This window comes from Sinorhizobium psoraleae, assembly GCF_013283645.1.
Lineage (GTDB): Bacteria > Pseudomonadota > Alphaproteobacteria > Rhizobiales > Rhizobiaceae > Sinorhizobium > Sinorhizobium psoraleae.
In genome coordinates this window covers 180,336-402,374 of the sequence record NZ_JABEKV010000002.1, presented here as the reverse complement: position 1 = coordinate 402,374, position 222,039 = coordinate 180,336, and the positions used below count along the sequence as shown (strand labels likewise).

The 222,039-nt window shown below is 61.3% G+C and carries 220 protein-coding genes and 1 tRNA gene (1 of these 221 cut by a window edge); 115 read left to right on the top strand and 106 right to left on the bottom strand.

The annotated features are described in order from the left end of the window. Positions 1-45: 45 nt before the first annotated feature. The gene (locus ILFOPFJJ_RS10770; protein ID WP_173510546.1) at positions 46-666 is read left to right on the top strand and encodes a glutathione S-transferase family protein; all 621 of its coding nucleotides are present in this window, start codon (positions 46-48) and stop codon (positions 664-666) included. 74 nt (positions 667-740) lie between these two features. Here ILFOPFJJ_RS10770 and ILFOPFJJ_RS10765 read toward each other — a convergent pair whose 3' ends face one another. Together ILFOPFJJ_RS10765 and ILFOPFJJ_RS10760 are read right to left on the bottom strand one after the other, a co-directional pair. After that, positions 741-1,103, bottom strand: a complete 363-nt coding sequence (locus ILFOPFJJ_RS10765; protein ID WP_173510545.1) for an MmcQ/YjbR family DNA-binding protein — start codon at positions 1,101-1,103, stop codon at positions 741-743. A 58-nt stretch (positions 1,104-1,161) separates the two neighbouring features. Further along, on the bottom strand, positions 1,162-1,356 hold the full coding sequence (locus ILFOPFJJ_RS10760) for a hypothetical protein (protein ID WP_173510544.1): 195 nt from the start codon (positions 1,354-1,356) through the stop codon (positions 1,162-1,164). 90 nt (positions 1,357-1,446) lie between these two features. Between ILFOPFJJ_RS10760 and ILFOPFJJ_RS10755 the strand changes: the two genes are divergently transcribed. Beyond that, positions 1,447-2,370 carry a LysR substrate-binding domain-containing protein gene (locus tag ILFOPFJJ_RS10755; RefSeq protein WP_173510543.1) on the top strand — a complete coding sequence of 308 codons (924 nt, stop codon included), beginning with the start codon at positions 1,447-1,449 and terminating at the stop codon, positions 2,368-2,370. Between the two features lie 15 nt (positions 2,371-2,385). Here ILFOPFJJ_RS10755 and ILFOPFJJ_RS10750 read toward each other — a convergent pair whose 3' ends face one another. Beyond that, a complete protein-coding gene (locus ILFOPFJJ_RS10750; protein WP_173510542.1) occupies positions 2,386-3,045 on the bottom strand; it encodes a glutathione S-transferase family protein in 660 nt (219 codons plus the stop codon). A gap of 231 nt (positions 3,046-3,276) precedes the next feature. Here ILFOPFJJ_RS10750 and ILFOPFJJ_RS10745 point away from each other — a divergent pair, with 231 nt between their 5' ends. Both ILFOPFJJ_RS10745 and ILFOPFJJ_RS10740 read left to right on the top strand, forming a co-directional pair. Continuing rightward, on the top strand, positions 3,277-5,607 hold the full coding sequence (locus ILFOPFJJ_RS10745) for a sensor domain-containing protein (protein ID WP_173510541.1): 2,331 nt from the start codon (positions 3,277-3,279) through the stop codon (positions 5,605-5,607). Between the two features lie 286 nt (positions 5,608-5,893). Next, positions 5,894-6,682 carry a L,D-transpeptidase family protein gene (locus ILFOPFJJ_RS10740; protein ID WP_173510540.1) on the top strand — a complete coding sequence of 263 codons (789 nt, stop codon included), beginning with the start codon at positions 5,894-5,896 and terminating at the stop codon, positions 6,680-6,682. 47 nt (positions 6,683-6,729) lie between these two features. On the opposite strand, the gene ILFOPFJJ_RS10735 is transcribed toward ILFOPFJJ_RS10740, so the two are convergent. Then, positions 6,730-7,206 carry a MarR family winged helix-turn-helix transcriptional regulator gene (locus ILFOPFJJ_RS10735; protein ID WP_173510539.1) on the bottom strand — a complete coding sequence of 159 codons (477 nt, stop codon included), beginning with the start codon at positions 7,204-7,206 and terminating at the stop codon, positions 6,730-6,732. A gap of 114 nt (positions 7,207-7,320) precedes the next feature. Here ILFOPFJJ_RS10735 and ILFOPFJJ_RS10730 point away from each other — a divergent pair, with 114 nt between their 5' ends. Beyond that, positions 7,321-7,743, top strand: a complete 423-nt coding sequence (locus ILFOPFJJ_RS10730; RefSeq protein ID WP_173510538.1) for an organic hydroperoxide resistance protein — start codon at positions 7,321-7,323, stop codon at positions 7,741-7,743. 76 nt (positions 7,744-7,819) lie between these two features. On the opposite strand, the gene ILFOPFJJ_RS10725 is transcribed toward ILFOPFJJ_RS10730, so the two are convergent. Further along, positions 7,820-8,032, bottom strand: a complete 213-nt coding sequence (locus ILFOPFJJ_RS10725; protein WP_173510537.1) for a PhnA domain-containing protein — start codon at positions 8,030-8,032, stop codon at positions 7,820-7,822. Positions 8,033-8,113: 81 nt separating this feature from the next. Next, entirely contained in the window at positions 8,114-9,676 is a 1,563-nt protein-coding gene (locus ILFOPFJJ_RS10720) for a helicase HerA-like C-terminal domain-containing protein (RefSeq protein ID WP_173510536.1), read from the bottom strand. Positions 9,677-9,967: 291 nt separating this feature from the next. Between ILFOPFJJ_RS10720 and ILFOPFJJ_RS10715 the strand changes: the two genes are divergently transcribed. Then, positions 9,968-10,360, top strand: a complete 393-nt coding sequence (locus tag ILFOPFJJ_RS10715) for a hypothetical protein (RefSeq protein ID WP_173510535.1) — start codon at positions 9,968-9,970, stop codon at positions 10,358-10,360. Positions 10,361-10,449: 89 nt separating this feature from the next. On the opposite strand, the gene ILFOPFJJ_RS10710 is transcribed toward ILFOPFJJ_RS10715, so the two are convergent. Beyond that, positions 10,450-11,283: an aldo/keto reductase gene (locus tag ILFOPFJJ_RS10710; RefSeq protein ID WP_173510534.1), complete on the bottom strand. Its 834-nt coding sequence runs from the start codon at positions 11,281-11,283 to the stop codon at positions 10,450-10,452. Positions 11,284-11,365: 82 nt separating this feature from the next. Continuing rightward, positions 11,366-12,547 carry an MFS transporter gene (locus tag ILFOPFJJ_RS10705; RefSeq protein ID WP_173510533.1) on the bottom strand — a complete coding sequence of 394 codons (1,182 nt, stop codon included), beginning with the start codon at positions 12,545-12,547 and terminating at the stop codon, positions 11,366-11,368. A 157-nt stretch (positions 12,548-12,704) separates the two neighbouring features. On the opposite strand from ILFOPFJJ_RS10705, the gene ILFOPFJJ_RS10700 reads away from it, so the two are divergent. Beyond that, positions 12,705-13,598, top strand: coding sequence for a LysR family transcriptional regulator (locus ILFOPFJJ_RS10700; RefSeq protein WP_173510532.1), 894 nt, complete (start codon positions 12,705-12,707; stop codon positions 13,596-13,598). 47 nt (positions 13,599-13,645) lie between these two features. On the opposite strand, the gene tam is transcribed toward ILFOPFJJ_RS10700, so the two are convergent. From tam to ILFOPFJJ_RS10680, 4 genes are all read right to left on the bottom strand, one after another. After that, complete coding sequence (tam, locus tag ILFOPFJJ_RS10695) at positions 13,646-14,419, bottom strand: trans-aconitate 2-methyltransferase (protein WP_173510531.1); 774 nt, start codon at positions 14,417-14,419, stop codon at positions 13,646-13,648. Positions 14,420-14,432: 13 nt separating this feature from the next. Continuing rightward, on the bottom strand, positions 14,433-15,095 hold the full coding sequence (locus ILFOPFJJ_RS10690; RefSeq protein WP_173510530.1) for a haloacid dehalogenase type II: 663 nt from the start codon (positions 15,093-15,095) through the stop codon (positions 14,433-14,435). A 198-nt stretch (positions 15,096-15,293) separates the two neighbouring features. Then, positions 15,294-15,845, bottom strand: a complete 552-nt coding sequence (locus ILFOPFJJ_RS10685) for a phosphatase (protein WP_173510529.1) — start codon at positions 15,843-15,845, stop codon at positions 15,294-15,296. Between the two features lie 70 nt (positions 15,846-15,915). Then, the gene (locus ILFOPFJJ_RS10680) at positions 15,916-16,956 is read right to left on the bottom strand and encodes a zinc-dependent alcohol dehydrogenase family protein (protein WP_173510528.1); all 1,041 of its coding nucleotides are present in this window, start codon (positions 16,954-16,956) and stop codon (positions 15,916-15,918) included. A gap of 180 nt (positions 16,957-17,136) precedes the next feature. Between ILFOPFJJ_RS10680 and ILFOPFJJ_RS10675 the strand changes: the two genes are divergently transcribed. Next, entirely contained in the window at positions 17,137-18,018 is an 882-nt protein-coding gene (locus ILFOPFJJ_RS10675) for a branched-chain amino acid aminotransferase (RefSeq protein ID WP_173510527.1), read from the top strand. 67 nt (positions 18,019-18,085) lie between these two features. Here ILFOPFJJ_RS10675 and ILFOPFJJ_RS10670 read toward each other — a convergent pair whose 3' ends face one another. Together ILFOPFJJ_RS10670 and ILFOPFJJ_RS10665 are read right to left on the bottom strand one after the other, a co-directional pair. Further along, positions 18,086-18,343, bottom strand: coding sequence for a YdeI/OmpD-associated family protein (locus ILFOPFJJ_RS10670; RefSeq protein ID WP_173510526.1), 258 nt, complete (start codon positions 18,341-18,343; stop codon positions 18,086-18,088). Then, positions 18,340-18,756 (bottom strand): VOC family protein, encoded by a 417-nt coding sequence (locus ILFOPFJJ_RS10665; protein WP_173510525.1) that lies wholly within the window; start codon positions 18,754-18,756, stop codon positions 18,340-18,342. The genes ILFOPFJJ_RS10670 and ILFOPFJJ_RS10665 overlap by 4 nt, the downstream gene beginning before the upstream one ends. A 448-nt stretch (positions 18,757-19,204) precedes the next feature. On the opposite strand from ILFOPFJJ_RS10665, the gene ILFOPFJJ_RS10660 reads away from it, so the two are divergent. Beyond that, positions 19,205-19,807 carry a superoxide dismutase gene (locus ILFOPFJJ_RS10660; RefSeq protein WP_173510524.1) on the top strand — a complete coding sequence of 201 codons (603 nt, stop codon included), beginning with the start codon at positions 19,205-19,207 and terminating at the stop codon, positions 19,805-19,807. A 302-nt stretch (positions 19,808-20,109) separates the two neighbouring features. Here ILFOPFJJ_RS10660 and ILFOPFJJ_RS10655 read toward each other — a convergent pair whose 3' ends face one another. Further along, positions 20,110-20,823 (bottom strand): helix-turn-helix transcriptional regulator, encoded by a 714-nt coding sequence (locus ILFOPFJJ_RS10655; RefSeq protein WP_173510523.1) that lies wholly within the window; start codon positions 20,821-20,823, stop codon positions 20,110-20,112. Positions 20,824-20,954: 131 nt separating this feature from the next. Between ILFOPFJJ_RS10655 and ILFOPFJJ_RS10650 the strand changes: the two genes are divergently transcribed. From ILFOPFJJ_RS10650 to ILFOPFJJ_RS10640, 3 genes are all read left to right on the top strand, one after another. Continuing rightward, the gene (locus ILFOPFJJ_RS10650; RefSeq protein WP_173510522.1) at positions 20,955-21,593 is read left to right on the top strand and encodes a LysE family translocator; all 639 of its coding nucleotides are present in this window, start codon (positions 20,955-20,957) and stop codon (positions 21,591-21,593) included. A gap of 222 nt (positions 21,594-21,815) precedes the next feature. Next, positions 21,816-22,262 (top strand): c-type cytochrome, encoded by a 447-nt coding sequence (locus ILFOPFJJ_RS10645; RefSeq protein WP_173510521.1) that lies wholly within the window; start codon positions 21,816-21,818, stop codon positions 22,260-22,262. A gap of 84 nt (positions 22,263-22,346) precedes the next feature. Continuing rightward, on the top strand, positions 22,347-23,261 hold the full coding sequence (locus ILFOPFJJ_RS10640; protein WP_173510520.1) for a c-type cytochrome: 915 nt from the start codon (positions 22,347-22,349) through the stop codon (positions 23,259-23,261). 16 nt (positions 23,262-23,277) lie between these two features. On the opposite strand, the gene ILFOPFJJ_RS10635 is transcribed toward ILFOPFJJ_RS10640, so the two are convergent. The 4 genes from ILFOPFJJ_RS10635 to ILFOPFJJ_RS10620 form a co-directional block, all read right to left on the bottom strand. Further along, positions 23,278-23,859, bottom strand: coding sequence for a DJ-1/PfpI family protein (locus ILFOPFJJ_RS10635; RefSeq protein WP_173510519.1), 582 nt, complete (start codon positions 23,857-23,859; stop codon positions 23,278-23,280). Between the two features lie 12 nt (positions 23,860-23,871). Then, on the bottom strand, positions 23,872-24,375 hold the full coding sequence (locus tag ILFOPFJJ_RS10630) for a GNAT family N-acetyltransferase (protein ID WP_173510518.1): 504 nt from the start codon (positions 24,373-24,375) through the stop codon (positions 23,872-23,874). A gap of 207 nt (positions 24,376-24,582) precedes the next feature. Next, positions 24,583-24,996 (bottom strand): MerR family transcriptional regulator, encoded by a 414-nt coding sequence (locus ILFOPFJJ_RS10625; protein WP_173510517.1) that lies wholly within the window; start codon positions 24,994-24,996, stop codon positions 24,583-24,585. A gap of 201 nt (positions 24,997-25,197) precedes the next feature. Further along, complete coding sequence (locus ILFOPFJJ_RS10620) at positions 25,198-26,067, bottom strand: alpha/beta hydrolase (RefSeq protein WP_173510516.1); 870 nt, start codon at positions 26,065-26,067, stop codon at positions 25,198-25,200. A gap of 392 nt (positions 26,068-26,459) precedes the next feature. Between ILFOPFJJ_RS10620 and bla the strand changes: the two genes are divergently transcribed. Then, the gene (gene bla, locus ILFOPFJJ_RS10615; protein ID WP_173510515.1) at positions 26,460-27,350 is read left to right on the top strand and encodes a class A beta-lactamase; all 891 of its coding nucleotides are present in this window, start codon (positions 26,460-26,462) and stop codon (positions 27,348-27,350) included. A 78-nt stretch (positions 27,351-27,428) separates the two neighbouring features. Here bla and ILFOPFJJ_RS10610 read toward each other — a convergent pair whose 3' ends face one another. The 4 genes from ILFOPFJJ_RS10610 to ILFOPFJJ_RS10595 form a co-directional block, all read right to left on the bottom strand. Continuing rightward, the gene (locus tag ILFOPFJJ_RS10610; protein WP_173510514.1) at positions 27,429-27,890 is read right to left on the bottom strand and encodes a hypothetical protein; all 462 of its coding nucleotides are present in this window, start codon (positions 27,888-27,890) and stop codon (positions 27,429-27,431) included. A gap of 81 nt (positions 27,891-27,971) precedes the next feature. Beyond that, positions 27,972-30,308 (bottom strand): glucose/quinate/shikimate family membrane-bound PQQ-dependent dehydrogenase, encoded by a 2,337-nt coding sequence (locus tag ILFOPFJJ_RS10605; RefSeq protein ID WP_173510513.1) that lies wholly within the window; start codon positions 30,306-30,308, stop codon positions 27,972-27,974. 208 nt (positions 30,309-30,516) lie between these two features. Further along, entirely contained in the window at positions 30,517-32,022 is a 1,506-nt protein-coding gene (locus tag ILFOPFJJ_RS10600) for a protein adenylyltransferase SelO (protein WP_173510512.1), read from the bottom strand. A 154-nt stretch (positions 32,023-32,176) separates the two neighbouring features. Beyond that, on the bottom strand, positions 32,177-33,133 hold the full coding sequence (locus ILFOPFJJ_RS10595; RefSeq protein WP_173510511.1) for a homocysteine S-methyltransferase family protein: 957 nt from the start codon (positions 33,131-33,133) through the stop codon (positions 32,177-32,179). Positions 33,134-33,362: 229 nt separating this feature from the next. Here ILFOPFJJ_RS10595 and ILFOPFJJ_RS10590 point away from each other — a divergent pair, with 229 nt between their 5' ends. Next, a complete protein-coding gene (locus tag ILFOPFJJ_RS10590) occupies positions 33,363-33,983 on the top strand; it encodes a TetR/AcrR family transcriptional regulator (protein ID WP_173510510.1) in 621 nt (206 codons plus the stop codon). Positions 33,984-33,989: 6 nt separating this feature from the next. Here ILFOPFJJ_RS10590 and ILFOPFJJ_RS10585 read toward each other — a convergent pair whose 3' ends face one another. The 4 genes from ILFOPFJJ_RS10585 to ILFOPFJJ_RS10570 all read right to left on the bottom strand — a co-directional run bounded on the left by ILFOPFJJ_RS10585 (position 33,990) and on the right by ILFOPFJJ_RS10570 (position 38,682). Next, positions 33,990-34,517, bottom strand: coding sequence for a DUF1697 domain-containing protein (locus ILFOPFJJ_RS10585; RefSeq protein ID WP_173510509.1), 528 nt, complete (start codon positions 34,515-34,517; stop codon positions 33,990-33,992). Positions 34,518-34,534: 17 nt separating this feature from the next. Then, a complete protein-coding gene (locus ILFOPFJJ_RS10580) occupies positions 34,535-36,643 on the bottom strand; it encodes a S9 family peptidase (protein WP_173510508.1) in 2,109 nt (702 codons plus the stop codon). Between the two features lie 162 nt (positions 36,644-36,805). Further along, positions 36,806-37,645 (bottom strand): SDR family oxidoreductase, encoded by an 840-nt coding sequence (locus tag ILFOPFJJ_RS10575; protein ID WP_173510507.1) that lies wholly within the window; start codon positions 37,643-37,645, stop codon positions 36,806-36,808. A 146-nt stretch (positions 37,646-37,791) separates the two neighbouring features. Beyond that, positions 37,792-38,682 carry a VOC family protein gene (locus ILFOPFJJ_RS10570; RefSeq protein ID WP_173510506.1) on the bottom strand — a complete coding sequence of 297 codons (891 nt, stop codon included), beginning with the start codon at positions 38,680-38,682 and terminating at the stop codon, positions 37,792-37,794. Between the two features lie 450 nt (positions 38,683-39,132). Here ILFOPFJJ_RS10570 and ILFOPFJJ_RS10565 point away from each other — a divergent pair, with 450 nt between their 5' ends. From ILFOPFJJ_RS10565 to trhA, 3 genes are all read left to right on the top strand, one after another. After that, entirely contained in the window at positions 39,133-39,555 is a 423-nt protein-coding gene (locus tag ILFOPFJJ_RS10565) for a universal stress protein (protein ID WP_173510505.1), read from the top strand. Between the two features lie 54 nt (positions 39,556-39,609). Beyond that, positions 39,610-39,951: a TraR/DksA family transcriptional regulator gene (locus ILFOPFJJ_RS10560; protein WP_173510504.1), complete on the top strand. Its 342-nt coding sequence runs from the start codon at positions 39,610-39,612 to the stop codon at positions 39,949-39,951. 544 nt (positions 39,952-40,495) lie between these two features. After that, complete coding sequence (gene trhA, locus ILFOPFJJ_RS10555) at positions 40,496-41,158, top strand: PAQR family membrane homeostasis protein TrhA (RefSeq protein WP_173510503.1); 663 nt, start codon at positions 40,496-40,498, stop codon at positions 41,156-41,158. 119 nt (positions 41,159-41,277) lie between these two features. Here trhA and ILFOPFJJ_RS10550 read toward each other — a convergent pair whose 3' ends face one another. Then, positions 41,278-41,778 (bottom strand): hypothetical protein, encoded by a 501-nt coding sequence (locus tag ILFOPFJJ_RS10550; RefSeq protein WP_173511488.1) that lies wholly within the window; start codon positions 41,776-41,778, stop codon positions 41,278-41,280. Between the two features lie 493 nt (positions 41,779-42,271). Between ILFOPFJJ_RS10550 and ILFOPFJJ_RS10545 the strand changes: the two genes are divergently transcribed. The 8 genes from ILFOPFJJ_RS10545 to mucR all read left to right on the top strand — a co-directional run bounded on the left by ILFOPFJJ_RS10545 (position 42,272) and on the right by mucR (position 49,031). Then, positions 42,272-44,629 (top strand): putative monovalent cation/H+ antiporter subunit A, encoded by a 2,358-nt coding sequence (locus ILFOPFJJ_RS10545; protein ID WP_173511487.1) that lies wholly within the window; start codon positions 42,272-42,274, stop codon positions 44,627-44,629. Beyond that, positions 44,626-45,045 (top strand): Na(+)/H(+) antiporter subunit B, encoded by a 420-nt coding sequence (locus ILFOPFJJ_RS10540; protein WP_173510502.1) that lies wholly within the window; start codon positions 44,626-44,628, stop codon positions 45,043-45,045. The genes ILFOPFJJ_RS10545 and ILFOPFJJ_RS10540 overlap by 4 nt, the downstream gene beginning before the upstream one ends. Beyond that, on the top strand, positions 45,045-45,422 hold the full coding sequence (locus tag ILFOPFJJ_RS10535) for a Na+/H+ antiporter subunit C (protein WP_173510501.1): 378 nt from the start codon (positions 45,045-45,047) through the stop codon (positions 45,420-45,422). Before ILFOPFJJ_RS10540 ends, ILFOPFJJ_RS10535 begins: the two co-directional genes overlap by 1 nt. An 8-nt stretch (positions 45,423-45,430) precedes the next feature. Beyond that, positions 45,431-46,990, top strand: coding sequence for a Na+/H+ antiporter subunit D (locus tag ILFOPFJJ_RS10530; RefSeq protein ID WP_173510500.1), 1,560 nt, complete (start codon positions 45,431-45,433; stop codon positions 46,988-46,990). After that, a complete protein-coding gene (locus ILFOPFJJ_RS10525; protein WP_173510499.1) occupies positions 46,987-47,463 on the top strand; it encodes a Na+/H+ antiporter subunit E in 477 nt (158 codons plus the stop codon). Before ILFOPFJJ_RS10530 ends, ILFOPFJJ_RS10525 begins: the two co-directional genes overlap by 4 nt. Further along, the gene (locus ILFOPFJJ_RS10520; protein WP_173511486.1) at positions 47,460-47,834 is read left to right on the top strand and encodes a cation:proton antiporter; all 375 of its coding nucleotides are present in this window, start codon (positions 47,460-47,462) and stop codon (positions 47,832-47,834) included. Before ILFOPFJJ_RS10525 ends, ILFOPFJJ_RS10520 begins: the two co-directional genes overlap by 4 nt. Next, positions 47,834-48,193 (top strand): monovalent cation/H(+) antiporter subunit G, encoded by a 360-nt coding sequence (gene mnhG / locus ILFOPFJJ_RS10515; RefSeq protein ID WP_173510498.1) that lies wholly within the window; start codon positions 47,834-47,836, stop codon positions 48,191-48,193. The genes ILFOPFJJ_RS10520 and mnhG overlap by 1 nt, the downstream gene beginning before the upstream one ends. Before the next feature lie 406 nt (positions 48,194-48,599). Next, positions 48,600-49,031, top strand: coding sequence for an exopolysaccharide biosynthesis transcriptional regulator MucR (gene mucR, locus ILFOPFJJ_RS10510; protein ID WP_153442114.1), 432 nt, complete (start codon positions 48,600-48,602; stop codon positions 49,029-49,031). A gap of 240 nt (positions 49,032-49,271) precedes the next feature. Here mucR and ILFOPFJJ_RS10505 read toward each other — a convergent pair whose 3' ends face one another. Together ILFOPFJJ_RS10505 and ILFOPFJJ_RS10500 are read right to left on the bottom strand one after the other, a co-directional pair. Then, positions 49,272-49,694, bottom strand: coding sequence for a SufE family protein (locus tag ILFOPFJJ_RS10505; protein WP_173510497.1), 423 nt, complete (start codon positions 49,692-49,694; stop codon positions 49,272-49,274). Positions 49,695-50,054: 360 nt separating this feature from the next. Then, positions 50,055-50,486 carry a DUF5330 domain-containing protein gene (locus tag ILFOPFJJ_RS10500; RefSeq protein WP_173510496.1) on the bottom strand — a complete coding sequence of 144 codons (432 nt, stop codon included), beginning with the start codon at positions 50,484-50,486 and terminating at the stop codon, positions 50,055-50,057. 630 nt (positions 50,487-51,116) lie between these two features. On the opposite strand from ILFOPFJJ_RS10500, the gene ILFOPFJJ_RS10495 reads away from it, so the two are divergent. The 3 genes from ILFOPFJJ_RS10495 (at position 51,117) to ILFOPFJJ_RS10485 (ending at position 54,029) form a co-directional block, all read left to right on the top strand. Beyond that, entirely contained in the window at positions 51,117-52,670 is a 1,554-nt protein-coding gene (locus ILFOPFJJ_RS10495; protein WP_173511485.1) for a sensor histidine kinase, read from the top strand. Next, positions 52,642-53,577, top strand: coding sequence for a peptidoglycan-binding domain-containing protein (locus ILFOPFJJ_RS10490; RefSeq protein WP_173510495.1), 936 nt, complete (start codon positions 52,642-52,644; stop codon positions 53,575-53,577). Before ILFOPFJJ_RS10495 ends, ILFOPFJJ_RS10490 begins: the two co-directional genes overlap by 29 nt. A gap of 92 nt (positions 53,578-53,669) precedes the next feature. Next, positions 53,670-54,029 carry a DUF1491 family protein gene (locus ILFOPFJJ_RS10485; protein ID WP_173510494.1) on the top strand — a complete coding sequence of 120 codons (360 nt, stop codon included), beginning with the start codon at positions 53,670-53,672 and terminating at the stop codon, positions 54,027-54,029. 30 nt (positions 54,030-54,059) lie between these two features. Here ILFOPFJJ_RS10485 and ILFOPFJJ_RS10480 read toward each other — a convergent pair whose 3' ends face one another. After that, complete coding sequence (locus ILFOPFJJ_RS10480) at positions 54,060-55,136, bottom strand: DUF2336 domain-containing protein (RefSeq protein WP_173511484.1); 1,077 nt, start codon at positions 55,134-55,136, stop codon at positions 54,060-54,062. Positions 55,137-55,406: 270 nt separating this feature from the next. On the opposite strand from ILFOPFJJ_RS10480, the gene ILFOPFJJ_RS10475 reads away from it, so the two are divergent. The 3 genes from ILFOPFJJ_RS10475 (at position 55,407) to ILFOPFJJ_RS10465 (ending at position 57,039) form a co-directional block, all read left to right on the top strand. Continuing rightward, positions 55,407-56,051, top strand: coding sequence for an SH3 domain-containing protein (locus ILFOPFJJ_RS10475; protein ID WP_173510493.1), 645 nt, complete (start codon positions 55,407-55,409; stop codon positions 56,049-56,051). Between the two features lie 201 nt (positions 56,052-56,252). Continuing rightward, the gene (locus ILFOPFJJ_RS10470) at positions 56,253-56,537 is read left to right on the top strand and encodes a hypothetical protein (protein WP_173510492.1); all 285 of its coding nucleotides are present in this window, start codon (positions 56,253-56,255) and stop codon (positions 56,535-56,537) included. A gap of 331 nt (positions 56,538-56,868) precedes the next feature. Continuing rightward, the gene (locus tag ILFOPFJJ_RS10465; protein ID WP_173510491.1) at positions 56,869-57,039 is read left to right on the top strand and encodes a hypothetical protein; all 171 of its coding nucleotides are present in this window, start codon (positions 56,869-56,871) and stop codon (positions 57,037-57,039) included. 257 nt (positions 57,040-57,296) lie between these two features. Here ILFOPFJJ_RS10465 and ILFOPFJJ_RS10460 read toward each other — a convergent pair whose 3' ends face one another. The 3 genes from ILFOPFJJ_RS10460 to ILFOPFJJ_RS10450 form a co-directional block, all read right to left on the bottom strand. Further along, positions 57,297-57,842, bottom strand: a complete 546-nt coding sequence (locus ILFOPFJJ_RS10460; protein ID WP_173510490.1) for a DUF1254 domain-containing protein — start codon at positions 57,840-57,842, stop codon at positions 57,297-57,299. Continuing rightward, complete coding sequence (locus ILFOPFJJ_RS10455; protein ID WP_173510489.1) at positions 57,835-58,422, bottom strand: DUF1214 domain-containing protein; 588 nt, start codon at positions 58,420-58,422, stop codon at positions 57,835-57,837. The genes ILFOPFJJ_RS10460 and ILFOPFJJ_RS10455 overlap by 8 nt, the downstream gene beginning before the upstream one ends. Positions 58,423-58,511: 89 nt before the next feature. Further along, a complete protein-coding gene (locus tag ILFOPFJJ_RS10450; protein WP_210267392.1) occupies positions 58,512-60,791 on the bottom strand; it encodes a transglycosylase domain-containing protein in 2,280 nt (759 codons plus the stop codon). An 81-nt stretch (positions 60,792-60,872) separates the two neighbouring features. Here ILFOPFJJ_RS10450 and ILFOPFJJ_RS10445 point away from each other — a divergent pair, with 81 nt between their 5' ends. Next, positions 60,873-61,340 carry a YcgN family cysteine cluster protein gene (locus tag ILFOPFJJ_RS10445; protein WP_173511483.1) on the top strand — a complete coding sequence of 156 codons (468 nt, stop codon included), beginning with the start codon at positions 60,873-60,875 and terminating at the stop codon, positions 61,338-61,340. 54 nt (positions 61,341-61,394) lie between these two features. Here the strand turns inward: ILFOPFJJ_RS10445 and ILFOPFJJ_RS10440 are convergent, their stop codons facing one another. After that, complete coding sequence (locus ILFOPFJJ_RS10440) at positions 61,395-61,730, bottom strand: MmcQ/YjbR family DNA-binding protein (protein ID WP_173510487.1); 336 nt, start codon at positions 61,728-61,730, stop codon at positions 61,395-61,397. Between the two features lie 14 nt (positions 61,731-61,744). Here ILFOPFJJ_RS10440 and ILFOPFJJ_RS10435 point away from each other — a divergent pair, with 14 nt between their 5' ends. The 13 genes from ILFOPFJJ_RS10435 to ILFOPFJJ_RS10375 all read left to right on the top strand — a co-directional run bounded on the left by ILFOPFJJ_RS10435 (position 61,745) and on the right by ILFOPFJJ_RS10375 (position 77,010). After that, a complete protein-coding gene (locus tag ILFOPFJJ_RS10435) occupies positions 61,745-62,116 on the top strand; it encodes a hypothetical protein (RefSeq protein WP_173510486.1) in 372 nt (123 codons plus the stop codon). Positions 62,117-62,590: 474 nt separating this feature from the next. Then, the gene (gene feuN / locus ILFOPFJJ_RS10430; RefSeq protein WP_173510485.1) at positions 62,591-62,842 is read left to right on the top strand and encodes a two-component system FeuPQ modulator FeuN; all 252 of its coding nucleotides are present in this window, start codon (positions 62,591-62,593) and stop codon (positions 62,840-62,842) included. Between the two features lie 41 nt (positions 62,843-62,883). Next, on the top strand, positions 62,884-63,555 hold the full coding sequence (gene feuP / locus ILFOPFJJ_RS10425) for a two-component system response regulator FeuP (RefSeq protein WP_173510484.1): 672 nt from the start codon (positions 62,884-62,886) through the stop codon (positions 63,553-63,555). Continuing rightward, the gene (locus ILFOPFJJ_RS10420; protein ID WP_173510483.1) at positions 63,545-64,930 is read left to right on the top strand and encodes an ATP-binding protein; all 1,386 of its coding nucleotides are present in this window, start codon (positions 63,545-63,547) and stop codon (positions 64,928-64,930) included. Before feuP ends, ILFOPFJJ_RS10420 begins: the two co-directional genes overlap by 11 nt. A gap of 172 nt (positions 64,931-65,102) precedes the next feature. Further along, entirely contained in the window at positions 65,103-65,549 is a 447-nt protein-coding gene (locus tag ILFOPFJJ_RS10415) for an RT0821/Lpp0805 family surface protein (RefSeq protein ID WP_246299582.1), read from the top strand. Between the two features lie 150 nt (positions 65,550-65,699). Then, the gene (ccmI, locus tag ILFOPFJJ_RS10410) at positions 65,700-66,845 is read left to right on the top strand and encodes a c-type cytochrome biogenesis protein CcmI (RefSeq protein ID WP_173510481.1); all 1,146 of its coding nucleotides are present in this window, start codon (positions 65,700-65,702) and stop codon (positions 66,843-66,845) included. Next, positions 66,842-67,294, top strand: a complete 453-nt coding sequence (ccmE, locus tag ILFOPFJJ_RS10405; protein WP_173510480.1) for a cytochrome c maturation protein CcmE — start codon at positions 66,842-66,844, stop codon at positions 67,292-67,294. Before ccmI ends, ccmE begins: the two co-directional genes overlap by 4 nt. Further along, positions 67,291-69,279, top strand: a complete 1,989-nt coding sequence (locus tag ILFOPFJJ_RS10400; protein ID WP_173510479.1) for a heme lyase CcmF/NrfE family subunit — start codon at positions 67,291-67,293, stop codon at positions 69,277-69,279. Before ccmE ends, ILFOPFJJ_RS10400 begins: the two co-directional genes overlap by 4 nt. After that, a complete protein-coding gene (locus tag ILFOPFJJ_RS10395; RefSeq protein WP_173510478.1) occupies positions 69,276-69,731 on the top strand; it encodes a cytochrome c-type biogenesis protein in 456 nt (151 codons plus the stop codon). The genes ILFOPFJJ_RS10400 and ILFOPFJJ_RS10395 overlap by 4 nt, the downstream gene beginning before the upstream one ends. A gap of 331 nt (positions 69,732-70,062) precedes the next feature. Then, positions 70,063-71,622, top strand: a complete 1,560-nt coding sequence (locus ILFOPFJJ_RS10390) for a Do family serine endopeptidase (protein WP_173510477.1) — start codon at positions 70,063-70,065, stop codon at positions 71,620-71,622. A 302-nt stretch (positions 71,623-71,924) separates the two neighbouring features. Then, the gene (locus tag ILFOPFJJ_RS10385; protein WP_173510476.1) at positions 71,925-72,623 is read left to right on the top strand and encodes a response regulator transcription factor; all 699 of its coding nucleotides are present in this window, start codon (positions 71,925-71,927) and stop codon (positions 72,621-72,623) included. Next, positions 72,620-74,026 (top strand): sensor histidine kinase, encoded by a 1,407-nt coding sequence (locus ILFOPFJJ_RS10380; protein WP_173510475.1) that lies wholly within the window; start codon positions 72,620-72,622, stop codon positions 74,024-74,026. Before ILFOPFJJ_RS10385 ends, ILFOPFJJ_RS10380 begins: the two co-directional genes overlap by 4 nt. 26 nt (positions 74,027-74,052) lie before the next feature. Continuing rightward, positions 74,053-77,010, top strand: coding sequence for a bifunctional [glutamine synthetase] adenylyltransferase/[glutamine synthetase]-adenylyl-L-tyrosine phosphorylase (locus tag ILFOPFJJ_RS10375; protein ID WP_173510474.1), 2,958 nt, complete (start codon positions 74,053-74,055; stop codon positions 77,008-77,010). A 55-nt stretch (positions 77,011-77,065) separates the two neighbouring features. Here ILFOPFJJ_RS10375 and ILFOPFJJ_RS10370 read toward each other — a convergent pair whose 3' ends face one another. Next, positions 77,066-79,399, bottom strand: a complete 2,334-nt coding sequence (locus ILFOPFJJ_RS10370; RefSeq protein ID WP_173510473.1) for a PAS domain-containing sensor histidine kinase — start codon at positions 79,397-79,399, stop codon at positions 77,066-77,068. Between the two features lie 454 nt (positions 79,400-79,853). Further along, the gene (gene pepN / locus ILFOPFJJ_RS10365) at positions 79,854-82,502 is read right to left on the bottom strand and encodes an aminopeptidase N (RefSeq protein ID WP_173510472.1); all 2,649 of its coding nucleotides are present in this window, start codon (positions 82,500-82,502) and stop codon (positions 79,854-79,856) included. 419 nt (positions 82,503-82,921) lie between these two features. Between pepN and ILFOPFJJ_RS10360 the strand changes: the two genes are divergently transcribed. Continuing rightward, positions 82,922-83,860, top strand: coding sequence for a DMT family transporter (locus ILFOPFJJ_RS10360; protein WP_173510471.1), 939 nt, complete (start codon positions 82,922-82,924; stop codon positions 83,858-83,860). 18 nt (positions 83,861-83,878) lie between these two features. On the opposite strand, the gene ILFOPFJJ_RS10355 is transcribed toward ILFOPFJJ_RS10360, so the two are convergent. The 5 genes from ILFOPFJJ_RS10355 to ILFOPFJJ_RS10335 form a co-directional block, all read right to left on the bottom strand. Continuing rightward, complete coding sequence (locus ILFOPFJJ_RS10355; protein ID WP_173510470.1) at positions 83,879-85,171, bottom strand: MFS transporter; 1,293 nt, start codon at positions 85,169-85,171, stop codon at positions 83,879-83,881. Positions 85,172-85,356: 185 nt separating this feature from the next. After that, complete coding sequence (locus tag ILFOPFJJ_RS10350; protein ID WP_173510469.1) at positions 85,357-85,512, bottom strand: hypothetical protein; 156 nt, start codon at positions 85,510-85,512, stop codon at positions 85,357-85,359. 59 nt (positions 85,513-85,571) lie between these two features. Then, positions 85,572-85,748, bottom strand: a complete 177-nt coding sequence (locus ILFOPFJJ_RS10345; RefSeq protein WP_173510468.1) for a hypothetical protein — start codon at positions 85,746-85,748, stop codon at positions 85,572-85,574. A 142-nt stretch (positions 85,749-85,890) separates the two neighbouring features. After that, entirely contained in the window at positions 85,891-86,772 is an 882-nt protein-coding gene (locus ILFOPFJJ_RS10340; protein ID WP_173510467.1) for a uracil-DNA glycosylase, read from the bottom strand. A gap of 40 nt (positions 86,773-86,812) precedes the next feature. Further along, positions 86,813-88,105, bottom strand: coding sequence for an Hsp70 family protein (locus tag ILFOPFJJ_RS10335; protein WP_173510466.1), 1,293 nt, complete (start codon positions 88,103-88,105; stop codon positions 86,813-86,815). A gap of 325 nt (positions 88,106-88,430) precedes the next feature. Between ILFOPFJJ_RS10335 and ILFOPFJJ_RS10330 the strand changes: the two genes are divergently transcribed. From ILFOPFJJ_RS10330 to ILFOPFJJ_RS10320, 3 genes are all read left to right on the top strand, one after another. Further along, on the top strand, positions 88,431-90,095 hold the full coding sequence (locus tag ILFOPFJJ_RS10330) for an electron transfer flavoprotein-ubiquinone oxidoreductase (protein ID WP_173510465.1): 1,665 nt from the start codon (positions 88,431-88,433) through the stop codon (positions 90,093-90,095). Between the two features lie 444 nt (positions 90,096-90,539). After that, entirely contained in the window at positions 90,540-91,538 is a 999-nt protein-coding gene (locus tag ILFOPFJJ_RS10325) for an ABC transporter substrate-binding protein (protein ID WP_173510464.1), read from the top strand. 197 nt (positions 91,539-91,735) lie between these two features. Then, positions 91,736-92,623: an ABC transporter permease gene (locus ILFOPFJJ_RS10320; protein WP_173510463.1), complete on the top strand. Its 888-nt coding sequence runs from the start codon at positions 91,736-91,738 to the stop codon at positions 92,621-92,623. A 46-nt stretch (positions 92,624-92,669) separates the two neighbouring features. Here the strand turns inward: ILFOPFJJ_RS10320 and ILFOPFJJ_RS10315 are convergent, their stop codons facing one another. Then, entirely contained in the window at positions 92,670-93,578 is a 909-nt protein-coding gene (locus ILFOPFJJ_RS10315) for a DMT family transporter (protein WP_173511482.1), read from the bottom strand. Positions 93,579-93,723: 145 nt separating this feature from the next. Between ILFOPFJJ_RS10315 and ILFOPFJJ_RS10310 the strand changes: the two genes are divergently transcribed. Next, positions 93,724-94,194 (top strand): Lrp/AsnC family transcriptional regulator, encoded by a 471-nt coding sequence (locus tag ILFOPFJJ_RS10310; protein WP_173510462.1) that lies wholly within the window; start codon positions 93,724-93,726, stop codon positions 94,192-94,194. 63 nt (positions 94,195-94,257) lie between these two features. On the opposite strand, the gene ILFOPFJJ_RS10305 is transcribed toward ILFOPFJJ_RS10310, so the two are convergent. Then, positions 94,258-95,271, bottom strand: a complete 1,014-nt coding sequence (locus ILFOPFJJ_RS10305; protein ID WP_173510461.1) for a zinc-binding alcohol dehydrogenase family protein — start codon at positions 95,269-95,271, stop codon at positions 94,258-94,260. Positions 95,272-95,373: 102 nt separating this feature from the next. On the opposite strand from ILFOPFJJ_RS10305, the gene ILFOPFJJ_RS10300 reads away from it, so the two are divergent. After that, complete coding sequence (locus tag ILFOPFJJ_RS10300) at positions 95,374-95,757, top strand: winged helix-turn-helix transcriptional regulator (RefSeq protein WP_173510460.1); 384 nt, start codon at positions 95,374-95,376, stop codon at positions 95,755-95,757. 105 nt (positions 95,758-95,862) lie between these two features. Continuing rightward, complete coding sequence (locus ILFOPFJJ_RS10295; protein WP_173510459.1) at positions 95,863-96,762, top strand: diacylglycerol/lipid kinase family protein; 900 nt, start codon at positions 95,863-95,865, stop codon at positions 96,760-96,762. Between the two features lie 74 nt (positions 96,763-96,836). On the opposite strand, the gene ILFOPFJJ_RS10290 is transcribed toward ILFOPFJJ_RS10295, so the two are convergent. Continuing rightward, positions 96,837-98,345 (bottom strand): ArnT family glycosyltransferase, encoded by a 1,509-nt coding sequence (locus tag ILFOPFJJ_RS10290; protein WP_173510458.1) that lies wholly within the window; start codon positions 98,343-98,345, stop codon positions 96,837-96,839. Then, positions 98,338-99,357, bottom strand: a complete 1,020-nt coding sequence (locus tag ILFOPFJJ_RS10285; protein WP_173510457.1) for a glycosyltransferase family 2 protein — start codon at positions 99,355-99,357, stop codon at positions 98,338-98,340. The genes ILFOPFJJ_RS10290 and ILFOPFJJ_RS10285 overlap by 8 nt, the downstream gene beginning before the upstream one ends. 96 nt (positions 99,358-99,453) lie before the next feature. Here ILFOPFJJ_RS10285 and ILFOPFJJ_RS10280 point away from each other — a divergent pair, with 96 nt between their 5' ends. Further along, positions 99,454-100,410 carry a lysylphosphatidylglycerol synthase domain-containing protein gene (locus ILFOPFJJ_RS10280; RefSeq protein WP_173510456.1) on the top strand — a complete coding sequence of 319 codons (957 nt, stop codon included), beginning with the start codon at positions 99,454-99,456 and terminating at the stop codon, positions 100,408-100,410. 1 nt (position 100,411) lies between these two features. Here ILFOPFJJ_RS10280 and ILFOPFJJ_RS10275 read toward each other — a convergent pair whose 3' ends face one another. From ILFOPFJJ_RS10275 to ILFOPFJJ_RS10260, 4 genes are all read right to left on the bottom strand, one after another. Beyond that, complete coding sequence (locus tag ILFOPFJJ_RS10275) at positions 100,412-101,914, bottom strand: AMP nucleosidase (protein ID WP_173510455.1); 1,503 nt, start codon at positions 101,912-101,914, stop codon at positions 100,412-100,414. Between the two features lie 157 nt (positions 101,915-102,071). Continuing rightward, positions 102,072-102,377 (bottom strand): YnfA family protein, encoded by a 306-nt coding sequence (locus ILFOPFJJ_RS10270; protein ID WP_173511481.1) that lies wholly within the window; start codon positions 102,375-102,377, stop codon positions 102,072-102,074. Positions 102,378-102,469: 92 nt separating this feature from the next. Further along, positions 102,470-102,643: a hypothetical protein gene (locus tag ILFOPFJJ_RS10265; RefSeq protein WP_173510454.1), complete on the bottom strand. Its 174-nt coding sequence runs from the start codon at positions 102,641-102,643 to the stop codon at positions 102,470-102,472. Between the two features lie 75 nt (positions 102,644-102,718). Continuing rightward, positions 102,719-102,892: a hypothetical protein gene (locus ILFOPFJJ_RS10260; RefSeq protein ID WP_173510453.1), complete on the bottom strand. Its 174-nt coding sequence runs from the start codon at positions 102,890-102,892 to the stop codon at positions 102,719-102,721. A gap of 278 nt (positions 102,893-103,170) precedes the next feature. Here ILFOPFJJ_RS10260 and ILFOPFJJ_RS10255 point away from each other — a divergent pair, with 278 nt between their 5' ends. Next, entirely contained in the window at positions 103,171-103,872 is a 702-nt protein-coding gene (locus ILFOPFJJ_RS10255) for a glutathione S-transferase N-terminal domain-containing protein (protein ID WP_173510452.1), read from the top strand. A 49-nt stretch (positions 103,873-103,921) separates the two neighbouring features. Here ILFOPFJJ_RS10255 and ILFOPFJJ_RS10250 read toward each other — a convergent pair whose 3' ends face one another. Continuing rightward, the gene (locus ILFOPFJJ_RS10250; protein WP_173510451.1) at positions 103,922-104,263 is read right to left on the bottom strand and encodes a DUF2147 domain-containing protein; all 342 of its coding nucleotides are present in this window, start codon (positions 104,261-104,263) and stop codon (positions 103,922-103,924) included. Between the two features lie 603 nt (positions 104,264-104,866). Here ILFOPFJJ_RS10250 and ILFOPFJJ_RS10245 point away from each other — a divergent pair. Next, positions 104,867-105,133: a sel1 repeat family protein gene (locus ILFOPFJJ_RS10245; protein ID WP_173511480.1), complete on the top strand. Its 267-nt coding sequence runs from the start codon at positions 104,867-104,869 to the stop codon at positions 105,131-105,133. Between the two features lie 89 nt (positions 105,134-105,222). Here ILFOPFJJ_RS10245 and ILFOPFJJ_RS10240 read toward each other — a convergent pair whose 3' ends face one another. The 3 genes from ILFOPFJJ_RS10240 to ILFOPFJJ_RS10230 form a co-directional block, all read right to left on the bottom strand. Then, on the bottom strand, positions 105,223-106,347 hold the full coding sequence (locus tag ILFOPFJJ_RS10240) for a pyridoxal phosphate-dependent aminotransferase (RefSeq protein WP_173510450.1): 1,125 nt from the start codon (positions 106,345-106,347) through the stop codon (positions 105,223-105,225). Between the two features lie 112 nt (positions 106,348-106,459). Further along, positions 106,460-106,885, bottom strand: a complete 426-nt coding sequence (locus tag ILFOPFJJ_RS10235; protein WP_173510449.1) for a PilZ domain-containing protein — start codon at positions 106,883-106,885, stop codon at positions 106,460-106,462. 220 nt (positions 106,886-107,105) lie between these two features. Next, positions 107,106-107,462, bottom strand: a complete 357-nt coding sequence (locus ILFOPFJJ_RS10230; RefSeq protein WP_173510448.1) for a hypothetical protein — start codon at positions 107,460-107,462, stop codon at positions 107,106-107,108. A 455-nt stretch (positions 107,463-107,917) separates the two neighbouring features. Between ILFOPFJJ_RS10230 and ILFOPFJJ_RS10225 the strand changes: the two genes are divergently transcribed. Both ILFOPFJJ_RS10225 and ILFOPFJJ_RS10220 read left to right on the top strand, forming a co-directional pair. Beyond that, a tRNA-Ser gene (locus tag ILFOPFJJ_RS10225) sits at positions 107,918-108,007 on the top strand. Positions 108,008-108,660: 653 nt separating this feature from the next. Then, the gene (locus ILFOPFJJ_RS10220; RefSeq protein ID WP_173510447.1) at positions 108,661-109,707 is read left to right on the top strand and encodes a porin; all 1,047 of its coding nucleotides are present in this window, start codon (positions 108,661-108,663) and stop codon (positions 109,705-109,707) included. Between the two features lie 110 nt (positions 109,708-109,817). Here the strand turns inward: ILFOPFJJ_RS10220 and ILFOPFJJ_RS10215 are convergent, their stop codons facing one another. From ILFOPFJJ_RS10215 to ILFOPFJJ_RS10205, 3 genes are all read right to left on the bottom strand, one after another. Further along, positions 109,818-110,699, bottom strand: a complete 882-nt coding sequence (locus tag ILFOPFJJ_RS10215) for an alpha/beta fold hydrolase (RefSeq protein ID WP_173510446.1) — start codon at positions 110,697-110,699, stop codon at positions 109,818-109,820. Positions 110,700-110,988: 289 nt separating this feature from the next. Next, on the bottom strand, positions 110,989-111,471 hold the full coding sequence (locus ILFOPFJJ_RS10210; protein WP_246299580.1) for a BA14K family protein: 483 nt from the start codon (positions 111,469-111,471) through the stop codon (positions 110,989-110,991). Positions 111,472-111,616: 145 nt separating this feature from the next. Then, on the bottom strand, positions 111,617-113,680 hold the full coding sequence (locus ILFOPFJJ_RS10205) for a lytic transglycosylase domain-containing protein (RefSeq protein WP_173510444.1): 2,064 nt from the start codon (positions 113,678-113,680) through the stop codon (positions 111,617-111,619). Between the two features lie 292 nt (positions 113,681-113,972). On the opposite strand from ILFOPFJJ_RS10205, the gene dapA reads away from it, so the two are divergent. Together dapA and smpB are read left to right on the top strand one after the other, a co-directional pair. Then, complete coding sequence (gene dapA / locus ILFOPFJJ_RS10200; RefSeq protein ID WP_173510443.1) at positions 113,973-114,857, top strand: 4-hydroxy-tetrahydrodipicolinate synthase; 885 nt, start codon at positions 113,973-113,975, stop codon at positions 114,855-114,857. Next, positions 114,857-115,336, top strand: a complete 480-nt coding sequence (gene smpB, locus ILFOPFJJ_RS10195) for an SsrA-binding protein SmpB (protein ID WP_173510442.1) — start codon at positions 114,857-114,859, stop codon at positions 115,334-115,336. Before dapA ends, smpB begins: the two co-directional genes overlap by 1 nt. A gap of 83 nt (positions 115,337-115,419) precedes the next feature. Here smpB and ILFOPFJJ_RS10190 read toward each other — a convergent pair whose 3' ends face one another. Then, positions 115,420-115,998, bottom strand: coding sequence for a LabA-like NYN domain-containing protein (locus ILFOPFJJ_RS10190; RefSeq protein ID WP_173510441.1), 579 nt, complete (start codon positions 115,996-115,998; stop codon positions 115,420-115,422). Positions 115,999-116,468: 470 nt separating this feature from the next. Between ILFOPFJJ_RS10190 and rpoZ the strand changes: the two genes are divergently transcribed. The 8 genes from rpoZ (at position 116,469) to era (ending at position 123,470) form a co-directional block, all read left to right on the top strand. Continuing rightward, positions 116,469-116,876 (top strand): DNA-directed RNA polymerase subunit omega, encoded by a 408-nt coding sequence (gene rpoZ / locus ILFOPFJJ_RS10185; protein WP_136504099.1) that lies wholly within the window; start codon positions 116,469-116,471, stop codon positions 116,874-116,876. Positions 116,877-116,979: 103 nt separating this feature from the next. Beyond that, a complete protein-coding gene (locus tag ILFOPFJJ_RS10180) occupies positions 116,980-119,205 on the top strand; it encodes a RelA/SpoT family protein (protein ID WP_173510440.1) in 2,226 nt (741 codons plus the stop codon). A gap of 279 nt (positions 119,206-119,484) precedes the next feature. Further along, a complete protein-coding gene (locus tag ILFOPFJJ_RS10175; RefSeq protein WP_173510439.1) occupies positions 119,485-119,637 on the top strand; it encodes a DUF3563 family protein in 153 nt (50 codons plus the stop codon). A gap of 366 nt (positions 119,638-120,003) precedes the next feature. After that, complete coding sequence (locus tag ILFOPFJJ_RS10170; protein ID WP_376741402.1) at positions 120,004-120,510, top strand: DUF2062 domain-containing protein; 507 nt, start codon at positions 120,004-120,006, stop codon at positions 120,508-120,510. Beyond that, the gene (gene acpS, locus ILFOPFJJ_RS10165) at positions 120,507-120,926 is read left to right on the top strand and encodes a holo-ACP synthase (RefSeq protein WP_173510437.1); all 420 of its coding nucleotides are present in this window, start codon (positions 120,507-120,509) and stop codon (positions 120,924-120,926) included. Before ILFOPFJJ_RS10170 ends, acpS begins: the two co-directional genes overlap by 4 nt. 146 nt (positions 120,927-121,072) lie before the next feature. Further along, positions 121,073-121,816, top strand: coding sequence for a signal peptidase I (gene lepB / locus ILFOPFJJ_RS10160; RefSeq protein WP_173510436.1), 744 nt, complete (start codon positions 121,073-121,075; stop codon positions 121,814-121,816). Then, positions 121,816-122,532, top strand: coding sequence for a ribonuclease III (gene rnc, locus ILFOPFJJ_RS10155; RefSeq protein WP_173511479.1), 717 nt, complete (start codon positions 121,816-121,818; stop codon positions 122,530-122,532). Before lepB ends, rnc begins: the two co-directional genes overlap by 1 nt. A gap of 8 nt (positions 122,533-122,540) precedes the next feature. Next, the gene (era, locus tag ILFOPFJJ_RS10150) at positions 122,541-123,470 is read left to right on the top strand and encodes a GTPase Era (protein ID WP_173510435.1); all 930 of its coding nucleotides are present in this window, start codon (positions 122,541-122,543) and stop codon (positions 123,468-123,470) included. 30 nt (positions 123,471-123,500) lie between these two features. Here era and ILFOPFJJ_RS10145 read toward each other — a convergent pair whose 3' ends face one another. Next, positions 123,501-124,499: a glycerophosphodiester phosphodiesterase family protein gene (locus ILFOPFJJ_RS10145; protein WP_173510434.1), complete on the bottom strand. Its 999-nt coding sequence runs from the start codon at positions 124,497-124,499 to the stop codon at positions 123,501-123,503. Between the two features lie 172 nt (positions 124,500-124,671). Between ILFOPFJJ_RS10145 and ILFOPFJJ_RS10140 the strand changes: the two genes are divergently transcribed. From ILFOPFJJ_RS10140 to ILFOPFJJ_RS10125, 4 genes are all read left to right on the top strand, one after another. Further along, positions 124,672-125,670, top strand: a complete 999-nt coding sequence (locus tag ILFOPFJJ_RS10140; RefSeq protein ID WP_173510433.1) for a glutathione S-transferase family protein — start codon at positions 124,672-124,674, stop codon at positions 125,668-125,670. 436 nt (positions 125,671-126,106) lie between these two features. Beyond that, positions 126,107-127,363, top strand: a complete 1,257-nt coding sequence (locus ILFOPFJJ_RS10135) for a cyclopropane fatty acid synthase (protein ID WP_173510432.1) — start codon at positions 126,107-126,109, stop codon at positions 127,361-127,363. Between the two features lie 189 nt (positions 127,364-127,552). After that, the gene (locus tag ILFOPFJJ_RS10130) at positions 127,553-129,859 is read left to right on the top strand and encodes a Tex family protein (RefSeq protein WP_173510431.1); all 2,307 of its coding nucleotides are present in this window, start codon (positions 127,553-127,555) and stop codon (positions 129,857-129,859) included. A gap of 243 nt (positions 129,860-130,102) precedes the next feature. Then, positions 130,103-130,417, top strand: a complete 315-nt coding sequence (locus ILFOPFJJ_RS10125; RefSeq protein WP_173510430.1) for a hypothetical protein — start codon at positions 130,103-130,105, stop codon at positions 130,415-130,417. A 114-nt stretch (positions 130,418-130,531) separates the two neighbouring features. Here the strand turns inward: ILFOPFJJ_RS10125 and rkpK are convergent, their stop codons facing one another. The 3 genes from rkpK to ILFOPFJJ_RS10110 form a co-directional block, all read right to left on the bottom strand. Next, positions 130,532-131,845, bottom strand: coding sequence for a UDP-glucose 6-dehydrogenase (rkpK, locus tag ILFOPFJJ_RS10120; RefSeq protein ID WP_173510429.1), 1,314 nt, complete (start codon positions 131,843-131,845; stop codon positions 130,532-130,534). A gap of 134 nt (positions 131,846-131,979) precedes the next feature. Continuing rightward, positions 131,980-133,005 (bottom strand): NAD-dependent epimerase, encoded by a 1,026-nt coding sequence (locus ILFOPFJJ_RS10115; protein WP_173510428.1) that lies wholly within the window; start codon positions 133,003-133,005, stop codon positions 131,980-131,982. Positions 133,006-133,076: 71 nt separating this feature from the next. Next, positions 133,077-133,409: an ArsR/SmtB family transcription factor gene (locus tag ILFOPFJJ_RS10110; protein ID WP_173510427.1), complete on the bottom strand. Its 333-nt coding sequence runs from the start codon at positions 133,407-133,409 to the stop codon at positions 133,077-133,079. Between the two features lie 51 nt (positions 133,410-133,460). On the opposite strand from ILFOPFJJ_RS10110, the gene ILFOPFJJ_RS10105 reads away from it, so the two are divergent. Together ILFOPFJJ_RS10105 and ILFOPFJJ_RS10100 are read left to right on the top strand one after the other, a co-directional pair. Then, a complete protein-coding gene (locus tag ILFOPFJJ_RS10105) occupies positions 133,461-133,943 on the top strand; it encodes an SRPBCC domain-containing protein (protein WP_173510426.1) in 483 nt (160 codons plus the stop codon). Positions 133,944-133,954: 11 nt separating this feature from the next. Beyond that, a complete protein-coding gene (locus tag ILFOPFJJ_RS10100; RefSeq protein WP_173510425.1) occupies positions 133,955-134,317 on the top strand; it encodes a hypothetical protein in 363 nt (120 codons plus the stop codon). Positions 134,318-134,354: 37 nt separating this feature from the next. On the opposite strand, the gene ILFOPFJJ_RS10095 is transcribed toward ILFOPFJJ_RS10100, so the two are convergent. Next, positions 134,355-135,095 (bottom strand): L,D-transpeptidase, encoded by a 741-nt coding sequence (locus tag ILFOPFJJ_RS10095; protein ID WP_173510424.1) that lies wholly within the window; start codon positions 135,093-135,095, stop codon positions 134,355-134,357. A 228-nt stretch (positions 135,096-135,323) separates the two neighbouring features. On the opposite strand from ILFOPFJJ_RS10095, the gene recO reads away from it, so the two are divergent. Then, positions 135,324-136,073, top strand: coding sequence for a DNA repair protein RecO (gene recO, locus ILFOPFJJ_RS10090; RefSeq protein WP_173510423.1), 750 nt, complete (start codon positions 135,324-135,326; stop codon positions 136,071-136,073). A gap of 176 nt (positions 136,074-136,249) precedes the next feature. Here recO and ILFOPFJJ_RS10085 read toward each other — a convergent pair whose 3' ends face one another. Continuing rightward, positions 136,250-138,262: a PhoX family protein gene (locus ILFOPFJJ_RS10085; protein ID WP_173510422.1), complete on the bottom strand. Its 2,013-nt coding sequence runs from the start codon at positions 138,260-138,262 to the stop codon at positions 136,250-136,252. A 299-nt stretch (positions 138,263-138,561) separates the two neighbouring features. On the opposite strand from ILFOPFJJ_RS10085, the gene ILFOPFJJ_RS10080 reads away from it, so the two are divergent. The 8 genes from ILFOPFJJ_RS10080 to ILFOPFJJ_RS10045 all read left to right on the top strand — a co-directional run bounded on the left by ILFOPFJJ_RS10080 (position 138,562) and on the right by ILFOPFJJ_RS10045 (position 148,941). Further along, entirely contained in the window at positions 138,562-141,405 is a 2,844-nt protein-coding gene (locus ILFOPFJJ_RS10080; protein ID WP_173510421.1) for a DUF2339 domain-containing protein, read from the top strand. Beyond that, positions 141,402-142,058, top strand: a complete 657-nt coding sequence (locus ILFOPFJJ_RS10075) for an HD domain-containing protein (protein ID WP_173510420.1) — start codon at positions 141,402-141,404, stop codon at positions 142,056-142,058. Before ILFOPFJJ_RS10080 ends, ILFOPFJJ_RS10075 begins: the two co-directional genes overlap by 4 nt. A 178-nt stretch (positions 142,059-142,236) precedes the next feature. Next, positions 142,237-143,085: an MOSC domain-containing protein gene (locus tag ILFOPFJJ_RS10070; protein ID WP_173510419.1), complete on the top strand. Its 849-nt coding sequence runs from the start codon at positions 142,237-142,239 to the stop codon at positions 143,083-143,085. A 138-nt stretch (positions 143,086-143,223) separates the two neighbouring features. Beyond that, entirely contained in the window at positions 143,224-144,459 is a 1,236-nt protein-coding gene (locus tag ILFOPFJJ_RS10065; RefSeq protein WP_173510418.1) for an MFS transporter, read from the top strand. A 166-nt stretch (positions 144,460-144,625) separates the two neighbouring features. Then, positions 144,626-145,705, top strand: coding sequence for a quinolinate synthase NadA (nadA, locus tag ILFOPFJJ_RS10060; protein ID WP_173510417.1), 1,080 nt, complete (start codon positions 144,626-144,628; stop codon positions 145,703-145,705). 57 nt (positions 145,706-145,762) lie between these two features. Then, positions 145,763-147,361, top strand: a complete 1,599-nt coding sequence (locus ILFOPFJJ_RS10055; protein WP_173510416.1) for an L-aspartate oxidase — start codon at positions 145,763-145,765, stop codon at positions 147,359-147,361. A 59-nt stretch (positions 147,362-147,420) separates the two neighbouring features. After that, entirely contained in the window at positions 147,421-148,323 is a 903-nt protein-coding gene (nadC, locus tag ILFOPFJJ_RS10050; protein ID WP_173510415.1) for a carboxylating nicotinate-nucleotide diphosphorylase, read from the top strand. Positions 148,324-148,422: 99 nt separating this feature from the next. Beyond that, positions 148,423-148,941, top strand: coding sequence for a superoxide dismutase family protein (locus ILFOPFJJ_RS10045; RefSeq protein WP_173510414.1), 519 nt, complete (start codon positions 148,423-148,425; stop codon positions 148,939-148,941). Between the two features lies 1 nt (position 148,942). On the opposite strand, the gene ILFOPFJJ_RS10040 is transcribed toward ILFOPFJJ_RS10045, so the two are convergent. From ILFOPFJJ_RS10040 to ILFOPFJJ_RS10005, 8 genes are all read right to left on the bottom strand, one after another. After that, positions 148,943-149,923: an NUDIX hydrolase gene (locus ILFOPFJJ_RS10040; RefSeq protein WP_173510413.1), complete on the bottom strand. Its 981-nt coding sequence runs from the start codon at positions 149,921-149,923 to the stop codon at positions 148,943-148,945. Beyond that, positions 149,913-150,452, bottom strand: coding sequence for a tyrosine phosphatase family protein (locus tag ILFOPFJJ_RS10035; protein WP_173510412.1), 540 nt, complete (start codon positions 150,450-150,452; stop codon positions 149,913-149,915). Before ILFOPFJJ_RS10035 ends, ILFOPFJJ_RS10040 begins: the two co-directional genes overlap by 11 nt. Before the next feature lies 1 nt (position 150,453). Continuing rightward, positions 150,454-151,062, bottom strand: a complete 609-nt coding sequence (locus ILFOPFJJ_RS10030; RefSeq protein ID WP_173510411.1) for a YfbR-like 5'-deoxynucleotidase — start codon at positions 151,060-151,062, stop codon at positions 150,454-150,456. After that, positions 151,059-151,907, bottom strand: a complete 849-nt coding sequence (gene ygfZ, locus ILFOPFJJ_RS10025) for a CAF17-like 4Fe-4S cluster assembly/insertion protein YgfZ (RefSeq protein WP_173510410.1) — start codon at positions 151,905-151,907, stop codon at positions 151,059-151,061. The genes ILFOPFJJ_RS10030 and ygfZ overlap by 4 nt, the downstream gene beginning before the upstream one ends. Positions 151,908-152,077: 170 nt before the next feature. Beyond that, on the bottom strand, positions 152,078-152,830 hold the full coding sequence (locus ILFOPFJJ_RS10020; protein ID WP_173510409.1) for a hypothetical protein: 753 nt from the start codon (positions 152,828-152,830) through the stop codon (positions 152,078-152,080). 16 nt (positions 152,831-152,846) lie between these two features. Then, entirely contained in the window at positions 152,847-153,116 is a 270-nt protein-coding gene (locus ILFOPFJJ_RS10015) for a hypothetical protein (RefSeq protein WP_085939040.1), read from the bottom strand. 160 nt (positions 153,117-153,276) lie between these two features. Continuing rightward, positions 153,277-153,714, bottom strand: coding sequence for a TIGR02301 family protein (locus tag ILFOPFJJ_RS10010; protein WP_173510408.1), 438 nt, complete (start codon positions 153,712-153,714; stop codon positions 153,277-153,279). Beyond that, positions 153,711-154,181, bottom strand: coding sequence for an NUDIX hydrolase (locus ILFOPFJJ_RS10005; protein ID WP_173510407.1), 471 nt, complete (start codon positions 154,179-154,181; stop codon positions 153,711-153,713). Before ILFOPFJJ_RS10005 ends, ILFOPFJJ_RS10010 begins: the two co-directional genes overlap by 4 nt. A gap of 61 nt (positions 154,182-154,242) precedes the next feature. Between ILFOPFJJ_RS10005 and ILFOPFJJ_RS10000 the strand changes: the two genes are divergently transcribed. Next, positions 154,243-155,022: an SOS response-associated peptidase gene (locus ILFOPFJJ_RS10000; protein ID WP_173510406.1), complete on the top strand. Its 780-nt coding sequence runs from the start codon at positions 154,243-154,245 to the stop codon at positions 155,020-155,022. Between the two features lie 124 nt (positions 155,023-155,146). Here the strand turns inward: ILFOPFJJ_RS10000 and ILFOPFJJ_RS09995 are convergent, their stop codons facing one another. Continuing rightward, positions 155,147-155,308, bottom strand: coding sequence for a hypothetical protein (locus ILFOPFJJ_RS09995; RefSeq protein ID WP_173510209.1), 162 nt, complete (start codon positions 155,306-155,308; stop codon positions 155,147-155,149). 402 nt (positions 155,309-155,710) lie between these two features. On the opposite strand from ILFOPFJJ_RS09995, the gene cysS reads away from it, so the two are divergent. The 7 genes from cysS (at position 155,711) to rarD (ending at position 162,379) form a co-directional block, all read left to right on the top strand. After that, complete coding sequence (cysS, locus tag ILFOPFJJ_RS09990; RefSeq protein WP_173510405.1) at positions 155,711-157,111, top strand: cysteine--tRNA ligase; 1,401 nt, start codon at positions 155,711-155,713, stop codon at positions 157,109-157,111. Positions 157,112-157,154: 43 nt separating this feature from the next. Then, on the top strand, positions 157,155-157,637 hold the full coding sequence (locus ILFOPFJJ_RS09985; RefSeq protein WP_173510404.1) for a GFA family protein: 483 nt from the start codon (positions 157,155-157,157) through the stop codon (positions 157,635-157,637). Then, entirely contained in the window at positions 157,634-158,107 is a 474-nt protein-coding gene (locus ILFOPFJJ_RS09980) for a GFA family protein (protein WP_173510403.1), read from the top strand. Before ILFOPFJJ_RS09985 ends, ILFOPFJJ_RS09980 begins: the two co-directional genes overlap by 4 nt. Before the next feature lie 2 nt (positions 158,108-158,109). Then, a complete protein-coding gene (locus ILFOPFJJ_RS09975; protein ID WP_173511478.1) occupies positions 158,110-158,610 on the top strand; it encodes a GFA family protein in 501 nt (166 codons plus the stop codon). Next, positions 158,607-159,569, top strand: coding sequence for a prolyl aminopeptidase (gene pip / locus ILFOPFJJ_RS09970; RefSeq protein ID WP_173510402.1), 963 nt, complete (start codon positions 158,607-158,609; stop codon positions 159,567-159,569). Before ILFOPFJJ_RS09975 ends, pip begins: the two co-directional genes overlap by 4 nt. 72 nt (positions 159,570-159,641) lie before the next feature. Then, a complete protein-coding gene (cimA, locus tag ILFOPFJJ_RS09965) occupies positions 159,642-161,258 on the top strand; it encodes a citramalate synthase (protein ID WP_173510401.1) in 1,617 nt (538 codons plus the stop codon). 182 nt (positions 161,259-161,440) lie between these two features. After that, entirely contained in the window at positions 161,441-162,379 is a 939-nt protein-coding gene (rarD, locus tag ILFOPFJJ_RS09960) for an EamA family transporter RarD (RefSeq protein ID WP_173510400.1), read from the top strand. An 87-nt stretch (positions 162,380-162,466) separates the two neighbouring features. Here rarD and ILFOPFJJ_RS09955 read toward each other — a convergent pair whose 3' ends face one another. Further along, positions 162,467-163,084, bottom strand: coding sequence for an LOG family protein (locus ILFOPFJJ_RS09955; protein ID WP_173510399.1), 618 nt, complete (start codon positions 163,082-163,084; stop codon positions 162,467-162,469). A gap of 251 nt (positions 163,085-163,335) precedes the next feature. Here ILFOPFJJ_RS09955 and ILFOPFJJ_RS09950 point away from each other — a divergent pair, with 251 nt between their 5' ends. From ILFOPFJJ_RS09950 to pssA, 4 genes are all read left to right on the top strand, one after another. Then, positions 163,336-165,057, top strand: coding sequence for a LysM peptidoglycan-binding domain-containing protein (locus tag ILFOPFJJ_RS09950; protein ID WP_173510398.1), 1,722 nt, complete (start codon positions 163,336-163,338; stop codon positions 165,055-165,057). 234 nt (positions 165,058-165,291) lie between these two features. Beyond that, positions 165,292-167,184, top strand: coding sequence for an ABCB family ABC transporter ATP-binding protein/permease (locus ILFOPFJJ_RS09945; RefSeq protein ID WP_173510397.1), 1,893 nt, complete (start codon positions 165,292-165,294; stop codon positions 167,182-167,184). A gap of 207 nt (positions 167,185-167,391) precedes the next feature. Further along, entirely contained in the window at positions 167,392-168,090 is a 699-nt protein-coding gene (locus tag ILFOPFJJ_RS09940; RefSeq protein ID WP_173510396.1) for a phosphatidylserine decarboxylase, read from the top strand. 46 nt (positions 168,091-168,136) lie between these two features. After that, positions 168,137-168,973 (top strand): CDP-diacylglycerol--serine O-phosphatidyltransferase, encoded by an 837-nt coding sequence (gene pssA, locus ILFOPFJJ_RS09935; protein WP_173511477.1) that lies wholly within the window; start codon positions 168,137-168,139, stop codon positions 168,971-168,973. A gap of 121 nt (positions 168,974-169,094) precedes the next feature. On the opposite strand, the gene ILFOPFJJ_RS09930 is transcribed toward pssA, so the two are convergent. From ILFOPFJJ_RS09930 to alr, 5 genes are all read right to left on the bottom strand, one after another. Continuing rightward, positions 169,095-169,835 carry an SDR family NAD(P)-dependent oxidoreductase gene (locus ILFOPFJJ_RS09930; protein WP_173510395.1) on the bottom strand — a complete coding sequence of 247 codons (741 nt, stop codon included), beginning with the start codon at positions 169,833-169,835 and terminating at the stop codon, positions 169,095-169,097. Between the two features lie 10 nt (positions 169,836-169,845). Beyond that, positions 169,846-171,336, bottom strand: a complete 1,491-nt coding sequence (purF, locus tag ILFOPFJJ_RS09925; protein WP_173510394.1) for an amidophosphoribosyltransferase — start codon at positions 171,334-171,336, stop codon at positions 169,846-169,848. Between the two features lie 145 nt (positions 171,337-171,481). Then, positions 171,482-172,078: a CvpA family protein gene (locus ILFOPFJJ_RS09920; protein ID WP_173510393.1), complete on the bottom strand. Its 597-nt coding sequence runs from the start codon at positions 172,076-172,078 to the stop codon at positions 171,482-171,484. A gap of 109 nt (positions 172,079-172,187) precedes the next feature. After that, positions 172,188-173,594, bottom strand: coding sequence for a DNA repair protein RadA (gene radA, locus ILFOPFJJ_RS09915; RefSeq protein WP_173510392.1), 1,407 nt, complete (start codon positions 173,592-173,594; stop codon positions 172,188-172,190). A 142-nt stretch (positions 173,595-173,736) separates the two neighbouring features. Beyond that, positions 173,737-174,876, bottom strand: a complete 1,140-nt coding sequence (gene alr, locus ILFOPFJJ_RS09910; RefSeq protein ID WP_173510391.1) for an alanine racemase — start codon at positions 174,874-174,876, stop codon at positions 173,737-173,739. 142 nt (positions 174,877-175,018) lie between these two features. Between alr and ILFOPFJJ_RS09905 the strand changes: the two genes are divergently transcribed. From ILFOPFJJ_RS09905 to ILFOPFJJ_RS09895, 3 genes are all read left to right on the top strand, one after another. Next, a complete protein-coding gene (locus tag ILFOPFJJ_RS09905) occupies positions 175,019-175,876 on the top strand; it encodes an AraC family transcriptional regulator (RefSeq protein ID WP_173510390.1) in 858 nt (285 codons plus the stop codon). 121 nt (positions 175,877-175,997) lie between these two features. Further along, a complete protein-coding gene (locus ILFOPFJJ_RS09900) occupies positions 175,998-176,651 on the top strand; it encodes an AzlC family ABC transporter permease (RefSeq protein WP_173511476.1) in 654 nt (217 codons plus the stop codon). Beyond that, positions 176,648-176,953, top strand: a complete 306-nt coding sequence (locus ILFOPFJJ_RS09895; RefSeq protein WP_173510389.1) for a branched-chain amino acid transport AzlD family protein — start codon at positions 176,648-176,650, stop codon at positions 176,951-176,953. Before ILFOPFJJ_RS09900 ends, ILFOPFJJ_RS09895 begins: the two co-directional genes overlap by 4 nt. Before the next feature lie 9 nt (positions 176,954-176,962). On the opposite strand, the gene ILFOPFJJ_RS09890 is transcribed toward ILFOPFJJ_RS09895, so the two are convergent. The 5 genes from ILFOPFJJ_RS09890 to rpsF form a co-directional block, all read right to left on the bottom strand. After that, positions 176,963-178,462 carry a replicative DNA helicase gene (locus ILFOPFJJ_RS09890; protein ID WP_173510388.1) on the bottom strand — a complete coding sequence of 500 codons (1,500 nt, stop codon included), beginning with the start codon at positions 178,460-178,462 and terminating at the stop codon, positions 176,963-176,965. Positions 178,463-178,802: 340 nt separating this feature from the next. Beyond that, positions 178,803-179,378: a 50S ribosomal protein L9 gene (gene rplI, locus ILFOPFJJ_RS09885; protein WP_173510387.1), complete on the bottom strand. Its 576-nt coding sequence runs from the start codon at positions 179,376-179,378 to the stop codon at positions 178,803-178,805. A gap of 35 nt (positions 179,379-179,413) precedes the next feature. Continuing rightward, on the bottom strand, positions 179,414-180,367 hold the full coding sequence (locus ILFOPFJJ_RS09880) for a YybS family protein (protein WP_173510386.1): 954 nt from the start codon (positions 180,365-180,367) through the stop codon (positions 179,414-179,416). A 192-nt stretch (positions 180,368-180,559) separates the two neighbouring features. After that, positions 180,560-180,808, bottom strand: coding sequence for a 30S ribosomal protein S18 (gene rpsR, locus ILFOPFJJ_RS09875; RefSeq protein WP_012707461.1), 249 nt, complete (start codon positions 180,806-180,808; stop codon positions 180,560-180,562). A gap of 24 nt (positions 180,809-180,832) precedes the next feature. After that, on the bottom strand, positions 180,833-181,279 hold the full coding sequence (rpsF, locus tag ILFOPFJJ_RS09870; protein ID WP_034854248.1) for a 30S ribosomal protein S6: 447 nt from the start codon (positions 181,277-181,279) through the stop codon (positions 180,833-180,835). Between the two features lie 357 nt (positions 181,280-181,636). On the opposite strand from rpsF, the gene ILFOPFJJ_RS09865 reads away from it, so the two are divergent. Further along, positions 181,637-181,969, top strand: a complete 333-nt coding sequence (locus ILFOPFJJ_RS09865; protein ID WP_173510385.1) for a four-helix bundle copper-binding protein — start codon at positions 181,637-181,639, stop codon at positions 181,967-181,969. A gap of 114 nt (positions 181,970-182,083) precedes the next feature. Here the strand turns inward: ILFOPFJJ_RS09865 and ILFOPFJJ_RS09860 are convergent, their stop codons facing one another. After that, positions 182,084-183,127 (bottom strand): aldo/keto reductase, encoded by a 1,044-nt coding sequence (locus ILFOPFJJ_RS09860; protein WP_173510384.1) that lies wholly within the window; start codon positions 183,125-183,127, stop codon positions 182,084-182,086. Positions 183,128-183,471: 344 nt separating this feature from the next. On the opposite strand from ILFOPFJJ_RS09860, the gene fabD reads away from it, so the two are divergent. The 7 genes from fabD to gmk all read left to right on the top strand — a co-directional run bounded on the left by fabD (position 183,472) and on the right by gmk (position 190,525). Next, the gene (fabD, locus tag ILFOPFJJ_RS09855) at positions 183,472-184,416 is read left to right on the top strand and encodes an ACP S-malonyltransferase (protein WP_173510383.1); all 945 of its coding nucleotides are present in this window, start codon (positions 183,472-183,474) and stop codon (positions 184,414-184,416) included. A 26-nt stretch (positions 184,417-184,442) separates the two neighbouring features. Continuing rightward, entirely contained in the window at positions 184,443-185,180 is a 738-nt protein-coding gene (fabG, locus tag ILFOPFJJ_RS09850) for a 3-oxoacyl-[acyl-carrier-protein] reductase (RefSeq protein ID WP_173510382.1), read from the top strand. 338 nt (positions 185,181-185,518) lie between these two features. Continuing rightward, the gene (locus ILFOPFJJ_RS09845) at positions 185,519-185,755 is read left to right on the top strand and encodes an acyl carrier protein (RefSeq protein WP_003531676.1); all 237 of its coding nucleotides are present in this window, start codon (positions 185,519-185,521) and stop codon (positions 185,753-185,755) included. A gap of 219 nt (positions 185,756-185,974) precedes the next feature. Beyond that, positions 185,975-187,240: a beta-ketoacyl-ACP synthase II gene (gene fabF / locus ILFOPFJJ_RS09840; protein ID WP_173510381.1), complete on the top strand. Its 1,266-nt coding sequence runs from the start codon at positions 185,975-185,977 to the stop codon at positions 187,238-187,240. A gap of 334 nt (positions 187,241-187,574) precedes the next feature. Next, positions 187,575-188,780: an endolytic transglycosylase MltG gene (gene mltG, locus ILFOPFJJ_RS09835; RefSeq protein WP_173510380.1), complete on the top strand. Its 1,206-nt coding sequence runs from the start codon at positions 187,575-187,577 to the stop codon at positions 188,778-188,780. A gap of 194 nt (positions 188,781-188,974) precedes the next feature. After that, positions 188,975-189,862 carry a YicC/YloC family endoribonuclease gene (locus ILFOPFJJ_RS09830; RefSeq protein WP_173511475.1) on the top strand — a complete coding sequence of 296 codons (888 nt, stop codon included), beginning with the start codon at positions 188,975-188,977 and terminating at the stop codon, positions 189,860-189,862. A 3-nt stretch (positions 189,863-189,865) separates the two neighbouring features. Continuing rightward, complete coding sequence (gene gmk, locus ILFOPFJJ_RS09825) at positions 189,866-190,525, top strand: guanylate kinase (protein ID WP_173510379.1); 660 nt, start codon at positions 189,866-189,868, stop codon at positions 190,523-190,525. A 136-nt stretch (positions 190,526-190,661) separates the two neighbouring features. Here the strand turns inward: gmk and rsmA are convergent, their stop codons facing one another. The 6 genes from rsmA to lptF all read right to left on the bottom strand — a co-directional run bounded on the left by rsmA (position 190,662) and on the right by lptF (position 198,285). Then, positions 190,662-191,492, bottom strand: coding sequence for a 16S rRNA (adenine(1518)-N(6)/adenine(1519)-N(6))-dimethyltransferase RsmA (rsmA, locus tag ILFOPFJJ_RS09820; protein WP_173510378.1), 831 nt, complete (start codon positions 191,490-191,492; stop codon positions 190,662-190,664). Further along, positions 191,492-192,520 (bottom strand): 4-hydroxythreonine-4-phosphate dehydrogenase PdxA, encoded by a 1,029-nt coding sequence (pdxA, locus tag ILFOPFJJ_RS09815; protein ID WP_173510377.1) that lies wholly within the window; start codon positions 192,518-192,520, stop codon positions 191,492-191,494. The genes rsmA and pdxA overlap by 1 nt, the downstream gene beginning before the upstream one ends. A gap of 11 nt (positions 192,521-192,531) precedes the next feature. Then, complete coding sequence (locus ILFOPFJJ_RS09810) at positions 192,532-193,467, bottom strand: peptidylprolyl isomerase family protein (protein ID WP_173510376.1); 936 nt, start codon at positions 193,465-193,467, stop codon at positions 192,532-192,534. 218 nt (positions 193,468-193,685) lie between these two features. Next, entirely contained in the window at positions 193,686-196,034 is a 2,349-nt protein-coding gene (locus ILFOPFJJ_RS09805; RefSeq protein WP_173510375.1) for an LPS-assembly protein LptD, read from the bottom strand. Beyond that, on the bottom strand, positions 196,034-197,116 hold the full coding sequence (gene lptG, locus ILFOPFJJ_RS09800) for an LPS export ABC transporter permease LptG (RefSeq protein ID WP_173510374.1): 1,083 nt from the start codon (positions 197,114-197,116) through the stop codon (positions 196,034-196,036). Before lptG ends, ILFOPFJJ_RS09805 begins: the two co-directional genes overlap by 1 nt. Continuing rightward, positions 197,113-198,285, bottom strand: coding sequence for an LPS export ABC transporter permease LptF (gene lptF / locus ILFOPFJJ_RS09795; protein WP_173510373.1), 1,173 nt, complete (start codon positions 198,283-198,285; stop codon positions 197,113-197,115). The genes lptG and lptF overlap by 4 nt, the downstream gene beginning before the upstream one ends. Positions 198,286-198,605: 320 nt before the next feature. Between lptF and ILFOPFJJ_RS09790 the strand changes: the two genes are divergently transcribed. Both ILFOPFJJ_RS09790 and ILFOPFJJ_RS09785 read left to right on the top strand, forming a co-directional pair. After that, positions 198,606-200,099: a leucyl aminopeptidase gene (locus tag ILFOPFJJ_RS09790; RefSeq protein WP_173510372.1), complete on the top strand. Its 1,494-nt coding sequence runs from the start codon at positions 198,606-198,608 to the stop codon at positions 200,097-200,099. A 34-nt stretch (positions 200,100-200,133) separates the two neighbouring features. After that, a complete protein-coding gene (locus tag ILFOPFJJ_RS09785) occupies positions 200,134-200,583 on the top strand; it encodes a DNA polymerase III subunit chi (RefSeq protein ID WP_173510371.1) in 450 nt (149 codons plus the stop codon). Between the two features lie 177 nt (positions 200,584-200,760). On the opposite strand, the gene ILFOPFJJ_RS09780 is transcribed toward ILFOPFJJ_RS09785, so the two are convergent. Next, complete coding sequence (locus ILFOPFJJ_RS09780) at positions 200,761-201,687, bottom strand: Gfo/Idh/MocA family protein (RefSeq protein ID WP_173510370.1); 927 nt, start codon at positions 201,685-201,687, stop codon at positions 200,761-200,763. 196 nt (positions 201,688-201,883) lie between these two features. Here ILFOPFJJ_RS09780 and ILFOPFJJ_RS09775 point away from each other — a divergent pair, with 196 nt between their 5' ends. Beyond that, positions 201,884-202,726 carry a GNAT family N-acetyltransferase gene (locus ILFOPFJJ_RS09775; RefSeq protein WP_173510369.1) on the top strand — a complete coding sequence of 281 codons (843 nt, stop codon included), beginning with the start codon at positions 201,884-201,886 and terminating at the stop codon, positions 202,724-202,726. On the opposite strand, the gene ILFOPFJJ_RS09770 is transcribed toward ILFOPFJJ_RS09775, so the two are convergent. Further along, positions 202,727-204,616, bottom strand: a complete 1,890-nt coding sequence (locus ILFOPFJJ_RS09770) for an ABC-F family ATP-binding cassette domain-containing protein (protein ID WP_173510368.1) — start codon at positions 204,614-204,616, stop codon at positions 202,727-202,729. Positions 204,617-204,942: 326 nt separating this feature from the next. Between ILFOPFJJ_RS09770 and ILFOPFJJ_RS09765 the strand changes: the two genes are divergently transcribed. Together ILFOPFJJ_RS09765 and ILFOPFJJ_RS09760 are read left to right on the top strand one after the other, a co-directional pair. Then, positions 204,943-205,227, top strand: coding sequence for a hypothetical protein (locus tag ILFOPFJJ_RS09765; RefSeq protein WP_246299578.1), 285 nt, complete (start codon positions 204,943-204,945; stop codon positions 205,225-205,227). A gap of 74 nt (positions 205,228-205,301) precedes the next feature. Then, positions 205,302-205,586 carry a hypothetical protein gene (locus ILFOPFJJ_RS09760; RefSeq protein WP_173510366.1) on the top strand — a complete coding sequence of 95 codons (285 nt, stop codon included), beginning with the start codon at positions 205,302-205,304 and terminating at the stop codon, positions 205,584-205,586. A gap of 139 nt (positions 205,587-205,725) precedes the next feature. On the opposite strand, the gene ILFOPFJJ_RS09755 is transcribed toward ILFOPFJJ_RS09760, so the two are convergent. After that, entirely contained in the window at positions 205,726-206,805 is a 1,080-nt protein-coding gene (locus tag ILFOPFJJ_RS09755) for a GGDEF domain-containing protein (RefSeq protein WP_173510365.1), read from the bottom strand. A 263-nt stretch (positions 206,806-207,068) separates the two neighbouring features. Here ILFOPFJJ_RS09755 and ILFOPFJJ_RS09750 point away from each other — a divergent pair, with 263 nt between their 5' ends. Then, the gene (locus tag ILFOPFJJ_RS09750) at positions 207,069-209,717 is read left to right on the top strand and encodes a non-ribosomal peptide synthetase (protein ID WP_173510364.1); all 2,649 of its coding nucleotides are present in this window, start codon (positions 207,069-207,071) and stop codon (positions 209,715-209,717) included. Here the strand turns inward: ILFOPFJJ_RS09750 and ILFOPFJJ_RS09745 are convergent. Beyond that, positions 209,658-210,170, bottom strand: a complete 513-nt coding sequence (locus ILFOPFJJ_RS09745; RefSeq protein WP_173510363.1) for a DinB family protein — start codon at positions 210,168-210,170, stop codon at positions 209,658-209,660. The genes ILFOPFJJ_RS09750 and ILFOPFJJ_RS09745 overlap by 60 nt on opposite strands. 260 nt (positions 210,171-210,430) lie before the next feature. Here ILFOPFJJ_RS09745 and ndk point away from each other — a divergent pair, with 260 nt between their 5' ends. Continuing rightward, positions 210,431-210,853 (top strand): nucleoside-diphosphate kinase, encoded by a 423-nt coding sequence (ndk, locus tag ILFOPFJJ_RS09740; protein ID WP_011974973.1) that lies wholly within the window; start codon positions 210,431-210,433, stop codon positions 210,851-210,853. A 73-nt stretch (positions 210,854-210,926) separates the two neighbouring features. Here the strand turns inward: ndk and ILFOPFJJ_RS09735 are convergent, their stop codons facing one another. Beyond that, positions 210,927-211,430: a hypothetical protein gene (locus tag ILFOPFJJ_RS09735; RefSeq protein ID WP_173510362.1), complete on the bottom strand. Its 504-nt coding sequence runs from the start codon at positions 211,428-211,430 to the stop codon at positions 210,927-210,929. Continuing rightward, entirely contained in the window at positions 211,427-211,987 is a 561-nt protein-coding gene (locus tag ILFOPFJJ_RS09730; protein WP_173510361.1) for a CGNR zinc finger domain-containing protein, read from the bottom strand. The genes ILFOPFJJ_RS09735 and ILFOPFJJ_RS09730 overlap by 4 nt, the downstream gene beginning before the upstream one ends. A gap of 67 nt (positions 211,988-212,054) precedes the next feature. On the opposite strand from ILFOPFJJ_RS09730, the gene ILFOPFJJ_RS09725 reads away from it, so the two are divergent. Then, a complete protein-coding gene (locus tag ILFOPFJJ_RS09725; RefSeq protein WP_173510360.1) occupies positions 212,055-212,951 on the top strand; it encodes a branched-chain amino acid ABC transporter permease in 897 nt (298 codons plus the stop codon). Here the strand turns inward: ILFOPFJJ_RS09725 and ILFOPFJJ_RS09720 are convergent, their stop codons facing one another. From ILFOPFJJ_RS09720 to ILFOPFJJ_RS09700, 5 genes are all read right to left on the bottom strand, one after another. Continuing rightward, complete coding sequence (locus tag ILFOPFJJ_RS09720; protein ID WP_173510359.1) at positions 212,952-213,422, bottom strand: molybdenum cofactor biosynthesis protein MoaE; 471 nt, start codon at positions 213,420-213,422, stop codon at positions 212,952-212,954. 4 nt (positions 213,423-213,426) lie between these two features. Continuing rightward, positions 213,427-213,687 carry a molybdopterin converting factor subunit 1 gene (gene moaD, locus ILFOPFJJ_RS09715; protein WP_173510358.1) on the bottom strand — a complete coding sequence of 87 codons (261 nt, stop codon included), beginning with the start codon at positions 213,685-213,687 and terminating at the stop codon, positions 213,427-213,429. After that, positions 213,684-214,271, bottom strand: a complete 588-nt coding sequence (pgsA, locus tag ILFOPFJJ_RS09710; protein WP_173510357.1) for a CDP-diacylglycerol--glycerol-3-phosphate 3-phosphatidyltransferase — start codon at positions 214,269-214,271, stop codon at positions 213,684-213,686. The genes moaD and pgsA overlap by 4 nt, the downstream gene beginning before the upstream one ends. Positions 214,272-214,543: 272 nt before the next feature. Then, entirely contained in the window at positions 214,544-216,568 is a 2,025-nt protein-coding gene (uvrC, locus tag ILFOPFJJ_RS09705; RefSeq protein WP_173510356.1) for an excinuclease ABC subunit UvrC, read from the bottom strand. Next, the gene (locus ILFOPFJJ_RS09700) at positions 216,565-217,329 is read right to left on the bottom strand and encodes an SDR family oxidoreductase (protein ID WP_173510355.1); all 765 of its coding nucleotides are present in this window, start codon (positions 217,327-217,329) and stop codon (positions 216,565-216,567) included. Before ILFOPFJJ_RS09700 ends, uvrC begins: the two co-directional genes overlap by 4 nt. A gap of 360 nt (positions 217,330-217,689) precedes the next feature. Between ILFOPFJJ_RS09700 and ILFOPFJJ_RS09695 the strand changes: the two genes are divergently transcribed. Next, positions 217,690-218,328, top strand: a complete 639-nt coding sequence (locus tag ILFOPFJJ_RS09695; RefSeq protein WP_173510354.1) for an outer membrane protein — start codon at positions 217,690-217,692, stop codon at positions 218,326-218,328. A gap of 48 nt (positions 218,329-218,376) precedes the next feature. On the opposite strand, the gene ILFOPFJJ_RS09690 is transcribed toward ILFOPFJJ_RS09695, so the two are convergent. The 4 genes from ILFOPFJJ_RS09690 to ILFOPFJJ_RS09675 are packed head-to-tail and all read right to left on the bottom strand — an operon-like array spanning position 218,377 to position 221,046. After that, the gene (locus ILFOPFJJ_RS09690) at positions 218,377-218,967 is read right to left on the bottom strand and encodes a glutathione S-transferase (RefSeq protein WP_173510353.1); all 591 of its coding nucleotides are present in this window, start codon (positions 218,965-218,967) and stop codon (positions 218,377-218,379) included. A 16-nt stretch (positions 218,968-218,983) separates the two neighbouring features. Beyond that, positions 218,984-219,697, bottom strand: a complete 714-nt coding sequence (locus tag ILFOPFJJ_RS09685; RefSeq protein WP_376741400.1) for a ribonuclease T2 family protein — start codon at positions 219,695-219,697, stop codon at positions 218,984-218,986. Further along, entirely contained in the window at positions 219,694-220,125 is a 432-nt protein-coding gene (locus ILFOPFJJ_RS09680; RefSeq protein WP_173510352.1) for a hypothetical protein, read from the bottom strand. Before ILFOPFJJ_RS09680 ends, ILFOPFJJ_RS09685 begins: the two co-directional genes overlap by 4 nt. A 51-nt stretch (positions 220,126-220,176) precedes the next feature. After that, complete coding sequence (locus tag ILFOPFJJ_RS09675; protein ID WP_173510351.1) at positions 220,177-221,046, bottom strand: 23S rRNA (adenine(2030)-N(6))-methyltransferase RlmJ; 870 nt, start codon at positions 221,044-221,046, stop codon at positions 220,177-220,179. A gap of 68 nt (positions 221,047-221,114) precedes the next feature. Between ILFOPFJJ_RS09675 and ILFOPFJJ_RS09670 the strand changes: the two genes are divergently transcribed. After that, positions 221,115-222,039, top strand: the beginning of a protein-coding gene (locus ILFOPFJJ_RS09670) for a molybdopterin-containing oxidoreductase family protein (RefSeq protein ID WP_173511473.1). Its footprint extends 1,208 nt past the window's final position; only the first 925 of its 2,133 coding nucleotides appear in the window; its start codon is at positions 221,115-221,117; the stop codon falls past the right edge of the window.

Sequence of the window (222,039 nt, the reverse complement as noted above, 5' to 3'; positions counted from 1 at the left end):
GCTGGCGAATTTTGTGGCCGCCGCACCATCATGGGAGGCAGAATGATGCTGAAACTGTTTTACGCCCCGGGGACCTGCTCGCTCGCTTCGCATATCGCCCTCGAGGAAGTGGGCGCCGCCTATGAGGCGCGACGCGTCGATTTCGCGAAAGCAGAACAAACCACGCCGGAATATCTTGCGATCAATCCGAAAGGGCGAGTTCCGGCTTTGGTGACGGACCGCGGCGTGCTCACCGAAACCCCGGCCATCCTGGCCTATATCGCCCAGAGCTTTCCAGACCGCCGCCTTGCGCCGCTTGACGATCCGTTCGCGTTCGCACGGCTGCAATCCTTCCTGAGCTATCTCTGCTCCACCGTGCACGTGGCCCACGCGCATGCGCGACGCGGTGCCAGATGGGCAGACGATCCGGCGGCGCATGAAGCGATGAAGGCGAAGGTGGCATCAAACATGGGCGACTGCTTCGCGCTCATCGAACGCGACATGTTCGCCGGCCCTTTTGTCATGGGAGAGGGTTATACGATCGCAGATCCTTATCTCTTCACCATCGCCAACTGGCTGGAGGCGGATGGCGTCGATCCGGGACGTTTCCCGAAGGTTCTCGACCACCGCAACCGCATGGTCGCACGACCGGCCGTCGCCAAGGTGCTGGCTGCGGTCCAGGCGTAGAGCAATTCCAGGAAAACTGTGTAGCGGTTTTCCGTCCGCATTTGCGTTTCAAGGAGTTGGAGCGTTTCAGCGTTTCAGCGAGCCGGGGAGCCGAAGCGACGTGCGAGGCGCTCCGGCGCTTTTTCGCGCCAGGCCGCGATCAGCCGTTGCGTCAGTGTTTCGTCGTCGATTGCAGCGAGCCTCACCAGCATTGCCGGCCAGCCTTTGTAGTGGTCGGTCTCGAAGAACAGGGATGGGTCGAGTTCCATCAGCATCTCCTTCTCATCGAGCGCGCACATCACCACCAGCGTCTCTGCGTCCTTCATCCGCACGAAACTCTTGCCTTTGACGAGGAGGGCCGGCGTCCCGTAGGACGTGCCGACCGCCGTTTCCGGCAGGCCTGCCGCCTCCGCCAGCCGCCGCACACGTTCGAAAGAACCTTCGAGATCATCGCTCATGCATCACCATCGCTTGCGCGAAGCGCATAGAAGTCGCGTCCTACAGTCTATCCTCAGATCAGACGCAATCGCAATGATCGGGCGCGACCCGTGGCCAGGGCCATCCCGGAAACGGCAGATCGGCAAGCTCCCGCTCTTCCATGCGAGCGAGATCCGGGTGCTGCAACGGATCGCGCTGCCAAGCGAGCGGCATTTCGGCACGATCGCCGTAGGCCAATGAAGTACGCTTGAGCATCGTTAGAATCTTCAGCATGGCGGACCACCCTTTCGATAGGACCCAGCATCCGCTCGTCACGGCAGGAATTCAATTGAGATTGACGGCTGTTCGTTTTAGAAAAACTACATGAAGGAACTGAACACAGTCCACCTCAACGGCCTGCGTGCCGTCGAAGCCGCTGGCCGCCTCGGCTCGCTCGCAAGCGCTGCGGCAGAACTCGGCGTCACGGTCGGCGCCGTCAGCCAGCAGATTGCCAAGACGGAAGCGCAACTCGGCCGCATGCTTTTCGAGCGTACCGCCCGCGGGCTCGTCGCAACGGATTTCGGGTGCCTGTTCCTTGCACGGCTTTCGAGCGCCTTCGGAGAGCTTGCCGAGGCGGTGGCATCGGCGCGGCGACGCGATGAATCGGTGTTGACGATCTCCGTGGCCCCGGTCTTCGCGGCCCGGTGGCTGGTTTATCGGTTGAACCGCTTTGCCGAGCGGCATCCGGATATCCGGCTGAGGATCGACGCGACGACGACGCTCGTCAATCTGGACACTTCCGACGTCGATGTCGGCATCCGCGTCGGCGCCGGTGACTGGCCGGGTGTCCATGCCGAACTCCTGCTGGAGCAGGAGATCTTCCCTGTTTGCTCGCCGAGCATGGCCGCGGATCTGCGTGTGCCTGCAGATATTCTAAAGCTTCCGGCGGTGATCGACGGTCACTCGATGTTCACATGGGAAGTGTGGTTCAAGGAGGCTGGCCTTTCGGGTTCGCAGATGACGGTGCGCCACACCTTCAACGAGGCCTCGCTCGTGCTTGACGCGGCAATTGCCGGGCAGGGGGTCATGCTCGCCTGGCAGACGCTCGCAGGCTTTGCCGTAACCGAGGGCAGTCTGGTTGCGCCCTTCGACATCCGGGCAAAAACCGGCTTCGGCCACTATTTCGTGCGCTCGCCATCCCGGCGCGAGAGCAAGGCCGCGCTGGCTTTCAAGCGCTGGGTGCGCGATGAGGTGGAAGAGGGAATGCGCCTGCTTGACGGCAAGATTGCCGGATATTCCGGCAAGTGATTCCGCCCGTCGCTCTTATTCCGGTTCTTTCAGCCGCTCCTCCATCATCGCCTTGAAGCAAGGACGCGACTGGCAACGCGCAAGCCACGCCTTGACGTGCGGATGCCTTTCGAACAACGCCGTCTGGCTCATGGTGTAGCGAAAGACCTCGGCGAGGTTGAGATCGGCGACCGTGAAGCGGTTCCCGACGACATAGTCGTGGCCCTTGAGATGCGTTTCGAGAACGCTGAAGGCTTTCTCGAGTGATTGGGCGCAGGCGGCGATGCGCGCCTGACCTTCGGGCGTATTCTCGATGCCATTGTCGTAGGCGAGAATGATCTTGACCGCATGCGGCTCCACCTCGGTTGCCGCCCACATCGTCCAATTGCCCATTTGTCCGTCCTCGCCGAGATCGGCCGGCGCGAGAGGACCGCCATATTTGCGGGCGAGATAGAGATTGTTGGCGAGCGATTCCGTCAGGACAAGGCCGTCATCGTCGATCGCCGGAATGAGCCCCATCGGATTGATGGAAAGAAAGCCCGGCGACTTGGTGTTGAGCGGCGCATCCACGGCCAGCGGATCGGCGACGCGGCGCGCCTGGATCACCGAAACAGATGTGAAGGGAATCCCAAGCTCGCGCGCCATCCAGTAGTTGCGCGACGCGCGCGAACGATAAACTCCGTAGATTGTCAGCATCCGGGCTCCCCTCCGCCTGTTCGATGCGCAACTTCATATGCGATCGCAGGCGGCGACAGAAGCGTCCCCAATTGATGTTGCTCATGAAATGTTTTGATGAAACGTCCTGATCCACGCTGCAACTTTTAGACGATTTTTTCCGGCAACATTTAGAGAAGTATAACCTCTATTGACTAGAGCTGAGGCTGGAACGACCAACGGATATTTGCGCTGCTCTTCCGGAGGCTTTGCTTGGCAAGGAAAACGTCTCGCAATACTCGCTATGCCGCCCTCAATGCTGGCGACAACGCGGAGACGCGTCGGCTGATCGCCGCCAGCAACCGGCTGGCGGAAGAGGTGGCGCGCATTTTCCCGTCCGAGCCGGACATCGCCGATCGTCATTATTGGCTGGAGACGATGATCAATCATGTCCCGGACTACATCTATGCCAAGGACACGAAAGGCCGCTTTCTTATTGCCAATGAGGTGACGGTCGCCGACAACGGGCTTGAAAGCTTGCAGGATCTCGTGGGCAAGACCGATTTTGACCTGCACCCGACGAAGTTCGCCCAGGCTTTCGCTGACGTGGAACAGCGTGTGATCGAGACTGGCGAACCGATTTTCGGCATCGAAGAGCGGGCCATGGTTACCAAGGGGCGCGATCGCTGGTTGATGACGTCCAAGGTACCGCTACGCAACAAGGGCGGCACGATCGTCGGCATCGTCGGCATTTCGCGCGATATCACCGACCGAAAAGCGGCGGAACGTTTGCTCGAGGGGCAGGCGCGACTGCTGGAGATGATAGCGAAGAGCGAGCCGCTCGATCAGTTCTTCACCGATCTCATCCTGCTGATCGAGTTGCTGTTGCCCGGCGTCAAGGGTTCCATCCTGCTCCTCTCCGAGGACGGTCGGCATCTTGTGCATGGCGCTGCCCCAAGCCTGGACGTATTTTGCGCCACGATCGACGGCGTCGAAATCGGTCCAGCAGTCGGTTCGTGCGGAACGGCGGCGTGGCGTGGTGAACAGGTGATCGTCTCGGACGTGTATTCTGATTCCTTGTGGGCGGGCTATGCAGATCTCGTGAAGCCTCATGGCTTCCGTTCCTGCTGGTCGACGCCGATTCATTCTCACGAAAGCAACGTGCTTGGCACGTTCGCGCTCTATTCCCAGGAGGTCGGCGTTCCGAGCGAGCAGCAGAAGGAACTGATCGCCATGGCGACGCATCTCGCCGGGATCGCGATCGAACGCAAACGAGCCGAAGACAGAATAAGCTTCATGGCGCACCACGATGCGCTGACGGGCCTTCCCAATCGCGTTCTGTTCGAGGCGCAGGTGGCGGGTGTGCTCGAGGCAATTCGCGGCCGCGATCAGTGGGCCGTGCTGGCCTTTCTGGATCTCGACAATTTCAAGCTCATCAATGACAGTCTTGGGCATACGGCCGGCGACGACCTGCTGAAGGCTGTTGCCGAACGTATGCGCGCCGCCGTGCGCAAGTCGGACATGGTCGTGCGGGTCGGCGGCGACGAGTTCATTCTTCTCTTGAACGGCCTGCCGACCGAGCGCGACATCGTCTTGTCCCGTCTGGAGGACATCCGGGCGGCCATTGCCGCGCCGGTTCAACTCAACGGCCGCAGCCTGCAGGTGACCTGCAGCATGGGTGTCGCCTGCTTTCCCAATCAGGGCCGGACAGTCAGCGAATTGCTTGCAAATGCCGACGCGGCGATGTACCGCGCAAAGGAACTCGGTCGCAACAACCTCCAGGTCTTTACCGAAGAGATGGCCGCCAAGGCCCACGAGAAGCTCTTGCGGCATGAGGAACTGCGGGAAGCGATCGCCCGCAATGAATTCCTCCTGCATTTTCAGCCGCAGATGAACCTTGTGACCGGCCGTGTCTTCGCCGCAGAGGCGTTGTTGCGCTGGCAGCACCCGGTGCACGGTGTGATGTCGCCCGGTGCCTTCATCCCGCTGGCGGAGGAGACCGGCCTGATCGTGCCGATTGGCGATTGGGTGCTGAAAGCCGCATGCCGTCAGTGCAAGGCCTGGCAGGAAGCCGGCCTGCCGCCGTTGATTGTCAGTGTCAATGTTTCCGCTCGGCAGTTCCTCGAACGCAACTGGGCGGCCCGCGTGGCGGCCGTGCTCGCCGAAACCGGATTGGAGGCGCGTTACCTTGAACTCGAACTGACCGAGAGCCTGATCATGCAGGACGTGCCGGGCGCAATAACGACAATGCATGAACTGGAGGCGATCGGCGTACATCTCGCTATCGACGACTTCGGAACCGGCTATTCGAGCCTCAGCGCACTTAAACGATTCCCCGTGCAACGGCTGAAGATCGACCGCTCCTTTGTCGAGGACATTCCTTCGGATGTCGATGACAAGGCGATCACCTCGGCGATCATCTCGCTTGCGCAGAATCTCGGTCTTCGGGTCATCGCCGAAGGCGTGGAAACGGAGGCGCAGGTCGATTTCCTGCGGCAAAGCGGTTGCGACGAGATCCAGGGCTATTTCTTCAGTCCGCCGCTGGTCGCCAGGGATTTCGAGGCACTGCTCCGCCAGTCCGGGCTCCACGCTGAGGGCCTCTGAGCTGTGCACCGGTGGTTGCAGAGCGCCGGTGCCACGATTGTGATAGGAAGTTTGCTGACATCAGCTTCGTTCCAGCCGTAGATGCATAGCCCGCCACTCGATAGGGCGAGGACAAGCATTAACACCGTTCAGTTCGAAACCCGACTTGAGAATCGATCACGATGATTTTGGATTGATTTAATGCGAAATCATCGTGATCTTCCTGACCAGAGCGGAGTGGCGCGAATCGCCGTTTGAGGTCGCGCCGTCCCCTTCCGCTTGCTGCACTCAAACCCGTTAGAGTTCGATGCCAACGCTGTCCAATTTTTCCCGCCGCCAGTTTCTCCGCACATCCGGACTAGCAGTCGTCTCCGCCGGGCTTGCGAGTTGCACGTCGTCAATGAACACGGACCGCTTTCGGCAACAAACCGCGCCGGTTTTCCGCAATCCCGCGCTGGAGGGACGCTGGATCGATCCACGTACCGGAGCGTTCCTGGAAGGGCCTGTTGACGAGGGGTCGCTGCCGACCGGCCTGCCGCCGCAAGACCCCTACTACTCGGCAATTTACGCGGCGGTAGACGATGGCGGCTACCAGGTTCCGGCGGTGCCTTACCAGCAGATCGACGCTCGATTCTATCGCCAGGAAGTCGATGATCCATTTGGCGAGCAGCCGGGCACGATCGTGGTCGATACCGCTGATCGCTTTCTCTATCTGGTCCAGCCGGGCGGAAGGGCAATGCGTTACGGCGTCGGCCTCGGTCGTGAGGGTTTTGCCTGGTCGGGACGCGGTGTCATTCAGTGGAAGCAGAAGTGGCCGCGCTGGACGCCCCCGGGTTCTATGATCGAACGCCAGCCCGAGCTCGCGCGCTATTCGGAAAGCGCCGGCGGCATGTCGCCGGGCTTGAACAATCCTCTCGGCTCACGCGCGCTCTATATCTTCCAGAACGGTCAGGACACCCTGTACCGTGTACACGGAACGCCGGAGTGGCAGTCGATCGGTAAGGCCGTTTCGTCCGGCTGCGTGCGCATGCTCAATCAGGACGTGATGGATCTCTACGATCGCGTCCGCGGCAAGGCCCCGATCCTCGTCGTCTAGCGCCAGAGGGTCCGTCATTCGCTCAAGAGGCGACGGCGCGAGCCCGGTCAGCTTTCCTGTTGGCTACTGCCCAGTCGTTGGGTCAGACGATGCAGCGCCTCACGCAGGTCGCGGATCTCCTCCAAAGTGCATCCGCTTGCCTTGCCGATCTCGGCGAGTATGCCAAAGGCTTCGGCCTTCAGACGCCGACCCTTTTCGGTGAGACTGACGATTACCTGTCGCTCGTCGCCGGGATCGCGCAACCGACTTACATAACCGGCCGCCTCCAGTCGCTTTAGCAAGGGCGAAAGCGTGCCGGAATCGAGGCCCATTTCCTCGCCGATCCGTTTCACCGTCATGCGGTCCTGCTGCCAGAGAGCGAGCAGGACGAGATACTGCGGATAGGTGAGGCCAAAACGGTCAAGCAGCGGCTTGTAGGTGCGGTTGAAAGCATGCCCCGCCGAATAGACTGCGAAGCAGAGCTGCTGGCCAAGCGTCAGCGCCTCATCGGGTATTGCCTCAAATTTTGCCGCCTTGCTGGTCATGATTGCATTGTCGCAAATTCAAGGCGGTAATGCAATTTGCAAAATTAATTTGCGCGCAATTTAATTTTACGATATGCAATGACCATCAGCAACGACCACACGAAGGAGACTGCCATGCCTATCCTCTATCGCACCACCGCCTCGGCAACCGGCGGCCGCGCCGGCCAGGCCAAGAGCGCCGACGGTATCCTTGACGTTACCCTCACTGTCCCGAAGGAGCTTGGCGGCGACGGCGCCCGTGGCACCAACCCGGAACAGCTCTTTGCAGCAGGCTATTCCGCCTGCTTCCTCGGCGCGTTGAAATTCGTTGCCGGCAAGGAAAAGGTAAAGCTTTCGGAAGACACGAAAGTGACGGGTACGGTCGGAATCGGCCCGCGTGAAGACGGCACAGGTTTCGGCATTGATGCAGCGCTCGAAATTTCTTCGCCCGGCGTCGACAAGGCCGTGCTCGAGGATCTGGTCCAGAAGGCGCACGTAGTATGCCCCTACAGCCATGCGACCAAAGGCAATATCGATGTAAAGCTGACGGTGGCTTGAAGCGAAACGCGCTTGCAGTTCTCGTCTTGAAGCCCGGGGATACTCCGGGCTTCAGATATCGGACGGCGGGGCCGCCTCAAGCCTTCTTGAGGAATTCGGTGCGCAGCACCAGCCCCTTTATCTTTTCGACCCGGCATTCCACTTCGTCGGGATCGCCGGTCAGGCGGATGCCCTTCACCAGCGTGCCACGTTTCAGCGTGGTGGAGGTTCCTTTCACCTTCAGATCCTTGATCAGCGTGACATTGTCGCCGTCCTTGAGGACGGCGCCGTTCGAATCCTTGGCTTCCACAGTCAATCCTTTCTGGGCCGCAGGATGCGGCCTGGGTCAATGCGTCGGGAGAGCGGGGGCGCGCATCGTTGGCGTGCCGCTCTATCGCTTCAGGCTGCCGAGAATGCCACGCACCAGGGCACGGCCGACCTGTGTCGCGACCGTGCGGGCAACGGATTTCATCGCCGCCTCGACGATCGTTTCGCGCTGATAGCCGGAGGAGCGCGACCGTGCCTGCTTGCCGGAGGGCTCCTTTTGCTCGTCGTCGCCGAAACCGGGCAGGGTCCAGCGTCCGCCGCCGGACGTCTCTTCCGCAGATTGTTCCTCCGCTTGCCGCGCAGCTTCGGCCTGCTCGGCGGCTTTCGCAGCGCGCTTGGCTAGCAGCTCGTAAGCCGATTCCCGATCGAAATTCTCGTCATAGAGTCCGCGCACCGGGCTGACATCGATCACCTTTTGCCGCTCAGCCTCCGTCAGCGGACCGAGGCGTGATGCCGGCGGGCGAACCAGGGTCCTTTCGACGATAGACGGCGAGCCCTTGCCTTCGAGCGTCGAAATGAGCGCTTCGCCGGTGCCGAGATTGGTGATCACCTCGGCGCAGTTGAAGTCCGGGTTGGGGCGGAAGGTATCAGCCGCGGTCTTCACCGCCTTCTGTTCGCGCGGTGAATAGGCGCGCAACGCATGCTGGACACGATTGCCGAGCTGCGCCAGCACCGTTTCCGGTACGTCGAGCGGGTTCTGCGTCACGAAATAGACGCCGACGCCCTTGGAACGGATGAGGCGCACAACCTGTTCGACGCGCTCGACGAGCACCTTCGGCGCGTCGTTGAAGAGCAGATGCGCTTCGTCGAAGAAAAACACCAGCTTCGGCTTGTCCGGATCGCCGACTTCCGGCAGTTCCTCGAAAAGGTCGGAGAGGAGCCAAAGCAGGAAGGTCGCGTACAGCCTCGGGTTCATCATCAGCTTGTCGGCGGCAAGCACCGAGATCGCGCCGCGCCCGTCATTGGTGGTGCGCATGATGTCGGTGATTTTCAGCGCCGGCTCGCCGAAGAAATGCTCCGCGCCCTGCTGCTCGAGAATCAGCAACTCGCGCTGGATCGAACCGACCGACGACTTGGAAATGAAGCCGAACTGGTTGGAAAGCTCGCCTGCATTCTCGCCCATGTAGTTGAGCAGGGCCTGGAGGTCCTTGAGGTCAAGGAGCGGCAACCCCCCTTCGTCGGCGATCTTGAAGCCGATGTTCAGCACGCCTTCCTGAGCGTCGCTGGCGTTCATCAAGCGAGACAGGAGCAGCGGTCCCATCTCGGAGATGGTCGTGCGTACCCTGTGACCTTTTTCGCCGTAGAGATCCCAGAAGATCACCGGAAATTCCTGGAAGTCGTATGGCGAAAGGCCGATCTGTTCGGCGCGCTTGAGAAGGAAATCCTTCGGTTCGCCCATCGCGCCGATGCCGGAAAGATCGCCCTTGACGTCGGCGCAGAAGACCGGAACGCCGGCATTGGAAAATCCTTCCGCCAGGATCTGCAGCGTCACAGTCTTGCCGGTGCCGGTCGCACCGGTGATCAGCCCGTGGCGGTTGCCGAATTTCAGCTCCAGATATTCGCCCTTGTTGATCGAATCGTCCGGCTTGCGGCTGGTTCCGATATAGAGCTTGCCTTCTTGCAGCATGTGGGCCTGATCTCCGTTTTACCTGTGAAAGCGGGCATTTCGTCGCGCTGCACCGTCACAGAAATAGCGCTCGTTTCTGTTATAGGCGGTGCTATCAGGCGCGGCAACATGTTGCTCGATCGAGTGCGTTGCCAAGGGTGGCGGTCCGTGAAACGATACGCTTGGGTCCGCGCCTCCCTGGTCATTGTGGCGCTGGCCGCAGCCTCGTCACGAGTTGTTCATCGTCGCTTGTTATTTCGGAGGCGATCATTTACCTTGACGTCAACGTCAAAAACAATCGAGGAGATTTCCATGAGTGAACTGGTCACCCGCGTGGCGGAAAATGTCGGTATCGAGCCTGCAACGGCCGAGAAGGCAGTTGGCATGATTCTCGGCTTCCTGCAGCGCGAGGCGGCGGAAGGTCCGGTTGCCAAGATGATCGAAGCGATCCCGGGCGCGCCGGAATTGGTTGCCCAGTACAATGGCGAAGGCAGCAACGGCGGCGGTCTGCTCGGCGGCCTGATGTCTGCGATCGGTGGCGGCGGTGTCATGGCGCTCGGCCAGCAGTTGATGAGCGAGGGCCTCGGCATGGGCGAAATCACCTCGCTCGCCAAGGAAACGATCGCCTTCGCCAAGGAAAAGGCCGGCGACGAGGTTGTCGATGAGGTCGTCGCCTCCGTTCCGGGTCTCAGCCAGTTCGTCTGATCGGTATGGTCTCCATACAGAAGCACCCGCCGGAGTGATCCGACGGGTGCTTTTTATTGCCTGGTCGTAAGCCCCACCGATGCGGCCGCTTAGGCCGCTCTGTCCCATTCAGGGGCCAGACCCGCGGGGCTGACGATCCGACCGTCCGGACGCGCAAGCTTGCGGATCTCCGCCATTTCCTCCGGCGTCAGTGCAAAATCGAAAATCGCGAAATTTTCCTTGAGCCGGGCCTCAGTCGCCGTCTTCGACAGCGCGACCACATCCTTCTGCTGCACGAGCCAGCGCAAGGCCACCTGTGCCGCTGTCTTGCCGTGGCGCGCGCCGATGTCCTTGAGTAGGGGATCGGACGGTATCTTGCCGTTGGCCATGGCATAGTAGGCTGTCAGTGACATGCCTAGCCGGCGCGCGGCTTGCAGGACCTTCGTCTGGTCGAGATAGGGGTGATATTCCACCTGATTGGTCGCGATCGGCGCGTCGCTCAACAGGACGGCTTCCTCCATCTGGGCGATGTTGAAGTTGCTGACGCCGATATGGCGTACCTTGCCGGCCTTCTGCACCTCGTTGAGCGCGCCGATGCGCTCGGCCATCGGCACGTCGCTGCCCGGCCAGTGGAGGAGGAGAAGATCCACGTAGTCTGTCTTCAGCTTTTTCAGGCTCTCGTCCACGGAGGTGAGGAAGGCGTCATGGCGATAATTGTCGACCCACACCTTCGTCGTCAGAAAAATATCCGCGCGCCGAACGCCCGATTGGTGGATGGCCTCGCCGACTTCGGCCTCGTTGCCATAGATCTGCGCCGTGTCGACATGGTGGAAGCCGAGTTTCAGCGCTCCCGGCAGGATGCGAAGGACATCGGCGCCTGGCATGCGGAAGGTACCGAAACCGAGGGCGGGAATATTGGCGCCGTTGGAATTGACTGCGTGCATGGAAAAGCTCCTTGGTTTGGAGAGGCCCGGCAAGATGCCGGGCGAATTCGACATTCTATACTTGTGGTGGCAGAACGAAGGTTCAAGCCGGCTGCCCGACCGGAACCGCGCGCCGGTCGAGCACGCCGCTCCACAACGTCAGGATCAGGGCGGCGACAACCAGGATCGCTCCGACGAACGGCGTCGAAGCGAGGCCCAGCGGTGAGGAAACCACAAGGCCACCGAGCCAGGCGCCGACCGCAATGCCGAGATTGAACGCGGCGATGTTGAGGGCCGAGGCGACGTCGACGGCGCCGGGACGGTACTGCTTGGCAAGCTGGACGACGTAGAGCTGCAGGCCGGGCACGTTGGCGAAGGAAAGGAAGCCGAGCGCCGCCAAAGTGACCAGCGTCAGTACCGGGGAAGGGGCCGTGAAGGTGAAGAGTACGAGTACGGCTGCCTGGGCGACAAAGAGGCCGATCAGCGCCTTCACCGGATCGCGGTTGGCAATCTTTCCCCCGATAACATTACCGATCGCGATGGCGATGCCATAGAGCACCAGAATTAGGCTGACGCTGCCTTCGGAGAAACCGGTGATTTCCTGCAGGATCGGCGCGAGGAACGTGAAGGCGACGAAGGTGCCGCCATAGCCGAGCGCCGTCATCGCAAAGACGATCAGCAGGCGGCCGGATCCGAGCACGCGAACCTGATCGACGAGGCGTGCCGCGGCGGCCTTGCTCAGCGTATTCGGCAGCAGGGCTGCGATGCCGATAAAGGCGATGGCGCCGAGCGCGGTAACGGCCCAGAAGGTCGCGCGCCAGCCGAAGGTCTGGCCGATATAGGTACCGAGCGGCACGCCGGTGACGATTGCGACCGTCAGCCCCATGAACATCATGGCGATCGCCGACGCCCGGCGATCTTCGGGCACGAGATCGGCGGCAATTGTCGAGCCGACGGAGAAAAAGACCCCATGGGCGAAGGCCGACAGGACCCGAGCGGCGAGCAGCAATTCGTAGCTTGGAGAAAGTGCTGCGGCGGCATTCCCGACGATGAAGAGGGCCATCAGGCCGAGGAGCAAGGGCTTGCGCTCGATCCGACCGGTAAGCGCGGTCAGCACAGGCGCGCCGAACGTGACGCCGAGGGCATAAACGCTGACGATGAGGCCGGCGAGAGGCAGGGAGATGTGAAGATCAGAGGCGACCGTCGGCAGGAGGCCGACGATCACGAATTCCGTTGTTCCGATCGCATAGGCCGCGATCGTCAAGGCAAAGAGAGCAATGGGCATAGAAATACCTTCCCCGCCCGAATGTGACACGGGCTGAACTTTGCGGCCGTGCCGCGGTTTGCTTGATTGATGACCGGGAATATGGATCGATCGGGCTTGCGCGATAATCCGCAGGAATGGATAAATGCCTGTGAACTGAATTCAAAGGTGATGCAAAATGGACAACCGCGCTGGCGAAATGGAAGTCTTTGTTGCAGCGGCCGAACTGCGCAGCTTTTCCGCCGCTGGTCGGCGGCTCAAACTGTCGCCCTCCGCCGTCAGCAAGCTTGTTTCCCGTATCGAGGACAGGCTTGGAACGCGGCTCGTCATGCGCTCCACCCGCATGCTGCAACTGACGCCGGAGGGAGAAATCTACCTCCACCGCGCGCAGCGCATCCTGGCGGCGATTGCCGAGACGGAACAGGTGGTCGCCGGCGGCGGTCGGGCGCTGCCGCGTGGTCCGCTACGGGTGAACGCGTCTGTAGGCTTCGGCGAGCGCTACATCCTGCCGCTTGCTGCCGAATTCCTCGCGCGTTATCCCGACGTGCAACTGGATCTCTCCTTGAACGACGATATCATCGATCTGATCGAGGAGCGGACCGACGTCGCGATTCGGTCTGGTCCGATGCGCGATTCCAGCCTGATGGCACGCAAGCTGCTCGATAGCCGGCAGGTGATTGTTGCCGCACCGCGCTATCTTGAGGCTCATGGCGTGCCGCGGACGCCGGATGACCTCGCCCAGCACAATTGCTTCACCTTCAATTTCCGCCGCAGCCTCGACGGCTGGCCGTTCCGCGATCCCGGCTCGTCAAATGTGTATGTGCGCCCGGTCACCGGTAATATGCAGGCAAACAGCGGCGCGATCGTTCGCAATCTCTGCCTTTCGGGTCTCGGCCTCGGCCGCGTCGGGCAGTTCCACGTACAGCCGGATATCGATGCGGGCCGGCTGGTACCGGTGCTGGAAGACTACAATCCGGAAGACATGGAACGGGTGCACGCGGTCTATGCCGGGCATGAGCACCTTGCGGCCCGCATCCGCGCTTTCATCGATTTCCTGGTCGAAAGAATTTAGGACGCGAAGCGGTGTCGCTTGCATTGCGTGAACGTGGCCGGCCTCATCTACCGATCCTTGGTTGCGGTGATGAAAAAGCGCGGGAAACGCAGCAGAACCCGGCCGTCGGCCATCGGCGGATAGGCCTTTCGGATCTTTTCCGTGTAGGCGGCAAGGTAGTCTGCGCGCCGATCCTCTGGCAGGGCGTCGAGATAAGGCCGCAAGCCGGTGCCCTTCACCCATTCGACGATCGCCTCGGCACTGGCGAGCTGATGATGATAGGCCGTGTGCCAGACATCGACGCGCACCGCTTTCGCTGCGAGCCGTTCGACATAGGTCGACGGCGGCGGCAGCGGCGCCCGCCGAAGCTTGCGGCCGCCATACGCTTGCGCAAAGAGCGGGGCCTCCGCCGTCTCCTGCATCAGCCTGTGCGTCGGCTCGTCGAGATTATCCGGCATCTGCACGGCAAGCGTTCCGCCGGGCGCAAGCGCCTCGATCAGCCGATCGAAAATCTCGATGTGCTCCGGCAGCCACTGGAACACCGCGTTAGCGAAGAAGAGCGCAGTTTCCGCCGGCGGCACCCAGGTCGCTAGATCGGCCTTCTCGAAGCGTAGAGCCGGAAGCCGCTCGCGCGCGGCCGCCAGCATGTCCTCGTCGCTATCGACGCCGACGACAGCGGAATTCGGAAATCGCTCAAAGATCAACTCGGTCGAGTTGCCCGGCCCGCAGCCGAGGTCGAAGGCCGGACCGGCGGGGAGATCCGGCACCTGCGCCAGGAGGTCGCGCGCAGGCCGTGTCCGCTCGTCTTCGAATTTCACATACTGCGCTGCCGACCAGGCCATGAGGCGACTTTCTTCAGATGCCGAACTGCAGGCTCTCGAGCGAGGGGAGGATGAGTGCAGGACCATAGTCCCTGTATTCGTCCGGCATGTCGGAGCGGTTGATCCAGACGGTACGGAAGCCGAATTTTGTCGCTCCCGCAATATCCCAGCGGTTCGACGACTGGAAGGAAACCGCGTGCGGATAGAGCCGGTATTGCGTCGTCACCAAGTCGTAGACGGCGGGCGCCGTCTTGAACGCCTTGACCGCATCGACCGAGAACACGTCGTCGATCACAATGTCGAGAGCGGCGTTCTTCACCGCCGATGCGAGCATGGCCGGCGACCCGTTGGAAAGGATGGCGATGCGGGCGCCGCGCTCCTTCAGTCCTCTCAGCACGGCCGGCACCTCGGGATAGCAGTCGAGCGTCCAGTAGGCATCGAGCAGCCGTTTCTTTAATTTCGGATCGGCCGAGGGGAAGCGCGCAAAGGCGTAGTCGAGCGATTGCTCGGTCAGTTGCCAGAAGTCGACATAGGCGCCCATCAGCGAGCGTACCCAGGAATATTCGAGCTGTTTGGCCCGCCAGAGTTCGGAAAAGGCCTGGCCGTCAGGACCAATCGCCTCGGCATGGCGCCGCACGGCCGCATGCACATCGAAAAGCGTGCCATAGGCATCGAAGACATAGGCCGCCAGAGACATCGAACCCTCCCGTCATGACCATTCAGCGGCGCACAAAGGACGCTTTATCTCTTTGAAATCACGCAACGTGCTCGCTGAAAATCGGTTCCGATTTCGGGCCCGGTGCGATAGGCGCAACGCTTCGTCAGTTCTTTCCGGGGATCATGTCAAAACTTTGTGCGGCGCACAATGCCATCATGCATGGCAATACGAATTTAATTAAGCTTTCCAGACTTTTGCCGGAAAACGCAGCGCCTGTTTCGCAAGTTTCCCCTTGAGCCCGAGAATGGCATCACAGAGCCCGACGACGTGGCGGTTCGGTTTGGCTTCGGGGCGAAGTGCGTGAAGGGCTGCGGCCGCCTCCTCGGGCGCCATGTAGCGCGCCAGAATGCCGAGCGTGAGCGCGGTCGACCTGCCGATACCCCTCAGGCAATGGACCAGCAGATGCGCATCCGCGGGCAGCGTGTCGATAAAGGCAAAGGTCGCCTCGATCGCCTCCGCGCGTGCGGCGTCAGGTGCGTCCGGGTCGGCGGCATCGCCAAAGTAAAGCTCCAGATGCCGCTCGGGCGGCAGTTCGATCATGGAGAGCAGGCGGCTTGCAGGCGCGCGGATCGAGACGAGATGCGTCGGCGCCCAAAGGTGGCGATTGTGACGCGCCTCCGTCTGCGAAGTGACGATCAGGCGAACCGGCCAGCCATTCGGATGCGCCGGATTGCTGCCGAGAACAGGCCGGTAAAGCTCACCTTCGGTGGTTTGAGCCGCAAGCGCCATGACGGGACCTCGTTGATTCGTCTTGCTCGCGAAAACCATAACAGCGCGCGGCGACGATCGGAATCCCTGATCAAAACCGCGTAATCACGCTGATGCCGAGATCGGTGGCGCGGTCCATCGTCACCAGCGCCGGCACGGCCTCTTCCAGCGAGATCTCGCGGCCGATCAGTTGTTTTGGGTTCAGCTTGCCGGCGGTGATCATCGAAAGCATCGCGTCGTAGCGCCAGGCCTGCATGCCGTGGCTGCCGTAGATCTCGAGTTCGTGGCCGATCACCTGCGCCATCGGGATCTGCGGGGTCGCATGCTCCGCGAGCATCAGGCCCACCTGCACATGGCGCCCGCGCCGGCGCAGGTTCTTGATCGAATTGAAGCAGGTGACGGGCGAACCGAGAGCGTCGATCGAGACATGGGCGCCGCCCTTGGTGATTTCCCTCACGGCCTCGGCGACATCTCCCGTCTCTTTGCCGTTGATCGCTGCCACGGCGCCGAGCTTGCGGGCGAAGGCGAGTTTCTCCTCGGAAATGTCGATCGCGATCGGGTTGGCGCCGAGCGCCGCGGCGATCATGATCGCCGATAGGCCGACGCCGCCGCAGCCGTGCACCGCCACCCATTCACCGCCCTCGACGCGGGCCTGGTCGGCGATCGCCCGGAAGGATGTGGCGAAGCGGCAGCCGAGGCTTGCGGCGGTCGCGAAATCCATGCTCTCCGGCAGGTGCACGAGGTTCTGGTCGGCAAAGTCGATCGCCACGTATTCGGCAAACGAACCCCAATGGGTGAAGCCCGGCTGGAACTGCGCCTCGCAAACCTGCTGGTTGCCCGAGCGGCATTCCGCGCAACGGCCGCAGCCGGAAACGAACGGAACGGTCACGCGGTCCCCGACCTTGTAGCGCACGACGCTGCGTCCGGCGGCTGCAATCGTTCCGGCGAGCTCGTGGCCCGGCACATGCGGCAGGCGAATGTCCGCGTCGTGTCCCATCCAGCCGTGCCAGTCGCTGCGGCAAAGGCCGGTCGCCTCGACCTTGATGACGACCCCGTTTTCACTCGGCTTCGGATCCGGCAAAACCTTGATCTCCGGCGTCTTTTCGAACGCGTCGTAATACATCGCTTTCATGACTGGTCTTACTCCATGCTGTCGGGGCCATTTTGGCATGGCGGTCCGGCCGGTTCCAGAATGGATGCCATGACATTTTTTTATGTACCCGTTCACCCCGGTGCTGTTTTTTTCGGCTACTGCATGTTTCCTTAAATCGTATTCGATTTCCGAACGGACGATAAACGAGAGGAGACGCCGATGGCCGTCGATACATCCCCCCGCTCAACCACCTGGACCTATGTCGACGGTGAATGGCTTTCCGGCAATCCTCCGCTGATCGGGCCGACCTCGCACGCGATGTGGCTCGGATCCACGGTTTTCGACGGTGCCCGCTGGTTTGACGGTATCGCGCCGGACCTTGACCTGCATTGCCAGCGCGTCAACCGTTCGGCCACATCGCTTGGGCTGAAACCCACGATGGCCGCCGAAGAGATCGAGGCGCTGACGTGGGAGGGCGTGAAGAAGTTCGACGGCAAGACGGCGATCTACGTGAAGCCGATGTATTGGGGCGAGCACGGCTCCTGGAGCGTCGTGGCGGTGGATCCGGAATCGACGCGTTTCGCGCTCTGCCTGTTCGAGGCGCCGATGGGCAACGCCCACGGTGGCTCATCGCTGACCTTGTCGCCCTTCCGCCGGCCGACGATCGAGTGCATGCCGACGGATGCAAAGGCCGGCTGCCTCTATCCCAACAACGCCCGGATCCTCAACGAAGCGCGCTCGCGCGGCTTCGACAACGCGCTTGTGCGCGACATGCTCGGCAATATCGCCGAGACCGGATCATCCAACATCTTCATGGTGAAAGACGGTATCGTGTTCACGCCGGCGGCCAACAAGACCTTTCTTGCCGGCATCACCCGCTTCCGCGTCATGACGCTTTTGCGCGAGGCCGGCTTCGAAGTGGTGGAAACCACGATGACCATGGCCGATTTCGAAGCGGCAGACGAGGTCTTCACCACCGGCAATTATTCCAAGGTGCTGCCCGTGACCCGCCTTGACGACCGCGATCTCCAGGCCGGCCCGATCGCCGCCAAGGCGCGCGACCTTTACATGGACTGGGCGCATTCGAGTCAGGACGTTTGACGGCGCGGACACGCGGTTGTCTTGTCGCCGGGTTTCCCGTGGGCGGCATGGGCCGCCTCCGGTATGGCTATTTCTCGTCGCCCCGGACGCGATAGGGCATGCGCATATAGGCGTCTCCAGCCTTGAGTTCCGCAAGCATCTGGGCGATGCGCTTCTCGCGGGTTTCGTCGCGCTTGGCGCGAGCGATCCAGCCGAGATAGTCGTTGCGCTGATAGGCTGGACGCGCGGCATAGGCTGCTCCGAGCCCGCTGTCGCGTAGCCGCGTGGAGATATCGTCCGGCATCGGCTGGATCGCGCGTCTGAGGTCAGCCGTGCCGGCCGTCATGCGTCGGTCTCCAGCGGACGGATGACGACATCGGCGGACGAGCGCGTCGTCGGCCCATGATAGACCGCCTCGATGTTGTTGCCGTCGGGGTCGAGGAGAAAGGCGGCGAAATAGCCGGGATGGTAAGGTCGCTCACCCGGCTCGCCATTGTCTTTCCCGCCGTTCGCAATGCCGGCTTCGTAGAAACGGTGAACCGCAACCGGGTCGACCGCCTGGAAGGCGATGTGAACATGGCTGCGATAGCTTTCGGCCTGATCGATGTAGAGTTCGTCGAATACAATCGCCTGCTCGGTCTCGAAGGTCGGCTGGTGGCAGAGAGCGGCGAGAACAGCGCGATAGAAACGTTTGCTGGCAGCGAGGTCTCTTGCGCGAAGATGCACATGGTCTAGCAACCGGCCCTGGTGAAATTCCATAAGATCCTCCGCTTGCTGCATGGAGCAATTCCAGGAAAAGTGTGTAACGGTTTTCCGTCCGGAATTGCGTCGCTTCAAGAGTTAGACGTTCGAAGACATAGGGCGCCCGTGCGGGATGTCGATATGCCAGCCGTATGGGAGGTCTGGCGCGGGTGGCGGCGACGCGACCCCTCCGGGATCAACGGGAGAGGGAAGAGCGAACGGCGTTCACCGTGCCTCTGCGCGTGGCCTCACGACCGTCTTGATGATCGGCGAGTCCGTTTCGCTGCGAGGTGCCGGTCTTGACGAGAATTTGCCACGGAGAGGGGTTCGCTGGAAACGCAACGAAAGTATTTTGCGTGTGGCAGAGAAATTTTGGCACCGCATCGGTTGCCTCGGTCTATGCCGGTGCCTATGTTCCCGCTCACAGATTTCCTTGACGAAATCCATACCAAGAGGAGATGCCACAATGGCTTTCGAATTGCCGAACCTTCCCTATGACTACGATGCGCTCGCCCCCTACATGTCGCGCGAAACGCTCGAATATCATCACGACAAGCATCACCTCGCTTACGTGACGAACGGCAACAAGCTCGCCGAGGAAGCCGGTCTTTCCGGTCTTTCGCTCGAGGAAGTCGTCAAGAAGTCCTATGGGACGAATCAGCCGCTGTTCAACAATGCCGGCCAGCACTACAACCACATCCATTTCTGGAAGTGGATGAAGAAGGGCGGCGGCGGCACCAGCCTGCCGGGCAAGCTCGACGCGGCCATCAAGTCCGACCTTGGCGGCTACGACAAGTTCCGCGCCGATTTCATCGCCGCCGGCACCGGCCAGTTCGGCTCCGGCTGGGCATGGCTCTCGGTCAAGAACGGCAAGCTTGAAATCTCGAAGACCCCGAACGGCGAAAACCCGCTCGTTCACGGCGCGTCGCCGATCCTCGGCGTCGATGTCTGGGAGCACTCCTACTACATCGATTATCGCAACGCCCGCCCGAAGTACCTGGAGGCGTTCGTCGACAATCTCATTAACTGGGATTACGTGCTCGAAATGTACGAAGCTGCGGCGAAGTAAGCGGCATCGTCTTTCGGCGAGTTCGGCCCGGCGCTTGCGCCGGGTCTTTTCGTTTTTGAGAGGCCTGCAGTTTGCCCCTCACCCTACAGCGCCGTGCGTCCTTTAGGACGCACAAAGGTCGCTGTAACTCTTTGAATCCACGCATCGTGCCTTCCGAAAATCGGGTCCGATTTTCGGGCCGATGCGCTAGCCCTCTCCCCGCAGGCGGGGAGAGGGGATACTGGTGCCGAAACGCCGCCGTGAGTCTCCTTCGCCCCGCGTGCGGGGAGAAGGTGGCCGCAGGCCGGATGAGGGGCAAATTCTTACGCATCCCCCGTCTCGAGCGACGGAACGGCATTCACTTTCCAACCGGCGATCCACATTTGCCTCAGCCGGTTGCCCTCGTCGTGGAAGAAATCGTCCACCGGTTCGCAGTGCTCCACCCGGTCGGCGCGGAAGTTGCGGATGCCGTGGCGCAGTTCGCACCAGGCGACCATCATCGCGTGCTCCGAATAATAGATCAGCGCCAGCGGGCGCACTGTGCGTTCCGTGGCTCGCCCGAGCTCATCGCGATAATCCAGCGCAAGCTTCTGCTCGTCACGGATCGCGCGGCGAACTATGGCAAGATCGATGGCGGGCGGTGGCGGTGCTATGGTACCCCAGGCGTGCAGTGCCTGAGACTGGAATGCTCGGCGGAGCGGCTCGGGAACGGCGCCGGTGATCTTCTGGTTCACGCGCCGCGCTGCGGCCTTCAGTTCCTCGTCGCCCGTGCGTGCCAGCAGCGCAAGCGCGAGCACGATCGCCTCCGTCTCTTCGATGGAGAACATCAAAGGAGGCAGATCGAAGCCTGGCCTCAAGATATAGCCGATGCCGCGTTCGCCCTCGATCGGCACCCGCATTGCCTGAAGGGCCGCGATATCGCGGTAGATCGAGCGGGGCGTAACCTCCAGCGCTTCGGCAATTTCCGCAGCCGTCACCGGCTTCCTGGCGAGCCGCAGGATCTGGATGATTTCAAAGAGGCGCGATGCCTTGCGCACGAAAAAACCTCCGTCGCCTCAAAGCCTCCTGACAAATCCCTGTCAGTTGTAGGGCGGTATAACACGTGTCAACGGATTGAAGAATCGACAATCCGCCCACCCGTCACATGGAAATCTCACGGACAACTGACATGAGCTACACGGAAAACCTCTGGCTTTTCTTCACCCTTCTCTTCGGCATCATCATCGTGCCCGGCATGGACATGGTCTTCGTCCTGGCCAATTCGTTGACCGGCGGACGGGCGTCCGGCCTGTCGGCAACGGCCGGCATCATGGCCGGCGGCGTGCTGCATACGCTCTATGCCGCGCTCGGCGTCAGCGTCGTCCTGCATCTGGTGCCGCAGCTCTTCAACGTACTGCTTGTCGCCGGTGCCCTTTACATCGCCTGGATCGGCTTCTCGCTTTTACGCAGTTCGATCACGATCGGCGGCATCGAAAAGGCTGTGCACCTGTCGCGCTGGGCGAGCTTTCGCCAGGGCGCGCTGACAAGCCTGATGAATCCCAAGGCCTATCTCTTCATGCTGGCTGTCTATCCGCAGTTCCTGAAGCCGCAATTCGGTCCGGTCTGGTCGCAAGCGGCCGTCATGGCGCTGATGATCGCGTTTACGCAGCTTGCCGTCTATGGCGGGCTAGCCCTTGCCGCCGGGCGCGGCCGTGACCTGCTTGTCGGCAGTCCGGGCGCAACAGTGGCGATCGGACGGGCTGCCGGCGTCGTGCTGGTCATAGTTGCGGTCTTGACCGTATGGCAGGGTTGGGCAGGTGCCCGGTAGGACGCCGGCGGCAGATCGCTCCCAAGTATTAAAACATGGCTGTCGTGTTCACGCTGTCTTCCGGCACGCGACAGACGGCGGTAATGCGGTGTTGGAGCCAAATTATGCTGGAATGACAAGAACATCAAAAAAATGTTACTTCCGTCGAAAGACCAAAATGCCATCATGCCCGCGCCTCAACAGGACGCCGCAGATGCGGGTTCGAATGACCGGGAGATCATGATGAAGATACGAGCACTTATGCTTGCTGCGGCCCTCGCGGGATTGGGTGTCACTGCCGTCACTGCGGCGGACGAGCCGCAGGCAGTGCGCCAGCAGCTGATGAAGAAGGTAGGGCAAGCTGCCGGTGCGTTGAACGGCATTGCCAAGGGTGAAAAACCCTACGATGCGGAAATCGTAAAGGCATCGCTGACGACGATCAGCGAGACCGTGAAGGTCTTCCCGAATCATTTCCCGGCGGGCTCGGAAACCGGTCTGGAAACCGAAGCCAGCCCGAAGATCTGGGAAAACATGGATGATTTCAAGGCCAAGGCCGCCAAGCTTGGAACTGACGCGAGCACGCTGCTTGCCCAGCTTCCTTCCGACCAGGCCGGTGTTGGCGCCGCCCTTGGCATCCTCGGCAAGGACTGTTCCAGCTGTCATGAGAGCTACCGGCTGAAAAAGGACTGAGACGCCGTTCCTTCATTCTGATCGGTTGCGATGCGCCGGCTCTGCCGGCGCATCCTGTCTGTCTTTCCAGCATCGGGAGGCCTGATGGGCCGGCGAACAACGAAACTGCTATCCGGTCTGGTCGTGCTGGCGCTTGCCGGCGCCGGCGTTTTTTGGTGGCTGACGAAACCTGCGCCGTGGGACGAAGCCCATTGGCAAGGACTTGGCGAACCGGATCTCGCCAATGGCGAGCAGGTCTTCTGGGCCGGCGGCTGCGTCAGTTGTCACGCCGCGCCGGGAGCGAAGGATGATGCCCGGCTCGTGCTTGCTGGCGGTCGGGCGCTGAAAAGTCCTTTCGGTACTTTCAATATTCCGAACATTTCGCCCGATGAAAGCGCCGGCATCGGTGACTGGACGCTTGCGGAGTTCGGCAACGCCATGACGCGCGGCGTCGGAAAAAATGGCGAGCACCTTTACCCATCATTCCCTTACGGCTCCTATGCGCGCATGACCGCCAAGGACATCAACGATCTCTGGGGATATCTGCAGACGCTGCCGAAGAGCAGCAACGTGGCGCCGCCGCATGACTTGCCGTTCCCTTATAATGTCCGCATGGCGCTCGGCGCCTGGAAGCTGCTGTTCTTAACCGACGAACCGCGCGCCGAGGTGAATACGGCTGACGCGAAGCTCGCCCGCGGGCAGTATCTCGTCGAAGGGCCCGGCCACTGCGGCGAGTGCCACACGCCGCGCAACGCGCTCGGCGGGTTCGAGCCGGATAGATGGTTGGCCGGCGCGCCGAATCCCGAAGGGGAAGGTCGTATTCCCGACATCACGCCGGGCTCGAGGAGCATCGGCAGTTGGAGTGCATCCGACATTGCCTCCTATCTGGAGACCGGCTTCACGCCGGAATTCGATACGGTCGGCGGTTCGATGGTCGATGTACAGAAGAACCTGGCGAAGCTTTCGCCCTCCGACCGCGAGGCTATTGCCGCCTACCTGAAGGCCATCCCGGCGCTTTGAAGGCTCTGGAACGGCACTATCGTGCGGCTTGAACGGCCGCGTGCTCCTTGCCGTAGAGGGAGAGATATTCGTCAAGCGCCTCGGAGCCGACACCGAGGGCGTGAAAAATCTCGGCCGTAAAGCTGATCGGGGCAGTGCCCGCAGCCGTCACCAGCCGGCCGCTTCGAACTGCCTGCGGCTGCTCGCGATAGTGCTCGTGCCCGTGATAGCCGGCCACCGCCGAAAGGCTTTCCGCCGAGTTGCCCGTATGGTCCGCCTCGTTGAGAATGCCGCTGGCGGCAAGCGCAAGCGTTGCGCCGCAAATCCCCGCGACGACGCGGTCTTCCGCATGGAAGGCGCGGATCGTCGCGGTGAGATTGGGGGCGGCGGCGGTTTCCCAGGTTGAACCACCACAGAGCACGAGAGCGTCGAACTCCGCCGGCGCCAGGGTTTTCGTCGGCAGGTGCGGCGTGATGTGAAGGCCGCCCATCGACGTCACCACTGTGCCACCGGGCGTGGCGATCAGCACGTCGAGACCGAGCTCGGTGCGCGCCGTAGCCATCAGCAGCGCGCATTCCCAGTCGGCAAAGCCTTCTGTCAGAACGATTGCGAGGCGCATGAGCCCTCCCGTTCAGCCAAGTTTCTGCATATAGCGCATGCCGGTGACAGGTCGAGGTACGAAGCGTTCGGATTCGTAGAAGCGATGCGCCTGGAAATTGCCGGTGGCCGCGCTGACCGAAAGATAGTCGCAGCCGGCCATGCGCGCCTGTTCGCGTGCCTTCGCAACGAGGTGGCGGCCGATGCCCGTGCCACGATGGCCGGGCCGGACGAAGAGGTGGTGCAGTTCCATGCCCCGTACGCCCTCGGCCGCCCGGTAGGTCGGGACGAGAATGGCGTAGCCGATCAACCGGTTGCCGGCTTCGGCGACAAGCGCCGTGATCCAGGGGGCGCGGCCGAAGAGGTCGCGTTCAAGCCGTTCCGGCGTGATCGGCGCGGCGTCACCGTGATGCGCGGCGAGCTCGACAATCATTTCGTGCAACTCGGGAAGATCGCGCGGTTTGGCGCAACGGATCGTCACCATCGGTGGACGTGTCGTTGGTATGGGAGGAAGGGAAGGGACGGCGGTCTGCAGCATTCTCGGCTCCTATGGTTCTGCCGCCATCAGGTGCCGTGAAAAACAAAAGCCGCCTGATGGCGGCCTTGTTGAATATGATCAGCAGGCCGCTCCTATCGGAACAGCCAAAAATACACGCGGGAGATGGGTGCGTTCTTGATCATGCGCGTAGATTCGCCATTTCCGCGATTTTGTCAACGGGGATTTCTCGCACCTGCGGATCTGATCTCAGTGGTCGGTGCCGCACATTGAATGGTCGGCCAGTGCCCGGATCACGTAGCAGTCGCCAATCGTATGGTCGCCATGGCAGGCGACGATGCGCTCCAGTTCACTTTCCAGCCTCCGCAGTCTGGCGATCTTTTCGCGTACCGAGGCAAGGTGTTCGGTGGCGATGCGGTCCGCCTCGCCGCAAGGGCGTTCCGGATGCTGGCTGAGTGCCAGAAGATCGCGGATCGCCTCGATCGAGAGGCCCAGGTCGCGCGCATGACGGATGAACGCCAGTCGTTCGAGCTCGCGTTTTTCATAACGCCGCTGGTTGCCTTCCGAGCGCTCAGGTGCCTCGAGCAATCCCATCTGTTCGTAATAGCGGATGGTCGGGATTTTGACTCCGGTGCGGCGGGAGAGGTCGCCGATCGAATACATGCTGTCGCCTCATATCTATAGTCGCTGGAGTATCTAGATAGGGCGGCGGCATTCTCCCAGCAATAGAGCGGGGAGGGGCCTACAGCGCCGCGCGTCTCATCAGACGCGCAAATGACGCTGTAGCACTTTGAAGTGCTGCATGTTTTTGTCCTTAAATCGGCAGCGACTTAAGGAAACATGCAGTGGAGGCCTCCCTGCTTCTCAACGGCGTCCCAGAAATTCGAGAAGTGCGTCGTCGAAAGCCGCGCTCTGCTCCAGTTGCGGCGTGTGACCGCTCTTTTCGAAAAGGCGGATGGTCAGATCGGAGACATCCGCGCGGTATTCGTCCCAGGTGCTCGCGGGTGCAACGAGATAGTCGAAGCGGCCGAGTGCAAGCATGATCGGTATTTTCAGTCGATCGAGCCCCTGCCTTAAGTCGATATCGCGGAAGACCTCGCCCCATAGATGATCGAAGACGAGCTTGTTGACCGTGACGCCCTCCCAGAGCGGTCGGGCGTCGAAAGCCGCATCGTACCAGCTTTTCGCACCAAGCCTGATCAGCAGCGATTTGAACCGCTCTTCCGGCTTTTCGGCAATGTCGCTGCCGAGGATGGCCATCTCGCGGTCGAAAATGGCCTTGCGCTCAGGCGCTACCGTCTCCGCCCAGAGCCGATCCGCGGCGGCCATGTGCCGTGGCGAATGGCTCGGACCGGTGGCGACCATGACAACATGGCTGACGCGGTCCGGATGACGCTTCGCATATTCGAGCGCCATGTAGCCATGCCCGGAATGGCCGAGGATAGCGAAGCGCTCAAGCCCGAGATGCTCCCTCATGCGTTCGATGTCCTCGATGACGGCCTCGAAGCTGGCATCGACCGTCGACAGGTTACCTTGAGAGGGCGCGAAACCGCGATGGTCGGCAAAGACGAGCCGCAGGTGACGCCGAAGCGACTGTGAAAACGTCCTTGGATAATAGACGGCGCTGCCGATGATGAGCAGCGTCGGACCGCTGCCTTCGATCTTGTAGCCGAGGTCGAAGGGACCGGAATGAAGATGCCCCGCCTCGGAAGAATATCCGTTGTCGATTGTCATGAATTTGATCCTTGAAGCGACCGCCGGGGGCCCACGTCCTTGTTTGTGCACCTTAGCGCGGTCTGGCAGAAGCAGCCGCACGAAAGCGCCCGCGAGGCGGGGCGCGTACAGCGGCGGTTCGGATTTGCCAGTTAACGTCGCTAACGGATGAGGCGCACGGATCTCGTCCTTCAACTTCAACGGCTTCGCCATAGCATTTTCTTTCGACGCCCCGCAACCGGACGGCGGGGGCGGTCCCGACAGGGGCGAGCACAAGGCCGCCATATTTGCCGCTTAGCGACTTGCTTCGCAACCGCCGCTTGTCGTGGCCGGCTCGGCGGGAATACATATTCACTATCAATAATTTAGAGGTGTGCGTGGCGAAAGCCGCACGCCCAATACGGAGGAAGAACGTGCCCTGTTTCATCAATCGCCGCACCATGCTGGTCGGCTCTGCGATGCTCTATCCGGCGCTCGTTCTGGCGAGCACGGCGCGCGCCGTTGCCGGAACGAATGACGATGTTTCTAAGCAGCTCGGCGAACTCGAAAAGCGCACCGGCGGCCGCCTCGGCGTTGCGGTGCTCGACACGGAAACGAACATCTCCTTCGGCCACAGGGAAAGCGAGCGCTTTGCCATGTGCTCGACCTTCAAGGCGTTGGCCGCGGCCTGTGTGTTGGCCCGTGTGGATCGAGGGGAGGAAAAGCTCGACCGGCGAATCAAATTCGGCAAGGACGCACTGGTCCCCTATTCGCCGGTAACGGAGAAGTACGTGGGAGGCGATGGCATGACGGTCGCCGAGCTCTGCGAGGCGGCGATTACGATCAGCGACAACGCCGCAGGTAACCTGCTGCTCGAAAGTTTCGGTGGACCGGCAGGGCTGACGACCTGGCTGCGATCGATCAACGATCAGACGACCCGGCTTGATCGTACCGAGCCCGAGCTCAACGAGGCGAAGCCGGGAGACCCGCGCGACACGACGACGCCGGGTGCCATGCTTGAAACCCTCGGCGGCCTGACGCTCGACCCGGTTTTGTCGGAGACTTCCCGCATGCAGTTCATCGACTGGATGGTCGCCAACAAGACCGGTGACGCCCGCCTTCGTGCCGGCATGCCGAAGGATTGGCGTATCGGCGACAAGACCGGGACGAGCGCGACCGGCGCGGCATCGGACATCGCCGTCGTCTGGCCAAAGGATCGCGGGCCGATCCTGATAACGGTCTACATTGCCGAGGCGAAGGCGCCAGTGAAGGAACTGAATCCCGTCTTCGCCGAAGTCGGAGAGATTGTTGCAGGAATGGTTTGAGCTAACCCTTTGAAGCTACACAATTCCAGGAAAACCGTTGCACACTTTTCCTGGAATAACCGACGGCATCCGGGATAGTCAGGCTTCGGCAGCGTTTTCGGCGATGTCCGATGCAGTGTCGCTCGCCTGTTCCTCGATGCCGAGGCTTTCAGCGACCGCCTTGCGGATTTCTTCCTCGATAGCTGCGCGTTCCTCGGACGGCATCGTTTCCAGGCTCTCCTCCGTCAACCCATGTGCTTCGAGATACTGCGCCCGGATTTTTTCGGCTAACGACTTTTTCGACCATTCGAGAAACTCGTCGGCAACGCTCGAGCCGAACGGCGACTTGCCCTCGGTGATCGAGGAAGCGGCCGTTTCGTCGGTGGCGAGCGATAGCCAGAGTGCGCTTGAAAGCGAGGCGGAAGGCGAGGCGGGTGCAATGGTGGGTGGCGAACGACGCTGCGCTTGATCACCGCCGGTTTCTTCGAGCGGGGGAAGGTTGCTTGCGACGGGGCGGCGCTGCGAAAGGTAGTAGTTGGAAAGGCTGCCTTCGATTTTCATGGGAATTCCCGGATCTAATGTTCCGAGGGAGCCTGTCTACGGTGGCTTGCGCGAGCCTTTCGATGCAACCACCCGGCGAGGTCAGGGCAGGGTGTAGGCAATGACGTAGTCGCCCGGCTTGGTGCCGACCGAACCGTGCCCGCCTGCGACCATCAGCACGTATTGTTTGTCGCCGACGGTGTAGGTCATTGGCGTCGACTGCCCGCCTGCCGGCAGCCGTGTCTCCCAGAGCTGGCTTCCTGTGGTGACGTCGTATGCCCTCAGATAGTTGTCGACCGCAGCACCCAGGAAGGCAACGCCGCCCTTGGTGATGATCGGTCCGCCGATGCCCGGCACACCTAGCTTGAAGGGGATCGGTAGCGGCGTCATGTCATAGACGGTGCCGTTCTTGTGCTTGTAGGCGATCTTGCCGGTTCTGAGATCGGCGCCCGCGACATAGCCCCATGGAGGAGCCTGGCAGGGGATCTGCAGCGGACCGAGGAACGGGCCCATGTAGACCCCATAGGGCGCACCTTCATTGCGGTTCAGGCCCTGTTCGCTGCCCGTTTCGCCCTCCTGCTTCGGCGGGATCTGGTCGCGCGGCACGAGCCGGGACGTGAAGGCGAGATAGGTCGGCATGCCGAACAGCACCTGCCGCTCCGGGTCGACCGCGACCGAACCCCAGTTGAAGGTGCCGAAATTGCCGGGATAGACCAGCGTCCCCTCGAGCGAAGGCGGCGTATACCGGCCCTCGTATTTCAGCGACCGGAAGGCGATGCGGCAGGCGAGCTGGTCGAACATGGTGATGCCCCACATGTCGTGCTCTTCGAGCGGAGCGGGCATGAAGGTGAGGCCGGATACCGGCTGCGTTGGAGCGGTGAAGTCCTCCGGAATTGCGCCGCCGGGTGCGGCCACTTCCTCGACCGGAATGATCGGCTCGCCGCTTCGCCGGTCGAGTACATAGAGGTCGCCCTGCTTGGTCGGCCCGACGAGCGCCGGCACGACCGTGCCATCCTCCTTGGTGATGTCGATGAGCGACGGCTGCGCAGGCACGTCCATGTCCCACAGGTCATGGTGGACCGTCTGGCGTACCCAGCGCATCGCACCCGTGTTGATGTCGAGGGCGACGATCGAGGAGGAATATTTCTCGACATGCTCGCTTCGGCCCATGCCGAGCTGGTCCGGCACCTGGTTGCCAAGCGGCACATAGATCAGGCCAAGACCTTCGTCGACCGAGGAAACCGACCAGCTGTTCGGGGAATTCGTCGTGTAGAACTGACCGGCTGGCAGGGGCGCCGTCTGGTCGGGGTTGCCGCTGTCCCAGTTCCACAGCAGCGCGCCGCTGTTGATGTCGAAGGCGCGGATGACGCCGGATTGCTCCTGCGTCGAGTAATTGTCGTTGACGGCACCGCCGACGATGATCTTGCCGGCGACCGCGACCGGCGGCGACGTCGAGTAGTAATAGCCGGCCGGATTGTACCGCATTCCCTGTTCCAGATGCAGGACGCCATTGTCGGCAAAGCTGGTGCAGACCTCGCCGTTTGCGGCGTCGAGCGCAATCAGGCGCGCATCGGAGGTCGGCAGGTAGACGCGCTCGGCGCAGGGGCCGCCGGGAGCGGCCGCCGGATCGGCCCAATAGGTGACGCCGCGGCAGGTCTGGTGCTGGCGGTCGGGGTTCATGCCGGAGTTGGAATCGTATTTCCACTTTTCCTGTCCGGTGGCCGCGTCGAGCGCGATCGCCCAGTTGTGCGGCGTGCAGAGGTAAAGCGTGTCCTTCACCTTGAGCGGCGTGACCTGATAGGTGGTCTCGCCGACGTCATCTGGTCGCTTCACGTCGCCCGTCTGGTATTGCCATGCGACCCTGAGGTTGGCGACATTTTCCGCATTGATCTGGTCGAGCGGCGAGTATCGCTGGCCAAAGGGCGTGCGGCCGTACTGGTGCCACTCGCCTGGAGGCACATTTCCGCCGAGGTTGGCGTTTGCCGCGACCGCGTCGCTCGGCAACTCGCCGCGGATATCGTGCGGATCCTGCGTCATCGCGAATATGGCGACGCCGATGGAAACGAGGCTGGCGACGGCGAGCGGCCATGCCGTAGCGCTGTAGTGCGCGCCGGAGGGACTGACGAAGCCGAGGGGGCGTCGGATCCAGGGAGTAAGCAGCCAGAGACCGAGCAGGATGATGATGCCGCCGCGAGGGCCGAGTTGCCACCAGTCGAAGCCGACCTCCCAGACGGCCCAGGCGAGAGAGCCCACGACGACGAGTGCATAGACCCAGAGAGCGGCGGCCTGCCGGCGGAAAAGCAAAAACGCGGTCAGCAGGAAACCCAGGCCCGCAAGCAGGTAGTAGGGGCTGCCGCCCAGCATCAGCAGCCTGATTCCTCCGGCACCGACCGCAAGACCGATCAGGGCGAAGAGAATGGCCGTCAGCACGATGAGCATGTGTTCAAATCCCCGAATTAAAGATCTTGCGGGCGGACCCGAGCAGCCCGAAGGCGGTCGTCTTGATCGCAGTCAACCGCCATCGGACGACTCCACCTGAGGAGCTAACGCATGGAGCGTGCCTTTCAATGGCCCCACTCTGCGGAGTTGCAAGAATACGGAGGTCGCAACGAGTCGCGAAGGTTTATGACCGGTCGGGGGCTGCCGCTTAGGTACCGCAGAAGGTCTGCAGCACTTCTTCGCCAGCCTGCGGCGGTGCGGCGTAGGCTTCGTGCTCGGGTCGGTCCTCATAGGGTCTGGACGTGACATCGAGCAGTGCTTCGAACAGCGAGAAATCTGCATCCCGTGTGGCCGCGTCGATCGCCTGTTCCACGCGGTGATTGCGAGGAATGAAAGCCGGGTTTGCGGTGCGCATCGCAGCGGCGCGCGCACTGGTGTCGAGTGTTTCGCGGGTCAGGCGCTCGCGCCAGTCGCCAAGCCAGGGCGAAACTGTACCCGGCTTCTCAAAAAGTTCGACGAGTGCCGGATCGGCGCCGTTATCTTCGGCGGATGCCGCGAGGCGTCGGAAGACAAGCGTAAAATCGGCATTGCCCTCATGCATCAGTGTGAGGAGCGATTGGATCAGATCGAGATCGCCATCCTCTTCGGTCGCGAGTCCGATCTTGCGTCGCATGCCGTCGAGCCAATGTTTCTGGAAGATCGAGCCGTATTCGGTAAGCGCATCGTTGGCGAGATTGACGGCAGTGTCGGCGACCGGATCGAACAACGGCACCAGTGTTTCGGCGAGCCGAGCGAGGTTCCACTGGCCGATGGCCGGCTGATTGGCATAGGCATAGCGGCCAAACTGGTCGATCGAGCTGAACACCTTCTTCGGGTCATAGGCATCCATGAAGGCGCAAGGGCCGAAATCGATCGTCTCGCCGGACACCGTCATGTTGTCGGTGTTCATCACGCCATGGATGAAGCCGACGTGGAGCCAGCGCGCAATCAACTCCGCCTGGCGCGCGGCGACTGCCTTGAACAGTGAGAAATAGGGTTTTTCGCTGTCCTTCAACTCGGGATAATGGCGTTCGATCACGTAATCGGCCAACGTTTTGACCGATTCCATGTCGCCGCGGGCGGCGAAGAATTGAAACGTCCCCACACGGATATGGCTGGCGGCGACGCGGGTGAAGACAGCACCGGGGAGGATTTGCTCCCGATAAACCGGCTGGCCGGTGACGGTGGCGGCGAGCGCGCGGGTCGTCGGTATGCCGAGCGCGTGCATCGCCTCGCTGATGATATATTCCCGCAGCACCGGACCGAGTGCCGCCCGCCCGTCGCCGCGGCGGGAATAGGGCGTCTGCCCCGATCCCTTAAGTTGGATGTCGCGTCGCTTTCCACTGCGGTCGATCACTTCGCCAAGCAGGATGGCGCGACCGTCGCCGAGTTGCGGGACGAATGTGCCGAACTGGTGTCCGGCATAGGCCATGGCAAGCGGCTCCGCGCCAGGGGGGATCTTGTTGCCCGAAAAGATCGCCGCGCCGTCGCGTTCGAGCGCTTCCGCCTCGAGGCCAAGTTCTTCGGCGAGCTTTCGGTTGAACTTGATCAGCCACGGCTCCGCAACCGGCGTCGGCTCGACACGGGCGTAGAAGTTCGCCGGCAACCGCGCATAGCTGTTGTCGAAGGGGAAGGGGGCCGTCTCGGAGGCCAGTTGCGGGGGCACGTAGTTCATCATTCTCTGTCCCGTTGCGCGCGCCGGGCAGTGCCGACGGGTCACTGCTATCGGGACAAGTCTACACGAGCGCCGATAGTTCCGCGAGGCCGAGACTTTATCCACCTGCCCTCCGGTAGGTACCGCCGGAGGGCAGGAACGACGGTTGTCTTCGTCAGGCGCTGAGCGCTGCGCGAGGAAGGCACACTTCGCATATCGCGGCGATGTGGCGGTGGTCGGTGCCGCAGCAGCCGCCGAGCACACGCAGATGCGGCATGCGGCCGGTCAGCGACCGATAGCGCCGGGCGAGATCTGCCGGATCGCCCGCATCGAGCGTCTCGCTCTCGTCGAGTTCGGCATGGCTCATCATCGAAGCGTTGGCGCGAATGCCGCCGATACGCTTGACCCAGGATTGGCCCTGTTCGAGCGCGCCATCGAAATGGCTCGGATGGGCGCAGTTGATCATGTAGTAGTGCGGATAGCCATCGGTTGCCGCATCCACGCTCTCGATTGCATCCTGTAGCGAACGGCCGGTCACCAGCCTGCCATCGGTCTCGACCGTGAAGGAGATCGCGCAGGGCATGCCATGCGTTCTGGCCGCGCGAGCAACACCGATACCCTCGTCGACATTGTTCAAGGTAACACCTGATACCATATCGGCTTCGCTTGCGGCGAAGGTGGCAATCTGCGCCGCATGGTATTCCTCAGCCTCGTCAGCACTCATCCTGCCGGCTTTGTAACCGTCGCCGCGCGGGCCGATCGCGCCATTGAGGACGATGGGTGCTTGCGGCCGCTCGTATTCGGCCCGGAGCCCGGTCAGCAGATCGACGGCGTCGCGGTTGGCTGCCGCCAATGCGTCCGCGTCGTAGCCGAGTTTCTCGCCCCAATCGGCATTGGCTCGCCAGGTGGCAGTGTCGAGGACGAAGCCGGTATCGTGACGCCGGGCGACGTCGAGATAGTGCGTGTAGTACTGCAGAAGCTTCCGGCGGCCTTCGGCCGACGACAACAGCACGAAGGAAGCGAAATGCGGAAGCTCGGCGCCGTCGTGAAAAATCAGCGTCGTCTCCATGCCGCCATCGCTAAGGAATGTGCCTCCGTTTAGCAGCGGCAAGTCGTATCTGTACTTGGCCATGTGTTGCTCCACCCTTTTCCACCCTTTCCGCGGGGTGTCCCACGTAGGGCATCGGATGAATTTCTGCCGTTTTATCATCTGCTAAACTAGAGGAGTTGCGGTATACTACTTGCGGAATATCCTGATATCGATGTGAAAACAAACGCTTGCCGTGTTGTTTCGGTTGCGGCGGAGGACGTGATGGGCGTTTTCAGAGCCGAAAACCGTACCGGCGGTACAGGAGCGGATGATGCGAAAAGGTGAGGAAACGCGGACGAGGATCCTCGACGTCGCCGAAGCCGCCGTGCTGGCGAAGGGATTTGGGGCAACCTCGATCGACGAACTGATTGCCGAAACCGGTATCACCAAGAGCGGGTTTTTCTACCATTTCCGCGACAAGAATGAACTCGCCAAGGCACTCCTGGAACGCTACATCGAGAACGACGAACGGATCTACGACGAGATCTTCGGCCGGGCGCACGATCTCGCGGACGACCCGCTGCAGGCTTTCCTGCTCGGCCTGAAGCTGCTGTCGGAATTGCTCTCGGACCTGCCGAACGGCCATCCCGGGTGTCTGGTCGCAACGATGTGTACGCAGGAGCGTGCCTTCGACCGAGAGATCCAGGAGATCAACCGGCAGGCGGCGCTGATGTGGCGTCGGCGGTTCGGGGCGATGTTCCGCGATATCATGCGCCACTACCGCCCGCGCGAAGCGCTCGACGCCGACCAACTCGCCGACATGGTTTCGACCGTGCTCGAAGGCGGCATCGTACTTTCAAAGGCGTTGAAGGAGCCGAAGAGCCTGCCCGACCAGTTGCTGGTCTTCCGCACCTTCGTGCGGCTGCTGTTCCAGCCAATCGCGCAGGCCTGATGGCGTTCAGGCCCGACTATCTTCGAGCTCGGCTGCAAGTTCGGCGAGTTTCCGCACAGTATTGAGATTGCGGGCCGTACCCGGTTTGAGGGCGGGCAATTTGAGCTTTGACTTTCCCGAGCCGTTGGGAAAATGGATATAGATCTCCCTGCCGCTGATCTGCACCTCTTCGCCGTCCGGCGCGACGAGCTTGTCAAGCGCATCGGCCGGCGGCGGCTCAGGCAGGAAGGTCACCAGCAGAAAATTCGGCTTGGCGTCCGCGAACGGCGCCTCGTCGACGATCTTGTGGAGTTCGCCGCGGCTGCGCAAGATGACGCCGGGCGCCTTGCCCATCCGTTCCGCCAAAACATCTTCGAGCCCTTTCTGTACCTTGGCTTCGGAAAGGTCGGAACGAAAGAGCACATTGCCGCTCTGGATATAAGTCTTCACGTCGGTGAAGCCGAGGCTCTCGCAAATAGCCTTCAGCTCCGCCATCGGAAGCGTGCCGGTCCCTCCGACATTGATCGCCCGCAGCAGTGCGACATAGACCGGCATTCGCCTCCTCCAGCCCGTTACATCTTTCCCGCGACCTTGATGGCGAAGGCGTATTCGAAGGCGATTTCCTCCAGCCGCTGGAACCGCCCGGATGCGCCGGCGTGGCCGGCATCCATATTGGTCTTCATCAGGATCGGCGCGGCGCCGGTGGTATTCTCCCGGAGCCTCGCCACCCACTTTGCCGGCTCCCAATAGGTCACGCGAGGATCGGTCAGGCCTCCGAGCGCCAGGATCGCCGGATAGGATTTCGCATCCACGTTGTCGTAGGGGGAGTAACCAGCAATGATGTTGTAGAACTCGGCGCTCTCGATCGGATTGCCCCATTCCGGCCATTCCGGCGGGGTCAGAGGCAGCGTGTCGTCGAGCATCGTGTTCAAGACGTCGACGAAGGGAACGGCGGCAATGATGCCCTTGAACTTCTCCGGTGCCATATTGGAGACCGCTCCCATCAGCATGCCGCCCGCCGAACCGCCCTCGGCGATGATGTTGGCATAGGACGTGAACTTCTCCTGATTCAAATAGTCAGCGGCAGCGATGAAGTCTTTGAAGGTATTGGTCTTCTTCGCCATCTTGCCGTCTTCGTACCATTGGAAGCCCTTGTCCTTGCCGCCGCGGATATGCGCGATGGCATAGACGAAGCCGCGGTCGACGAGCGAGAGGCAGTTGGTGTTGAAGCCAGCCGGAATGGTGATGCCGTAGGCGCCGTAACCGTAGAGCAGGCAGGGGGCGGAACCGTCGAGCGGCGTATCCTTGCGATAGAGCAGTGTGATCGGTACCTCGACACCATCCCATGACGGCGCGAAGACGCGACGGGTGACGTAATCGTCCGGATTGTGGCCGGAGGGCACTTCCTGGGTCTTCAAGAGCGTGCGTCGACGCGTTGCCATGTCGTAGTCGAAGAGCTGCGAGGGCGTCGTCATCGACGAGTAGGAAAAGCGGATGACGTCGGTGTCGTATTCGGCAGCACCCGAGAGCCCCAACGAATAGGCTTCCTCTGCAAAGGCGATCGCATGCTCCTCGCCGGTCTTGCGGTCACGAATAACGATTTCCGGCAGCCCCTCGCGACGCTGCAGCCAGACCAGATGGCGGGCATAGGCCATGTGATTGAGGATCAGCGTGCCCGGCCGGTGCGGGACGACCTCGCGCCAGTTTTGCTTCTGCGGCGCTTCCACAGGCGCTTCCATGATCTTGAAATCCTTGGCGCCGTCGGCATTGGTCAGGATGTAGAAAACATCACCGCCTTCCGTCATCGAGTATTCGAGACCAGTCACGCGCTCCGCCACGAGCTGCGGCTCTGCCGTCAGGTCCTTGGTCGTGAGCAGCCGGTACTCGCTGGTTTCGTGGTCATGGATATCGATGTAGATGAAGTCGTCGAGCAGCGACCCGCCGACCGACATGAAGAAGCCAGGGTCTTTTTCCTCGTAGACGAGCCGGTCGTCCTTCTGTGCTGTGCCGATGACGTGGTGAAAGATCTTCGACGGCCGATGGTTCTCGTCAAGAACGGTGTAGAAGAAGCTCTTGCCGTCCGGTGCCCATGCACCGCCGCCGCCCGTATTCTCGATCAGATCGGGCAAATCCTCGCCGGTCGAAAGATCGCGCACTTTCAGCGTGAAATATTCCGACCCCTTGTCGTCATAGCCCCAGACGCCGCGGGAATGGTCGCTTGAATGGTCGATGCCGGCGAGGCGGAAATAGGCCTTGCCTTCGGCTTCCCTGTCGCCGTCGAGCAGCACGTGGCGGATCGTCTCGTCCTTAGTGTTGCCTTCGCGCGGAATGCGGAAATAACGCGGCTGTTCGCCGCCGGTCACGTAAAAGGTGCCGTAAGCGAAAGCGCCGTCCTTCATCGGAACGGAAGAATCGTCCTCCTTGATGCGGCCGCGCATCTCGGCAAACAGGGTTTTCTGCAATTCCTTGGTGTCCGCCATGGCGGCGCTCATGTAGGCGTTTTCCGCCTCGAGATGCTTGCGGATCTCCGGATCGAGGATCGAGGGTTCCCTGAACATGGCCTGCCAATTGTCCGCGCGGAGCCAGGCATAGTCATCGGTCCGGGTAATGCCGTGACGCGTATCGGTAACCGGTTTCTTCGGAGCGACGGGGGCGGCGGGCAGATTGTTGAAAGCGGACAAGGCGTGTCTCCGATCTGTTCGGTGGGAGATCATGAGATAGAGAGCGCCATCGCACCGATCAAGCGGAAAGACCGGAGCCCGTTCGTTTCAATCAATGCTTCTCTGGCGGCGGTGGTTGGGCGCGGATGCGAGCTGACGAGAGGGTGTTGTGCCTTGCGGAGTTCACGCCGTCAGCGCGGCGATATTGTCCTTCGCATAAGTATCGAGCGAACGCGGCGCCTTGCCGGTCAGGGTCTCGACGCCATTGCTGAGCGCGGCCATCCGCCCCTCGCGCACCGGCCGGAATAGTTCGGCAAGGAGATGGGCGTAGGTCGCGGAAATACCTGCTTCGGTTAGCAGGCCGATGAAGATCCCGTCATCGACAGGCGTGTACGCGATGGTCCTGCCGATGGCGCGAGAAAGTATCGCCGCCGCTTCGGCATAGCTCAAGGCCTCGGGACCGGTGAGATCGAAGGCCTGTCCGTTGAACGCATCGCTCGTGAGCGTGCATGCAATGCTCTCGGCGATGTCGCGCGTGTCGATGAAACTCGTCTTTCCGTCTGCCGCAGGCACCGCAATCACGCCGCGGCGGATGCCGTCGAGCCAGTAGCTGTGGAAGTTGTCGGCGAACCAGTTGGGCCGGACGATGACGAATGGCGCGCAGGTCTCTTCGAGGAACAGCTCCACCGTCCGGTAGGAATTGCTGCCGCCGGTGTCGACGCCGAGCATGGTCATCAGCACGATCTTGATACCGCGCGCGGCCGCCGCCTGGATGATTGGCGTCAGGAGCCTGACGGGGTCGAGGCACCCGGTCGGCGTGATAACGAAGATGCGATCGACCCCCTCGAGCGCGCAGCCATAGGTCGAAGCATGGAGATAGTCGAAAGCAACTGCGTCGACACCCGGTATCGAAATTGATTTGCGGCATGCAGCCTTGGTGCGCTCGCCCCTGGCGACAAGCGTCTGTATCACTTTGCTGCCAACGGTGCCGGTGGCGCCAAGAACCAGAATTTTCCCCGGCATTCTCGCCTCCCTAAGATCAGGTTTATTACGAAAACCAAATAAAAGGCGGAATGTTGCCAAATAGGAGAACTTTCCTGCTCGAACCCGCCGGTTCGCCGCCAGGACGGCACGCTGGTGCGACCGCTGCAGGGCTCGGCGACTGCTTGTCAGGTGGAGAGTTTGAGGCCGATGCCCCACGGATCGACGAGGCTGTGGACGTCACCTTGCCTGGTTACCGTCATTTCCAGCTCGTCCAGCTTGGCTAGCGCCGTTGCGAGCTTCGCGGCATCGCTGAAGCGGATCGTGTAATCCGCCAGGCCTGTCATGTTGTGCTGACGTTTGGGAGCGCCCCGAGAATTCCAGATGTTGGCCGCCACGTGATGATGATACTTGCCCGAAGCAAAGAAGCTCGCACCCGGGTAGCGCGCCATCAGGTCCAGTCCGAGCACGTCGCGAAAAAATGCGTCCGCCTGGGGGATGTCGGAAACCTGCAGATGGATATGGCCGATCGTCGTGCCTTCCGCGAGACTGTTCCAATCACCTTTCGGCGCTTCGTCGTAGAGGGCCTGCAGGTCGAGCGGTAGCGTGCTCATCGCTACCATGCCGTCCGGCTGGTAGTTCCATTCGCTGCGGGAGCGGTCACGATAGATCTCGATGCCGTTGCCTTCCGGGTCGGCGAGATAGATCGCCTCACTGACCAGGTGGTCGGATGCGCCCTGAAGGCGGATGTTGTTGCGCGCCGCATGGGCAAGCCAGTGGCCGAGTTCGCGCCGATCGGGAACGAGAAAAGCCGTGTGAAACAGGCCCGGCGCGTTGCGCGGTGCCCTTGCCGCGTCGCTTTCGGTCGTCAGCGTCAGCAGAGGCCGGCCGGCGACGCCAAGCGTCTCGCCGTTGGCACCGGTTTCGATCGGCGTCAGGCCCATAATCCTCTGGTACCAGGCGGATACCATGGGCAGATCCTGAACGACGAGATGGGACCGGTCGACAAAGGCCGGCATCGCGACGGCATGGTCCGCGGGCATGCTCTGTGTCGAGCGCGAAAGGGTTGAATCTTGCATTGCAATAGCCTTTCAGGCCAGTCCGGCGCCCCGTTGGCCGCCGATCGCAGTTTCTTGAAACTTGTCTTAATATGGGCTCGTGACCGCGTTCAGGAAAGCTATTATATTACTTGATGTTGTGTTCGATGAGCGTTGACAGCCATGACCACCGCGCTACCTGATCTTTCAGTGATGCTAATACGACGGTGGCGGCCGATTTGATTTCAATCAATGCTGGAACATCGCCTCCGCGCAATTTCATGTTGGCGCGGGACGGGGGGAAGTGAAGACCGGTTTTACCCCTCGACCCGCGCTTGCTGCGTGTTCCTCGATCGGAGCCCGATTCAAGGACAAAAGCATGCAGCTATTCAAGGTGCTACGGCGATCTTTGCGCGTCTCATGAGACGCGTGGCGCTGTAGGGGCTGGCCTCGCCGCATGGCGACCGGGGAACGCAAGAGAAGGAGTGCAGCATGTACAAGAAAATCATCGTTCCGATCGCCATGGATCAGCTGGAGCACGGCGAATCCGTCCTCGGCATCGCAGAGAAGCTGATCGACGACGAGGGGGAAATCGTCCTGCTCAACGTCGTAGAGGACCTGAATGCCTATGCACAAGGATATATGATCGTCGATTTTCCGCTCGAGATGATCGAGGAGTCGCGCAGGCATGCGGTCAAGACATTGGAAGCATTGAAGGCCAAGCATGGGATCAGGGGGCGCATCGAAATCCGCACCGGCGGAGCGGCCGGCACGATCAACGCTCTTGCGAAGGAAGAGAACGCGGACCTCGTGATTATTGCTTCGCACCGGCCGGGTTTGATTGACTACTTTATCGGCTCGACCGCCAGCCGTGTCGTTAGCCATTGCCCATGCGCGGTTCTCGTCGACCGCTAAAAATGAACAAGAAGGCGGCGTTGTCGAACCACGCCGCGACCAAGGAGCCCTGCAATGGATCAGTACGCGCTTGAAGACTTTCGCGAACAGCTTCTCCGCCGCAAACGCGAACTTTATGGTCGGCTGGTGAAGATCGAGGAGGACCTCGATCAACCGATGAATGCCGACGTGCCCGATCGTGTCACCGAACGAGAAGGCGACGAAGTATTGGAGGGCCTCGGCCTCGCGGGCCAGGGTGAAATCCGCGCCATCGACGCTGCCCTGGACCGAATTGAGTCCGGAACCTTCGGCACCTGTGTGCGCTGCGGCGAACAGATTTCGCCGGAACGACTGCACGCGGTGCCGCACGCACCGCTCTGCCAGACCTGCGCAGCGGAAGTAGCACGCGCAAGATAGGCTGGACTCATGCATTTTCGGCGGCGCGGCGGTTCTCGGTGCACTTGACGGCTGAAGCGTTCGACCGTCGAGGGCCGCCGTTGCTGTCCATACGGCGTAATCACCGTGATGGGTAGCATGATAACGATCGAGATTGGGCACTCCGCAGGCTGCCTTCAATCGCTTCCTTCAAGCAGCAGCTCGGGCTGCGGCAATCGCGTCCGTTTTGCACGACGTTAGCCGACTGTTGTAATAGGTTGCAAAAATTGATCCTTTCGCAGTCCCGGCACCTCTTTTCTGCGGCCGTTTGCTGTGGCACGTTAAACGGGTAAACACGTGCCTGCGCGGACCGAACGCCAGCCGCCGATGGGGAAGTCGGGATCGATTTCCGGGTGGTGCGCGGACCTGTTGCATGTTTCCTGGTCGGAGCCGATTCAAGGGCAAAAACATGCAGCAATTCAAAGTGCTACAGCGACCTTTGCGCGTCTGATAAGAAGCACGGCGCCGTAGGAATGAGCGGGCCCTTTGTGCGTCCGAAGGATGCAGCGTCGAGGGGAGGGATCGCGTGGAGATCAACGGCGTCAAGTGGACCTATGACCGGTCCGAATTGATTGCGGATGGCATCGTTCACGGCATCGGTCTTGCTGCAGCGCTCTGCGGTGTTACGGCGCTGATTTTCTATGCAACGCTTTGGAGTACGTCCGGCCAGCTTGCGGCAGCCTGGATTTACGGCATCGGGCTCGTTACCACCCTCTCGGTTTCCTTCCTTTACAATCTCTTCCCGATTTGCAGGATGAAATGGCTTCTGCGTCGGTTCGATCATTCCTCGATCTTCGTCTTGATCGCGGCAACCTATACGCCGTTTCTCCAGCGCGGCTGGGACAACCCGTTCCTTTTCAAGATGCTGATCGGCATCTGGGCTATTGCCATCCTGGGGGTGGTGATGAAGTGCCTCTTCGCCGGACGTTTCGACCGACTTGCAATCCTGCTCTACCTTGCGATGGGCTGGAGCGGCGTGCTTGCCGCCCGGTCGCTTCAGTCAATGCTGACGGCGACAACGCTGGTGTTGATCCTGATCGGTGGCATCATCTACTCGGCGGGAGTTATCTTCCACGTCTGGGAACGCCTGCGGTTCCAGAACGCAATATGGCACGGCTTCGTCGTTGCTGGCTCGGCAGTACACTATTCGGCGGTCGTAACCTGTTTCAGCGGCACCACGATATCCTGATTTCTCTCGTGCTGAGGAACTGTATGTTTCCTTGAATCGGAACCGATTTGAGGACAAAAACAGCAGCAGTCAAAGTGCTGCAGCAGCCATTGCGCGTCTCAAGAGACACGGCGTTGTAGTCATTCCGGCGCAAGCTGACAGCCGTCGGACGGCCTGAGTGCCTCGGCCATGCGCGAGATAATGCCATCGAAACTCGTCAGCGGATTCTTGCGATATTGCAGCCGGAAATACGCGGCACTGCCGTCGCATAGGGCGATCGCGCGGGCATAAAAGACTTCGCCGTTGCGGGCACCGGAGAAGCTCGCCCAGGCGGGTGTAACGCGTGAGAACAGCATTCTCCAGTCGTTCTGCGTCTCAAGGCTGATATGGTCGGCAACATCGGTCTCGAAATCACCGTCCGGCGGATGACTTCCGAAGACGGCAAGCGTCGCTCCATTGTCGTCCGCGTGGAAGCTTGCGCCGTCTCCATCATCGGCAGCCCCTTGGCGCATCTCGAAACCCGGCGGGATGTCGACCGTATAGCCGAAGCGAGGATTGGCGTAGGGGTGCCAGTCGTCCTCCGCGGCTGCGGGGAGCGCGAGCCCCCAAAAGAGGGCGAAGGCGAAGAAAGCACGGCGCATGCGGGCATCCTTTCGGCTTGCTTCGATCTGCCGCTCCTCGTAGCCCGGCCCCCGAAGCCCTTGCTGTTTCTGCTGGAACAGCCGGAGCGCCGCGCGTTCAACACAACGCGAAAAGCAAGCGCTCACGCTCATGGCACCGCTTCCGCCTCGCGCTGTCAATCCTCTTCGAAAGTCATCGCCGTGCCGTCAATAGTTCCCGCCATTCCTCGTTTGTCCTCTTCACTTTCGGAGAAGCGGCATCGGCCATCGTCGATCTCCATTCGGTCGCGGCGATTATATAGGATTCGGACGGCGCGCCCGCAAATAGCGCTTGCCTGGATGGCGATAGCGGCTGGCACACTCGACAGGCCAAGATTTGCCTGCACTTTGCATTGTATTACTGTCGCGCAACTACGATTCGTGCCGATTCACTCTTGAGGCGGAACGGGCCTTCTTTTATGTCCGGCGACAGTTTGATCGAATGGTCAAAACGACAAAGGAGCTTGCCAAGACGATGGATGTCGCGGCCCTGACATTTCTGGCCCTCAGTCTCCCCTTCGTCGCGGCGCTCGTGGCGCCGGTCCTGACCCGATTTCTGGGTCACAATGCCGCTTGGCTCCTGGCTCTCGCGCCTGTTGCGATCTTCGTGCATTTCCTCGGCTTCGTTCCGGAAATTGCTGCCGGCGAAGTAGTCACCGGCGGCTATGCCTGGATCCCTTCCTTCAATGTCAGCTTCTCGTGGCTGATCGATGGTCTGTCGCTCACCTTCGCACTTTTGATTTCCGGCATCGGCACGCTGATCGTGCTCTATTCGGGCGGTTATCTCAAAGGTCATCCGCATCAGGGTCGGTTCATTTCGTTCATCCTGATGTTCATGGGCTCCATGCAGGGTCTCGTCCTTTCGGACAGCTTCCTGATGCTCTTCGTCTTCTGGGAACTGACGTCGATTACTTCCTTCCTGCTGATCGGCTTCGATCATGGTCGCGAGGCCGCGCGCCGTGCGGCGCTGCAGGCATTGGTCGTCACGGGGGGAGGCGGCCTGTCGCTGCTCGCCGGCCTTCTCATCCTCTGGAACGTGAGTGGCATCGCCCAGTTTTCGTTGCTCCTTTCTTTCGGCACGGAGTTGAGGGAGAGCCCGTTCTATCTGGCGGCACTTCTTCTCGTGCTGGGCGGAGCCTTCACAAAGTCTGCGCAGTTTCCGTTCCATTTCTGGCTGCCAAATGCCATGGAGGCGCCGACGCCGGTTTCTGCCTATCTTCATTCGGCGACGATGGTGAAGGCGGGCGTCTACCTGCTGATGCGGCTCAATCCGGTGCTCGGGGGTACGCCTGAATGGCAGTTCCTGCTGCCACTGTTCGGGGCTGCGACGCTCGTGAGCGGTGCAGCGCTGGCAGTGCGCCAAACGGACCTCAAGCTGATGCTTGCCTATACGACGATGGCCTCGCTCGGACTTCTGGTCTTGTTGACGGGCCTCGGTTCGCCGCACGCGGTCGAAGCGGCAGCGCTCTATCTCGTGGCGCACGCGCTGTTCAAGGGCGCCTTGTTCATGGTTGCGGGCATCATCGACCACGAGACGGGCTCGCGCGATCTGACAAGGCTTGGCGGCCTGCGCTCGGCGATGCCGCTGACCTTCGCGGTCGCCCTTGCCGCTGCGCTTTCGATGGGCGGCTTGCCACCCTTTTTCGGCTTCCTCGCAAAGGAGGAAATCTACGAGGGCCTATCGAATTTCGATCGGCGCTCGATGGTTTTTGCGGGGCTTACCGTTCTCGGTAACGCCCTGATGTTTGCGGTCGCCTTCGCGATAGCCTTGAAACCGTTCCTCGGGCCAAAGGTGGAGACGCCGAGGCATGCTCACGAGGCGCCGGTTCTCCTCTGGCTCGGTCCGGCGATCCTGGCACTGATGGGTCTGTCGGTTGCGCTGATGTCCGGCCTTGCCCATCGGGTGATTTCTTCGCCGATGTCTTCCGCCATTGCGGGCGAACCGCGAACGGTGGTGGTCTCGCTTGTGCCGCATATCGGCGTACCGCTGGTCCTTTCGGCTGTCACGCTGCTCGTCGGTGTCGCCTTCTATCTCAATCTTGATCGTCTCCGCGCGGTCATGGCGCTCATCCTTGCGGACATAGGCTGGGGGCCGGATCGGGGTTTCGATCAGTTCATCCGCGGGCTTTTGCGGCTCGCCGTGGCCATCACTCGCCGGCTGCAGAGCGGCAGGCTCGATGTCTACATGACCGTCGTCTTCGTGCTGATCGCGGTCGTCCTTCTCGCAACTCCCGTCCGCTATGGCGAACTGCCGCGCGCGCCGTTCTTTGCCGCGGACGTTCCAGCCCATGAGCTTGCGATCATGGCCATTGCTGTCGCGGGCCTCTTTGCCGTGGTGCTGGCGGCCGATCGACTGACGGCGATCGTCTCGCTCGGCATTCAGGGTTTCGCGGTCGCCGTTATCTTCTTGCTCTATGGGGCGCCGGACCTCTCCTTTACCCAGTTCATGATCGAGACGCTGTCGGTGGTAGTGCTGGCGCTGGTGATGACCCGGCTCAGGCTTTCGCCTTCGGATCACCGACCGCTGCGCCAGAAGTTTTCCGATTCGATGATAGCGCTCGCCTGTGGGCTCGGTTTCGGCCTCTTCCTGCTTCGGGCCACGGGGGCGCCTTTCGATGCGACGCTGACCGATTTCTACAATCTCTATTCGAAATCGATCGCGCATGGGGCCAATGTCGTCAACGTCATCATCGTCGATTTCCGCGGCACAGACACGCTCGGTGAAATTGCCGTCGTGATGATCACCGGCCTTGCCATCCTCTCGCTGGTACGGCTGAGGCCGGGCTCGCTCAAGCGTGGCGCCGATCGATCGGCTGCGGAGGAGCGCGTATGAAATCGGTTATTTTCCGCACGGTCGCGCCGTTCCTGACCAGCCTGATGATGCTGTTCTCGATTTTCGTCCTGTTGCGGGGCCACAACGAACCGGGCGGCGGATTCATCGGCGGATTGATCGCCGTCTCGGCGCTCGCGATCTACGGCATCGCCCACGGCGTCGAGACCGTAAGACGGGCGATCTATTTCCATCCGATGGCAATCGCGGGCGCAGGGCTCTTTGCCGCGACCGTCGCCGGTCTGATTTCGGTCTTTGCGCGCGTACCCTTCATGACCGGCCTGTGGGTCTACCCGTCCCTCTTTGGTGTCGAGATCCCGCTCTCGACCGTCATGCTGTTCGATACCGGCGTTTATCTCGTCGTCGTAGGGGCGATCAGTTCGGTCGCGCTCTCGCTTGAAGAACGGGGAGGTGAGTGATGGAAGCCTGGTTTGCCTTGCTCGTCGGTATCTTCTTCACCGTCGCGGTATACCTGATGCTGTCGAAGTTCATCATCCGCGTGCTCCTTGGCGTGGCGGTCCTCGGCAACGCCGTCAACCTGCTGATCTTCACCGGTGGCCGGCTGACGCGCGATGTTCCGCCGGTCATAACCGCCGGTGCCGATGCGCTTGACGGCCCTGCGGCCAATGCGTTGCCGCAGGCGCTGATCCTGACCGCGATCGTCATCTCCTTTTCCTTCTTCGCCTTCCTGCTGGTTCTCGCCTGGCGCGCCTATGAGGATCTCTCGACCGATAACACGGACGAGATGCGTGTGGCGGAACCGGTGAAGGAACCGATGCCGCCGCTTGGATATTGATCGATCTCATGGCTGTCCCGACCTCATCATCCGTCGATCTTTCCGCCGCGCTCGTTCTCGGACCGGCGACTGTTGCCGATTGGCTGGTGATCCTGCCGGTTGCCTGGTGCTTCGCCGTCGGTGCATTGCTGGTCATGCTGCGCCGCGCGGTCAACCTCCACCCGATCATGGCGATCGCCGGGCTTGGGGGACTTGTGCTGATCGATGGCCTCCTGCTTGGGCATGTGGCGACGGCCGGGCCGGTGACCATGGTGATGGGCCGATGGTTGCCGCCCTTCGGCATTGCCTTCACGGTCGATCTAACGGGAGCGCTCTTTGCTCTGGTCGCCGCGATCGTCGCGCTCGCTGGCGGTATCTTCTCGCTCGCCGATATCAACGACAGTGGCCGGCGTTATGGCTTCTATCCGTTCCTGATGTTGCTGATGGCGGGTGTTTCCGGAGCCTTCCTGACAGGGGACGTGTTCAATCTCTACGTCTGGTTCGAGGTTCTGCTGATCTCGTCCTTCGGTCTTCTGGTTCTCGGTTCGGAGCCCGAGCAGATCGACGGCACCGTGAAGTATGGCTTCCTGAATCTCGTGGCAACGACGCTGTTCCTGGTTGCGACGGGATATCTTTATGCCGTGTTCGGGACGCTGAACATGGCCGACATCGCGCGCAAGGCGGAAGGATTACGGGGCAGCGCGCCGCTGATGACGCTGACGGCGCTCTACGTGCTGGCCTTCGGCATGAAAGCCGCGGCTTTTCCCGTGAATTTTTGGTTGCCTGCCTCCTACCATACGCCGCGTGTCGTCGTGTCGGCGCTTTTTGCCGGCCTGCTCACCAAGGTCGGTATTTACGCGCTGATCCGTGTGATGGTGATGCTTTTCCCGGTGGAAAGAGAAGAGTGGAGCTTCGTCATGGCGCTTGCCGGAGCATTGACGATGATCGTCGGCGTAATCGGCGCTCTGGCGCAGACGGACTTCCGCCGCATCCTCGGCTATCTCGTCGTATCAGGAATCGGATCGATGTTGGCGGGGATTGCCATCGGCGGCCCTGGCGGCATCGGCGGCGCGATCTTCTACGCACTGCATTCGATGCTGGTGATGACGGGCCTCTACTTCGCCGCCGGGATCGCCGCGCGGCTCGGCGGGGGCTCTTCCATCGCGACCCTGTCGGGCCTCTATCGAAAGAACGTGGGATTTGCCGCGCTGACCTTGATGTTGTGCTTCGCCGTTTCCGGGCTGCCACCCTTTTCCGGCTTCTGGCCGAAGGTCATGCTCGTCAAGGCGGCGCTCGACATCGGCGCCTGGTGGCTTGCAGCGGCGCTCCTTTTCGCCGGTTTCTGCACGCTGATTGCGACCGGGCGGCTGTTCCTGCTCGCCTACTGGCGTGACGAAGCCGGTCCGGTGGTCGAGGCTGTGCGACTGCCCTCGACCTTGTTGGCGCCGCTTGCGGCACTCTCCCTTCTCACGCTCGGGATCGGCCTCTACCCGGAGCCGCTGCTGGCGACGATCCAGAGTGCCGCCGCCGGGCTTGCGGAGCCCTCTGCCTATCTGAATTCGGTCTTTCCCGCGGGAGGCCTGCAATGAAGTTTCTTGCGATCAACCTGATCTTCACCATCGTCTGGGGCGCCATCAGCTCGAGCTTCAGCCCCGCAAATCTCATGCTCGGCTTTCTGGCCGGCGCGCTGTCGCTCGCGCTCATCCGCCGTGAGTTGCAGCCTGTCACGTATCCGATAAGACCTCTGCGGGTGCTGCTCCTCATGCTGCTCTTCTTCAAGGAGCTTGCCGTTTCCGCGACCAAGGTCGCCATTCTCGTCATGCAGCCGAAGATGGTGCTGAAGCCCGGCATCTTCGCCTATCCGCTGATGCTGAAAAGCGATTTCGAGATCACCCTGCTCGCCAATCTCATCACTCTGACGCCGGGAACCCTTTCGGTCGACGTTTCCGACGATCGCAAGACCCTTTACGTCCATGCGCTTGACTGCGCCGACCCCGGCGCTCTTCGGCAGGACATCGCGCGTGGCTTCGAGCGCCGTATCCGGGAGGCCTTCGGATGGTGACGCCCGATGCTGTGCTTTCCGTAGCGATCGACTTCGCGCTGGTGCTCCTGTCCGTCGCGCTGCTGATGACGGTGTTGCGCATCGTTAGGGGCCCCGCCTTGCCGGACCGCGTTCTCGGGCTCGATATGCTCGTGGCGATCGCGATCGGCTTCATCGCAGTGATCGCCATCAAGACTGGCTTCAGCCTCTACATCGACATCGCAATCGCCTTGGGTCTGGTCGGCTTTCTCGCGACCGTCGCCTTTGCCCGTTTCGTTCTGGCGCGCGGACTCGCGCCGGAACAGGCCGCGGAGGGCGCGTCTGCCAAGGGGTCCCCGAAGCGCGGCAAGGCCGTCCAGGCGCCACGCCGCAAACGCCGAGGAACACGTTGATGGAAGCGCAAGTCAATGCGGCAGTCGCTCTCGTCGTCGCGCTGATCGTCGTCGTCGGTGCCGCCTTCTCTCTGCTGGCGGCATTGGGGATCGTTCGGTTTCCTGATCTCTACACGCGCATGCATGCGGCGTCGAAGGCGGGTACCATCGGTTCCGGCCTGCTGCTACTTGCCGCTGGGTTGCATTCCCTTGACGGCGCGATTTTCGTGCGTGCGCTTGCCGGTTTTGTGTTCTTCATTCTGACGGCGCCGATCTCCGCCCATCTTTTGGCCAAGGCCGCGCACCAGGCGGGTTACAGACTGACGAAACTGTCGGTGATAGATCAGCTTCCGCAAAAGGAAGAGGCGCGGCGGCTTTGATCGGCATCGTTGCTGTGTCTGTATTTCAGAACAATACCATGCGCGGTGACAATTTTAGCAGTTCGGAATTAAGTTGCTGCGGTACCATAAAATTATGTTTGGACTTTTCGACGATCAGTGTTAATGCAGTAAATGCAAAGTGTCGTCGTGGAAAATACTTTGAACTGAAATTCCAGCTTGAGTTGTGAATATTATCCGTTGCTTTGAGGTGTCGGTTGTCTGGATGCCTTGGTGACGGGTTTCGCTATCCCAATTCGAGCCTTGATGTTGCGGCAGAACATTGGTCCTCGCCGTGCAGTTATCGGTCAATTCCAAGGCAGCCGACGCTGTTCGGCGGCATTTTCGCGAATTCCTCCCTCTGAAACATTGTTTCAGATTTGTTGCTGGATTCCGATAGGAGAAAGAAATGATAGAAACCACGCCCGGCGCGAGCCATGAACTCCTGGTTGAGTTGACGGCGGAAATCGTTGCCGCCTATGTAAGCAATCACGTGGTTCCCGTTGCCGAGCTTCCGACGCTCATTGCCGATGTTCATTCGGCGCTCAACAACACGACGGCTCCTGCTCCGGTGGTGGTTCCGGTCGAGAAGCCGAAGCCTGCCGTTTCCGTGCGCAAGTCGGTTCAGGATGATCAGATCACCTGCCTCGAATGCGGCGGCACGTTCAAGTCGCTGAAGCGCCATCTGATGACCCATCACAATCTTTCGCCGGAAGAGTATCGCGAAAAGTGGGACCTGCCCGCGGACTACCCGATGGTTGCACCCGCCTATGCGGAAGCCCGTTCGCGCCTCGCGAAGGAGATGGGCCTCGGACAGCGTCGCAAGCGGCGCGGCAAGTGAAGCCCTGTCACGGCGCCGCGCGTCCAATCGGACGCGCAAGGGTCGCTGTAGCACTTTGTCCTTAAATCGATTCCGATTTAAGGAAGCACGCGGTAGAAGCAATCCCAGAATGAGTGCGTAACCGTTTTCCGTCCGGAATTGCGTATGGACGAATGCGCGGATTTCATCTCGGGAAAGGGTCGGGCTGAACGAGCCCGGCCTTTTTCGTTACGGCCTCTGACTGAGCGACACCGAGCGGTCTCAGGCTGCGAGCCGGACCTCCGCCTCGCTCTTGATCCGCCGGACCATCGAACGCAGGCCATTGGCGCGCTGCGCCGACAGATGTTCGATAAGGCCGATTTTGCCGAAGACCTCGAGGGCGTCGAGCTGCGCGATTTCGGAGGCATGCTTGCCAGAATAGATGGCGAGAGCGATCGCCACCAGGCCCCGGACGATATGGGCGTCGGATTCCCCCTCAAAGGTGAGGACGGGGTTCCCCGGATCACCGGCCGTGTGCGTCACAAGCCACACCTGGCTCGCACAGCCCTGCACCTTGTTCTCGCTCGTTCGCAGCGCCTCCGGCATCTCCGGCAGGCTCTTGCCCAGTTCGATCACATAGCGGTAGCGGTCCTCCCACTCGTCGAGGAAGGAAAAGTCGTCGATGATCTGGTCAAGTGAAGTCATGGTCCGTCCGATTCTCGGCACCCTTTCGCGGCCGGCTGTCGCCGCGCGAGAGTCGCGCCTTGCTTGGTCCCGTGCCCTCCGGGTCATCGGGTCTCTTTCACCCCTTCATATAGGAGATGCAGGGGGCAAAGAGAACATCCAATAGCATTTCGGGCGTGAACAACGCCATCTTCCGCGATGGGAAGCGCAGGGCTGATAAGGGGCCAGGACGGCGCGCCGCACGGACATCGGGAACTGACGACTTTCGTCCCATTCCGTTCATAAAGAAACGCCGCGAAGGATGAACCCCTCGCGGCGGCCGAAACGGGACGGCTAATCAGGCAGTTGGAACTTCACGGTATGCGACTGTCGAAGCTGCTGTTATTGGGCCAGAGCGGCGTCGGGATCGAGACGCTTCTCCGGAACCGGCGTGCGCTTGAAGGTCGGCGCGCCCTCGATCGCTTCTTCATGCAAATTGTCCGCAGGGGCGACCGTTCCCGTCATGATCTTGGCGTCGGGCGCGCCGGAACCGGTTTCCGCGAACTGCGTGTCGAGGAATTCGTAAGCGATGCGCGCGCCCTCACGGGCACGATGGCCGAGCGCAACGAAAGTCTCGGCGCCTTTCTCGCAAACGTCGGGCTTCTGGACGCAGATGGCGCTGATATATTGGAACGCCTCGTTGGCCGCGGAGAAGGTGTCGCCGATCTCCACCTTCGGTCCGTGCTGCAGCGTCTCCGTGCTCGAGGGATCGAGGAACGGCAGGAGGACGAGAACCAGAGAAAACCAGAATGCTGCCTTGACGAGAAACCACATGTTCTGCCCATCCTTCGTTCGGCTGCCGCAGTTTCCGGTCTTTTAGCCGGTCTTGGCTTATCGGCAGTCCTGGACGCCAAGTATCTACACGCGCCCGCTTGCATCTGCTTCACGTTCGGAACCGTCACCGTCCGGCTCCTCCGTGTGTTGACACAGACTTTAGAGTGGGAATCACAAGGGCGCTTTTCCAAAATTAGTGGAATTTGTCTCGAATTTTAATGAAATGCGCGATTTCGGTATCCGAGACTGCATTTACATCAAATTTTAGCGAATACCGTTAAGGTTCGTGGCAAGGCTCGCGGCACCGACCGCCCGTGGCGCGGGCGATGGGCCTTCGATGCCCCGCCCAAATTGTTAATGGGAACCGGAAAATCTACAGAAATCCGACGCTTACGCCCTGTTAACCACAAGGAACGAAGCTCACCGGAATTGCTCCAAAACAGGATTTTTCGCTCGTTTGGCGGCCGCTCGCCGGTGGCCGGTTTATTCTTTCATTAAGTCGGGGATGCGAGATTCGGACCATCACGAGACAGCCCGGCCAAACCTCCTGCGAAAGCGTAACAGGCGTTCCGGATCGGCTCGAAAGAAACAACAAAGGTGGCAGGGCAAAGCGTGAGTGTATTGCGTGACATGGCTGGCAGATGGGCATCCCGTGTGGATGAAGCTGCCGCCGCCGCGTGGCTGCCGCACCGTGACTTCAAGCGTCTACGTGCGGTCGCGGCCGTCTCTCTGACGGCTCTGCCGGTCGTGCCGCTGGCGCTGATGGTTGTGCTGCCGGTTTCCGCCGCCTTGCCGGTGGGAACCGCGCTCTGGGCTTCGGCATCGCTGTTGGCCTCGGCCGCTGCCATTGGGGGGGACCGCTCGTTGGAGTCATATGGTGGTGGACAGCCCAAGATCACCATGGCGCCTGCCGATCTTTCAGCGGCTTACGATCTCTTCTCCGGTCTCGTCACGGTTCATGACCTGCGCGGCAACGTGCTCTCCGTTCACGGTCGCGATGCTGCTGAGTATCTGACTCTGATGCGCGATCCTTGCGGTCGCGGGTTCATCGAGCAGATCCACGTCTCCGATCGGATTACCTTTCTGCGCGCAATCGATGCGCTGCGCCAGAATGGCGAGAGATCGGCGGTCGATATCCGCCTTGAGCGGCTGTCGGCGCCCGCCGAGGGAGCACAGTTTGTGCACATGCGTTGCGAGATGACCCCGGTTCGGGATGCCGAGGATCGGCTGACGGCCATCGTCGTCCAATCCCGGGACGTCTCCGAGGAGGCCCGGCTGCGGGAGGAGGCGGCCGCCAAGGCAGCGTATGCCGAATCGGCAAATGATGCGAAAACTCGTTTTCTCGCGGCTGTCAGCCACGAGTTGCGCACTCCGCTCAACGCCATCCTCGGCTTTTCGGATGTTCTCGCCGGCGAATATTTCGGGAAACTGGAGAACGACAGGCAGCGCGAATATGTCTCGCTGATCCACAAGTCCGGCGCCCACCTCCTGTCCGTCGTCAACACGATGCTTGACATGAGCAAGATAGAGGCCGGCCGCTACGAGCTTATTCCGGAGCCCTTCCGCGTGGCCGATGCCGTTGCCGCTTGCGAGGCGATGCTTTCCCATCAGGCGCGCGAAAAGGGCGTAAGGCTGGCAAGCCGCGTCACGCGTGCGGTTGGCGAAATCAATGCCGATCAACGCGCGTTTCAGCAAATTATGATCAACCTCGTCGGCAACGCGATCAAATTTACCGATCAGGGGGGACTGGTCACCATCGATGCCGAAACCGAGGGTGCAATGCTGAAGCTCACCGTGAGCGACACGGGGATAGGCATTGCCGAAGACAAACTGCAGATGCTCGGCCAACCTTTCGTCCAGATTCAGAATGACTATACACGCCGTTATGAGGGTACGGGGCTCGGATTGTCTTTGGTGAAGGGGTTGGTCACACTGCACGGGGGCAATGTTTCGATCCGCAGTTCCGAAGGCGAGGGGACGGTCATCGTCGTTTCGATCCCGCGTGACGGATCCGGCATTGCGAACGGCGAACGGGAGCAGGCGAGCATTCCCGTCACGGTGGAATTCCCGCCGCGGCTTAAAGAGCGCGGCGAAGGGACGACGCGTCTGCGGGATATCGATCTTCAAGGCGAGGGAATGAACAAGGACCGGGGACATGGCTCCGCGCAAGCGCAAACAGCCTGAGCGGAAGAGGGCGGCACAAACTCGACCGGGTCTCGCGTTGCGCGGCCTGGCCGCTGCTGCTCGCGGGCTTGCGTTTGCCGGCAGAATGATGGCGCGCCATCCTGTTGGCGCCGGTGGATCGGCTGCCTTCATCGTCATCTTCAGCTTCGTTGCGGCGAACGCCATGTGGTATCAGCATGGCGCGCACCCGTCGCCGCTCCTGCGCACGCGCGTCCCGCTGGTCGGCCCTGAAGTTGCCGAGCGTCTGGCGGCTGCCAATGGTGAGCCGGTCGAGCCGCGCAACGTAACGACCTTCGTCATCGAACGTGAAGGCGCGGCAGCTGCTCAGGGCGAACAGACCGAACGGCAGCGCGGGCTGGTGGAAACGGCGTCGCCGGCGCATGCGTCCGCCTCGACCCTTACCGCGGACATTCAGAGAGAGTTGGCGCGCCTCGGTCTTTATGAGGGAGCGCCGGATGGGCGGAGCGGCCCGAAGACGTCAGCCGCGATCCTCCGTTTTGAAAAGCAGGCCGGGCGCATGCAAACCGGCGAAGCGAGCGGCGATCTGTTGCAGGCGCTGCGTGCGGCGGACAATTCGGAGCGCGCTGTCGTCACCCCTGCCGATCGTCCTTATTCGGATCCCAAGACCGCGCCCGCCGAGGTCGATCCCGTCGCCGCGGCGATCCGTACCGCCGAAGAGGACAAGACGCTCCTTCCTCGGGCCGAGATTCCGGTCTCGAGCGAACTGGTGGTGAGCATTCAGAAGGGGCTCAGCAATCTTGCCTATGCCGACATCGTGGTCGATGGCGTCGCTGGCGATCAAACGCGCGCTGCCATCCGGCATTTCGAAAAGCACTACCGCCTGCCGCAGACGGGTGAACCCAATGCGAAGGTTCTCAAGAAACTAAAGGAAATCGGCGCCCTTTGAGCTGCATCGACGTCTAAAATCGTGACTTCTATCGGCTGCCGGCGATTTGCCGGCCAATTGCATGCGGGTGATCTCGCGTGTATCAGCCTTGAATGCGCCTGAAATCCGATATCTTCGTATCCTCCCTGCTGCGCCGCGTCTTTGCGCTCGGTGGCTATGCCGCCGTGCTGCGCAAGGGCGCGCAAGAGGCCGGTGCAATCTTTATCCGTCAGCGCTCGCGGCTTGGGCTGGAGACCCTCTACGCGCCCGCGCCGCAGAACTTCTTCGAGGAGGAAGCCAATCCGGGCCGCAAGTTCGAGATGCGGCTGCAGAATGCCGATGCGGGACGCGTCGACAGTGCGCTTTCCTCGGAGATCCGCTTCGATCCTGATTGCTGGATCGTAGAGATCGAACTGGACGATTGCGATGGCCTGTTCGAGATCGTGGCCAACCACGTCGACCCCCGGCGATAACGTCGCCGCCTGTCAGCAGAGTTCCATCACTTACCGTAGGCCGAAGCCTCTCATGGACTGGGCGGTGCTGCGATTGCCGACGACCGGACGAGCGTCTTGCTGACGAGGGTCGGAGACACGGTTGTCGGCGAGATGGGCCTCATGGCGCACCCGCTCGGCGCCGCCATGACTATCCGCACGCAGCCAGGACTCCACCCGTTCGATGCTGGCTTTCCTCGCAACGGTCCCAATCAAGGCTGTGGCGCGCGTGCCGCCACCGAGCCTTTCGGAAAGGTCGGGATAGAGCGCCTCGAGGAGAGCACCCATTTCACCGGCTGGGAAGTCGAGCGCAGAAAGGGTCGCGGCGAGCTGCTGGCCGGAAACGTCCAAGAGGATCCGCTCGGCAAGCGCGCGGCTCGCCTGCAGTGCGTCGGCGAGAGCATTCGCGAAGAGAACCGCTTCGCCGCTGCGGGCAAATCGCATGAGCAACGCCTGATGGAGTTCGTCGATCGGCCGAATGAGGGACGTGGCCTCCCGCGGCTCGGCCCGCACCAATGCCTTGATTTCCTCGCGCAGCTTGTCTTCGCGGGCGATGCGATCGGAGAAGGAGCTCTCCTCGGCCGGTGCCGATGCAACTGCAACGCTTGTTTCCGACTGATTCGCACTCGTGCCGGACTCCTCGCTCGGATGCCCCGCCTGATGATGCTCGACCAGGGCATCGACCACGGAGGTCGAAAGACTTTCCCGGCGCGCGATTGCGCCGGCGTGGGCCGGTCCTTGCCGGCGGATGATGGAAATCAGCACCCGATCGGAAATTGCCTTGGACCGGGTCAGGAAGGTAGCCGCGATGGAAATCGGCATGCTGCCGATCAGCAGGGCGACAGGTTCGGGCACATGCGCACACTGTGAAAGCGCGGCGGCCGCCTGACGACGGGCCTCGTTGCTGGAGGCAAGGAACAGCGGTTCGAACAACTCGGCAAACTGCTTCATGTCCGACTTGCGCGGGATGCGAAGGCTCTCGAAGCCGGTGACGGTCGCCATCAGCACGACGTCCTTCAGCCGCCCCGTCTGCGGCCTTTCCAACTCACGAAACCGGTTCGTCACAATTGATCCTTGCACGCAAAACACGATCGCCATCGCCGATGGCCCGTAACGGCACACGTCATTCAAAATAGATCTAAAACGTTAGCGTAGCATTAACTATGGACGTTGGGGCTTTATTCAGGCTTGCGGCGCTGTCGTGGCGACGCGGAATTTTGCTCGATCCACAGAGGTGGCATTCCGGGGGCCGCATTCAGCCTTAAAAACTCCACATGCTCTTCTATCTGATCCGCAGATCGGTGAAGGGCTGGTGCCCGCCGAAGGGTCCGAAGATGGCCTCGTATGGGAGATAGATTTGTGAAAAATGCGTTTTTTCGGGCGGCGGCTGTTTGTGCGCTCTTCCTCTTCCCCGCGGTTGCCGAAGCTGCGGGAGGCTTTGCCACCGCCAACGTCAACATGCGATCCGGGCCGAGCACGCGCTATCCGGCCGTGACCGTCATTCCCGCGGGCGAATCGGTGGAAATCCACGGCTGCCTGGCGGACCTGCCCTGGTGCGATGTTTCGTTCTACGGCGGGCGTGGGTGGGTTGCCGGCCGATATGTACAGGCCGTCTACCGCAGCAACAGGGTTTATCTGGAGCCGGAATATTATCGCCCCCTCGGGATCCCGACGGTCGTCTTCCAATTCGATCGCTATTGGGATCGCAATTACCGGGGCCGCGACTTCTATCGTGACCGTGATCGCTGGCGCCGTGGTCCCGATTGGGCCGAGGAAAGGGACCGGCGAGACTGGCAGCGTCGTGAGTGGGAACGCAGGCAGGTGAGCGAGGAGCGCCGGGAATGGTATCGCGACCGCGACGATGCGCAATGGGACGAGTTCGATGCGAATTATCGAGGCATCCGCAGGCGCGAGGACGAGCGCCAACTGCGCGACGCCGGACGTGATGAAATCAGAAGGGTTCCGGAGTGTGACTTCAACGACGTCTCGTGTGAGAACGACTGAAGTGCGCAGCCCTCCTGGCGATCGCGGGTACCGCCGGAAGTCGGGCGCGACACGCTGATAGAGAGAAGGTCTGACACGATTTGAAGGGGCGGGCGGCAACTGCCGCTCGGCCCTTTTTTGTTCGCTCTATTTGCGTTGCCTCGGCGGGAACCAAATCCAGTTTCGGCGCGTTGACATCGCGCGAAGATAAGGAGCGATGAAATGGCGGAGAAGAAGTTGGCAGCCGTCGGGGCGGAAGCGGATGCTGAAACGCGTACTGCGGGTGCGCAGGCGGAACTGGAGGCGCAGATCGCAGACCTCAGAACCGAGATTGCCCGGCTGACAGAGACGGTATCGGCAATCGGCACCGGTGCTAGGGCGGTCGTGCAGGGAGAAGCCGAGTTGATGACGGAGCGGGTACGGGAACGCGTCCGCGAGGAACCGATTTCAACCCTGCTGACAGTCGCGGGTGTTGCCTTCCTGTTCGGAGTGCTTGCGAGGCGCTGACCACAATTCCAGACATGCCCGTATGCAAGTCGAATGAACTATCGGCACGGGGCACGTGTGCCGTCAGAGGAATAGAGCACCAAAAAGGGGGGAAGCACGATGAGTTTAAGATAGTGTTAACTAGGCTATGGCTCAATCGGGATGGACCGGCTATCATCGGTCCGGCATCTGATATGAACCGAAACAACGTCCGGGTAACCGGAAGAAGGAGCAGATGAGAAGGGCGCGTCTGTCCAGGGAGCTCAGCCTTTGGAAAATGCGTCAGCCCCACGGCGGGCAGGGTGAAATCGGTACGGTAGTTCATCCGTCTCATGGAAATACGGAGACGAGCATGGCAGACGTAATCAGAATGCAGGATCGCAAGGTCCAAAGGCCGCGAAGGCCGCCCGTGAAGTCGGGCAGCGCCACTGTGCTGTTGTTTACAGGTATCCGCTACGAGCGTCTCGACGGTCGCGGACCACAGCCCAACGCACCGGCAGGACGGCGGATCAAGAAGCAGTAGTTCATTGCGGCGTGCGGCATTGCCGCCCGCGCGGAATGCGGCCGCGTGAGCAAAGTCGTCACTTCAATACCCGGTATGCCGGGCACCTCCACCAACCATCATACGATACTGCGATCCGAAAAGCGTCGGATCGGCGCCGGACGCTCCGGCTTTGCGGAGTTCGTTAGATTGTCTTATTGCTTTCAGTGGACAGTGAGATGATCTAACGCCTTGAAAATACGCAATTCTGGACAAACCGTTACACACTTTTGCTGGCACTAGCGCCGGAACGGCTCGCAGCTCGACTCTGTCAGGAAATTGCGTACCTGTTCCTCGAAGCTCTCGAGCGGGGCCAAGGCTCGCAGAACAGCATAGCCTTCGTCATCCTTCATCTCGATCATGATAGATTGAGCCAGCGTCTCCGGCGGCGACTTGCGCAATTCGACAAGCTGGATAGGTGTGGCGACGACCAGATCCAGACTGCCGTTGACGGCGGTATGATCGTTCATGCTGAACACCTCGTTCGAGCTGCTGTCGAAGACCGAGAGCGACCAGAACGGCACCGTGCCGCGGGCGATGAAACGCGCCGGCGCCTCCGCGATCGAAAAGCTGCAGACGGCAGTCCGCAGATACGGATCACTGTTGTCGAGGCCAGTTATCCCCGGTTCCGCCGTCAATGGAAAGAAGCTGTCCATCTCCAGGAGGCCGAGCACGCGCGTATAGGCGTCCCGGCCGGTGAATTGCGGCAGCGCGAGCACGATGACGATATGCAGCAGCGCCGCACCAAACAGTCCGACGAGAATGGCGAACAGCGTGCTACGCATTTTCACATCCCGTCTTGACGATTTTCGGCATTGCAAGATCGATCAACCCGGACGAGCCGGCCGTCGGTGTATCGAGGAGGGTCAGCACGAGTTTAAAGCTGCCGCGGTGGCGGATCGCGAGCCAATTTTCCGGGTGAGCGACCGGCGAAACGTGAACGACGAAACTGCTGTCTTCAGCGCGCAGCACAGTCCAGGAGTTTACTGCCGACGGCAGATCCGGGCCGGGCCGCAAGGTTGCCCCTTCGGAGGTCGTCGCATAGAGGCTCCAAAAACGGGCAGGCGGCGTGATGCCCGAGATATCGTAGGAGCAGTTGGCCGACAGGCGGGCACCGCTGTCGTCGGTTGCAGCCGTGAAGATCAGCCCTTCTGCGCCGCCAAAGAGCAACTCGCCGGCCCGGGCGCGGTGCGCCTTTGCGTAGGGGTCCGCCGAGGCGGTCTGCGCCTCGGGGAACGCGACCCAGGGACCGATCGCAATCGAGCCGAAGCCGACGGTCGCCTTCAGCGCCCAGACAGCCGAGGTGATTCCGCCGCCGAAGGCGACGATCAGAGCAAGAGCGACAAGGAGGGGGATGCGAAACAAGGAGCGGCTCTATCTCGTTTGCCTGGCAGTTTGCGAAAGCCATGCGGCATGATCTTCATTCGTCAAGGAACGAATTTATAGCCGCAAAGTCAATTGCTTGTGGCACTCGTCGTAACGCGGTTCGGGGGATTGTCCGTCGGCGTATCGAGGACTGCGACCCTGCCGGAGCTCTTGTCGGGTGCTTTGAGCGGGGAGGCTTTTTCGAACGTTGCGCCGATCGCTTTCAATAGCCTGGTCACCTCGGCGGAGAGAGAGCGAGGGCGAACAAGCGGCGGAAGTGCATTTTCATCGGGCTTGGCATCCGCCACGGCTTCCGGCTCCTTGGTCGCGTCGGGAAGCGGGTTGTCGATGCCGGGGATCGCGCGATGCTCGATGCCCTGTTCGGCATAATCCATCAGCCGTTTGAAGGTCATCGCCGGCAGGGAGCCGCCCGTCATCTCGTCGGTCGACGTATAGTCGTCATTGCCGAACCAGACAGCGGTCGTGTAGTCGCCGGTGAAACCGATGAACCAGGCATCGCGGTAGGCCTGCGTGGTCCCGGTTTTTCCGCCGGTAACGATGCCGTTGTCGAGGGCCGCCCGCCGTGCTGTCCCTATCACTGGAATCTGGGTGAGAATGCGATTCATCGATGAGACCGCTTGCTCACTCAAGACCCGTCGCGCCGGCGGTGCATCGCGGCCGAAATCATAAAGAATGTCGCCGTCATAGTTGAGAATCTGGCTGATGCCGTGACGTCGCGACTGCAGGCCGCCCGCAGGAAAGACAGCGTAGGCGGTCGCCTGGTCGAGCACGGTCACCTCCGAGGTGCCGAGCGGCATGGTCTTGTCGGTGCGGATAGGTGTTTCGACACCCATCCTCTTCGCGGTGGCGGCGATGATCTCGGTGCCGAGCTTGTCCTTGGCCAGACGGACAGGCACGGTGTTGATTGATCTCGCCAGCGCATTCATCAAGGTGACGCGGCCGGCATACTTGCGGGCGTAGTTCTGCGGTGACCAGCCGCGCCACGTGATTGGCGCGTCGACGACCACCGTCTCCGGCGTCATACCCTTTTCCATCGCCGCAGCGTAGGTATAGACCTTGAAGGAGGAGCCCGGCTGCCGCAGTGCCCGGGTTGCGCGATTGAACTGGCTTTCGCCATAGTCGCGGCCGCCGACCATGGCACGTACGGCACCGCCGTTTTCCACCATGACGAGGGCGCCCTGCTTCACATTGTAGCTTTCGCCATACTGCCGAAGGCTCGACTCGACCGAATCCTCGGCTGCGTGTTGCAGACCCATGTCGATCGTCGTGCGCACGATAAGCGAGTGCTGCGCGAAGGGCGCGGCAATGCGCTGCACTTCGTCAAAAGCCCAGTCGAGGAAGAAGTCGGGAGCCTTCACCTGGGCGCGGTCGATCACCGTTGCAGGCGTGAGGCGGGCGGCAATCACTTGGCCCTCGGTCATCAGGCCGCCCTGGACCATGTTGGTGAGAACCTCGTTGGCGCGCCCGCGTGCTGCCGGCAGGTTCACATGCGGCGCATAGCGGGCCGGCGCCTTGAAGAGACCGGCAAGCATGGCGGATTCGGCGAGATTGACATCGGTGATCGCCTTGCCGAAATAGAACTGCGCGGCCGCCGCTGCTCCGAAGGTGCCGCCGCCCATATAGGCGCGGTCGAGGTAGAGGCGCAGGATTTCCTTCTTTGAAAGGTTGCATTCCAGCCACACGGCGAGGAAGGCCTCCTTGATCTTGCGCTCGATCGTGCGTTCGTTCGACAGGAACAGGTTCTTGGCAAGCTGCTGGGTAAGCGTCGAGCCGCCCTGGACCACGCCGCCTGCTCGGGCGTTCTCGGTCATGGCTCGTGCCAGGCCCAGAAAATCGATGCCCCAGTGATCGAAGAAACGCCGATCCTCGGTGGCGAGAACGGCCTTGATAAGATGATCCGGCAGTTCGTCGATCGGAACGGAGTCCTCATGGATGATGCCGCGGTGGCCGATCTCACTGCCGTAGCGGTCGAGGAAGGTAACGGCAAAGTCGCTTTGGGCGCGCCAATTGCCTTTGGTTTCCTCGAAAGCGGGCAAGGCCAAGGCCAGCATCAGCACGGAACCCGCCGTCCCCCACGTCGCCGTTTCTCCAAGCACTTCGAAAAGTGCCCTTTTCCAGCCGCGCATGCGAAAGCGCCGGAAGAAGATGGTCGTCTCTTCCCACCATTCGGCCAGCCGGAATCCGGCATTCCACACCGTCGAGTCGATCCAGGAATCGATTCTGAGAAAGGTGTGTCGCCTCTTCGGCCGGTTGTCCTCTTTCCTCGGTTCCCGCACGGCGTTCTTGTCCCGAAGGTTGACTGCCCCACAACGATATTTGCACGGGGCGAATTTCCAATCTACTTGCATATCGTGCTGCCGGCCTTAAAAAACCGGCAATTTTCTGTAAATGTTCCATGTCGGCATGGGAACAGACGAAAGTGTGACATGATGGGCGAAATGCCTTTCTGGAAAACCAAAAGCCTTGAAGAAATGAGCAATGCCGAGTGGGAAAGCCTCTGCGACGGCTGCGGGCTCTGTTGCCTGAACAAGCTCGAGGATTGGGATACGGGCGAGATCGCCTGGACGTCGATCCGGTGCACGCTGCTCGATGGTGGAAGCTGTCGTTGCAAGGATTACGACAACCGGCAGGCGACCGTACCGGATTGCATCCAGCTGACACCGAAGGTTGTGCATGAGATCTCATGGCTGCCGCCGACCTGCGCCTATCGACTGATCGGCGAGGGGAGGGATCTCTACTGGTGGCATCCGCTCGTTTCCGGCGACCCGGAAACCGTCCATGCGGCAGGAATATCGGTACGCGGACGCACTGTCGCGGAAGACGGCATCGATGTTGAAGATTACGAAGACTACCTGGTTACCTGGCCGCTGGAAGTGGGATTGGAAACCGCCCGCTGAGTTGGCGCTAAGAGTTGTTGCTCAGGTGGAGGGGCGGCGCAGAATGCGGTCCCGTCAAACGCCGCCGTTTTTCTTCACGAGGCTCTTCGGTGCGACGTTGCGCCACGCGGTTTCCATGGACTGCCGGATAAGCTCTTCGTCAGCGTCGACGAAATAGAACGACGTCCAGCCGCGCGCTCCCCAGCCGCCGGGGACCGCGGCGCAAACTCCGGGCTCCATTTCCAATAACATGCGCTGCTGATCGGGCGTGAACTTGAAGACCGCGCGGCCCGCCTCCGGCAGGGTCATGAAAATCCGCTTGCCCACGCGAAAATCCCGCGTTCCGAAATGGGCATTCTCTTGCGTTCCCGGCAGACTGAGCGCCAGCTTTTCGATCTCTTCGGTCAGCATGGTGGAAGAGTAGCATGGAATTGCGGATTGACAAAAAGGCCGCGACGGCCCTGTCGTCGACGCCAGGAAGCGTTCCGCCGCCGTTTTTCAAAGTGTGGCACCGCTGGACGAACGGCATTCGCCTCAGCGGTGCAGGGTATCATTCTGCAGGCGTAACGGGCTTTGGTGCAGGTTCGCCAACCGTGCGCATCTCGCGCCACTCGTTCTCGAAGCGATCTAGAAGCGATTGCGGAATCCTGGATTGCGGTGGTGCGGGCTGTTTGTTCGCGAACGTCTGCATCCGTTTCTCCTGGTTCGTTACGGTTCAAGGATGCAAAACCATTTCACATCATAAATGCGATGTAAATCAGTGGTTTAAATCACTTAAACGATTGAAAAATCTTTAAATCGATTAATCTCCGGCTGATCCACAAATTTGTCCTGCCGGCCTTCGACGAAGAATCGCCGGATCAAAGCTGGTCGTGGGCATGGGGAAATGACGCTTTTCCGGTCCCTCGGCGAAGACACGAACTCGCATTCAAAATTCGCTGACGCAACTTCTGAAAGATCGGACTCAATTCGTGAAAAAACGATCGTAAGCGACTCGGAAGAATCGCGAATCCACGGCGGCTAAAGCGCAGCGTTCCTGCCCTTTCAATGAGGTGGCTACGTTCAGTCGCTGGCAAACCACTTGATGTGACAATCGGCGACAAGCGGCGCCGGTCACGCCGGGCAATCTTTCGCGGCCGGAGGAATCGTTGCAATCTATGGTCGTTTTTCTGGTATATGCTGCACGGCCTCAGGATCCGACATTCATTTGCCATTCAGCCTGTATCGGTTAATGATTTTGCCATGATGCTTCCCAAGTCGAAAGTGCGTTCATGTCTTCACCAGTGATCATCGCCGCGCTTGCCGCAGGTCTCGCGGGCTTCTCGCCGCCCGTCATCAACATGCCTTCGGCTGTTGTCCGCGCGGCTGGCGATTGCAGTGCCGCCGCCGCGCAAGTGGTTGCCGAGACGGGTGGAGAACTGCTCTCCGCCCAGCCGACATCCGACGGTCAGTGCGTGATCACGGTGCTCATCCCGGGTAACGGTGGGCGGCCGAAGAAGGTAACGGTGAAAGTGCCGATGTAGGCCGCTTGCGGGTGACCTACGAGCAAGGGAAATGAACGCAGATGCGCATTCTGATAGTCGAGGACGACGCCAACCTGAACAGGCAACTGGCCGACGCATTGAAAGAAGCCGGCTACGTCGTCGACCAGGCCTTCGACGGTGAAGAGGGCCACTATCTTGGCGATGCAGAACCTTATGATGCAGTGATCCTCGATATCGGTCTGCCGGAAATGGACGGTATCACGGTCCTCGAGAAATGGCGCGGCGACGGCAAGACCATGCCGGTCCTGATCCTGACTGCCCGCGACCGCTGGAGCGACAAGGTGGCCGGTATCGACGCCGGCGCCGATGACTACGTCGCCAAGCCCTTCCATGTGGAGGAAGTTCTTGCCCGCATTCGGGCATTGATCCGCCGTGCCGCGGGACATGCGAGTTCAGAGATCGTCTGCGGTCCGGTGCGGCTCGATACCAAGGGCTCCAAGGCGACCGTCCGTGGCGTGCCGCTGAAGCTCACGTCGCACGAATTCCGTCTGCTTTCGTACCTGATGCACCACATGGGGCAGGTGGTATCGCGCACGGAGCTGGTCGAGCACATGTACGATCAGGATTTCGACCGGGATTCCAACACAATCGAAGTGTTCATCGGTCGATTGCGCAAGAAGATCGGCAACGACCTAATCGAAACGGTTCGCGGCCTCGGATATCGCATGCAAGCGCCCGGCAATGGCAATTAGATCGCTCACGGCCCGCGTCCTGGCGGTTTCGACCGTTTGGGCCGTCGTCGCCCTCGTTGTGATCGGAGTGGTTATCTCCGCCCTGTACAGGCAGGGATCGGAGCGCGGTTTTCAGGATCTGCTGCGCGCGCAACTTTACAACGTCATCAACTCGATTTCCGTCAACGAGAAGGCCGTTCTGGCCGGAAGTCCGCAACTCGGCGACCTGCGTTTCTCCCAGCCTCAAACGGGGTGGTACTGGATTGTCGAGCCGATCGGCGAATTTGACACGCCGCCGCTGCTGTCGACTTCACTCGGCTCCGCCAAACTGCCGATCGCCAGTGTCGACGAGGTTCCCTTCGATATCCGCTACGAGCGCTTCTATACGACCAAGGATCCGTTCGGAAACGAGGTCGAGGTGGCCGAAACCGAAGTCGTGCTCGACATTCAGGGGCATGCCGCCCGCTTCCGCGTCGCGGGCAATCGCGACGTGCTGGAAGCGGATATCGATCGCTTCACCCGCAACCTCACCATTGCGCTATCGATCTTCGGTCTCGGCGGCCTTGGCGTCAACGCGCTGACCATTCTGTTCGGCCTCAAACCACTCGACCAGGTGCGCCGGTCGCTCGAAAAGATTCGGGCGGGCGAGAGCGAGCGCCTGGACGGCGCGTTCCCGCGCGAGATCCAGCCGCTTGCCAACGAGGTTAACGCTCTGATCGACAGCAATCGCCGCATCATCGAGCGGGCGCGCATGCAGGTTGGCAACCTTGCCCATTCCCTTAAGACGCCGATCGCCGTGCTGCTCAACGAAGCGCGCGTGCTAGAGGTGCCTCATGGGGATCTGGTGAAGACGCAGGTGGATGCGATGCAGACCCAGGTACAAACCTATCTGAGCCGCGCGCGCATCGCCGCGCAACGGGGCTCGATCCTCGCGCGGACAGAGGCCCAGCCTGCGCTTGAGCGGCTTGTCCGGGTGATGAGGCGACTCAATCCCGAAAAGCAGTTCAGCCTGTCGATCAATCCGCAGGGATTGATTTTGGCGATGGAACAGCAGGACGTCGAGGAAACGGTCGGCAATTTGCTCGAAAACGCCGCGCGGCATGCACGCGATCAGGTTTGGTTGAGCGTCCGGCCGGCCCCCGAGGACGTACGCGGCAAGGATCAGGGCCGGCACTGGATCGTGCTCGACGTCGATGACGATGGTCCCGGGCTCGACCCGGACCAGATCGCTTTGGCAATGAAGCGTGGCAAGAGGCTTGATGAAAGCAAGCCCGGCACGGGGCTTGGACTTTCGATCGTGAACGAGATTGTCGGGGAATATCAGGGCACGATCGAACTCTCGCGGCGCGCCGAAGGCGGCTTGCGCGCCCAGCTCGTTTTGCCGGCTGCGGTTTAGTGGCCACACCGGGGCTGAAAATGCCGATGCCTTTAGAGGGTATGGTTGCCTGATGCGCCGGGGAGTGCAAAAAGAAAATCGACGAGGGTGCCACCTGTCCGTCGCCGGATGTTCGGAAGGCGGAAAGGGCGGTGAGTTGAGTTGTCGGGGGATCATGAGGAACCACGCAGTAATGACACGAACCTTTGTCGCCAGCGGTAGGATCGCGGTCATCGCGTCGGCCGTCGCACTGGCCGGTTGCGGCACTGCGTCTAATGGCCAGCGTGGAGCCGTCTCGGGCCTTGCTGCGACCGCGACGCGGGGTGCGTCGTCGACGTCCTATATCGCCGCTCTGCAGGGTGGCGTCATCGCGCGCCTCGATGGTATCGACCTCGGCAAATCCGATCGGCAGAGGGCGCTAGAGGCCGAGTACCGAGCGCTGGAGGCCGCACCGGGCGGGCAGCCCGTCGTCTGGGAAGGACGCGGCGTCAGCGGTTCCGTCGTTGCCGCGGCACCCTATCAGGTCGGTTCACAGAATTGCCGCCAATACAGCCACACCGTGACCGTCAAGGGGCAGCAGACGACGGCACGCGGCGCCGCATGCCGTAATCCTGATGGCAGCTGGACGCCGCTGACCTGAGCCAGCGGTGTCATCCGGGCAGGATCGCGGCATCTTCGACCTGCCAAATCAGTCAAATACGCGGGGGCACCTTGCGGCGAAACGCCTCAAATCTCCGTCATTGCCTGTTTTCGAGTTGGAATGACACGGGGCTCATAGTATTTCCCCTGCATGTTGTTCTGGATCCTCGTCGCTATTTTGACGGCGGCAGTCGCTGTCGTACTCGTTCTCCCGTTGATGCGGGCAGCGGCGCCGCTTTCGTCTCCCCACAGCCATGACATCGAGGTCTATCGCGATCAACTCGAAGAAGTGACGCGAGATCAGAAGTCTGGCCTGATCACCAGCGAGAACGCAGAACTCGCCAGGGCCGAGATCGCGCGCCGGCTGCTCGCGGCCAGCGCCGCCGACGCTCCCGCCCAGGAGAGCGGCCCTAAACGTCTGCGCTCGAACCGCGTGGCGCAGCTGTTCGTTCTTCTCTGTCTTCCCGCCGTTGGGCTTTGCCTCTATCTCGTGACCGGCAGCCCGGGCGTCCCGGCGCAGCCGCTTGCGGCCAGGCTTGCCAATCCCGGTGACGACATCAACATCCTGATTGCAAGGGCCGAGAACCACCTCGCGGTCAACCCGGACGATGGCAAGGGCTGGGACCTGCTGGCGCCGATCTACATGCGCAGCGGCCGGGTCGAGGACGCCGTTGCCGCCTACGATCACGCGATCCGCCTGATCGGACCGACGCCCGCCAGACTCGGCGGCTATGCGGAGGCGTTGATCGTGCAGTCCGGTGGCCTGGTGACGGCCGATGCGCAGGATGCCCTGAAGAAGTCGCTTGCCCTCGATCCCAATGACCCGCGCTCGGAATTTTACTTGGCTCTCGGCCTCAAGCAGGAAGGTAAGCAGCAGGATGCGCTCGCCGCATTCCGCAAGCTTGCCGGTAATTCTCCCGCCGATGCGCCCTGGTTGCCGCTGGTGAACCAGCATATCGCGGAGCTCTCCGCCGGTCAGGCACCCGCCGGCAACACGATGCCTGCAAACCCGACGTCCGAGGATATGGCGGCGGCCGCGCAAATGAACGCCGGCGATCGCCAGGCCATGATCCGCGGTATGGTGGACAGCCTGTCGAGTAAACTGAAGGAAAATCCCGCAAACTTCGAAGGATGGATGCGCCTGATCCGCTCCTACGTTGTGCTCGATCAAAGAGACAAGGCACGCGACGCTCTACAGCAAGGGCTCAAGGCCTTCCCAGCGACCGGAGAAGAGGGGAGGCAATTGCTGGCTCTCGGCCGCGAACTCGGAATCGACGCGGGCGGAGAAGAGAAATGACACGCAAGCAGAAACGACTGGCGATCATAGGCGGTGGCGTCAGCTTCTTGATTGCCGCCGTATTCCTGGTCATGTTCGCCTTCAGCCAGGCGGTCGCCTACTTCTATGTTCCAGGCGATCTCGAAAAGGCGAGCCTTGCGCCTGGGACGCGCATCCGTCTGGGAGGTCTCGTGGAGACCGGATCGCTCAAGCGTGGCGAGGGTAAGACAGTCACCTTCAATGTCACCGACACGCTGGGAACGGTGCCGGTAACCTATACTGGCATCCTGCCGGACCTTTTCCGCGAGGGACAGGGCGTCGTGGCCGAAGGCGCTTTCGTTGCAGATAGCCCGGTCTTCGTCGCGGATACGGTGCTCGCCAAGCACGATGAGACGTATATGCCGAAGGATGTCGCAGACCGCCTGAAGGCCCAGGGCGTCACGCTCGGCGGCAAGGAAAACATTCAATGATCATCGAACTCGGACATTATGCCCTGGTGCTGGCGCTCGCGACTGCGCTCATCCAGGCAATGCTGCCGATCGTTGGAGCGCGGCGTGGCGACCGCGCACTGATGGAACTCGCGTCTAGCGCTGCGCTCGTCTGCGCCTTGCTCGTTGCCTTTTCCTTCGCGGTGCTGACCTTCGCCTACATGACCTCCGATTTCTCGGTGCGGAACGTCTGGGAGAATTCGCATTCGCTCAAGCCCTTGATCTACAAGATCTCCGGCGTGTGGGGCAACCACGAGGGGTCGATGCTGCTCTGGCTGCTGATCCTCGTCTTCTTTTCAGCCCTCGTGGCGGTTTTCGGCCGCAACCTGCCGGAAACGTTGAAGGCGACCGTGCTTGCCGTACAGGCCTGGATCGCGGCTGCCTTTGCGCTCTTCGTCCTGCTGACGTCCAACCCCTTCGCCCGCCTCATTCCGGCGCCGGGAGAGGGCAAGGACCTGAATCCGGTACTTCAGGACGTCGGCCTCGCCATACATCCGCCTTTGCTCTACCTCGGCTATGTCGGCTTTTCCGTCTGTTTTTCCTTTGCGATCGCGGCGCTGATCGAAGGTCGCATCGATGCGGCATGGGCGCGCTGGGTACGGCCATGGACCCTTGCCGCCTGGACCTTCCTGACCGCCGGCATCGCCATGGGCTCCTACTGGGCCTATTACGAGCTCGGCTGGGGCGGTTGGTGGTTCTGGGACCCGGTCGAAAACGCTTCCTTCATGCCGTGGCTTGCGGGCACGGCGCTCTTGCACTCGGCACTGGTGATGGAGAAGCGTGAGGCGCTGAAGATCTGGACCGTGCTGCTGGCGATCATGACCTTTTCCCTGTCGCTGCTCGGTACCTTCCTCGTCCGCTCGGGTGTGCTTACGTCGGTCCATGCCTTCGCGACCGACCCGACACGCGGAATATTCATTCTCGCCATTCTCGTCCTCTTCATCGGCGGCGCGTTTTCGCTCTTTGCGTTCCGGGCATCCCGCCTCAAGTCCGGTGGACTCTTTGCGCCGATCTCGCGCGAAGGTGCACTCGTTCTCAACAACCTGATCCTGACGACGGCGACCGCGACTGTGCTCACCGGCACGCTCTATCCCCTGGTGCTCGAGGCGCTGACGGGAGACAAGATCTCTGTGGGTGCACCGTTCTTCAACATGACCTTCGGTCTGTTGATGCTGCCGCTGCTCTTTGCAGTTCCCTTCGGCCCGCTGCTTGCCTGGAAGCGCGGTGATCTCACGGGTGTCGCCCAGCGTTTGTTCGTTGCGGCTGCGGTCGGTCTTCTTGCCGGTGCGGTCTATTATTATGCGATGAACGGCGGCCCTGTACTCGCCCTCTTCGGCATCGCGCTCGGCGCCTATCTGATCGCTGGCGCGCTTACCGATCTGATCCTGCGTTCGGGTATCGGCAAAGTGGCGGCCAACGTTGCCTGGAAGCGGCTTTCGGGCCTGCCGCGCTCTGCCTTCGGAACGGCGCTTGCCCATGCGGGGCTCGGCGTCACGCTGATCGGCATCGTCGCCGTGACCGCCTTCGAGACGGAGACAGTCGTCGAGATGAAGCCGGGAATGATGGTGGACGCCGGCGGCTATGCCCTGCGGTTTGACGGCATACGCCAGGGTCGCGGACCGAACTACACCGAGGAAACCGGTCATTTCACGGTCAGCCGGGGTGGTGTCGTGATAACCGAAATCTGGTCGTCGAAGCGGCTTTATACGGCACGCCGGATGCCGACGACGGAAGCGGGAATTCGGACCTTCGGTCTCAGCCAGCTCTATGTTTCCCTCGGCGATCCGATGACTGATGGCGGGATCGTCGTGCGCATCTGGTGGAAGCCGTTGATTCTGTGCATATGGGGTGGGGCACTGGTCATGATGGCTGGCGGCATCGTGTCCCTGAGCGACCGCCGCTTGCGGGTCGGCGCGCCGGCGCGCGCCAGGAGGGCCCCGCGGATTGCATTGGGAGCCGCCGAATGATCCGTCTGCTTCTCGCGCTTTTTCTTTGCCTCTCTTCCTTGGCGCCCGCCTTCGCTGTCAATCCGGACGAAGTGCTTGCCGACCCGGCGCTCGAGGCGCGCGCACGGGCGATCTCGGCGAAGCTCCGCTGCATGGTCTGCCAGAACCAGTCGATCGACGACTCCAATGCCGAACTCGCCAAGGATCTACGGGTGCTGGTGCGCGAGCGGCTGGCGAATGGCGACACGGACGAAGCCGTGATTGCCTATGTCGTTTCCCGCTACGGCGATTTCGTCCTGTTGAAGCCGCGTTTCGAGGCAAAGACCCTGATCCTCTGGGGCATGCCGGTCATCCTGCTTCTTTGCGGAGGCGCTGCTCTTGTCGTGGCTGCGCGCCGCCGCAGCGCCACGACGCCCGGCGCGCCGCTTTCCGACGAGGAAAAGGAAAAGCTGGACAAGCTCCTGAGATCCTAGGATCTCGGATCCATGTCGCGATTTGACCTCGCGCGGTAATTCAAGACGTTCAACGGATGTGCATGGGGCTGATCAGTCGCTCTTCCGCAACGGATGTGCATGGGGCTGATCAGTCGCTCTTCCGCTTCCGCGCGAACATTACCAAAAATTCATCTGCCGGACAGAACTCAGTAAGGTCCCATCCGTTACACCTTTCATCATCGGCTGTTCCTCCAGTCACAGCCAGACGAGCGGTTCCAGACGCCGATACGTTCGGAACAAGCTCGTGGTCAAGGTTTCGAAGCCTTCTGCCTATTGGCGGGGGCTTCATGGAAGAGAGAAGGCAAAACGAATGTCCAAGATCAAAACTCTGCGTCCATCCCTGAAGACGGTCCTGAAGACCTCCACGGTCGCCGGTCTCGCGGCCGTCCTGCTGACCAGCGGCCTGCCGACTGAGATTTCGCAGACCTTCGCCGAAGCGGTGAAGACGGAAGCTCCAGCGGTCCCGAGCTTCGCAAACGTCGTCGATGCGGTTTCACCGGCCGTCGTTTCCGTGCGCGTCCAGTCGCGCGTGAACACTTCCGACGAACAGGCCGGCAACTTCAGCTTCGACTTCGGCGGTCGCGGCTTCGAGGATCTGCCCGACGATCATCCGCTGAAGCGCTTCTTCCGTGAATTCGGCGGCCCGCGTGGCGATGGCGGCGATGACCGTGCAGACCGTCGTCGTGGTCCGCGCGCCGAGGGTCGCCTCCGTCCGCGCGCCCAGGGCTCCGGCTTCTTCATCACCGAAGATGGCTATCTCGTCACGAACAACCACGTCGTTTCCGATGGCTCCGCCTTCACGGTCATCCTGAACGATGGCACGGAGCTCGATGCCAAGCTGGTCGGTAAGGACAGCCGCACCGATCTCGCGGTGCTCAAGGTCGACGACAACAGGAAGTTCACCTATGTGACCTTTGCGGACGACAGCAGGGTGCGTGTCGGCGATTGGGTCGTCGCGGTCGGTAACCCCTTCGGCCTCGGCGGAACGGTGACGGCCGGCATCGTCTCGGCTCGCGGCCGCGACATCGGCTCCGGCCCCTACGACGATTACCTGCAGGTCGATGCCGCCGTGAACCGCGGCAACTCCGGTGGCCCGACGTTCAATCTTTCGGGTGAGGTCGTCGGCATCAACACCGCGATCCTGGCCCCGGCAGGCGGCAACGTCGGCATCGCCTTCGCGATCCCCGCATCGGTTGCCAAGGACGTCGTCGACGATCTGATCAAGGACGGCACCGTCTCGCGCGGCTGGCTTGGCGTTCAGATCCAGCCCGTGACGAAGGACATCGCTGATTCGCTCGGCCTCTCCGAGGCAAGCGGCGCTCTGGTCGTCGAACCGCAGGCCGGTTCTCCGGGAGAAAAGGCCGGGATCAAGAAGGGCGATGTGGTGACGGCACTGAACGGTGAGCCGATCAAGGATCCGCGCGATCTCGCCCGCAAGGTTGCAGCACTGCGTCCGGGCTCTTCTGCCGACCTGACCCTGTGGCGCAATGGTAAGTCTGAAAGCGTGAAGCTCGAAATCGGCAATCTGCCGAGCGACACCAGCGACGCCGTGCAGCCGAAGGACGAGCGGTCCGAGCAGGGACCGACAGCCAGTGATGAAGCGCTTGCCGGTCTCGGCGTGACGGTGACGCCTTCCGAGGACGGCACAGGCGTGACGATCGCTTCCGTCGATCCGGACTCCGACGCCGGCGACCGTGGCCTCAAGGAAGGTGAGAAGATCGTCACCGTCAACAATCAGGAAGTGAAGTCGGCGGACGACATCGTCAAGGTGATGAACAATGCCAAGAAGGATGGGCGGACCAAGGCGCTCTTCCAGATCGAAACCCAGGACGGCAGCCGCTTTGTCGCGCTTCCGATCGATCAGGGCTGATGTCGCGACTCTCGAAGGATTGGAGTGGGTCGCCCGCTCCGATCCATTCTGATTGATCGAGGTGAATGGATCGACACAATCCGCAATCACCATGATCCAAAGGCGCCGCGACATCCGAGTGATATCGCGGCGCTTTTCATTCGGGCCGAAGCGATGGTTGCTACGACGCTGCTGCATGACGGCTTCGATCGAAATCATGTAGCAATTCAAAATGCTGCAGCGACCTTTGCGCGTCCCATCAGAGACGCGGCGCTGGAGGTGTCGGAACCGAAACCGGTTGAGACAGATAGGGATCCGGGACTATGGTCACGCGCATGAAGATTCTGATCGTTGAAGACGACCTTGAGGCCGCTGCTTATCTGGCAAAGGCTTTTCGCGAGGCCGGCATCGTTTCCGACCATGCCAGCGATGGCGAAAGCGGTCTGTTCATGGCAAGCGAGAATGCCTATGACGTGCTGGTGGTCGATCGGATGCTGCCGCGTCGCGACGGCTTGTCGTTGATCAGCGAACTGAGGCGCCGTGATATCCACACGCCCGTGCTCATTCTCTCGGCGCTCGGCCAGGTGGACGACCGCGTCACTGGCCTGCGCGCCGGCGGCGACGACTATCTTCCGAAGCCCTACGCGTTCAACGAGCTTCTGGCGCGTGTCGAGGTGCTCGGTCGCCGCAAGGGCGCGCCCGAACAGGATATGGTCTACCGCGTCGGCGACCTCGAACTCGACCGGCTCGCCCATTCGGTTCGGCGGCAAGGCAAGGAAATCCCGTTGCAACCGCGCGAATTCCGACTGCTCGAATACCTCATGAAGAATGCGGGTCAGGTCGTGACGAGGACGATGCTGCTAGAAAACGTGTGGGATTACCATTTCGACCCGCAAACCAACGTTATTGACGTGCATGTCTCGCGCCTGCGCTCGAAAATCGAAAAGGACTTCGACACGCCGTTACTGCGGACGGTGCGTGGCGCCGGCTACATGATCAAGGACGACCGGACCGAGACATGAGCAAACTCAGGGTTCTGTTAAGGACGACGGCGGTCCGGCTCTCCGCACTTTATCTTGTTCTCTTTTCCCTCTGTGCGATCTTTCTCGTCTTTTACGTGACAGGCATGTCCGAACGCCTGCTGCAGCAGCAGACGCGCGACGCAATTACGACCGAAGTGAGCCAGATCGAAGCCGTCTACGAGCGCGCCGGCATGAGCGGCCTGCTTCGCTCGCTCGAACGGCGGGCGCGCCAGCCGGGTGCCAATCTCTATGTCATCGCCGGGCCGAGCGGCGAAATCCTCGCGGGCAACGTCGCCGGCCTGCAGCCGGGCCTGCTTGACGATGAAGGCTGGAAATCTGAGCCGTTCCGCTACCGGCGGTTCACCGATGAAAGCCGCGAGGAAAGTCACGTGGCGCTGGCCCAGGTTCTGCTGCTCGACAATGGCTTGAGGATTCTCGTCGGTCACGACCTCCAGGAACCGGAAAAGTTCCGCATGCTCGTGCGTCAGGCGTTGGTCGTTGCGCTTGGAGTGATGGGGCTCGGTGCGCTCATCATATGGTTCGTCATCGGTCGCAATGCCTTGAAGCGCATCGACCGCATGTCCGAGGCCAGCACGAAAATCATGGCGGGCGACCTTTCGCAGCGCCTGCCGACAAGCGGGTCGGGAGACGAATTCGACCGGCTTTCGGAATCGCTCAACGCGATGCTCGGGCGGATCGAGAAGCTCGACGAGGGGCTGAGACAGGTTTCCGACAACATCGCCCACGACCTAAAGACGCCGTTGACGCGTCTGCGCAACAAGGCCGAAGCGGCACTCTCCGGCAAGGAGGACGGAAGCCAAACTGGCGCTCTGGAGGAAATCATTGCGGAGTCGGATCAGTTGATCCGCACGTTCAATGCGCTGCTGATGATTTCCCGTGTCGAGGCCGGTTCCGCTGCCGCGGAAATGAGCGACGTCGATTTGTCCCGGATCGTTGCCGATTGCGTCGAGCTTTACGAACCGGCGGCCGAGGACAAGGCATTGAAGGTCGAAGCGGATATCCTCCCGGGCGTCGTGATCTCCGGAAATCGCGAACTGATTGGCCAGGCACTCGGAAACCTGATGGACAATGCGATCAAATATGCCGAGGGATCGACCAATCCTCTGATCCGGGTGGCGATGACGAAGAGCGGAAACGAGGCGGTGGTGACCGTCGCCGATCATGGTCCCGGCATCCCGGAAGACATGTACCGCGAAGTGCTGAAGCGTTTTGTCCGCCTGGATGAAAGCCGCTCGAAACCGGGGACGGGCCTCGGCCTCTCCCTTGTCGAGGCAGTGATGGAGATGCATCGCGGATCCCTCACGCTTACTGCGACCGAACCGGACCGCAAAGATGGCAAGGGACTGACCGTCCGCATGGTTTTCCCGGCTCGTGCGACCTGATAGACCGAGATTGGGAGGAAGTGCCGATGCTGGAAGCAGATGAGCGGCGTCTGTCCGATATCGAAGTGGTTTCAATCCGTCCGACGAGCCAGGCGGATGCGAAGGCCGCTCTGTCCGTTTTGAAGGACGTGGGCAAGGGGCACGCTCGCATCGCGGACCTTCTGGCCTCGAGCACACCGATCAAGGACTTTGTCGTCTCGGCCCTCGCGCTCTCGCCGTTTCTGCGGGATACGACAGGCAGCAATCCAGCAATCCTCGAGAATCTGCTCACCACGCCTTTGTGCGAGTTCCTCAAGCGCCGGATCGAGGCGGCCCGGTCCGCATGGCGGCCGGAGCCGGAAGCGGCCGCACTGCCCGACGCGGAGATCATGTCCAGGCTGCGAAAGGCAAAACGGGAAGTTGCCTTTGCCGTCGCTCTGGCGGATCTATCTCGGCTCTTCGACGGCCGGGAAACGACGCGTTGGCTGAGCGATTTCGCCGCTGCCGCGGTCGCGGCCGCGATCGATCACCTGCTCCTTGGCGCGCATGAAGGCGGCAAGCTCAGGTTGAAGGATCCGTCGGCGCCGAGCATCGGTTCCGGGGTCGTCGCTCTCGGGATGGGCAAACTCGGTGCTTGCGAACTCAACTATTCCTCCGACATCGACCTCGTCATCTTCTACGATCCGCAGTCCTGCATCATCATCGACCGCGACGACGCGTCCGATGTTTTCGCGCGTCTGCTCAGGCGTCTGATCCGCATCCTGCAGGAACGGACCGGCGACGGTTATGTCTTCCGCACGGACCTGCGTCTGCGCCCCGATCCGGGGTCGACTCCGCTTGCGATCCCGATCGAGGCAGCGATGCTCTATTACGAGAGCAGGGGACAGAACTGGGAGCGCGCCGCCTTCATCAAGGCGCGGCCGGTGGCTGGCGACCTGGAGGCTGGCGAGCGTTTCCTGAAGGAGCTGACGCCCTTCGTTTTCCGCAAGTACCTCGACTACGCGGCAATCGCCGACATTCATTCGATCAAACGGCAGATCCACGCGCACAAGGGACATGGCGAAATCGCCGTGAAGGGACACAATATCAAGCTCGGTCGCGGCGGCATCCGCGAGATCGAGTTTTTCGTCCAGACGCAGCAACTGATCGCCGGCGGCCGCATGCCAGAGCTTAGGCTGCGCGCAACGGAGCCGATGCTGCGCGCGCTCGTGAAGGCAGGATGGATCGATCAGTCGACCGCCGACGAGCTTATCGATGCCTACTGGTTCCTGCGCGACGTCGAGCACCGGATCCAGATGGTGCGCGATGAACAGACGCACGTCCTGCCGGAGACGGAGGCAGAGCTCAAGCGGATCGCCTACATGCTCGGCTTCGAGGACACCGCCTCCTTTTCTACGGAGCTTTCCCGCGTGCTGCGTACGGTCGAGCGGCGCTATGCGCAGCTTTTCGAGCAGGAGGCAAAGCTCTCGACCGAGACCGGAAATCTGGTCTTCACCGGACAACAGGACGATCCGGACACGCTCGAGACCTTGAAGAAGCTTGGCTTTCAACGCCCGTCCGATATAGCCCGGACAATTCGCACCTGGCACTACGGGCGCTATCGGGCGACGCAGTCGGTGGAGGCGCGCGAGCGTCTGACCGAGCTGACGCCAGAACTCCTGCGGGTATTCGGGGAGAGCCGTCGCGCGGACGAAGCGCTGCTTCGCTTTGACCATTTCATCTCGGGACTGCCCGCCGGCATCCAGCTCTTCTCGTTGCTCGGCAACAATCCCAGGCTCCTTTCTCTGATCGTCAACATCATGTCATCGGCGCCGCGGCTGGCGGACATCATCGCCGCCAGACCCCATGTTTTCGACGGCATGCTGGACCCGGGCCTGCTTGCGGAACTGCCGACACGGGAATATCTGGCACCGAGGATCGCAAATTTCGTTGCCGGTGGCCGTCACTACGAGGACGTGTTGGACCGGTTGCGTATCATCGCTGCCGAACAGCGTTTTCTGATCGGCATTAGGCTTTTGACCGGCGCCATTTCCGGCATCCAGGCGGGGCGCGCCTTCACCGATCTTGCTGACCTCATCATCGCTGCGGCGCTCGACGCGGTGCTGGAGGAAGTTCGCTCGGCGCATGGACGCTTTCCGGGCGGTCGAGTCGCCATCGTTGGCATGGGCAAGCTCGGCAGCCACGAATTGACGGCGGGCTCCGATGTCGATCTCATCTTGCTCTATGACTATGATGACGACGCGGTGCAGTCCGATGGCCCCAAGCCGTTAGACCCGGTGCGCTATTTCACCCGGGTAACGCAGCGACTGATCGCCGCGCTCTCGGCGCCGACTGCCGAAGGTATTCTCTACGATGTCGACATGCGGCTGCGACCGTCCGGCAACAAGGGCCCCGTCGCGACGCGCATCACCGCCTTTGCCAAATATCAGCGCGCGGAGGCCTGGACCTGGGAGCATCTGGCGCTCACACGCGCGCGATGCATCTGCGGTGATGAAAGTCTGGTCGGCGAGGCGGAAGCGATTTTCGGCGAGGTCCTTTCTGAGAAGCGCAAGATCGAGAAGGTCCGCAAGGACGTGGAGGAGATGCGCGACCTGATCGACAAGGAGAAGCCGCCGAACGCCATTTGGGATTTCAAGCTCATCCCCGGCGGTCTCGTCGATCTCGAGTTCATCGCGCAATATCTTGCGCTGATTGCTCCGGCAAAAGGGGTGACGCCGCCACCGGCAGGAACGCATACCCTTGAGGCGTTGAAGAGCCTGGGCGCATCCATGATGAATGCCAACGATCTGGACGTGGCCGTCGACGCGCTGACGCTTTTTACTGAAGTCTCGCAGATCGTGCGCCTCTGCATCGACGGGGATTTCGATCCGAAGGATGCACCCGCTGGCCTGGTCGATCTCGTTTGCGGGGCAGGGGACTACCCGGATCTGAAGCATCTCGAGGCGGATATTCGAAGCCTCTCCAAGGCGGTTCGCGGGATCTTCCAATCCATTGTTGCCGAGTGATCTGCGAGGTCGGCGGTCGCGCGATTTGAAGCCTGCGCAATTCCCGGACGGTTGCTTAGCCGCCGACGCGGTCGGGGATGCGGACGGATATGATCGTGCCGACGTTTTCGGTGGAGTGGATCTTCATCGTGCCGCCGTGAAGGCGCGTCAGTGAGCGCGAAATTGCAAGCCCGAGCCCGGAACCGCCCTTGCTCTTGGCATACTGGCTTTGCACCTGCTCGAATGGCTGGCCGATCTTCTGCAGCGCGTCCTTCGGGATGCCTATACCCGAATCGGCGATCGTCAGCGTCACCGCTCCGGTGACCTTGCGCGCCCTGAGCGAGATGCGGCCTCCTTCGTTGGTGAACTTGACCGCGTTCGACAGGAGGTTCAGCAGCACCTGCTTCATCGCGCGGCGGTCGGCCACCATGGTGAGACCCGAGGAAATCTGCTGCACGACGCGGATATTCTTCTGCTCGGCTGGAATTGTGGTGAAGCGAAGCGTCTCTTCGATCAGCGGTGCGAGGTCGATCTTCTCACGCGTGATGCGCATGTGCCCGGCTTCAATCTTCGACATGTCGAGAATGTCGTTGATGACGTTGAGCAGATGTTTGCCGCTTTCATGGATATCGCGCGAATACTCGTGGTATTTCTCGGACCCGAGCGGACCGAACATCTGGTTCTGCAGGATCTCCGAAAACCCGAGGATAGCGTTCAGCGGCGTGCGCAGTTCGTGCGACATGTTCGCCAGAAATTCGGACTTGGCGCGGTTTGCGGCTTCTGCGCGCTCCTTCTCCGCCTGATAGTTGGAGTTGGCGACGGACAGTTCGGCCTTCTGCTGCTCCAGCGTGATGCGTGATGCCGAAAGGTCGCCGATCGTCGCCATGAGCCGACGCTCGGATTCGCGCAGGCGCACCTGGTGGCGCTTGAGCAGCGTGATGTCGGTGCCGACCGAAACCAGACCGCCATCGCGGGTGCGGCGTTCGTTGATCTGGAGCCATCGCTCGTCGGCGAGTTGCACCTCGCTCGTCTGCGAATGGTTGCTGCGATCCGGATCGGCGACCCGGCGCTCGACGACCGGCCGTGCCGCGGCGGCGTGCACGACTGTCCGTTCCGTGCCGGGCACGAGGACATGGTCCGGCAATTGATAGGCCTGCTGGTAGTGGGTGTTGCACATGACCAGGCGGTCTTGCTTGTCCCAGAGCACGAAAGCCTCCGACGTACACTCGATGGCGTCGGCGAGACGCTGGTCCGCTTCCGCATAGCGCTGCGCAAGCCGGTGTTGCTCGGTGACATCCATGGCGATGCCGATCAGGTGCGTGCGGCCGGAGACTGTGCGAATGACTTGCGCGCGTGCGCGGAGCCATACGTAGTGGCCGTCGGCATGGCGCATGCGGAATACCTGGTCGATCTGGCGTGCGTTATCGCGGGCGATCGCCCGCGCCACGCTGTAAATGCCCCGGTCCTCCGGATGCATCAGCCGCGCGGCATCGCCGAAAGACAGCACACTGCTGTCCCCCGGCATCCCCAGCATCTCGTACATCGACCGCGACCAGAACAGGCGCCGGTTGGCAAGATCGAAATCCCACAGGCCGCAACGACCGCGCGAGAGCGCAGTTTCGACACGCAGGTTCGACTCCGCGAAAACCGCGTCAGCATCGCGCGCTCGCTTTGCCTGAATGTAGTAGGCATAGAGGACGACGAGCAGGATGGCCGATATGCCTGCAAACAGGGTGACGTTGAGCGAGACGTCGTCGCGCCACGCCGTCTCGAGCTGCGCGATCGGCCTAGCCGCCAGAATGACGCCGGCGGCGTCCGGGAGCTGCGTCAAGGCGACAAGATGATCGACGTCGCCGACCGGCGTCTTCACCACGCTCGATCCTTCGCCATAGTACTGCAGCGTTGCGAGGTCCGGAGCGATCGAGGCCAGCGTGCGCCCGATGAAGTGAGCGCCGTCCGCCGTGCTTGCGAATATCCGCCCGTCCTTGCGAACCGTCAGCAGAAACATGCCGCCGTCGAGAGTGCCTGCCGGAAGATATTCGCCGAGCCGCTGTTCGGCCTCCCACCGCAGACCGCCGTCGAAAACCTGTGCTCCATCGGCTTGGAAGGCTGCAGCGGCCGCGGCCGCTGCGAGACTGACGGCTTGGCGGGAACTGCCCTCCATACGGGCATGCTCGCCCATGATGCCCGACATGCGGGATATGGCCACGATGACAAGGAAAGCAATTATCAGGACGGGAATGGAGCGCTTGAGAATAGGTTCGGCGCTCGCGAGCCGCTGAGATGCGGGCTCGGCAAACAGCCTTGCCTGCTCGATGAACTCCCGCTCCAGGCTGGAAAGGCCCGGAAACTTGAGTCGCAACCGCCCGTCGGCTGCGCTTCCCCGTCGCGCGTCCGCCATCTTTCCCAATCTTGTCATCCTCGAAAGCGCCTCGCATTCGCAGTGAATGTGCCGAAGACGCCTGATCCTCTAAATCTGAGACATGAGCCGCTCCAGCATTCGGCTGGAGGATGGTTGTCTCAGTGATTCGGTGCGCCGCTCGCCCGAATCTGACTCAATGAATCACAGGGCGATTCGCCTTGTCCAGAGGGGATGGTAAAGATTTCTTAACCAATTCTCGTCGTTGGGAAATCATAGGCCGGATGGCGCCTGCATGTGTCGTTAAATCGGAGCCGATCTAAGGACAAAAACATGCAGCAATTCAAAGTGCTACAGCGACCTTTTGTGCGTCTGAGAAGACGCGCGGCGCTGTAGGTGGCGACGGCTCTTCGAGCGAGGTGAGCTTTAATCATTGGAATCGTTCACTGCGGCTTTGGCCTGATTCGAGCCGAAGCCGCAGTGATTCGTGATGGCGGGAGGCCCGTCAGGCCTTCAGCATGCGGTCGACGATATCGCTGACGTCCGCGGAGAGGTTGGATGCGCCGGCGATCTCGTTCAGAGCGTTGCGGGCATGATCGGCCCGGACATCTTCCAGCGAGCGCCATGAACGCATCGAGGTCAGAATGCGCGCCGCGAGCTGAGGATTGCGCGGATCGATGTCGAGAATTTGCCGGGCCAGGAAGCGATAGCCTTCGCCGTCGGCCCGATTGAACCCGGTCGGGTTGGAGAAGGCGAAGGTTCCGACGAGCGAGCGCACACGGTTAGGATTGTTTCCGTTGAAAAGCGGATCGGACATCAGTGTCTTGACGCGATCGAGGGTCTCGGGGCCGGGGATTGTCGCCTGGATCGCGAACCATTTGTCGATGACGAGGGCGTTGTCCGCAAACCGTTGCTTGAAGCCGGTGAGTGCGGAGGTCGTTTCCTTCGTGTCCGGGAAGCGATGCGCAAGCAATGTCAGCGCGAGGCTGAGGTCGGTCATGTTGTTGGCATTACGGAACGCCTCCGCCGCCTTCTCCGGTCCCTTGTCACCATAGACGAGGAAGGTAAGGGCGCTGTTGCGCAGCGCCCGTCGACCGGCACTGGTGGCATCCGGGCTGAATGGGCCGGGCGATGCCATTTCATTCGTCAGTCGGATGAACGTATCCCGTCCGGCTGCGGCGACACCGGCCAGGATCTGCTGACGGCCGGCGTGAATGGCATCCGGATCGTTGTTGCTGCCGATTTCCCGGGCGATATCGGATTCGCTCGGCAGCGCGAGCGCCTGCGAGCGGAACGCCGGTTCCAGCCGATCATCCGCGGCCGCGGCAATAAGGCCATCAAGGAGCGCGCCGTCGCAGGTGACCGGTTGACCGCTGCGTGCCTGCGCCGTTGCCGCGACCAGATTGTCGAGCGCGATGGCATTCAGTGCCTGCCAGCGGGCGAAAAGGTCGATCTCGTGGCGCGCGATCAGCGCGCGGTCCTCTGCGCTCTGCTCCATGTGGAGGTTGATCGGCGCCGAGAAACCGCGGTTCAAGGACGGGACGGGACGGGAGGGAATGCCGGAGAAGACAACCGTCTGCCTGCGTTCGGTCAGATGGACGACATCGTCCGTGATGTCGGCGCCGGAAACCTTTGCAGCTTTCGCTTCGCTGCCATCCTCGAGCAAGAGCCCGAGCCGCAGCGGAATATGCATAGGCTCCTTGATGCTCTGCCCCGGAGTGGGAGGCACGGTCTGCTCCAGCGAAAGCGAAAAGGTCTCCCGTTCCGCATCGTAGGAACCCGAAGCGGTGACCAGCGGTGTCCCCGCCTGATGATACCAGAGCGAGAATTGCTTGAGGTCGCGTCCACTGGCGTCCTCGAAGCAGGCGATGAAATCCTCGATCGTCACCGCCTGGCCGTCATGGCGGTCGAAATAGAGGTCCATGCCCTTCTTGAAGAGATCGCGCCCGAGGATGGTGGCGATCATCCGCGTCACCTCGGAGCCCTTCTCATAGACGGTGGTCGTATAGAAGTTGTTGATTTCACGATACGTCGTCGGGCGCACCGGATGGGCGAGCGGACCGGCATCCTCGGGAAACTGCTCCGACTTCAGGTGGCGCACCTCGGCGATGCGCTTGACGGCGCGGGAACGCATGTCCGCGGAAAATTCGTGGTCGCGGTAGACGGTCAGGCCTTCCTTGAGGCAGAGCTGGAACCAGTCGCGGCAGGTGATGCGGTTGCCTGTCCAGTTATGGAAATACTCGTGCGCGATGATCGCTTCAATGTTGGCGTAGTCCGCGTCCGTTGCCGTCTCCGGGTCCGCGAGCACGTACTTGTCGTTGAAGACGTTGAGCCCCTTGTTCTCCATGGCGCCCATGTTGAAGTCGGAGACCGCGACGATCATGAAGATGTCGAGATCGTATTCGCGGCCGAAAACCTCCTCGTCCCACTTCATCGAGCGCTTCAGCGCGTCCATGGCGTAGGAAGCACGGGCTTCCTTGCCATGCTCGACATAGATCCTGAGCGCGACAGTGCGGCCCGAGACGGTCGTGAACGTGTCTTCCACTACGCCGAGGTCGCCGGCGACCAGTGCGAAAAGATAGCTCGGCTTCGGGTGTGGATCGTACCAGGCGGCAAAATGACGACCGTCGCCCATTTCCGCGCCGCCGAGATAGTTGCCGTTCGAGAGCAGAAGCGGTGATGTTGCCTTGTCGGCGATGACGTTGACCGTATAAACGGCAAGCACATCCGGTCGATCTGGGAAGTAAGTGATGCGACGGAACCCCTCCGCCTCGCACTGGGTGCAATAGACGTTGTTGGTGCGGTAGAGGCCCATCAGCTTGGTGTTGGTCTCAGGCGAGAGCAGAGTTGTTACCGTGATCTCGAAGGGGGTCGTTTCCGGGAGATCGCGGATCGTCAGCGTATCGTCCGTGGCCTCATAGAGCGCTGGCGGTATGTCCACCTGATCGAGCAGCAGGCCGGTCATGCGCAGTTCGTCGCCGTCCAGGACCAGAGGCGCCGCGGGGCTTACCCCTTCGCGCCGGTGGAAAATGAGGCGCGCTTCGACCTTCGTTTCCTTGGGGTCGAGCTCGAAAGTCAGATCCACTCTCTCAAGGACGAAGTCGGTCGGCCGGTAGTCTTCCAGACGAATGGTCTGGCCAGTATTTGTCCGCATGATCAGTCTCGCTTGCGCCTTCCTTGTACATTCGATTTGTAGAGGGCGCCTGTGATGGTGAAAAGCCCAAGGGGCGAAAAGCGAAGCCTTGCCACATGATTGTGATGCCGGTGGCCGCACTCCGGCGAAGACGTGGCTTCCGGTATTCTTCCCGCTCCCTTATCGATCAGTGATTTACAGAAGCGTCACTAACAAGAACTAAATCGGCAAGGATTTTTTCGCGCATGCTAAAGAATCTTGGCACGCTGCGGATTCGATGGCGAATGCATCAAGAAAAAATGCTTTCCATCAAGAAATTTGATCCTTATTCCGATATGGCGCCGCTAGAGTAAGCGCGATCTTCCTGCGGCTTTTCCGCCGCGTCTTCCTCGGCTGACATCCTTCCTGCATTGGCCGGCAGCGTTTGAAAAGTGCGTTCGATGGATGCGGACATCCTAAGCCCGATGAAGGGGATCCTGTTCAAGGTTCTTTCGGTCGTCATCTTCGTTTGCATGTCCACGTGCATCAAGGCTGCGGGCAGCGACATCGCCACCGGGCAAATCACCTTCTACCGTTCCGCCTTTGCGATGGTGCCCATCCTGGGCTTTCTGGCGCTTCGCGGCGAGTTGCGCGACGCGTTCAGAACCAAGGACATCACTGGACATCTAGCGCGCGGCTTCGTCGGAATTCTCTCGATGAGTTGCGGGTTCTACGGGCTCGTTCATCTGCCGCTGCCGGAGGCGATTGCGATCGGCTACGCCATGCCGCTGCTCGCTGTGATCTTCGCAGCCGTCTTTCTCCGGGAAACCGTGCGGCTTTACCGGTGGTCCGCGGTCGTGATCGGGCTCATGGGCGTGCTGATCATCACCTGGCCGCGGCTGACGCTGCTGCGCAACGGAGAATTCGGTTCGTCCGAGGCGCTTGGTGCGGTCGGCGTGTTGCTTTCTGCGACGCTTGGGGCGATCGCGATGGTGCTCGTGCGCAAGCTGGTGAAGACCGAGCGAACGCACACGATCGTGCTTTATTTCTCCCTCTCGGCCTCGATGTTTTCGCTTGCGACGTTGCCCTTCGGCTGGGCGACAATGTCCTGGACGTCCTTCCTGCTGCTGATGGTCGCCGGCTTCTGCGGAGGCGTCGCGCAGATCCTGCTGACGGAAAGCTACCGTCATGCCGACATGTCGACGATCGCCCCGTTCGAGTACACATCGATCGTGCTGGGCATTGCCATCGGCTATTTTTTCTTCGGCGATATACCGACGGAAACCATGTTGGCGGGCACGGCGATCGTTGTCAGCGCGGGCATCTTCATCATCTTTCGCGAGCACCAGTTGGGATTGGAGCGCAGAGGCGCCCGCAAGCATGTGACGCCGCAAGGGTGACGATTGCTCGCCAAGCCCTTATTCCGAGGACCGCTCCCACAGGGGAACGGTGTCGTCGCTGATGAGCGCATCGGCATCTGCCTGTTGGGCGATCGGGCTCGTCACATCGGGACCCGGCGTCGGCATAACGGTGGTCGCCTGGAAATCGGTCTTGGCGACGAGCCCTTGGTGCTGCTCGCGCCTCAGAATGCGCCAGGCGGCGTAGCCACCGTAGAGCGCGAAGTAGACGGCAAGGACGATGAACAACGCCGCAGGACCGAAGCGGTCCATCACGGGGCCGACCATTAACGGCCCCACGATGGTGCCGATCCCGTAGGTGATCATCAGGCCCGACGAGATCTCGACATATTCGTTCGGGCGGGCGAGGTCGTTGGCATGCGCGACATTGAGCGCATAGATCGGGAAGAGCACGCTGCCGATGCAGGCGGCCATGAGATAGAGCATCGCCGGGCTGCTGCCGATCGAAGCCGACATGGCAAGGCAGGAGATGACGCCGACAATGCCGCAGGCGACCATGACGATGCGGCGGTCCATTCGGTCCGAAGCGCGGCCGATCGGTATTTGCATGATCGCGCTTCCGGCGAGCAGCGATGCAAGGAGGGTCGCGCCCTCAGCCGTAGAAAGCCCGATCCTCTGGGTGAAAACGCCGCCAAGATTGAGCCAGGCACCGGAAAGCGCACCGGCGAGAATGCCGCCGACGACGGCGACCGGCGAGCGGCGGAATAGACCTGGAATGTCGAATTTCGCTTGCGCCGGCGGCGCCGGCATGGGCGAGGAGGAAAGCGCCGTCGGCAGCAGCGCCAGCGAAAACAGCACGCCGCAGAGAATGAACAGCGAGGTGTTGGTTGGGTCGCCGAGGGGCACCAGATATTGGCCGCCGATGGTGCCGACCATGGTCGTGATGAGGTAGAGCGAGAAGAGAAGGCCGCGATTGTCGTTCGTCACACGCTCGTTGAGCCAACTCTCGATGACTAGATAGCTTCCGGAAATGGCAAAGCCGGAGATCGCCCGGAAGAAGATCCAGGCGCGCCAGTCGACAAAGAGCCCGCACATCAGGATGGCAATCGAGAGCAGGGTGATCAGCGCGGTAAAGACGCGGACATGTCCGACGCGCAGCACGAATTTCGGTGTGACGATGCAGGAGAGCGTGAAGCCGAGCGTATAGCCGGTGGCAAAGATCGACACCGTCAGCGTGGACCAGCTTTCTGCCACGGAGCGCACGGGAATGACATAGCTTTGCAGCCCGAAGGCCACCATCATCAGCAAGGTGGACAGCATAAGGCTGAAAACGGAAGAGAGACTGGCCAGCATCGGCGCTCCTGGACGTTGCCGGTGTCGTCTTCAGCCTTGGCGGAGACTCGTCCGGGATACGGGGAAGGAGAGTCGATCGAGTCCTCGTCAGCTCACTCCACGGATCGGAATGAGAGTGGCTCTATCGAAATTTCTGGACGCTGTCGATTGCGACAGTCTTTGGCGAAAAGGCGCAGGAAGCCGGATTAGTTCGGCAGCAGCGGGCTGACGGCGACCCTGTGAGCACGCCGTGGATCTTTGATCGTGCTCAGGCGGCTATATTCGCGCGAGGCGCGCACAGCTGTGCCGATGTCGGAGATCGTGTCGAGCAGGCCCCGAATACTATCGAGCGGCTTGGACATATTCTCTTCCTATCTGCGGTCTGGAACGAGCGATGCGGAGCTGTGTGCTCCGCTCGGCGTCAGCGCTGAATGAATTCGGCGTAGAACTGTGCCGGACGCGTGGTCCGGGAAAGGCCGATTGCGGTCATCTGCTCGTTGGCTGCCGTGCCGAAATTATTGAACGGCGTCCGCAGCGCAGCGCCGGCATGGCGGAGCGTCTCAAAGCTGCTGTGGATCGGACGAAAGCAGGCAGTCATGGTTCATTTCCTTTTCCATTCCTCCCGTTCGCTCATATTGCGATGCAGCATTGATTTTGCAATGCATTAAAATGCGGCGCTGGCATGCGCAATTCGCATGGCTTTTTTCACGATCTGTTCATGAGTTGAGCGCTGAGCGTGCTTAGCCGCTAAATCTGGCCCTGAAGGCCAGCAGATCCTGCCAGGCAAGCCGCTTGTTGACTGGTGCCGTCACGAGATCCTGGGGGTGCAGCGTGGCCAGCGTCGCGACGCGGTGACCACCAGCGGAAACTTCGCGCCATTCCCCCCGCAACTGATGGATCGTATCGCCGCCGCCGAAGAAGAAGCGAGCGGTGAAGTTTCCGAGAAGCAACAACTGCCTGGGTTCCGCGAGCGCAATCTGCCGCTCGATGAAGGGGCGGCAGATATCTGCCTCCCGCGCGGTAGGCACGCGATTTCCGGGCGGCCGCCATGGCACGACATTTGTCAGCAGCACATCTTGCTTCGCGAGACCGATCCCGGAAAGCATGCGCTCGAGCATTTCGCCGAGCTTGCCGGCGAATGGCTGGCCATCGCGATCGTCGTCCGGATAGGGCATCGGTCCGACAATCATGATGCCGGAAGCGGGGTTGCCCTCGGCGAAGACGAGATTGCGGGCGCTGTTCTTCAGGTTGCAGTAATTGAAGGACTCCATGGCCGTCCGCAGTTCGGGCAGCGAGCGTGCGGTTTCCGCGGCGAACCTGGCCTCCTTGACGGCCTGCTCGTCGGGGACTGCGACAGCCGGAGGGGAGGCTGCCGGCGCGGCCGGAACGGCATTGCGGGACTGAGTGGATGCCGCTGGCTGCGATCCTGCAGCTAGACTTTGCCCGGTGCCCGCCGGGCGTTGAGGTGCGCCGCGTGCTTCCGCGCGCCTCGCCTTCATCGTCTCGAATTCCGCTAACCGGTCGACGGCTTCGTCTTCCAGCAGCCATTCGACGCCCGCGTCCGCATGGAAGGCGAGAAGGGCGGCAAGCTCTGCAGGGGAAAGGTCGTTGGCCGGGATCATGGCGCGAATGTAGCAGATCGGCGGAAGCGGTCCAGCGGCATCAGGCGGCTTCTGCCGTCCAGGTCTCGATGTCCTGCCGTTCGCCGATCAATGCAAGGCCGTGCGCGATAGACAGGAGTTCGCCGCCGCTTTCGATCTTTGACCGGTCGAAACGGTTGTCGAATATCCGTCTTACCGCCGGTACGAAGGACGTGCCGCCGGTGAGGAATACCTTGTCGATCGTTGCTGGCGCCGTCTCCGTTTTTTGAAGCACCTCATCGAGCGCCTGTTCGATGCGGGAAAGATCGGGTGCGATCCAGGTCTCGAAGTCTGTGCGCCGAACCGTCCTGCGCGCCCGATCGCCGAGCGGTGCAAAGAAGAACTCTGTTTCCTCCTCCTGCGACAGCCGCATTTTGGTGGCAGAAACCGCCTGATAGAGCGGATAACCCTCATCATGTTCGATCAGGTCCACAAATGCTTCAAGCTTTTCCGGCTCAAGGCTCGCCCGGACAAGCTTCTTCAGTCCGGAAAAGTCCTTCAGCGTCTTGAAGATCGACAACTGGTTCCAGCGGCCGAAATTGGCATAGTAGCTCGACGGCACTTCAAGCAGCTTGTCGAAGCTCTTGAACAGACTCCCCTTTCCGATGAGCGGCGAGACGATATTGTCGATGATGCGGAAGTCGAAATGATCGCCGGCGATGCCCACACCGCCATGCCCGACCGGCGTCGCAGTCAGTCGCCCGCCCTCGCTCTCGAAGCGGATGATCGAGTAGTCGGTCGTCCCGCCGCCGAAATCGGCTACCAGCACGGTCGCATCCCTGTCGAGGGTTCGCGCAAAATAGAAGGCAGCCGCGACCGGTTCGTAGACGTAGTGGATTTCCGGAAAGTCGAAGCGGGCGAGGGCACGATTGTAACGCTGGAGCGCCAGTTTTTCGTCGGGGTTGGCGCCGGCAAACTGCACCGGGCGCCCGACGACGATGCGCTTCAGCTCGCTGCTCCAGTCGCTGCCCGCATAATCCCTCAACCGCGCGAGGAACGCATACATGAGGTCTTCGAAGTCGTGCCGTTTGGCGAAGACCATCGTCCCTTGGAAGAGCGAACTCGCTGCGAACGTCTTTATCGACTGGAGGAAGCGGCATTCGCCGGGGTTGTCGATGAACTCGCGGATTGCCGCCTGTCCCGCTTCGATCTGTAACCGTCCGCGGTCTGCGCCTTTGAGGAACGAAAGTGCGGTTCGCGTGGTGTCGGATTTGCCCGCCGGACTGTCGACGACGACGGAGCGTGTCGAGGCGTCCTGTGACAGTGCTAGCACCGAATTGGTCGTGCCGAAATCTAGGCCGAGGGCCGATGCCATGACGTTCTCCGTATCTAAACCAATTCCAGGAAGAGGGCGGTAACGGTTATCCGTCCGGAATTGCGTCACTCTCAGGGGAGGGCGGGCCTCCTCGCATGCGGAGACCATAAAAGCAAGCCGCATCGACCACCGGAATCGCACGCCATATTTACGTTTACGTACAAGTAATATAGAGCACGTGTGGTAAACTCATGAAGTTATGCGCAAATGCGGAGATAGTCTGTCGCATCTCGGCTCGACAATCCTGGCCGCATTTGCCATGACGGGATGATTTGGCTGGGAACAGAGAACCGGCGCAAGACCGGCGAGACTGGAGAGCATAAGAATGACCGAGCGACAGGAACTGCCGGAACGCGAGAGCATGGAATTCGACGTGGTGATCGTCGGCGCCGGTCCGGCCGGGCTTGCGGCGGCGATCCGGCTGAAGCAGGTCAATCCGGAGCTGTCGGTCGTGGTGCTGGAAAAGGGTGCTGAGGTCGGCGCCCATATCCTCTCCGGCGCCGTCGTCGATCCGATCGGCATCGACCGGCTGCTGCCCGGCTGGCGCGACGAGCCCGACCATCCGTTCAAGACCGAAGTCACCGACGACCATTTCCTGTTCCTGGGTCCCGCCGGCTCGGTCCGCCTGCCGAACTTCCTGATGCCGCCGCTGATGAACAATCACGGCAACTATGTCGTCTCGCTCGGCAATGTCTGTCGCTGGCTGGCGACGCATGCCGAGGCGCTTGGCGTCGAGATCTATCCGGGCTTTGCCGCAACCGAGGTGCTCTACAACGACGAGGGCGCGGTGATCGGCGTCGCCACCGGCGACATGGGTATCGAACGCTCTGGCGAGCCGGGGCCGAACTTTGCCCGCGGCATGGCGCTGCTCGGCAAATACACGCTGATCGGCGAGGGCGTGCGCGGCTCGCTGGCCAAGCAGCTGATCGCCAAATACAGGCTCGGTGAGGGCCGCGACGTGCCGAAATTCGGCATCGGGCTGAAAGAGCTCTGGGAGGTCAAGCCGGAAAACCATAAACCCGGCCTGGTGCAGCATTCCTTTGGCTGGCCGCTCGACATGAAGACCGGTGGCGGCTCCTTCCTCTATCACCTCGAGGACAACCTCGTCGCGGTCGGCTTCGTCGTCCACCTCAATTACAAGAACCCCTATCTGCATCCGTTCGAGGAGTTCCAGCGCTTCAAGACCCACCCGGTGATCCGCGGCACGTTCGAAGGGGCGAAGCGCCTTTCCTACGGCGCCCGCGCCATCACCGAGGGCGGCTGGCAGTCGGTGCCAAAACTGTCCTTCCCCGGCGGCGCGCTGATCGGCTGCTCGGCCGGCTTCGTCAACGTGCCGCGCATCAAGGGCAGCCACAATGCGGTGCTGTCGGGCATGCTGGCGGCGGAAAAGCTCGCTACAGCGATCGCTGATGGCCGCGCCAATGACGAGCCGATCGAGATCGAGCGCGGCTGGCGCGACAGCGCCATCGGCCAGGACCTGAAGCGGGTCAGGAACGTCAAGCCGCTGTGGTCGAAGTTCGGCACCGCCATCGGCGTCGCGCTCGGCGGCCTCGACATGTGGACCAACCAGCTCCTCGGCTTTTCCTTCTTCGGCACGCTGAAGCACGGCAAGAGCGATGCGCAATCGCTCGAACCGGCGGCCCGGCACCAGAAGATCGATTATCCGAAGCCGGACGGCGTCTTGACCTTCGACCGGCTGTCCTCGGTGTTCCTGTCGAACACCAATCACGAGGAAGACCAGCCGATCCATCTTCAGGTCAAGGACCCCGAACTGCAGAAGCGCTCGGAATACGACGTCTATGCCGGTCCGTCGAGCCGCTACTGTCCGGCCGCCGTCTACGAATGGGTGGAGAAGGACGGCCAGCCGACCTTCGTCATCAACGCCCAGAACTGCGTGCACTGCAAGACCTGCGACATCAAGGACCCGAACCAGAACATCAACTGGGTGCCGCCGCAAGGCGGCGAAGGCCCGGTCTATCCGAACATGTAATGTTCGAGAGGCGAGCCGCCCGAAATCGCGTCGGGAAAGAGCGGCAGCCGGTCTTTCGACATGTGAGGTCATGCCGGCCGATAGGCGCCGGCATTTGCCGGTTCAGATGGCCTGGCGCTGGGACGTCCAGGCCGACGTCGCCTCCGCGGTTGATCCTTGCCTTTTGATAAAGGCGGCACGGTTGCCGGGCCTCCAAACCCATCAATTTTTTGTGTCTCCGGGAAGTGAGTCAGCGCACTGGCTGACGCAAATGGAAAAGTGTTTGCCGGAAAGACTGAGTAGCAATGATGGGGGCGTCGATCCGAATAGGCATTGACGGCCGTCGTAAGCTGTTGCTTCCATTCCTCTCGGATTGGGGCAGGGGCCTTGTTCCGTTCGCTGCCGGCCGTTGCGGTGAGGCTGACAGTTCGCCATGGGTACACCGCCAAACAGAGGGAACTGAAAATGAAAAAATTCCTTGCAACGACATGTCTGGCTGCCGGCCTTCTCGGTCTGGGTAGCGCGGCGTCGGCGGCAGAATGCGGCGACGTGACGATCGCCAACATGAACTGGCAGAGCGCCGAAGTGCTGGCGAGCGTGGACAAGTTCATCCTGACGGAAGGCTATGGCTGCGACGCGGAACTGGTCGTCGGTGATACGGTGCCGACGATCACCTCGATGATCGAGAAGGGCGAGCCGGACATTGCACCGGAAGGCTGGGTCGACCTGCTGCCGGATGTGGTGAACCGCGGCCTCCAGGAAGGCAAGCTCGTCGGTGCTGCTGTTGCGCTTTCGGATGGCGCAGTGCAGGGCTGGTGGGTACCGAAATATATTGTCGATGCCAATCCGGACATCAAGACGATCGACGACGTGCTGAAGCACAAGGAACTCTTCCCGGATCCGGAGGATCCGAGCAAGGGTGCAATCTTCAACGGTCCGCAGGGTTGGGGCGGTACGGTCGTGACGACTCAGCTCTACAAGGCCTACGGCGCCGAGGCAGCGGGCTTCACGCTGGTCGACACCGGTTCAGCCGCCGGCCTCGACGGCTCGATCGCGAAAGCATATGAGCGCAAGCAGGGCTGGGTCGGTTACTACTGGGCTCCGACGGCGCTGCTCGGCAAGTACGAGATGGTCAAGCTCGAACACGGCGTGCCGGGCGATATGGCCGAATGGAAGCGCTGCAACACTGTCGCCGATTGCCCGGATCCGAAGAAGAACGACTGGCCGAAGGACAAGGTTCAGACGCTGGTGACCAAGACCTTTGCCGATCGTGCCGGCCCGGCAATGGAGTATCTTAACACCCGTGCCTGGACGAACGACACGGTCAACAAGCTGATGGCCTGGATGACCGACAATCAGGCGAGCGGTGAAGAAGGTGCGAAGCACTTCCTGGAGGAAAACGAAGACCTCTGGACCAAGTGGGTATCTCCGGAGGTTGCGGAGAAGGTCAAGGCTGCTCTCTGATCGACTCTTTCCAACGAACGGCGCGCGCAAAGCGCGCCGTTCTCGTTTCAGAAGCGCACGATTTCGTTCACCGCATGTCGGTTTGAGAATAAGATTGCGCAGCTCCATTGGTTACACGGCGCATCGAGCGTTTGTGGGTCGGCGGTGAAAAAAAGGAAAGATGAGCCGCCTGGAAGAGTGCGAAGGGGAATGAAGACATGGAATGGCTGACCAAATTTCCGCATATGGACGATGACCGGCTTCGAGAGCTGAAGAAAGTGATCGACGAGGGTTTCCGGGCATTCACACGCGCCTATGGCGACGGCATCGAGTCTTTCTTCGAACCGCTGCAGTTCTTTCTGATCCACTCCGAGCGGTTCATGACGCGGACGCCGTGGCCGATCATTCTGATCCTGATCGCCGTCATCGCCTGGTTCGCCAGCCGCAACTGGAAGATCGTTGCCGGATGCATGGGTACGCTTCTCCTCATCGGCTATTTCGACATGTGGGACGACACGATGAAGACGATCTCGATGATCTTCGTCTGTACCGTTCTGTCGATTGCGGTCGGCATACCGATCGGCATCATAATGTCGCGCTCGGATCGCTTTCAGAACATCGTCAATCCGGTGCTTGACGTCATGCAGACGATGCCAAGCTTCGTCTATCTCATCCCGGTCGTCATGCTGCTCGGCATCGGCAAGGTTCCTGGCCTGATCGCCGTGGTCATTTACGCCATCCCGCCGATGATCCGCCTCACCAATCTCGGTATTAGGCTTGTCGACAAGGATGTGCTCGAGGCGGCGGATGCCTTTGGTTCGTCGAGCTGGCAGAAGCTGAAGAACGTGCAGATGCCGCTTGCCCTGCCCACGATCATGGCCGGCATCAACCAGACGATCATGATGGCGCTCGCCATGGTCGTGATTGCCTCGATGATCGGCGTTCAAGGGCTGGGCCAGCCGGTATTGAAGGCGATCGCAAACCAGTATTTCACGCTCGGCATCTTCAATGGCCTCGCCATTGTCGGCATCGCAATCATCTTCGATCGCGTCAGCCAGGCCTATGGTCATCGCCTGCAGAGACATCGCGAGATCGTTCACGGCTAACAGAGAACGGCCCGGACCTAAAGCTTCCGGGCCGTTCTATGCAATCTCAAGCCTGCCTAGGGGAGAGAATGCCGGTCGAGAGTGCAACGCCAGCCGAGGTGATGACCGCGGCCACGATCTCGTACGGACCGATCGTTTCGCCAAGCAACGCTGCACCGCCGAACATGGCAAGCACGGGCGTCAAGGCGGTGAAGGCGGCCGCTTGCGTGCCGCCTAGGCGACGGACCGCAAAGCCATAGGCAACCGTCGCCGCGAGCCCCGAGAGAACGCCCTGACTCAAGACCTGGAGGCCGATCTCGCCGAGCGGGACGCTCGCAAGCGTGCTGCCGAAGACCCATGCCAAGGCGAGGTGGATCAGAAACGACCAGACGGCAATCAGGGCGCTGCCTTCGACGGCGCTCAGACCTGAGCGCCGGAACGCGTGGGTATAGATTGCCCAAAGGGTCGCGGCCGCGGGCAGCAGCCCATAGCCCGTCCAGGCGGATGGATCCGATGCGCCGAGACTGCGGCCAAGCAGGATAGCGACGCCGACGACGATGGCGGAAAAACCGATTATGCGCATGCGGTCGGGGCGCTCCTGGAAAAACACGACGCCGATCAACGCCGCGGCGAGCGGCATCGAGCCGCCGAGCAGAATACCGACGGATGAAGCAGGCGTTGCGTGGATGGCGAAGGCGGCCACCTGGAAAAACACAGCGCCCGACCCCGCGACCATCAGAACGAGAAGGGAAAGCGGCAACGCCTTGGGCAAGAGCCCCGTCTTCAGCCAGACCGGGGCGAGTACCAGCGCCGGTATTCCGTAGCGAATGAGCCCGAGGTCGATCGTCCCGATTGCCGTCGCGGCGGTGTGCCGCGTGGCGAGAATCCAGGTCGCCCAAATCATCACGGTGATAAACGCGCCGGCATGGCCGGCGGCGGGTGCGGCGGAGCCGCGATCGAGAGCGAGCGCAACCATTTTCATGTTCCTTCCCGAAGGGGTTTGCGAAAGAGGATCGGGAAGAAATTAGCGCCGGGTGCGGGGGTATGTCCTTGCTATCTCCGCCTCACAACCCGTATGATTGGCAACAATCTGCCAATTTGCCGCCATTGAGTTTCTGAATATGCCAAAGCTGGACAAATTCGATATCGCCATCCTGAAGATTCTCCAGGAGGATGCGCGAGCGACCAATGTCGAGATTGCGGAACGGGTCAACCTGTCGCCGTCACCCTGTCTGAGGCGCATTCGCAATCTCGAAAAATCCGGTGTCCTGCGCGGCTATCGCGCCGACATCGATCGCAAGGAGGTCGGCCTTGGCCTTACGGTGTTCGTCGAGATCAAGGTTGGCCATCACAGCCAGGAGAACGCACGCCGCCAGCAGGAATCGCTGCTCGCCATTCCCGAGGTGGTCTCGTGCTTTCTGATTTCCGGCAATGCCGATTTCCTGGCGGAGGTCGTGGTCGAGGATCTCTCGGCCTATGAGAAGCTCTTGACTGAAACCCTGCTGGCATTGCCGGGCGTGACAGATATCCGATCGAATTTCGCCATCCGCTCCATCAAGACGGGCGGTCCGCTGAAGCTGCCGTCGCTGTAGCGAAGGATTTCCCGCGGCACTGACTGCCGCGGGAAGGCTGCGCGCCCCTTTCGAAACGTCTGCTCAAAACCCTTCCAGAACGAGCTTGCCGCGCGTGCGGCCGGTCTCGATCATTTGATGCGCCTTCCTGAGCGTGGCCGCGTTGATGGGACCCAGCGTTTCCGTCAAGGTCGTGCGGATCTTGCCGCTGTCGACCAGTTCCGCGACACGGTTGAGCAGGTTGTGCTGCTCGATCATGTCTGGCGTTTTGAACATCGGACGGGCAAACATCATCTCCCAGTGCGTCGATACAGCTTTGCGCTTGAACGGCATGACATCGAGCACAGGAAGATCATCGATCAGGGCGAACCGGCCCTGCGGTGCAATCAGCTTGACGATTTCGCCGATATGCTTGTCGGTATTGGTGGTTGAGAAGACGAAGGCAGGCGCGCCAAGCGCCAACTGCTCGATCTCGGTGGCAAGCGGGCGCCCGTGGTCGAGTACCTGATGGGCGCCGAGCTTCAGCACCCAGTCGCGGGTTTCGGGTCGAGAGGCGGTTGCGATCACGGTGAGGTTCGTCAACGCGCGCAACAATTGGATCGCGATCGATCCGACGCCGCCGGCGCCGCCGATGATCAACACGGCATTGGCAGCCCCCGGCACCGGATCACTGACCTTCAAACGGTCGAACAGCGTTTCCCAGGCGGTGATCGCGGTCAGCGGCAGCGCGGCGGCCTCGGCAAAGCCGAGCGACTTCGGCTTTCGGCCGACGATGCGCTCGTCCACCAGATGAAACTCGGCATTGGTGCCTGGCCGGTCGAGTGCGCCGGCGTAGAATACTTCGTCCCCCACTTGGAACAGTGTGACTTTCGGGCCGACGGCCTTGACGACGCCGGCAGCGTCCCAGCCGAGAACCTTCGGCTGGTTCGACTCCGGCTGAACGCCGGCGCGCACTTTCGTGTCGACGGGATTCACGGAGACCGCCTTGATCTCGACCAGAAGATCGCGATCCTCCGGCGAGGGCACAGGCAGATCGACGTCGATCAGGGCGGTTTCGGCGGTGATGGCTTGCGGTATCCTGTAGGCGACGGCACGCATCGAATGCTCCTTTGCAGAATTGAACAGGAGCTACATGAGCATTATAGTCGATAAGCACAAGAATGCACAAATTTGGCTCATAGTGTCGAAAAGGATACTGTTATGTCCAGGCCGCGCGCGAAACTGACGAACACATTCCCGGGTTGCCCGGTGGAATCGACGCTGAGCTTCATCGACGGCAAATGGAAGGGGGTCATCCTCTATCACCTGATGCTCGCGGGCACGTTGCGCTTCAACGAGTTGCGGCGGAGATTGCCAAGCGTGACGCAGCGGATGCTGACCAAGCAGTTGCGCGAACTGGAGGAGGCGGGGCTTCTGTCACGCACTGTTTTTCCGGTCGTCCCGCCGCGCGTCGACTACGCCTTGACGCCCAGGGGAGAAAGCTTGAGGCCAGTGATCATGGCGCTGAAAGCCTGGGGCGATGAAAATGTCCTTTGCGACGGCGATCGTATGACGCTGAAACCGCTCGAAAACCGATCGGCTTAGCGAGCCAAATTCGAGGACGCCTGACCGGCTCCTCTGGAAACCCTCCTCATCGCGCTTATCTGTGACCTACATGTTTGATCGAGGTCCGGGAGAAAACGACGTTTCATGAAAGTCAAAGCCATCTTCAATCGAGATGGGGGAACATTCCGTACGACGGATATGGAGGCCTACGGACGGTGGGTGGAAGAGGTCTTTCGCGGTGCCGGACATCAGATCGAAGTCGTCGCTGTCGGGGCCGGTGACATGCGCGATATGCTGGAAAGAACCTGCCGCCGTGACGATCTCGATGCGATTGTCGCCGGCGGCGGCGACGGTACGATTTCGGCGGCTGCCGGCGTCGCGTGGAAAAACCGCATGCCGCTCGGCGTCATCCCGGCTGGGACGATGAACCTTTTCGCGCGCTCGTTGAAACTGCCGCTCGACATCTGGAAGGCGCCGGAGGTCCTTGCTTATGGCAGGATCATCGATGGCGACATCGGCAGCGCGGACGGCCGCGCCTTCGTTCATCAGTTTTCGATGGGCTTGCATGCCCGCCTGGTACGCTATCGCGAATCCTACCGTTTCGCCTCAAGGCTCGGAAAGATCAGCGCAAGCACGCGTGCGGCGATCGGCGTGATTTTCAACCCCCCGGATTTTGAGATCGAGTTCGATGCCGACGGTCACCGGGAGCGCCGGCATGTTTCGGCCATTTCGGTCTCGAACAATCACTTCGGCCATGCCACCTTGATGTACGCCGATGACGTGACGAGCGGGCATCTCGGTTTCTACACGGCGCCGCCGCTGAAACCGGCCGGGGTCGCGAAACTTGCCTTCGATATCCTGCGCGGCAAGTTCCGCGCGAGCCCCTTGATCACCGAGATGAGCGCCATCGCTGTCGATCTGCACTTCCCGAAGGTGGACAGAAAGATTAATTGCGTCATTGACGGCGAGCTTCTGCCGATGGGACGTGACGTGGCACTGCGCGTCCATCCCGGCGAACTGAAGCTGCTGGTCGGCAATCAGTAGATGCAGCCGCCTTGAAAGGACGCAGTTTCGAGCGGAAAGCCGTTGCATACTTTCCTGGAGCTGCTCCGGCAGGGTTATTGTCCGGCGACGGTGCCTTGTTCCCCGATCCAGATGTAGCTGAAACCGTATCGCTGCGAATCGCGACCGTAGAGATAGGGTAGGGCTAGCGAGCGTGGTGACATTCCTGTCTCCGGGACGTTGAAAGCCTTCAAGGCCCCTTTCAGAAGCTCCGGAACCGGCTGCGCCTGGGCCTGGCCGTCGCGCCAGACCACCAGAAGCGGTCGTTTGGCCATATCGGCCGCAGGCACATTCGAAAGATGGGGAATGGCAACCAGTGCATCGCGCAATTGTGTGCGGATATTGCCTGCCAGCTGCTTGTCGCCCGTCAGAACGAGCGCTGGCTGCTTGCCTTCGCTCTGCGCGACGGCTTCGACAAATGCTCCGTAAGGAATGTTCAGCCTTGAATAATCTCCGTACCAGGGCCGCACGATGACCCGGGCCGAGACGACCGTGAGCGCGCCGACGGCGATGATTCCGACCAGCAGGAAGAATCGGCCGAGATGGCCCGACAAATCGATCTTCGCCGCCTCGATCTTGAGACAGAGATAGAGCGGAAGCAGGACGAGAAAAAGGACCAGCCATTTCTCGCGAACATGCGTCGCCGCTACGCCTAGAATGATCAGCAGAACGGCAAGGAGGCACAGCAAAATCATGCGTCCGACGATCCGGGTCCACTGGCTTTCGGCCCGCCAGATCAGCCGGATCTTGGCGCGAAAGACAAGGCCAAAGAGGAGCAGCGTGACGATGCTGCCGCCGATGATCGCCGAGCCGAGCGCCAGGACACCGTGGGCCGCCTGCAGGAGCCGCCCCTCCACCTCGCGCTCCTTCATCTCGTTCAAGGTACCGCTCGACGCGGAATCGAGATTCTGAAGCACCCAGTAGCCGTGCGGCAGGACGATGAGGCAGGCAACCACAACGGCTGCCAGCGTCCGCCAATCGAAGATGCGGGCGCGCAGGTCGCGCTCGGGGAGCACGGCAATGATCGCGGCGACCGGCACCAGGACGAAATTGTACTTCGAGATCACGCCGATGCCGACGGCGGCCCCGGTGAGCAGATAGGAAAGGAGGCTCGGTCGCGTGAGTGTCCGCAGGAAGCCGTAAAGGAACAGCGATACGGCGAAAAGCGCGGCGACGGTGTGCGAAAGATCACGCTGCGCCAGCAGGAAAACCGGCGGCAACGTCAGCACACCGAGCATCGCGGTCGCCGAAAGCCGCCGATCGGCGAGGACGAGGCGTGCGGCGAGCCCGTAAAAGAGGCAGCAAAGGAACAGGAGCCCGTTTTTGAGGATCGTCATGGTCGCAAGCGACGTGCCGAGCAGTTGGCCCAAGCCGTATTGCAGCCAGTTGTAGAATGGAGGCTGCGGTCCGTAACCCAGTTGCAGGAACTGCGACAGATAAGCCTGTTCCGCCTCGTCGATCTCGAGGGAGTTGGAAACGGCAAGGCGCAGCAGGACGCACAGCAGGAAATAACCCGAAACGGCAAGGAAGACCGTGTCCGGGCGTCGATTGACGGTGTCAAGCATCGGCTTGTTCCTGCTCGAAGACCTGGCGCACGATGTAGCTTGTCGTCTCGTCGTCGCGGAAATAGGCGCGGGCCATCATCTCCGACAGTATGCCCGTGGTGATGAGCTGGATCGACGACAGGAACAGCATTACACCAACCATCAGCATCGGGCGTGTGCCGATGTCGTTGCCGAGGATGAATTTGTCGATGGCCAGATAGAAGAGGATAAGTGCGCTCAAACCGCCGGTCGCAAGCCCGATGGATCCGAAAAAGTGGCCGGGGCGCGCCTTGTAGCGCATGAAGAAGAGCACGGCCAAAAGGTCGAGTATGACGCGGAAAGTGCGTGAGATGCCGTATTTCGATGCACCGAAATGGCGGGCATGATGGGTGACTGGCATCTCGCCGATCCGGCTGCTGGGCACGACACCGGCGACCCATGCAGGGATGAAGCGGTGCATCTCGCCCATCAGCTTGACTTGCTTGATGATCGAGGCGCGATAGACCTTCAGGCTGCACCCGTAGTCGTGGAGCTTGACCCCGGTGATCTTGCCGATCAGCCGGTTGGCGCACCACGAGGGAATTTTCCTGAGCAGCAGTCCGTCCCGGCGGTTTTTTCTCCACCCGACGAGCAGGTCCAGTTGGCGTTCCTCGATCGCCACGACCATGCGCGGAATGTCATTGGGGTCATTCTGCAGGTCGCCGTCGAGTGTCGCGATCAATCGTCCGGAGGCCGCATCGATACCGGCCTGCATGGCGGCAGTCTGACCGAAATTCTTCTGCAGTTCGATGATCTTCAGCCTCAGGTCCGGGCGGAAGAGTTCGGCGCGGGCATTCGGTAGCGTGCGGTCGGTGCTGCCGTCATCCACAAGGATCAGTTCCCACGACTTGCTGAAGCCGGCCATTGCGTCGTGAATGCGTGTGACGAGCGGCCCGACGCTGTCCTCTTCGTTGAACACGGGGACGACGACGGACAGCTCGATGGCCTCCAATTTATCGGCAAGCGCCGCCATGGGTTCTTCAGTGTGGTTCAAGGATGATCTCCGGCGTACTGTCGCAGGTTTTCTTGCACAGTTAACGGTGATAACCAACGTCGAATTGCGTGGTTCAGCACAGGAAATCGGCATCGGATGAATTCGGACTGGCAGTTCAGTCAGCGATCGTGGCTTGCACGCAACCGCATGATGCTGATTTCCGTAGTCGCGATCGCGGCCTACGCGATCTTCGTCGAATGGGTTTGGGGCTGGTCGACCCTGATGCGCCAGTGGGCCGAGATTGGCATCGGGGCCGTGCTTGCCGCGCTCGCCCTACTGATCTCCACCTATTTCATCCGCTGCTACCGCATCTATGATTATTTCCCGGGACATACCGCAGGCCGCTTCCTGCCTTTGTTTCGCGTTACACAGGTCCACAATCTGCTCAACATCATGTTGCCGTTTCGCGCAGGCGAAACGAGCTTCCCTCTGCTGATGCGCTCCGAATTCGGCGTGCCGCTCGTGCACGGCACATCGGCGCTGCTCGTCATGCGGCTGCTCGATCTGCATGCCTTGCTGACGGTTGCCACCATCGGCCTCGTGATCGAGAGGAGCGATGCGTCGATCGGCTGGCTCGTTTGGACGTTCGCATTCTTCTCGCCGCTCGCATTCTTCCTGCTGAAGGGAAGGGTTCTTGCGCTTGCGCGGCATTTGGCTCGGGGGAGGCTTGCGACCGTGCTGGATGAAGTGGAGGCAGGCCTCCCGGACAACATGCCAGGATTTCTGCGTGCATGGGCGATGACCATTCTGAACTGGGCTGTCAAGGTCGTGGTTCTCGCCTGGGTGCTTGCCATTATGGGCGTGGCGCCGCTTGCTGCCAGCTTCGGCGGTGCTCTTGGCGGCGAGCTCTCCTCTGTGCTGCCGGTTCATGCACCGGCGGGGGTTGGAACCTACCCGGCGGCGATTGCGGCCGGAGCGATTTCCTTCGGAGCGCCTGGCGGTCGCGACGCACTTGAACTGCTCGGCCGAGCCAGCGTCAATGCACATCTGCTCGTCATCGTCTCGGCAGTCGCCGGTACAATGCTGTCGCTCCTGCTGCGGCGGAAAGCGTGATCTACTGGAACGAGGTCTCGTAGAAGCTTCGGAGCTTGCGCGAATGCAGTTTCTCCGGCGGCATCGCCGCGAGCTTCTGCAAGGCCAGGATGCCGATCTTCAGATGCTGACTGATCTGCGTCCGGTAAAATGCGCTCGCCATGCCGGGCAGCTTCAACTCGCCGTGCAGCGGCTTGTCCGACACGCAAAGCAGCGTGCCGTAAGGCACGCGGAAGCGGAAACCGTTGGCCGCGATCGTTGCCGACTCCATGTCGAGCGCGATTGCGCGCGCCTGAGAGAGGCGCTTGACGGGGCCGCGCTGGTCGCGCAGTTCCCAGTTTCGGTTGTCAATCGTCGCGACCGTGCCCGTGCGCATGATCTGCTTGAGATCATACCCCTTATAGCCGGTCACCTCGGCAACGGCGTCCTGCAACGCAACCTGCACCTCCGCGAGCGCCGGCAGCGGGATCCAGACCGGCAGATCGTCATCGAGCACGTGGTCCTCGCGCATATAGGCATGTGCCAGCACATAGTCGCCGAGGCGCTGGCTGTTTCTGAGGCCGGCGCAATGACCGAGCATCAGCCAGACATGCGGGCGCAGCACGGCGATGTGGTCCGTGATCGTCTTGGCGTTAGACGGGCCGACGCCGATGTTGACCATGCTGATGCCGCCATGCCCCTTTTTTTTCAGATGATAAGCCGGCATCTGCGGCAGACGGGAGAGGGTATAGTCGGCATCCGGCTTATCGGCACCTGCCGGGGTCACGATGTTGCCGGGCTCGACGAAGGCGGTGTACCCATTGCCGCCTTCTGCCATCTGCTGCCGGGCCCAGGCGCAGAACTCGTCGACATAAAACTGGTAGTTCGTGAAGAGCACGAAATTCTGGAAATGCGCGGGACTGGTCGCCGTGTAGTGGCTGAGCCGGGCCAGCGAATAATCGATGCGCTGCGCCGTGAACGGAGCGAGCGGCGACGGTTCGCCGGGGCCCGGCTCATAGGAACCGTTGGCGATCTCGTCGTCGGTCGTCGTGAGGTCCGGCGCGTCGAACAGGTCGCGCAGCGGGATGTCAATGGTCTCGGCGGCCGAGGCCTCAACATGAGCGGCCTCGCCGAAGGCGAAATGCAACGGTATCGGTGTCGCCGACTCGGATACGGTGACACCCACACCATGATTGCGCATCAGGTGCCCGAGCTGTTCCTTCAGGTAGTGGCGGAAGAGTTTCGGCCGGGTGATCGTCGTCGTGTAGACACCGGGCGCACTGACGTAGCCGAAGGAAAGCCTGGAATCGACGTGGCCGAAGCTGCTCGTCTCGATGCTGACTTGCGGATAGCAGGCACGGAAACGTGTGAGCGGCGCATCGTTCTTTCCAAGCCCTTCGAACGCCTCGCGGAGGAAGCGGGTGTTGCGTTCGTAGAGAGCCTCCAGGCAATCAACGGCCTCGGCCGGATGCTCGAAGAGTTGCGGCTCGATTGCTTCAGGGGTTGCGATGGAGAGAACGGAGTTTGACGAGATTCGTTTGTTCATGTCGCATTATAAGCTGCGGCTCCTGACAAGCAAACGACAAGATTGCAGGGCTATGCGGAAAAACATGCGCGATTTCCCGTGGCCTCCCTCCAACTATCTGGAATCAAAAGCGCTCGGAGCAGCCCAACTCGGCCTTTCGCATCTTTCGCTTGCACGCTCAGCGCGGGCCCGCGAGGATGATCGCGCTGCCGGCGAGCGCCACCGCGACGCCGGTCACGTCCCAGCGATCCGGGCGCACACCCTCGGCGAGCCAGAGCCAGGCGAGCGAAGCGGCGATATAGACACCGCCATAGGCGGCATAAGCGCGGCCCGCGGCAGCCGCGTCGATCATCGTCAAGAGCCAGGCAAAAAGCGCGAGCGACCCCATGCCGGGCATAAGCCACCAGATGGATTTGCCGAGTTTGAGCCACGCCCAGTAGGCAAAGCACCCGGCGATTTCGGCAAGTGCCGCCGCGAGATAGATTGCGAATGATGCATGGTTTTCCGAATCCTTTCATTGGGAAGGGATCGGAATTTCAGTCCAGGTGCAAGAGGGAGCGGGTCGCGAGCTTGCGGTCAGCTCATGGCTTGACGCTGTAGCGTCACGAAGAGGACGAGGCCGGCACCGTGTTTTCCGATGCCGAGGCCTGCGGCCTTGGTGTAAGCGACCGCCCCGATCGGTGCCATCAGCAGGCTCGTGAGCAAGAGAACCCGGAGCGAGAGAGTAGCGGAAGTGGCGAGAGCGGCCATTTTCGGTTCCTTTGGAGCAATTCCAGGAAAAGTGAATAGCGGTTCTCCGCCCGGAATTGCGTGAGTTTCAGCGATCTAGAGCTTGGCCTGGCAATATTGTGCCGTGTGGGCGGTGCAGTCGGTCAGCGAGCCGAGATAGGTGTTTTGGCGGCGGCGCTGCGTATCGGCACTGACTGCGGCAGCGAGCGTCATCGCGAAGACAACCATCAGCAGACTGATGATGGTGAGGCGCCGAGCGAGAATATCCATGGTTCTGTCCGTTGGCTGGAGGCACGTTGAAAGCGATATTGGCCTTTTTGCACAACCAAACTGAATTTATGCTGAGATGTCCGTTCATCTCCGGTTCATCTTCGCAAGCCGCCGTACTGCATGTCTCCTCAGATCGCAGTGAATTTAGCGGAGACATGCAGCACTTCAGACATGCCACAACGACCGTTGCGCGTCTGAAAAGACGCACGGCGTTGTAGTCTTGCCCGCGGCAGCAGGCATGCCTACCTCTCTACTCTTGCAACCTCAGGAGAAACAGGATGACTGCTCCGATCGAGCTTTATTACTGGCCGACCCCAAACGGCTGGAAGATCACGATCATGCTGGAGGAACTCGGCGTTCCCTACGTGGTCAAATACATCAATATCGGACGAGGCGAACAGTTCGCACCGGATTTCCTGAAGATCGCACCCAACAATCGAATGCCGGCGATCATCGACCCCGATGGTCCGGGCGGCCAGCCGATATCGGTGTTCGAGTCGGGGGCGATCCTGCAATATCTCGGGCGCAAATTCGGCAAGTTTTATCCTGCCGACGAACGTGCCCGCGTCGAAGTCGATCAATGGCTCTTCTGGCAGATGGGCGGCCTCGGCCCTATGGCGGGACAGGCCCATCATTTCCGCCAATATGCTCCGGAGAAGATCGAATACGCGATCAACCGCTATACCAACGAGGCGAACCGTCTGTATGGCGTGATGAACAAGCGTCTTGCCGATAGGCCGTTCCTCGCCGGCGACTATTCCATCGCAGACATGGCCTGCATCGGCTGGGTGATCCCGCACGAGAACCAGGGTCAGGACTTGAATGATTTCCCGAATCTGAAGCGTTGGTTCGAGGCGGTGCTTGCGCGGCCGGCTGTCCAGAAGGCGATCGAAGTGGGCAAGGAGGAGCGCGCCCGCCAGCAGAGCCTGGCCGAGGATCAGGAAGCGCAGAAGATCTTGTTTGGGCAGCGCGCCCGTTGAAACGAAGAGGGGAACCGCGATGAGCGGTGCCCCTCATGATCTCGACGCGTTACAGACGCGTCCAGGTCTGCGATTTGCAAAGCACCTTCAGCACACAGCCTTTCATCTTCAGCGAATTGCCGTTGACTGCACCCGAGCCGCTATAGGTCTTGTCGTTTTCCGGATCGGTGAGTTCGCCGCTATAGCTCCCGTCGGTTCCGGTGAGATTGCCGATGCGCTTGCCCGCGTGCTTTCCGGTTTTCAAGGTAACGCAATATGCGCCGCCGCACGGTGCGATTTCGGCCGTGGCGCCGCTTGCAGTCTTCCAGTTGCCGACGATCGGTTCTGCGGCAATGGCCGAGCAGGCGGTGCCGAAGGCAACGGCCGCTGCGATGAGCAATCTGCGAATCATTCAATTCCTCCGATAAGAAAAGCGGCCGGTATTGTAGCGTGTACCGGCCCAGCCTGAACGCCTCATAACGAGCGGTCTCCCACCGCCGGGCGAAACCGTAGCTTACGCGTACGTAAAGGTAAATATCCGCAACGTCGCTGGAATTGCATTTGTCGCGGGCCGGAGAGCCGCGGAAATTCGGCGAAAGTCGCTGGCTCGACCGATTTATGCTGTTTGTGTGGTTAGCGTTTGGTTGAAATCCGCAGTTGAATATTTCGTAAATTTTGAGGCAAATCCGCGCTATTCCAGGCGATCCGATGCTTAATGAAAGCTCAAGTTTACCAACCGTTTGAACTTTGTTTGCGTCAAATTAAGCATGCATTTTAAGCGAGCATTGAAGGCCGTACGGCATACTTCAATCCATAAGACGAGCGGAGAAAACAACCCGCCGAACCGCCGAAAGCGACACTGCAAAAGACGGTGCGTTTTTCGGAAGGCCCGCAAAGAGGCGCGACTGAACAGGGACAAAAACAAATGCTGATCTGGAGCAAGGTCCGCCCCAAGGGGCGGGCCGCTTCAGCCGGATCAGGCAAGACATCAATCAGGCAAGACAGGGACAAGACAATGGCACGCTTTGAAATGCAGCTCGCTTCGGATGCCGCAATGGGTGGTGAAAACCAAGCGGACGTATTTTGTGAAATGGGCCTGGCCTACGCGACGGGCCGTGGACGGCCGGTCGATCTGGTCGCCGCCCACAAGTGGCTGAACATTGCCGCCATCAAGGGCTCGGACCGCGCCGCGGACCTGCGCGCCGACCTGGCGGCAACGATGAGCAAAACCGATCTAGCCCACGCATTGCGTGCGGCTCGCGAATGGATGACGGTACATTGATGAACGCGCAGGCCGCCGCGCTTCTTTCCCGACCGCGCAGAGACTTTGCGGGGACAACCGGCCGGCCTCCTTGCTCGATCAGTTGAGCACTAGCTGCTCGCTGCCAGACTCCCGAGAACGTCGGGCAGGGCAGCCTCGAGCAGGTTCATTTCAGCCTCGGGTCCGGTGCTGACCCGGATGCAGCGATTGAGCGGGGCAACACCCGGCATGCGGATGAAAACACCGTGATCACTCATTAGGCGGTTGACGATCGCTCGCGCGTGGGTCGCGTCGCGTCCGCAATCGATGGCCACGAAATTGGTGGCCGACGGCAATGGTTTGAGCCCGTTGTCGCGCGCTATCGCAGAGATTCGATCGCGTGACTCCGTTATCCTCGCAATGACTTGCCTGAGGTAGTGCTGGTCGGCGAGAGCAGCAATCGCTGCGGCCACGCCGACACGATTCATTCCGAAATGATTGCGGATCTTGTCGAACGCCGCGGCCGTGCCGGGCGTCGCAAGCGCGTAGCCGACGCGCGATCCGGCAAGGCCATAGGCCTTGGAAAAGGTGCGCGTGCGTACGACGTTCGGCTTGTCGCTCAAGCTGTCGATCGTCGGTATCGATTCCGGCGGCGCGGTTTCGCTATAGGCTTCGTCGAGGATGAGCAGCGTCGTTTCCGGCAAGGCATGTGCAAATTCGACGATTCGATCGGCCGGCCACCAGCTCCCCATCGGGTTGTCCGGGTTGGCGAAGTAGACGAGCGGTGCGTTCTCGCGCTTGACGGCGGCGAGCAAGCCATCGAGATCCTCCCTGTCGCCGACATAAGGAACTGTGACCAGGCGCCCGCCGTGCCCGGCGACATGATAGTTGAATGTAGGATAGGCTCCGAACGACGTCACGACCGGCATGCCGGGCTCGATGATAAGGCGGACGATCTGGCCGAGCAGTCCGTCTATGCCTTCGCCAATGGCAATGTTGGCGGGAGAAATTCCCAGATGCCCGGCGAGGGCATGCCTCAAGTCGTGGTTTTCGGGGTCGGCATATTTCCACGTCTCGCCGGCCGCTTGCTGCATGGCGAGCAGCACCGAATTTGCCGGACCGAATCCGCTTTCATTGGCGCCGATGCGTGCCGCGACCTTACGGCCGCGCTGACGCTCAATCGCTTCAGGCCCAACGAAGGGGATGGTTGCTGGCAAAGACTGGATAAGCGGCGTGAAGCGTGAGAATGCGGACATGCGAGAAACTGAACCCCGTTCGAACAAAACGCCGCGGAACTTATCGCATATGTGCGGGAATCGGAATCGATTTTGCGGAAAAGATCGACCTGCCTGCACCTCAGGCACGGCGTTACTCGACGAAGCCCCAGTTGACGGATGCAGGACGACGCGAAACCGACGCCAGACCGGATTGAGTCTTCCTGTTCTGACCGGTGAAAAACTCGCCGCGCACGATTTCGTGCAGGAATGCCTCGTCGATCGCCTTGATGAATTGCACGCCGATGCGCTCTCCCTTGCGGTAGACTTCGGCGCATCCGATGCGAAATTTCGTCCCGACGATATGGAGATAATAGTGCTGCGATAGCCCAATCGTCGTGCTCACGGAAAAGCTCGCTCCGCCGCGCGAGATGTCGATCATTTTGCAGGCGCGTATGGAGACGCCGCCGAGCGCCGGCCGCACCGACATCAGCGTGCCGGCCTGGCCGATCGAAAAGCGCTCGTATCGACGCTCGTAGAGCAGCGAGGGCGCGAGCGAATACATGGTCGACTGCAGCATGCGTCATACTCCGGAAGCCCCGCATGAAGCGGCGATTGCGTTTCCACGAAGCCCGGACAAGTCATTTGCCGGTGCCTCCCACTGCCTGCAAAAGGCAGGAGGGCTTCTCAACAGTCTCCAGCGGGAAACTTGCAATCCCTTGAAGGCAATCGATAAGAATCTAATGAGCTTGCTTAATTGAGTGACGCCGCAAGTTCCCGACGGGAACGTCGCGTGGCGCTTAGAGGCCGCCGCTGGAAAATTGCAACCGGATCAGCCGGCGCAGAAAGTCTTGGGCAAGTAGCATATTGAAGCGCACGCCAAGCTCCGTGCCGCTACGATGGACCTCGGCGCAGCCGATCTCCTCTTTGAAGCCGTCGATTTCCAGGAAGAAGTGCTTCGGCAGCATGATTGCGGCATTGAAGTCGAGCATCGCGCCACTAATCGAGATATGCCGAAGCAGGCATTGATATTTGGTCTTCGCCTTCAGTTGCTTACCGATCACGAGGATGCGGCATGGACGCTCGATGAAATAATGCTGGTACACGGCCGCGGCTTGGCCGGGCTTTGCCAGCGCGACATGCATGATCATCGACATCGCAGCCTCCGAAAATGCCGATTCTTCTATCCACCACGCGTTGCGGTCGGCTTCCGCCGGAATGACCGCTCGACAGCGTGGCGGCTATTTTCCGTGGACGGCCTTGCTTCGGCCTTGCGAAGGCGGCGCCATTTGCGAGAGCTTCGGATTTTCGCGAGGCCGAACGTTGTCTCGCCGGCAAGAGCAATATTTCCCCAGGATCCACGACCCGCGAGCGCCGGCGCCCGGATACTCCAAACACGGGTGCACGCGCCAATATATGAGATCGGTCGTTGCCTCGAAGGTGTTGGGCCTATTCCCGAGACGCAGCCCGACGAAGCTGCCCATGGCGCGTGTTCATGCGTCCTGACAATGCGTCGACCAATGCGCCGCCAAGGATGAAAATCGTGTGATTTCCTGAAATCTGACAAAAAAATCTTGCATTGATGACGCGGTGACACTAGTCAGGCGCTAACGGAGAGGTGGCCGAGTGGTCGAAGGCGCTCCCCTGCTAAGGGAGTATACCGGAAACGGTATCGAGGGTTCGAATCCCTTCTTCTCCGCCATCTTATCGTCCGCCTATAGCGGCTCGCGGATTTTTCATTCCGACAAGGACTCTTTGCAAGGCGCTTAGTCTGCGCGTACGCAAACGCTCCGTCCTTCCAGTCTTCCTTTCATCGTTCACCTGTCCCGGCAAGTCGGCCGGTTCCCTGAAGAATCGGCGAGGTCCTTAGGCTCGAAAGATTCGCGAATCTGGCTTGTTGATTCTCCTGTGAATCGGCGAAAAAGCTCCCGCGGCCACTTCGCGTAGCGGCTCCTGGGCGACATCTTGTTTGTGAGAAGACCGGGAGGCGGGACCGCGGATGCCCGGTTTTGCCCCCCTTTTCGGCCATTTTCTGCCCCTTTCTGAGACAGGCGGCTCGCTCCGCCTCCATGATAACCCCCTGTGGCAAAAGGATTTTCTTAACGCTTTGTTAATTCTCTCGGGTGGTCTGAGGCGATTTTGTGTCGTTTCAGCAACAGGGATCAGGGAAGGGCAGCGCAAAGGAGGTGATCTGGTAAGTTGGTCGTTGCGTGCCCCACCCGGTTTTGTATTTTCAACTCCGGAAGCAAGGGCGGTTGATCGTCCGACTTCTTGAACGTTGGGGATGGGGCAGGGAACGCTGTCCTTCAGCAAAGAAACCCAGACCCGTTTGAAACTTTTGACTGGAGGTCAGAAATGAACATCAAGAGCCTTCTTCTCGGCTCCGCTGCTGCTCTCGCAGCAGTATCCGGCGCGCAGGCAGCCGACGCTATCGTCGCCGCCGAGCCGGAGCCCATGGAATACGTTCGCGTCTGCGACGCTTTCGGCACGGGCTACTTCTACATCCCGGGCACGGAAACCTGCCTCAAGATCGGCGGCTTCATCCGCGTTCAGGGCTCGTTCGGTCGTGACGAAGCTGACAGCCGTTTCGACCAGGGTTCCCTCGGTGGAAACAATCAGTCCACGTCGGACTGGGATGTCTTCTCCCGCGCTTACATCTCGTTTGACGCCAAGAGCGACACCGAGTACGGCACGCTCACCGGCTTCTTCGCTGCTGAGTTCAACGCCGATAACGACACCGACTCTGGCGACAGCGACTTCATCGACGTTGATGAAGCCTACATCCAGCTCGGCGGCTTCAAGGCCGGCTTCTTCTACAGCTGGTGGGATAAGGGTCTGAACGGTGAAACCGATACGCTCGGCAACTTCACCGAATTCAACTCGCTCGCTTACCTCTATGACGGCGGCACGTTCCAGGCCGGTATCTCGGTCGACGAACTCGAAGGTGCAAGCACCAAGGCTAACGGCGTTGGCGTTGCTGGTATCGTTTCGGCCACCCTCGGCGGCGTTTCCTTCGACCTGCTCGGCGGCTTCGACACGGAAGTTGAAGAAGGCGCGATCCGCGCTCTGCTTTCGGCTGACCTCGGTCCGGGCGTCTTCCAGGTCGCTGGTATCTGGGCATCCGACCCGAACGCATATTGGGCTGAATCCGAATGGACGGTTGCTGCTTCGTATCGCTTCAATGCGACCGACAAGTTTGCAATCACCCCCGGCGCCCAGTACTTTGGTAGCCTGAATGACGGCAACAACGGCTTCGGCAACGACGATGCATGGCGCGTTGGTGTAACGGCTGACTATCAGGTCACCGAAGGCCTCGCCACTCGTCTGTCGGTTCAGTACCAGGATGAAGACAACGGCGACGACGAAGTATTCGGCTTCCTCCGCCTGCAGCGTGACTTCTAATCTGGCCTGACCTCGGTCAGTTAGGGAAAGCCCGGCTCTCGAGCCGGGCTTTTCCATTTTTAGGGCCTGTTGCGGGGAGAGTGTTTCCGCTCTGCCGTCGGCGAGCTGGTCTACCGTCGAACAAAAGCCGCTATAGCCTGTCTCGGGCCATCGAGATGCAGAAGCGGTGCATGGCCCTGTCCGATCGCTGTCACTGTCACCAAGTCTGGATGGCGATGCTTCATTTCCCCGACTGTGATCTCGGACAGGAGGCTGGAGTGCTCGCCACGAACGACCATCATCGGCAGCCCGGCGAGCGCATCGAATTGCGGCCAAAGGTCCGGCAGTGAGGTATCGGCGGTAAGCGGCCGCAGTTGCGCCGCGATCGCCGGATCGAAGTCGGCGACCGGGAGTCCGCCTTCGTCGCGATAGATCGCCTTCGCCATCCCGTGCCAATCGTCGTCACGAAGGATCGGGAAATCTGCCCCATGTATGGATTGCAGATAGCGAGGTGCCGCAAGCCAGCTTGCCGGCCCGGTCGCTGCGTTGAGGTAGTCCCGGATTCGAAGCAGCCCCTCGATTTCAATGACCGGGCCGATGTCGTTGAGAATGACGGCTGCGATCAAGGTAGGGGCGAGGCCCACGAGATGATGCAGGATCAGGCCGCCGCGCGATGTGCCGATGAAAATTGCCCTCTCGACACCGAAATGCGCGCAGGCGGCGATGAGATCCAAGGTTTCCATGGCGACAGTGTAACGGCGTTTGTCGTCGTCGCGCTCCGAACGACCACGCCCACGGGAATCAAGAGAGATGACGAAATGTCCGCCTCCCGCCGGGGAGGCGAGAAAGCCCGCGAGCTCGTGAAAGTCGCGGCTGTTGCGTGTCAGGCCAGGCAAACAGACGACGGGAACCTTTGTACCACCTGACGATGCTGCGAGGCCGTAGGACCTGGCATAAAGCTGCAGGCCATCCTGTCCTCGAAAGAGATGTTCCCGAAATTCACTCCGGTCCATGATCGACTCCATTCGGTCGCGGGGAGTGAATCGTAGCTTCTGTATGTGCGACGGCAAGCCGGCAAAGGGACTTTATCAAACCGGAAGATTGTCACTTTAGGGGCCGGATCGTCCCGCGCAGCTGCGCGTCACTTCGCGCGCAATTATACGCTGGCGGAGAGCCCGGAATTGGCACATTTCCAGCAAAGGCGTGTAGCGGTTTTCCGTCCGAAGTTGCGCAGTTTCAAGGAGTCAGGTCATTTCACCGCTTCAATGAAGCAGTGAAATGACTATGGCCCGGTGAGGTGCCTTAGCTGTAGGGCGAATAGCACTGGCGACGGGGACCGCCATACGGCTGAAAGGTGTTATCCCAGGCCCGATAGGACCGGTAACGTGCATAGCACCACTCAGTATGGGCGTTGCCGCCGGAATATCTCGGTCGCTGGCTCAGCACGCCACCGACGATCGCGCCGGTCGCCAGGCCGCCAATGAACGCGCCGAAATCGTTGTCATCGTCGCGATAGTAGCGGCGGTAGCGGCGATCACGATAGCGATCGCGATAGAAACTGCGGCGATAGTCACGATAGCCACGCCGAGACTCACGATAATCGCGTCGGCACGAAGGCAAGCGGCACACGCCCTTAGCATGCTCACCGCGCTCGTAAGAGAACTGCACGTGCTGGATGTCCGTGGCTTGCGGCTTTACCGCCGGAGCGATCGGAAATGCCTCTGCGGGCGGAACGCTGCTTATCGCCGTCGCCAGCGACAGGGCGACAATTGCTAACGTCTTCATTGGCTTCACCATTTCCTTTCGAGACAAACGCATCCCTTCCGGAAGAAAATGGTTGGGACCGCATTTTGTGCCATGTTCCGGCGACCGATCACGACCATTTGATCGCGCCTTTCGCCGGGGGACAAGGGGCCAAAGTCGATTGAACTCAGGGCAATTGCCGTCCCATTCTCAAATCCGCGACGATGTCGGCGGGCTCTCCCAACCGGGACTTGTAGACCTGATAGTTCTCCATGACCCGCTGGACATAGTTGCGCGTTTCCTGGAAGGGAATGCGTTCGATCCAGTCCACCACGTCATCGATTGGCTTGCCGCGGGGGTCGCCATAACGATCGAGCCATTCCGGCACGCGGCGCGGGCCGGCATTATAGGCGATGAACGTCAGAATGTAGGAACCGCCAAAACTGTTGATTTGCTCGCCGAGATAGTGCGCCCCCAGGGTCGCATTGTAGCCTGCATCAGTCGTCAGGCGGTCCTTGGAATAGGCAAGGCCGAATCGGCTCGCGACGCCCTTGGCGGTGCCCGGCAGAAGCTGCAGCAGTCCGCGGGCATTGGCGACCGAGACGGCGGCCGGATTGAAAGCGCTTTCCTGGCGGGCAATCGCATAGGCCAGCGCCTTGCCGGCACCGGTGATATCGGCGCTGGACGGGATCACTCCGATCGGAAAGGCAAGCGCGGCGACATCGACGCCTCGGGCGAAAGCAATCTTGCCGATTTGCAGCGAAAGCTGGTGATCGCCTGTTTCTTCCGCCCGCGCAGCAAGCATCGCGAGTTCGCCGGGGCTGGTCAGTTCCTCGGCCAGCGACCGATAAAGGCTGTCCGCACGCCAGCCGTGGCCGGCGGCATCCAGGCCGGAGATGGCCCTTACGGCCTCTCGACGTTCGAACCGTATGCGATCCTCCGGCGTGGGGGAGGGGTAGCTTACGTCAAGCGCCGAGCGGCCGAGCCGCGCGGCTGCGAGTTGGCCATAGAATGTGCCGTGATAGCGCGCCGCATTGGCAAGATGCTCCTTCGGATCGCCAGGGCCGCCCGCTTCGGCGGCGCGTCCGAGCCAGTACCAGGCACGCGAGGCTGAGATCGGCCGGGTCGACGCTTCCAGTATCTTCCGGAAATGGCCTGCCGCAGTTGCCGGGTCTTCCAGGCCGCGAAGCGCGTACCAGCCGGCGTGAAACTCCGCGTCCACGATGTCCGTCGCTTCGGTTGCCGCATGGCTGGCGGCGACGCGGTAAGCGCCACGGAAATCACCTTCGTCGAGCAGGCCGCGGCTGACAATGCGCTGCTCCGTCCACCATTCGCCCGGATTGACAAGAGCTTCGCTGTCCTTCGGCATTTGGGCCAGAAGCTTGGCTGCTTCCTGGTATTTGTCCTGCTTGCGCAGATGCTCGATGCGGAGAAATAGAAAGGCGGGGCTATCGCGCCACGACAGGTCGACCGCCTTGATCAGCGCCGCCGCGTTGTCGCTGCTGCGGATAACCGCTGTCCAGGCGCGATAAAGCGATTGCGCCTTGCCGAGGTCGCTGAAACGCCCCGCCTGATCGACGCGAGCGCGATAGAGCAGCAGTTCCATGCGCCGCCTGTGGTCGGCGGTGGTCAGTAGATCGGAAAATTCCGAGAGGATCTTTGTTTCCGTGTCCTTGTCGAGCGCGTCTTTCAACCAGGTAGCTCGCAGATGCTTGGCCGCCGCTGCGTTTTGTCCTTGAGCCATGAGCGCCCGGGCGAGAATGATCGTCCCCTCCGCCGTCTCGGGCCGGGTCGCGCCGAAGGCGGCGATCACATCCGCGGCAGGCGGGTTTTCGCGATAGAGCGCCCGTTCCGAATGCGCCCGCAGCAATTTCAAGCCGGGCCAGCCTTGAAGCTCCCGTTGTGCTTCGGCGATCTCGTAGGATGGAACGCCCTTCTGACCTGAAACGGCAATGGCCCAGGTGAGGATGTGGCGCTCGAGCGTTCCCGAGGGCATGCCGTCGCGAACCGCGATTGCTTTGGCGGGCTCGCGATTGGAAAGCGCGTCGAGGCCCGTCTTTAAATCTGCGCCGATCGGCGCAACGGCCGCGGATATTGCGGCCGTGACATCCGCAACGCGTCCCGTCTTGCTGGGGGAATCAGGCCTGTTTGCCGGTACCGCTGTCCGGTGGGTCTCGCTGGCGGGAGCCGAAGAAGCGAGCACCGCGGCGCCGACCATGATGACTACAGGCAGAAAGAGTGGTCTGCGCATCAAGAGCCCCCGTGTTCCCCTTCGTTCTCCGCCGGACCGCTTGCCGAAAGTTAGCGGCATTTGCCGATGACCGCAAATCATGGGTCCGGTGTCTTCATGGGGCCCGCTCGAGCATTGGCTCCAACCGCCGCAGTGCCTTAGAGCTGTCGTTTGGGTGAAAACCGACATGAAATGCGTCTTCACGACGCTTGCCGCGACCACTTCACATGATTATGGTGCGGCAGTTTTTTAACCGTCGATTGCGGCCAAAGCGTGAGAGTTTCGTGCTCCTTGCGGCCGTCAGGAGTTGTGCATGTTCCAGGGTTCCATTCCCGCACTCGTAACACCGTTCACCGCCACCGGCTCAGTGGATGCGGATAGTTTCGTCGCGCATGTGGAATGGCAGATAAAAGAAGGCAGCCATGGGCTGGTGCCGGTGGGCACGACCGGGGAATCGCCGACCTTGTCCCATGACGAGCACAAGAAGGTTGTCGAACTCTGCGTGGAAGCAGCGGCGAGGCGCGTGCCCGTGATTGCCGGTGCCGGCTCGAACAACACGACCGAAGCAATCGAGCTTGCACAGCATGCCGAAAAGGCCGGCGCCGACGCCATTCTGGTCGTGACGCCCTATTACAACAAGCCGACGCAGAAGGGCCTCTTTGCCCACTACGCTGCAATCGCCGAAAGCGTGAAGCTGCCGATCGTAATCTACAATATTCCCGGTCGCTCGGTCGTCGACATGAGCGTCGAGACCATGGCTGCGCTGGCAAGGGCTTATCCGACGATTGTCGGCGTCAAGGATGCGACCGGCAAGATCGAGCGCGTCTCCGAGCAGCGCATGGCCTGCGGCAAGGAGTTCGTGCAGCTTTCGGGTGAGGACGCGACGGCCCTTGGCTTCAACGCGCATGGCGGGGTCGGCTGCATTTCCGTCACAGCCAACGTCGCGCCGCGCCTTTGCGCGGAATTCCAGGAAGCGACACTTGCCGGTGAATTCGCAAAGGCGCTGGAGTATCAGGACAAATTGATGCCGCTCCACAAGGCTATCTTCATGGAGCCCGGCCTTTGCGGCGCCAAATATGCGCTTCATCGCCTCGGGCGGATGAGTCGCGCCGTTCGTTCGCCGCTGTTGGCGACGCTCGAGCCGGGCACGGAGGAAGCGATCGATGCGGCGCTCCGGCATGCGGGATTGTTGAACTGATGGCCCCCAAAGGCAGCGAGCGCACGGTCAAGAAAGTCGTGGCGGAGAACCGCAAGGCCCGCTTCAACTACGAGATCATCGATACCTACGAGGCCGGTCTCGTGCTGACCGGCACGGAGGTCAAGTCGTTGCGCGAAGGAAAGGCCAATATATCGGAATCCTACGCGACCGACGAAGGCGGCGAAATCTGGCTGATCAATTCCTATCTACCGGAATATTTGCAGGCCAACCGTTTCAACCACGAAACCCGTCGGCGTCGCAAACTGCTGTTGTCGAAGCGGGAAGTGAACCGGCTGCAGGGCGCCGTCAACCGTGAAGGCATGTCACTGATTCCGTTGCGGATCTATTTCAACGACCGCGGGCGGGCGAAGCTGGAGCTTGCCCTGGGCAAGGGCAAGAAGCTGCACGACAAGCGTGAGACCTCCAAGGAACGCGACTGGAATCGGCAGAAGAACCGCCTGCTCAAGGAGCGCGGCTGACTAAAGAGCGCGGCTGACTAAAGAGCGCGGCTGATCCGGCCGGGTGAGGCGCGCTCGCGCCGCCCCTGCATGGGCTCGAATTCTTAAAGTTCGACGTCGTCTGCGACGGGTTCGACCGGACGCGGTGTGCGTTCCGAGGGCTCACGGCCGATCTCGCCTCTGAGTGTCACGAGATCGATGAAATGATCCGCCTGGCGTCGCAGATCGTCGGCTATCATCGGCGGTTGGGTCGACATGGTCGAGACCACGGAAACCTTGCGGCCCTTGCGCTGCAGCGCTTCGACCAGCGTGGTGAAGTCGCCGTCACCCGAGAAGATGACGAGATGATCGACCGTCTCGGACTGCTCCATAGCGTCGATCGCCAACTCGATATCCATGTTGCCCTTGATCTTGCGTCGCCCGAGCGAGTCGGTGAATTCCTTGGCCGGCTTGGTGATGACCTTGTAGCCATTGTAGTCCAGCCAATCGATCAGAGGACGGATCGACGAATATTCCTGATCTTCGATAAGCGCGGTGTAATAGTAGGCCCTGAGCAGGTATCCGCGTTTCTGGAAAGCTTTCAGCAGCTTGCGATAGTCGATGTCGAAGCCGAGGCTTTTCGACGCGGCGTAGAGATTGGCGCCGTCAATGAAAAGTGCGATTTTCTCGCGGGGATCGAACATCGTAATTTCCTTTTTCCATGCCCGGCGCATCTTGAACCTTCCGACCGAAGGGTGCGCAGAAAATAGGTGGATTACATTAATAATTGCTGATATTGCAAATAATGTAGGTTATACCACGCATTAATCCAACCAGCGCACGACGCATATAGCTAGTTTTAGCAGTTGCTGCAGTTGGTCCACACCTCAATTTGCGATTGCCGCTGCAAATTCGATTAGCGCATTGCGCAATGCAATCAGCATATGTGGCCAACACTTGCGGCGCCCAGGCGTCATATTCTACCATGTGTCACTGGGTGATGTGAGCACTGAATGCAGGAAAAACTTGAACTTATGCTGTTTTGATTGTATCCGGGCGGATAATTCCAGAAATCGGAGCTGATGAAGTCGTCAACCGACGGCTGTTCCGGTCTCGTGTCGTTTAATCTGTGCAGCGGCAACGCCGCCGCGCTTTGAGTCGCAAAGGACAGGCTATGGCCCGCGTCACCGTCGAAGACTGCATTGACAAAGTCGACAACCGTTTCGAACTCGTTCTGCTCGCCAGCCACCGCGCACGCCTAATTTCGCAGGGTGCCGCTATCACCGTTGATCGCGACAACGACAAGAACCCCGTCGTTGCATTGCGCGAGATCGCTGACGAGACCCTTTCGCCCGGCGATCTGAAGGAGGACCTGATCCACTCGCTGCAGAAGCATGTCGAAGTGGACGAACCCGAGCCGGATCCGGCTTCGCTGACGCAGCCGGAAGCCGCCGCCGCTTTCGCGGATGCGGCGGAAGAGGAAGATCAGCCGGAAGCGCTGACCTTCGACCGCATGTCCGAAGAGGAACTGCTTGCAGGTATCGAAGGACTCGTGCCTCCGGAAAAGAGCGACGACTACTAAGATCCGTTCCGGAACGTGTGTTCCGGTCTGTTTTCAAAGCAGTGCGCCACTCCTATGATTGGCGCACTTTTTTTGTTTGTCTTTTCCACGGAGCCGCCAGCGGATGATGCGCCAATACGAGCTCGTTGAGCGCGTGCAAAAATACAAGCCCGACGTCAATGAAGCCCTGCTGAACAAGGCTTACGTCTACGCCATGCAGAAGCACGGCCAACAGAAACGGGCAAGCGGCGACCCCTACATCTCCCACCCCCTCGAGGTGGCGGCCATTCTCACCGAAATGCATCTGGACGAGTCCACGATCGCCGTTGCGCTGCTGCACGATACGATCGAGGACACGACGGCGACGCGGCAAGAAATCGACGATCTCTTCGGCGAGGACATCGGTGCCCTGGTCGAGGGGCTGACGAAGATCAAGAAGCTCGATCTCGTCACCAAGAAGGCCAAGCAGGCGGAAAACCTGCGTAAGCTGTTGCTTGCCATTTCGGACGACGTCCGCGTTCTCCTCGTCAAGCTTGCCGATCGCCTGCACAACATGCGCACGCTCGACCACATGTCGCCGGAGAAGCGCGCGCGCATTTCCGAAGAGACGATGGACATCTATGCGCCGCTGGCCGGGCGCATGGGCATGCAGGACATGCGCGAGGAACTCGAAAATCTCGCTTTCCGCCATATCAACCCGGAGGCCTACGAAACAGTCACCAGGCGACTCCAGGAACTCTCAGAGCGCAACGAGGGCCTGATCAAGAAGATCGAGGAGGAATTGAGCGAACTGCTGCAGGCCGAGGGCCTGACGCAGGCGCTGGTCAAGGGACGTCAGAAGAAGCCCTATTCGGTCTTCCGCAAGATGCAGTCAAAATCGCTTTCCTTCGAGCAGCTGTCGGATGTCTGGGGCTTCCGCATCATCGTCGACGACATTCCCTCGTGCTACCGTGCGCTCGGCATCGTGCACACACGCTGGCGCGTCGTGCCGGGACGCTTCAAGGATTATATCTCGACGCCGAAGCAGAACGACTACCAATCGCTTCACACGACGATCATTGGCCCGTCACGCCAGCGCATCGAGCTGCAGATCCGCACGAAACGCATGCACGACATTGCGGAATATGGTATTGCGGCGCATGCCCTTTACAAGGATCGTGACGCCGTGGCGACGGATGCGCCGCGATCACCCACATCGAACGCCTATTCCTGGCTTCGCCGCACGATCGGGTCGCTGGCCGAAGGCGACAATCCCGAGGAGTTCCTGGAACACACGAAACTCGAGCTGTTTCAGGATCAGGTATTCTGTTTCACGCCCAAGGGGCAGTTGATCGCGCTGCCACGCGGCGCTACGCCGATCGATTTTGCCTATGCCGTGCATACGAACATCGGCGATACCTGCGTCGGCGCGAAGATCAACGGCCGCATCATGCCCTTGGTCACGCGTCTCAACAACGGTGACGAGGTGGAGATCATCCGTTCCGGCATTCAGGTGCCGCCGCCCGCCTGGGAGGAAATCGTCGTTACCGGCAAGGCGCGTGCCGCTATCCGTCGCGCGACGCGTGCGGCCGTCCGCAAGCAGTATGCCGGTCTCGGCTACCGTATTCTTGAGCGGACTTTCGAACGTGCCGGCAAGAGTTTTTCGCGCGAGGCGCTGAAGCCGGCCCTGCACAGGCTCGGGCAAAAAGAGGTCGAGGACGCGATCGCCGCGGTCGGGCGGGGTGAGCTGTCCTCGCTCGACGTCCTGCGCGCCGTATTCCCCGATCATCAGGACGAGCGTGTCACGGTGAAGCCCAGCGCGGACGACGGCTGGTTCAACATGCGCAGCGCCGCAGGCATGGTCTTCAAGCTTCCCGGCCGTTCGAAAGAGACGGTCGGAGCGCAACAGGTCGAGGGCCCTGAAGCTTTGCCGATCCGTGGCCTTTCCGGCAATGCCGAGGTGCACTTCAGCCCGGCCGGCGCTGTTCCGGGCGACCGCATCGTTGGCATCATGGACAGCGACAAGGGCATCACCATCTATCCGATCCAGTCGCCGATCCTGCAAAACTTCGATGACGAGCCGGAGCGCTGGATCGATGTGCGCTGGGACCTCGATGAAGCGAACAGCAGCCGGTTCATCGCAAGGATCGCGGTCAGTGCGCTGAACGAGCCCGGCACACTGGCGGAGATCGCGCAGGCGATCGCGACGACCGACGTCAACATCCGCACGCTTTCCATGGGGCGAGTCGCGGCGGATTTCAGCGAGCTGCAATTCGACCTGGAAGTCTGGGATCTGCGTCAGTTGAACCATCTGATCGCACAGCTCAAAGAGTTGCCGAGCATTTCCATGGTCAAGCGGCTGTTCGAATAGGCACGTCAAAAAGCTGCAAAGAGGCCGGCCAGCACTGCGATTTCTCGGCGGGGATGGCCCGTTCGTGCGATCGAGTCGCGCGTCGTTCAAGCCGCATATATGGATGGCAGTTGTTCCGACGGATACGTTCTTCATGCATTTGCCTATGGAATAGGCATGATGAGGGAGGGAAAGTCCGCTGTCATGCGTTAGTTGCATGGCTGCCGCCTTATCCTGACGCTGGTAGGGCAGCGGTCGCTAAACTATCTTTCGCTTGGGAGGTAAACGAAGAGGTTTGCCATGTTCAAGCAGTTGAAGAAACTCACCCGTGCCCTGCACGTTCCGACCGTTGAAGAGCGTGAGATCGCCTATCTGAACGGTTCCGTCGATCGCATCGATCTCGAATACCGTCAGCGCCAGATCGACCGTGGCCTGTTCCGCAGCAGCTTCTGATTTTATCGCGCGGCCCTCGAACGCGCGATAGCTGGCCCGACGGTCCCACGTGTCTTTTCAGGCGCATAAAGGTTGCTGTAGCACTCTGATTTGCTGCATGTTTTCATCCTTGACCGGCCCGATTTAAGGATGCATGCAGCAGCGGTTGGCGGCTCGCTAAAGCCATGCATCAGGCGAATAGCTCCGTTGCAAATTTCTGCGGCGCCGCGCCTGACTTGTCTGCGATGGACATGACGCCTATCTTGCGGCCCACAACGAGGCGGAAGCGCTTTCTCGCGCCGATGGGCCGCTTCGAGATGCGATCATGACGGCATAATGTTATTCAGGCGCAGAAAACCGGTCACGATTTCCGAGAGGCTCCGCGCCTTGTTATGGCCACGCAAGGGCCTCTCGCGCGGGCTGCGATACATTGCCTTGCGCGTCCTGCGTCTGTCGTCTTCGCCGCATTCGATCGCGGTCGGCGTTGCGGCCGGCGCCGCATCGTCGTTCACGCCGTTTTTCGGCCTTCACATCTTCCTGGCAGTCGCCCTCGCGTCGATTTTTTCCGGCAATCTTCTTGCGGCCGCTATCACGACGGCGCTCGCCAATCCGGTCACCATTCCGATCATCCTGACGGCCTCTTATGAAATCGGCACCGTCCTGACAGGGCCGCAGGATGGCACGGCTGTCAGCGGCGCCGAGATCGGTGATATGGTCGAGCGCCTGGAACTCGCGGAACTCTGGGGACCGGTATTCAAGCCGATGCTCATCGGTTCACTTCCGCTCGCCGTCGCTGGCGCGCTTGTCTTCTATCCGCTCGCCTACCAAGCGGCCCGGCTTTTCCAACGGAGGCGCAGGCGAGCACGTTCCCAACAGGTCGGGCACTCATCATGATCATTGGCATCGGCAGCGATCTCATCGATATCCGCCGGATCGAGAATTCGCTCGAACGCTTCGGCGAACGCTTCGTCAATCGGTGCTTCACCGACATCGAGATCGCCAAATCGGACGGCCGCAAGAATCGAGCCGCATCCTATGCCAAGCGCTTCGCCGCCAAGGAGGCCTGTTCGAAGGCACTAGGCACCGGCTTGGCGCAAGGGGTTTTCTGGAAGGACATGGGTGTCGTCAATATGCCGGGCGGAAAGCCGACGATGCAGTTGACCGGCGGCGCGGCCGAGCGGCTCCAGAAAATGTTACCCGTGGGTCACCGTGCTGCCATCCACCTGACGATCACGGACGACTTCCCGTTGGCACAAGCCTTCGTGATTATCGAGGCGCTGCCCGTTGCCCCGGTGGAGGGAACGGTTTAGAGCATTCTGCTGGAAACACGGACCGGCGGTCGCTTGAAGCGCAAAGTTCCGGCAACATATAGGATCGAATTGCGCGGCGGCGCGCAGTACGGAGCCCGAGCGCAAGTATCGGGCATCCGAAGCGGATGACAAAGGAAGACAGCAGCGTGGAAGAAAAGACAGAAACGAAGCAGAGCGGCCTCTGGGAAAATGTAAAGGTTATCATCCAGGCGCTGCTTTTGGCCGTCGTCATCCGAACAGTCTTCTTCCAGCCCTTTACGATTCCGTCAGGCTCGATGATGCCGACCCTGCTTGTCGGCGACTATATTTTCGTGAACAAGTTCGCCTACGGCTATTCGAAGTACTCGCTGCCCTTCTCGCCTGATCTTTTTAGCGGCCGGATTTTCGCAAGCGAGCCAGAACGCGGTGATATCGTAGTTTTCCGCTTCCCGCCGAATCCGGACATCGACTACATCAAGCGTCTTGTTGGTCTTCCCGGCGACCGGATTCAGGTGAGAAACAGCGTTCTCTACGTCAACGACAAGGCCGTCGATCGCGTTCCGGACGGCGCATTCCGCGCTGACGACCAGTACGATACCGGCGGCGATGTCCCGGTCTACCGCGAGACGATGGACAGCGGCGTTTCCTATGACACGCTCGACCAGTTCCCGGATTCGCGCGGCGACAACACGCGTGAGTTCATCGTTCCCGACGGCCACTATTTCATGATGGGCGACAACCGCGACAATTCCGCCGACAGCCGCTTCGACGTCGGCTTCGTGCCGGCGGAAAACCTGGTGGGCCGCGCCAGCCTGATCTTCTTCTCGCTCGGCAACGACACGTCGTTCCGCGAGGTCTGGAAATGGCCGGCAAACCTGCGTTACGACCGCCTGTTCAAGGTCGTCGAATGATGAAGGGGCGACCGCTGAGCGCGGAGGATCGGGCAAGACTCGAGGCCGTGATCGGTTATCAGTTCGTCGAGAAGGAACGCCTGGACCGGGCGCTGACGCATTCGAGCGCTCGCAACGCCAAGGGCAGCAACTATCAGCGTCTCGAATTCCTGGGCGACCGTGTGCTGGGGCTGTGCGTGGCCGAGTTACTGTTCCAGACCTTTCGCGACGCGAACGAGGGTGAGCTTTCCGTCCGACTGAACCAACTGGTCAGCGCGGAAAGCTGCGCCAAAGTCGCGGACGACCTGTCACTGCACGAGTTCATCCGCACCGGTTCGGACGTGAAGAAGATCACCGGCAAGCACATGATGAATGTGCGCGCCGATGTGGTAGAGTCGCTGATCGCGGCGATCTATCTCGATGGCGGCCTGGAGGCGGCGCGGCGCTTCGTGCTGCTCCACTGGACGGCTCGCGCGGCCAGTGCCGACGGCGCCCGCCGCGACGCGAAGACAGAATTGCAGGAATGGGCGCACGCCAGGTTCGGCGTCGCACCGAAATACAGGACGGATGATCGCTCCGGCCCCGATCACGACCCGCGTTTCACGGTGACGGTCGAGGTTATGGGGCTTGCACCGGAGACGGGAACCGATCGCTCCAAACGCGGCGCCGAACAGGTCGCCGCGACACGATTGCTGGAGCGTGAAGGCGTTTGGCAGCAGAAGCCTGCCGGAAATTGACGGAAGCTATGACGGATATGGAACATGATACGGCCGCCACCGGCGCGCCGACCCGCTCGGGTTTCGTGGCGCTGATCGGCGCGACGAATGCCGGTAAATCGACGCTCGTCAACCGCCTCGTCGGCGCGAAAGTCTCGATCGTCAGTCACAAGGTGCAGACGACGCGCGCGATCGTGCGCGGCATCGCGATCCATGACAATGCCCAGATTGTCTTCATGGACACGCCGGGCATTTTCAAGCCGCGGCGCAGGCTTGACCGCGCGATGGTGACGAGCGCCTGGGGCGGCGCCAAGGATGCCGATCTGATCATGCTGCTGATCGACAGCGAACGCGGATTGAAGGGCGACGCGGAAGCGATCCTCGAGGGCCTGAAGGAAGTGCATCAGCCGAAGATTCTGGTGCTCAACAAGATCGATCAGGTTCGCCCGGAAGATTTGCTGAAGCTTGCGGCCGCGGCAAACGAAACGGTCAAATTCGAGCGCACGTTCATGATCTCGGCACTTTCCGGCTACGGATGCGACGATGTCATGGATTATCTTGCGAAGGCGCTGCCGGAAGGCCCCTGGTACTATCCCGAGGATCAAATCTCGGACCTTCCGATGCGCCAGCTCGCAGCCGAGATCACCCGCGAAAAACTGTTCCTAAGGCTGCACCAGGAACTTCCCTATGCGTCTCACGTCGAGACCGAGAAATGGGAGGAGCGCAAGGACGGGTCAGTGCGCATCGAGCAGGTGATCTATGTCGAACGCGAGAGCCAGAAGAAGATCGCGCTTGGCAAGGGCGGGGAGGCGATCAAGGCGATCTCGACCGCGGCCCGCAAGGAAATCTCGGAGATCCTGGAGCAGCCCGTGCACCTTTTTCTCTTTGTGAAGGTGCGCGAGAACTGGGGCGACGATCCGGAGCGCTTCCGTGAAATGGGGCTCGAGTTCCCGCGATAACCGAGTTATCGGCCCGGCAAACGTCTTGGCCTATTCGCGGTTCGCCTGGCTGTTCGTTGCCGCCATCCTTTTCCCGAGAAGCGGACTGATCGTCTCTGCGCGGTTGGTCCAGACATAGCCCGCGAAATTCCTGGGCACGAGCGTCAGGTCATCTGCGCTGTCGATGCCGGAGGTAAAATCGCCGCCGCCGTAGCGTCCGAGAAGTATCACCTCGCTGCCCGCATCCTTCATGCGGGCGGCAAAGCGGTCTGGCCAGCCCCAAAGAAACGGCGCGTAGTTGGCGGGTACGACGACGAGCGTGTTGTGGCAGGCCTCCGGCACGATGCTTGTCCAGCCATAGGCGACATAGCGGCCGAGACAGGCGAGGGTCGACTGCCTGTCATAGCCTCTCAGCCCAGGCACCAGCCGCAGGGTTTCCTGCGTCGGAGCGCTGCCGCCATAGACGCCGAAAACCGATTTTCGCCATTCGGGATGCGCGCGCAACAGGACCGCAAGCGTCGCTCCTTCCTCCCGCCGGTCGCTCTTGAAGTTGATGAGGAAGCGGCCGTGTGGCAGGGCGGTGAATACCTCCGTCAGCGTCGGCATTTGGCCTTGCGCGCGGCCGCGGAAGGGGAAGGTCTTGCCTCCGTCGGCGGTGTAGCCGTAGCCGATATCGAGCGTCTTCAGCGTCGTCATCGGCGTTTGCTCGGTGACGCCCTTTCCGTCCGTGCGGCAATCGAGCGTCCAGTCGTGGAATACGGCAAACTGACGGTCCGGCGTAAGATGGACGTCGAGTTCCACGACCTCCGCGCCACTGTCCATTGCCGCTTGCATGGAGGCTATCGTGTTTTCGAGATAGGCGTGACGCGGCGGCTCGATGCGCTGGGCCGTGCAGGTGTCGTTTTCGACGCCTTCCTGTTGGAAAACCTGGTGAATGCCACGGTGCGCGAGAATTTTGGCCGTGTCTGACGGTGGCGTCACCAGCAGGGAGGTATTGAGGAGCCAGAGGGCGGCAGCGACGGCAAACACAACAACGATGAGCGTCTTCATCGTGACTTCTCCTCTGGCGCCCGCTTCACCGGCAATATGGGCGAAGATGATGCGAGCGCCGGGCGCGCGGTTTGCGAACGATCTGTCACCCCGCGCGCAATTGACCGGAAATCAACCCTGTGGAACGTAAGCCATCGGTACCGGTTTAGGCAACGCCTGCAGGAGAATACGCATGCCGCAGCTCGTCGATGGAAAATGGGTCAGGGGCGATGTCGCCGCAAGCGAGATGAAGGACGGTGCCTTCCATCGCGAGCCGACTCGGTTCCACAACTGGATCACGCCCGACGGGCGGGCCGGTCCGGACGGCCAACCGGCATTGATGGCTGAAGCAGGGCGTTACCGGCTTTTCGTCTCTTATCTGTGTCCCTGGGCCTCGCGTACCATCGCGATGCGCAACCTCAAGGGCCTTGAAGCCGTTGTCGGCTTGACAGCCTCCAACCCCATTCTGGGTGAAGATGGCTGGACCTACGACCAGCCTGTCGATGCCGGCGCCCGCGTGGGCGAGATTCGCTATCATCATCAGCTCTACACGGCGAGCGACCCGCACTACACCGGCAAGGTCTCGGTACCGGTCCTGTGGGACATGGAGGAGGGGCGCATCGTCAATAACGAATCAGCCGACATTATTCGCATCCTCAATTCGGCGTTCGACCATCTGACCGGCAATCGCCTGGATTTCTACCCTGCCGCGTTGCGCGCGGAAATCGATCGGTGGAACGAGCCGGTCTATGCGCGCGTGAACAATGGCGTCTACCGCGCCGGCTTCGCCAAGACGCAGGCGGCCTATGACGAGGCGGTCTCCGGGCTGTTCGACATGCTCGACGAACTCGAGCGGCATCTTGAGGCGCATCGATATCTTGCCGGCGCCTATCTCACCGAGGCCGATATCCGGCTGTTCGTGACCCTGATCCGTTTCGATGCCGCCTATCACGGGGTCTTCAAGTGCAACATCCGCCGGATCGAGGACTATCCATCGCTGTCCAACTACATGCGCGAAATTTACCAGTGGCCGGGCATTCGCGAGTCCGTGCGCATCGATCACATCAAGCGCGGCTATTACGGCATCCGGCACATTAATCCGACCGGGATCGTTACGGCGGGACCGGTGCTCGATCTCGATCGCCCGCATGATCGCCACCGCCTTCGCGGCCTTGGCGTGTTCGGCGGCTAGGGCGGAAGGGAAAGCCTCAGAATTTTCGGTTCGTCCCGCGGTCGATCCGTTGGCCACGCCCTGGCCGATCGGCGACGGGCCGCCACCGGCCACTCCAATCCGCATTTCTTCGAATTTACTAAGGAAGCAGATCAATGAGGGGCCACAAAGAAGCCCATTGATAAACCGTGGAACACCGCTAAGTTAATGGAAGTTCTGATGGATAGGAGCCCGGTGGGCCAGCCTGACGAAATTCCCGGTGCGCGGCGACCTTGCGGCGCTGCTGCCTGACGGAAGCCGTAGGCTTAGCCAAGTCGGTTCTCGTTTTTCAGGATGCGTCCGGCGTCGTTTCCCAAGCGCATGCCTGCGCGCATCCCCGAAAGCCGATCGAACCGCTCGCAGCGTCTCCTGTGCGGAGGAACGATGTGTCCGTTTAGGTCTGATGCTGAGGTAGGATATGAGTGCGGCATTGTCGAATCTGCTTCGCCGTCTTGTCCAGAAGGGCAAACTGACGGTCGCTTTCTCATCAGGTGAAAAGGTAGTTCTGGGTGATGGTACGGGCCAGCCGGCGGCCATACGGATAGCCGATGCCGCGGCGGAAAAGGCCATTGTGCGGGACCCCGGGCTAAAGTTTGGTGAAATGTATATGGATGGTCGCGTTCTCGTTGAAGAAGGCGACATCTTCGACGTGCTATCCATCATCAAAAGCAATGATCTGGCAAACGCTGCGACCTTCGCCAATTCCATCGTTGCGCTGGGGCATGTGTTGCGCCAGCAGGTGAAGAGCCGGCTGCCGGTCAACCGCAATCGCTACAATGTCGCCCACCACTATGATCTCGACGGGAAGCTCTTCAACCTCTTCCTCGATGAGGACTGGCAATATTCCTGCGCCTATTTCCATCCGCCGGGAATCTCGCTCGACGAGGCGCAGCGCGCCAAGAAGCGGCACATCGCGGCGAAGCTCTTGCTCGAGCCCGGCCAGAAGGTGCTTGAAGTGGGTTCCGGCTGGGGCGGGATGGCGATGTATCTTGCCGAGGCATCCGACGTCGAAGTCACCGGAATCACGCTCAGCGAGGAGCAACTGAAGGTCTCGCGCGAACGAGCGGAGCGGCGCGGGCTCGCCGATCGCGTGCGCTTCGAGCTGCAGGATTACCGCACGATGCAGGGGCGGCAGTTCGACCGAATCGTTTCCGTCGGCATGTTCGAGCACGTGGGCATCGGCAACTACGGCAATTTTTTCCGCAAGATGAAAGAGCTGCTGACACCCGAAGGGGTGATGCTGCTTCACTCCATCGGCCAGATCTACAAGCCTTGGGCCACCAACCCGTGGATCGAGAAGTACATCTTTCCCGGCGGTTATATCCCGGCCCTCTCCGAAGTGCTGCCTTCGGTCGAGAGCACGCGGCTGCTCGTCAAGGACATCGAAATCCTGCCGATGCACTACGCCTGGACACTGCGGGCCTGGCGCGAGCGCTTCGTGGCGCGGCGGGAGGAGGCGGTCAGGCTCTACGACGAACGCTTCTTCCGGATGTGGGAATTCTATCTCGCGGCCTCGGAAACCGCCTTTCTCCATGACAAGCACTTCGTCTTCCAACTTCAGCTCTCGCCATCGCTCAGCTCGGTGCCGGTCTCGCGGGATTATATCGCTCAAAAGGAGCGCGAATTGCTTGAATTCGAGAGAACCCGCCGGCGCCTGGAACTCGTCGCCGTCTAACGCAGCATAGTGCCGGTCATCCGGCGAGCGTCTTTTCCGCCCCTCATCCCAATGCGGGTGAGGGGTGCGGTGAGCATTTCCGCAATCGACCATCTTCTGTGGAGTGCGGTCGGGCGATCATCCGCCCTCACTTGGCCTTGATGGTCTGCGCCAGTATGGTCCGCTCGGAAACAGAATACGGAACGCAGAATGACCGCAAAGCCCATTGCCGCCCTCATCGCAAGTGAGATTAAGGCAACCACCGCGCAGGTTGCCGCCGCCGTCGACCTGCTCGACGCGGGAGCGACGGTGCCTTTCATCGCTCGCTATCGCAAGGAGGTAACCGGCGGTCTCGACGATACGCAACTGCGCGTGCTTTCGGAACGGCTCACCTATCTGCGTGAACTCGAGGCGCGCCGATCGTCGATCCTCGATTCGATCCGCGGCCAGGACAAGCTCACCGACGAGCTCGAAGGCAAGATCGCCGCTGCGGCCACCAAGGCGGAGCTTGAGGATATCTATCTGCCCTACAAGCCGAAACGGCGCACCAAAGCAGAGATCGCCAGGGAGCGTGGACTGGGACCGCTGGCAGAGGCAATACTTGCCGACCGCTCGATCGCGCCGGCCGATCGCGCCGGTGCGTATCTGACGGCCGATGTCGCGGACGTCAAGATGGCGCTCGAGGGTGCGCGCGACATCATCGCCGAAGGCATGGCCGAGAACGCCGATCTTTTGGGGCGCCTGCGCAATTACATGAAGGACGCCGCGTTCCTGCGTGCCAGAGTGGTCGACGGCAAGCAGGAAGCCGGTGCGAAGTTCTCGGATTATTTCGATCATTCTGAACGCTGGGCGACGGCGCCCGGCCACCGGGCGCTTGCGATGTTGCGCGGCTGGAACGAGGAGATTCTCTCGGTCGATATCGTCGTTGACCAGGACGACAGATCACCGATGAAACCGGTCGAGCGTATGATTGCGGCCGCCTATAATGTCGGCGCGCACCTGCCCGGCGACAAATGGCTCCTGGACGTGATCGGCTGGACCTGGCGGGTCAAGCTCTCCATGTCGCTCTCGCTGGATCTGATGCGTGAGCTGCGCGAGCGGGCGGAAGAGGAAGCAATCCGCGTCTTCGCTCGCAATCTCAAGGATCTGCTGCTCGCCGCGCCCGCCGGCTCGCGCGCAACCATGGGTCTTGATCCGGGCATCCGCACCGGAGTGAAGGTCGCGGTCGTCGACGGCACGGGCAAATTGCTTGATACGACAACGGTCTATCCCTTTCCGCCAAAGAACGATGTTCGCGGCACCCAGGCGGAACTCGCGTCGCTCATTCGCAAGCACAGGGTCGAACTGATTGCCATTGGCAACGGCACGGGCAGCCGCGAGACTGAGAAGCTCGTGGCCGACATGCTGGCGCAGCTACCGGCCCCGAAACCCACCAAGGTCATCGTCTCGGAGGCGGGGGCTTCGGTATATTCCGCGTCTGAAACGGCGGCAGCCGAATTTCCCGCCCTCGACGTCTCGCTGCGCGGCGCCGTGTCAATCGCCCGAAGATTGCAGGATCCGCTTGCCGAGCTCGTCAAGATCGAGCCGAAATCAATCGGCGTCGGTCAATATCAGCACGATGTCGATCAATCGAAGCTCAGCCGCTCACTGGACGCGGTCGTCGAAGATGCGGTGAACGCCGTCGGCGTTGATCTCAACACCGCCTCGGCATCGCTGCTGGCGCGCGTCTCCGGCCTCGGCAAATCATCGGCGGAAGCGATCGTCGCGCACCGCGACGCGACGGGGGCTTTCACCAGCCGTCAGGAACTCCTGAAGGTTCCGCGTCTTGGCGCCCGGACCTTCGAGCAATGCGCCGGCTTTCTGCGGATCCCGAACGGCACCGAGCCGCTCGATGCGTCCTCGGTGCACCCGGAGGCCTATGGAGTGGCGAACAAGATCATCGCCGCTTGTGGTCGCGACGTCCGCTCCCTTATGGGCGACAGCGTCGCCCTGAAAAAGCTCGAGCCGCGCGCCTTTGTCGACGAGCGTTTCGGCTTGCCGACCATCAAGGATATTCTTGCAGAGCTGGAAAAGCCGGGTCGCGATCCGCGCCCGAGCTTCAAGACCGCAACCTTCGCCGACGGCGTCGATGACATCAAGGATCTGAAAGTCGGGATGCAACTCGAGGGTACGGTGACGAATGTCGCGGCTTTCGGCGCATTCGTCGATATCGGTGTGCACCAGGACGGCCTCGTCCACGTGTCGCAACTGGCCGACCGCTTCGTCAAGGATCCGCATGAGGTCGTCAAGGCAGGCGATGTCGTGCAGGTGCGCGTCACCGAAATCGATGTTGCGCGCAAGCGCATCGGCCTCACGATGCGCAAGGATGGTGGCGCGGAAAAGGGGGGGCGCGAGGCGCGAGGATCCGCATCGAATGGCGGCGGCACGCGCAACGCAGCGGAGCGTCAGCCGCGGCCGCAAGCGCCCGCCCAGGGTGCTCTTGGCGCGGCACTGTTGGCGGCAATGAAACAAAAATGACCAGCTAAGTGGAACGGCCGGCGCCAACGATCGTTTCCCCCTCATCGACTGTTGGCATGACGGTTTCAGGTGAGTGATCTATAAATTAGCTAACTGACATATACTCTGCTTTCCGTCATACTCCTCTCGTGGCGACACCGGCTTCGTGTCGCGAGCAGGTGTCGACCATAGGATGCCGGTCTACGGCGGAACAGGTCAGCGGAAATCCTCTTCCGCCGGGGCTCCGGCGAAAGGAGGAGCGTCATGGTACGCAATGTGATTCGCGGCCTCACGAGAGCCATCATATTGGCGGTAGTGGTGTCGGCACATCCCTATCCGGCAGGTTCGCAGACGGTCGCGAATTGCGCCGAACGATCCCAGGTGATCGAGTTCCTTGCGCAAAAATATGACGAAAAGCCCGCGGCAATCGGATTGATCAACCCGCAGGCCGTCATGGAGGTTTTTGCCGCCGACAACGGCAGTTGGACCCTGATCGTCACGGATGTCTCGGGCCGAAGCTGTGTCATTCTCGCCGGAAAGAGCTGGGACCCGATGCCGCAGGTAGGGCCGAAGGCATGAACGCGACAGATCACGCGTGACCGCTCTTTTGCGAACGATCACGTGACGGCACAATCAATCTGCCGTCACGTCAAAAAGCGTCCGCACTTTTATCCCGTTTCTCGGGACGTCTGGTCAGTCCGGCCTGCCGATGCTGGCATAGCCGAAACCGTGCCTTGCCACTTCGTCCCTGCGGTAGATGTTGCGCAAGTCGACGAGCAGCGGCGTCTTCATCACGGTCTTGAGCCGCGCAAAATCCAGCGCCCGGAATTCGTTCCACTCGGTGACGATGACCAGCGCATCGGCGTCCGCTGCCGCATCGTAGGGGTCGACCGCGTAATCCAGCCCTTCAATCAGCTTGCGGGCGTTCTCGACACCCTCCGGATCGTAGCCGGTCACCTTGGCGCCGGCATCCTGCAGGGTCTGCACGATTGCGATCGCCGGGCTGTCGCGCATGTCGTCGGTATTCGGCTTGAAAGTGAGGCCGAGGACGGCGATCTTGCGCCCGCGCACATCACCGCCCGCGGCGGTGATCACCTTGCGACCCATCGCCCGTTTACGATTGTCGTTGATCGCAACGGTCGTCTCGACGAGGCGAACCGGACTGTCGTAATCCTGAGCGGTCTTGACGAGTGCCAGCGTATCCTTGGGAAAGCACGAGCCGCCGTAACCCGGCCCGGCATGCAGGAACTTCGAGCCGATGCGGCCGTCGAGGCCAATGCCGCGGGCGACATCCTGAACATCGGCCCCGACCTTCTCGCAGAGATCGGCCATTTCGTTGATGAAGGTGATCTTCATCGCCAGGAAGGCATTGCCGGCATATTTGATCAGTTCGGAGGTGCGGCGCGTGGTAAACACAAGCGGCGCCTGGTTGAGGTAGAGCGGGCGATAGACCTCGGTCATGACTTCACGTGCCCGCTGGTCGTTTCCGTTGAGGCCGACGACAATACGATCCGGCCGCTTGAAATCCTCGATCGCGGCGCCTTCGCGCAGGAACTCCGGGTTGGAGACGACGGCGACGTCGGCTTCGGGATTGGTTTCGCGGATGATGCGCTCGACCTCGTCACCGGTTCCGACAGGAACGGTCGACTTCGTGACGACGACGGTGAAGCCGGTGAGATTGCTGGCGATCTCCCGGGAGGCTGCATGAACGTAGGAGAGATCGGCATGCCCGTCGCCGCGCCGCGACGGCGTGCCGACGGCGATGAAGATCACGTCGCTCTCGGCGACCGCCGACTTGAGGTCTGTCGTGAAACTCAGGCGTCCCGACGCGACATTGCTGGCGACAAGATGGTCGAGGCCGGGCTCGAAGATCGGGATTTGCCCCTGCTTGAGCGCCTCGATCTTGCGCTCGTCCTTATCGAGGCAGATCACGTCGTGACCAAAATCCGCAAAACAGACGCCCGAAACAAGGCCGACGTAGCCGGCGCCGATCATCGTGATTTTCATCGGTTCTTCCTTTGTTGTTGGGTTTTCTTGGATATCGCTTAGATAAATCCGTGTATTAAAAGCGAAATAGACCTATTTGCGACCATTTTGAGCCGGATCTGAGATTTTACCGCAGCTTCGTGGCTAATAATACGTTATGCGATCTGGCCGGTTTTACAATAATATTGCTCATACCATTCTACAAAGCGGGCAACGCCCTCCTTGATCGAAATCGACGGCTTGAAATCAGTTAACGCTTCGAGCAGGTCCGGCGACGCGTAGGTGCGGGGAACGTCACCCTGTTGCATCGGAAGCATGTTGCGGATGGCGGGCCTGCCGACTGCCTTCTCGACCGTTTCGACGAAGGTCATCAGTTCGACGGGCTGGCCGCCACCGACATTGACGACGCGAAACGGTGCCTGAGAGGAGAGCGTGTCTTTGGCTTTTTCCGCCGGCACGCGATTTTCCTCTGCCGGTGCAACGTGCGAAAGCCTGAGGATGCCTTCGACGAGATCGTCGATATAGGTAAAGTCGCGGCTCATCCGGCCCTCGCCGTAGATGTCGATCGGCCGATCATTGTGAATCGCGTCCACAAATTTGAACAGCGCCATGTCGGGACGTCCCCAAGGGCCGTAGACGGTGAAGAAGCGGAAGGCGGTCGTCGGCACCTTGTAGAGATGGGCGTAGCTGTGCGCCATCAATTCCATCGATTTCTTCGTAGCCGCGTAGAGCGTCAGGGGCTCGTCGGCCCGGTCCGTCTCGGAAAAGGGGATCTTCTCGTTGGCGCCATAGATCGAGGACGTCGACGCGAGCATCAGGTGCTTGGGACCAATTGCGCGCGCAAGTTCCAGCATGTTCCACGTGCCGACGAGGTTCGAGTCGACATAGGCCTTGGGATTTTCGAGGCTGTATCGAACGCCCGCCTGTGCGGCGAGATGAATGATCACCTCGGGCTCGGCAAGCTCCGTAGCGTGGTCGAGTGCCGCCCGATCCTCGAGCATCGCCGTCACCGCTTTGAAGCCATTGGAGCGCTTCAGGATCGCATGGCGACGCTCCTTGAGCGTCACGTCGTAATAGGGCGTCATGCCGTCGAAGCCCACCACGAAATGTCCCTCGTCGATAAGCCGCTTGGCGACATGGAAACCGATGAAGCCTGCTGTGCCGGTGATGAGGTAGCGCACGACGGTATCCCCAAATTTGCATAGTCGGACAGTTCATACGAAGAAAGCTGAGCAATGGAAAGCCGAATCCATCACTTAGGCGGGCTTTCGAGCCCCCGGTGCAGGGCCGTCAGTACGGACATGGCGTGGTCCGCATATTGGCTGATCCAACGATCGTGAATGGCCTGGATCGGCAAAGCATTCAGATAGTTCCATCGCTCGCGCCCCTCTCGTTGGACGAGGATCAGGTTAGCGTCCTCCAGCACTTTCAGGTGTTGCATCACGGTGCAGCGGTCGAGTTGCGAGAATTGTTCGCAGAGCATGCCGGTCGTCTGCGGCGCGGCTTTCAGAGCGTCGAGGATCTGCCGGCGCAGGCCATTGGCCAATGCTTTGAATACGGCGTCGTCTTTCGAATCGGTTGACATGTTATATTTTTATAACATATCATCGTGTCACACAATGGCGAGGAGGAAGACATGACCTTGGAATTTCGTGTGAATGGCCGGATCGCCCGGCCTGTCGATGAGGTGTTCGACGCTGTCGTCAATCCGGATCAGCTCAGCCGTTACTTCGTGACCCTCGGTGGTGTTAGCGCACCCCTGGTCGCTGGCACGACAGTCACCTGGTGGGGGGAGGTACCGGTGGAGGTGGAAACCGTCGAGCCCAATCAGCGAATCGTATTCCGGTGGGACGCCAAGGTGGGCGAGGGCGAGGCGCCGTACCGGACAAAGGTAGAGATGCGCTTCCAGTCCCTTGATGACGGCGCAACTATGGTCACCATTGCCGAAACCGGCTGGCGCGAAAACGAACAGGGACAGAAGAGCTCCTATATGAACTGCGAAGGCTGGTCCCAGATGCTCGCCTGCATGAAGGCCTGGCTCGAATATGGCATCAACTTGCGCGAGGGCTATTACGTGAGCGAACTCTCGGGCAATCCTGCACTTGAGCCGCAAGCATAGGAGGGCGTGCGATGCCGACGGAGATCAAGGGCGGGTTCAACATCGCCATGAAGGTTCCTAGCCATCAATACGAGGCCGTGATTTCCTTCTACCGCGACGTCGTCGGGCTTCCGCCGTTCGATGAGAAGGCGCCTGCGATGGGGTTCGTTCTCGGCCCAAATCGCCTCTGGATAGACGAGGTGCCAAACTACAGCCAGGCGGAAATCTGGCTGGAGCTTTTCACCGGCGATCATGAGAAGGCGCTCGACCATCTCGCGGCGAACGGAGTCGTCCGCTGCGACGCGGTCGAGGATCTGGGTGAAGGCTTTCGCGGGGGCTGGATCATGAACCCTGCGAACATCGTGCACCTGGTGCGGGAGCCGGATGCCTGGTAGGCGCCTGGGTGTCAATGCGCTTCACATGGGCCAGTCGTCACATCGAAAGCGGCTGACCCTCATCAGCGGCCGCCGCCATTGGCGTACCGAGCGGTCCACCCATCGGTGGCTCGGATTGAAGCACGATGACGCGTGTATCCGTCGGCACACGGCTATAGAGGTCGATGATGTCCGGATTGAAAAGCCGGATGCAGCCGCTCGAAACGGCCTTTCCGATGGACCAGGCCTCCGTGGTGCCGTGGATGCGAAACAGCGTGTCGCGGTTGCCCTGGAAGAGATAGAGCGCGCGCGGGCCAAGGGGATTGCGGATCCCCGGCTCCATGCCGCCGGCAAGCGGTCCGTAGCGTTCCGGCTCGCGTGCGACCATGTCGGACGTCGGCGTCCAACGCGGCCACTCGGCCTTGCGTCCGACACGGGCCTCACCCTGGAATTCCAGCCCCGCCTTGCCGACGCCGATCCCATAGCGCAACGCCATGCCGCCATCCTGCACGAGGTAAAGGAAGCGATTCTGGGTGTCGACGACGATCGTGCCCGGCGGTTCGGAAGTGGCATAGGCGACCTGCTGGCGCAGATAGCGTGGCTCGACCTTGCTGATGTCGATTGCGGGAAGCGGGAACTTTTCCTCCGGCTTCGGCCCGTACATGGCGAGGTAGTATGGATCCGGTCCTTTCGGCCTGGCGCTTTGGCCGCTGGTCGCGCAGCTGGCGAGAACTGACGAAACAAGGAGAAGGGCGAAGAGCCGCGCCAGGCGGCCGGCGCTGTTCCGGGACACACACATAGTTGATCCTGCTGACTGCAATAATTCCTGGACTCGGAAGCGTTCCAACGAGTGGCCCGGCTTGAGGCCCAAAAATGTCCGCGGGGAGGCGGCGCTAAGGCAGAAATGTGGCCGACCGGCGGTGTAGCGAAAAGGCGACAGTTTCGGCGAGAACCGTTCTCGCCGCCCCATCCGAAGCCGACACATCTGTGCTTGATCCGCTTTCAAACCCGGGTGTATGCCTGTTCCATGCAGTGGAGCGATCAAGCTATCATACTCGGCATCCGGCGGCACGGCGAAAGCTCTGTCATCGCGGAAGTCATGACCGCCGCGCATGGGCGGCATCTTGGCCTCGTGCGCTCCGGCCGAGCGCGTACGATGCAGCCCGTGCTGCAGCCCGGAAACTCTGTCGAAGTGACCTGGCGGGCGCGGCTTGACGAACATCTCGGCGAATTTCGAGTGGAGCCGCTTCAACTGCGTGCCGCAAGGCTGATGGAGGCGGCAACGTCCGTCTATGGCATCCAGGCCCTGGGCGCGCTGCTGCGGCTGCTGCCGGAGCGTGATCCGCATCCGCATCTCTACGAGGCGCTTGCAGTCATCGTTGACCATCTTCAGGACCCGGCGGATGCCGGGGAACTGTTCGTACGCTTCGAACTCGCCGTCTTGAACGACCTCGGCTTCGGTCTGGATCTGTCGGAATGTGCCGCGACCGGCACGCGTCAGGGCCTCGTCTATGTCTCGCCCAAATCCGGCCGCGCCGTCAGTCGGGAGGCGGGCGCGCGCTATGCCAACCGCATGCTCGCCCTTCCGGATTTCCTGTCTCCCGGTGGGCACCAGGCGGCCGACCACGACAGCCTCGCTGCCGCGTTCCGCCTGACCGCCTATTTCCTCAACCGCCACGTCTATGAGCCACGCGGCCTCGACGCCTCCTCCGTGCGTGACGCTTTTGTTCACGCCGCACTTAAGGCGTTGAAATCTTTTCCACCGTCTGCGGCCTGATAGAGGGCTACTGGCAACTACTGCGCCGCGCGTCCAATCGGACGCGCAAAGGTCGCTGTAGCACCTTGAATCGCTGCATGATTTTGTCCTCAAATCGATTCCGATTTGAGGAATCATGCAGTAGGGACGATGAAGCCAGACGCCGCGTCGGCGACGCGGCGTCTGTTGTATGCGGGTCAGCCGATCCGGCCGCCGCCACGTTTGGTGACCGCCACCACCGCCGGGCGTACCGGCATGTCGTCCTTGAAATCGGGCCAGCGCGTTGCCGGCTTCTCGTAGGTGGCAAGACCTGCGTCGCCCGGGTGCTGCACGGCGAGGAAGAAAGTGTCGGACGTCGGATTGAAGCAGGGACCGCACATCTCGGCGCCGACCGGAACGCGGAAGAACAGCTTGGAAGTACCGCGTGCTCCGCCCTCGGTGTCGATCGCCCAGACGCCATCGGTGCGGCCGGTTTCCTTTTCGTTATTGCCGTCCGTCGAAACCCAAAGCCTGCCGTCGGCGTCGATCGCGCAGTTATCCGGCATGCCGAACCAGCCGTTCTTGGTCGTTGCTGTCGAGAACGACGCACCGACTTCGGCAACGCTTGGATCGCCACATTTCAGAAGCACGTCCCAACGGCTGCTGAGCGAGGCGAAATCGCCATCCGTTTCGGTGATCTCGATGATGTGACCGAAGGCATTCTTGGCACGCGGATTGGCAGCGTTGATTTCTTCCGCCGTGCGCTTGGTGTTGTTGGTCAGCATCACGTAGACCTTGCCGGTTTTCGGATTGGGCTGGACGTCCTCCGGACGGTCCATCTTGGTGGCGCCGAGCGCGTCGGAAGCAAGCCGGGTGTCGATCAGCACGTCGGCCTGCGAGGCAAAACCGTTCTCGGCGGTCAACGGTCCCTCGCCATGGACGAGCGGCAGCCAGGTGACGGTGCCGTCCTCATCGAACTTCGCCACGTAGAGCGTGCCTTCGTCGAAGAGGTCCATGTTGGCAGCCCGGTCGTTCGGGTTGTAGGTGCCCTTGGTCACGAATTTGTAGACGTAGTCGTAGCGCTCGTCGTCGCCGGAATAGAGGACGACGCGCCCGTCCTTGTTGACGATGGATTCGCAGCCCTCGTGCTTGAAGCGGCCAAGCGCCGTGCGCTTCTTCGGGATAGACGTCGGGTCGAGGGCATCCACTTCTACGATCCAGCCGAAGCGATTGGCCTCGGTCGGTTCCTTCGACACGTCGAAGCGATCGTAGAACTTGGACCATTCATATTGTCCGCCCGGCGCCCCAAGACGCTTCAGCTGCTTGAATTCCGCATGGTCCTCGGCGATTTCGCCGCCGAAGTAGCCGTTGAAGTTCTCCTCTGCCATCATGTAGGTGCCCCAGGCGGTGACACCGCCGGCGCAATTGTTGACCGTGCCAAAGACCTTCTTGCCCGTCGGGTCGGACGGCGTCTTCACGCGGTCATGACCAGCAACCGGTCCCGAAAGCTGCATTTCGGTGTTGAGCGTGATGCGGCGGTTGTATTTGCCGTCGAGCACAGGTTGCCACTTGCCGTCCACCCTTCGGATTTCGATGATCGTGCCGCCGTGCGCAGCCATTTCGATGTCGACGAGGTCTTTGGTGTATTCGCCAAAGGTGACCTTTTCCTCCTCGACTTCCTGACCGTCCTTGGTCACTTTTTCCTTCACGATCGAGGCGAAGGCCGGAAACATCAGTTCCGCATTGGTGTATTCATGGTTGACGACCAGCAGACCGTGGTCCGGATTGTCCTCGAGCGGAATGAACCCGACATAGTCATTGTTATAGCCGAAGAGCTTCTCCTGGGCCGCGGCCGTCTGGTTCTTCGGGTCGAAGTCCGGGCTGTCGGCAAAAACCTTGTCGCCCCAGCGCAAGAGGATATCGGCATCATAGCCGTCGGCCACGTGATGGTTCTCGTCGATACCGGCTTCGACTTCCGTGAAGTCGAAACGCGAGGCGTCGTCGGCGCGCGCTTCATCGGCCGTCAAAAGCGCGAGCGGGCTGACTGTCGTGGAAATAGCCGCAACAGCCAAGGAGCCGCCGATGAATGAGCGGCGCGAGAAACGGCGATTGATGATGTCGCCCATGGTCGGATTGGCGGAACAGTTCTGACCGATGTCCTCCAATTCCTCCCTGCGTTCCGTCAGCGTCTTGAATTCGGTTTCTTCCGTTGAGGCGAGATGCTTGTCCATTGCCGGGTTCTCCACATTGAACGATAGAGCCGCCGCGCATCATGCGACGTCCGTCCGTCGCTGTAGCAGCAAGTTCATGACAGTTCCGCGACAGTTCAGTGAAGAGATTGCTGCGCCCGATTGTCAATGCATTTGGCGCTTGAATGAAAACCTGTATGGTCGCAGCAGCCTGCGAAGATTGCCGCCACTGCATGATTCCTTAAATCGGAATCGATTTAATGACAAAATCATGCAGCAATTCAAAGTGCTACAGCGACCGCTGCGCGTCCGATTGGACGCGCAGCGCTGCAGGGGAAAAGATGCTTGAAGTCATTGCCTTTGTTGCCTTTGCCATGGCGCTTGCCGCTTTTCTCGGTGGCCGCAAGACCGCGGAGCGGCTGGAAGCCGAGATCATTTCTCTGAGGGCCGAGATCGCTCGCTTGAGCGAACGACAGACCGCAGTCGAGCCTGCTCCTTCGCGGGCCGATGAGGCGCAGGCTCCCGGTACGATCGAAGTTGAAGACGAAGGCAAGGAAGGCCCCTGGTCGCGGGCGGCGCGAGGCGCCCACGAGGAGGCGGGAGCACAGGAGCAGGCCGAGGACGGTGGCCGCGACGGTCAAGTCGCTGCTGCAGCCATCGCGGAGGCTCCAACACCCTCGGCAGAAAGCCTCGAAAGCCGAATTGGCGCCCAGTGGCCCGTTTGGGTCGGCGGCCTGGCGCTGGCGCTCGGCGGTTACTTCCTGGTGCAATATTCTATCGATGCGGGGCTGCTGAGCCCGACCGTCAGACTGACACTGGCGGCGGCTTTCGGTCTCGCGCTTGGGATCGCTGGCGAAGTGATCCGCCGGCGTGCGATGCCGACGATTGCCGACAGGTTCCGTCATGCCATGATCCCGGGCGTGCTGACGGCGGCCGGTGCCGCCACGCTTTTCGGGGTTGTTTATGCTGCCCACGGCATCTACGGCTTCATCGGCACTGCGGCGGCATTCGTATTGCTGGCATTGATTTCGCTGGTGACGGTGGCGCTGTCGTTGTTGCATGGCCAGGCCCTCGCCGGGCTTGGGCTCCTCGCTTCACTGCTCACGCCCTTGTTCGTATCAAGCGACGAGCCCCGACCCTGGGTGCTGTTCGGCTTCCTCTCGATTGCCTGGCTCGCGACGCTCTTCGCCTCGCGCTTCCGCCAGTGGACTGTCGTGCCGACGCTCGCCAATGCCGGGCTTGGTCTCTGGGGGCTCGCTTATGTCGTGGGTGTGACACCCTTCGAGGCGTTGCCGGTCACCTTTGCGCTGCTGGTGATGATTGCTGGCGTGGGATTGATCTGGCCAGGCGGCGGCGAACGCGCAGAAAGTGCGCCGGGGGCGGGTCGCGCTGACGCCGCCGCGGCCGGACCATGGGAAAGACTGTTCGCACCCCCCTATGCGGCAGTCACCGTCTCGGCTGCGATCGCGGCAACCGTTCTCGCGCTCCTTTTCGTCAGCCCGGCAGTCACCGCAGAGCGTTTCCCGGTCCAGGAATTTGTCGTGGTGATCGCAGCGCTCGCGCTTGTCGGCGCATTGAGGGCAACGGTGGTCTATCCGGCGCTGTTTGCCGCCTTCGGCGCGATCGCCGGCACGTGGAGCCTGACCGCGCTCAGCGATGTTCTTGCCTATCTCGACCCTGCACTCCCGCAACTTTCACCCGAGGTCGTCGTTCCCGGCAGCACGGCGATGCTGGCCGCGATGACGCTGGCGGCGCTCTTCGTGCTAATCTCTTCCTTCGTGCTCGACCGGCGGCTTGGGACGCACTCGCAGTTTGCGATTCTGTGGGCAGGTATCGGCGGCGTCGTGCCGAATGCCGTGCTGGCCATGTCCTTCCTCATGACGGGAAAATTCGCCTTCGATCTGTCGCACGGGTTCGCCGGCTTTATCGGCGGCTTGTTTCTTCTCGCTTTCGTCGAGTGGCTTTACCGCCGGAGCGCAGAGACAAGAGACATGAATACAAGAGACATGAATACAAGGGACATGGATATCGCTAGCGGACTGCTGGTGGCGGGCTCCTTCGGTCTCTTCGTCATCGGCCTGCATGCCTGGACGGATGGTCTCGCCACGACCCTTGCCGTTGCGCTGCTGGGCGCGGGGTATACCTTCGCAACGCGGGCGCGCTCCTGGCCCGTTCTTCCCTGGATAACCGTCGGATCAGCTATCGTGGTTCTGGCACGGATCGCCTGGGAGCCGACGATCGTCGGCGCCGGAAATCTCTCGACGACACCAGTCTTTAATGCGCTTTTGCCAGGCTACGGCATTCCGGCATTGCTGCTGGTGGCATCCGCCTATCTGCTTCGTGCCTCATCGGCGACGCGCGTGCGCAACCTGATGCAGGCGCTCGCAAGTCTTTTCGTGCTGCTGACGCTCGCGATCCTTGTTCGCCACGCGATGAATGGCGGCGTTCTCGACAGTTCCGTTCCGACGCTTGCGGAGCAGTCGATCTACACGCTTCTCGCAATCGGCGCGTCCGGCATATTCATGACCCTGGACACGAAGTCGCCAAGTCCGGTGTTCCGCTACGGCGGGATGGCGCTCGGCGCGCTTTCGATGCTCTCGGTGCTTTCGGCCCACCTTGCCGGCCTCAATCCCTATTTCAGCGGCGAACTGCTCGGCAGGATCCCTGTCTTCGACCTGCTCTTCATCGGTTATCTGCTGCCCGGCGTCGCTTACGCCGGCCTCGCCTGGTATGCGCGCGACAAACGCCCTTGGCCTTACGTGGCCGCGCTTGCGGTTAGCGGTGCAGTCCTCGCCTTCGCCTGGGCAAGCCTCAGCGTTCGCCGCTTCTGGCAGGGAGAGAACGTCGCGGACTGGAGAGGCTTCCTCCAGGGGGAAACATATACCTATTCGGTCGTCTGGCTGGTGCTTGGTGTGTCGCTCCTTGTCGCCGGCTCGCGCTTCCATGCGAAGAGCATCCGCATTGCCTCGGCCGTGCTCGTCTTCATTGCCGTGCTCAAAGTCTTTCTCATCGACATGTCGAATTTGGAAGGATTCCTGCGCGCCCTGTCCTTCATCGGTCTCGGTGGCGTACTGATCGGCATCGGCCTTTTCTACCAAAGAATATTGTCCAACACGGGGAATGGCGGCCGGGGCGACGCTGGGGCAGCTACAATTGGACCAGACGAGGGGACTAGCCGCGCATGACACGCCTTCCGGAACTGGCAGCCGCTTTCGCGCCTCATGACGAGCTCGCAAGAAAGCTCTTGCCGCATGCCTTTGCCGAGGACGACGGTTCACACGATGCGTCGCACCTCATTCGCGTCTGGAAAAATGCAGCGCGCATACAGGCCGAGGAGGGCGGCGACGCTCACATTCTCGCGGCCGCCGTGCTGCTTCATGATTGCGTTTCGGTCGAGAAGAACTCACCGCAGCGTGCCGAGGCTTCCCGGCTTGCGGCCGAGAAGGCCTGGCAAATCCTCGACGCTCTCGCCTGGCGCACGGCGGACATTTCGCCTGTCGCGCATGCCATCCTGACGCATAGCTTCTCCGCCAACCTGCCGCCTGAAACGCTGGAGGCGAAAATCCTGCAGGACGCCGACAGATTGGACGCGATCGGCATGGTCGGAGCGGCGCGCTGTTTCTATATCGCCGGACGCATGGGCAGCGGGCTGTACGATCCGCTCGATCCTCTGGCAGAGGATCGGCCGCTCGACGACAAGGCCTACGCAATCGATCATTTCGAGACGAAGCTCTTTCGCCTTGCGGACGGATTCCAGACCGCGGCGGGGCGTCGGTATGCGAAGGAGCGGCAAGCCCGGCTGCGCAGCATACTTGCCATGCTGCTCGATGAAATCTAGAGCAGGAGAGAAAGGTGTGAAGCGGTCTCCGCCCCGCATCCCGATCCCCATGAAAATCGATCGCAGCCATTCCCGATTGTCTCAATCAAAAATGATGTGATCTTTCAAACGATTGGCGCCGCTCGCCGAATCAGATTGCGAGCCGCCTGAATCAATTTCTGAACTCGGAAAGATCGACATGAAAGTGACCGGCCTCAATATCCATCCGCTGAAGAGCGGTCGCGCCATTCCGCAAGCCGCCGTGACGGTCAACATTGATGGGCTCGTCGGCGATCGGCGCTTTATGGTGGTCGAGCCGGATGGCCACTTCGTTACCCAGCGCGAGTTGCAGGCGTTGGCACAGGTCGAGGCGGAGCACATCGACGGCGGCGTGCGCTTGAAGATGAACGGCAACGAATTGTCCGTGCGCTTCGATCCAGGCCGCCGGCTCGATGTCAGCGTCTGGTCGAGCGACGTCGACGCTGCGGTTGCCGACGATGCCGCCAATGACGTGCTTTCGCGCTGGTTCGGGCGTGCTGTGAAACTGGTCCACATGGACGAACAGGCAGAACGCTTCGTCGGCGCCGAATGGGCGGGCGCGGCAGCGCCAGTCGGCTTTGCCGACGGCTTTCCGATTCTCATTACCACGACCGGATCGCTTGCGGACCTCAACCGCACGCTGATCGCGAAGGGGCAGCAGCCAGTCGGCATGGAGCGCTTCCGCACCAATATCCTGATCGATTGCGATGAACCCTGGGAAGAAGATTGGTGGGAAAGTCTGGAGATCGCCGGCATCACCTTCGACCTCGTCAAGCCCTGCGCCCGATGCATCATGACCACGCAAGATCAAACCACCGGTGAGCGGACCGGCGGCAATCCGATCCAGGGTCTGTCGGAAAAGCGCATGTCCGCGGACCGGCGCGTCGCGGGCGTTCTTTTCGGCTGGAATGCCGTGCCGCGAGGCGAGGGGACCGTCAAGCTCGGGGACGACGCCAAGGTCGTTCGGCGGCGTGGCGAATGCTGGCCTATGAAGGTGCGCGAACGCTAGGTGATGCGCCTTCACGCACCGCAAGAGCGGGTTTGCCGGCAGGCGCTATCAATTCCTGTGATCACATCGTCAAATTAATTGGCTTTCCTCAATATGAGCGCCGCCATAGGATGCGCCCTCACAAATCGGAGCTATCCTATGTCCGCGATTTCCTCAGCTGCCGCACGTCCAGCCGATAGCAGCCTGCCGTGGCTGATCATCGCCGCCGGTTCCATAATTGCGATGCTCACCTTCGGTCCGCGATCCGCCATGGGTTTCTTCCAGTTGCCGATGCTCGCCGATACGGGGTGGGACCGGACGACCTTCGGCCTCGCAATGGCGCTCCAGAATCTCTGCTGGGGGCTTGGCCAACCGCTCTTCGGGGCAATAGCCGACAAGTTCGGTACCTGGCGCGTGCTGGCGCTGTCCGGTCTTGTTTACGCGGCGGGTCTGTTCATCATGGCCTTTGCCAATGCACCGATCTGGCTGCATATCGGCGGCGGCGTGCTTGTCGGTCTCGGCGTTGCGTCCGGTTCCTTCGGCATCGTGCTTTCGGCCTTCGCGCGCAATGTCGCGCCCGAGCAGCGCTCGCTCGCCTTCGGCATCGGCACGGCTGCTGGTTCGGCCGGCATGTTCCTGTTCGCGCCGCTCAGTCAAGGGCTGATTTCCGCTTATGGCTGGTCCGACAGCCTTGTCTACCTCGGCGTGTTGATGCTGCTGGTCCCACTCGTCGCAATCCCCTTGCGCGGCAACGCTTCTTCCGGTCGCCAGTCGGAAATGCAGTACAAGCAGACAGTCGGCGAGGCCCTGAGGGAAGCCTTCGGGCATAGAAGCTATCTGCTGCTGGTTTCGGGCTTCTTCGTCTGCGGCTATCAGGTCGCCTTCATCACCGCGCATTTTCCCGCCTATATCGGCGACATCGGCATCGATGCGCGTTATGCGGTGATTGCCCTCGCCCTGATCGGCTTCTTCAACATCATCGGTTCGTTCTCGGCCGGTATTATCGGTCAGCGCTATTCGAAGCCCTATTTCCTGGCGCTGATCTATCTTGCCCGCTCGATCGCCGTTACAGCTTTCCTGCTGCTGCCGCAGTCGCCGACCTCGGTCATAATTTTTGCAATCGTTATGGGCTTGCTCTGGCTGTCGACCGTGCCGCCGACCAACGGCCTGGTGGCGATCATGTTCGGAACGAGACATCTCGGCCTGCTTGGCGGCATTGTCTTCCTTTCTCACCAGATCGGTTCCTTCCTCGGCGTCTGGATGGGCGGCTATCTCTACGACCGTTTCGGTTCCTATGATCCGGTCTGGTGGCTGGGCGTCGCGCTCGGCGTGTTTGCTGCCATCGTCCATTGGCCGATCGAGGAGCGTGGCGTCGTTAGACCGGCGATGGCCTGACCGAAGACGACAATATGGATGCGCCCGAAATGGGCGCGTCCTTCTTGAAATCTGTCACAAAACTTTCTAAATCAATCGCCGCGGCTTCGCCGCTTTTGTTTTGACCTAATTATGCTCAATGTGAGCATAATTAGTAGCCGCCCAAAGCGGCGGGAGAGGAGAGACGATGACCAATCTTGACCTTCGTGCAGACGCAGCGCCAGCCCGGGCATTCGTCAGCGCGGCTGCGCGCTTCGGTGTCATCGAAAAACCGGACCTCACCTATACGCCGGCGATGGCGCGCGAAACCGCGCATCTCTACGAGAAGGTCAAGGATTTCATCCCGGCCATCGAGTGGCCCGCTTACGCGCCTTATGTTCACGCGATCAATCGTCTGAAGAAGGAGCGCAACGCCGTCATTCTGGCGCATAACTACCAGACTCCCGATATTTTCCATTGCGTCGCCGATATCGTCGGGGATTCGCTGCAGCTCGCGCGCGACGCCACCAAGGTCGACGCCGAAATCATCGTCCAATGCGGCGTGCATTTCATGGCCGAGGCCTCGAAGTTGCTCAATCCGGAAAAGACCGTGTTGATCCCCGATGCCAAGGCGGGCTGCTCGCTGTCGGAATCGATCACCGGCGCGGATGTACGCCTGCTCAAGCAGCGTTATCCCGGTGTTCCGGTCGTTACCTACGTCAACACCTCGGCCGACGTGAAGGCGGAGACCGACATCTGCTGCACCTCGTCCAACGTGCTGGCGGTCGTCGAAAGCCTCGCGTCCGATACGGTCCTCTGCATTCCCGACGAATATCTCGCGATGAATGTCGCCCGTCAGACGAACAAGAAGATCCTCACCTGGAAGGGCCACTGCGAGGTTCATGAACGTTTCACCGCGGCGGAACTCCTCGCCTACAAGGAAGCCAATCCGGGCATCGAGATCATCGGTCATCCGGAATGCCACCCGGATGTCATTGCCGTCTGCGATTTTGCCGGCTCCACCTCGGGCATGATCAACTATGTCAAGGATAAGCGGCCGCCCAAGGTGCTTCTCGTCACCGAATGCTCCATGGCCTCCAATATCCAGGCGGAAGTCGAGGGTGTCGATTTCGTCAAGCCGTGCAATCTCTGTCCGCACATGAAGCGCATCACGCTGCCGAAGATCCTCGACAGCCTGCTCAACATGACGGAAGAGGTTCTGGTCGATCCGGCGATCGCCGGTCGCGCGCGCCTTGCGGTCGAGCGCATGGTGAACCTCAAGCAGTAGTCGATGCCCGGGCCCAAAGCCCGGCACTCATGCATGCGTTGGAGGAGCTACCGAGCCATGCTGAAAGACCATTTTCGCCCGCAATCTTTCAACGGCATCGATGATATCGTCATCGTTGGCGGCGGGCTCGCGGGGCTCTTCTGCGCCCTGAAGCTGGCGCCGCGTCCCGTTACGATCCTTGCCGCTGCGCCTATCGGGCACGGCGCCTCGTCCGCCTGGGCGCAAGGCGGGATTGCTGCCGCAATGAGCCCGGGCGACACTTTCGAAAAGCACGTCGCCGATACGGTCACCGCCGGTGCGGGCATCGTCGACGAGAAGATGACGCGGATGATGGTCGCCGAAGGCCCGGCGCGCATTCACGATCTGCTCGAATATGGGGTACCCTTCGACCGGGACCTCGAGGGCAAGCTTCTGCTTTCGCGCGAGGCGGCGCATTCCGAACGGCGTATCGTTCGCGTCAGAGGCGACATGGCCGGCAAGGCGATCATGGAAGCGCTGATCGCCGCCGTGCGCAGGACTCCGTCTATCCGCATCATCGAAGGCTATGTGGTCGAGGAACTGGTTCGTGAGGGGCGCTTCATCTCCGGCGTCATCGCGAGGCCGGACGCCGGTCAGTCGAAGACCCGTGTCTCCTTCCCCGCGCGCGCCGTCGTGCTGTGCTCAGGCGGCATCGGGCACCTCTACGCCGTCACCACCAATCCGTGGGAGGCCTGTGGCCAGGGTGTCGGCATGGCGGCGCGGGCGGGCGCAATTATAGCCGATCCCGAATTCGTCCAGTTCCATCCGACCGCGATCAATATCGGCAAGGACCCGGCGCCCTTGGCCACGGAGGCGCTGCGCGGCGATGGCGCCGTGCTTGTCAATTCCGCGGGTCATCGTTTCATGCTCGACATTCACCCCGACGGCGAGCTCGCGCCGCGGGACATTGTCTCGCGCGGCGTTTTCGCCGAAGTGCAGGCCGGGCGTGGCGCCTTCCTCGATTGCACCAAGGCGGTGGGCAAACATTTCCCCGAAATGTTCCCGACCGTTTATGCCTCCTGCCTCGCGGCCGGCATTGATCCGGTGACGCAACCGATCCCGGTTGTTCCGGCGGTTCACTATCACATGGGCGGCGTGCTGACCGACGGGCAGGGCCGCACCTCGATCGATGGTCTCTGGGCGGCAGGCGAGGTGACCTCGACCGGCGTTCACGGTGCCAATCGTCTCGCTTCCAACTCGCTGCTCGAAGCCGTGGTCTTCGCCGCGCGCATCGCGGAAAGCATCAAGGGCACCTTGCCGGCGCCGAAGCTCACCGAATGGGGCGATAATGCCGGCGAGAACGACGATCCGGTGACGGTCGAGGACAGCCCGCCGTTCAAGATCCTGCGCAGCCTGATGAGCGACTGCGTCGGCGTTATCCGTACCCGCGAGAGCCTGACGCGGGCGATCCGCGAGATTGCGGCACTGGAGCGCTCCAACAGCCGCCTGCGCTTCGCCAACATCATCACCACTGCAAAGCTCATCGCTGTCGCCGCGCTTCAGCGCACCGAGAGCCGGGGCGGCCATTTCCGTGCCGATTGCCCGGCCGAGCGCCCCGAATGGCAGCGCCGCACGTACCTGACGCTGGCGCAGGCCGAACGCCTGGCCGCGGAGGTGGCCGAAACCGAGCCGGCGTGACAGCCGGCCGGATATCTCCAAGCGTTATCGACATCCAGACAGATGCAGGAACCAAGCCCATGACTGCCGCGCTACGCCCGGAACTGCCCGCCCTCATGGTCGAAGAACAGGTGAGGGCCGCCCTCCTGGAGGATCTCGGCCGAGCCGGCGATATCACGACGCTCTCGACCATAGGCCCGGACAAGGCGGCGGTGGCGGAAATGCGCGTCCGTGATGCGGGCGTCATCGCCGGGCTGGATTTGGCACGGACGGCATTTCGGCTGATCGACCCGTCAATCCGCTTCGACGCGCTGGCTGCAGACGGCGATCGTGTGGCGCCTGGTATCACCATTGCCCGGATATCGGGTCGAGCGAGGGGGCTGCTATCTGCCGAACGTGTCGCCCTCAATTTCCTCATGCATCTCTCCGGGATCGCCACCTACACGGCAGAATTCGCCGATGAGATCGCGCATACGGCCGCCAAGGTTTGCTGCACCCGCAAGACCATTCCCGGCCTGCGTGCCCTGGAGAAATACGCCGTCCGTCTCGGCGGAGGCTCCAACCATCGCTACGGCCTCGACGATGCCGTGCTGATCAAGGACAACCATATTGCCGTTTCCGGCGGTGTCGCCGATGCCATCCACGCGGCGCGTGCCTATTGCGGCCATCTCGTCAAGGTGGAGGTGGAAGTCGACGGGCTTGCGCAGATGCGCGAGGCGCTGACCGCTGCGCCGGACGTGATCCTGCTCGACAATATGGGACCGGAGTTGCTGCGCGAGGCCGTCGCCATCAATGCCGGACATTGGCGGCTGAATCCGGCCGACTATGCCGCCGACCCGCGCCGCACGCGGCTCGAGGCGTCCGGAAACGTGAAGATCGACACGATCCGGGCAATCGCCGAGAGCGGCGTCGATTACATCTCCACTTCGAAGATCACCATGGCGGCGCCGACGCTCGACGTCGGGCTCGACGTGACGATCTAGGCGCGGAATCATCGACCACAACTCTTCCGCGCTCCTATGGAACGACATCACCACCCGCGCGTTGGTCTTTCTATCCCGCGAGCGAGGAAGGATTTGGTGATGATCAGAATCTTAGCTGTAGTTGCGCTGGCAATCGGCGCGGCAGCCACTGCATCTGCGCAAGAGTCATCGCAGACTGCCGCCGCTAATTTCATCGGCAAGGATGGCAAGGAGATGGGCCGCGCGATGTTGACGGCGGCCGGGAAAGGCGTGCTGATCGAGATGGAGGTCACCGACCTGCCAAAGGGCACTTGGGTTGCCTTCCATGTTCACGAAGTCGGGAGCTGCGACGCTGCAGGCGGCTACGAGTCTGCCGGCAAGCATTTTGCCGGAGAGGACGAGAGCGCCGAACATGGGTTCCTGGCGGCGAAAGGTCCGCACGCCGGCGACATGCCGAACCAATATGTCGGCGCCGACGGGACGCTGCACGCCCAGGTGTTCAACAGCTTTATCTCTCTCGACGACAAGGGCACCGCCGTTCGCGGACGGGCCTTGGTGATCCATGCAGGCTCCGATGACAACCGCAGCCAACCGGCGGGCGACGCGGGTGACCGTCTCGCCTGTGCCGTCATCGAATAGTCTAACGCCCGCCGACCTTCAGCCCCGGAGCCGGCCGCTCGTCGAGTATCTGGCGGCGGAAGCGAAAAAGCGCGGCCGGGCGACCGCCGGTGGAAGCAAGCGTGCCGCCGGTCGGCTCGACGAGCTCGGCCCCCTCGACCAGACGTCGAAAATTCTGCTTGTGCAGGTGGCGGCCGGAGATCGCCTCCACGGTCGCCTGCAAATCGGTAAGCGTGAATTCCGGCGGCATCAGTTCGAAGACCACCGGCCGGTATTTGATCTTTCCCCGCAATCTGGCGACAGCCGTCGCGACGATGCGGCGGTGGTCGTGTCGCATCGTCAGGCCGACGGTGGGATTGCCGAGGTTGCGGCAATGCCCGTCGATCACGGCCTCGCGCACAAGACCGGCCTCGTAAAGCAGTTCGTAGCGGTCCAGCACGCGCTCTTCGTCCCAGGGGAAATCGTCAAGACCGAAGGCCAGGCGAACACGGGAGCGGCGCTGAAAGGCGGAAGCTGATCGTTCATCTTCCGGCGGGCTGCTTTCCCAGCGAGCGAGCGCCGGCAGGATTACCTGGTCCAGCAGGGCGGGGCGTCCGCGCCGCCAATCCTCCCACGGCAGATAGCCATACCAGTCCCGCCAGTGAGCGCCGGCCTCTGCCAACCGCTCATTGTTCTCGGCGTCGGTGCGGGTCAGCGCCAGGTAGCCGACGGAGACCATGTGCTTGCCTTCCTCGCCGGGCAGCCGCTGCCGGCCACGGTCGCCGAAGGTGTAGAGCTGTTCGATATATCCAAGCTTGAGAGCGATGCGTTTTTCGACACGATCGCGCAGGCCCGTCTCGAAGGTGCGGTGACGCGCCGGATCAAAAGGACCGAAGGGCAAGCTGTCACGCATGTCGCCATCGGCCTCGCTGACGGCGAGAATATGCGGGCTGCGGTTGACGACGGCGACGATCGCCGCATTTAGCCCGATCTCGACCGTAATTGCCGGCACGTCAGTCGGCATGCTGTGCGCCTTCGGGTCGGGTGGGGAGCATGAAGGGTGCATTGCCGTCGGCGTCGGCGCCGCGGCCGATGGATCGCACGGCGGCAACGAGCCTTCCCCGTCGCGACAGCGCCTCGTCGCCGATCTCGACGAGCCGCAGGTTCGGTGTCGCGAAAGGCGACACGCGCCGCAGCCGCGCCGCCAAGGCATCGTCGTCCTGGTCCGGCTCGACCGCAAGGGCTGCGATCAGCGCGGCTGCCGGCGAGCGGGAGACGCCCATCCAGCAATGGATGAGGAGCGGGCGGGTACGGTCCCAGTCGCGGGCAAAATCGATGATCCGCCGGACGTGTTCCTCCTGCGGAGCAATGAGGTCGCCCGTTCCGGCGAAGCTGATGTCGTTGACGCCGATCGTCAGGTGTTTCGCCCGGTCGATCACGGCAGGGCGGTGAAAATCCTGCCCCTTGGCAAGCAGGCTCAGCATTTCGCGGCAACCGTGGCGAACGGCCATTTCCGCGATGCGTGCGAGCGGCGAAACGACAATGCCGGTCATTTCAGGCTTCCGCCTTTGCCATGGTCCGCTCCCCTTCGAGCGTGTTGAACCGTTCGGCGAAGCGTCGTTGTGCCTCGACGGCCGGCAGCGGATCGATCAGCAGGGTTTCCCGCGTAATGCCGCGCGGTTGACCGAAGAACCTCCGGGCCTCCTCTGCCGAAAAACCGGCAAGCTCGGTCGCTTCGAAATAGGCGGCGACGCGATCGGCCTTCTTGATCCGCTCCTTGAGTTCCTTGGGCGTATGAGGCGGCAGGCCGAAGCGCAGGTGCACGGCGCTTTCGAGCCGCTTTTCCACGGTCTTGTACCCACCGCCGACGACAGCCTTGAACGGCGAAATCATGTCGCCGATGACGTATTCGGGGGCGTCGTGCAGCAGCGCCATCAGGCATTCGTCCGCGTTGCAACGGTTGGTCCTGCGAAAGATGTCCTCGACGATAAGGCTGTGCTGGGCGACGGAAAAAGCGTGATCCCCCGAGGTCTGGCCGTTCCAGCGTGCCACACGGGCGAGCCCATGAGCGATATCGGAAAGCTCGACGTCGAGCGGCGAGGGGTCGAGCAGGTCGAGCCGCCGGCCGGAAAGCATACGCTGCCAGGCACGCGCATTCGTCATGCGCTTGCCTCATCGGCCTCGGTCGGGAATGAGAGGCCGGTCCAGCCGGGCAGGGTCAATGTCACCGGCACGTCGCCTGCGAGAATGGTATCCCCCTTGGTGATCGCTTCACCGGCCTTGTCGATGCGAACGATGGCAAGGCCAGCTTTGTGCCTCACAGTGCCGAGGGAGCCGATCGATCGGCCATTGACGGTAATGCTTGCGCCGGTCGGAGGCAGCGGCGCTTCGCTGGCAACAATGACGACGCGGCGGCGTGCCGTGGCGCGGTGCTGCATGCGTGAAACGACCTCCTGACCGACATAGCAGCCCTTGCGGAACGAAAGCCCGCCATTGAGATCCAGCAGCACATCGTGCGGAAAGACATCCTGCAAGGCAAAGTCCGGCCCGGAAACGGCAACGCCGCTCGCGATCCTCAGCCGCTCGAGTTCGGTGACGTCTGCCTCCGGGTTCTCCATGTCGTGATAGAGACGGAAAACCGATTTTCCGGCCTTCTCGAATCGATAATCGCGATAGCTCCCGGCGGGCTGCTCTTCCTCGAACACGACCGTGACCGGCGCCGGCGACTGGAGCGAGAGTTCGACCGCGGAGCGCAATTTATACATGGTCAGTCGCTTCAGCAGCGGCTCGGCCTGATCGCTCGTCGTCTCCAGCCTGAGTGCTTCGCCATCGCGGGAGATCAGAAAGTCGAACAGGATCTTGCCCTGTGGCGTCAGCAAGGCGCCCGGGCGCGCTTCGTCGGAACCAAGCGCACCGATATCGGTGGTGATCAGGCTTTGCAGAAGATCTTCAGCATCCTTACCGGAAACGCTGATGATCGCGCGGTCATTGAGGCAAACCTTCGGCATCGTTCGAATCCTGTTCTCTTTGTCGAAGAGGTAGGATGTTCGCCGGTCATCGGCAAGCATGCCGCCGGAGCGGGAAGAGGAAAAGTGCCAGGCTGCTTTCCGTTCACGTCCGCTCTACGGCGTCGTGCGTCTTTCCAGACGCACAAAAAGTCGCTGCCGCGCATCGCTGCTCAGTCGCCAGCGACGAAAAATTTCCAACGACCGTCGGGCGTGATGCCGACGCGGTAGAAGTTATAGCTGCCGAATTCTTCCATTTCGGCGAAGTCGCCGGCGGTGACGAGGCGGAACAGATCCACCTTTTCCGGCGCTGTGAGCGAAGACAACGGCTTTTCGGCAAAGTAGGGCCAGACATAGGCTTCTTCCGGCGTGCCCTTGTCGGCGAGAACAAAGCCGGTCGACAGAACGTCGAGAAGGATCGCCAGGATTTCGACGCCGTCCTGATCGCCGGAAAGGCTCTTGAGTGTTGTGACCGGGTCCTCGTCGCTGTTGACGCCCGTCACTTGGGTTTGGGTTGGTCCCTTGCCGAGCAGCGGCCGCAGTCTTTCGATGTCGCCGGAGGCAGCGGCTTCGACGATCAGTTCACGCATGCGTGCAACGGGTGCTGGAATCGTGGAAACATCCGTCAGCACCTCGACAGGCTCAACGACTTGCGGCGCCTCGATTTCATCGTCTTTGCTTACGGCCTTGTCGACGAGCGGATCGGGCATTGGAATTTCGAGAGGGGCTCTCTCCTCCTGCTCGATCTCTTCGGGCTGACCGGCGGGCGCCGTGTTCTGGTCGCTGGCGATAGGGCCAGGAACCCTCTGAAACTCGCTGAGGGCAAGCGCGGGGGATGCGATGATCGGTGTGTACGCGGTTACGCCGGCCAGCAGCAGCGTAGCAAGGCGAACCGGGGAAACCCGGTTTGCAAGGTTCCGTCTCATTGAGGCAGTCCCGATATTACTGGATTGTTCGCTGTGGCGAGAATTCTCCGGCCAGCATCCGCTCGCGAAGCGAATTCAACATCGCTTCGGCGCCTTCTTCGCCATGGAGCCGGATGGTTTCCCGCATGGCCAGCGCGATCGCCGCATCGGCGATGATCTCCGGCTCGATGCCGTCCGCCATGCCGTCCGCCCAGGCTTCGTTCTGATGTTCGAGGGCCGCCTGCATTTTCTCGTGGACGATCATGTCGTCGATGTCGGTCAGGCTTGGTTCCATCATTCGTTCCATGCGACTTCCAATACGTGCACTTGGCTCAATCTAACGCTGCTCCGCTGAACCGCAACTGAACGGGGCGGATACGCCGGTCACTTCTTACCACTCTCTTAACAAACTTAGCAGCCTTTTCCCGAAACGACACGGGGTCCCGGGAAAAGAGGTTAATTTATTGCTAATTTCCAAAGCGGGCGACGATTTCTGACGCAAGTGTTGCACCTTCGGCACGGTATCGCTGCTCGGCGAGAGTGGCCGGCTCCGTGCAGGTCGTGTAGACCGACGCGAAGGTTCGATATCCACGGTTGAACGCAGCTGTCAGACGCTCGCGCCGCTTCGGTTCGTCGCCCGTCTCCTTGTCGAGCAATTCCTGCGTCGAGCGTCGCCAGGTGTCTTCTTCCGCCTTGAGGCAGAGATTGCGCAGATAATGGACCGATCCGAGAATTTCGGCGAGGCGAATCAGCCGCTGATCGTAGGGCGTCGACTTTTCCTCCGTAGCCGCTTCAGGCGCCTTGTCCTGTTGGGACGGTGCCTCTTCTTGGGCGGCGGCGCCCGCGGCGAAGGCGAGAACGGCGCCAATCAGGGCAAGTCGAAGAGGGGGCAGCGCGCTGGTCATGGTCCCATCAAATCCGAATCAACGTCGGTTTTGTGGCAGGGATCAGCCACGTTGTGTCTTGGCGAGAGGCCAGACAGTTTTTCGACGCATTGGCGAACGCTCTGCGGAATCGGCAGTTCGAAGATTTCCTGCGGCGTGAACCAGCCGACGCCTGCGGCATCGTCGCTGGCGATCGCGACAGAATTGGTATCCGCATGGACCGTGAAAACTGAGAGCAGGAAATGCCGCCCTTCCGATTCCTTTCCCGGCAGATCGTAGGTTTCGAAGAGCACCGGGTCGCGGCCACTGATGCCGGTCTCCTCGGCAAGCTCGCGCAGTGCCGTCTCTGCCGGCGTCTCTCCCGGCTCTGCCCGGCCGCCGGGAAAGGCGTACATGTCGGCCGACGGCGGATTGGCGCGCCGGACGAGGAGATAGCGCCCATCCCGTTCGAGGATGGCGGAGGAGGCAAGTTCGGGCCGCTTTTGCATCGCAGAATCAAAATGGCGTTGGATCGTTGACCCATCCTACGTGAAGTGCCACATCCATGTCATGTGCGGACGTTTTGCGCTCACGGCGACGCCGGAAGAATTGTTGGAACTATTTGGGCTGCTGGAGGCGGAAGACTTTCCGGCGCGCTACAACATCGCGCCGACGCAGCCGATCATCGTGGTCGTTGCCTCGGATCGGGCGAGACCCGGGAGCAACCTGCCGGAGCGCAAGGCCCTGCTTGTCCGCTGGGGCTTCACGCCCGGCTGGGTGAAGGATCCACGCAAGTTCCCGTTGCTCATCAACGCCCGTTCGGAATCGGCGGTCGCAAGGGCTGCTTTCCGAGCAGCGATGCGGCATCGCCGCATTCTGGTGCCGGCCTCGGGCTTCTACGAGTGGCACCGCCCGGCAAAGGGCAGTGGCGAAGCTTCGCAGGCCTACTGGGTCCGTCCGAAGCGGGGCGGGATCGTCGCCTTTGCCGGCCTCATGGAGACCTGGTCTTCGGCGGACGGCTCGGAGGTCGACACGGCAGCGATCCTCACCACTGGCGCAAACACGGTGATCCGGCATATCCATGATCGCATGCCGGTCGTAGTCCAGCCGGAAGACTTTGCCCGCTGGCTGGACTGCAGAACCCAGGAGCCGCGCGAAGTCGCCGATCTCATGACTCCGGTCCCGGACGACTATTTCGAGGCGATCCCCGTGTCCGACAAGGTCAACAAGGTCACCAATACCGGACCCGAGCTTCACGATGAGGTCGTTCCTGCAAAGTCGCCGGAAACGGCGCGCCGGAAACGCGCTGACGACCGTAACGACGACAACGGGCAGATGTCCTTGTTTTAGCGGGGTGCCCCTTGGTGGGGTCTACTGCATGGTCCCCTAAATCGTAGCCGATTTGAAGAACATGCAGCAATTCAAAGCGCTGCAGCGTCTTTTGCGCGTCTGACAAGACGCGCGGCGCTGTAGATCAAGCGGGGCGCTTGACGAGTTTGCCTGACGGCTTGACCTTGATCTGCAGTGCGGCGGCGAGCACGGCCCTGAGGCCCAGCGGCCGGTAAAGCGCTACCAGGTCGGCGGCGGGTGCTTTGGTGTCGGTGGTCTTGGCGGCCTTCACTTCTATTGTCTCCATGGTGCTTTCCCTGACCGGAAACACTTTGTTTTCCCGTTATGCGCGAAAACAAAGCTCCTCCTTGTTCCTCCGGAAACAGGAATCGGAATGCAGGGCCAATCTGCAATCGCGAATCTCCTTCCCGTTGCGGCGATCCAGATAAGCTAATGATGACAAAACCATGGCCGCCATCATTCTATGATGCCGGTCGTTGCTTGCCCGTGGTTGACCTCTTGACCGGCGTGATGTGAAGCGCGATAAGTGTCGCCATGAAAACGGTTATCTGCATTATTTGCCGGAAGATTATTCGCTAGCGATCCGCTGGCCTGGCCGTTCTCGTCTCCTAAAATCCAAGATGACAAACGTGCGGGCCGCCCGGACGCTGTATATTCCGACGGTTGCACGCAGGCTTGGAGATTTGGGATGGGCGCTATGCCGACTTTGAAGCTGTACAACACACTGACGCGGGAGAAGGCCGATTTCCGGCCCATCGACCCGGCGAACGTCCGTATGTATGTCTGCGGCCCCACGGTCTACGACTATGCCCACATCGGCAACGCGCGTCCGAACATCGTCTTCGACGTTCTTTTTCGGTTGCTGCGCCATGTCTACGGTGCGAACCATGTCACCTATGCTCGCAACATCACCGACGTGGACGACAAGATCAACGCGCGGGCGCTGCGCGACTATCCGGGGCTGCCGCTGAACGAGGCGATCCGGCGCGTGACCGAGAAAACCGAGACGCAGTTTCTCGAAGATGCGAAGGCGCTCGGTTGCCTAGATCCGGACGTGCAGCCGCGCGCCACCGAAAATATCGCCCAGATGGTCGAGATCATCGAGACGCTGATCGCCAAGGGACATGCCTACCAGGCCGCCGGCGAAGTCCTGTTCGATACGAAGTCGATGACCGATTATGGCCAGCTCTCGAAACGCAACCTCGACGAACAGCAGGCCGGCGCCCGTGTCGCCGTCGATGCCCACAAGAAAAATCCCGGTGATTTCGTGCTCTGGAAGCTTTCCGAGGACGACGAGCCCGGTTGGGAGAGCCCCTGGGGACGTGGTCGCCCCGGTTGGCACATCGAATGCTCGGCGATGAGCAGGCGCTATCTCGGCGAAGTGTTCGACATTCACGGCGGCGGACTGGATCTGATCTTCCCGCATCATGAAAACGAGATCGCCCAGTCGCGCTGCGCCCACGGGACCGAGGTGATGGCGAATGTATGGATGCACAACGGCTTCCTGCAGGTCGAAGGCCGCAAGATGTCGAAGTCCGAAGGCAATTTCGTCACCATCTACGAACTCCTCCACACGGAGAAGTTCGGCGGCCGCAAATGGCCGGGCGAGGTGCTGCGGCTTGCCATGCTGATGACGCACTATCGCGAGCCGATCGACTTCTCCATCAAGCGGCTGGAGGAGGCCGAGCACCTGCTGTCCAAATGGCCTGTACCGGGGGAGACAGCCGACGAGCCGGATCCCGCGATCGTTGCGGCACTGGCGGATGACCTCAACACCGTCGCGGCCATTCAGGCGTTGCATGCACTTGCCCAGAAGGCATCCCTCGATTCGCGACAGGCAGGCGTTTTCGCCGCAAGTGCAGCTTTGCTTGGCGTCGCGCCGAAGGAAATCGAACTCGACGAGGCAGTCGTACACGAGATCGACGCGAGGGTGCGTGCCCGTCTCGAACTCATCAAGGAGAAGAACTTTGCCGAAGCGGACGGCATTCGCAATGATCTCCAGGCCCTAGGCATCCAGCTCAAGGACGCCAAGGACCCGGAAACCGGCGAACGGGTGACGACCTGGGAGGTCAAGCGGTCGCAGGCGTGACCGTTACAGGCGACAATCGCCGCAGAACGAAGAGGAGCGTGACATGACGGACGAGATCCATACTGGCGGGTGCCAATGTGGCGCGATCCGCTTTCGCGTCGAGGGAACGCTCGGCGACGCCTCCGTTTGCCATTGCCGAATGTGCCAGAAGGCGAGCGGGAACTTCTATCTGCCGCTCGTCTCGGTGCGCGGCGCAACGGTCACCTGGACGCGCGGCGAGCGCCGGCGCTTTCAGTCGTCGAACGCCGTCTGGCGCGGTTTCTGCGGTGATTGCGGCACACCGCTGACCTACGAGGCGCCGGATGGCATGGCGCTGGCAATCGCAGCCTTCGACAAGCCCCAGGGTATCGTGCCGACGGTCCAGTGGGGTATCGAGGCGAAGCTGCCCTATGTCGACCATGTGCCCGACCTTCCGGGCGAAGAGACGATGGCGGATGTGGCGGCGGGCTCGTTCCTCGCCGATCTCGTTTCCTATCAGCACCCCGATCACGACACCGAAACCTGGCCACCGGAGGCAAAGCGATGACCGATGCTGTACGAACAGGAGGATGCCAGTGCGGAGCCGTGCGCTTCCGCATCCACGGAAAGCTCGGACGCCCGTCCATATGCCATTGCCGCATGTGTCAGAAGCAGTTCGGGTCGTTCTTTTCGGCGCTAGTCACGGCTCCGAAGGATGGGGTCGAATGGACGCGCGACGAGCCGAGCTACTTTCAGTCTTCGGTCAATATCGACCGGGGCTTCTGCCCGAAATGTGGAACGCCGCTGACTTATCGGCATCCGGGCGGGCTCGAAATCGCGATCGGCGCCTTTGATGACCGCTCCGACCTCGCGCCGCAAATCCAGGTCAATTACGCCGCGCGGTTGCCGTGGGTCGAAACGATCTTCGAGCAGCCGGTGCACGACGATCCGGATTATTATGCCCGGCAGGAACAGATCATCTCCTTCCAGCATCCCGACCACGAGACGGACCAGTGGCCGGCGGCAGGGGCCTGGTAGTGATGATCAGACGAATTTTTACGGGCGGCTGCCAATGCGGCGCGGTGCGCTACCGCGCCGAGGGCACGCTCGACGATCCGCATCTTTGCCATTGCCGCATGTGTCAGAAGGCGGCAGGCAACTATTTCCTGCCGCTCGCCAATATCAAGCGGGATGATTTTCTCATCACCCGCGGGGAGCCGTCCTGGTTCCAGTCGTCGGATGTCGTCACACGCGGCTTCTGCCGCGACTGCGGTACGCCGCTCTTCTACGACATGCCCGGCGAGGATTTCCTGAACATCGCTCTTGGCTCGCTGGACGATCCGGACGACGTACAGCCCGTCTATCAGTCCGGAATCGAGTCACGCGTGTTGTGGTTTTCTCATCTGCCGCGCCTTCCTGAAAAGGAGACTGATGACGGCAGCGAAGAATCTGCTGCGCGTCATTTGCGCGTGCTGGAATCCAACCGCCAGCATCCCGACTACGACACCGTTCATTGGCCACCCAAGGAAGACCTGTTGTGAGCGTCACATTGCGTACCCTTTATCCCGAAATCGAACCCTATGCGTCCGGCCATCTCGACGTGGGCGAAGGCCACGTGATTTATTGGGAACGCGTGGGTACGCCCGGCGCAAAGCCGGCGGTTTTCCTGCACGGCGGACCGGGCGGCACGATCTCGCCGAACCACCGCCGCCTCTTCGATCCAGCACTTTACGATGTGACGCTGTTCGATCAGCGCGGCTGCGGCAAGTCCACGCCGCATGCGGAGATCGAGGCGAACACGACATGGCATCTCGTCGCCGATATCGAACGCTTGCGTGAATTGGCGGGCGTCGACAAATGGCTGGTTTTTGGCGGCTCCTGGGGCTCGACGCTGGCGCTTGCCTATGCCGAAACCCACTCCGACCGTGTTTCCGAACTCGTCGTCAGGGGCATCTATACGCTAACCAGGGCCGAACTCGACTGGTACTATCAATTCGGCGTGTCGGAAATGTTTCCCGATAAGTGGGAACGCTTCGTTGCTCCGATCCCGCAGGAAGAGCGCCACGAGATGATGTTGGCCTATCATCGGCGGCTCACAAGCGAGGACCGCGCGACGCGGCTAGCCGCCGCAAAGGCCTGGAGCATCTGGGAAGGCGAGACGATTACCCTGCTCCCGGAACCGGCGACGAGCGAACGCTTCGAGGAGGAGGAGTATGCCGACGCCTTTGCTCGGATCGAGAACCATTTCTTCGTCAATGCGGGCTGGCTAGAGGAGGGGCAATTGCTGCGTGACGCGCATAAGCTCCACGGCATTCCGGGCGTCATCGTGCACGGCCGCTACGACATGCCGTGCCCGGCCAAATATGCCTGGCAGTTGCACAAGGCCTGGCCGCAGGCGGAGTTCCACCTGATAGAAGGAGCGGGGCACGCCTATTCGGAACCGGGCATTCTCGACCGCCTGATCCGGGCAACGGACAAGTTTGCAGGCAAGGCCGAATAGAGCGGCAGGTGTCTGCGGTTTTTCGCCGGCATCCCGCGCTGACTTATTAGCATCGCACGTTGGAACTGAGCCATGACCAGAGAACGCATCTATCTCTTCGACACCACGCTTCGGGACGGGCAGCAGACGCCCGGCATCGACTTTTCCGTCGAGGACAAGATTGCGATTGCGACCATGCTCGATGATTTCGGCATGGACTATGTCGAAGGCGGCTATCCGGGTGCCAACCCGACGGACACCGAGTTCTTCAAGCAGACGCGCACACAGAAGGCTTCCTTCGTGGCGTTCGGCATGACCAAGCGCGCCGGCGTCTCCGCCTCCAATGATCCGGGCCTGCGCGCATTGCTCGACGCCAGGAGCGATGCGATCTGTCTCGTTGCCAAGAGCTGGGACTATCATGTCGAGGTGGCACTCGGCTGTTCGAATGAGGAGAACCTCGACAACATCCGCGCCTCGGTCGAGGCCGTTGTCGCCTCCGGTCGCGAGGCCATGGTCGATTGCGAGCATTTCTTCGACGGCTACAAGGCAAACCCGGCCTATGCGCTCGCCTGTGCCAGGACGGCGCTTGAGGCGGGAGCACGCTGGGTGGTGCTGTGCGACACCAACGGCGGCACGCAACCGCCGGAGGTGCGCGAAATCGTCGCCGCCGTGATCGCCGGAGGCGTGCCCGGTGCCAATCTAGGCATTCACGCCCATAATGACACCGGCCAGGCCGTGGCGAATTCGCTTGCCGCCGTCGAGGCCGGCGTCCGCCAGATCCAGGGAACGCTGAACGGCATCGGCGAACGCTGCGGCAATGCCAATCTGGTGACGCTGATCGCGACCCTGGCGCTGAAGGAAACCTATTCCAGCCGTTTCGAGACCGGAGCGGATTCCGAGAAACTGCAGGAACTGACGACGCTCGCCCATGCGTTCGACGAGCTTCTGAACCGCTCGCCGGATCCGCAGGCTCCCTATGTTGGCGCGTCGGCCTTTGCAACGAAGGCCGGGATTCACGCGTCGGCGCTGTTGAAGGACCCGAGAACCTACGAGCATGTCGCGCCCGAAAGCGTCGGCAATCTGCGCAGGGTCATGGTCTCGGACCAGGGCGGCAAGGCCAATTTCATCAATGCCCTCAAGCGGCGCGGCATCAGCGTCGCCAAGGACGACCCGAGGCTCGACAAGTTGATCGCCATCGTCAAGGAGCGCGAAGCCACGGGCTACGCTTATGAGGGTGCGGACGCGAGTTTTGCCCTGCTCGCGAGTCGCACGCTTGGGACCGTCCCCGATTTCTTCCGCGTCGAGAGCTTCCGTGTGATGGTCGAGCGGCGCTTCGATGCGAACGGGAACTTGAAGACGGTCTCGGAGGCCGTGGTGAAGGTCGTCGTCGACGGGGAAGTCATGATGTCCGTTGCCGAAGGCCATGGCCCGGTCAACGCGCTCGACCTTGCCTTGCGCAAGGACCTCGGCAAATACCAGTCGGAAATCGTCGATCTCGAGCTCGCAGACTACAAGGTGCGTATCCTCAATGGCGGCACCGAGGCGATCACGCGCGTGCTGATCGAATCGACTGATCGCACCGGCGCGCGCTGGTGGACGGTTGGTGTTTCCGACAACATCATCGATGCGTCCTTCCAGGCTCTCATGGACAGTATCGTCTACAAGCTCCTCAAGAACCGCGATCAGATCGGATTGATCGCGGCCGAATGAGATTCGGGTGCGCTTCACCGTTCGATCAGAGAGTTTCACTCTTCGTTCACGGAAATGAATTGGTGCATTACCGCTCGTTGGAGTAGGACGCCTCGAATGAGGAGGCATTGGTCCATTGACCAGGCCGTCGATAAGGACCGGAGCGTCAGTTCCGCTGTGTCCGAGATGTCAGGAACGAAACCATGGCCGAGCCCAACGCGAAGACGCCCGCTGAGAACACCGATTCCGCCAAGGGTTTCGCCTTCGCGCTTTCCGCCTATCTGCTCTGGGGTTTCCTGCCGTTTTTCATGAAGGCCGTAGCACACATCCCCGCGGCGGAAGTCGTCGCCCACCGCATCGTCTGGTCCGTGCCGCTCGCGGGTCTCGTGCTGTTGTGGCTCGGTCGCACGCACGAGGTGAAGGCGGCGCTCAGGTCCCCGAGCATGCTGAGAATGGCGGCAGTGACCGCTGTGCTCGTCACGATCAACTGGGGCATCTATGTCTGGGCGATCGGCGCCGGTCGCGCCATCGAAACGGCGCTCGGCTATTATATCAATCCGCTATTTTCGATCTTTCTCGGAGCCATCCTGCTCAAGGAAAGGCCGAACACGGCGCAGATGGTAGCGATCGCGCTCGCCGCTATCGCCGTCGCTGTGCTCGCGTTCGATGCCGGCGGCCTGCCATGGGTCTCGATCGGGCTTTGCATCTCCTGGGGCTTCTACGCGTTTTTTCGCAAGACGCTGCCGATCGGGCCGAACCAGGGCTTCTTCCTCGAGGTGCTGCTGCTCAGCATTCCGTCGATCGGCTACATCATCTGGCTTGAAGCCACCGGCCAGGGTCACTTCGGCGATACCGGTGTCGCCGACGTCCTATGGCTGCTCTCCTGCGGCATAGTCACCGCCGTGCCGCTGATGATCTATGCCAACGGCGCGAAGCTGTTGCGGCTCTCGACCATCGGCATCATGCAGTACATCGCTCCGACGATGATCTTCGTGATTGCGGTTTTCGTCTTTCACGAACCCTTCGGGACAGCGAAACTCATTGCCTTTGCATTGATCTGGGCCGCGCTTATCGTCTACTCGGGCGCGATGCTCGTCGAAAGCAGGGCTCGCCGCGCCGCGCCGCCCGCTCCCGCTGAGTAGATTTATCACGGCGCGCGTCTCTTCAGACGTGCGAAGCCATGCAGGCGCTGTTTAATTAATTGAAATTACGCGTTTCCCGGAATTTCTCTAAAGCCTGGAAATGATATCTGCCTCGCCGTCGCGCCCCTTGGCGCCGGCTGACGCGAGAATCGCCGGGACGATGTCTTCGGCCCTGTCGATCACCAGCGGCTGGACGAGGTGGGCCGTGTGGACGAAGCCCTGATCGCGCATATGCTGGAATAGTTCCAGCATCGGGTTCCAGAAGCCGTTGATGTTACCGAAGACCATCGGTTTCCTGTGGCGACCGAGCTGCGCCCAGGTCATGATCTCGACGATTTCCTCAAGCGTGCCGATACCGCCAGGAAGCGCGACGAACGCGTCGGCACGCTCGAACATCTTGTGCTTGCGCTCATGCATGTCGGCAGTGACAACAAGCTCGTTGAGCTGCCCCAGTGAATGGCGCGTCGCTTCCTTGTCCATGAGGAATTCCGGGATGATCCCCGTGACCTCGCCGCCGGCGGAAAGCACACCGCTTGCCACCGCACCCATGATGCCGCGCGTACCGCCACCATAGACGAGGCGCAGACCATGATCGGCGATCGATTTTCCAAGTGCGCGACCGGCCTGCATATGGGCTGCATCTCGCCCAGGCTGAGAACCGCAATAGACGCAGATCGATCGAATCGGGGCAATTTGCTTGGTCATGGAGCCAAAAGACATTGCAGCGCAGCATCGGTCAAGAAAAATGAGGGAAAAAGCTGCGGCAGTGAGCCCCACATAAGATGCGGGAGCTTGTATGAAACTATAGGAAACGTTAGCAATTTCAGTAATACGTTGAAGAATTCGGACGTGCAGGCCGTTGTTGCGCTATAATGGCGAAAAAGGCCCGCGCTGCAGGGCGATAAAAACGGGCATGCGCGGGGCGTTGTATTGCTCCGCTCCGTGTGGAGAGTAGCATGATGAAGAACAAAGCCGGCTGGGTGGCGCTGAGTGTTTTGGCGGCCGCGACCGCATTGATGGTTTTCGTGGTCCAGCCAAATCTGCGTGACGACGGCAAGGAACAGACAGCAAAGCCAACCGCCAGTGGTGGTCAACCGGCCGAGACCAAGCCAGCGGCCAAGGTCGAAACCACCCCGACCGCACCGGAAGGACAGGCGGCGGCGAATGTCACGGGCAACAAGGCTGCCGACGCGTCCGATCCAGCGAACTGGACTGTTCCGGGCTTCGACATCCTTCGCGTCGAACCCGATGGGTCGACCGTCGTTGCGGGACGTGCCCAGCCCGGGACCAAACTCGAAATTCTCAACGGCAACACGATTATCGGCACGGCCGACGTCGGGGCCGCCGGGGACTTCGCTGCCGTCTTCGACAAACCGCTTGTTGCCGGCGACCACCAGCTGACCCTGCGCAGCGTCGGTGCAGGCGGCGCGACCAAGACGTCCGAGGAAGTGGCGACAGTGTCCGTGCCGAAGGACGCCAGCGGCCAGTTGCTGGCGATGGTATCCAAACCTGGTGAAGCGAGCCGCCTGATCACGACGCCGAAGATCGATGAAGAGCCGGCGATGGCCGCAGTTCAGCCGAATGCGGAGCAAGCGGACAAGCCTGCAGGCACGCTCGGGACGCCGGCCAAACCCTCTGGCGTTGCGGGTCTTCAGGTCACCGCTGTCGAGATTGAGGGCGGAACGATGTTCGTTGCGGGCAACGCCAAGCCCGGCGCATTGGTACGCATTTATGCCGACGACAAGTTCGTCGGCGAGATGAAGGCCGACGAGAAGGGTAAATTCGTCGTTGATGGCACGATCGACCTGGCGGTCGGCAGCCACATCATCCGGGCCGACATGCTGAACGAGGACGGGGTTAAGGTTGCGATGCGCGCTTCCGTGCCCTTCGACAGGCCGGCGGGGACGCAGGTTTCCGCCGTCGCCGGTCCGCAGGCTGCGGCGGCGAGCGACGGGCTCGACCGCTTGAAGGCTGAAGCGGGCAAGGCGCTTGCCCTGCTGAGGGGACTTTTCGCCGATGGCAAACGGCCCACTGCCGAGCAGCTTGCGGCGGCCCGCTCGGCGACGGAATTCGCCCTCCAGTCGCTCGCGGACTTCAAGCCGGCGGACAATGAGAACCGGGCGCTGGCGACGGCCGCCGCAGAGGCTTCCAAGGCGGCCGCCGATGCACTGACGGTACTCAAGTCTTCCCAGCGGGACCCGGCCAGCGTCGCTGCAGCCCTGACAAAGGTCGAGGGCACGGTCGGCCCCGCGCTGACGCGGCAGAGTGCTGTTGCCGAGGCAGTTGTCAGGCCTGACGCCGAGACGGCTACGGACACCGCCAAGCCGTCGGAGCCGTCGATGGCCGAAGGTGCTGGCAGCGCTGCGGCAGCGCCCGCGACCGACGAGGCGACGGCCGCAGCATCCGTCGAGGCGCCTGGACAACCCACGATGATCGAGCAGGCTCCGCTCAAGGAGAGCAAGACTTCGGTCATCATCCGCCGCGGCGACACTCTCTGGCAGATTTCGCGCCGGGTCTATGGGGCAGGGGTTCGCTATACGACGATCTATCTTGCCAATCGGGAGCAGATCGAAAATCCCGACTTGATCCGTCCGGGCCAGGTTTTCGGTGTTCCCGACGAAGCGATGTCCGAGGACGAATCGCGGGAAATGCATCGCAAGCACGTGAAGCACGAATAATAGCCCGCCTTTTTGGCCGCGATTCCATTGCGGCGAGGAGCATGCGAGCCTATCTGATTTGTCAGCAAACGCGGCGTCTCCAAAAAGGCGCCGCTTTTCATTGACGATCTGCAGCGCCGTGCGTCGTTTCAGACGCACAAAGGACGCTGCAGCACTTTGAATTGCTGCATGTTTAATCCTTAAATCGGTTCCGATTTAAGGAAACATGCAGCAGAACTGGAAACGGAACGAGACGTGGCATCCCAAAACCAGAAAAAGACGGTTTCTGCCAGCACGAGCAATCCGTTAGAGACCATTGTGAACCTCTGGCCCTACATGTGGCCGGCAGATCGCGCGGATCTGAAGTTGCGGGTCGTCTGGGCGACGGTGATCCTCGTGATCGCGAAGGTCGTCCTTATTCTTGTTCCCTACTTTTTCAAGTGGGCAACCGATGCCCTCAACAGCAGGCCGGACGCGCTGGCCTCCCTGCCGCAATTTTTGACCGGCGCGGTCATGTTGGTGCTCGCCTATAATCTTGCGCGTCTGCTGCAGGCGGGCCTGAACCAGTTGCGTGATGCATTGTTTGCGAGCGTGGGTCAGCACGCCGTGCGGCAACTCGCCTACAGAACCTTCGTCCACATGCATCAGCTTTCGCTCCGCTTTCATCTCGAGCGGCGCACGGGCGGGCTTTCGCGTATCATCGAGCGCGGAACCAAGGGCATCGAAACGATCGTCCGTTTTACGATCCTGAACAGCGTTCCGACGCTTATCGAGTTCCTGCTGACGGCGGTGATCTTCTGGTGGGGCTACGGCTTCAGCTATCTCTTCGTGACGGCGGTGACGGTCTGGCTCTACATCTGGTTCACGGTGCGCGCCAGTGACTGGCGCATTGCCATTCGCCGTTCGATGAACGACAGCGACACCGACGCGAACACCAAGGCGATCGACTCGCTTCTCAACTTCGAAACCGTCAAGTATTTCGGCAACGAAGAGATGGAGGCAAAGCGGTTCGACAGGTCAATGGAACGCTACGAACGCGCCGCGACCCAGGTCTGGACGTCGCTCGGCTGGCTGAACTTCGGCCAGGCGCTGATCTTCGGCGCGGGCACCGCGGTCATGATGACGATATCGGCGCTCGCCGTACAGCGCGGCGACCAGACGATCGGTGATTTCGTCTTCGTCAACGCGATGCTGATCCAGCTTGCCATTCCGCTGAACTTCATCGGTTTCGTTTATCGCGAAATCCGGCAAGGCCTGACCGACATCGAGCACATGTTCGATCTGCTCGATGTTCAGGCGGAGGTCGTCGATCACCCGAATGCGAAGGAACTGACGATCGACCGTGGCGCTATTGCCTTCAGGAACGTGCGTTTCGCCTACGATCCTGCCCGTCCGATCCTCAAAGGGATCTCGTTTGACGTTCCCGCCGGCAAGACGGTTGCGGTCGTTGGGCCATCGGGAGCGGGCAAATCGACATTGTCGCGGCTGCTCTACCGCTTCTACGACGTCCAAGAGGGATCGATTACCATCGACGGGCAGGACGTTCGTGATGTGACGCAGAAAAGCTTGCGCGCGGTGATCGGCATGGTGCCGCAGGATACCGTGCTCTTCAACGATACGATCGCCTACAATATTCGCTACGGTCGCGTCGAGGCGTCCGACTCCGAGGTCGAGGCGGCCGCCGAAGCGGCGCAGATCGCCGATTTCATTCGCGGCCTGCCGGAGGGGTTCCGCGCCATGGTCGGTGAACGCGGGCTGAAACTTTCAGGTGGCGAGAAGCAGCGCGTGGCGATCGCCCGCACGATCCTGAAGGCGCCGCCGATTTTGATCCTCGATGAGGCGACATCCGCGCTCGATACCAAGACGGAGCAGGAAATTCAGGCGGCATTGGACGTCGTGTCCCGCAACCGCACGACGCTCGTCATCGCCCACCGTCTATCGACGGTCATTCATGCGGATGAGATCATCGTCGTCAAGGACGGGGTCATCGCGGAGCGCGGCACGCACGGGGAACTGATCGACCGCGATGGCCTTTACGCTTCCATGTGGAGCCGCCAGCGCGAGGCAACACAGGCGGAAGAGCAGTTGAAGCGGGTGCGCGAGAGCGACGACCTCGGTATCGTCGACCGAGGTCAGCCGGCTGCTTGACTATGACAGGTGAGTGCGCGGCGCCATTGTTTGCGGCTTCGACGTTGCCGGACTCCTGGATTCGCGCTACTGCATGTTTCCCTAAAATCGGGCCCGATTTTGAGGATAAAAACATGCAGCAATTCAAAGTGCTACAGCGATCTTTGTGTGTCTGAAAAGACGCACGCGCTGTAGGTCACCTTCCACGTCAAATCTGGAGTAGAGTTCATGAGCTTGGTCAACACGGTGCGTAACACGCTCGTTCCGGTGCACAAGGAAGGTTATCGCTTCATCGCGATTTTCTTCGTTGTGTCGCTGGTGCTTGGCTTGCTGTGGGAGCCGCTGATGTGGATCGGCTTCCTGTTGACCGCCTGGTGCGCCTATTTCTTCCGCGATCCCGAACGCATGACACCGATCGACGACGATCTCGTCATCAGCCCGGCTGACGGTCGCGTCTCCTCGATTGCAGTGGTTACCCCGCCGGATGAACTAGGCCTGGGATCGACGCCGATGCTCCGCATTTCGGTTTTCATGAACGTCTTCAACTGCCATGTGAACCGCGCGCCGATGAGCGGGTCCGTGCGCCGCGTCGCCTATCGGGCCGGCAGGTTCGTAAATGCCGAGCTCGACAAGGCCAGCCACGAGAACGAACGCAATGGCCTCGTCATCGAGACGAAGCACGGCGAAATCGGTGTAGTCCAGATTGCCGGGCTGGTGGCGCGGCGCATTCTCTGCTGGACGGCGGAAAACGCGCCGCTTGAAGCGGGCGAGCGCTTCGGTCTCATCCGGTTCGGCTCTCGCCTCGACGTATTTCTGCCGGAAGGGGCCGAACCGCGCGTCAGCCTCGGCCAGACCGCAGTCGCCGGCGAAACGGTGCTTGCTGAATTCGGCTCCGCGAAGGGGCCGGTCATCAGCCGCCGGTCATAAAGGAGCGATCATGGAAGAGCCTCAGCAGGAAAAGCCGACAGAAGCAATGCAATCGGCAGCGGAGGGTGAGGGATCGAACGACAAGGCGCGCGGGCCGCGTCTGCGCGAAATTCCGCTGCGCCTGATGATCCCCAACATGATCACTGTGCTGGCGATCTGTGCGGGCCTTTCCGGCATCCGGCTTGCCTTCGAGAACCGCGTCGAGCTTGCCGTCGCTATGGTACTGTTCGCTGCATTCCTCGACGGTATCGACGGACGGGTCGCCCGCCTGCTCAAGGCGACATCGAGCTTCGGCGGCCAGATGGATTCGCTTGCGGACATCATCAATTTCGGCGTCGCTCCGGCACTGGTTCTTTATGTTTTCGTGCTCGACCAGGCGCGGTCGATCGGCTGGATCGCCGCCTTGATCTACGCCATCGCCACTGGGTTGCGATTGGCGCGCTTCAACGTCATGGCCGAGCGCCAGGTCAAGGCATCCTGGCAGTCTGAATATTTCGTCGGCGTTCCGGCGCCGGCGGGGGCCATGTTGGTGCTGTTGCCGGTCTATCTCGGCCTGCTCGGCCTTGCGCCGGAGCGGCTGTTTGCGCTCATCGCGGCCGCCTATACGGTGCTCATCGCCTTCCTTCTGGTCAGCCGTCTGCCGGTCTGGTCCGGCAAGTCGGAGAACAGCCGTCTGCGCCGCGATCTCGTCCTGCCCGCCATTCTCGTTGTCGTGTTCTACGTCGCGACGCTGATGACCTATACCTGGGAAACGATGGTGGTGACGGCGCTCGCCTATCTGATCAGCCTGCCCTTCGGCGCCCGATCCTGGCAGCGCAAATATGGCGACTGGCCGGCCCATCCGGCGCAGGGAGGCGATGGACTGCCCGGCGACAACGATTAGGCACAAGCATCGCCATGAAAGAAGAAAGCCACCGCGGATCACCGTGGTGGCTTAATTTTTGGCTTCGATTGCCGGAGCGTTTCAAAACATTGAAACGCCCCTGTAACACAAGGATTCCCCATTATTCGGGCATCCGATAGTCGACGATCTTGTTTTCGCGGACGACGAAAAGTTTGCCGGTTTCGGTCTGGTCAGGCCCGAGAAGCGGCATCAGCGCGGCCGCAACTTCAGATGGATGTGGCAGGGTTGCCGGATCTTCGCCGGGCATCGCCTGCGCCCGCATTGCGGTGCGCGTCGCTCCGGGATCGACGCTGAGAATGCGAAGCGGCAGTCGCTGAGTTTCGTGCGCCCAGGTGCGTGCCAGTGCCTCCACGGCCGCCTTGGACGCAGAGTAGGGCCCCCAGAAGGGCCTGCACTTGTGCGCAGCGCCGGAGGAGAGAATGAGCGCGCGGCCCGCATCGGACTTGACGAGCAACGGCTCGACGGACCGGATCAGCCGCCAGGTCGCGGTGACGTTGATCGTCATCACCTTTTCGAACACCTTGGCCTCGACATGACCGATCGGCGAAATCGTGCCGAGCACACCGGCATTGGCAACGAGGATATCGAGTTTGCCCCAACGCTCGTGGATCGCGCCTCCAAGCTTGTCGATCGCTGCCATATCCGCGAGGTCGAAGGGTACGAGCGTGGCCGACCCGCCAATCGCCTTGATGGCATCGTCCAGTTCTTCGAGGCCGCCGACCGTGCGTGCGCAGGCGATGACGTGCGCGCCAGCCTTGGCAAGTTCGAGGGCGGTGAAATAGCCGATACCGCGCGATGCACCGGTAACCAGGGCGACCCGGTCTTTCAGATTGGGCGTCATTTTGTTGTCTTTATCCGTTGCTGGCGAGAACCGAGAGTTTGCGGACGTTGCTTGCGCCTTCCTGGTCGAGCAAGCGGGTCGGGTAGTCACCGGTGAAGTAATGATCGGTGAATTGCGGTGCCTTGGGATCGCGCGCAACACCGCCCACGGCTTGATAAAGCCCATCGATCGACAGGAATTCAAGCGAGTCGGCGCCGATGAATCGGCACATGGAGGCGAGGTCGGCGTGCTGGTTGGCGAGCAACTTGTCGCGGTCCGGCGTATCGATTCCGTAGAAGTCCGGGTGGAAGATCATCGGGCTGGCGACGCGGATATGCACTTCGCGTGCACCGGCTTCGCGGATCATCTGTACGATCTTGACCGACGTCGTTCCGCGCACGATGGAATCATCTACGAGCACGACGCGCTTGCCGGCGATCATGGCGCGATTGGCCGAATGCTTCAGCTTGACGCCGAAGGCGCGGATCTGCTGCGTCGGCTCGATGAAGGTCCGCCCGACGTAATGATTGCGGATGATGCCGTATTCGAAGGGAATGCCACTCTGTTGTGCATAGCCGAGCGCGGCCGGAGTGCCGCCATCGGGCACAGGAACGACCACATCCGCCTCGACGGGCGCTTCCTTGGCGAGATTGACGCCCATGTTCTTGCGCGCCACATAGACGCTGCGACCGCCGACGACCGAATCCGGGCGGGCGAAGTAGACATATTCGAAGAGGCAGAGTTTTTCAGGCTGCGTTGATTCCGGCTTGCGTGCGTCGATCGAGATCGAGCCGTCCGGCTGGATCTCGCAAATGACCACTTCGCCGTTCTCGACATCACGGATGTACTTGGCGCCGATGATGTCGAGCGCGCAGGTTTCCGAACAGAAGATCGGCTTGCCGTCGAGTTCGCCCATGACGAGGGGGCGGATACCGATCGGGTCGCGTGCGGCGATCAGCTTGGTGCGCGTCATCGCCAGCATTGAATAGCCGCCTTCCATCTGGCGGATGGCGTCGATGAAGCGATCGGAGGAGGAGGTCTGCTTGGAGCGGGCGATGAGGTGAAGGACGACTTCGGTGTCCGAGGTCGACTGACATATCGCGCCGTCTGCAATCAATTGGCGGCGGAGCGTCAGCCCATTGGTGAAGTTGCCGTTATGGGCGATAGCGATGCCGCCGACTTCAAGCTCGGCAAAGAGCGGCTGGACGTTGCGCAGCGCCACCTCGCCGGTCGTCGAGTAGCGCGTATGCCCGATGGAAATATAGCCTGGCAGCTTGGCCAGTGTTGCGGGGTCCGTATAGTGATCTCCGACGAGACCCATACGCTTTTCGGTATAGAACTGCTTGCCATCGAAGGTGACGATACCGGCCGCTTCCTGGCCGCGATGCTGGAGCGCGTGCAAGCCAAGTGCCGTCAGGGTGGCCGCATCCGGATGCCCGAGAATACCGAAGACTCCGCACTCTTCGTGCAGAGTGTCGCCATCGAGTTCGTCGTGGATTTCACTGGATCTGAGATCGGTCATCACAAGTTCGCCTTTGCTCCATGCCGGTGCGCATATCGTGATCAGGCTGCCCGTCTTCAAGCAATCTTAGCCGAAAACACTAGCAAGCGTTATTCCAAATGGACAAAGCCCGCGCAGCGGGCCTTGTCACTAACTGATGTCTGCCTCAGCCGTTCGTCGGCGCATCCTCGACGGGGGGCTGTTCGGTCGTGCCCGGAGGGGTTTCGGGTTCGCCTTCGCCCGTCGCATCCTTGCCGCGAAGGCGGTCGAGGATTGTGGCGTCGGCCTCTTCCGGCAAAAGCGCGATCAGCCTGTTGCCGAGATTGTCAAGCAGCGGCTTCGACTTCGCCTGGGTTACCCAGATCGGCTGCTGTTGCGGCGCGACCAGCCAGTTGAAGAACAGCATGGCGACGACGACAAGCAGGATGCCGCGGGCGGCACCGAAGAGAAAGCCGAGCGTCCGGTCGAGCGCGCCGATGCGGCTGTCGATGATGAAATCGGCGATCCGCATCGTAATGAAGGAAATGATGATGAGCGCGACCAGGAAGACCACAGCGGCCGAACCGATCATCGCGACCGTGTCGCTGCTCGTGTATTGCGAGGCATAGGGCAGCAGGTACGGATAGAGGAAATAGGCCGCTGCCGCCGCGCCGACCCAACTCGCGACCGACAGAACCTCGCGCGAGAATCCGCGGACCATGGCGAGGATGGCCGAAAACAGCGCGACGCCGAGAACGATACCATCGAGAATTGTAATGGGCATGTTGTCCTTACTCCGACCCCGTCTTGATCCGGGCCACACCAAGCTTAGCTGCGGTCGGTCCTGTCCGCACGCGCTCTGAACATCTTTCCACGGCCAATCGTCGCCGAGGTCATTCGTCTTCGCTTTCCGCCTGCCGTAGAGCGCTCCGCGATCCGGCGATGCGCGCCACGAGATCCGGCAGGCTCTCCATCTCGCTCCACCGGCCGTTGCCGTTCTTCGGCAGTTCGGTCGATGCAGACGGCAATACGGCCTGGGAGAAACCGAGCTTCTCGGCTTCCTTAAGACGTTGGGCGGTATGCGCAACCGGCCGGATGGCGCCCGACAAGCTGACTTCGCCGAAATAGACGCAATCGGCCGGAAGGGCAAGCCCGGCCAGCGACGAAACCAGCGCGGAAGCAACCGCGAGGTCGGCCGCAGGCTCAGAAATACGAAAACCGCCGGCAATGTTGAGATAAACGTCATGTTGGCCGAGGCGGACGCCGCAATGGGCTTCAAGCACCGCGAGGATCATCGACAGACGCGCGGAGTCCCAGCCGACGACCGCACGGCGCGGTGTTCCGAGCGACGTCGGCGCGACGAGCGCCTGCACCTCCACCAGCACCGGCCGGGTTCCTTCCATGCCGGCAAACACGGCTGCTCCCGGCGACTTCTCGTTGCGTTCGCCGAGAAACAGCTCCGACGGATTGGCGACTTCGCGCAAGCCCTTGTCCGACATCTCGAACACGCCAATCTCGTCAGTCGGGCCGAAGCGGTTCTTGACCGTTCTGAGAATGCGGTAGTGATGTCCGCGATCCCCTTCGAAATAGAGCACGGCGTCGACCATGTGTTCGACGACGCGTGGGCCGGCGATCTGGCCTTCCTTCGTCACGTGGCCGACGAGCACGACCGCCGTGCCGGTCTGTTTGGCAAAGCGGATCATCGCCTGCACGCCGGTGCGCACCTGGGTCACTGTTCCGGGCGCCGAATCGACGATGTCACTCCAGAGCGTCTGGATCGAATCGATGATGACGAGATCGGGGCGCTTACCGTCGGCAAGGGTCGCCAGAATGTCCTCGACATTGGTCTCTGCGGCAAGAAGCACGTCGCTGTCGGCAGCCCCGAGCCGCTGGGCGCGCAAACGCACCTGGGCGATGGCCTCCTCGCCCGACACATAGATGACGCGATGCTTGCGGCGGGAAAGGGCCGCGGCCGCCTGCATCAGCACGGTCGACTTGCCGATACCGGGGTCGCCGCCGACGAGCAATGCCGAGCCGCGCACGAAGCCGCCGCCGGTGACGCGATCGAGTTCGGATATCCCCGTCTGGATGCGCGGCGCGTCTTCGATCTCGCCGGAAAGCGTGGTGAGTGCGCCCGGTCGTCCCCTCTTCGGCGCGCGCGACGGACCGCCGCCGATCCCCGCGGTCGGATCGTCCTCGATGATCGTGTTCCACTCGCCGCAGCCATCGCACTTGCCCGCCCAGCGGGAGTGAACGGTGCCGCAATTCTGGCAGATGAACTGGGTGCGGGCTTTCGCCATCGAGACTAGCTTTCGGATATTCCGGGAGACTGCGAACGGCGGTGGTTCGAGAATCACCACCAGCGATCACATAATGCCGCGAAATTCGGCTTGAAAGGGTGTTTTTCGGCGACCCGACTGTCGACGCAGCGACGCTCCGCGCTCAGGCGCCGCCGATATAGGTTCGATGATAGCGATGACCGAGGCTCGTCAGCAACTCGTAGCCGATCGTTCCGCCGGCGCGCGCGACGTCGTCTATCGCGATGTTGCGGCCGAATAGCTCGATGTAGTCGCCGGCGCGGACGGCCTTTTCCGGCAGGTCGGTAACGTCGAACAGGCTGAGGTCCATGGTTACCCGGCCGACATGCGGCACCCTTCTGCCGTGAAGAAAACCATAGGCGCCCGACGGCATCGATTGCCTGAGCGTCACACCGCCGCCGGAAACCGAACGGTGATATCCGTCGGCGTAGCCGATCGCGACCGTTGCGATGCGGCTGTCACGGGTGAAGCGCGCCGATGCGCCGTAGCTTGCCGTCGCGCCGGAGGGAACTGTGCGCACCTGGATGATGCGTGCTTCGGCCGTCACCACCGCCTTCATCGGGTTCACCGCTCCGTTCACTGCTTCGCCGCCATAGACGGCGATGCCCGGGCGGGTAAGGTCGAAGTGGTAGTCCTTGCCGAGGAACACGCCGCCGGAATTGGCCAAGCTCGCGGGGATGCCCTCGAAGGCGGTCGCCACCTCGCGGAAGCGGTCGAGCTGATAGAGGTTCATCGGATGCTTCGGATCGTCGCCGCAGGCAAGATGGCTCATGATCAGCACCGGCGAGAAACTTGCCGGCCGCGCCGGGTCGTTGGCGAGCGCGACGGCTTCCTCGACCGACAGTCCAAGCCGGTTCATGCCGGTGTCGACGTGAAGCACGCACGGATGGTCGCCGTGCTCGGAAAGCGCAGCCATGAAGACGGCGAGTTGCTCCTCCGAGTTGATGATCGGCACGAGGTCATTGTCGAAGAAGAGCTCCTCGTTGCCTGGCCACATGCCGGCCAGAATGTAGATGCGCCCATCGGGGACCAGCGGGCGAAGCTCCACTCCTTCCTCCGCGCTGGCGACGAAGAAGTCGCGTGCACCGGCGGCGTAAAGGGCGGGGGCCGCCTGCTCGATGCCGAGCCCATAGGCGTTCGCCTTGAGCACGGCGGCCGCGCGAGCCTTGCCGGAGCGCTCGTTCATGGCACGCCAGTTGTCGGCCAGTGCTGTGAGGTCGATGGTGAGCCTGCTGGAGGCGGAGAGGAATTCTGGAATGTGCATACCGGACGCTCTGTGTGATTGATGTTGCAGCAATACATCCTGGCGCCGAAGGTCGCAAACGGTCCCCCATCCGGCCGGCGGGAGAAGAGCCCGAGCACTTTTGTGCAAGACGCACAGTTCCGCTGCCGCTAACATTTGCTCGATGCAGACGATCTCGCAGGAACAGGCTATCGAGGCCATGCCGCTCAAGGGTGCCGAGCACACGCGCTTCTGGCGTGATGCGCGGTTCAATGGCATGGAATGCCTGAGCGCGACCTTCATCACACATGAGTTTGCACCGCATGCGCATGACACGTTCAGCATCGGCGCAATCGAGGCGGGCTCGCAGATCAGCACGATCAAGGGCGAACGATCGCAGACGGGGCCCGGCGATCTCTACCTCATCAATCCGGACGAGATCCACGACGGGCATCCGGGCCTCGATGGTTACCGCTATCGAATGATCTATCCGTCCGTCGAAATGCTGGTCGACGTCCTCGAGGATGTCACCGGTCGAGCCTTCAGAGGTACGCCCTGCTTCTCGCGACTGCTGCTTCGCGACCCCGAGCTTGCTATCGCCTTTCATCGCGCCCATCGGGCGCTCGAGGGAAATGCGGGCGCCTTGGAGGCGGACGAAGGAATGTTTAGCTTCCTGGCCAAACTGTTCCGGCGGCACGGCAGCGCGATCATCCTTCCCGTGGAGACGCGCGAACCTTCAGCCGTGCATCGCGCTCGGGATTATCTCACCGCCAATTATTCCCACGACATCGGCCTCGACGAGCTTGCGAAGGTGGCCGGGCTTAGCCGGGCGCACCTGATCCGCGCTTTCCGCAAGGAATTCCACATCACGCCCCACGCCTTCCTGACCGACAAGCGGGTCCGCGAAGCAAAGACACTGCTGCGGCAGGGCTGGTCCGCCGTTGATACCGCCTATCATTGCGGCTTCGCCGATCAGGCGCACTTCAGCCGGCATTTCAAGGCAAGAACCGGCGTCACTCCGGGCGCGTTCCGAGCCGGTTGATCACTTTCGTTCAAGACGCTGCGGCTTCTTCGCATCTATTGCCTTGATGGAATTGAAAAGCGGAGTGACGAGCGTGAACACGAAGGACGTTTTCCGAGAGTTTGCTGGCGGGGTCCGGGCCATGGCGCCGCTCATCGTCGCCGTCATGCCGATCGGCCTTGTCTTCGGCGCGGTCGCGGCAAGTAAGGGTCTTTCCAGTCTCGAAGTGACGCTGATGAGTGCCTTGGTCTTCGCCGGCGGTTCGCAGTTCGTCGCCATGGATATCTGGACCCATCCGGCATCCTGGGGTGCGCTCGGTTTTTCGGCGCTGCTCGTCAACATCCGCCACGTGCTGATGAGTGCCTCGATCGGCGCGAAGATGCCAGCCTTCTCCGGTCCCGCGAAATATGCCGCGATGCTGCTGCTGGCCGATGAAATCTGGGCCATGGCCGAGTCTCGGGCGACGCACGCGCGCCTGTCCGCCGCCTGGTATGCCGGGCTCGCGGTGCCTTTCTACTTCATCTGGGTTTTGACGAGCCTCGCCGGATCGATCGCTGGAGCCCTCCTGGGTGACCCGAAGGCAATCGGTCTCGATTTTGCCTTTCCCGCCGTCTTTGTGGTTCTGGTGATGGGTTTCTGGAAAGGGCGGGAGACCGGTGTCGTGCTTGCGGCAAGTGCAGCCGCAGCGGTGCTGACACACCAATTGCTACCCGGCGTCTGGTATATCGCGGCGGGTGCCGCCGCCGGCGTCGTTGCAGCGCTCGTCGCCGATCAGCGCCGGGAGGCCTGTGCATGACAGTCGATCCGAGCGCTGCTCTCGCGATTCTTGCCATGGCCGCAGCGACGGTGCTGACACGTATCAGCGGCTTGCTTCTCATCCGTTTCGTGACAATCGGACCGCAACAAAGAAGGGCCTTGGAGGCCATACCGCCGGCTGTCCTAATGGCCGTCATCGCCCCGACCGCGCTCGTGACAGGGCCGGCCGAGACTCTTGCGGCGCTCGCGACGGCGCTCGCCGCAACGCGGCTGCCGCTGCTAGCGGCGGTGGCAACCGGTGTTTTTGTCGTTGCCGTTGCGAGAGCGCTGATCGGGGCGTGAAGCCAATTGTCAGTGTTCGTACTGCGTGAACGAGGGGTCTGCAAGGTCAGTGAAGCGGGTATATTCCGACTGAAATGCCAGTTTTACCGTACCAGTTGGTCCGTGACGCTGCTTGGCGATGATGACGTCGGCCGTGCCCTTCACCTGTTCCATCTTCATCTTCCACTCTTCGTATTTCGGGTCGAGCTCGTCACGCGGCTCCAGGTTCTTCACATAATATTCCTCGCGGAACACGAAGAGTACCACGTCGGCATCCTGTTCGATCGAGCCCGATTCACGAAGGTCGGAGAGTTGTGGTCGTTTGTCTTCACGGCTTTCCACTTGGCGCGAGAGCTGTGAAAGCGCAATGATCGGCACGTTCAACTCCTTGCCCAGCGCCTTCAGGCCGGTGGTGATCTGCGTGATTTCCTGCACGCGATTGTCGCTCGATTTCCCCGAACCGGTCATGAGCTGGATATAGTCCACTACCAGACAATCGAGGCCCCGCTGTCGCTTCAGACGCCGGGCTCGGGCTGAAAGCTGGGCGATGGAGATGCCACCCGTTTGGTCGATGTAGAGGGGTACCTTCTGCATCATCTGCGAGCAGGCGACGAGCTTTTCAAAGTCGGCTTCGGAAATGTCGCCGCGACGGATCTTCGAGGAGGAGACTTCCGTCTGCTCGGAGATGATACGGGTGGCGAGCTGTTCGGACGACATTTCGAGCGAGTAGAAACCGACGACGCCGCCGTTCTTCGCCTTCATCGATCCGTCGGGCTGCACTTCGCCCTCGTAAGCTGCGGCGATATTGTAGGCGATGTTGGTCGCAAGCGACGTCTTGCCCATGCCGGGGCGCCCGGCCAGAACGATCAAGTCCGAACGCTGCAGACCGCCCATGCGGGCATCGAGCGAATGAATGCCGGTCGAGATGCCGGAGAGGCTGCCGTCGCGCTCGAACGCCGCCCCGGCCATATCGATGGCCAACGCGACCGCGTCGTTGAACGACTGGAAGCCGCCGTCATAGCGTCCTGTTTCGGCAAGCTCGAAAAGGCGCCGCTCCGCATCCTCGATCTGGCTCTGCGGCGGCATGTCGAGCGGCGCGTCATAGGCGATGTTGACCATGTCCTCGCCGATCGTGATCAGCGAACGACGCAGCGCCAGATCGTAGATGGCGCGGCCGTAGTCCTCCGCATTGATGATCGAAACGGCCTCGGCCGCGAGGCGCGCGAGGTATTGGGCAACGGTCAGGTCGCCGACTTTTTCGTCCGCCTTGAGGAAGGTCTTGATCGTGACCGGGTTGGCGGTCTTGCCCATGCGGATGATATCGCCGGCCACCTCGAAGATGCGGCGGTGCAGCGGCTCGAAAAGATGTACCGGCTTGAGGAAGTCGGATACCCGGTAGAACGCGTCGTTGTTGACCAGAATGGCGCCGAGCAGCGCCTGCTCGGCTTCCAGATTGTTCGGCGCTTCGCGATAGTGCTGATCCGCCTGATCCTTGGCCAAGGGGGCGAGCTTGCGCGCTGCGTCGTTCATCGATCGTTCCATTTCCGCGTGTAGTTCGTGTGAGCTATCCGATTTGCTGCCTGTCGTTCTGTGGGTCAAGTGCTGCTGCGCAACAGTCGTGAACCCATGCAATCGTGCTCGCGGTCTTTGCCCGTTGTTCGACTGTTCCACAGGCGAGCGTCACAAATGGCGAAAAAATGATGACGTCGATTGACGCCGCGACCCGAGCGAAAGGTATCTGATTCGCGTTCAAACGTCTTTTATGAACCGCCGGTCGCGAGTCTGGTGCGGAACGACGCAGCGCGACGCGCAAAATGAAAAGGCCCGGATCGATGGATCCGGGCCCTTCAATTCAGGTATGCCGCGAAGCTTATTCTTCTTCGGTTTCGAACTCAGCTTCCGGGTTGAAGAAGTCTTCCGGCTTCAGGGCGTCTTCGTCGACACCGTAGATGGCATCAGCGGACGTCAGGCTTTCGCCCTTGGCCTGGCGCTCGGCTTCTTCGGTCGAACGAGCGACATTGATTTCAACGGCGATTTCGACTTCCGCGTGCAGGTGCAGCGTAACCTTGTGCACACCGATCGCCTTGATCGGATGGTTGAGGTCGACCTGGTTGCGGTTGATGTTGAAGCCGTCGGCGGCAAGCGCCTCGACGACGTCACGGGCAGCAACCGAGCCGTAGAGCTGGCCGGTTTCGCCGGCGGAGCGGACGATGATGAAGGACTTGCCGTCCAGCTTGTCCGCAATCTGCTGAGCTTCGGACTTGCGCTCGAGGTTGCGGGCTTCGAGGGTTGCGCGCTCGGATTCGAAGCGGGCCTTGTTGGCGGCGTTGGCGCGCAGCGCCTTGCCGAGCGGCAGCAGGTAGTTGCGTGCAAAGCCGTCGCGAACCTTTACGGTTTCGCCCATCTGGCCGAGCTTGGCGATGCGTTCGAGGAGAATGACTTCCATTTTTGATTCCTTTCAGTTCAGTGTTGTTTCGTTGATCAGTTTTTTCCCGTCGGCGTGACCGCGATGGTGCGTCGCGTATCGGTCAAGCCAGACAGAAGGAAGAACACGGCCGGGATCGTGAAGACGAAAACCGACAGGTAGGCGATCCACAGCACGGGAAGCCGCCAAGACTTGCCACGCGTGCGGAAATGGAACGAGGCAAAGCCCGAGAGCAGGAAGCCTGCGCCGAACGTGCCGCAGATGAGGGCGCCGATCGCCGCCGGCGCCCCGCCGAGAAAAGCCAGGATCAGGCCGGCGAGAAAGACAAAAATGGCGTTGCGGTGCATCCTCAACGCCGACGGAATGTCTTCGCGGGGACGCAGCGACCCCCCGGACAACTGGACGATCCGCGTTGCGAGATAGTAAGCGGCAAAGAGCATCAGCACCCAGATCGCGCCCTGGACGAGCGGCAGGGCGAGCGTGAACATCGCCTTGATCTGCGCGATTGCGGCGGCGTCCGGATTATAGAGCGGCTCCTGCGCCTTTACCGCCTCGATCACCATGTCGATCATGCGGTCCGAGACGCCGGAATCGTAACCCACGATGTAGCCGACGATGATCATGCCGACGGTGACGAGGCCGGCGAGATGGCCGAGGATGTCGGACAGCGGATACCAGGCAAGCGCGCCCTCGGGGCCGCCGAGTTCGGAGGCTGGGCGCGCAAGGTTTGCGAGGTGACTGAGCCAGCCGGCGGGAACCAGCGTCACGAGCAGGATCAGCAGCGCGAAATAGGAGGAAACGAGCGCGGCGGCGGTCGCGCCGGCAACCACGATCGCAATGATCGCGGCCGCGTTGCCCCATCCGAGGCCGGCAATCAGGATCGGTAGTGCCGAGGCAGCGTAGAGAACGATCGCAAAGGACGACTGCGTGTTCGCGCCCATAGACAGAAGGGCGGCGGTAATGCCGGCGAGAGCGCCGGTGATCAGCGATGTCCTGTTCCAGATATTCACGTTCGCTGTCCTGCTTAAAACGCAGTTAGGGGTCGCCGTCGAGCTTTGGCCCCAACATGGGATTTGGCGCATGCGCCGGTTCCGATCCGCGCCCACCGCGGAAGGGAGAGAGGCAAGGCATTCACGGTGCGGAATGCCTTGCCTCGGAACGAGTTTCCGTCGAGTCAATCGACTGACGGAGAGTCAAGCGCCTTACGAAACGACGTAGGGCAGCAGGCCGAGGAAGCGCGCACGCTTGATCGCCTGGGCGAGTTCGCGCTGCTTCTTCTGGGAAACGGCCGTGATGCGGGACGGAACGATCTTGCCGCGCTCGGAAATGTAGCGCTGCAGGAGGCGGACGTCCTTGTAGTCGATCCGCGGAGCATTTGCGCCCGAGAAGGGGCAGGTCTTGCGGCGACGGTGGAACGGACGGCGTACCGGAGCGGAAGAAACTTCAGCCATTGTCTTTATCTCCTAAGCTTCGGGTTACGCGCGGTCTTCACGCGGACGGCGCGGACGGTCTTCACGGTCGCCACGGTCCGGACGCGGGCCACGGTCGAAACCGCCTTCACGCGGGCCACGGCCTTCGCCGCGCGGACGATCGTCACGATCGCGCTTCTGCATCATCGCGGACGGGCCTTCCTCGTGCTTCTCGACGGCGATCGTCATGTAGCGCAGGACGTCTTCGTTGATGCGCATCTGGCGCTCAACCTCGTGGACAGCCGGTGCCGGAGCATCGATGTCCATCAGGACGTAGTGAGCCTTGCGGTTCTTCTTGATGCGGTAGGTGAGGGACTTCAGGCCCCAGTTCTCGACGCGACCGACCTTGCCGCCGTTCGCTTCGATGACGCCCTTGTACTGCTCGACGAGAGCATCGACCTGCTGCGGCGTGATATCCTGCCGGGCAAGGAATACGTGTTCATAAAGAGCCATTGTGGCTTGCCTTTCTTGCGTTAATCAGCCCGGACCTCGGCGGCTAAGCCTCAACGACTGTTCTTATGGCCGCAGTGCAGCCGGCAAGAAAGTGTTGTATCGAGACGGTCGAGAGCGGAGACACGGGAGGCCGGAATGTCTTGCATTCCTGGCGGCTTCCAACGCGGAAACCGGCCCTCCGTTCAGCCACCAGCCAGAAGACCGGGTGTTTCGAACAGCGCGCTTATACGGATTTTCCGCTGAAATGCAAGCCGTGATCCGAACTTGGGTGTTCGTGGCCTCGCCGAGGTGTTTGCACGGAACAATCGCACGGCATTGCTGTTGGATAGCCGCAACCCAAAGGAGCGGGAGACGACGATGACCCATGTCGATCCAAGAATGCAACCGTGCATCGACAATTGTCTGGACTGCTATTCCGCGTGTCTGTCGACCGCGATGAACCATTGCCTTCAAGTCGGCGGCAAACACACTGAGCCGTCTCATTTCAGGCTGATGATGGCGTGCACCGAGATCTGCCGGACCACGGCGCATTTCATGCTGATCGGAAGCCCTCACCACGTTCATCTGTGCCGCGAATGCGCGGAGATCTGCGACGAATGCGCCGAGGATTGTGAGCGCATCGGCGACGTGGACGAATGTGTTGAAGCCTGCAGGCGCTGCGCCGAGAGCTGCCGCCAGATGGCGGCTTGAAGCCCTTGCGTCCCCGACCACAGTGCCGCGCGTCTTGTCAGACGCGTAAAGGCCGCCGTAGCACTTCTGAATTGCTGCATGTTTTTAAATCGGATCCGATATAAGAAGAGCCGCTCAGATCGGCGCCGGGTAGAGCCGATGGAGGCGCCGGATGCCGTTCATCACGTCTTGCGAGAGCGTTATACCGGCGGCGCCGATGTCGGTCTTCAGTTGTTCCATCGACGTCGCGCCGATGATGGCCGAAGCCGTGAAGGGACGTCTTAGGCAGAAGGCGAGTGCCATCTGCGCCGGATCGAGGCCATGCTCCCGGGCGAGCGCCACATAGGCGGCGACGGCGGGCTCCTGGTGCGGAGTGAAACGGCCGCCGAGGTCGCCGTTGATCGACAGGCGCGATCCTGCCGGCTTCGCCCCTCCGAGATACTTTCCGCTCAGGAGACCGGCTGCGAGCGGCGAATAGGCAAGCAGACCGATATCCTCGTGGTGAGACAGTTCCGCGAGATCGAGATCGTAGGCGCGATAGAGAAGATTGTATTCGTTCTGGATCGTCGCAAGGCGCGGCAGGTCGTATCTGTTCGACAGGTCGAGCATCTTCATCGCGCCCCAGGCGGTGTCGTTCGAAAGCCCGATGGCGCGGATCTTGCCAGCCTTTGCGAGGTCGCCAAGCTTGTCGAGGATCGCTTTCAGGTCTGCGGCGACATGCTCCCTGTCTTGTCCGGACGGGTCGTAGGACCAGGAATTGCGGAAGTGATAGTGGCCGCGATTCGGCCAATGCAGCTGGTAAAGGTCCACATACTCGGTCTTCAGCCGCTTCAGGCTGGCGTGCAAAGCTTCTTCTAGGCCCTCGGGCGTCGTCGGCTCGCCATTGCGGATATAAGGACGGCCGGGACCGGCCACCTTGGTCGCGACCACCACATCGTCGCGGCGGCCGCGCATCGCCAGCCAGTTCCCGATGATGCGCTCGGTGTTGCCGTAGGTTTCGGCCGAAAGCGGCGTCGTCGGATAGAGTTCGGCCGTATCGATGAAGTTCACGCCACGGTCGAAGGCGTAGTCGAGTTGTCCATAGGCTTCGGTCTGCGTGTTCTGGGAGCCCCAGGTCATTGTGCCCAGGCAGATTTCCGAAACCTTGATGCCGGTGCGGCCTAGCATGTTGTAGCGCATGAAGTATTGTTCCTCGCGAGGGGCGGTTCCGCGCCAGCGGGAGGAAAAGGCGCGCCGCCAATGATTGGGTTGTGCCGCGGAGCATGGCTTATCAGCGGGGCGGCAGCGATGCGCGGCAAACTTACGCCTTGATTGACGAAGATCAAGGGCAAAAGCCCGCTGGCAAGGGTGAAGCTCGGCCTCTGCGCTTGACTCCCTGTTCAGGAATGTGAATGGAGAGGAAAAACAGGGCGGATGGGGAATGTGAGGCGGTTTTCCGCCGGCATCCGCTCTAATCATATGAGAAACGATCACGAGAAGCTTGGCTCGCTCCGGTCGTTTCGTCATCAAGGGAAGGGCAGCCCATGAGCATTGCATTCACGTTTCCCGGGCAGGGCAGTCAGGCTGTCGGCATGGGCAAGGATCTGGCGGAGGCCTTTCCGGAGGCCGCTGCCGTCTTCGCCGAGGTCGATGAAGCGTTGGGCGAAAAGCTTTCCGACGTCATGTGGAACGGGCCGGAGGAAACGCTGACGCTGACGGCAAACGCGCAGCCGGCGCTGATGGCCGTTTCCATGGCGATGATCCGCGTGCTCGAGGCCAAGGGGCTCGATCTCAAGAGCAAGGTCGCCTTCGTCGCCGGCCATTCGCTCGGCGAGTATTCCGCGCTCTGCGCCGCCGGGACGTTTTCGATCGCCGACACGGCCCGCCTCCTGCGCATTCGCGGTAACGCAATGCAGGCGGCTGTCCCCGTCGGCAAAGGCGCCATGGCTGCCATCATCGGCCTGGAACATGCGGACGTTGACGCGGTTTGTCGTGAAGCGTCCGCGCTCGGGTCGTGCCAGATCGCCAACGACAATGGCGGCGGACAACTCGTGATCTCGGGAGAGAAGCAGGCGGTGGAGAAGGCTGCCGCGCTCGCCTCCGAAAAAGGTGCCAAGCGCGCGCTGATGCTGCCGGTATCCGCGCCTTTCCACTCCTCGCTGATGGCGCCTGCTGCCGATGCCATGCGCGATGCGCTTGCCAAGGTAGAGAAGCGCGACCCGTCCGTTCCACTGGTGGCGAATGTTTTGGCCGCTCCGGTAAGTGACGCCGGCGAGATCGCCCGGTTGCTCGTCGAGCAAGTGACCGGCCAGGTGCGCTGGCGCGAGACGGTAGAATGGTTCGCGGCCAACAATATCACGACGCTTTATGAAATCGGCTCGGGCAAGGTGCTGACGGGACTTGCTCGACGGATCGACAAGACTGTCAATGGTATTGCCGTCAATACGCCCGCCGACATCGATACGGCGCTCGCCGCACTTCAGTCCTGAGCGCTCCAGTTACAAGGAACATGTCCATGTTTGATCTCTCCGGCCGCAAGGCTCTCGTCACCGGCGCATCCGGTGGCATTGGCGAGGAAATCGCCCGTATCCTGCACGCACAGGGCGCCATTGTCGGCCTGCACGGCACGCGCGTCGAAAAGCTCGAAGCACTTGCCAACACGCTTGGCGAACGCGTCCAGATCTTTCCCGCCAATCTTTCCGACCGCGCCGAAGTCAAGGCGCTTGGCGAGAAGGCGGAGGCTGAGCTCGGCGGCGTCGACATCCTCGTCAACAATGCCGGCATCACCAAGGACGGCCTCTTCGTCCGCATGAGCGATGAAGATTGGGACAGTGTCGTCGAGGTCAACCTCACGGCGGTCTTCCGCCTGACCCGTGAACTGACACACCCGATGATGCGCCGCCGTTTCGGCCGCATCGTCAACATCACCTCCGTTGTCGGCGTTACCGGCAATCCTGGGCAGGCCAACTATTGCGCTTCGAAGGCGGGCATGATCGGGTTCTCCAAGTCGCTCGCGCAGGAAATCGCCACCCGCAACGTTACCGTCAACTGCGTTGCCCCAGGGTTCATCGAAAGTGCGATGACCGGCAAGCTTAACGACAAGCAGAAGGAAGGCATCATGGGTGCCATCCCGATGCGGCGGATGGGTACGGGTGCGGAGGTCGCATCCGCCGTTGCGTATCTTGCTTCGAACGAAGCGGGTTACGTCACCGGGCAGACCATTCACGTCAATGGCGGCATGGCGATGATCTGATCCGGCACCGGGTGAGGCGGACGGCGCGTGTTTCACCCGCCGTCGCTACCTGGTTCGGTACCTTCATTGGTCGATGCCAAATGCCTGAAATTCAATGTTGACCAAGCGAATGTCGGGCATTTTCGCACTTTGCGGCAGGCTTAAACCATGTTAATCGGGCCATGACTGTGCGCAGTCGACCGGTCCGGCCAGGTGTCCGGCAGCCCTCGCTGCCTTGGGTTTTCCGCGGGTTCGGTTGGATGGATTGCCCGTTGGACTATCTTGGTCTATCAGGCTTGATTGAAAGTGACGGCGCCAAGAATGGCGCCGCAGAGAAACGAAGGTCGAGGAACTCCGACATGAGCGATATCGCAGAACGCGTGAAGAAAATTGTTATTGATCATCTTGGCGTCGACGCCGAAAAGGTCAGCGAAGGCGCAAGCTTCATCGATGACCTCGGCGCGGACTCGCTCGACACCGTCGAACTGGTCATGGCATTCGAAGAAGAATTCGGTGTCGAGATCCCGGACGACGCGGCAGATTCGATCCTGACCGTCGGCGACGCCGTCAAGTTCATCGAGAAGGCTCAGGCCTGATTTTTACGGTCTAGGCCGTTGACGGGCCGCCTGCTGCGGCCCGTACCAGCCCAGGGGAAGTGGGCTGGCCTGCGTTGACCGCGGGTTTCGATCAGCAAAGCGTTCCCGCCTTTCCCTCTGATCGTCACGTGAGAAATTTACAATGGATGCACGGATCGGGGTCGTCACGCGTGGTCCGGTCCGGCTCTAGAACTGAACAGTCAGGGTGGGTCACGGGTTATGAGACGTGTCGTTATCACCGGTACCGGCATGGTATCCCCTTTGGGTTGCGGAACCGAGGTCAGCTGGTCGCGTCTTATCGCGGGCCAGAATGCTGCGCGCAAGGTCACCGAATTCGAGGTTGAGGATCTTCCTGCCAAGATCGCCTGCCGTATTCCTTTTGGCGACGGCTCGGACGGCACCTTCAATCCCGACGACTGGATGGAACCGAAGGAACAGCGCAAGGTCGATCCCTTCATCGTTTATGCGATGGCTGCAGCCGACATGGCGCTGGCCGACGCCGGCTGGAAGCCGGAAAACGATGAGGACCAGATCGCAACCGGCGTGCTGATCGGCTCCGGCATCGGCGGCCTCGAAGGCATCGTCGATGCAGGCTATACGCTGCGCGACAAGGGCCCGCGTCGTATTTCTCCCTTCTTTATTCCCGGCCGCCTGATCAATCTCGCGTCGGGCCAGGTTTCGATTCGCCACAAGCTTCGTGGCCCGAACCACTCGGTCGTGACGGCTTGCTCCACGGGCGCGCATGCGATCGGCGATGCGAGCCGGTTGATCGCGCTCGGCGATGCCGACGTGATGGTGGCGGGCGGCACGGAATCGCCGATATGCCGCATTTCGCTCGCAGGCTTCGCCGCCTGCAAGGCGCTCTCGACCCAGCACAACGATAATCCGGAAAAGGCATCGCGCCCCTATGATGCCGATCGCGACGGTTTCGTCATGGGCGAAGGCGCCGGCGTCGTCATTCTCGAGGAACTGGAGCATGCGAAGGCACGCGGCGCCAAGATCTACGCCGAAGTCGTCGGCTACGGCCTGTCCGGTGACGCCTTCCACATCACCGCTCCGTCCGAGGACGGCGATGGCGCGTATCGTTGCATGCAGATGGCGTTGAAGCGAGCCGGCCTGATGGCCGCCGACATCGACTACATCAACGCCCACGGAACGTCCACGATGGCCGATACCATCGAACTTGGCGCGGTCGAGCGGCTGGTCGGCAACAGCGCTTCGAAGATATCCATGTCTTCGACTAAGTCGGCAATCGGACACCTGCTGGGAGCCGCCGGCGCGATCGAGGCAATCTTCTCGGCTCTCGCGATTCGCGACAATATCGCTCCACCCACCCTCAATCTCGACAATCCCTCCGTCGAGACGAAGATCGATCTGGTGCCGCATGTCGCGCGCAAGCGGGAGATCAACATCGCACTGTCGAACTCCTTCGGTTTCGGCGGCACGAATGCTTCGCTGGTTCTGCGTCGCTACAACGGCAACTAAAATCGCCGACGCGACGGGATCGATAATGATGATTCTCCACGACGATTCTCGGTTACGTTGGCCGAGGATCGTCGTGATGTCGGAAAACCCTTCCGGCGTACTGGTCCCGCTCAAACGCCGGTTGGTGATCCTGCTTTTTGCCGCATTGCTCGCTACAAGCTGTAAATGGAGGAGTCGCCGCCGCGCGGCGCCGCCGACTATGTTCGCGCAAGGCACTTCTGACAATTTGTAGAATATCCATTGCTCTGACACATTCAGCTTGCCGCCGGTCTAAGCCGAAATTCGCATTGGTGGCAGCTTGATTGAGATTGCGAATTTCGGATTCGGGATAATCGTGAGCGACTCAAACGATAACGGCGCGGCACAGTTCGGCCGCAATGAAACCGGGAGCAACGGGCCGATCATCCCGAAATCGGCAAATGAAGCCCTGCGCCCGGAAAAGGTTCCGCAACCGCCCAAGCGGTCCCGCAAGGCGCGCAGCCAGGTTGTCATCTTTCTCAATTTCCTGATGACGGTCATCGTTTTCGTGGCGCTTGCAGCCGCCGGCGCGGTCTATTATGCGATGCACGAATACGAAAAGCCCGGCCCGCTGGAGGCAAACAAGAATTTCATCGTTCGCAGTGGCGCCGGCATCAGCGAAATTGCCGGCGGCCTGGAGCGCAACAACATCATCACGGACAGCCGTGTGTTCCGTTTCGTGTCCGAAGCCTATCTCGACAATGAGACCCTGAAGGCAGGTGAATACGAGATCAAGGCCGGCTCGTCGATGCAGGAAATCATGCAACTGCTGAAGTCCGGCAAGTCGATCCTATACTCCGTTTCTCTTCCGGAGGGACTGACGGTCAAGCAGATGTTCCGCAAACTCGCCGATGATCCGGTGCTCGTCGGCGATTTGCCGCCGGATCTGCCGTCGGAGGGTTCGCTGAAGCCGGACACCTACAAATTCACCCGCGGCACCAAGCGTGCCGAGATCGTCCAGCAGATGGTCGCAGCGCAAAAAGCCTTGGTCGATCAGATCTGGGAAAAGCGCGATCCCGATCTTCCGGTCTCGTCTGTCGAGGAGTTCGTGACGCTGGCCTCGATCGTTGAAAAGGAAACGGGCCGCGCGGACGAGCGGCCGCGCGTGGCGTCTGTCTTCATCAACCGCTTGGAAAAAGGCATGCGGCTGCAGTCCGACCCGACGATTATCTATGGCATCTTCGGTGGGGAGGGGAAGCCGGCGGATCGGGCGATCCTGAAGTCGGACCTCGATAAGGAAACCCCCTACAACACCTATATCATCAAGGGGCTGCCGCCGACGCCGATCGCTAATCCGGGCCGTGCGGCACTCGAAGCCGTCGCCAATCCTTCCCGCACGCCGGAACTTTATTTCGTGGCGGACGGAACGGGCGGCCATGTCTTTGCCGCGACGTTGGACGAGCACAACGCCAACGTGAGGCGTTGGCGAAAGCTCGAAGCCGAGAAGGCCGCAGAGGCGGCCAAGGCGGCGGAGGCGGCCAAAACCGCCGAGCCGACGGTGACACCGGCCGAGGCGCAGTAACAGGCCCTTATTGTGGACGGATGGAGTGCGGTGCGGATATCCCTTGCGGGATCCCGCGCCGCCGACCTATTGCTTCTGCGACTACAGCGCCGCGTTCAGACGCGCAAACGTCGCCGCAGCACTTTTGGATCGCTGCATGTTTCCTCAATCAGCTCTGATTTCGAGGAGAGATGCAGCAGCGAACGGAGGTAATGATGCCGCTCCAATCGATGACTGGCTTTGCGAGGAGAGAGGGCAGCAGCGGCCGGCATCGCTGGGCTTGGGAATTGCGGTCCGTCAACGGCAAGGGGCTCGACATTCGCCTCCGCCTGCCGCAGGGGCTCGAGCGCTTCGAACCCGACTGTCGGCGCCTCGCATCGGAACTTTTTGCCCGCGGCAATCTGCAAATCGGCCTCACTGTCAGCGGCGGCGAGGCCGCCGTGGAGGCCGTCGTCAATCAGGGTGCGTTGTCGGCCGTATTGAAGCTTCGCGAGCAGCTCGGTGATCTCGTCGATCCCGCGCCGCTGAAGTTCGACACGCTGCTCTCCATCCGCGGCATCATCGACTTCCGGGAGCCGGAAGAAAGCGAGAGCGAGCGCGCCGCGCGCGACGCCGATATCCTCGCCGGCCTGGCGCTTGCCCTCGATGACTTGCGGTCCATGCGTGAAGAGGAGGGAAGCGCGCTTGGCCAGATCCTGCTTGCGCAGGTGGATCGCATCGCGCACCTGACGGCCACGATCGAGGGCGACCCGTCCCGCAGTCCTTCGGCGATTGCCGAAAGGCTGGCGCAGCAGGTGGCGCTGATGATGGAGGGCGCATCCTCGCTCGACCGTGACAGGCTGTATGCGGAGGTCGCGTTGCTTGCCACGAAGGCGGACCTCAGGGAGGAAATCGACCGTCTCGGTTCGCATGTCGCCGCTGCCCGCGATCTTCTTGCGAAGGGCGGTCCTGTTGGCCGCAAGCTCGATTTCCTGGCACAGGAATTTAACCGCGAATCGAATACGATCTGTTCGAAGTCGAATGCCGCCGCCGTCTCGGCCGCCGGAATCGAGTTGAAGGTCGTGATCGATCAGTTTCGCGAGCAGGTTCAGAATCTGGAGTAAGACATGAAATCGGCGACCGCTTCGCCCATCAAGATCGCCCGCCGTGGGCTGATGCTCGTGATTTCGTCGCCGTCGGGTGCCGGTAAGTCGACGATCGCCCGCAACCTGCTCGAGGCCGATCCGGAACTCAGCATTTCGGTGAGCGTGACGACGCGCGCGCGGCGGCCGAGTGAAATCGAGGGGCGGCATTATTTCTTCAAGTCGATCCGCGAATTCGAGGCCCTGCGTGCGACGGATTCGTTGCTCGAATGGGCGGAGGTGCACGGCAACTTTTATGGAACGCCGCGCGATGCTGTCGAGGCGGCGATGGCCGAAGGCCGGGACATGCTCTTTGACATCGATTGGCAGGGCGCCCAGCAATTGCAGGAAAAGATGGGAGGCGATGTCGTCTCGATCTTCATCCTGCCGCCATCGATGGCCGAGTTGCAGTCGCGGCTGCACCGGCGCGCCGAAGACAGCGAAGAGGTCATCGCGACCCGGCTGGCCAATTCGCGCGCCGAGATCGAGCATTGGCGCGAGTACGACTACATCGTCGTCAACGACGATCTCGACCGGGCGTTCTCTGCCGTCCGGGCGATTGTGGAGGCCGAACGCCTGCGCCGCGACCGCCGCCCCGGCCTGTTTGACTTCGTCAACCGGCTGCTGACGGAAAACCCCTTTTAATCGAGCGGAGGCATCTCTGACTTGGCTGACAAGATCATTTCAGTGTTCAATTGAAACAGTGAAAATGATGATCCAACTCTTTGAACTCATGCAATTCCGGACGGAAAAACCGCTACACACTTTTCCTGGAATGGCTCTAACCACCGAGACAGTTCGCCAAGCGGCAAAATTCCTCGACCGTTAGCGTTTCGGCGCGCCTTTGGGGATCGATATCCGCCCTTGCCAGCAGCGCCTCGCCACCTAGGCTTTTGAGGCTCTGGCGCAGCATTTTTCGGCGTTGGCCGAAGGCGGCCTGCGTCACTTTTTCGAGGGCGGAGGCAGAGCAGGGGATTGGGTTGGCGATCGGCTCCAGATGGACAACTGACGACGTCACCTTCGGGGGCGGCGTGAAGGCTTGCGGCGAAACATCGAAGGCCATGCGCGCCTTGGTCCGCCAGCCACAGAGGACACCCAGACGACCATAGTGATCGTCGTCGGCACCGGCCACGATCCGCAGGCCAACCTCGCGCTGGAACATCAGCGTCATCGATTGCCAGAAGGGTGGCCAGCGCTCCGGCAGAAGCCAGTTCACCAGGAGCTGCGTGCCGACATTGTAGGGCAGGTTGGCGATGATCCGTACCGGGCCGCTGGCCAGCGTCTCGAACGGGATCTTCAAAGCGTCCGCCTCGATCACATCGAGCCGGCCCGGGTAATGTGCGGCGATTTCGGCCAACGCCGGCAGGCATCGGGCGTCGCGCTCGATCGCCACGACCTTCCTGGCACCCAATGCCAGGATCGCCCGCGTGAGGCCGCCGGGCCCAGGGCCGACTTCGATGACGGTCACATCATCGAGCGGACCGGCCGTGCGCGCGATCTTTTGGGTGAGATTGAGGTCGAGCAGAAAATTCTGACCAAGCGCCTTCCTTGCGTCGAGGCCATGACGCTGGATGACGTCTCTGAGTGGCGGCAGGCCGTCGAGCGCCGCCATCAGCGATGCGTCCCTTCCGCATTGGCAGCGAGCTCCGCAGCCAGGCGCAGTGCCGCCAGCAGGCTATCCTCGCGCGCAATTCCTTTTCCGGCGATGCCGAATGCAGTGCCGTGGTCCGGCGATGTCCTGATAAAGGGCAGGCCGAGCGTGGCGTTGACGCTGTCATCGAAACCAAGCGCCTTGGCGGGTATCAATGCCTGATCATGATACATGCATATGGCGACGTCGTAGGTTTCCCTTGCGCGGTCGTGAAACATGGTATCTGCCGGAAGCGGGCCGACGACATCCAGTCCCTCGGCGCGGAGCCGGTCGATGACGGGGCGGATGAGCGCGTCATCCTCGAGGCCGAGTGCACCGCCTTCGCCCGCGTGCGGGTTGAGACCGGCGACGGCAAGGCGCGGTGCCGCCAAACCGAAGCGGCTTCGGAGATCGGCGGCCGTTACCATGCAGGTCCGGTAGATCAGTTCCGACGTCAGTGCGCCGGGAACATCCTTGAGCGGAATATGTATCGTCACGGGAACCGCCCGCAGCTTCGGCCCGGCCAGCATCATGACCGGCAGGACGGGCGCCCCGGTCGCCTTCTCCGCGAGATGCGCGAGATATTCGGTGTGGCCGGGAAAGCGGAAGCCGGCTTCGTAAAGCACCGCTTTCGCAATGGGATTGGTGGCGACGGCCGACGCATCGCCGGCCATGACGAGCCGCACGGCGGCATCGATGGCGCCGGTGACTGCGGAGGCGTTGGCGGCATTGGGTTCGCCGGCAACGACCGGAGCGGTGCAGCGGATCGGCAATACAGGCAGGGCTCCCCCGAAGACGGAGGATGCATGGAGGCAATCGGTCTCCGTTATCAGCACGGTCTGGCCGAGCGCCTTTGCGCGGTCCGAAAGCACCGAAGGATCGCCAATCAAAAGGAAGGGCGGCGTCGCCCGCGTCTCGCGCCTTGCCCACACGGCCAGGCTGATGTCCGGGCCAATACCGGCCGGGTCGCCCATCGTCAGGGCGATCGGCCTGCCGCTCGTCTTGTTCATGATAGCCCGCGTTACTTGTTGATGATCCGCGCCTTCTCACGCAGTTCTTCGAGGTACTTCGCGCTGTTCGGGTCTTCGCCGCCGGACTTCTTCTTGCCGAGATCCTCGGCGCGGAAGACGATTTCGGCGGCAGTGTCGTCGTTGACCTGGCGCTTCTTGCAGATGGCAAGATATTCGACACCCTTTTCGGTGACGCGTGTGCCGGTCGTCGTGCCGTCGCCAGCCTTTTCGACGAGCGGCTTCCAATCTTCCGGCAATTGCTGGGCAAGCACGCGGCCAAGGCTGCGAATCGAGACGTCGCGATAGTTGGCTGCGAAGGCCTTGGACGTTTCGCAACCGGGGAACTGCGAGCGCGAAGCGTTGGCTTCAGCCTGTCGTTTTGCCGTAATCGCGCCGCGCTTCGATTCCGGAATGACGAAGATGACCTGCTGCAGGAAATACTCCGTCGTTACCGGCTTGTTGCCGCCGCCCTCCATCATGCGCTTCACAAGATCGCCTCCGGACAGGCGGTTGGCATTGCCATAGCGGAAGTTGACGACGCGCGGCCAACTCATCTGGACGGCGATATACTGCTTGAAATGATCGACGCCGACACCGGACTGATCGAGGATCTTGCCGAGTTGCTCGGGCGACAGCTTGTTTCCGGAGGCAAAACGCGCAAAAGCCGCGTCAACGTCCTGCGTGCTGACCGATTGCTGGACGCGCGCGATCTCGGAGCGCTTCAGCACTTCGTCGATAAGCTGCTGCTTCGCTTCCTCTGCGCCCCCACGCTGCCGTTGAAGGCGAATGAAGGCTACGCGTTTCGCGATGTCGCCCGAAGTGATCACGACATTGTTGACGATCACCTTGACCGCGCTCGCGGCCTGTGCCGCTGCACACACAGCGACGCTCAGCGTGCCGGCAAGCACCAGCGCCGACAGCGCCCGCAAGATAGATTTCCCGCCCATAGTCTTTCCTTGTCCGTCCCGCGCCCCAATTGCCTGCGGCCTTCTTTGGACCGCAAGCCTGCGCCTTCCCTACGTCAGTTGGAGGAAATGCATAATACATGCGGCCAAACGATGACAAGACCACATGGTCAAACCTTGAGCGTTGCGCGTCTTCGAGACGCGCAACATCGCTACAGCCGATAGAGCAAAGGACAGGCTACGGCGCTCAGGCCCAGAACTCAGTAGTAGTCCAGTTCCTCGAATGTCGTATCGCCAACGTCGATGTCGCCGAGCGTGCGGAAGCTGATACGAGCGCCGATCGACCAGTCGTTCGCCACTGAACTGTCGGTATCGCGCTCCTGCTGGTAGACGATCGAGAACAACGTATCCTGATCATCGTAGGTAATGCCGAAGCCGTTGCGCGATATCACATCGTTGTTGATGTCATAGGTCAATGCTCCGAACACCGACCAATAATCGTGGAACCTGAAGGCGGCGGCCGTCTGGATTTCATCCTGGTCGGAGGGCGATCCGTAGATCGGCTGCGCTTCGATGCGCGTGTAGGTCAGAGCCGCCTGCCACGTCAGGCCGAGATAGCCGACCGTCGCATCGGCACGGCGCAGATCGAAGTCGCTTTCGTCCAGTCGCCCGGAGAGACTTGCCATCAGACCGGAAGGCGCGTCGATGCCGAACATCGCGACATAGTCGGAACTCTTTGTCTCCAGCCCCGAATCCGCGCCGACCTTGACGAGATCGTCGGTTGCGAAGGAATTGAGCCCGCCGAGGTGGAACGATTGGCCGGCGATTGCGCGCAAACCGTAACCGTTGTCGAAATTTCCGGTGTAGCGGATGCCGAGATTCGCGCGCGTTCCGCCTTCGATACGATCGAAACCGGAAAATTTGTCACGATCGAAAAGGTTGGTCGCATCGAAGACGAAGCTCTGTGCATCTTCGTTGGGGAGGCCACCGGCATGCTGTTCGTCCGGGCGGGCATAGATCTGCCCAATTGGCTCCAGCACGTGGCTGCTGTTCTCACCGGCAAAGAGGATCGGATAGCGCGCCTCGAGACCGGCGGTCAGCATGCGCCGCGTTGCCGCGTCGCTGTCGATGTAGTTACCGGTGTAGTCAGGGCCAGGGTCGTCCATGCTGAGGCCCAGGGCATCGCCGCGTGCAGCGAGCAACGGCGTCAGGACGAGACCGCCCGGAGCAATGAATGTCCGTTTCCATTCGAGTTCCGCTGTCAGGCGGTGCGAGGTGCCCTCGAGGCCGCGGAAGCGCTCGACGCCAAGGACGTTGATGTTGTCCAGCCGGTTGCGCTTGATGTTCGTGAGATTGACGTCTGCATTGAGCTCGCCGCCCAAAACGGATTGCGGCGCGGTGTAGGAGTAATCGAGGACCTGCGCCGCCGGCTGCTGATTCTCCTCAATGCTGTTCGGGTCGGCGTCCTGGATGTCGAAATAAAAGGCGCGCAAGTCGAAGTAGTTGCGCTTGCCGAGACCGGTCAGATAGGCCTGATTGACATAGGTGGTGCCGTCGAAGCTCTCCAGATCGTAGGTCTTGGCAAAGTTGGCGTCGGACTGGACGAGCACGTTCCAGCCAAAGGTCCAGCGCGGATTGATCTCGAATTCACCCTTGGAAGCCACCATGCCGCGGTTGGTTTCCTCGGCATCGACCGTTCCGGGCGTGAACTGATCCTTGTCGAGCTGACTGATGCCGGCCACGTTCAGCGTGTGCAAGCCGTTATGGAACGATTGGCGGAACTCGCCCTCGAGCAAAAAGCCTTGCCGGGTCAATCCTGTCGCGGTGAGGGTCGCATCCATATAGGGCGAAATCGCCCAGTAGTAGGGCACACCCACACCGGCGCCCAGCTTTTGCGCATACCGGAACTTCGGAAACAGAAAACCGCTCTTGCGCTTGACCGTGTGGTCCGGGATTTCCATCACCGGAATATAGGCAATCGGTTTGCCGAAGAGCTCGAAATGGGCGTTCTCAAGCCGAATCGTGTGCGTCCTGCCGTTCTGGATCACACGCTCCGCCTTGATGTGCCACAGGGAACGGTGTTCCGGCTTGATATTGCAGGGCGTGCAGGCGGTATAGACGGCCTTGTTGAGAATGAACTCCTCACCGTTGCGGCGTTCACCGCTTTCCGCCGCCAGCCGCGTCAGATCGGTCGTTTCGATCCGCAGGGCCTGGACGAAACCATTACCGAAATCGTCGGTGACATCCATCTTGTCGGCGTAGACGATGTTACCATCCGGTTCGATCAGCTGGATCTCGCCGGTCGCCATGATCCGCCCCGACTTCTGGTCGTAGACGACTTGACGGGCGACCATCTTGTAGCCGCCGTATTCGATCTGAACGTTGCCGCGTACGGTAACGGTTTCCGCGTCGCGATTGTAGACGAGCTCATTCGCGGACAGCAGCAGCTTTTCGTCAGCCGGAATGTTCGGCTGCAGCGAATCGATTCGTGCCGATGTGTCCTGCGCCAGGGCAGGCGCATTGATTCCCATGGCAAGTGTATGCAACGCCACGCCCGCGAGCAGGGTAGCATTGATCAGCTTCATGCGTTTGCGGTTGCCTACCGCCACTAGCCATCCTCCTGATGAAGTAGAATCGTCGAGCCCAGCGCCATCGCTACAACAACTGGCAACCAGGCTGCAACGAACGGAGGCACGATACCGCTGGTCCCGAATGCTTTGACAAGCACGGTGACGACATAAAGCACGAAGCCTGAGAGGATTCCACCGAGAATTACGGAGCGCGATTGGTTGAACCGGCTAAATTTTAAAGAGACGCATGCAGCGATCAAAGTCATCGCCACGAGCAATAGCGGCAGAGACAGCAGGGAGTGAAATTGCGTTTCCATGCCGTTGGTCGAAAAGCCGAAGGATCGGGCCACCTCGATCTTCCGCGGAAGGTCAAAAAACTGAATGGAATCAGCCTTTGCCAGACGCTCCTGCACGAACTCGGCCTTCAGATTCGTGGACAGCTGTGCCGTTTCCTGACGACGGGGCAGCTGACCGCCGCCGGTTTCCGTAACATTGTTAAGAAGCCAGTAACCATCTTCGAGTTTCGCAGACTTCGCGTCCTGCCTCTTGGTGATCGTACCCTGTGGATCGAAGTGGATGACGGTGACGTTGATCAGCTCCGTTCCGCCCTTCTGAACCGAGCGCGCTCCGATGATCGTATCGGTGTCATTGTAGATCTGACGCAGCCAGGGAATCGAATTCGTTTCCGCGGAACGGGACGAGCCCCACTCGGCTTCGAGCGCCTCAGCCTTCTTCGTGCCCCAGGCGGCAAGCGGGTTGAGTATGGCGACGGCGAGCAAGCCGAAAAGAAACGCGCCGAGGACGAAGGGTCGAAGGAATTGCCAGACGGAAATGCCGGCCGCCCGTGTCACGACCAATTCGTAGCGGCGGTTCAGCGAGATCAATGCGGCCATCGCGGCAAAAAGCGCGATGAACGGAACCGTCTGCTGCATGATCGTCGGGATGCGAAACGTCGTCATCAACAACGCGCCGCTCACCGAATAGTGGGGCAACGCCGACATGCGGCTGGCAAGCTCGCTGAAATCGATGATGAAGATCAGCGCGAAGATACCGACGAGAAACCAGAATGTCGTGATCGTGTAGCGCTTGAAGAAATAACGCCCGAGGGTGTCGAGGATCATGATGCCTGCTCCCCGTCAGCACCCGCCGGCCGCATGAAGCGCAGCCGGACCAGGAGTTCGGACAGCTTTTCCCGCCATGTCGTCGGTATGTCGAGGCGGCGATTGCTGACAAGCTGATGAATCGCGAATGCCCCGGTCGCCAGTGGAATGAAATACATGAGCGGAACGAACCAGAAGGAATCCTCGGCACTGTTTCCCGCATAGAACGTCATCCATCGAATGACAAGCGCTGCTCCGAGTGCACTGATCATCGGATGTACGCGCGCCTCTCGGTGGGAGCGCGCATCACTGCTGACGACCAGCGCGATGAGGCCGAACAGCAGCGGGAAAGTCCACTCGGTGAAGCGGCGATTGAGTTCTGCTGTGAACGTCAACGGCGATCTTTTGTAGGCCGGATCGTTCGGATCGGGGTTGAGCAGGTAGAAAAGGTCGCGATCCTTGGCCCGGATATTCGCCTCGCCAGCCATCCTGGTCATGTCCGTCAAGTCGAAAGCATAGGAGTCGAACTTGATGACGGAGACGCCGCCATCCGGCAGCTTGCGGTGGACCTCTCCGTCTTTCATCACCAGGGCCGAGCTCTCCTCGTCGACGGCGCCCTCGCGAGCGTAATAGACGAGCTCGAAATTCGGATTGCGCGAATCGGCAACGAAGATGCCTTGCAGGACGCCGCCGCTGCGGCGGGCACCGACCTGCACATAAAGCCCGTCGGTGATCTTTCGGAACGAGTTCTCCTGCACGACGGCGGAGAGCAGGTCGGCATGCGCCGTCGCTATCATCCGGCGCACGGCGACGCGAGAATAGGGCTCGACGAAGTTGTCGATGGCAAAGGACAGCACGCTCAATCCGGCGGCAAGATAGATGACGGGCCGGATAATCGACATGCGGGAACTGCCGGCCGCGTTCAGTACGGTCAGTTCCGAATCGGTGTTCATCGCGCTCAGCGTCTGTGTCACACCGATAATAAGCGCGAACGGGAGAATGATCGGAACGACAGACGGGAGAATCAGTGTCGCGAGTTTCAGGAAAGCGAAGATCGACTGACCGCTGTCGGTGACCAGGTTCACGTTCGTGAGCGCTTGTGTCGTCCACACGATTCCCATCAGCGGCAGAAGCGTTGCCAGGAACATGGTCGCGGCGCGTCGGAAGATGTAGCGTTCGATCAGCTTCATGTCCGTATCCGGTCCAAAATCCTGCTCAAGTTTCCGTGCCCCTCCGCCTTCACGACCCCGTTCACTGGCTCGCCTTGCGCCCGGACCGGCTCTCCGCCGGCCGCTCCGCTCGAATCCGATTCTCGAACGCCAAGGCTAATATAAGGCGAAGAACTGCGGTTAACCGCATGTAAACACGTGTGAGCATCTTGCCAAGCGGTTCAAAAGCGAGAAGGGTGCGCGCCACCACTTTGACGGTGGCCGGCGTCGCGAATGTTTGCCACTGTAACCGTCCGGTAACAGAGCGGGCGGGCCCAAATCAGAACTGCCCGGAGTGTTATATGCCGATGAAATTCGAGTTCGCTTTCAGTAAGTCCCATCGCCCGGCTGGCGGCGTCGCCGTCCTTCTTCAGGTCGCCGGTAGCAAGGAGGCGGCTGGTGCGACAGTCGCCGATCCGGAAGGCGTTTTGCCGAAGGCTGCGAAGGTCGGCAAGTTCACGGGCAAGGCGCTTTCGACACTCGATATCGTCGCTCCTCACGGATCGCCGGCCGACCGAATCCTCCTTTTCGGGCTCGGCGACGCGGCGGCACTGACGGATCACGACTGGTTGAAGGCGGGCGGCGCGGTTGCCGCGAAGCTGCGTTCCGCTGAAAAGGTCACGGTCTTTCTCGATGCGCCGGGTGTCGACGTCACGGGCAAGGCTGCCGCGGATTTCGCCCTCGGCATGGAGATGAACGCCTATTCCTTCGACAGCTACAAGACCAAGAAATCCGACGACGACTCGAAGCCCCAGCAAAAGCCGATCAAAGTCACCATCGTTACCGGCATGGTGATCGCCGCGAAGAAGGCGTTCGTTACCGGTCAGGCGATCGGCGAAGGCGTGTTCCTAGCACGCGATCTCGTCAACGAGCCGGCCAACGTACTTGGGCCGGTGGAGTTCGCGGCCAAGGCGAAGGAACTGGAAAAGCTCGGCGTCGACGTCGAAATCCTGACCGAGCGGGAGATGAAGAAACTCGGAATGGGCGCGTTGCTCGGCGTCGCCCAGGGATCTTCCAGGCCGCCGCGTCTCGTCATCATGCAGTGGAAAGGCGGAAAAGCGAAAGAGAAGCCCATCGCCTTCATCGGCAAGGGCGTCGTTTTCGATACCGGCGGCATTTCGATCAAGCCTGCTTCGGGCATGGAGGAGATGAAGGGCGACATGGGGGGCGCCGCCGCGGTTACCGGCCTCATGCATGTGCTCGCCGCGCGGCAGGCAAACGTCAACGCAGTCGGCATCATCGGGCTCGTCGAGAACATGCCGGACGGCAGTGCCCAGAGGCCGGGCGACATCGTGACGTCGATGTCCGGCCAGACGATCGAGGTGATCAATACGGACGCCGAAGGCAGGCTCGTCCTCTGCGATGCGCTCTGGTACTGCAACGATCGCTTCAAGCCGCAGGCGATGATCGATCTGGCGACGCTCACCGGCGCCATCATGGTGGCGCTCAGCAGCCACTATGCCGGGCTGTTCTCGAATGACGACCGCCTTGCCGAACAGCTGCTCGCAGCCGGCTCTACGACGCAGGAGCGCCTCTGGCGGATGCCGCTCGGCAAAGAATACGACAAGATGATAGACAGCAAGTTCGCCGACATGAAGAACACGGGCGGTCGTCATGGCGGCTCGGTGACGGCGGCGCAGTTCCTCAAGCGCTTCGTCAAGGATACGCCGTGGGCGCATCTCGACATCGCCGGAACGGCGATGGGCTCGCCGACCGACGAGATCAACCAGTCCTGGGGATCCGGTTTCGGCGTACGCCTCCTCGACGAACTGGTCCGCGCGAGCTACGAGTCCTGACCGTTAGCGCGGCAGGTGTCCGGGAGAGGGCGGTATGACCGAGATTCTTTTCTATCACCTGACGGAATCGAAGCTTGAGGATGCGCTGCCGCCGTTGCTCGACAAGAGCATCGAGCGCGGGTGGCGGGTGGCCGTACAGACGGTCGATGCCGAGCGGCGCGACGCACTGGATACGCACCTTTGGGTCTATCGGGACGACAGCTTTCTGCCGCATGGCACGGATGCCGGTGACTTTGCGGCGGACCAACCGATCCTGATCGTCGCCGATCACGGCAATCAGAATGCCGCGACCGTGCGCTTCCTTGTGGATGGCGCGGAGCCGCCGCCGGTGAATGGCTACGAGCGCGTGGTCTTCATGTTCGACGGCTACGATCAGCAGCAACTCGAAGCTGCGCGTGCCCAATGGAAACGGCTCAAAGGGGAGGGGCACAACCTCACCTACTGGCAGCAGAACAGAGACGGACGCTGGGAAAAGAAGGCCTGAGCGACCCTCTCGTCAAGCGGAAAGGCTGCCCCTCATCCGGCCTGCCGGCCACCTTCTCCCCGCAAGCGGGGCGAAGGGGACTCGCCGCAAGCTCTCAGTCCCCCTCTCCCCGCGCGCGGCGAGAGGATCAGGGGGAGAGGGTCAGTCAGCAATGGCAGCGAGGAGCAAACGACATTCTCAGTCGTGGAACGCCTCGACGAACTTGCGCCGGCCGAGCATGAAGGCGTCGGCTACATGGCGCAAAGGCGCCAGATCAACATCGGACTTGCCGGTCTTGATGAGCTCGGCGAAGCGCCGATAAAGCATCGGATATTCCTGCTCGGGCTCTTCATGCACCAGCTTTCCATCGACGGCCAGCTTGGCACCGCCTTCTGACAGAACCATCTCGCCGGCGTCGGTTTCGGCGACGATGTCCCAGCTCTGCTTGCCGGTCTGGCGCCAGTCGAATTCCGCCGAAACGTTGAGTTTGTCGGCATCGCTGAAAGCGATTGTCGCAGAGATTGGCGCATCGCGATTCTCTGGAAACTCGAGCGTCGCCGACGTGATGAAGATCGGGCGGGGCAGGATATGAGTGACGATCGAGAGGGCATTGATGCCCGGGTCAAAGACGCCGAGTCCGCCGGCCGCCCAGATCCACTCCTGATTCGGGTGCCAGTGGCGGACATCCTCCTTCCAGATGATCTTGACGTTGCGGATCGTCGTCGATGCGAGAAACGCCTTGGCGGCCTCGACCGCCGGCGCATAGCGCGAATGCCAGCTTGCAAAGAGCGAAACACCCTTGGCCGCCGCCAGCGCTTCGAGATCGGCAACCTCGCTCAAGGTCGCGCCGGGCGGCTTCTCGAGGAAGACGTGCTTGCCGGCCTCGAGCGCCACATGCGCGGCTTCATAACGATATTGCGGCGGCATGCACAGCGAGACCGCGTTAATCGCCGGTACCGCCTCCAGCATCGCCTCGATGGACTTGAAATTATCGATGCCGTCGACAGTTCCGTGGCGGCTCGCCGCCGCAATCAGCCGGTAGTCTGCATTCTTTGAAATAGCCGGCAGGTGCTGGTCGCGCACGATCTTGCCGACGCCGACAATCGCAATTTGAATGGGGGTCATGGTGTTTCGCTCGGATTAGTATGATTTATTCTCGATCCTTGTAGCAGATTGGAGGCAGCGGGCAAGCGCGCCCGGCGCTTCTCACGTCGTCACCCTGGTCACGCAAGATGTCGGCGCCCCTTTGTGGTCGGAGCGAAAAAATGGTTTCGCTTGCCGAGGATATCGGTACCGTAGAGCGAGTTGTTGGGGATTTGCAATGACACAAACCATTCGTCATGCGACGCGCGCCGAATTCGACACGATCATCGACTGGGCTGCGCAAGAAGGATGGAACCCCGGATTGGAGGACGCCAACGCGTTCTGGGCGGCCGATCCTGAAGGATATTGGGTCTCCACCGAGGAGAACACGCTCGCAGCCGCGATCTCGCTCGTACGCTACGGTAGTGATTACGCGTTTCTTGGCTTTTACGTCGCTCGCCCCGCCTACCGCGGCCGGGGCATCGGCCTCGCGCTATGGAAGCGAGCGATCGCGGAGGCAGGGGACCGAACCGTTGGGCTCGATGGTGTCGTGGCGCAACAGGAGAACTATCGAAAGTCGGGCTTCGTCCGATCCCATGCGAATATTCGGTACGGCGGCGTAGTCGACGTGAAGGAGCCGCCCGGCACGAACCTGATCGACGTAGCGCCCGTCCATGCGCCTGCCTTGATCGCGTATGATCGCGGCTTCAACCCGGCAAGTCGCGATGCTTTTCTGCGCGAGTGGACGAAACAATTGAAGACGCGCCGAAGCGTCGTGCTGCTGCGCGATGGGACGATCACCGGTTATGGAACGCTGCGTGCCTGCCGCGAGGGGTACAAGATCGGTCCGCTCTTCGCCGATACGGAGACAGGCGCCGATCTTATCTTTCGGAAGCTCGCGGCCGAGGTGAAAGGTGGTCCGGTCTATCTCGACATTCCCGAACCGAACGTGTCGGCCCGAGCGCTTTGCGAACGCCACAACATGAAGCCGGTCTTCGAAACCGCGCGGATGTATCGGGGTCCGGCACCGGATCTTCCGCTGGGACGGATTTACGGCATCACGACGTTCGAGCTTGGCTGATCAGCTGATCATCGCCTCTTCGTATTCGGTTGACAGCTCCAACCACTGCTCTTCCGCCTCGGCCAGCTTCGCGGCCGCTTCCGAGCGTTCCTTGGCTTTCTGCGCGGCCTTTGCCGGAGCTTTCTCGTAAAGACCGGGATCTGCAAGCTCGGCATCAAGAGCTTGAATCAGTTTCTCCAATTTTCCGGTCAACGATTCGATCTCGTTGATCTTTTTCCTGAGAGGCGCCAGCGATGTGCGCCTGTCGGCATTGGCCTTGCGCTGATCCGCCTTCGAGAGGGCCTCGTCCGATCCGTTGACCTTCGCCTTGTCGTCCCTGGACTTGGGGCCGCCGACGATCAGGCTGCGGTAGTCCTCAAGATCGCCGTCGTAGGTGGCGACGGTACCATCACGCACGAGCCACAACCGGTCGGCGGTAGCCTCGATCAGGTGCCGGTCGTGCGAGATGAGAATGACCGCACCGGAATAGTCGTTGAGCGCGGTGATCAGTGCGTTGCGGCTGTCGATATCGAGATGGTTGGTCGGCTCGTCGAGGATCAGCAGGTTCGGCGCGTCGAAGGCGGCGAGCCCCATCAGGAGCCGCGCCTTCTCGCCGCCGGAAAGATCCTTCGCGGCCGTATCCATCTTTTCCGTTGCGAGGCCCATTTGCGCCACGCGCGAACGAACCTTTGCCTCCGGAGCATCGGGCATGCGCCGGCGAACGTGCTCCACCGCGCTTTGCGTCGGTACCAGATCGTCGAGCTGATGCTGCGCGAAGAACCCGATCTTCAGTCCCGGGGCGATCCGCACATCGCCGGCTTCCGCCCGAAGGCGACCGGATATGAATTTCGCAAAGGTCGATTTGCCGTTGCCATTGGAACCGAGCAAGGCGATGCGATCGTCTGCATCGATGCGGAGATTGAGGCGCTTGAGGATGGGCTTGCCCGGTTCGTAACCAACCGCGCCGCCCTGAATAGCGACGATTGGCGACGCCACCTGCTTTTCCGGATCGGGAAAGGAAAAACCCTGGACGTGATCCTCGATCACGGCCGCTACGGTGCCCATGCGCTCCAGCGCCTTGACGCGGCTTTGTGCCTGGCGGGCCTTCGAGGCCTTGGCCTTGAAGCGGTCGATGAAGCTCTGCAGATGCTTGCGTGCCGCTTCGTTCTTGGCTTTCGCCTTCATCTGCAATTCGTCGGCCTCCGCCTTCTGCCGCTCGAACTGGTCGTAGGAACCGCGATAGAAGGTGAGTTTCTTCTGGTCGAGGTGAACGATCGCGTTGACGGCCGTGTTCAGGAGGTCGCGATCGTGGCTGATGATGATGACCGTGTGCGGATAACGGCGAATATAGTCCTCGAGCCACAACGTACCTTCAAGGTCGAGGTAATTGGTCGGCTCGTCCAGAAGAAGCAGGTCCGGCTCGGAAAAGAGAACGGCTGCCAGAGCCACGCGCATGCGCCAGCCGCCGGAGAAGGAGGATGCCGGACGCCGCTGCGCGTCGTGATCAAAGCCCAGACCGGCAAGGATGCTTGCCGCGCGCGCTTCCGCCGAGTGGGCGCCGATGTCGGCAAGTCGCGTCTGGATCTCGGCGATCCGGTGTGGATCGGTCGCGGTCTCGGCTTCGGCGATGAGCGCGGTGCGCTCCTTGTCCGCCTTGAGTACGATCTCGATCAGCGGCTCCTCGGTGCCGGGTGCTTCCTGGGCAACCTGGCCGATGCGCGCGTTTTTCGGCAACGAGACGCTGCCGGCTTCCGCCGAAAGCTCGCCGGTAATGACGCGGAAGAGCGTCGATTTGCCTGCCCCATTACGTCCGACGAGCCCTGCCTTCGTGCCCGCCGGAAGCGTCACGGAAGCATTTTCGATGAGAAGGCGGCCCGCAATGCGGGCGGAGAGACCGGCGATCTGGATCATGCGGGCCTTTTGCCCGGACTTTTCCGGGAAGGCAAGGGGTGCGTCGGCGGCGAGATCCGGGGCTGTTCCCTGTGCGTCCCGCTTGCTGTTTTCAAGAGGGGATTGTTATCGAATCGTGGACAAGGTGTTCCGATAATCAATACTTCACATCATCATCATGAGGGACCACATCTATCGGCGAAGAGCACTCCCATGCTCTTCCGATTACCCGGACCGGGGGTCGAACGCCATCGGCGAGGCCGCCGCGTTCGAAGGAAGACCGGTCCGGCCAGAGGTAGTCTTTACGAAATCGTCGTTCAAGCAACGACCGCTCAGGAGTGATGATCATGAGAAATGCAATTCATACTGCGCTTGCTGCAGCCCTGGTTGCCACTGCCGTTCTCGGCGGCGCATCCGCCGCCTTCGCCGGCGGCAGCTACTATGAAGGTGTCAGCGACAAGCCGCTCTTTACCGACCGCGCACCCAAGGCGCGCAGTGAAGCCTCGGCCGTCCGTGGCGGCTACAACGGCTCCCTCGACCGCACCTCCACCGGCGCTGTGTCGGACTACGGTTCGAGGCCGGCCGTCGTTCCGGGCGGTGAAGGCGAATATTACCAGGGCATCAGCCGCTAAGGCAGGCCGCCTCCCAAGAGCGGGCACGGTGTGAGAGCGCCGCGCCCGCATTTTTTTCAGCAAGGAACAATCCTATGACCAAATCAATCGCAGCCCTTCTCGTTGCCGCCGCCGTGGCTGGCGGCGCCTCCACCGCGAGCGCTGGCGGCAGCTATTACGAGGGCGTCAGTTCGACGCCGCTTTTCACGGGGCGCGCGGCAGCCTCCGCCGGCACCGGTGTTTCGGCGAGCACCGCCGACAACGGTGATTTTTATGCTGGTGTGGATAACAAGTCCGTCGATGCGGCGTCGACCGGCGCTATTGCCAATGGCCGCGCGGTCGTGAACGTCTCCGGTGAAACCGATCAGGACAACCGCTAATCCACGCCAAGAGGCGAGCCGAGCGACCCGGTCCCGCTGCGCGCGGAGCCGGGTCGTTTCATGTTTTGGCAACACCTGTGAGGTGAGTCCATGACAAGAAAATCGAGGTAACGGTTGCTGCATGATTGAAGCGGCGCCGTCAGGCCGCATCCGCCACATAGGTCTTGCCGTGGGTCCTGTTGATGTCTGCCGAGTAGACCTGAATGCCTCTCTGCGTGCGCGCCGCGGCCAAGGCAAGTTCAGCCTGGCCCAGCAACTCTGCAGCACTTGCTGCGGCCGACGCGAGTGCAATGCCGGCGGAAAGGGAGAGTGTTTCGCTCGTGAAAGCCCGGCCCGGTGGCGTGATCGCCAGATTGGTGACGCTTTGGTGGATGCGCCGGGCGATCGTCTCTGCGTGCTCGGCAGTGACGTTATCGCAGACAAACGCGAATTCCTGTGGGCCGACGCGCGCGACGAAATCGTTTTTCTTGATCGTCTTGCGGAAGGAGGTGGCGAGCTTGCTCAATACCTTTTGAGCGAGCGCGCCCCCATGCTGCTCGCCAAGATCTCGCAATCCTTCAACCGTCACCAGAACAAGTGCGGCGGACTGACCCGACGGCGGACCGTCAAATAGGGCTGCAAGTTTTTTTGAAAGGGCCGCCTGGTTCGGCAGGCCGGTCAGTCGATCCCGATTAAGGGCCATGCGGCTTTCTTCCAGATCGCCTTCGAGCTCGGCCAAGCGTTGCGTAAGCGTCTCCAGCGCCGCGCGAAGCGCGTTTTCCTCATTCATCAGCAGCCCCGCGGCATCACGCAACAGCGCCGCTTCGTCGGCGAACTCCGACATGGTTGCGACCGGATCGGAGGAAAGCCGGGAGACGAACCGCTTCATCTGATCGCTGAAGGCATACTTTCGTGCCGATGCATCGCGGAACATCGCCATCAACTCACCGAGCGCCGCCTGCGCCTCTGCCCGCGCGCGGTCTGCCGCAAGCGCGCTGTGGCCGATCAATTTGTGCTTGATGCCAAGGTAATCCAGAGCTTCTTGCGTCGGCTCCGGACCAAGCGTTGCGAGATCGTGCGACAGTTGCGGCATGTGGCCGGACAGAGCTTCATAAATCAGCTCGTAGTTACGGGGGAGGGCAGCCACGCCGAGCCGCATCATCGAATGCGCCAGTTTTTGGATGATCGCCGCATTTCGTGCCTGCGATCGGTCGCGCGGTGGTGGAGAATGCTGGGTCATTGCGGTGCCTTGATACCAATGTCGAACTCGCCGAACTCGCCTCGCACTATCCCGGCGCGAATTTAAGAGATCCTGAATACGCCCGAGCAGCGGAAGGAAAATGCACGATATGGTTGCTGAAACATGATCCTCTGCAGAGAGGCGGTCGTGTGCTGCTGTTTGCCGCACCGATCGTCACAGGAGTAGCCGCTTTCGGTTGCGTTCTTATACTTGACTGCTTGAGTCAGCAATTATATGCCGCCTTGCTGAAATAGGAGGCGGTCTTGAGCGCAGGCGATTTGTCGAAATTTCCATTGTTTGCTGCAAACCTGGCTGCCTGGGACGAGCGGCCGGCGCTGTCGTTTCCCGGAGAGCGGACAATAAGCTATCGCGAACTGGCCGCGCGCGTCGATCGTCAGGCATCATCCTGGCGCGGCGAGCGAGGACTGGTGATGCTGGAGGCCGACCTTTCGGAGCACGCAATCATCGCCTATCTCGCGGCGCTCAGCGCCGGACATGCGATTGCCATCCAGGGCCCTGGTACCCCCGATCGAAAAATTCTCGAGCCTGAATATTGCTATCGCCGTTGTGATGGCCGATGGCGAACAGAACGTCTGCCGGGGAGCAATTTGCAGATCCATCCGGATCTCGCGGTCCTGCTCTCGACATCCGGCAGCACCGGCCACGGAAAATGCGTGAGACTGTCCGCCGCGAACATTCAGTCGAACTCCCGTTCGATCGCCGATTATCTCGGCCTCACCGCCTCGGATCGAGCCTGCCTCATTCTGCCGTTCCACTATTCCTATGGCCTCTCCGTGCTGAATGCCCACCTGTCGGTCGGTGCAAGCCTCTATGTCCCGGGTGGCTCCATTCTGGATGACGGCTTTCTCGATGGACTTGCGGAAAGCGGCAGTACCAATCTTTCAGGCGTTCCCTATTCCTATGAACTTCTGGAAAAAGTAGGATTCCGCCAGCAGGAATTCCCCGATCTGCGCTTCATGACCGTCGCCGGAGGGAGATTGGCGTCCGAGAAGATTCGCCTTTACAACGAGCACCTCACGGCACGCGGCGCTTCCTTTTTCGTCATGTACGGCCAGACGGAGGCGACCGCCCGGATGGCCTATGTTCCCCCTGATCGCCTCAGGGGCAGGGAAGATCGGATCGGCATCGCCATCCCGGGCGGTAGCCTGACCATCGAGAGTGACGAGGGGCAATTGATCGCAGGCACCGATACGCCTGGCGAACTTGTCTATCGCGGGCCGAACGTGATGATGGGCTATGCCTCGTCGCGCGCCGATCTCGCACGCGGCTGCGACCTTTCAGAATTGCGCACCGGCGATCTGGCGACGAGAGACGTCGACGGGTACTTCCGGATCGTTGGGCGGACGAAGCGCATATCGAAGATCGCCGGCCTGCGCATCGGGCACGACGGTTTGGAGGCCGCCCTCGAACGACACGGCATCGCAGCCGCCGTCGTCGGCGACGATACGAGCGTTCACGCCTTCTATGTGGGAGAGCGCGATCGCAACGACATCCGCAGCATCCTGGCCACCGCGAGTGGTTTGACCGTCTTGCAGGTGAAGGCTTCGCGCGTCAACGCGCTGCCGAGGCTTGCATCCGGCAAGATCGATTATCAGGCTCTCCGCAACGCGATGACGAAGGACACCGGGACCGTCGCGGAGGAAGACGGAATCGCGGCGCTCTTCAACCAGATCTTCTACCCGAAAAAGGTTCGGTCCGACGACAGCTTCCTTTCGCTCGGCGGCGACTCGCTGCGTTTCGTCCAGCTTTCGATCGGCCTGGAGAAGCTTCTCGGCGAAATCCCCGAGGCTTGGGAAAAGATGTCGGTCGCTGAACTCGCGGCATTGGGAAAGCGCGAAACCAAAAGCAGACGGATCGGCACCGATCTCCTCATTCGGGCACTGGCGATCCTGCTCGTCGTCCTGCACCACGAGATCTTATGGCCCATCCCCGGCGGATCGGCGGCGATGGTCATCCTTGCCGGTTTCGGCGTTGCGCGCTTCCAACGCGGCGCCTTGCTATCGGGCGCGGTGCTGCGCCTCCTGCGGCCCCTCACGCAGATTCTGATGCCTTATTATCTGATCGTGGTGGGCTACACCCTTGCCTGGGGGGAGATACCTTGGGCGTCGGTTTTCCTCCTTGGCAATCTCGGTCTTGCCGATCCCGAACGCCACAGCATGGTGCCTTACCTCTACTGGTTCATCGAGGCCTATTGCCAGATGCTTGTCGTCTTTGCGGCATTGTTCGCTGTGCCATCGGTCCGACGTGCGGCTGCCTCGAAGCCCTTCATGCTCGGAATGGCGTTGCTCGCGGCAGCTCTCGTCGGCCGGCTGGCATTGCCGTTGCTGGTCGATATGGGCAACCGCCAGATTTTCACGCTGCCGTGGATATTCCACCTGGCGGTCATCGGTTGGTGCGCTGCTGTTGCCGAGACGAAGCTTGAGCGCGGCGTGCTGATGCTGGCCGGAACGGCCACCTTCCTGTTCTTCGGGCTCTACGAGGGCGTATGGATCGGGACGAAGATCAAATATCTGCTGCAGATTCCGGTTCTGGCTGCCTTGCTCTTCCTGCCGCAGATCAGGATGCCGCAATGGATTGCGAAGCTCATCCTGCCGATCTCGGCCGCCGGCTTTCACATCTATATTCTGCACCGTTTCGTGCCGGAGCTTCTGCTGCCTCCGCTGCAGCCATTGATGTCGCCGGCTGCCTATTCGCTGTGCTCGATCGTCGGCGGGATAGCGCTCGGCATGGCGGCATGGCTTGCCCAGCGGTATCTCATGACACTCTGGGCGCAGACCAGGCACGGCGGCGGTCTCATCGATTGGCAGAACCGGTTCGTCGGGCGGGTTCCGTCAATCCGCCCACTTCTCGCCATCGGACCGCAGGAAGAAAACCAGGTCCAGCGTCAATGACGGGCGCCCGAGCGCGGTCAGGGTTGCATGCGCCTGGCCGCGGTGATGGGTCTGGTGGTTGAAGAAATGGGCGAGCGTCGGCCCGAGTCTCTGGGTGATTTCGCCCGGCGCACTAAGTGGCGTATAGGTGACCTTCGTTGCCAGGCGAGCTTCGTCGAGGCCGTCGATCCAGGCGATGATGCGTTCGTCTTCCGCCACGCGCGCCGCCGTCAGCGCCGCGAGGTCATCGTGCAGGATCGCGTCGAGTGCGGAGGGGGCTTCGCCCTCTTTGGTGAAGCGTCTCATCCAGATGCGATCGGCCGCCAGGAGGTGATTGAGCGTCCCATGGAGCGAGCCGAAGAACGCGCCCTTGTGCTGGCGGTACTCCGTGTCCAAGAGCTCAGCCGCGGCGGCGTAAAGCCGCCGGTTGGCCCAGCGGTTGTAATCGGCAAACATGCGGTAATGGTCGAGCATCGGCGATCTCCCCTATAGTCGCCTGAGCCTAGCGTAAATCGGCATCCGGGTGTCGAATGCCACCAATGAAATTTGTTGATTGATCTGCGGCTGCCCTGCCGATGGTACGCTGGCTTGAGCCTCATGACTGTTTGGAACGCTCCGTGACAGCGGCATGAAACTCTCGCCGGCGGGGTCGAAACATCGCCGCGCCCCCTTGTTTTGCACGGAATTGGCGGCTAATGAACCGCCACTTTCCAAGAAACAAGGGAATTGAGCCAATGGCGATTGAACGTACTTTTTCGATGATCAAGCCGGATGCGACGAAGCGCAACCTGACCGGTGCCATCACCAAGATGCTCGAAGACGCCGGCCTGCGCGTCGTCGCTTCGAAGCGCGTCTGGATGAGCCGCCGCGAAGCCGAAGGCTTCTACGCCGTACACAAGGACCGCCCGTTCTTCGGCGAACTGGTCGAGTTCATGTCCTCTGGCCCGACCGTTGTTCAGGTTCTCGAAGGCGAGAACGCCATTGCCAAGAACCGCGAAGTCATGGGCGCCACCAACCCGGCAAACGCCGCCGAAGGTACGATCCGCAAGGTGCATGCGCTGTCGATCGGCGAAAATTCGGTTCATGGTTCGGATGCTCCGGAAACGGCCGCCGAGGAAATCGCCTACTGGTTCTCCGGCACCGAGATCGTCGGCTGATTCACATTCTTCGTTTCCGCCTGCAAAGGCTTGAAACGACTCTTCAAAGCCGGGGCGGCAACGCTCCGGTTTTTTACGTTGGGCAGGTGGCAGTCTCGAAACGCGCTGGTGCCTTGCCGTCCCGGAAGACCTCCGGGTTCTTGTCATAGGCCGGCCCCTCGACCAATGCCTTTGCCGGCAGGATGTCCTGGTCGACGTCGGAAATCACCGTCGTTTCCAGTTTCTGGAGCGTTGCACCGTTTGGTCCCTTGACCTCGATCGTCACCGCATAAGGCTTCTCTTTTTTGACGCAGCTTATATCGGGACTCTCCAGCACCACCTTGTCCAGCTTCGGAAAGAGCTTTCGCTCGAGTGTCAGCGGCTCACCGCCGGCCGGATTCTCGAAATGCGCGATCACGATGCTGCCGTCCGGCACCGGTTCGGTCTTGTTGAGCGTGATCATGTAGGTGGCGTAGGCCAGCCGGTAGTTGAAGACGAACATCTTGCCCGTGAGCTTCAGCGGATCCGGTCCGGTTTCCCGCTGGCACCCGGCAAGCGCCGCCGCGGCGATCAGCACGATTATGGCGAATTTCTTCATGGGCGGGCTTCCTTTTTGTTGCGGCGGTAATGGCGTTTCGCCTTCGTCCGGTTGCCGCAGACAGCCATGTCGCACCATGTCCGGCTCCTATTGCGGCTTCGATCGAGGAACAGCCATTGGCAATTGGGGCATATTTTCAGCCGGTCCGGCTCCGGATTGGCGGCGAGGCTGAGTGCCGAGTGCGCCGTGGCGATGTCCAAGGCGATATGGTTCCCTTCGTGGGCCGACCGGCGCAGAACGGTGGCTATGGCTTCAAGCAGGTCGGCCAGTAGCTCCGGCCGGTCTTCGGCGAGAGCTCGCGCTCGAAAGTGCCGGTCCGTCGCCTCGCGCAATCCTATCAATGACCCTCGGTTTTCGGGTCGAGCCGGAACGAGCATGCCGAAACGATCTCTTTCCACGCCGTATCGATTGGCAGCATCGGCAAAGGAGTCCATCGCGGCGGCATCGGCGAAGCGATCGACCCGGCGTTCCGGATCGAAGCGCAGGACCACCGAATTCGCGACATCCAAAGCCAGTACGCCGCCCGAAAATCTATGTTCAGTCCAGGTGAAGGTCATGCCAAATTCCTAACTGGTAAAACTGATTTTACCAGTTATATTGCTTCTGTCACCCTATGGATGTGCAATGGCCTATTTTCTTCAGCAGATTGCCAATGCCGTGCCGGTCGCGGCGCTCTACGCGGCGCTTGCTTTCGGCTATGCCATCGCCTTTGCCGTGACACGGAGGGCTGACCTCACCTACGGCGCGCTCTTCGCTTTTGCCGGTCAGATGTTCGTGCTTTTCGCGGATGTCGGCTGGAACCGGCTCTGGCTGGTCCTGCCGGCTTCGCTTGGCCTCGGGGCGGCGGCGGCGCTGACATTCGGACTCGGCGCCGGGCTCGTCGCAGGGCGCTACGTGATGCGACCCCTGGCCTTCTCCTCGGCCAACGCCGTGGTCGTCGCCTCGCTTGGCACCCTCCTAGTGCTGATGGAAACGGCGCGTCTTGCCTCGGACACCCGAAGCCTATGGATGCCGCCGTTCCTTAACAGTGTCATCGTGTTCTGGCCCGATCCGCAGTTCCCGGTGACGCTGACGGTCATTCAACTGCTGAACACCGCGCTGATGGCGGCATTGGTCGCGGGCGGGCACTTCCTGCTGACCCACTCCTTTATCGGGCGCTACTGGCGCGCCGTGTCCGAGGACCGCGAGGCAGCGGCGCTATGCGGCGTCGATCCCGCAACCGTCTACATCGTTGCCTATGGCACCGCGTCGCTGGTCGCAGCGTTCTGCGGAATCCTTGCCGCTTCCTATTATGGCAACATGGATTTCGGCACGGGCCTGACCTTCGGCGTCAAAGTTTTGTTCATCGCCGCAATCGGCGGGCAAACGGCGCCGCTGCTTGCCGCTCTGGGTGCCGCCGGCGTCGGTCTGCTTGAAACGCTTTGGTCCGCTTACGGCCCGATTCTCTGGCGGGATTTCGCGATCTTCGGCTTTCTCGTCATCGTGCTGGTCGTGACACGCCGGGAAAAGGTCATTCCCTGATCAGTTCTTTGAAGACCAGCGGGCCCGCGCCGTGTCGTCGGCATCCTTGGCGCTGACCCATCCCCCGGTGCTGCCATCGGCACGATGCTCCTTCTTCCAGAAGGGAGCGGAGGTCTTCAGGAAATCCATGATGAAATTGGCGCCGTCGAACGCCGCTTGCCGGTGCGGCGAGGCCGTCACCACAAGCACGATGTTATCGCCCGGCATAATCTTGCCGTAGCGATGAATGGCAGTTGCCGCCTGCAATCCGAAACGCGTCATCGCCTCGTGGCAAATGCGTTCGATTTCGGCTTCCGCCATGCCGGGATAATGTTCCAGTTCAAGCGCGCCGAGCACACCGGCCTCATCGCGGCAAAGCCCCGAAAACGTCACGACCGCGCCAATGTCCCCCCGGCCTCGGGAGAGCGAGGCGACTTCGGCGGCGAGGTCGAAGTCTTCGCGCTGGACGCGCACGGTGACGGGGGCATTCATGTCTTCAGCCGCCCGTCATCGGCGGAAAGAGGGCGATCTCGCGCGCCCCGGCGATCGGTTCGCCATGATCGACATGTTCCTGGTTGATCGCCGCGCGAATGACGTTCTGGTGTTCGAGTGCCGCCTCGTATTGCTCGCCGAGCGTTTTCAGATGCGCAAGCAGATCGGCAACCGTGACGATATTCGCGGGAAGCTCCAGCGTTTCCTCACCCTTGCCGATGCGCTCCCGCACCCAGGAAAAATAGACGAGACTGACCGTGCTCATTCATTGACCACATGTTTCAAACCGGCGCGGAAATAATCATAGCCCGTATAGAGCGTGATTGCAGCCGCGATCCACAGAAGCACGATGCCGGCTTCGGTGATGTAGGGAACGATCTTGTCGCCGGCCGGACCGGCCAGGAGAAAGGCGATCGCCACCATCTGGATGGTCGTTTTCCATTTCGCGATGCGCGTCACCGGCACGCTGACCTTGAGCGCGGCAAGATATTCGCGCAGGCCGGACACGAGAATCTCGCGGCAGAGAATGATGATCGCAGCCCAGATCGACCAGCCCGCGATCGTGCCGTCGGCGGCAACGAGAAGCAGGATCGAAGCGACGAGCAGCTTGTCGGCAATCGGATCCAGCATCCGGCCGATGTTCGACGTCTGCTTCCAGATGCGGGCGAGATAGCCGTCGAAGAAATCCGTGATCGAGGCCGTGACGAACAGGACGAGCGCGGTCCACCGCGCGAAGTCCGAGCTGTGCAGCCGGCCCTCGATGAAGAAGCAAAGCACGATCAGCGGCACGATCAGGATGCGGAAATAGGTGAGCAGGTTCGGGACACTATAGGCAATGGGCGTTGACATGAACTCGGTTTCTCTGGACGACGGCAGAGCAGCACGCGAAAGGAGCGGCGGCCACCTTTCCCATCCCCTCTGGGTTTCATGTGTACAGAATGACTTTGCGACCATAAGGTCAACAGGACATTGCACAACGGTTGTCATATTTGGCGGATTTCATCTGAACGCAGGCTGAATTGCGCCGCCACTGAATCGTTTTGAGGACAAAGTTCCGCAGCAGGTCAGGGCGCTAGAACGGCCTTTGCGCGTCCGATCAGGCGCGCGGCTGCTGTGGGCAGTTATTTCACGCTGTCCTCGTGAAAATGCTCGTAGACGAGTCGGGCGACGGCCTCCGAGATGCCATTGACGGCCATCAGGTCGTTGACGCCGGCCCGGGAGACGGCCTTGGCCGTCCCGAAATGGGTAAGCAGCGCCCGCTTCCGCGTCGGCCCGATACCAGCGATTTCGTCGAGCGGGTTCTTTACCATCTCCTTCTTTCGCCGGGCGCGATGCGAGCCGATGGCGAAACGGTGTGCTTCGTCGCGCAGTCTCTGAATGAAATAGAGAACCGGATCGCGCGGCGGCAGCGTGAAGCTTTCGCGCCCCTCGGCGAAAAAGCGCTCGCGGCCGGCGTCGCGATCGACACCCTTGGCCACGCCGATTGCGGTCACGCAATCCTCGACGTCCAGTTCCTTGAGAATTGCGCGGACCGCGGTCATCTGGCCCTGGCCGCCGTCGATCAGGATGACGTCCGGCCAGGCCGGGAATGCGCCGTCATCGCCTGGTTCGGCGCTGCGGTCGGGTTTGCCTTCCTCTTTCAGCAGGCGCGAGAAGCGCCGCGTCATGACCTCGCGCATCATGCCGAAGTCATCGCCCGGCGTAATGTCGGTCGATCTGATGTTGAACTTGCGATACTGGCCTTTGACGAAACCTTCGGGACCGGCGACGACCATACCGCCGACGGCGTTGGTCCCCATAATGTGCGAGTTGTCGTAGATCTCGATGCGGCGCGGCACCTGTTCCAGTTGGAAGGTCTTGGCAAAGCCTTCGAGCAGCCGCGACTGCGATGCGGTTTCGGCAAGCTTGCGGCCATGGGCCTCGCGCGCATTTGCGAGCGCGTGGTCGACGAGATCCTTCTTCTCGCCGCGCTGAGGCACCAGAATCGACACCTTGTAGCCGGATTTTTCCGTGAGCGCCTGGCCGAGCAGTTCCTGCTCCTCGACCGCCTCGCAGAGCAGGATCTGTCGAGGGCAGGGCTTGTCGTCGTAGAACTGGGCGAGAAAGGCGCTGAGCACCTCCGACGAAGGAAGCGACGGGTCGGCTTTCGGGAAATAGGCGCGGTTGCCCCAGTTCTGTCCGGTGCGGAAGAAGAAAACCTGGATGCAGGAAATCCCGCCTTCGTGATGGATCGCGAAGACGTCCGCCTCCTCGACGCCGGCCGGATTGATGCCCTGGTGGCTCTGCACATGACTGAGCGCCGCGAGGCGATCACGGTAGAGCGCGGCACGCTCGAAATCGAGGTTCTCGGAGGCTTCGCTCATGGCGGCAGCGATCGTTGCCTTCACGGCCTGGCTTTTGCCGGAGAGAAAGTCCTTTGCCTCATGGACGAGCTCGGCATAGTCGGCATCGCTGATTTCGCCGGTGCAAGGCGCCGAACAGCGCTTGATCTGGTAGAGCAGGCAGGGGCGTGTGCGTGTCTCGAAGACGCTGTCCGTGCAGGTTCTCAGAAGAAAGGCGCGCTGCAGCGAGTTGATCGTTCGTCCGACGGCGCCGGCCGATGCGAAGGGGCCGAAGTAATCTCCCTTGCGGCTGCGTGCCCCGCGATGCTTGAACAGCGCTGGCGCCCTGCTGTCGCCGGTGACGACGATATAGGGAAACGACTTGTCGTCGCGCAACAGCACGTTGAAGCGCGGACGCAGCCGCTTGATGAGGTTGGCTTCGAGCAGCAGCGCCTCGATCTCGGTCCGTGTCGTGACGAACTCCATGTTCGCAGTCTCGCGAACCATCCGCGCAATGCGGTTGGAATGGCCGCGGCCCTGGGCGTAGTTGCTCACCCGTTTCTTGAGGCTGCGGGCCTTGCCGACGTAGAGCACGTCGCCGGCGTCGTTGAACATGCGGTAGACGCCGGGGCCGTTCGGCAAAAGCTTGACGAAGGCCTGAATGAGGTCCGCGCCCTTGAGGCCCTGCGTCTCGGCGTGGTTCTCCGCCCAATCGATCGCTGGCGCCGGCCGCTCGCCTTCTGTCACCTCGAGCAGATCGTCGTCTTCATCGGTCTCGCTGCCGTCGTAAAGGATGCCGCCATCGGTGGGCGTCTGCCCGTTCATTCCACTATCTCCCGAATATCCGGCGTCTCCCAGGCAAGATGCTGGCCGCCGTCAAGCGCGATCATCTGTCCGGTAACCGACGGCGTGTCGAAAAGGAAGCGGATCGCGCGTCCAAACTCGTCGAGCGCCGGACCGCGCTTGAGGATCAGTGCGTCGACCTGCGCCTGAAAGTCGCTCTGTTTCTGCCGTTCGTTCGGCAGTGTCGGCCCCGGTCCGATGCCGTTGACACGAATATTCGGGGCAAGCGCCTGTGCCATCGTCTGGGTTGCCGTCCACAGCGCCGACTTGGAAAGCATATAGGAATAAAAGCGCGGATTTGGAGACCAGACGCGCTGGTCTATGACATTGATGACAAGGCCGGAAACGTCATCCGGACGCTGCCGGGCAAAGTCGCGCGCAAGCAGGGAAGGGGCCTTGACGTGCAGCGCGAAGTGGCGTTCCCAGACCTCTTCGTCGAACGCGTCCAGGCTGTCCTTCTTGAAGACCGAGGCGTTGTTGACGAGCAGGTCGAGCGGACCAAGCAAGGCCGTCGCCTCGGCGATGAGCCGGGACGCGGCGGCGGAATCGGTGAGGTCCGCCTTCAGAGCGACAGCCTTGACGGCATTCGCGGCGAGGCTCTTCGCCAGTGCTTCTGCTTCGGCGAATGAGCCGTTCGCATGGATGGCGACTGCGAAGCCGTGCGCGGCCAGATCCTCGACTATTGCCTTGCCTATGCGTCGGGCGCCGCCGGTTACGAGCGCCGCCTTGAGTGTTCTCGTCAACTTTTTCCCGTCCCTCGAATCCTGTTCTGGCTGGACGAAGATATAGGCAAGAATGGCCGGCCTGAAACTCTCCCGGTGGAATCATTTCAGAAAAATTAATGCAAAGCGGATAAATTGTATTATTTCGAAGTATCATAGTATAGATTTCGTTATTCTAAAACTATGGTTAACAAATACCCTGTGTCGTGAAGGCAACATCCAATTTCGGCCGTGTTCGTGCCGCTAAAATTTCACAATTTAGCTCTTGAGATTCCGCATTTTCTGGCCAATTTCCGGTCAACCGGGCGGGTTAATCACAGAATGTCCGGTGTTCCGCAGAGATACAATTGCGTCGGAGCATCGGTTGAAAAGGAGAATAGTATGCGTACGCTGACCACCACCCTCATGGCTTCGGCCATGGCTTTCGTTGCCTTGCAGGCCGCCCACGCCGCAGACGCCGTCGATGAAGTTCCGGCTGCTCCGGCTGCCGAATACACCGAACCGGCGACCAAGGACTGGTCGGGCGCCTATGTCGGCGGCACGGCCGACTGGCACCATGGCGAGGCTGACGCCACCGGCAGCAACACCTCCGCTGGTTTCGGCGGCGGTCTTTACGGCGGTTACAACGTGCAGAGCGGCCAGATCGTCTACGGCGGTGAAGCCGATATCGGCTATGCCGGCAACGATTCTCACTCCAGCGGCCGTCGCGTCGAGCAGGGTGTCAACGGCTCGATCCGTGGCCGTGTGGGCGTCGACGTGAACCCCGTTCTCCTCTATGGCACGGCCGGTCTCGCTGTCGGCAAGGCCAAGCTTTCGACCCCGGATGGTTCTGACAAGAACACGATGGTTGGCTGGACGGCCGGTGCCGGTGCGGAGACCTTTGTCACCGATAACATCACCGCACGCGTCGAATACCGTTACACGGACTATGCCTCCAAAGACTTCAACGTTGGCAGCAGCACCGTTACGTCTGGCTACGACGAGCACAGCGTCCGCGTCGGTATGGGCGTCAAGTTCTGATCGACCGACATAGCATCAGCGAAAAGGCCGGGGTGACCCGGCCTTTTTTTATGCCTTGAAATTAGAATAATCCGGAAAGTGCTTTTCGAACTTCGCCGGCCAGTTCTTGAGCTTCGGCCGCCCTCGCTGCCACTCGCCGGCGAAGCGCAATTCGATGTAGCGCAACAGGGCTGCCAGCGCGAAATGCCCTGCATGGAGCTTGCCTCCGGTCTTCGGGAGGTTTGCGTTCAAGTAATCCAGCCCGCGTTCGACCTTTTCCCATTGCCGGTCAATCCAGGGTTGGTGCACCTTCTCCGGCGGGTGAAAGCGCTTCTCGTAGACGATCGCCAGCAGGCTGTCGCAAACACCGTCGCAAAGCGCCTCGAAGATTTCCACTTCGGTACGTTTGCCCGCGTTTTTCGGATAGAGCTTGCCCTTGGTTTCGCGGTCGAGGAAATGCATGATCGCCCGGCTGTCGTAGATCGCCTTGCCGTCCGCAGTAACCAAGGTCGGAATCTTGCCCAGCGGATTGTTGCCGATCAGTTCCGGCGGGTTGGCGTTCGTGTCCGTCAACACGCTTTCTGCGTCGAGGCCCAGGTGGTGCGCGGCCATGCGGACCTTGTTCGAGTAGGGGGAGGCAGGCGAATAGAGTATCTTCATTCGAGTCTTTCCGTTGTCATGGGGCAGGGGGAAGGGAAACCGCGCCCCTTCTGCAGGCTTGGCGATCCACTTCGGGGCATGCCCTGAATTTAAGTGTCTTGTCGAAGCAGATTCTGATTTCTTCGAGAAGCCTGGCTTCGCAGGTAACAGCGATCGTCTCCGGCGTCATGCCGGGATTTTTCGCGATCAGTGCGGCTTCGATCACTGATACCGGGAGATCGCGCGATTTTTCCGTCGATGCCAACTCCGGCGGGATCGTGAGCCGTTCGCGCGCGGCGCGCGCCACGGCGAAATAGTCCGCCTGGCTGAGGCCCGAGCAGGTGCCGTGCTTGCGCCACTGATGGCCAATCAGTCCCATTGAGGGAATGAGGTCGAGATATTGCCGGCCGAGCGATTCCGGTACGCGGTCCGATTGCCGGGTCGGGCAATATTCCGGATAGCCCTTTTCATTCTGTGGCCAGAGCCCGTGCACAATGAGGCCGCGACGGCTGCCGGCCTCGCATTGATCAGATTTTCCGGACGGATCGTTGCTGCCGCACCAGGTGGGCGACCAGGACAGGGACAGGACGTAAAAGTCGAAGCCTCCACCGACGGGAACCGGAACTGCCGCAACAGTCTTCGTCCCGCCGGTCCCCGGATTCGGGGCGGTTTTGTCTGCACCTTCATCGCTGCAGGCGGCGATCGTCAGAACGCCGACGAGCGCCGGCAGCAGCCTCTTCGCCGCTCTCAACGAAGCGAAGCGCAGTGGGCGCCGTAGACATACCAGGGATCGAGGCCGCCGACGCAGAACTCAATACTCCTGCCGACACCGGCAAAGCCCCACGGTCGCTCGATCAGATACCAGAGGGGACGCCGTACGCCGTCGGTCATCACGGCAGTCGCATAGCAATATTCACGCTCGACGAGGTGCGTGTAGTCACGCGGCTCGAAGCGATTTTGGCCCATGTCGCGAATCTCGGCGATGGCGAGATTGGCATGAAGGTAGTTTGCGGCCTTGTAGTCGAAGCGTCGGGTGATGAAACCCAAAACGGAGGCGTTGCTGCAGGCGCCGGTAGCATAAGCTACATGGGGTGCAGGCTCCCCGATATAGTCGGCGGCGGCAGCAGCGGTGGTGAGGGAAAACGAGAGTAGAAGCGATGCGGCAAGCGTACGAGTCATGGCCATCTCCCTGAATCCTTTCAGGAGATTGACGCGTTCGCCATCGATCCGTCAAGGCCCCGGGTTGAGAGATGCTTCGCCGCGCAGCCAGAAGCAGCGGGCCGACGCGAAGCGATCCTGAGCCAGATGTGTTTTCAGAAAGGGCAGCAGGACATCGAGCTCACTCTTCAACGTGAAGGGCGGGTTGACGATGACCAGGCCCGATCCCGCAAGCCCCGTGGTGTCGCGACCGCTGCGCACCGCGAGTTCCACGCAGAGCATTTTCGGAATCTCCAGCGCTTTCAACGCCGCGTGGAAATCCTTTATCGGTGCGCCTTTCTTCAGCGGATACCAGAGACAGAAGGTGCCTCCGGCAAACCGGCGGTAGCCTTTCGCGAGTCCCTCGGCAAGCCGCTGGTATTCGCCCTCGATCTCGAACGGAGGATCGACGAGAATGAGGCCACGCTTTTCCTTCGGTGGCAGGTGAGCGCCAAGCGCCAGCCAGCCGTCGAGGTTCGTGATGCGGCTTTGAAAGTCGCCATCGAACAGGCGGTGCAGCGTCTCGTAGTCGTCCGGATGCAGTTCCATCGCCGAAAGCCGGTCCTGAGGGCGGAACAGCATGCGGACGAGCTTCGGTGAACCGGGATAGTGAGTGAGGCCGCCGTCGGGATTGACATCGCGAACGGCCGAGAGATAGGGCTCGAGGATCGCGGTGATCGGAGCAGGGAGCTGCGCGTCGAGCAATCGGCCGATGCCGTCTCGCCATTCTCCGGTCTTCTGGGCTTCCTCGCTCGAAAGGTCATAGAGCCCAATGCCGGCATGCGTGTCGAGCACCCGGAAGGCCTTGTCCTTTTGCTTGAGATACGTGACGAGCCGCGCCAGCACCGCATGTTTCAGGACGTCGGCGAAATTGCCTGCGTGATAGATGTGCCGATAGTTCATGAGCGCCGCCGATGGCTATGATCAATTGTTTCGATGGATGGCGAATGGGGCTTTTTGCCCTCCAGCGGATGCCATATAGAAAAGCCATGAACGTTGCGACCCCCATCAAAGCAGAAAAGTCGATCGGCTATTCGGTCTGTCCGCACGACTGTCCGTCAGCCTGTGCGCTTGAAGTCGACCTGACGGCCGAAGGCCAGATCGGCCGTCTGCGCGGCGCGGCCGGAAACAGCTATACCGCCGGCGTCATCTGCGCCAAGGTGGCGCGCTACGCCGAGCGCATCTACCACCCCGGCCGACTGATGGTGCCGCAGCGCCGCGCCGGCGCCAAGGGCGACGGAAGCTGGCAGGAGATTTCCTGGGAAGCGGCGCTCGATGAGATTGCTGACCAGTTCGTCAAGGCCGAGCAGAAGCACGGTCCCGAGGCGATCTGGCCCTATTTCTACGCAGGCACGATGGGACAGGTCCAGCGCGATTCGATCGAACGGCTGCGTCACGCCAAGCGCTATTCCGGGTTCTTCGGTTCGATCTGTACGAACATGGCCTGGACCGGCTTCACCATGGCGACGGGAGCCTTGCGCGGCCCCGACCCGCGCGAAATGGCGAAGGCCGACTGCGTCGTGATCTGGGGCACCAATGCGGTCGCGACGCAGGTCAACGTCATGACCCACGCGGTCAAGGCGCGCAAGGATCGCGGCGCCAAGATCGTCGTCATCGACGTCTACGAAAACCCGACCGTCAAGCAAGCCGATATGGGGCTCGTGCTGAAACCGGGCACCGATGCCGCGCTCGCCTGCGCCGTCATGCACATCGCCTTCCGTGACGGCTATGCCGATCGCGCCTACATGGCGAAGTTCGCTGATGACCCCGCGGGCCTCGAAGCGCATCTCAAGACACGCGGCCCGGACTGGGCTTCGGCTATCACCGGCCTGCCGGTGGAGGAAATCGAAGCCTTCGCCAAGCTCGTCGGGACGACGCCGAAAACATACTTCCGCC

Coding starts and splice junctions, on each gene's coding strand:
- ILFOPFJJ_RS09780 (WP_173510370.1), bottom strand. CDS start 201,687: ATGACCCCCATTCAAATTGCGATTGTCGGCGTCGGCAAGATCGTGCGC.
- ILFOPFJJ_RS10495 (WP_173511485.1), top strand. CDS start 51,117: ATGGCTGGCAGATGGGCATCCCGTGTGGATGAAGCTGCCGCCGCCGCG.
- ILFOPFJJ_RS09950 (WP_173510398.1), top strand. CDS start 163,336: ATGATGAAGAACAAAGCCGGCTGGGTGGCGCTGAGTGTTTTGGCGGCC.
- ILFOPFJJ_RS10670 (WP_173510526.1), bottom strand. CDS start 18,343: ATGACGGCCGGCACGGCTGACCTCAGACGCGCGATCCAGCCGATGCCG.
- ILFOPFJJ_RS10210 (WP_246299580.1), bottom strand. CDS start 111,471: ATGAAGACGTTAGCAATTGTCGCCCTGTCGCTGGCGACGGCGATAAGC.
- ILFOPFJJ_RS10530 (WP_173510500.1), top strand. CDS start 45,431: ATGGCTGTCCCGACCTCATCATCCGTCGATCTTTCCGCCGCGCTCGTT.
- ILFOPFJJ_RS10730 (WP_173510538.1), top strand. CDS start 7,321: ATGCCTATCCTCTATCGCACCACCGCCTCGGCAACCGGCGGCCGCGCC.
- ILFOPFJJ_RS10545 (WP_173511487.1), top strand. CDS start 42,272: ATGGATGTCGCGGCCCTGACATTTCTGGCCCTCAGTCTCCCCTTCGTC.
- ILFOPFJJ_RS09980 (WP_173510403.1), top strand. CDS start 157,634: ATGACCGATGCTGTACGAACAGGAGGATGCCAGTGCGGAGCCGTGCGC.
- ILFOPFJJ_RS10280 (WP_173510456.1), top strand. CDS start 99,454: ATGAATTCGGACTGGCAGTTCAGTCAGCGATCGTGGCTTGCACGCAAC.
- ILFOPFJJ_RS10310 (WP_173510462.1), top strand. CDS start 93,724: ATGCCAAAGCTGGACAAATTCGATATCGCCATCCTGAAGATTCTCCAG.
- ILFOPFJJ_RS10325 (WP_173510464.1), top strand. CDS start 90,540: ATGAAAAAATTCCTTGCAACGACATGTCTGGCTGCCGGCCTTCTCGGT.
- ILFOPFJJ_RS10680 (WP_173510528.1), bottom strand. CDS start 16,956: ATGAAAGCGATGTATTACGACGCGTTCGAAAAGACGCCGGAGATCAAG.
- dapA (WP_173510443.1), top strand. CDS start 113,973: ATGTTCCAGGGTTCCATTCCCGCACTCGTAACACCGTTCACCGCCACC.
- ILFOPFJJ_RS10620 (WP_173510516.1), bottom strand. CDS start 26,067: ATGACAATCGACAACGGATATTCTTCCGAGGCGGGGCATCTTCATTCC.
- ILFOPFJJ_RS10385 (WP_173510476.1), top strand. CDS start 71,925: ATGGTCACGCGCATGAAGATTCTGATCGTTGAAGACGACCTTGAGGCC.
- ILFOPFJJ_RS10715 (WP_173510535.1), top strand. CDS start 9,968: ATGAGTGAACTGGTCACCCGCGTGGCGGAAAATGTCGGTATCGAGCCT.
- ILFOPFJJ_RS09785 (WP_173510371.1), top strand. CDS start 200,134: ATGACCGAGATTCTTTTCTATCACCTGACGGAATCGAAGCTTGAGGAT.
- ILFOPFJJ_RS10575 (WP_173510507.1), bottom strand. CDS start 37,645: ATGCCGGGGAAAATTCTGGTTCTTGGCGCCACCGGCACCGTTGGCAGC.
- ILFOPFJJ_RS10640 (WP_173510520.1), top strand. CDS start 22,347: ATGGGCCGGCGAACAACGAAACTGCTATCCGGTCTGGTCGTGCTGGCG.
- ILFOPFJJ_RS10265 (WP_173510454.1), bottom strand. CDS start 102,643: ATGGCCGCTCTCGCCACTTCCGCTACTCTCTCGCTCCGGGTTCTCTTG.
- pgsA (WP_173510357.1), bottom strand. CDS start 214,271: ATGTCAACGCCCATTGCCTATAGTGTCCCGAACCTGCTCACCTATTTC.
- feuN (WP_173510485.1), top strand. CDS start 62,591: ATGTCTTCACCAGTGATCATCGCCGCGCTTGCCGCAGGTCTCGCGGGC.
- ILFOPFJJ_RS10300 (WP_173510460.1), top strand. CDS start 95,374: ATGTCCAGGCCGCGCGCGAAACTGACGAACACATTCCCGGGTTGCCCG.
- ILFOPFJJ_RS10635 (WP_173510519.1), bottom strand. CDS start 23,859: ATGCGCCTCGCAATCGTTCTGACAGAAGGCTTTGCCGACTGGGAATGC.
- ILFOPFJJ_RS10700 (WP_173510532.1), top strand. CDS start 12,705: ATGGACAACCGCGCTGGCGAAATGGAAGTCTTTGTTGCAGCGGCCGAA.
- ILFOPFJJ_RS10600 (WP_173510512.1), bottom strand. CDS start 32,022: ATGAACTACGTGCCCCCGCAACTGGCCTCCGAGACGGCCCCCTTCCCC.
- ILFOPFJJ_RS10125 (WP_173510430.1), top strand. CDS start 130,103: ATGGTACGCAATGTGATTCGCGGCCTCACGAGAGCCATCATATTGGCG.
- ILFOPFJJ_RS10605 (WP_173510513.1), bottom strand. CDS start 30,308: ATGCTCATCGTGCTGACGGCCATTCTCTTCGCCCTGATCGGTCTTGCG.
- ILFOPFJJ_RS10140 (WP_173510433.1), top strand. CDS start 124,672: ATGCCGCAGCTCGTCGATGGAAAATGGGTCAGGGGCGATGTCGCCGCA.
- ILFOPFJJ_RS09940 (WP_173510396.1), top strand. CDS start 167,392: ATGAGCTTGGTCAACACGGTGCGTAACACGCTCGTTCCGGTGCACAAG.
- ILFOPFJJ_RS10250 (WP_173510451.1), bottom strand. CDS start 104,263: ATGATTCGCAGATTGCTCATCGCAGCGGCCGTTGCCTTCGGCACCGCC.
- ILFOPFJJ_RS10445 (WP_173511483.1), top strand. CDS start 60,873: ATGGGCGAAATGCCTTTCTGGAAAACCAAAAGCCTTGAAGAAATGAGC.
- acpS (WP_173510437.1), top strand. CDS start 120,507: ATGATCATTGGCATCGGCAGCGATCTCATCGATATCCGCCGGATCGAG.
- ILFOPFJJ_RS10320 (WP_173510463.1), top strand. CDS start 91,736: ATGGAATGGCTGACCAAATTTCCGCATATGGACGATGACCGGCTTCGA.
- uvrC (WP_173510356.1), bottom strand. CDS start 216,568: ATGAACGGGCAGACGCCCACCGATGGCGGCATCCTTTACGACGGCAGC.
- ILFOPFJJ_RS10220 (WP_173510447.1), top strand. CDS start 108,661: ATGAACATCAAGAGCCTTCTTCTCGGCTCCGCTGCTGCTCTCGCAGCA.
- ILFOPFJJ_RS10215 (WP_173510446.1), bottom strand. CDS start 110,699: ATGGACCGGAGTGAATTTCGGGAACATCTCTTTCGAGGACAGGATGGC.
- ILFOPFJJ_RS10610 (WP_173510514.1), bottom strand. CDS start 27,890: ATGAAAATCGAAGGCAGCCTTTCCAACTACTACCTTTCGCAGCGCCGC.
- ILFOPFJJ_RS09810 (WP_173510376.1), bottom strand. CDS start 193,467: ATGGGCGGGAAATCTATCTTGCGGGCGCTGTCGGCGCTGGTGCTTGCC.
- ILFOPFJJ_RS10000 (WP_173510406.1), top strand. CDS start 154,243: ATGTGCGGACGTTTTGCGCTCACGGCGACGCCGGAAGAATTGTTGGAA.
- rpoZ (WP_136504099.1), top strand. CDS start 116,469: ATGGCCCGCGTCACCGTCGAAGACTGCATTGACAAAGTCGACAACCGT.
- fabD (WP_173510383.1), top strand. CDS start 183,472: ATGAGCATTGCATTCACGTTTCCCGGGCAGGGCAGTCAGGCTGTCGGC.
- ILFOPFJJ_RS10375 (WP_173510474.1), top strand. CDS start 74,053: ATGCTGGAAGCAGATGAGCGGCGTCTGTCCGATATCGAAGTGGTTTCA.
- ILFOPFJJ_RS10135 (WP_173510432.1), top strand. CDS start 126,107: ATGAGTGCGGCATTGTCGAATCTGCTTCGCCGTCTTGTCCAGAAGGGC.
- ILFOPFJJ_RS09745 (WP_173510363.1), bottom strand. CDS start 210,170: ATGCTCGACCATTACCGCATGTTTGCCGATTACAACCGCTGGGCCAAC.
- ILFOPFJJ_RS10075 (WP_173510420.1), top strand. CDS start 141,402: ATGACACGCCTTCCGGAACTGGCAGCCGCTTTCGCGCCTCATGACGAG.
- rkpK (WP_173510429.1), bottom strand. CDS start 131,845: ATGAAAATCACGATGATCGGCGCCGGCTACGTCGGCCTTGTTTCGGGC.
- ILFOPFJJ_RS10235 (WP_173510449.1), bottom strand. CDS start 106,885: ATGCTGCAGTCGACCATGTATTCGCTCGCGCCCTCGCTGCTCTACGAG.
- ILFOPFJJ_RS10355 (WP_173510470.1), bottom strand. CDS start 85,171: ATGCTGGCCAGTCTCTCTTCCGTTTTCAGCCTTATGCTGTCCACCTTG.
- ILFOPFJJ_RS10490 (WP_173510495.1), top strand. CDS start 52,642: ATGGCTCCGCGCAAGCGCAAACAGCCTGAGCGGAAGAGGGCGGCACAA.
- ILFOPFJJ_RS09920 (WP_173510393.1), bottom strand. CDS start 172,078: ATGCCCATTACAATTCTCGATGGTATCGTTCTCGGCGTCGCGCTGTTT.
- ILFOPFJJ_RS10415 (WP_246299582.1), top strand. CDS start 65,103: ATGACACGAACCTTTGTCGCCAGCGGTAGGATCGCGGTCATCGCGTCG.
- ILFOPFJJ_RS10010 (WP_173510408.1), bottom strand. CDS start 153,714: ATGACCAGCGCGCTGCCCCCTCTTCGACTTGCCCTGATTGGCGCCGTT.
- fabF (WP_173510381.1), top strand. CDS start 185,975: ATGAGACGTGTCGTTATCACCGGTACCGGCATGGTATCCCCTTTGGGT.
- ILFOPFJJ_RS10045 (WP_173510414.1), top strand. CDS start 148,423: ATGATCAGAATCTTAGCTGTAGTTGCGCTGGCAATCGGCGCGGCAGCC.
- ILFOPFJJ_RS10030 (WP_173510411.1), bottom strand. CDS start 151,062: ATGACGAATGCGCGTGCCTGGCAGCGTATGCTTTCCGGCCGGCGGCTC.
- ILFOPFJJ_RS09860 (WP_173510384.1), bottom strand. CDS start 183,127: ATGCGCTACAACATGCTAGGCCGCACCGGCATCAAGGTTTCGGAAATC.
- ILFOPFJJ_RS09775 (WP_173510369.1), top strand. CDS start 201,884: ATGACACAAACCATTCGTCATGCGACGCGCGCCGAATTCGACACGATC.
- rarD (WP_173510400.1), top strand. CDS start 161,441: ATGGCCGAGCCCAACGCGAAGACGCCCGCTGAGAACACCGATTCCGCC.
- ILFOPFJJ_RS09790 (WP_173510372.1), top strand. CDS start 198,606: ATGCCGATGAAATTCGAGTTCGCTTTCAGTAAGTCCCATCGCCCGGCT.
- ILFOPFJJ_RS10110 (WP_173510427.1), bottom strand. CDS start 133,409: ATGTCAACCGATTCGAAAGACGACGCCGTATTCAAAGCATTGGCCAAT.
- ILFOPFJJ_RS10040 (WP_173510413.1), bottom strand. CDS start 149,923: ATGCCGACTGACGTGCCGGCAATTACGGTCGAGATCGGGCTAAATGCG.
- ILFOPFJJ_RS09720 (WP_173510359.1), bottom strand. CDS start 213,422: ATGAATGCCCCCGTCACCGTGCGCGTCCAGCGCGAAGACTTCGACCTC.
- ILFOPFJJ_RS10360 (WP_173510471.1), top strand. CDS start 82,922: ATGGATGCGGACATCCTAAGCCCGATGAAGGGGATCCTGTTCAAGGTT.
- ILFOPFJJ_RS10305 (WP_173510461.1), bottom strand. CDS start 95,271: ATGCGTGCCGTCGCCTACAGGATACCGCAAGCCATCACCGCCGAAACC.
- radA (WP_173510392.1), bottom strand. CDS start 173,594: ATGGCGAAAGCCCGCACCCAGTTCATCTGCCAGAATTGCGGCACCGTT.
- ILFOPFJJ_RS09830 (WP_173511475.1), top strand. CDS start 188,975: ATGCCGCTCCAATCGATGACTGGCTTTGCGAGGAGAGAGGGCAGCAGC.
- alr (WP_173510391.1), bottom strand. CDS start 174,876: ATGCACATTCCAGAATTCCTCTCCGCCTCCAGCAGGCTCACCATCGAC.
- ILFOPFJJ_RS10500 (WP_173510496.1), bottom strand. CDS start 50,486: ATGTGGTTTCTCGTCAAGGCAGCATTCTGGTTTTCTCTGGTTCTCGTC.
- ILFOPFJJ_RS09985 (WP_173510404.1), top strand. CDS start 157,155: ATGACGGACGAGATCCATACTGGCGGGTGCCAATGTGGCGCGATCCGC.
- ILFOPFJJ_RS09845 (WP_003531676.1), top strand. CDS start 185,519: ATGAGCGATATCGCAGAACGCGTGAAGAAAATTGTTATTGATCATCTT.
- ILFOPFJJ_RS10770 (WP_173510546.1), top strand. CDS start 46: ATGCTGAAACTGTTTTACGCCCCGGGGACCTGCTCGCTCGCTTCGCAT.
- ILFOPFJJ_RS10260 (WP_173510453.1), bottom strand. CDS start 102,892: ATGGATATTCTCGCTCGGCGCCTCACCATCATCAGTCTGCTGATGGTT.
- ILFOPFJJ_RS10690 (WP_173510530.1), bottom strand. CDS start 15,095: ATGTCTCTGGCGGCCTATGTCTTCGATGCCTATGGCACGCTTTTCGAT.
- ILFOPFJJ_RS10585 (WP_173510509.1), bottom strand. CDS start 34,517: ATGCCGGTCTATGTCGCACTGCTGCGGGCGATCAATGTCGGAGGGACC.
- ILFOPFJJ_RS10380 (WP_173510475.1), top strand. CDS start 72,620: ATGAGCAAACTCAGGGTTCTGTTAAGGACGACGGCGGTCCGGCTCTCC.
- ILFOPFJJ_RS10400 (WP_173510479.1), top strand. CDS start 67,291: ATGATCATCGAACTCGGACATTATGCCCTGGTGCTGGCGCTCGCGACT.
- ILFOPFJJ_RS10570 (WP_173510506.1), bottom strand. CDS start 38,682: ATGCAAGATTCAACCCTTTCGCGCTCGACACAGAGCATGCCCGCGGAC.
- ILFOPFJJ_RS10675 (WP_173510527.1), top strand. CDS start 17,137: ATGGCCGTCGATACATCCCCCCGCTCAACCACCTGGACCTATGTCGAC.
- ILFOPFJJ_RS10345 (WP_173510468.1), bottom strand. CDS start 85,748: ATGACTGCCTGCTTTCGTCCGATCCACAGCAGCTTTGAGACGCTCCGC.
- ILFOPFJJ_RS10130 (WP_173510431.1), top strand. CDS start 127,553: ATGACCGCAAAGCCCATTGCCGCCCTCATCGCAAGTGAGATTAAGGCA.
- ILFOPFJJ_RS10435 (WP_173510486.1), top strand. CDS start 61,745: ATGGAATTGCGGATTGACAAAAAGGCCGCGACGGCCCTGTCGTCGACG.
- ILFOPFJJ_RS10095 (WP_173510424.1), bottom strand. CDS start 135,095: ATGTGTGTGTCCCGGAACAGCGCCGGCCGCCTGGCGCGGCTCTTCGCC.
- ILFOPFJJ_RS10525 (WP_173510499.1), top strand. CDS start 46,987: ATGAAGTTTCTTGCGATCAACCTGATCTTCACCATCGTCTGGGGCGCC.
- ILFOPFJJ_RS10230 (WP_173510448.1), bottom strand. CDS start 107,462: ATGTCGATGATCATGCATGTCGCGCTGGCAAAGCCCGGCCAAGCCGCG.
- era (WP_173510435.1), top strand. CDS start 122,541: ATGACGGATATGGAACATGATACGGCCGCCACCGGCGCGCCGACCCGC.
- ILFOPFJJ_RS10240 (WP_173510450.1), bottom strand. CDS start 106,347: ATGTCCGCATTCTCACGCTTCACGCCGCTTATCCAGTCTTTGCCAGCA.
- ILFOPFJJ_RS10100 (WP_173510425.1), top strand. CDS start 133,955: ATGCCGACGGAGATCAAGGGCGGGTTCAACATCGCCATGAAGGTTCCT.
- ILFOPFJJ_RS10190 (WP_173510441.1), bottom strand. CDS start 115,998: ATGTTCGATCCCCGCGAGAAAATCGCACTTTTCATTGACGGCGCCAAT.
- ILFOPFJJ_RS10595 (WP_173510511.1), bottom strand. CDS start 33,133: ATGGCCAAGTACAGATACGACTTGCCGCTGCTAAACGGAGGCACATTC.
- ILFOPFJJ_RS09675 (WP_173510351.1), bottom strand. CDS start 221,046: ATGAACTATCGGCACATCTATCACGCAGGCAATTTCGCCGACGTCCTG.
- pdxA (WP_173510377.1), bottom strand. CDS start 192,520: ATGAACAAGACGAGCGGCAGGCCGATCGCCCTGACGATGGGCGACCCG.
- ILFOPFJJ_RS10020 (WP_173510409.1), bottom strand. CDS start 152,830: ATGAGACGGAACCTTGCAAACCGGGTTTCCCCGGTTCGCCTTGCTACG.
- ILFOPFJJ_RS10295 (WP_173510459.1), top strand. CDS start 95,863: ATGAAAGTCAAAGCCATCTTCAATCGAGATGGGGGAACATTCCGTACG.
- ILFOPFJJ_RS10755 (WP_173510543.1), top strand. CDS start 1,447: ATGAAGGAACTGAACACAGTCCACCTCAACGGCCTGCGTGCCGTCGAA.
- feuP (WP_173510484.1), top strand. CDS start 62,884: ATGCGCATTCTGATAGTCGAGGACGACGCCAACCTGAACAGGCAACTG.
- mnhG (WP_173510498.1), top strand. CDS start 47,834: ATGGAAGCGCAAGTCAATGCGGCAGTCGCTCTCGTCGTCGCGCTGATC.
- ILFOPFJJ_RS10275 (WP_173510455.1), bottom strand. CDS start 101,914: ATGAACAAACGAATCTCGTCAAACTCCGTTCTCTCCATCGCAACCCCT.
- ILFOPFJJ_RS09735 (WP_173510362.1), bottom strand. CDS start 211,430: ATGAAGAAATTCGCCATAATCGTGCTGATCGCCGCGGCGGCGCTTGCC.
- ccmE (WP_173510480.1), top strand. CDS start 66,842: ATGACACGCAAGCAGAAACGACTGGCGATCATAGGCGGTGGCGTCAGC.
- ILFOPFJJ_RS10685 (WP_173510529.1), bottom strand. CDS start 15,845: ATGGCGCTTGCGGCTCAAACCACCGAAGGTGAGCTTTACCGGCCTGTT.
- rpsF (WP_034854248.1), bottom strand. CDS start 181,279: ATGGCTCTTTATGAACACGTATTCCTTGCCCGGCAGGATATCACGCCG.
- ILFOPFJJ_RS10625 (WP_173510517.1), bottom strand. CDS start 24,996: ATGTATTCGATCGGCGACCTCTCCCGCCGCACCGGAGTCAAAATCCCG.
- ILFOPFJJ_RS09895 (WP_173510389.1), top strand. CDS start 176,648: ATGACAGTCGATCCGAGCGCTGCTCTCGCGATTCTTGCCATGGCCGCA.
- ILFOPFJJ_RS10035 (WP_173510412.1), bottom strand. CDS start 150,452: ATGACCGGCATTGTCGTTTCGCCGCTCGCACGCATCGCGGAAATGGCC.
- ILFOPFJJ_RS10085 (WP_173510422.1), bottom strand. CDS start 138,262: ATGGACAAGCATCTCGCCTCAACGGAAGAAACCGAATTCAAGACGCTG.
- ILFOPFJJ_RS10395 (WP_173510478.1), top strand. CDS start 69,276: ATGATCCGTCTGCTTCTCGCGCTTTTTCTTTGCCTCTCTTCCTTGGCG.
- ILFOPFJJ_RS10290 (WP_173510458.1), bottom strand. CDS start 98,345: ATGCTTGACACCGTCAATCGACGCCCGGACACGGTCTTCCTTGCCGTT.
- ILFOPFJJ_RS10665 (WP_173510525.1), bottom strand. CDS start 18,756: ATGGAATTTCACCAGGGCCGGTTGCTAGACCATGTGCATCTTCGCGCA.
- ILFOPFJJ_RS10550 (WP_173511488.1), bottom strand. CDS start 41,778: ATGCGCCGTGCTTTCTTCGCCTTCGCCCTCTTTTGGGGGCTCGCGCTC.
- smpB (WP_173510442.1), top strand. CDS start 114,857: ATGGCCCCCAAAGGCAGCGAGCGCACGGTCAAGAAAGTCGTGGCGGAG.
- ILFOPFJJ_RS09770 (WP_173510368.1), bottom strand. CDS start 204,616: ATGATCCAGATCGCCGGTCTCTCCGCCCGCATTGCGGGCCGCCTTCTC.
- ILFOPFJJ_RS10765 (WP_173510545.1), bottom strand. CDS start 1,103: ATGAGCGATGATCTCGAAGGTTCTTTCGAACGTGTGCGGCGGCTGGCG.
- ILFOPFJJ_RS09760 (WP_173510366.1), top strand. CDS start 205,302: ATGACCAAATCAATCGCAGCCCTTCTCGTTGCCGCCGCCGTGGCTGGC.
- ILFOPFJJ_RS10145 (WP_173510434.1), bottom strand. CDS start 124,499: ATGAAGACGCTCATCGTTGTTGTGTTTGCCGTCGCTGCCGCCCTCTGG.
- nadA (WP_173510417.1), top strand. CDS start 144,626: ATGACCAATCTTGACCTTCGTGCAGACGCAGCGCCAGCCCGGGCATTC.
- ILFOPFJJ_RS10255 (WP_173510452.1), top strand. CDS start 103,171: ATGACTGCTCCGATCGAGCTTTATTACTGGCCGACCCCAAACGGCTGG.
- ILFOPFJJ_RS10720 (WP_173510536.1), bottom strand. CDS start 9,676: ATGCTGCAAGAAGGCAAGCTCTATATCGGAACCAGCCGCAAGCCGGAC.
- ILFOPFJJ_RS10705 (WP_173510533.1), bottom strand. CDS start 12,547: ATGCCCATTGCTCTCTTTGCCTTGACGATCGCGGCCTATGCGATCGGA.
- ILFOPFJJ_RS10350 (WP_173510469.1), bottom strand. CDS start 85,512: ATGTCCAAGCCGCTCGATAGTATTCGGGGCCTGCTCGACACGATCTCC.
- ILFOPFJJ_RS10560 (WP_173510504.1), top strand. CDS start 39,610: ATGGATCAGTACGCGCTTGAAGACTTTCGCGAACAGCTTCTCCGCCGC.
- nadC (WP_173510415.1), top strand. CDS start 147,421: ATGACTGCCGCGCTACGCCCGGAACTGCCCGCCCTCATGGTCGAAGAA.
- ILFOPFJJ_RS10315 (WP_173511482.1), bottom strand. CDS start 93,578: ATGGTTGCGCTCGCTCTCGATCGCGGCTCCGCCGCACCCGCCGCCGGC.
- ILFOPFJJ_RS10535 (WP_173510501.1), top strand. CDS start 45,045: ATGGAAGCCTGGTTTGCCTTGCTCGTCGGTATCTTCTTCACCGTCGCG.
- ILFOPFJJ_RS09755 (WP_173510365.1), bottom strand. CDS start 206,805: ATGACCCAGCATTCTCCACCACCGCGCGACCGATCGCAGGCACGAAAT.
- ILFOPFJJ_RS10735 (WP_173510539.1), bottom strand. CDS start 7,206: ATGACCAGCAAGGCGGCAAAATTTGAGGCAATACCCGATGAGGCGCTG.
- ILFOPFJJ_RS10330 (WP_173510465.1), top strand. CDS start 88,431: ATGACCGAGCGACAGGAACTGCCGGAACGCGAGAGCATGGAATTCGAC.
- lptG (WP_173510374.1), bottom strand. CDS start 197,116: ATGATCCTCGACACCCTCGGGCGTTATTTCTTCAAGCGCTACACGATC.
- rpsR (WP_012707461.1), bottom strand. CDS start 180,808: ATGGCTGAAGTTTCTTCCGCTCCGGTACGCCGTCCGTTCCACCGTCGC.
- ILFOPFJJ_RS09890 (WP_173510388.1), bottom strand. CDS start 178,462: ATGAACGACGCAGCGCGCAAGCTCGCCCCCTTGGCCAAGGATCAGGCG.
- cysS (WP_173510405.1), top strand. CDS start 155,711: ATGGGCGCTATGCCGACTTTGAAGCTGTACAACACACTGACGCGGGAG.
- ILFOPFJJ_RS10740 (WP_173510540.1), top strand. CDS start 5,894: ATGCCAACGCTGTCCAATTTTTCCCGCCGCCAGTTTCTCCGCACATCC.
- recO (WP_173510423.1), top strand. CDS start 135,324: ATGCAGTGGAGCGATCAAGCTATCATACTCGGCATCCGGCGGCACGGC.
- ILFOPFJJ_RS09975 (WP_173511478.1), top strand. CDS start 158,110: ATGATCAGACGAATTTTTACGGGCGGCTGCCAATGCGGCGCGGTGCGC.
- ILFOPFJJ_RS10590 (WP_173510510.1), top strand. CDS start 33,363: ATGCGAAAAGGTGAGGAAACGCGGACGAGGATCCTCGACGTCGCCGAA.
- ILFOPFJJ_RS10065 (WP_173510418.1), top strand. CDS start 143,224: ATGTCCGCGATTTCCTCAGCTGCCGCACGTCCAGCCGATAGCAGCCTG.
- ILFOPFJJ_RS10450 (WP_210267392.1), bottom strand. CDS start 60,791: ATGCAAGTAGATTGGAAATTCGCCCCGTGCAAATATCGTTGTGGGGCA.
- ILFOPFJJ_RS09900 (WP_173511476.1), top strand. CDS start 175,998: ATGGCGCCGCTCATCGTCGCCGTCATGCCGATCGGCCTTGTCTTCGGC.
- ILFOPFJJ_RS10175 (WP_173510439.1), top strand. CDS start 119,485: ATGTTCAAGCAGTTGAAGAAACTCACCCGTGCCCTGCACGTTCCGACC.
- ILFOPFJJ_RS09725 (WP_173510360.1), top strand. CDS start 212,055: ATGGCCTATTTTCTTCAGCAGATTGCCAATGCCGTGCCGGTCGCGGCG.
- lptF (WP_173510373.1), bottom strand. CDS start 198,285: ATGAAGCTGATCGAACGCTACATCTTCCGACGCGCCGCGACCATGTTC.
- ILFOPFJJ_RS10660 (WP_173510524.1), top strand. CDS start 19,205: ATGGCTTTCGAATTGCCGAACCTTCCCTATGACTACGATGCGCTCGCC.
- ILFOPFJJ_RS10650 (WP_173510522.1), top strand. CDS start 20,955: ATGAGCTACACGGAAAACCTCTGGCTTTTCTTCACCCTTCTCTTCGGC.
- ILFOPFJJ_RS10070 (WP_173510419.1), top strand. CDS start 142,237: ATGAAAGTGACCGGCCTCAATATCCATCCGCTGAAGAGCGGTCGCGCC.
- ILFOPFJJ_RS10565 (WP_173510505.1), top strand. CDS start 39,133: ATGTACAAGAAAATCATCGTTCCGATCGCCATGGATCAGCTGGAGCAC.
- ILFOPFJJ_RS10760 (WP_173510544.1), bottom strand. CDS start 1,356: ATGCTGAAGATTCTAACGATGCTCAAGCGTACTTCATTGGCCTACGGC.
- ILFOPFJJ_RS10080 (WP_173510421.1), top strand. CDS start 138,562: ATGCTTGAAGTCATTGCCTTTGTTGCCTTTGCCATGGCGCTTGCCGCT.
- ILFOPFJJ_RS09995 (WP_173510209.1), bottom strand. CDS start 155,308: ATGGAGACAATAGAAGTGAAGGCCGCCAAGACCACCGACACCAAAGCA.
- ccmI (WP_173510481.1), top strand. CDS start 65,700: ATGTTGTTCTGGATCCTCGTCGCTATTTTGACGGCGGCAGTCGCTGTC.
- ndk (WP_011974973.1), top strand. CDS start 210,431: ATGGCGATTGAACGTACTTTTTCGATGATCAAGCCGGATGCGACGAAG.
- ILFOPFJJ_RS09680 (WP_173510352.1), bottom strand. CDS start 220,125: ATGACTCGTACGCTTGCCGCATCGCTTCTACTCTCGTTTTCCCTCACC.
- ILFOPFJJ_RS09955 (WP_173510399.1), bottom strand. CDS start 163,084: ATGACCAAGCAAATTGCCCCGATTCGATCGATCTGCGTCTATTGCGGT.
- ILFOPFJJ_RS09730 (WP_173510361.1), bottom strand. CDS start 211,987: ATGACCTTCACCTGGACTGAACATAGATTTTCGGGCGGCGTACTGGCT.
- ILFOPFJJ_RS10460 (WP_173510490.1), bottom strand. CDS start 57,842: ATGCGTAGCACGCTGTTCGCCATTCTCGTCGGACTGTTTGGTGCGGCG.
- ILFOPFJJ_RS10505 (WP_173510497.1), bottom strand. CDS start 49,694: ATGACTTCACTTGACCAGATCATCGACGACTTTTCCTTCCTCGACGAG.
- fabG (WP_173510382.1), top strand. CDS start 184,443: ATGTTTGATCTCTCCGGCCGCAAGGCTCTCGTCACCGGCGCATCCGGT.
- ILFOPFJJ_RS10335 (WP_173510466.1), bottom strand. CDS start 88,105: ATGGCATCGGCCCTCGGCCTAGATTTCGGCACGACCAATTCGGTGCTA.
- ILFOPFJJ_RS10630 (WP_173510518.1), bottom strand. CDS start 24,375: ATGCTGCAGACCGCCGTCCCTTCCCTTCCTCCCATACCAACGACACGT.
- ILFOPFJJ_RS10015 (WP_085939040.1), bottom strand. CDS start 153,116: ATGGAACGAATGATGGAACCAAGCCTGACCGACATCGACGACATGATC.
- ILFOPFJJ_RS09905 (WP_173510390.1), top strand. CDS start 175,019: ATGCAGACGATCTCGCAGGAACAGGCTATCGAGGCCATGCCGCTCAAG.
- cimA (WP_173510401.1), top strand. CDS start 159,642: ATGACCAGAGAACGCATCTATCTCTTCGACACCACGCTTCGGGACGGG.
- pssA (WP_173511477.1), top strand. CDS start 168,137: ATGCAATCGGCAGCGGAGGGTGAGGGATCGAACGACAAGGCGCGCGGG.
- ILFOPFJJ_RS10205 (WP_173510444.1), bottom strand. CDS start 113,680: ATGCGCAGACCACTCTTTCTGCCTGTAGTCATCATGGTCGGCGCCGCG.
- ygfZ (WP_173510410.1), bottom strand. CDS start 151,907: ATGCCGAAGGTTTGCCTCAATGACCGCGCGATCATCAGCGTTTCCGGT.
- ILFOPFJJ_RS09930 (WP_173510395.1), bottom strand. CDS start 169,835: ATGACGCCCAATCTGAAAGACCGGGTCGCCCTGGTTACCGGTGCATCG.
- ILFOPFJJ_RS09865 (WP_173510385.1), top strand. CDS start 181,637: ATGACCCATGTCGATCCAAGAATGCAACCGTGCATCGACAATTGTCTG.
- pepN (WP_173510472.1), bottom strand. CDS start 82,502: ATGCGGACAAATACTGGCCAGACCATTCGTCTGGAAGACTACCGGCCG.
- purF (WP_173510394.1), bottom strand. CDS start 171,336: ATGACCGATCTCAGATCCAGTGAAATCCACGACGAACTCGATGGCGAC.
- ILFOPFJJ_RS10245 (WP_173511480.1), top strand. CDS start 104,867: ATGGCACGCTTTGAAATGCAGCTCGCTTCGGATGCCGCAATGGGTGGT.
- ILFOPFJJ_RS09765 (WP_246299578.1), top strand. CDS start 204,943: ATGAGAAATGCAATTCATACTGCGCTTGCTGCAGCCCTGGTTGCCACT.
- ILFOPFJJ_RS10540 (WP_173510502.1), top strand. CDS start 44,626: ATGAAATCGGTTATTTTCCGCACGGTCGCGCCGTTCCTGACCAGCCTG.
- ILFOPFJJ_RS10420 (WP_173510483.1), top strand. CDS start 63,545: ATGGCAATTAGATCGCTCACGGCCCGCGTCCTGGCGGTTTCGACCGTT.
- mucR (WP_153442114.1), top strand. CDS start 48,600: ATGATAGAAACCACGCCCGGCGCGAGCCATGAACTCCTGGTTGAGTTG.
- rsmA (WP_173510378.1), bottom strand. CDS start 191,492: ATGGCGGCGCTCGACGGCCTGCCGCCACTCAGAGACGTCATCCAGCGT.
- ILFOPFJJ_RS10710 (WP_173510534.1), bottom strand. CDS start 11,283: ATGCACGCAGTCAATTCCAACGGCGCCAATATTCCCGCCCTCGGTTTC.
- ILFOPFJJ_RS10340 (WP_173510467.1), bottom strand. CDS start 86,772: ATGATCCCGGCCAACGACCTTTCCCCTGCAGAGCTTGCCGCCCTTCTC.
- ILFOPFJJ_RS10390 (WP_173510477.1), top strand. CDS start 70,063: ATGTCCAAGATCAAAACTCTGCGTCCATCCCTGAAGACGGTCCTGAAG.
- tam (WP_173510531.1), bottom strand. CDS start 14,419: ATGGCCTGGTCGGCAGCGCAGTATGTGAAATTCGAAGACGAGCGGACA.
- ILFOPFJJ_RS10105 (WP_173510426.1), top strand. CDS start 133,461: ATGACCTTGGAATTTCGTGTGAATGGCCGGATCGCCCGGCCTGTCGAT.
- gmk (WP_173510379.1), top strand. CDS start 189,866: ATGAAATCGGCGACCGCTTCGCCCATCAAGATCGCCCGCCGTGGGCTG.
- ILFOPFJJ_RS10055 (WP_173510416.1), top strand. CDS start 145,763: ATGCTGAAAGACCATTTTCGCCCGCAATCTTTCAACGGCATCGATGAT.
- ILFOPFJJ_RS10005 (WP_173510407.1), bottom strand. CDS start 154,181: ATGCAAAAGCGGCCCGAACTTGCCTCCTCCGCCATCCTCGAACGGGAT.
- ILFOPFJJ_RS09695 (WP_173510354.1), top strand. CDS start 217,690: ATGCGTACGCTGACCACCACCCTCATGGCTTCGGCCATGGCTTTCGTT.
- ILFOPFJJ_RS10485 (WP_173510494.1), top strand. CDS start 53,670: ATGCGCCTGAAATCCGATATCTTCGTATCCTCCCTGCTGCGCCGCGTC.
- rplI (WP_173510387.1), bottom strand. CDS start 179,378: ATGGAAGTCATTCTCCTCGAACGCATCGCCAAGCTCGGCCAGATGGGC.
- ILFOPFJJ_RS10180 (WP_173510440.1), top strand. CDS start 116,980: ATGATGCGCCAATACGAGCTCGTTGAGCGCGTGCAAAAATACAAGCCC.
- ILFOPFJJ_RS10465 (WP_173510491.1), top strand. CDS start 56,869: ATGGCAGACGTAATCAGAATGCAGGATCGCAAGGTCCAAAGGCCGCGA.
- ILFOPFJJ_RS10645 (WP_173510521.1), top strand. CDS start 21,816: ATGAAGATACGAGCACTTATGCTTGCTGCGGCCCTCGCGGGATTGGGT.
- ILFOPFJJ_RS09690 (WP_173510353.1), bottom strand. CDS start 218,967: ATGAAGATACTCTATTCGCCTGCCTCCCCCTACTCGAACAAGGTCCGC.
- ILFOPFJJ_RS10750 (WP_173510542.1), bottom strand. CDS start 3,045: ATGCTGACAATCTACGGAGTTTATCGTTCGCGCGCGTCGCGCAACTAC.
- rnc (WP_173511479.1), top strand. CDS start 121,816: ATGAAGGGGCGACCGCTGAGCGCGGAGGATCGGGCAAGACTCGAGGCC.
- ILFOPFJJ_RS10470 (WP_173510492.1), top strand. CDS start 56,253: ATGGCGGAGAAGAAGTTGGCAGCCGTCGGGGCGGAAGCGGATGCTGAA.
- ILFOPFJJ_RS10440 (WP_173510487.1), bottom strand. CDS start 61,730: ATGCTGACCGAAGAGATCGAAAAGCTGGCGCTCAGTCTGCCGGGAACG.
- moaD (WP_173510358.1), bottom strand. CDS start 213,687: ATGAGCACGGTCAGTCTCGTCTATTTTTCCTGGGTGCGGGAGCGCATC.